The sequence below is a fragment of the Sphingomonas faeni genome (assembly GCF_030817315.1).
Taxonomy (GTDB): Bacteria; Pseudomonadota; Alphaproteobacteria; order Sphingomonadales; family Sphingomonadaceae; genus Sphingomonas; species Sphingomonas faeni_C.
In genome coordinates this window covers 172,234-399,801 of the sequence record NZ_JAUSZF010000004.1, presented here as the reverse complement: position 1 = coordinate 399,801, position 227,568 = coordinate 172,234, and the positions used below count along the sequence as shown (strand labels likewise).

Below are 227,568 nucleotides of genomic sequence, written 5' to 3'. Positions count from 1 at the left end.
GATCGCGTGATGGAGAAGCTAATGTACACGTCGCAACAGTCGCGAACCCGCAAGGCAAGCGGCGATCACCGGCGGGCGTTGTTCGAGGCCGGCTATGGCGGGCACGAGCGCGGCACGCACGAGCCGCATCTGATGCGCGGCAGCAGCCTGTACGTGAAGGCGACTAAGCGCCCGGCACTGACCGCGGCCGTGATGCTGGGGGGCGGTGCGCTGGCCTGGAGACTGTTGCGCGGCCGTGGCACACAGGATTCCTTGCCGCCGCCCCAGGCTGGCGACATGGCGCAGATCTCGACCGGCAACGGCAACGGCATCGACGTCGCCCAGGCGGATGGAGCCTGAACAGTGCGCCGCCGGGCCCACATGCTACTTGCCCCCGCAGTGCTGGCTGCGCTCTCGCTCGGCGGGTGCGCCACCTCAACGCATCTCGCACGGAGCGAACTGTCGCGGGTCGCCGGACGCACCTATGTGATCGTCGGCGCATCGAGCGGGTTTGGTCAGGGCGCCGCACTTCGGCTGGGGGCGTTGCGCGCCAACGTCGTCCTGGCAGCCCGGCGGACCGATCTGCTGGAGGAGGTTGCCGCCAAGGTGCGCGCAGGCGGCGGACAGGCGCTGGTCGTCACTACCGACGTTGCCGATCCCGCGCAGGTCGAGACGCTGGCTAATGCGGCGACCGCGCGATTTGGCCGCATCGACGTGTGGATGAACATCGCCGGGGTCGGCGCGACGGGACGTTTCTGGGACGTGCCGGTCGCGGACTATTCGCGTATCGTCGACGTGAACTTGAAGGGCGTGATCTATGGCAGCCATGCCGCTGTGCGGCGCTTCCTGACCCAAGGCCAAGGCACGCTGGTGAACATGGGATCGGTCGAAAGCGAGATCCCGCTCGCCTATCACGGCACCTACGCGGCAACGAAAGCTGGCGTGCTTAGCCTCGGCCGATCCCTCAACGAGGAGCTTCGCCACGCCGGCCTCGGCAAGACGATAAAGGTGGCGACCGTCATGCCCTGGGCGGTCGATACGCCCTTCTTCCAGCACACTGCCAACTATAGCGGCCATGCCGACCGCATGGCGATGATGGATGGGCCGGAGAAGGTTGTACAGGCGCTGGTCTGGGTCTCGCTCCATCCGCGCGAAGAGCTGCCGGTAGGATGGAAGGCAAAGGCCGCATCCTCGGCACACCACATCTTCCCCGACCTGACCGAACGGATCTCGGCCAATATCCACCGCGCCGAGCTCAGCCGGGGCACGCCGCTGGCACCCAATGCGGGTTCGGTCCACCGGCCCGCCGCGGAAGGCCGCGGCGTCGAAGGCGGCGTGCGCGACCGAATGCAACGCGAAAACGCAGCGGCGAGGGCTGGCACCCCGCCACTTGCGCTACCGACTACCGCCTTCTCGCCGACGCCCGCCAAGCCAGAGGAGTCACGTTGAGGCGATGCCCTACGATCTCCACGTAATGGTCATCGGTAGCGGCTCCTATAGAGCCCCACCCCCTCCGGGCAGACACATCCTACCGTGCGGCGCTGCATGAAGCGGGCTGCCCGCCTCGCTACAATTCCGTTGCTCATGACCGCGACACCAGCGTGGGCGTGCACCCTCTGTCACAGCAGAACGGCGGAGGCGGTTCGTACAGCCGTTCTTGCCTCCGATTTCGTCAGCAATTGCGCTGCTTTGGCTGCGCCAGCGCCCGTACTGATCATGGCCGCTTACGCAGTTCGCAAGTATCTTTTGTAAGGTAACGACTATGCCCGACCGCGTACTGACAACGAAGCCGTTGACCACCGCTGGCATGGTGATTGGGATCGGAATGGGAGGCTTCGTAGACGGCATCCTGTTTCACCAGATATTACAGCTCCACAATATGCTATCCGCGCGAATATCGACAGATACTCTTCTTGGCGCCAAGACTAACATGGTGTGGGATGGGCTGTTTCACACCTTGGTGTGGATAGCGACCGTGGCCGGCATCGTGATGCTCTGGAAGGCCGTAAAGCGCGCTGACGTGCTACTTTCCGGCCAGGCCTTATTCGGATCGACCCTGCTGGGGTTCGGCTTATTTAATTTCGTCGAGGGAATCATTGATCACCACATCCTGAACCTTCACCACGTCTACGAGCGGATTGGATCATCGATGTGGGACTACGTCTTCCTAGCGTCCGGGGTGGCACTGATACTGACGGGCTGGTTGATGATCCGTTATAGTCGGTCTGCGCCGATAGGTTGCCTATGATATCAACAGCATTCATATCAGCCGAACGGCTGCATACTAGAGCTTACGCACTTATGCGGTTCTGCGTTTTGGCACCTGTCGCCGATGCCACAAACGTCTTTTACGCTGCCGGGGGCCGAATGGCGTCTTTCCACCAAACTTTTGATGAAAGGCCGCCGGACCGATGCCCCAAAGCGAAAATCGCCTCTCACCTAAACAATCAAAGACGCTCGCCCCGTCGGCTAGGCGACCCGGCCTGTCGCGCAGATAAGGCGGAATGATTGATTATCGTATATAATAGTGTCAGAGCGCATTTAATCTGTTATATTCATAGTATATTTGACGGGATCAGCACCGTTTTAAATCACGCAGGTCACATTTCTCATTGTTCTATATGACAGTTTTAAGATCTGGCCGTCGCGATTATCCAGCTAGGTCGTGATAGCCTCGACATATGATGTTCGATATTCTATCACAACCAGCAGCTATAAGCATTGGTTAAGTACCATCCCATTCCAATTAAAACTGGCAGTATGCAGAACATCGCGAACGCTAGACCTGTTCTACGACTTTGCAGGCACCCTTTACCACGCATGACAAAGCCTAAGGCAACAAACGCTAACATTATCCCTATCGCCACATAGAATATCACGAAAACGTCGCTACTCGTGCCAGGCCCCATGACTAACTTCCCTGTACAGATTATCTGATGGCTAATTTATTTTGCGATCTTCAGAATTGATTTACCTTGAGCTCGTTTATAAAAGCTCGATATATGTAATGTCGTGGCGTTATCAGCTCATATGATACGCAATCTTACTTTTTAGCATTCGCCGCAGCGTTGAGTCGCGTGTTGTTTCTAGGGCGGCAATCAAGCTCTCTTTAGCCTGAAATGGCCTACCCGCCCGCTCGTCAACACGGGCCTTGTTGATCCAGGCCTTCGCATGGGTTGGCGCGACCTTCGTAATGCGACTTCGCAGCGCGATAGCCCTTTCGACGTCCCCATGTATCTCGACCATGTCGGCTTCGTTTTCCAAAAGACGGACTAGTGTCATCCGGTTTGTCGTCGGAGCCAGCCAAACCCGTGGATCTTGACCGTCCTGAGCGAGACTGACGGGACGGAAAACGCCCGTAGCGTCTACAGCGAACACAGCCTCGTCTTCCTCGCTACCAAGACGGATGAAAACCCCGGTCGTCGTGTCAAGCAACACGGCGGTGAGCCCCGCCCGTCTAGCGGTTGCTATGTACAAGATAGCAAGAGCGAGTGGCGCGCCTTGCCGGGAAGCGAGCGCACGAAAGATATCCGCGCTGCGGACATGCGGTTCAGTCATACCTCTGAAGCCACGCCGCATGAACGTGCCTTCCAATGCCATAGCCTGTCTTGCCGCGGTCTGCTTTGGCGTAACAATTCTGGCCAACTCTGCCGCCATTCCGGCCAGCAGGTCGATCAGTGTGCCAAAAGAGTGGTTGGGGTGATCAAGGCTGGCAATCTGAAGCGCGGCAAGGTCAAGCACGATGTCTTCATCTTCGAGGAAGCCCAGATTGACGAAGTCATACTTATGAAGCCGAGGATCGAGATCCATGATCAATCTACCGGGTAAAAGTCCGATGACCCTTCCGACGCAAGACTACCGAGTTTTTCGGGCGCCAGTCTTACGCCGGGTCGGGGAGCTTATTGCCTTCGGGGATAAGAGTTACTAACTCGGCGCATCCTAACCCGGACCCGAATTATCCTCTTTAGCGTTTACTTTGGTTTTCTTTTTAGATGTGGACGACGTACCCCGCGCATTGTTCCCTCCGCCGCGGCCCGTTCCAGTACTACCACCGGCGCCGTCTCCACCTTTGGTTGTCACCGCTCCTGGATTACCTCCAGCACCTTTGATCGCCATGTAAAACTCCTATTGTTGATGATACTCATCGTCGAGGTACATCACCTCCCGATCTACCGGATCATTCATGCTGAGCACTTGAGAGATCCGACAACATTTGCCTTTTCGGCAAATTCCTGAATTGCTTCTTCCAGTGGCCGTAGCGAACTGCCACGCTCGGTCGTCAATGCCGCCATGAGTGGGCGATGGGCGCGCCAATTCAGTGACGAACCGGGCACCGGTTCGATCAAACCCTTATCAAAACCACAAGCGACGGCGATTTGCTTTGCAAAGTCCGCCCAGCTTACTGCTCCAGCGTTGGCCAAATGCCATATGCCTTCGGCTCCATCGATAAGTAGATCCAGCGAGGCCTGAACAAGATCGGGAACGAAGGTCGGCGAGACTATATGGTCGTTCGCAGCAGCGAACTTTTGCCGCTTGTCTAGAGCGCGTGTCACTTCCCAAGCAAAGTTATGACTATCCCAGTGCGAGAAGAACGCAGCAGTTCGGACGATGAGGACACCTGGTATAGGTTGGCATGCCTGCTCCATCTCCGCTTTGCTGCGGCCATAAACGTTAAGCGGGTTCGGCTCGTCGTTCTCGACGTATGCACGGCCAAGCACGCCGTCGAAGACCATATCGCTCGAGAAGCCAAGATAGCCGATGCGTCGGGCCGCGCATGCCTGGGCGAGCGTTATTGCCCCCTGAGCATTGGCGCGGCGGCACGCGTCTTCCTGCCCCTCGGCGTCATCAACGCGCACCCAGCCAGCGGCGTTCACGACCGCCCATGGCTGAACCGTATCAAGCGCCTCGTTGACGCTTTTAACGCGTTCGAGATCAAGGTCCCTTCGGCTCGTCACGACACAAGCGATGCCGCGCATCGCGCAGACGCGTTCGAAGGCTTGGCCAAGAGTGCCGGTGGCTCCACAGATCAGCAATGGCTGAACGCCAACCTGCAAATCGGTTCGCAGAATCTTGGCGGGCCTGGCGATCGGACGATGAAGTATACGGTCCGACCGCTTCCACCATCCGCTGGCCGCTGCGACGGGATGGCGTGCAGCACCTAGTGGCAACCCCTTCCATAAGCCGGCTAGCGCCGTTGGACGCGGCGCGTCGTCGGCTACGTCAAATACGCCTGGCTCATAGGCACCTGGCTTGGTTAGCAAAGTGTTCCAGCCATGACTGCCGAGTAGGGACCAGGCCGTAACTGCCTCGATCTCGACGTCCTGGGATCGAAGAGCGGTTGCGGTATCCCAAGCGTCGGCCGCCCATCGCAGCTGCTCCTCCCGCGTACAGCCGTTATGCACTTCAGTAAGAGCGAGCGGGACCCGATACCGCTGCCAGGCTTCGTGTAGGGCGCCGCTAAGCCCCGCCGGTGCCGGCTCCAGAACGCGTATCGCTTCCGTATCGGCATAGGAAAGTTCGCCATTGCCGCCATGCGTACTTCGTGGATATCGCTGGATGCGGTGATCGAGGAAGCGGTCACTGGTCAGATAGTGATTCACGCCGACTACGTCTGGCGGGGACGGATCGTCAGCGATCTGCTTCAGGCGTTCACCAAGCCCTGCTCGCGCAATTCGCGACCAGAGCGGATGGTGTCGCGTTACTTTACCAAAAAGTAGGTCCCACCCGGCCCAGCGACGAAGGTTGTCGTGCATCGCCTGCTCTGCAAGCTTGAGCGTGGAATAGGTCCGTCCGAGATCGTCGGTTTGAATCAGGCGCGCGCCGGGAATAACCCGGCGGATCGCCTTCATTGCGAGCCGCACGCCGTCAACTTGATTGATCAGGGCTCGCCAAAAAGAGGCTTCATCTTGATGGTGCGGATACCAGTGACCGTAAAGGGCCGAAAACCGCGCTGTGGTCAGCGGTTCATTGACGGGCGTCCAATCCCTGATCCAGCCATACCGCTGAGCCACTTTGGCGGCATAACGTGCAAGCCCTGGCGCGAAATCGTCATCGAGCAGACTGGTATACGCTGGGCCGCTGCCGTGATGCGTCAACCCTACTATTGGACGTATATTGCGATCACGCAGTCCTTGAAGACGTACGTCCGCCCAGCGCCAGTCGGGTTCCCCACCGCGCTCCGGCATGGTCCTTTCCCACAGCACAGGATACCGGATGGCCTTGAGACCCAAGCCTGCGAACAGATCAAGATCGGTTTCCCGATCATGATGACCACTAAGCATTATCTGATCGGAGTAGCCAGTGCGCGTACGGTTCACCGTACACTCAATGCCACCCCATAGCTCTAGCGCCGTCATAAAACGTTCCAGTTGGGAAACATGACAACGGGCACAATGTCGCGACGTTCCTGACAATCGCGTTAATCTACATTTACGATTGATCTGGATTTAGAAACTTATAGTTGCCGTGTTTGGTTATCTCTAGGATGCCGTTATCTCAGGAGATGATGTGAAACTGAAGTTTGTGCCTGCAGGCAGCCCCTTCCGTGAAAATTTAACTGCCTATAACGGCAGGCTGAATATACTGTGCTTTAGTCATCTGCGTTGGGACTTTGTCTATCAACGTCCTCAGCATTTGATGGCGGGCTTTGCTCAGGACCATCACGTATTATTCTGGGAAGAACCGATTTACCGTGACGGCTTGAACAAACCAACCCTTCAGAGCCGTACCTGTCCCCACACCGGCGTAACGATACTCACGCCCCATATCGACACGCAGGATCGAGATAAGGTGACGGCGATACTCATAACATTGCTTGATGAGGTCCTCACCGACCTACGCGGGACGTTGGTACGGTGGTATTACACGCCGATGATGCTTCCGTTTTCGGACCATCTTTCGGCAGACTGCACGGTCTATGATTGCATGGATGAATTATCCGCGTTCCGTCATGCGCCTCCCGAGCTGCTCAATCTGGAAGAGAAGCTGCTCGCAGCTGCGGATATTGTGTTTACCGGTGGCAGCAGCCTTTACGAGGCGAAGCGTGACCGACATTCCAACGTTCACGCCTTCCCCTCCAGCATCGATGTAGCGCATTTTGCCCAGGCTCGCGGCCTACTTCGACAACCCGATGATCAGGCGGGGATTTCCTCCCCCCGGCTTGGCTTCTGTGGCGTCATAGACGAGCGAATGGATCTGGGCCTCCTGGCCGCGACGGCGGACGCGCACCCAGACTGGTCCCTGGTCATGATCGGTCCCGTCGTGAAGATTGACGAGGCGGATCTGCCTCAGCGCGCCAATATTCATTACCTCGGCAGCAAACCTTACGCTGAATTGCCCAGCTATATGGTGGGTTGGGATGTCGCGTTGATGCCGTTCGCGATTAACGAGGCAACGCGGTTCATCAGCCCCACTAAAACGCCCGAATATCTCGCTGCGGGCTGCACCGTCGTCTCAACGGCGATCGCGGATGTAGTGCGGCACTACGGCAACCTTGCCGCTGTTGAAATTGCCTCGACGCCGCAGGCGTTTGTCGTTGCATGCGAAGTCGCGCTTCAGCGGCGTCATAATTCGGATACCGCGTGGCGCGACGAGGCAGACGCAATTCTTGCTCAAACCTCTTGGACAAAGACCGTACGAAAAATGTCAGCTTTGATCGCATCGGAAGTGGTGACACACAGCAAGGTTCAGACTGTTGTGTCACCGACGTCCTGGCCCCCTAAAACCGATCGTTACGACGTCTTGGTAGTAGGCGCTGGGTTCGCTGGCGCCGTCATGGCTGAACGCCTCGCCCGAGATGGCGGCAAGCGTGTGCTCGTAGTTGACCGACGTCCCCATATCGCAGGCAACGCCTTCGATCGCCTGGATGAGGCGGGCATATTGATGCATCAATATGGTCCGCACATCTTCCACACGAATTCGCGCGATGTCTTTGACTACCTGTCGGGCTTTACCGAATGGCGTGAGTATGAGCACCGCGTGCTCGCTGACGTTGATGGCAAGCTCGTGCCGATGCCGATCAACCGAACGACGTTAAATGCGCTCTACGATCTCGATCTGAAGACCGACGAGGACGTGGAAGCGTTTCTCGCTGATCGTGCCGAACCTATCGATCCGATCCGTACGTCGGCCGACGTGGTCATGTCCAAAGTAGGGCGCGAGCTCTACGAGACGTTCTTTCAAGGCTACACCCGCAAACAATGGGGCATGGATCCGTCCGAGCTCGACAAGTCCGTGACAGCCCGCGTGCCGACGCGGACAAACGTGGATGATCGCTATTTTACGGACACATTCCAGGCTATGCCACTCAATGGCTATACCCAAATGTTCGAACGCATGCTCGACCATCCCAATATCGATGTTCTTCTCGGCGTAGAATACAGTCAGGTTCGTGAATCATATCCTCACGACCATCTCGTATTTACGGGGCCAATCGATGAGTATTTTGGCTATCGTTACGGCAAACTGCCCTATCGATCGCTCCGTTTTCGCCATGAGACGCTAAGTCAAAGTTCGTTGCAGCCCGTAGGTGTTGTCAACTACCCGCACGAGTCCGTTCCATACACACGGATAACTGAGTACAAGCACCTGACCGGGCAGGCTTCCGACAAGACGAGCATCACCTACGAATATCCCTGTGATGACGGCGATCCTTACTACCCTATTCCGCGTGATGAGAATCAGGTACTTTACAAACGCTACGAGGCACTCGCTATAAAGGAAGCCGGCGTCAGCTTCGTGGGGCGATTGGCGACCTATCGTTATTACAATATGGATCAGGTAGTAGGCCAGGCCCTTGCTACCTATCGCCGCTTAGCCTTAACGTGGGAGAACTCCAGCGAGCCGGTAGCCGCGACCTCTGCTAACGCCAGCAAGAACGCGGCGTAAAGCAGATGGCGACCGTGCAAACCAAGCCAACAATAATTGTAATAGATGCTGATACGTTTGAGGCGACCTACGCGTCTTCTATGCTTGAAGATTCAGGGATTAATATTGTTTATTACGCCGAAGCCGACCAAGCGATCCAAGCAATCTTACGGGATACGACGATACGCGCCGCAATTATTGGATCGCTGCCTAACTCCAGCAACGTTATTTCTACTTTGAACACTCGCCAATTGCCGTACTTGTTGCTTCTGCCAGCTAATAGCAACAGAAAGCTATTTGGTAATGGTATTTCGGTGCTGGCGAAACCCTTCGCCGCTTACCAGGTTGCTGATTGGGTATGTAAGACGCTTACCCCAAATAACAGTTGCTGATTGAGAGTTTTCTCAGTTGAAGAACCTCAACTTATTGATGCCAATCGTATTTACCGGCTGGCAACTACGTTCCAAGATGTAAGATAGAGGGGCCCTATCCAATCTACGAACTTGGTAGGTCGGCAGTCAACAGGGTTACCCATCTAATGCCCCTGCAATACGGGACCAGTCCGCGCACGTAGCTGAGCGATTGTTACGGCTCCAACCAGACTGCAGATGCGATCCACGATCTGGTGGGAGGCGAACGGCACCGTCAACACATCATGGCGCGGCAAAGGCAGCAATGGCCTACCGTTACCATCTCCTATAATCAGCACTGGAATGGCCAATCGGCCAATGCCATTACGCAATGCGCCATCGTCGGCTGCGAACAGCTTTGTACTCACCACAACCGCCACCGGCTTGTTACGCAAACGTGGTAGCAAAGCCCTTGCTTCGGCCACCGTCCGTGCAGGTCCGATTATGTAAGCTCCGGCATCGCAAAGCGCCGCGCCTATATAATCGGCCAAAACCCCATCGTCTTGGATCATTAGCACAAGTTTACCAGTTAGACGCTTGCTCGATTCTTTCATGAGCTTTGCACTACACCGAACTATCGCTTGGAATGATAACCTGGCGCAATGCGAACGTGCAATTTCACATTTCTAGACTGGGAGATCCGCTCGTCTTTTCAGGACCGTCCGGCTCAAAACCATAGCGCTTGTGCCGCGCGTAGTCCGCTCTCCTGACCGTTATTAACCAAGGTTAGCAAGAAGCTCCGTATCCTTGCGGATCTATTACGTTGCCCAGATGTTCCGAATGTAGCTCACAAGCGTTGGACTCAATGTCACGAGCCTCTACGATCACCTGATTGGCTATTCATGACAAACCTACTTCTCCTTCCACACCGCCTTAGCAAAGAAAACCTGACTTGCCGCGCAATAATCGAGACGCCGCGAGGCTTCCGTTCAAAGTTTGACTATGATGCAGAAACAGGACTTTTCGAGCTTGCGGGCGTTCTTCCAGCAGGCATGGCCTTCCCACTTTCATTCGGCTTTATACCGGGAACGAAGGCAGAAGACGGTGATCCCGTTGATATTCTGGTTTTGTCGGATGAGGATCTGCCGGTCGGGACGTTGGTCAAAGTCCAACTTTTAGGCGTCATCGAAGCTGAACAAACCGAGAGCGGCAAGACGTGTCGGAATGATCGGTTGATCGGGAAAGTCGCGCAGTCTCATACGTACCGGGACATCACCAGTTTGGAGCCGCTTGGCGAGGCGTTCACCGATGACCTGGAAACCTTCTTTCGGACCTACAACGAGCTCCGCGATCGCGGTTTCAAGGTCATAACCACTGGTGATGCCGCTCGGGCGGCATCACTTATCGTCGAAGCAGAATTGGCAGAATAGAACTGTAGGTGCGGCGACCGAGGTAAGCATAGAATGACGGATCTATCAGGCTGGGTAGCGCTGGCGGCGACATGTATCGCGGCTTTGCTGACGGCATCAAACCTCGGCGCTCGCGTTACCGGCTGGGGCTTCGTGATCTTCACGATCGGCGCTGTGGCCTGGATCGTAGTAGGAGCGGCGACCGGCCAGACTCAGTTGCTGTATTCGAACATCTTCCTCGGCGTAGTCGATGTATTTGGCATTTGGCGTTGGCTGGGTCGAAAGGCCCGCATAAGTGACGTCACTGTCGCCGAGGTGGAGCGTAGCAAGCAGGACGCCGGCGAGGCTCTCTTCTCCCTCGGCCGTCTCGATGGCCTCCCCGTTAAGACGCCTACCGGTGAAACGGTCGCCTATATGGTCGATGCCTTGGCGGCATGCGCTGGCGGACAGATCGACTATTTTATCGTTCGTACCGGGGGCGTCGGCGGCGTCGGGGAAACTTTGCATAGGCTACCTTGGAACAAGGCAACGATCGGGGAAGGGTACATTTTGACAAATCTTTCCGCTCAAGACGTTGCTCGTTTATCACGCGCAGCCGAAGTGTAGGATTCCGAACTCTATAATTGAAAACGAGCCTCAGACGAATGAACTACTAATCGATCTTCCGCCCGTACATCTATATCGTCCACCGAATCTTTGTGATAGTCAAACACCTGAACGATAAGTTCGCGACCGTTCCAAACGAGGTCGGGATCGCCTTTTAGAATAGCTGTAGCAAAGCCAATAGCGCGCAACCGAGCCTCCGCTGCGAGTTCCGTACCCTGGTTATTTTCGTCACGGAGGTGGCCTTCAATGTTGAAGAAATAGCGCGGTATGATTTTCCCTGTGCTTGCCAAGACGAGTAACAATAAAGCGCCAACAACCTGGCCTGATTTATCGCCGTTGAAACTCATATGTCCGCCTGCGAGATCGGCATCGCAGTCAACACGCCAAGTACGACATCGATTGAGCTCCCTGAAGGCGCTACCGGGAAATCGCGACCGCGCTTTCAAGGCGGATCTTCACTGGCGACCAGCATACTCCATTTCCGGCGCAACGATCTCCGGTCCGTCGCTGTGGATGGTCACAGGGATCGACTTGGCGGCCGGCGTCTTGCTTCCTGCTGCATAGTGCCAGATCGGCATCAAAACGTTGCATTCCGGATAATACCCGCCAACACAACCGATCGGCAGATCGTAGGCGACGACGATCATGCCCGACAATTCGCGATCCACGCCGTCATTAGCCACCGTTTTAAGCGTGGCGAGTTGCCCGACCCGAAAACCGAGCCGATCAATGTCTGAACGGTTCATCAGCACCACCTTTCGGGTGTTTTTAATACCCCGGAATCGGTCGTCATAGCCGTACACGGTCGTGTTGAACTGGTCGTTGCTACGCAGCGTCATAAGCCGGAATGTATCGTGGTCCGCATCCGGCATGTCCGGATCCTCGTCGAGACCGGCGGGAATAACGAACTCGGCACGCCCGCTCTTCGTACGCCATTCGCGGCGCTTGACTGGAAGGTCGCGCTGGAAGCCGCCCGGCTCCCACATGCGGCGCTCGTAGTCGTTGAAGCTGTCGGGCAGCGTCACACCTACTTCCTTTCGGATCTCCGCATAGTTGGTCATGTAATCGTCCCAGCGCACGCGCGGATTGGGATCTAGCGCCTGCTTCGCCAATTCGCAGATTAACCGCACTTCGCTGAGGAGGTGCGGCGAGGCGGGCGTGCGCAGGCCGCGGCTGCCATGGACGCAGGCAGTAGTATCTTCGATCGACAGGACCTGCTGACCGGCTGTGGTCTCATCAATCTCCAATCGGCCGAGAACAGGAAGAATGTAGCTGATCTCACCAGGCAAGAGCGCGCTGCGGTTGAGCTTGGTGATGACGTTGACAGTCAGGCGCAGCTTTCGCCACGCTGGTTCCATCTGCCCATGATCGGGGATGGCGCGCACGAAATTGCCGCCCATCATGATGAAGGCTTGCACTTCGTCGCGGAGGATCGCCTCGCAGGCCTCGACCGTGTTGTAGCCGGGCTCACGCGGTGGCTCGAAGTTGAACTGCTCTCCGAGACGGTCGAGTGGGAACAGCTCGGGCTTTTCCGTCACTCCCATGGTGCGTTGGCCCTGCACGTTGGAATGGCCGCGCACCGGACAGATGCCCGCGCCCGCGCGGCCCATGTTGCCACGCATCAGTAGTAGGTTGACCAACATGCGTACGGTTTCCACCCCCGCCTGATGCTGGGTAAGCCCCATGCCATACACCCCGATTGCAGCCTTTGATCGCGCATAGACTGTTGCGGTCGCTTCAAGGTCGGCGCGATGGAGACCGGAGTGGCGCTCGATCGCGTCCCATTGCTGCTCACGCAACCAGTCGACGAAGCTATCAAACCCCTGCGTGTGTTCGGCGATGAAAGCTACGTCGAGAATAGCGGCTTTACCTGCCACGAGTGCGGCCTCGTGCAGCGCCAGTACCGATTTGCAGATGCCAGTGATCGCGGCAAGATCGCCCCCTGCTCGCACTTGATGATATTGCGAGCTTATCCTGGTTTCCCGGCCCGTCAGCATCTCGGTTGGCGATTGCGGATTGATGAAGCGTTCCAGCCCGCGTTCGCGCAATGGGTTGTAGGTAATGATTGCCGCGCCACGCTCGCTCGCCTCCTGCAAGGGATGGAGCATCCGCGGTGAATTACTGCCAGGATTCTGCCCAAAGAACATGATGCAGTCGGACCGGGCGAAATCGCGCAGGTCCACGGTGCCGACTCCCTGCCCGATGCTCGCGGGCAATGCCACGGAAGTGGTCTCGTGACACATGTTGGAGCTGTCGGGCAGATTGTTGTTGCCATAGAGTCGCGCGAACAACTGGTAGAGATAGCTCGCTTCGTTGGACAGACGACCTGAACTGTAGAAGACCGTGCCCTTCCGTTTATCCTCGACCGCACGCAGTTCTCGCGCAATCTCTTGGACCGCATGGCCCCAAGAGACGGGAACATAGCGGTCGATTTCCGCATCGTAGCGCAGAGGCTGGGTCAATCGGCCAGGTTGTTCGAGGTGGTAATCGTCCCAACCGAGCAATTCGGTGACGGTATGCTCGGCGAAGAAGGCGGGCGTGCAGCGATGCGCCGTAATCTCCCAGGCGACGGCCTTTACCCCGTTCTCGCAGAACTCGAGCGGCAGTGGGCTGGCAGGTTTCACCCAGGCGCAACTGTTGCATTGATAGCCATCGACCTTGTTGTGGCGGGTAAGCGCTATGGGGCCGCTGGCGGCGACGCCCTCACGGTTCAGTATCTCGCGCACGGACCGCGCCGAGCCCCAGCCACCGGCAGGCAGGCGATACGGCTTGAAGGTGGGTTTTTCCATCGGATGTCTCCGGGCTGGGGGAAGAAAGCGGATACATCCGCCGCGTGCTTACGTTCTTTATCAGGTACGATGCGGTGTCGTTGACCTACATTATGGTGGAGCCAAGATACCGATCAGCAAGGGAGAAGCCGGATGACTGTCGGACGAGACTATCTGATGAAACAGCCGTCCCGCCCGTCTGCGCCCAAGGTGTTTCTCGACACTCGGGTTATCCCGTCCGCCGTGAACGCGGCAGGAAGTCTTGAGGTGGCGCTGGATCGCGTGGCGGTGCGTACCGGGTTAAGGCCTGTTGTGATTCTGACCGGCAGCGCCGTTGCCGGTCTCCTTATTGGCTGGAGCCTGTGGCGCAAGCGTCGCACTATGTCAGCGACCGTCTCAAACGAACCGCTGCTTATAAGCTAGTGAATGGCATCCATTAAATTCGGTGGGACTAGTGCGCGGCTATGGATCAACACGACCGCCCTCCCCCTCTAGCCCCCCGGCGTTGCATATGCGGCTTTCCCACGGGCCGAAGTAAAGGCGTGACGGTCAATCGGTCCGATATCGACAAGGCCAAGATTTTTGGTAACGTCGGCGTTACCGAAGACCAGAGCTTCGCCAAAATTGTGGCGGCGAAGCCGAGGAGCAGCCGCATCACCTTGATGCTGGCGCTAGCCGCGTTGACCGTGCGAACGATCCCGTCCAGCAAATAGGTGCAGTTGTGAACACCATTGCGTCGTCGAGTATACGCATCGGATGTTCCGGCTGGGTGTATCCGCATTGGCGCGGCCGGTTCTACCCGGAGAAGCTGGCGGTGAAGCACTGGTTCGCTTTCTACGCCGCTCATTTCGACACGGTCGAGATCAACAACAGCTTCTATCGCCTGCCAAAGGCCGAGACATTCGATGCATGGCGCGACCAGACCCCGGAGGGTTTTCGCTACGCGGTGAAGGCCAATCGCTTCATCACCCAAGCCAAGAAACTGAAGGATTGCGAGGAACCTCTGGAACGGATGATGGCACCGTTCCGACACCTACAGCCCGCCCTGGGCCCGGTCCTCTACCAGCTTCCGCCACGGTTTCGCGCGAACCTGGATCGGCTCGAACGCTTCCTGGAACTTGTTCCCAAGGACGTCACCAACGTCTTCGAGTTCCGCGATCCCAGCTGGTATTGCGACGCTGTATTCGCGTTGCTCGATAGGCACGGTGCGGGTTTTTGCGCCCACGACATGCCCGGCCTCGAAAGCCCACGACTGGCGGTTGCCGGCACGGCCTATGTCCGCCTCCACGGCGGCGAAGGCAAATATTGGGGACGTTATGCGGACGCACGGCTGCTCGAATGGGCGGATTGGCTGGTCGACCAAACCCACCAGGGGCGCGAGGTCTGGATCTATTTCAACAACGACATCGACGGCCATGCCATCGAGGACGCGTTGACGCTAAAGGCGATAACCGCGCAGGCGCAGCGGGCGGACGGATAGTAGCCTTATCCCCGTGGCGCTGTGATCGTAGCAAGCTCTGCCGGGCGCACAGCATGCATCATCTGATCCATGCGACACATGTTCGGCGCCTTGTCCGGCCGCCACCTCAGAAGCTTCGTGCCATGGCGGAAGCGGTCGCCTGTGACCTGATCGTAGAGCACTTCGACGACGAGTTCGCTCCTGAGCGGCTCCCACTCGTTTTCCTTGCCGCTGTTCCATCGGCTCGGTCCGCCGGGAGTTTTGCCGGAGAAGCCCGGTGCCTCGATGAGCGGCTCCAGGCGACGAAGCATCTCTAAACGCTCGGCAGCGGCTATGCCTGAGGTAAAGCCAACATGGTTTAACCGACCGTCGTCGTCGTAAAGCCCAAGCAGCAGCGATGCGACGCCCTCGCCTTCCTTGACGCGGCGAAAGCCCCCGACGACGCAGTCGGCAGATCGATGCTGCTTCACTTTCAGCATGGCGCGCTCTCCGGGGCGGTAAGGCTCATCCAGGCGCTTCGCCACCACCCCGTCAAGTGCGCCACCACCACGGGCAAGCCATGATCGTGCGACGGCGATGTCGAGGGTGCGCTCCGACAGCAGTATGGATGGTCCACCATGATCACGGTGAAAGGCTTCCAGCAACAACCGACGCTCGCCAAGCGGCTCGGCAAGGGAATCCCGACCATCCACCATCAGGCAGTCGAAGAGCATGATCTGAGCCGGGGTCTCGCGCGAGAGCCGCTCGATGCGGCTGGCTGCCGGGTGCAGCCGGGCCTGCAGCGCATCGAACGAGAGCACGTCACCAATCGGTAATATGAGCTCACCATCGAGCGTGAACTCCCGACAATGGACCTGTCGGATGAGGTGCACCACCTCCGGAAAGTAGCGGCTCAGCGACTTCCCGGACTTGGACATGATCTCGATGTCATCACCCCGGCGGAAGACGAGGGCACGGAAGCCATCCCATTTGGGTTCGAACTGCCACGTTCCGTCGTCCGGTAGATCCGAGATCAGCTTCGCCTCCATCGGCAGGAGATCGGTCGTCGCCATGCTGCTCCCCGCTCAGGTGTAATTACCGACTGTCCATACGAACGCGCGATGATCGGGCTCGTTCAAAGTTCGACTGACGTTACCAACCATCATGAAACCGAAGGCGTTGTACCGAACATCCGTAAAAGGCGCAGCGAATCGCCAAGAGCTGCTGAGGACGCGGTGTTGTCGAACATGCACCACGTCTGCCGCCCCGCAGCCAGGTCTACGGCGATCACGTTGGCGTAGGAACGCAGGCGCTCTTCCCCATACGCCGATCGGTACATGACGGGTGAGCCGTGCAACCTCAAATAGGTGAGGCCGCGCCAGCCACCCGGCAGCTCGGCTCCCGGCGCCTTTGCAGGATCAGCAGCCACCCGCGCGACATAATGTTCGGCAAGCAGCGCGTCAGCCTCAGGCGAGAACCAGCTCTCGTGACGGGGCTCACATACGATCTGTGCTTCGCTCCGGTCCGACACAGCGTCCAGGAAGCCTGCGACCACCCCCGGATCGAAGGCAAAACTCGGCGGAAGCTGCAGGAGGAGTATTGCCAGCTTGCCTCGGAGACCGCCGGCCTCATTCAGAAACTGATCGAGCCGGTCCGTCGCATTGACCAGACGGCGACCATGACTGATCTCCTTCGGAACCTTTGCTGCGAAGCGGAAGCCGTCCGGCACTGATGCCGCCCAGCGTTCCCACGTTGATCGTCTATGCGACTTGTAGAAAGAGGAGTTCACCTCCACGCAGGGCAACCTCTCAGCGTAACGCCGTAGCGCCGTTCCGTTCTCTGGGAACGATGGTCTGTCGATGGCCGGGATCGCCCAACCTGCGGTTCCGATCATTGGTGACATGAGTGACTTACCCCGCACGAGGTAAACCGTTCCGTCATCGCACTTTCACAGAATCGATGTGGCAGTGGTTCGGAACCAGATCGAACGAACGTCATTCTTTAAACGAGGAGAAAACGCATGGCTGACGACAAGAGCAAACGCGGCGCCGGGGACCGGGCACGGGTTGCCGCTGGTGAGGACTATGAAGTGAGCTACTTTGCGCGCAAGCACGATATTACCACGCAGGAAGCGGAAGACCTTATCAACAAGGTAGGAAATAGCCGTGAGAAGCTGGACGAGGCTGCGGTAAAGCTCAAATCGGCTAAGTGAGGTGGGGTCGCGCGAGCCTAGTAGCGCATTCCGCAGACGCCCCCCGCAACTGGCATAAGTGAGGCGCATCGATGGCGCGAAAGCCTGGTAAAGCCGATGGGGCACGTAGCTCGAGAGCTTCCGGAACTCCCATTCCAGCACCTCCATTTCAGCCCGTCCAGCTCGCAACCCTGGTGGATCACGTACCAGAGGGCAATCGCTGGCTCCACGAGTTGAAGTTCGACGGTTACCGCTGCCTGGTTAGCGTAGGTGATGGCTCTTTTCACGCATTCACACGATCCGGATTGGACTGGACGGACAAGTTCAAACCAATTGTGGAAGCAGTGAAGGCCCTTCCCTCTAGATCCGCTCTCATCGACGGCGAGGTCGTCGTGATCGACGCCGACGGCCGGACTAACTTCCAGACGCTGCAATCCGCGATCAAAGGCGAGCCGCAAAGGCTCGAATTCTACGCCTTCGATCTCCTTAGCCTAGACGGCGAGGATCTGACCAACATGCCGCTCATCGACCGCAAAAACCGCTTGGCTACGCTGCTGGAGGGAAGCACCGGGCCGATCCACTATTCGGATCACATCGTCGGCAAAGGCGAGGCGTTGTTCGCGAAGTTCTGCGGAGCGGGACTCGAGGGCGTCATCTCCAAGCGAGCCGACGCACCCTATGTCGGCTCCCGAGCTGGCACCTGGCTCAAGACCAAGTGCATCAAGCGGCAGGAGTTCGTGATCGTCGGTTGGACGTCGTCCGACAAGGGCCGGGGTTTCCGCTCGCTGCTGCTAGGCGTCCATGAAAATGGCAAGCTGCGCTATGCCGGCAAGGTCGGCACTGGCTTCGACAACGACGAGATCCTGAAGCTCGGTGAACTGATGGAGCCGCTCGCCAGCGACAAGGCGCCGGTGGATGCGCCGCGCGCGGCCGTCAAAGGTGCGCATTGGATCAGGCCGGTGCTGGTGGCGGAGATAGCCTATACCGAGATGACGAACGAGGGCACGCTTCGCCATCCGAGCTATCTCGGTCTGCGTGCCGACAAGAAGGCGGAAGCCGTCGTGCTCGAGACGGAGGCGCCGGTGGCAAGTGTCGCTGTCGAAGCTGCGTCCAGCGTCGTCATCACAAACCGCGACCGCGTCATCGATCCCGAAGGCGGTATTACCAAGGGCCAGCTCGCAGACCATTACGCCGCGGTGGCTCCAATCATGCTGCCCTGGGTCGGCAGCAGACCGATCAGCCTCGTCCGTTGCCCACAGGGCCGGGCGAAAAAGTGCTTTTTCCAGAAGCACGACGCCGGCACCTTCGGGACGAACGTGCATCATGTCGCCATTCTCGAAAAGGACGGCCATGAGGAGCCGTATCTCTACGTCGATACACCCGACGGGTTGCTCACTTGCGTGCAGATGGGGACGATCGAATTCCATGGCTGGGGCGCTCGCATCGAGGATGTAGAGAAAGCCGATCGTCTCGTTTTCGACCTCGATCCGGACGAAGGCCTCGACTTCGAGGCGGTGCGACGGGCCGCGTTCCAGTTCCGCGACCTCCTTAAGGAGATCGGCCTGGAGACCTTCCCGATGGTCACCGGCGGCAAGGGGGTTCACGTCATCGCTCCGCTTACGCCTCAAGCCGAATGGGCAGAGGTGAAAGACTTCGCGCATCGCCTCGCGATGGCGGTGGCGCAGAAAGACCCGGACAACTTCACTGCTGCCTTGCCGAAGGCGCAGCGCAAAGGTCGCATCTTCGTCGACTACCTGCGCAACCAGCGTGGTGCGACCGCAGTCATGCCTTACGCCGTTCGCGCGCGCGCCGGCGCTCCCGTCGCCGTGCCGATCACCTGGAAGGAAATGGAGACGATCGACACGCCGGCGCACTGGCATGTGGGTGACGCTGCCGAACTCGTGAAGCGCGCAGGCTCGACGGCGCTCGCGGGCTGGGGACGCGCCGACCAGGTGCTGCCGGATCTCTGAACGTCTATGAAAATCGCCACCTACAATGTGAACGGCGTCAACGGCCGCCTGCCCGTGCTGCTGCGCTGGCTGGAGGAGGAGAAGCCGGACATCGTCTGCTTGCAGGAACTCAAAGCACCGCAGGAGAAGTTTCCGGCCACCGCGATCCGTGATCTCGGCTACGACGCTATCTGGCACGGCCAGAAGAGCTGGAACGGCGTTGCCATCCTCAGCCGGGTCGGTGAGATCCACGAGACAAGGCGCGGACTGCCGAATGATCCCGACCCATCGCAGAGCCGCTACATAGAGGCTGCGGTCAACGGCATCATCATCGGCGGGCTTTACCTGCCCAACGGCAATCCACGCCCCGGCCCCAAATTCGATTACAAGCTCGCATGGTTCGAGACACTCATCAGGCACGCAGCGACGCTGCTGGAGAGCGGCCTGCCGGTCGTGCTCGCGGGCGACTTCAACGTCATGCCCACGGAAGCCGACGTCTACAAACCAGAACGCTGGGCCAACGACGCTCTGTTCACGCCCGAGGTCCGGGCGCTGTATGCGCGGCTTATCGAACAAGGCTGGACGGACTCGCTCCGCACGCTTCACCCGGACGAGACGATCTACACCTTTTGGGACTATTTCCGGAACGCGTACGGGCGGGACGCGGGTCTTCGCATCGACCACTTGCTGCTCAGCCAATCGCTTGCCAATAGGCTTCAGGACGCGCAGGTCGATCGTCACGTGCGCGGCTGGGAGAAGACCAGCGACCATGCGCCGACCTGGATACGATTAGCGGCGGAACCGCCCGCCCAAAAACTGCGCCGGCCTTCAAGACCCAATAAGGACGACAAATAACATAGCGTGCCCTCGTGGCTGTCAACGCCCTCCCCTGCGCGGCAAGCGACAGGTTTTTCCAAAGAACGTTAACCTACGTTGTTCATACCTGGTCCGTCGCGGACTTAACGGAGTGGACAGTTAGAAAGGTAACGTCATGGCCAACCCCGACAATAAGCCGATCGCCAACGATGACGACGCCCAGCGAGACGTCCGCATAGCAAATTACACCGTGAACTTCGGGCCGCAGCATCCCGCTGCCCATGGTGTGCTACGACTGGTTCTCGAGCTTGACGGCGAGATCGTTGAACGCGTGGATCCGCACATCGGCTTTCTCCACCGGGGAACCGAAAAGTTTATTGAGAACAAGCCGTATTTACAGACCATTCCATACTTTGACCGTTTGGATTATTGCTCACCTTTGTGCATGGAACACACCTACGTCTTGGCTATTGAGAAGCTCTTGGATTTAGAGGTGCCGATTCGAGGTCAGTATATTCGCGTTCTCTTCGCAGAACTGACGCGTATTATGAACCATCTGCTAAATCTTGGCAGCCACGTTATGGACGTCGGCGCCATGACGCCGAATCTTTGGCTTTTCGAGCTACGCGAAGATACGATGAATTTCTACGAGCGCGTCTCCGGATCGCGTATGCATGCCAACTACTTTCGGCCCGGCGGAGTTCGTCAGGACGTTCCCGGAAAGCTTTTGACTGATATCAACGAGTGGCTCGACACTCGTCTGCCAAGACTATTTGAAGATGCGATCGCTTTGGTGGCGGATAATCGCGTATTCAAACAGCGCAACGTCGATATCGGCGTTGTTAGTCAGGAAGACGCAATAAAATGGGGTTTTTCTGGACCAGTCCTGCGTGGTTCCGGCATCTCATGGGACTTGAGAAAGTCGCAACCCTATGACGTCTACCGACTAATGGATTTCGAAGTGCCCGTCGGTACGAGCGGCGACTGCTATGACCGCTTCATGGTCCGAGTCGAGGAGGTCCGCCAGTCGGCACGCATCATGAAGCAGTGCCTGCGCGATATGCCCGAAGGGCCTACGGCTAGTGCCGATCGCAAGGTGGTTCCGCCCAAGCGCGGTGAGATGAAGCAGTCCATGGAGGCCCTCATCCACCACTTTAAGCTGTTTACCGAAGGATTTCACGTACCGGCGGGGCAGGTGTATGTCGCCACGGAGAGTCCCAAAGGGGAGTTCGGGGTGTATCTTATCAGTGACGGTAGCAACCGCGCTTACCGCTGCAAGATACGTCCAACGGGATTCAGCCATCTTCAAGCGATGGACATGATGACGAGGGGGCACATGCTGGCTGACGTGACGGCCGTTCTCGGATCGATCGATATCGTTTTCGGCGAAGTAGATCGATGAGAAGCCTTCGCCAGACTATATTCTGGCTGCCTAGATCTCATAGCTGTATTAATTAAGAACAGCGTCCAGTAACCTTCGGCATCCCACCATACGCCGAGGCATCTGTGAGTCTACCTACTGTCCGCTCGTCTCCGATATCACATCCGGGTCGCGCTTATCGCCCCAATATTGTAAAGTGGCCACGACGATAATTACCAGAATGGCTGCTATAAAAACCCCTAGCGCGACGCGGAGATAATTTCGATCTGTGGGTTTCGGATCATTCACCGCTACACTCCCGTACCGTAGTTACTTTATTGTATTTTACAAAAACAAGAACGGGCAATCGGATGCGCGGTTCCTGGTTCGCAAGCTCATTAAATCACCCGGCATCGATTCCCATGATCGGGAGTCGCCCACGACGAACTTCGCTCGGAAGATCGTCGCGTACCAACGACCGGTGCTGCTGAACGGCAGCGATCGTCGGATTGCGTAGGAGCATTTTAGTCCCAGATCTGGGCGACAGCGCAAGGGCCGATCGTGCGTCCGCTTTGAATTGCCAGCCTGCCGGAACAGGGAATGATCATCGTCGTTGCTACCTCGAACAGAGGAGCGAACCACATGACAACGGCAGCGCACGAACCCACATCTGGAAACTTTGGACGAAAGATAGCGATTGGCGCCGCGGCCGGCGTTGCCACTGGTCTCCTCGCGAACCTGCTCCGAAAGGCCGCTGTACAGGCGCCAACCGCCATGGCGCGGCAGAACACTCGGCAGCGCTTAAAATCTTTGACCTGCTAGAGAAGACAAGTAGCCACGCGACCGGTCGTCGATCGTTTCTGCTGATGCAGAGCCCACATCTGCACGAAAGATAGCTGGGACTGGTCTCCTCGCGAACCTGCTCCGAAAGGCCGCTGTACAGGCGCCAACCGCCATGGCGGGCAACTGGGATACAGCGCTAGCGGCAGAACACTCGGCAGCGCTTAAAATCTTTGACCTGCTAGAGAAGACAAGTAGCCACGCGACCGGTCGTCGATCGTTTCTGCTGATGCAGTTGAAACACGCGGTCAGCAAGCACGCGTTTCAGGAAGAGAATGTTGTTTATGCGATGATGCGCGATCAAGGCCTGACGGACGCAGCGGATCACCTTAATCACGAGCATGGCTACGTGAAGCAGTATTTCTTCGATCTTACGGAAATGTCCAGGGACGACCCCGCATGGCTGCCGAAGCTGAAGGAATTCCGCGGAATGATTGAAAAGCACATGCGCGAGGAGGAGAACGATCTTTTTCCGAAGCTTCGCAATCAGCTTTCGGACGAGCAAAACACGCACATCACTATCGCGATGAACAAGGAAGGCCTCAAGCTGGCCTGAGCAATTACCCCATTCAGTTGGAGACAGACATGACCGACGATCCGAAAACCGATGACGCGACCCAGTCCGAAGAGGCAGAGGAAATGGAAAAAGTGCAGGAGGATGCCGCCAAAGAGCGCGAAGAAAATGGCGGCTATCAATAGACTGGAACGTTTAGTCAGCAGACGCGCTACTACCCCGCAGTCAGTCGTCAAAACATGGCGGCTGATTAGCTTCTAATCCGAGACAAGACTCGCGCTGCAACATTGCTGCGGGCCGCGAGCTTGCGCCCGTAGCGCAGCGCGGTCGACGGTGAAGACCAGCGTAGCGCTTGCGCGATACCGACACCGTCCTCGCCGGCCGCGAACAGGTCCTGGGTAAGGCCGACGCGCAACGAATGGCTGGACAGCGCCCTCGCCGCCTCCTCAACCTTTGCGATCGGCATCTCCACCAGCCCCTGATCGAAGGCACTCAGCGCCATACGCCGATAGATCCCGTTGACACCCTGCCGGCTAAGCGGGGCCGTCCCGACGGTATAGACGGTGCGCGCGGGTTCAGCCTTCTTGCCCTTCAGCTTCTCCTGCCAGTGCCGCGTGTGCCCGGGAATCGCCTCGTACGCCATCGGCGGAACCGCGGCGCGCAGACGGCGCCGATCGACCCCGACACGGCGGAAGACCGGCCCCTCGGTGATGGCACTCGCTACCAGCCAGGCGCCAACCCGGCGCATCGTATCGGCAGACAGCCAGCCCCAGGCGCCCTGCCCTTCCTGATCGGTCTTGGACGATGGGATGAACAGAAGCGCCGAACCGTCGCTGTGCGGATCGATGTGCGCGACGGTGACCGCGACGAGCTCGCTGACGCGCAGTCCCGCATCATAGCCCAGAGATAGCAGCGCAGCGTCACGCAGGCCCTGCAAATCGCCGCCACAAGCCCCCAGCAGCGCCGTCAGCGTAAACCCCTTGGTGTGCGGATCGAGCGAGGCGCCGAAGCGCAACGGCGCCGCCTGACGCTGCACAGCGCCACGACGACGACGCAGGCCCTTGAGCGCCGCTCGCACCATGACGTGGCTGGTGGGCGCATGCCCCCTCTCCTGCAGCCCTGACAGGCTGTGGGCGGTGGCCAGGCTGGCAACCCGCCGGGCAACGGTCGCGGGCTTGGCGCCGCGCGTCTCGAGCATGGTGATGTAGCGGACCAGGTCTTCAGGGTCGGCGGGCAGCGGCGTGGCGCGGTTGTCGTCGCACCAGGCCAGATAGCAGGTCAAGTCCGCGGCCAGCGCCGCCTTGCTGGCCGCCGCCATCGCGCCGAGCTGGGCGGTAAAGCCGATCTCGCTCAACGGCCCGGCGTCCGCCGGCAGCGCAAGCGCCAGCAGCCGGGTGACGCGGGCATCGATCGGCTCGACGAGGCCACGTCGCGCTCGGACCGGCAGCCCCTCCCCGTCAGTGCGATGGACGACGATTTCGCTCACGCGGGCCCTGCCCGCTGGTTCGATTTACCCTGCATTTGGCCTTCGTAGCACATCCCTGTACTTACCATAATGTCCGACTATGGTAAGTTATTATACATGACACATGGTGCTGCCTAGTGATCGCGCGATTGCTAGCATATGGTGGGCGCAATGACGTTCACTGATCATACTTCGCTGGGCTACGCGCTCGGTCGACTGGCGGGTGCAATTCGCTTTGCCTCCCCAGAATTCCGCAAGGTTGCGAGCCTCGCCACCGTGGCTGACGCGTGGCGCGCGTATCGACGCGATGCCGGCATTGGCAACGTCGGCCCTGCCCACCAGCCCTCTACTGACGCCCTCTCGATCCTCCTGACCGACGACCCCCGCCGCGACGCCGTCGTGCTCTGGCTTGCTGCACACGGGGTGCCACCGATTGCCGACGCTGCAACGATGGTCGTTCGCATGGTCAACGCGACGCGCGGGTTCGAGGTCAATGCGCTGGCATTGCTCAACGCCGCCCAGGACGCCTTGGCGCAGGCGGCTGCTGGTGGCCCCCTCACCGGTGCCTGCGGACTGGCGGACGCCGGTCCGGATCATCCGCTCCATGGGCTGGCGCGCGCTGCGGTCGCGGTCGACGTTTTGATCCGCGCGCCGGACTTCGCCGAAAGCTCTGGGCACGAGGCGCTACTCCCCCTGCCCTCCCGATCGATGCGGCATTACATTGCGTCCGAGCCGGCCGGATGCTGGGCCCTGAACCTTGTGCTTGTTGCACGCGGCATCGTCCCACAGGTTACCGGGATAGTCCCGCGCACGGTCTTTCGCCTCGATGTCACGGATGCCCAGCGGGCTGCCGCGCTCGTCGACCATAGCACGCATGAAGCGTTGGCCGCGTTCACGAACTTGGAGCGCATAGAGTCGGTGTTGGGTCGCGGTCGTGAGGCCCTCGCCGGCTTATCCCGCAACGCCCGTGCGTTTGAGGCTTGGACGCTTTTGGCGGCGCTCGGTCCGACCACGCGCAAGCAGCTCATGCGCGCACTTAGCTTGTCGCGCGCCGGTGCCGATATCCAGGCGCGCGCGCTTGCTGCTGCGAGACTCGTTGGGCTCGAAACGGGAGGTTTGGTATCCCCCGCCCTCCCCGGTTCGTCTCCGTCGTTGTCTGCGTCCCTCGATCACGGTCCGCTTTGTGCAGCGGCTGCGGATCTTGATATCGCAATGGCAGAGATTGACCGCCTCCTCACACGGGGTCTTGATAAACGAAACTAGCCAGTGTGATTTTTTTTTGGATACCCACGAAGATTATTAGCCCGTTCGCTTGCCTTACTTGCGGGAGGCTCGGTGCCTAGAAGGATCCTAACCCTTCGCGGTAAGTGCCCGCAGTTCCTCAAGTGCCTGCCAATAAGAACGGTGACCACGCTGGTTGGTAAATTCAACGAACCAGTCGAGTGTTTCTTGTGGACCCTTTATAAAGAGATTTCCCTGCGCGACGGTTTCCCGCCGACGTCGGCTAGGTCGAGCTGAGACACTCTCGCTCTCCCCCTGGGCGCGATCGACGAACCCCATTGCAGCGCCACGCGCAACTGCCTCCTCTTCTCTCACACGATCGATACGAAGGGGCGCTTTCGAGAGGCCGGAAAGATTGAGTTTGTCGGCGACTTCGTCAGCCGATGCCGCATTAGGCTTCTTGAACCCATAACCGCTCATCGGTCAGTCTCCTCACGCACAGCCTCTACGACTGCGTACGCAACTTCGAATGCGTTTCGTTTGGCTGCCGCAAGTCCTGAAGTCTTTTCATCGGTCAGTTCTTCCAATGTTGATGCAAAATCGAATACGTCACGGTAAGCCGCTCGTTCTACCAGTCCCTTGTTGAGCAAGGGTAGATCAGCGTCCTTGATTGCTGAGGTAATTCGTTTCGCAGATTTTGTCTCAATCGCCGCGTTGTCACGACTCCGGACGAGGCGGTACGGAATAACGCGGCCTAAGGCTTCCGCCTCCTCGTGTATCAAACCAACGGCATTAGCTGCTAATTCTGCGTCAATCGGCGAGAGATTGAACGGAATCAGTACCAAGTGAGAGCGGGCAAGTGCTCGTGATGTCATTCGCGAAGCAGTCCCCTCAAGATCGATTAAAACAAAGTCGTTCTTTTCTGTGAGGGCGTCGAGCACTTTTACTAGCTCTGACTCTTTAGGGCTTGCTACGATCTCAAACGGAAGTGCCCTCCCCTCAGCGGTACGCCTGGCGCCCCACTTCGCTATGATCGCGTTTGGATCAGCATCGACGACGACAACCGACGCGCCGCTGCGAGCCAACTCCCCAGCGAGAATGAACGTAAGGGTCGTTTTGCCGGCACCCCCTTTCGGGTTTGCTACTGATATCGCTGGCATGCCTGCGTTTCCTCATTAACATTTTACTAGGCTACTAATTGCCTATTGCGATCGATTGGCCATGCATAGGCTGACGGTTGCCTATCGAAACCATATTAATAGCGCAATACATATACGATGGATATCCTTTTGATAGCCTTTGGATCCCCTTGCGATATGGTAGCATATGGATATGGTAGCATATGGATATGATTGCATATGGATATGATTGCATATGGATATGATGGCATATGGATATGGTGGCATATGGATATGGTGGCATATGGATATGGTATCCGGTAAATGATCGCCAACCAAAGAATATTGACTGGATATCCTTATGGTGGCCAAATCAAATGGATATCCTGCGGATATCCACCCTGCTCACTGGCCTACGTTGTGGCCTGCTGGAGTTAGACAACCACCGCTGCTATTAGGATCGTTGGCGGAATAGAGCAGCTTTGCATGCAATTGGTAATCTGCCGCCTTCAGCGCAGCCTGATTGTTTGCGCCAGCGACCGATCCACCCGCAGCAAGCTGCCGCTCGCGCTGAAGGCCATCTAAACCCTCTCCGCAGGCGACGAGCAGGGGATCGCCCGACTATGACACCGACAGCTTCAGCAAAGGGGGGAGGGGGCGGCAACACCCGGGCATCCGCTCCGTGCGTTAGGCACCCAAATCAGCGCCACCATAACGGCAAAGAGCCCGTCGGCAGGGTTCACCGCGTACGCTTCTAGCTCAGCGCGATTGTCCCTAGCGATCGGTCGCCGCAAGGCACCTCCATGTCGCCATCAATGCCGCTGCCGCCCTTAACGAGCTTTTGCGCCGTCGCGAGGGGAGGGGAGGGGAGGGCGATCGCAAGCGTCCCAAAGATTGCGAGTGTCCGATCCATGTGTGTTCCCCTTGTTCAATTGAGCGGTTTTGGGTTCGTAAAGTTGATGCTGGTGTGCAGGTTGCCGGACGGCGACCGATGTAAGTCGATCATCCGACTGGTTCGCCGTGTGAAGACCATCGGTCGCACCACAGTCTCATAGATGGTCGATGCACCGAACCACGTCGTCAGGCCATGCCACTTGTCCCCTTGATGATCTTCATCCGGTAAGTGCCAGGTGGCACCGGTACGGATACGTCCTCGTTTCGGTTCACATGGACAGAAATGACGTGCAGATCGGTCTCGCGATCGAACAGCTCTACGACGGCATTTGCCTGGGCCGCATTCACCTTGATCTGTGAAGTTGCCGTTTTCGGGTCGACGCTATCATTGACCGTGACGGTCCCGGACGCGGGGAAGGGCAGCTCCGCGGCGCGGTCTGGAATCCAGCCGGAGCGTTTTGCCTCACGATACGCGGGGATCAGGATCGGTATCGCCCATAGCAGGAATATCCATTTCTGCGCTGGGTGCGTCCGACTGTGGCGCCTAGGTCGATGCCGGTTCTTCTGATAGTCGAAACCACGATTTGCGGCATCGAACCAGCCACCACCAACCCCGGTGCCGCTGCCGCCTCCGCCAATCCAGCTAGCGCTTCCAAGCGGCACCGCCGTTCGGTCTTCATGAAGCTCCCGTCGGCCTTTGCGGTCATTCCACCATGTCGTTCCAGCGGCGAGTCCTTGGCGCTGGCGATAGCGCTCGCGATTGTAGTCGCGGTCATCAATGCCCATTTGCGACACTCTTGGCGTCCTGGGCTCGCCGGTTGACTGCGCGGCGGTGCAGGACACCGAGCTGCTGCGCGAAATCGACGATCGCGTAGGAGAATTGGTCCGCGACATCCTGCTCGGCATCACATGTCGGCGCGATCGAGGCGGCTGCGAGGACAAGATGCGCAGCGGCGATGGGATGCGCTTGCATCAGGTGGAATGACTGAGTCCGGAAGCTGTCCGCCAAGTCCGTGTCGGACAGCGCATCGGGTATCAGGAGCTCGGCCGAGGACGGTTCACTTTCGGCGTGCTGCATCATTACCCTCCTCGGTATGTGAATCGCTTTGCGTAGTGTGCCGCGTGAAGGTGGTGCCTTGGCCGTGCCATTGCGCTCCGATCATCGCGCAGGCGATCGCCCACAGGGCCGTGAAGACGGCAGTTCCGGCCGCGAACCAGAATGCCAGCCCCATCAGGCGGCGATGGCGGTGTCGCGGTCTGGCTGCAGGCCAAGAATTGACCGTTGCCTCCCAGATGACACCGTCGGTCGGCGCGGCATCGAGACGGGTTGTACGGCCACGTTGCCTGGGTGGCGCTCGCATATAGTCGCGGTCAGCCAACCCCATGACTCACCTCCCGCTGTTCCCGATGTGTCGTTGGGCACACTGTTCTGATGGTGACCAAGCGTAGTCTCGAGGCCATCCAATTGTACTCGAAAGCACGAAGTACGCTAACGACGGCAATGCTCATGACGAAGCGTTCCCTTGAATGGCGTGAGCCTGAAAAAGCGGCGCGATTGCGACCCGAACCTCGTGGACCCGGGACTGGACAGCGCGGCCGATGCGAATTGTGCGGTAGCCGGCATGGGACGTCATTGCGTCGCGCCGGCTGTCTCGCTGAGCATTGTGGCTCGCGTCATCGACCTCGATCAGCGCGACGATCGCGCCCGTCACTCGATCCTGCGCCACGAAATCAATGATCTTTTGAGAGAAGGCATTGCGATCGGCAGGATGGCTTTTGCCGATCAGTCGGGGAGGGGCCTTCAGCAACGCGCCCATCGCGACCTGCGCGTGAAAGCGGTATTCGGGCAGGCAGCGTTCCAGGATATCGAGCATTGCCAGCTCGCGAGGGGTCATGAACCGCTTGGCCAGCGGTCGCCTGCTCCCGATGCTAGCGCCAGCGCCACTTAGCGCCTTCAAAATCATGAACAGGCCGAGCAAGGCGATCACAGCCGCGATATTTTTGTCCATGGTCAGAGGGCCTTTGTAGAGAGGGGATAGCTTTCCATCGTCATGTCTGCGCTCACATATCCAAGCTGAGGTTTTTCTCTGGAAGCCCGCGGATCTGCTCATTTGATTTCAGCATCGCAGGAAGGGCGCTGAGGTCGTCCATGTCGAGCGGACGCATGCCGAGCTCGTCGTCCTTCCGATCGGCGCGAGCATCACGCCGATCAGCGTCCTGGCCGTCCTTGATCGACGGCATTTCCCCATCGAGGTTTTTGAGGTCGGTATAATCGGTCGTCGACGCTCCCATTGGCGGCAGGTCGGTCATGTCGAGGCTGGCGGGATCGATCAGGATCTTCTCGCTGCTCGCCTCGTCGAGGCTTTCCATCGCTTTCGTCAGCGCATCGTCGGCCGCTTTGGTCTGTACGGCAGCACCATCAATATCCAGCCGGCCGAGGCTTTCCAGCGATGAGGTTTTGTCGCCGGGGTTCTTATCCAGCTGCATCTCGAGCTTTTGCTGGTTGTCGACGACCATGGTCAGGTCGAGGCGGATGCGTGTGACCCCGACGTTGAACAGGCGCTGGTTTGACAGATTGCGCTCGAAGCTCTGCATCACCGTGATGGCTTTGTTGACGGTGATGCCCTGCGCCATGTGCATGTTGAGCGCGTAGGCGAGGTCCATCCGCTGCATCATCGGGTCGTTCTTCTCGAGCGTGACCTGGTCCTTGTTCGCCAGTTCGACGGTGACCTTGCCGTTCTCAATGCCGGCGATCGTGGCCAGCGAGGCATTGTAGATGCCGCGCTCCTTGTCGTTATCAGTCCACCGAATCCGGTCGCCTTCGTGAATCTGGATCGTCTCGATCGTCGCGAGCGACATACGATCCTTGTCGATCATCGGATCGATCTTCTGGGGACTGAACTTGATCGACTTACCGTTTTTGACGATCTCGACCTTGCCGTTGGCAAAGGTGCGCCGGACCTCAGCTACGCCGCGTTCGAGTTTAAGCTCTGGCACCGAGCCCTTGATCTCCAGCCGCTGCCCTTTCTCGTAGGTCTTGGCGTAGCGCAGGTCCTCACGCTCGATGTTCACGTTCTGGATGACCGCAATAGATAGCCCATCACCTTTGAGCGTGCCCTCGTCCTTCAGGCCTTTCTGGACCGCCTGATTGATCGCTGCACGGGTCTCGCGGCCGGACGCGAAAATGGCCGTGTTGGCACGTTCATCCGACGACAGGGCCAGCCACAGGTCGGAGGCGTGGGCAGATGGATCCTCATGCTCGACGACCTTGCCGCCAAGCACCTTCATGGCCTGACCCGCCTTGCCAATGTTGGCCAGCGCCGCGACCGTGCGCAGTTGATCAGTCTGCTGGCGAAGGTTGTCATCCATGCTGGCCATGCCGATCTTGTCAGCCTGCATCATGGCAAAGGCCTTGCCGGCATCGATGGGGAGGAGCTGCTGGCGATCGCCGATCAATGCGACTTTCTCGATGCCGAGCGATTCCGCGATCGTCAGCATCTTGAGCATGTCACGGTTCGACACCATCGACGTCTCGTCGACGACGATGATCGTATTCTTCAGCTCGTCACGACGCGCCTGAGCCTCGGGCGTGTTCGGGTTGGTGACGTGCTTTTCGTTATGCCAGATAAAGTGAGCGATCGTCTCGGCTTTGACCCCAGAATCCTGCATCTGATCGACGGACATCTCGCGAGTGGGGATGGCGTCCGGCCGCGCCATCCCTTCTTTCATGTCCGCGACCATCTTGTTCTGGAATGCGAGGCCCATCACCGATTTGCCCTCGGACTCGACGACGCGGGCAACGGCCTGCAGCATGGTCGACTTACCGGCGCCAGCGACGCCCTGGACCGCGATGATGCGATCCGAGGTCGAGACGAGCAGCGTTGCAGCTGCCAGCTGTCCTTCGTTCAGGGGGTGAGGGGAGGCGGCCTGCAGCCGGTCTGGCGCTTCCGAGGGTGCCACAATCGGGGCACCTGCGTCTTTACCCGCCTGCACCCGCGCAAGGATGCTCTCTTCGGTCCGAAGCGCTTCTGGTGTTGTGACCGCATCGACCTTCTGACCCTGGTGGGTAATCTCTCCAGATAGGAGTTTGCCCTTCTCGGTGAGCTGCTTGACCCTCGCCTCGACATGGTCGATGGTGACGCCTTTGAGACCGAAGTCGAGGGCCTTCTTGGCGACCTTGTCTTTATCGAACGCCGCTTCGCGTTGACTAAGACTGCGGATCGCGGAGGCGACAGCAAGCTGCGCGTTAGCCTGGCCGGTGGACTGCGCTAGGCGAACGAAACCGCGGTCGACCAGTGGGTCCGGTGATCGCAGCAATCCCGACACGGTCTCCATCGCGACTTTTACTGCGTCTGCGATCACGGTGTAGCCCCGCCCGATCGAGCCAGCGTTCTCTCGTTGCTCCAGCTTTGCGACGTTCTCTAACGCTCCCTCGAGCAGCTTCTTGCCGTCAAAGTCTTGCTCTGCGGCCTTCTTCATCCAGTCGAGCACCAGACCGTCGCGGTCTTCGACATTCAGCTTGCGATCGCGGGTGTTTACCGTAACGCCATCACGACCCTTGGGGGAGACGATGCCTAATTCGGCTGCCTTTTCCATGATGTGTCCGCGGCGCTGGCTAAAAGTCTCCAGCACCGCTTTTGGCACCCCGCCTATCTCGAATGTGCCATGCTTGCCGTCCATCCGGGTCTGGTAGCCAAGCTTCTCCAACCCGTTACGGAGGAAGCTATGGTAGATTGAGCCGATCACCGTGTTGCTGGCCCATAGCTTCTGCGCATCAAGCGCCTGCCATTTGCCGTCGGGCATTTGCGTCATGTTGGCGACGATCGCGTGAATATGCGCCTGAGGATCGAGCGCCCGGCTCGTGTCGTGCTGAAACAGTGCATAGACCAGGTTCCCGGTCTTTACCCTTTCGGTTTTTCCGTCCTTGGTGATCCGACCGGCAGCGAGGTTCTTCTCCACCCACGCCATGGTCTGCTGGACCGCTTTGGTTTGCACGCCGTTAGGCCCGAGGATACGTTTATCGCCGGCGATATAGGCCATGACCGACACCGATTTTGGCGCGGAGAAAGTGAGATCGAAACCAGGACGCCGTCCGTCCCGGACCTCGACCTTTTCACCAGATGGCAGCTCTCCGTTCAGCGCCTTTGCAAATGCCTCCTGCGAAACGGTGCCGGTAAGGCCAGCTGCGGCAGCACCTTCGCCACCCCACATGCTGACGTCACCGGCCTTCTCGTCGGTGTAATATTCGCCGCTGACGAAGTCGTCCTTGGTGAAATATTTTGCGGCACCGGATGCCGATTTGACGGATGCGATCGAGTGCATTGTTACATCCCGTATCCGTCATCCGGGAAGGCATCGCGCGCCTCCCTGATCGACAGATCCTCCGGCCGTTCTCCGGTCGGCGTAGGATCGTCTTTCTGCCGCTGCTGGTCCTCGCTGCGCGCCTGGACGGACGTACCCTCCAGTGACCGTTCGCGGTCCTTTCTATCGTCATCGCGGGAGCGCTCACGCATGTCCTGAAGTGGCACCTGCGGTTCGGTTCTGGCGGTGGCTTCGACGGTTGTCGCGTCGCGCGAATTGTCGACCTCGTTCTCGGTCGGCTGTGACAGAATGTTGGTGGCGAAGGTGTTGGCCACGTTTGCCGGCTCAACCTCTTCTTCTGTCAGACCGGGCACATCTCCCCGTCCAACGTCATCGTCACCACCCTGCGGCTTGCCACCACCTCCGCGAACAACCTTCCCATGCTCGTCCGGCTTTGCCGGTTTCCGCTCAATAAAGCCCTCGGCAACGGTCGGGTAATGTTCCCATTCCAGGCGGATGCGGGCAGCAGGGAAGCCATCGGGAAACTTCACGAAGCCGTGCAGGCTCGGAAGGTTCATGATGTCGTCGGGGATGACCAGCGGTTCGATCTGTTTGCGGGGGGTCAGGGTCGAGGCGTCGCGGGTGTTGTTGTACCCATAGCTGTACCCCTCATCCATCTGCCGGATCTCGCGGTTGCCAATGTAGCGGGCACCCTGTTCAGCGGTGTCGAGGTCGGCCGCGGCGAGGATCAGTTTGGTGCGTGCGAGTGACGACAAGTTGCGGGCATTCTCCTCGCCGTAAACTTGGATGAGCTTGTCGAACGAGTGCAGCCCGAGAACCATTGCACCGCCGAAGTTGCGGGCGGTCTGGAGGCCGTCTTCGATCGCCGGCAGTCGGTGGAGTGCGCCCAATTCGTCGAACACGAACCAGGTGCGCAGATTGCGGGTTTTCTTCATCGTCATCAGCGCGTGAATGGCGAGGTTCGACCAGAGCGTGAGCAGCGCCCGGTTCATCTCGAGGTCGGTGTAGTTGGAGGTGATGAAGAGAATTGAGCCGGACTTTTTCTCGGCCGTCATCCAGTCCTTGATCGAGTATTGCGGACCTTCGTCGGGCAGGAAGCGCAGGACCTGCGCGTTGGTGTTGAACACTGCCCGGATCGACTCAGCCATCTTGGCGGCCTCAGGCGCCGTGATGGGGTCGGCGATGGTGTTGGCGAGATGCTTGTGAACCAGCTTGAGGTCAGCGGTCATCAGGTTCTCGGCGAGCGCCTGGTTGGACGTCAGTCCCTTCTCGATGAGCTTCATGCACATCTCGATGAAAAGGGTGCGCGCAGCGAGTGCCCAGAACGGATCGGCCGCTCCGCCATCGGAGGGGATCAGGGCTCCAGCGGCAGCGGTAAACTCGCTATAGGTTCGGCAGTCGTTGAAGATCGTCCAGGCCGGGCAGCGTGCGTCGGCCGGGTTGAGAATGGTGTCACGTGTCGGGTCGTAAAACGCCTCGACATAGGCCCCGGTCAGGTCGAACACGACGGCGGTATCTTCGCGTTCGCGCATCTCCTTAAGGAGCTTGCGGAACACGGTCGTTTTACCGGACCCGGTGGTGCCAAGCGTCATGAAATGTGACTGCTCAAGACGGAAGGGAAATGGTATGCCGGCAACGGTGTAGGGGTGGTGGATGCCGCCCATCTTGCGGGCCTTGAATTTCAGCTTCAGGACCTGTTCCGGCGTCTTGTCCGGGAACAGTTTCGCGGCTTCTTTCACGAACTCGCTTTTGTTGTGTTGGGCGATCTCGGAATAGAGCAGATCGCGCTCGACCAGCATGGCGCCGCGCTCATGGCGTTCCTGGATCATCGCCTTGCCGCGACGGGCTGAGAAATCGACGTACCAGATCGACAGCGGGACGGTGATGCACGAAGCAATCGCGACCGAGCCCATGAACCCCTTCACGGCCTTGTGCCATGCAAGGATGACCTCTGGCACGTAAGGCACGTAGCCCATGTAGGTGTGGCGCACGCTGTTGTCGGGCAGACGCAGGTTGATGCGCTTCATTTCGTCGAACGAGATCCAGTCCCACAGCCCCGACAGGATGCGCATCGAGATGAGCTGGATGTTGTTCTCGTCGAGGGTGAGCGAGAGGATCGTGGAGTAGGCGATGACGAAGATGCCAAGCCACATGTAGACCGGCATTTTGGCACCCTGTAGCCACATAAGGACCTGGGTATTGAGAAGCTGGCTGCCTCGGGTGAAGTTGCCCGAATTACGCGGCGCTTCACCGCGCGCGCTATGGTGCTTCTGCGGGATCGGACGCCGGTCGCTCCGGATGTCCTCGCGGGGTGCTTTGGGGTCATCACGCGCCATGATGAAGCTTCATGCGACGGTCGGCTTCGAGGATGAGCGTCTCACGCAATTCCGGGTGGTTTTCCCGGATGATCGCGTCGAGCGCGACCTGCATATACTCGGTCACGCGCAGGTGGCGTCGCTCGCTGCCTTCAAGCAGCTTCCGACCGTCGAGATGTTGTTCGATCGCCCGACGAACCAGGTCCGACGGCGAGCACTCCAGTTTGGCTGCTTCTGCCTCTATACGGGCACGCAGATCACCGGCTACCCGAAGGGTATAAGGGCGTGAGGTACTCAAGTAACCAGCCTCCTAGCAAAGAGGCTGATGGGTCCTTAGGAGGACGTTCCTTATAGCTGTGCAACGCGGCTACAACAAGCTCGATATCGTGGTTTTGGCATAAGCCGTATTACGGTGTCTTACGCGGGAAAGGGCGGAAATCTGCGCTTTTTGATGCGTATTACGTTGTAAGACAAACTGTAAGACGTTGTATACACTATCATGGTCTCTCTAAAGACCTGATATCTAACGGGAAAAGCAAGCGCAGCTTGCAAGGGTGTGCTCTACTGAAGTCCCGATCCATCATTGTTGCTCTGATCCCTTCGTGCGTCCGGTTCGATGCGAAGGTGCCCCGGTGATCCACGGGAATAAGCTCCGCCATTCTGGCGGAAACGTGGTTCGAAACTGCGCTTCGCGCGGGTCTCGTTGGGCTGTTCTTCGATGATCGTCATGGCGTTTCCTTGGGTGCGGATGCGGTGACTGTGGTCTTTTCTCGTGATCGATCGAAGACTATACCGGGTGCGTTCAGAGCCCGATCAGCCTGACCAAAAGGCAAGAATATGGCGAAGTCACTGGACGCTGAAATGGCCGCTATCGAGGCCGAGGAACGCAAGCTGGCAGATCGCCGAAAGGCCCATCTGAGGAAGCTGCGGGATACGGCGATCGACAGGGTCGAGAAGGTAGGGTTGCTCAAGCTCCCACTGGATCGATTGGAGCGGTTGATGGAGGCGGTGAAGACGCTGGGCGTGGACGAGGTCGAGAAGCGGCTCACGGCGAAAGCCTGAGACGGTTCGAGGCCGGGCCCATGCTAATGGCCGCACGGGGTTGCTACCTCGTGCGGCCATTCTTTTTCGACAGGTAAGAGGCGCAGCCGGCTTAGTAGCATCAGGCAAAAAAAGGACGCACCAGCCGGTAGGCTGGGCGTCCCTTGTGGTCGGTTTAGATAGATCCGGACCGATCAGATCCACGCCAGCAGGTACTCCCCTTCGATCGGTTTAAGTGCCGCCATCGTCGCCAGCGTTTCAATGCTCTCGGCCATGTCCGGATCGGAATCGAGCCGATGCCTGATGCGGGGATCCGTCAGCCTCCGGCGAAGCTCCGTCATCGGCACCATGCCGGCGGTCATCCGGTCGATCCCAAGGCCATCTAGAAGCGCCAGAGCTTTTGGGTCTGCGAGGGCTATTTCCGGGGCTGCACCCGGGTTGAGAGACAAGCGCATCGTGATGTCGCCAGTGGGGTCAGTCTGGGCCACCCGGACGCGTCGACCGAGGAACTGAGCCTCGTCCAGAATCGCGATAACGGAAGGGTCGTGATCGAAGCATTTCGAGACGACCGCGAGCGACAGATGGCAGACGCGGGCGTCGAACCCGAACCAAGGATCGCCGGTGAGGCCGTAGCCTGGGAGCAACATGGCAAAACCCAACCGAAGCGATTGTTCGGCAAGCAGATCGCGGAGCGATGCGAGCTGGTCGGGAGTGATGATTGCCGCCATTGGCGCGAGGATGGCGCGGCCGTCTTCTACGCGGAACGTAATGGTCATGGTGACCTCCTTCGTTGAAACCGCAAATCCGTCCCTCCCTCCTCTCCGGAGAGGTTTCGGGACGTCCCTGATCGAGCACCACGGTCGAGGGCCGCGATGCGTAGGCGGCGCACGGCCGAAGGGCCGCTGCGCGCAGGCGAGCGAGGCGTGCAGGGTAAGACGGTTGGATGTTGTAAAACCACGTCAGCAGCGCCGGGGCGGGCTCGATGCCCGCACCGCCGCGTCGCCGGCCGAAGCGAGCGAGCCGGTGCCGCGCGCCCGTCGAAATCAGCAACGGAAAAGGGCCACCCGATTGCCCAGATGGCCCTTATCATTTGGAGAATGAAGGAAGGGGCCGGAGCCCCTCCCGGACGCTATTTGATGAACTGCGCCCAAGCGGTCAGACCGCCTCCGAGTGCGATCGCGAACGTCATTACCGACCCCGTGATGATGACGTACCATTTGAGACCGTCGATCGACGTCTGCATGCCCTTCAGTCCGGCGTCTAACCGCGCCTCGATCCCGGTCTGCATGGAGGTTATCTTGCCTTCGAGAGCCCCGATCTTGCCTTCCAGCGCGGCGATTTTCAGTCCCATCGGCTGAACTGCACGACTTACGGCCATGTCGATCTGCTCCTCGACGACGACGACCGCCTTTGCAGCTGCCTCATCGTCGATATTAGCCGATTTAGTGCTCTGAACAACGCGACTTGCATTTCGTCCTCCTTCTTCTTTAAGACGCATTCCGGATTAGGGCGGCGCGGCGAGGGTCAAGGGATCGCTCTTGCGACCGCTTTAGCGGCGGTAGGGGCAACGATTTTTCGCAGAAAAATGGTGGGACCCTGCCGTCCCTTGAGGCTCGTCGCGCCGCCCGCGATAATAGGACGACTTGAGATAGATTTTTCCCCGCGGCAGCAGCGCTAGGGCGGGCTCGATGCCCGCACTAGCGCGTCCCCGGCCGATGCGTAGCGAAGGGCAGGCCGAAGGGCCTGACCGATGCGAGCGAGCCGGGTGCCGCACCAGCCTCAAACCGAACTATCGGGCAGCTCGTTCGCGAGCTTCTCAAGCTGCGGCAGCGCATTACCGGAGGGGGGAAGGCGACCGGCTGTGCGGCGTCCAGGTGCGGCCCGACGGGGCCGTGCCATGGATGTCGCGCAGCCGGTCGCCTGGCGTGGGGGGAACCGTAGGGTTCCCCCCACAGCAACGCTGACAAAAAGGGCCAGCGCCGGGATTTCGCCCGTCGCTGGCCTAGTGTTTTCCTGCCAAGGAAAGGGGAGGGGGCGGCGCGTTTAAAGCGGCGCCGCGCCGGGTTTAGCTGAAGGCCTGCCGCTTGGTCGCGGTCGGTGCCGGTGCCTGTCCGTCAATACGGAAGGCGTGGGTCGGGACACGGGCGTCCTTCAAGGTCTGCAACAGGTTCGATTGCAGGCCGGAACCTTGGCAAACGATGGCTTCAACGGGTGCGAGTTTTACAAGCTGCTCGTTGCGAACGAACCCGGCGCGGTTGCCATAGCGGCCCGTCTGCGGTGTGAAGGCAACCACGGTAACGCCACGGCTTGCCGCCCATGCTGCGGCGATCATGTCGCATCCTTTGCGCTGGGCGGTCGTGCAAAGCGTCATGTGCGGGATACGGGCCTTGATCTGGTCGAGGCGGTCCCAAAGCTGCTGGAAGTCGTGCCAGTCCTGACCGCCGGAAAAGACGACAAGAGGGCCTTTTGGGTTGCGCTTTTCGCGGTGGTCCTGCGCGCGGGCCTTCAGGAAATCGAGCGCGGCAATCTGGCTTGCGGTGCCTCCGCTCGAAACCTTCGATCCGCGCGCGGGGGACCACGGGTGGCCGGACTGTGCACGGTAGCAATCGGCTGCATAGTCGCGCATGCATTCGATGGCGGCGCGCTGCTCGGTCTTAGTCTGCGCGCGCAGTTGCAATTCCTCCATTTCGACCGCGTAAATCTCGGACGGATCATAACGGCGCGTCATCTCGCCAAGGTCGCGGCAAAGCGTGTCTTCCTCGCGTTCCAGCTTCTGCGCTTCGTAGTGAAACGAATTGACGAAACCCCATGCAATCGCCTGTGCGCTCGCCTCTACGCGGGTATCGCGGAACAGGTCGAAAATCGTTGCCATGATCGCCGCGCAATCGTGCTGCGCCTCGATCGGCTCGGGCATGTCGAGTTCGGCGCGGTCTGCGCCAAGCTCGACGATGGAAAGCGCGCCAACGTCGCCGAATGCTTCCTGAAAATTGGTCGTTGCGGCTGCGTCGGCGATGCTCTCGGCAATCTCCGCCGTGCGCGGGTCGGTCGCGTCGTCGGACGCGCTGCCGGTGGCGGGCGTGGCGTTGGTACCGTTCATGGCTTCGCCCAAGTCGGCAAAGCTGGTAAGGCGCGGGGAGGTCGTTTTCTTGGTCATGGTTCGTAGCCTTTGGCAGGGATGGCGGTTTAGGGTCGGGGGAGCGTTAGAGCGCTCTCCCCGCCCGTCTTGGTTGCTTAGAACGCGGGGATTTCGTCGTTCAGCGGCTCGGAAAGCTGGCCGTTGTCGGTGGCGTTGCCGGTGCCGAAACCGTCATCCGTTGCCTTGCGGCGGTTCTGGCGGGTGCCGTCCAGATTTTCGCGGCGCGTGGTCGCGCGGTTCCAGACGACGCGGAAACCTTCCTCGTTATTGCCGAAAAGCATGATCTGGAGGGGTTCGCTGATGCTCGGGTCGTCCAGCTTGCCCTGATAGAAAATTTCGCCGCTGCTGTTGCTGGTCATTTCCCAAAGGGCGCCGATCTGCACCCAACGCTTCGCGACGTTCAAAACCATGATCTCGAACGCGGGGGCCTTGCCGTTCGTGCTCTCGACGGGGCGGAGACCAAGGCGCGCCAGGTCGATGGTTGCCGTTGCGACCGAACCGAGAAGCTGACCGCAGACCGACTCGAAAGAACCGATGTTCATAGTATTCACTCCACGTTGCGAGGGCCTATCCCCCTGTTCGCCGGTGCTTGGGGCCTTTCCCCTCCGACATCTTCTTTTTACCCCCTTCACTCTATTTGACCAACCTGATTGATTACTTGACGCAAAATCATCGTACACGGTGAGTCCGAGCATAAAAAAAGCCCCGACTAGGGGGCGTAAATAAAAAATCAAAGACGCATTGATCGCGGTAGCGAGCAATTCTGTTTCTACTGTGCTGATGGGCAAGGCCCGGCCTTTGTTCTCATCGCACCCGGAGCCGTCCTCGCAGGGGCTCAAGCGGCAGGCACGGCTGACGGGGTCAACACGAATGACGGAGGCTCCGCGACGCGCAGCGGCGTGGAAACCGTAGGGCCTTTAGGCCCGGTATTCTTGTTGAGGCGTCTTCAAATCAAACAAAAGCATTGTCCGCTCGGCGGACGATTCTCCTTTGACGCCGACCCCGTCGGACGGGTCTGCCACGCAGAGACACTGAGAGACGGCGAAGGGTGCGATGAGAACACAGGCCCACAAAGCACGCATCATGCGCCTAGCGCATGATTCCACAGCCGAAGGCTGCCTGCGGTGGTCGTGGTCCTGGGCGTTACGTGAGGGGGAAATGCCACATTTGTCCCACACCATCCGCGGACCTGACGCACGCCCTGTCAGCGCATTTCGGGAGCCCGACAAGTGATTGTACCCGAAGGGCCGATACGCGCTCTTTACTAGTCAGTAGACATCACGTGTCGTCAGATGTCGTCATGTTCTTTTGCCGTTTCTACTTTGTGTCGCTTTACGTCGTCATAAGTCTTCACTTGTTACTACTGGCGTGATAGTCCCGTGCTTATCCAAGGGAGTACGCTTCTATGGCAACTGGCAAGATCACGAAGCGAACCGTCGAGGCAGTCGAGAAGCCTTCGGAGGGTAAGCGCGCATACCTTTGGGACGAGGTCGTTAAGGGCTTCGGCGTCATGGTAACCGACAAGGGCAAGCGTTCTTACATAGTCCAGTACCGCATCGGCGGGAGAGGTAGTCCTACGCGTAGGGTGACGATCGGAACCCACGGTTCCCCCTATACTGCGGAGAAGGCCACAGCCCGAGCGAAGGAGTTGCTCGACCAGGTCCGCCGCAAGGTCGACCCCTTCGATGCCGCTAAGGCGGTCATGGAAGTAGCGAAGGCTGAAAAGGCGCAGGAGAAGGTCAGAGCGGTCATCGCTGAGCGGCTTGGCTTTTCAACGTTCGCCGATCGATGGGTTGAGCATTATGCGAAGGCAAACCAGCCAAAGACTTGGACAGATCAGCGCAACGTGATCAACCGGGATCTGAAGCCGCGCCTGCGCAACCGGTCGCTCACGGAGATTACGGACGCTGATCTTATCGAGCTTATCGACGCAATCAAGGAACGCAGCGGGTCGGGTGCCCTGCGCGCTTATTCTATTCTCAACCTGATCTTCGGATACGCCTGCGACAAAGAGCGCAGGTATCTCCCGCCAGCCAAGAACCCCATGTTCGGGATCAAGCCTCCGTATCGTGTAGGCATACGGGACCGAACGCTGACCGACGATGAACTGCGCCTAGTTTGGCTCGCAGCTGGTGACCTTGGCGGGTTGTTCGGCCCAATAACGCGCCTGCTGATCCTGACAGGTCAACGGCGAGGGGAGGTCGGGGGGCTATCCTGGTCGGAGATCGACAAGGCCGCCAACGAGTGGCTGTTGCCGGGTGCGCGGTCCAAGAACAAGCTTCCGAACCTGATCCCGCTCACCGACGCAGCTCGTGCTATCATTGACGTCGTACCGGTCATCGAAGGGAAGGCGCAGTTTCTGTTCACCAGAAGCGGAGCTTGCCCCGCCACTAACTTCGCACAGGCAAAGGCGAAGCTCGACGGGTTGATGCTGGAAAGAATGCGGTCCGAAGCCGCGGACGCCGGGGCGTCAGAGAAGGAGATAGCCGCGCTGGCCATCTCGCCTTGGACGTTCCACGATTTGCGCCGCACCTTCGCGACAGGGTGCCAACGGCTTGGCTTTCCGACCGAAGTCACCGAAGCGGTTATCAACCATGTAGGTGGGTCGCGAGCCGGGATTGTCGGTGTATATCAGACATATCGTTATCAAGCCGAGAAGCGAGCCGCGCTCGAAGCCTGGAGCCGGCATGTTGCGCTGGTGATTGAGGGTAGGGGTACCGTGTCAAACGTGTTTCCGCTCGCGCGGTCAGCGTGACTTTCTAAAAACCTCCTACTATTTCGCCCTCGTGAACCTGCCAAATACCCTGTCGTCACAAGCCATCACGGCTTGTCATGCGCCACCCCGACGCTCTTCGGGAAAGACAGGGAATACCTGGCATGACGCAGGCGTATCTCCGCACAACGGACGCGGCAAAGTACCTAGGGATCGGCCAATCCACTCTCGAACGAAAGCGTATCGACGGATCCGGACCGACGTTTCGACAGCTCGGTTCCCGGATGGTGGCCTATGCAGTGTCCGATCTGGATGCATGGGCATCGCAGCGAGTGCTCAACAGCACATCCGAACGAGCAGCCGCGTGATCGGCTATGGCATCAGTAACGGCACGGGCGCCGCAGCCCGCAAATGAGAAAGGCCGCCTGGCAGGGCGACCTTCTCGGAATCTTCAAAACGTAAGCAGCACCTCAGATACTATCTCCGTTCTCCGTCTGCAACGGCTCCATGTCGTCGGTCTGCACGGATGTAGAGAGGCGCTCGTCGCCGCCCATGCGTGGGGGGACCTGCAGCATGGCTGAGCACCAGCAAGCCGCAATGTCCCTGCTTACCGCAGGCGTGCTGCTCAAGCCGCGCGAAGGTCAGTTCCTCGGGGGCGTTGCCTTCGATGCGAACCCGCTGACCGAAAAGCAGCGCAACTGGCTCGTGATCTTGCTCGACAAACACGGCCTTCCCCCTCTCGCCGACGGAGGCGACGCATGACACGACATCGTACTGACACCAGTGCCGCAGCATACGTCGGCATCGCACCTATGGCCGACCATCTGCGGGCGGTCGTCCATAAGGTGCTCTGTGCCCATCCGAACGGACTCACCGTGGATGAGACCTGCGCGATCGCTGACTATAAGCGGTACTCGCTCCAGCCACGCTTCACCGAACTGCTGAAGAAGGGAATGATCCGAGATACTGGCCAGCGTCGCCCGAACGTCTCCGGGGCAAACGCTATCGTGTGGCGTGCTACTGTCCTCGACCGGCAGGAGGATGCGGCATGAGCGCGGTCGAGATGCGCAGTGAGCGCATGCCGCTTGGAGACGGTTTCACCGTGTCGTTCGTGTTCCAGAACCGAAAGCTGGAGGCGGACTGGCAACCCCGTGTCCCGTACGGTCGGAAGGGTCGGAAATACCTCCCGGCCTACCGGCTCGCCCGTGACGAGTTCCTGCGCCGCCTTGCCAAGCGCACGGGCCTCAATGTGCTAGTGGTGGATCTATGAGCGGCCTCGTCCTCTCCATAGCAGACCGCCAACCGCATCATGTCCAGAGCCGCGCGATTGCCGCGGTGAACCTCCAGCGCGAGCGGGAGCGCGATCATGTGCGCAGCATGAGGAAGACGGGCAACCCGGCCGAGGTCGAGTATCGCGACACGCCCGCCACCCTTGATGCCTGGTATCGCGTGCAGTCGATCAAGCCGGGGCGCATCAGCCCGCGCCTTGTGCTGAGCCCAGAGCAAAAGCGCATTTACGGCCTGCCGCCATCGGCAAAGCTGGTCGACCTACGGCGCATGGGGCCTGAGACAGATCAGTGGTCTGTCGCCGTCTTCCCGATCCTGCACGGCTACGTGGTCGGCGTGAAAGCCCCGGCTGGCGGCGGTGGCGTCGGCGTCCTGTGGCGCAAGTCCTACAAGGCATCCGACTACGCGATGCGCCTGTCGATCGAGCATGGTTTCCCCATTCAGGAGCGGTACGCATGAGCCGCATTATTCAATTTCCGGCACCAGCACGGCTCTATACCGGGACCGTCTGCGTGATGGGCGACCAAGCTGCGGGCTTCGAAGTCGCGCACGAATCCTCGACCGGCAATAGCTGGGGGGAGTTCACATCATACCCGAGTGCGCAGGAGGCCATCGCAGCCGCCTACGCGATGAACCGCGACCGGTACGCAGGGCAATGCGACGTGTGGGTCTGTCCTGCTGCGTCGAATGATCGGGAGGGCATGTAATGGCCCAGATGGATAGCGTTGCCTTTGCGGCCATCACTCAACAGATCCGCGACCGCTTCCCGGTGTCAGGCGTGGCGACCAAAGCGGGCGTCAGGCTCTCGCGCGCCAGTCGGGAATGGAAGGGCTGCTGCCCGTTCCATGACGACAGTTCACCGTCCTTTACGATCTACGCCGACGATCGCCGGTTCCAGTGCTTCGGGTGCAATGCTCAAGGCGACGTGATCGACTTCGTGATGCGCGCCTACAACGTGAAGATGCGCGAGGCGATCGGGATGCTGGATGGCGGCGCGCTGCGCGAGCTGGAGCAGCAGCGTGCGCCAGCAAAGCCCAAGGCAGATATGCGCCCAATCGCACAGCGGATCGTCAAGGACTCCGTACCGATCGGGGAGACACCGGCCGCTATCTATCTCCGGTCGCGCGGGATCATGATCGATCTGCCGCACACATTGCGGTTCGCGCGTCTCGCTCCGCCCAAGATCGAGGGGAACGGTGTCCTGGCAGCGAACGGTCCGGGGTTACTGCCGACACTGGTCGCGATCGTAACCGACGCGGCCGGCGACCTCGTAGCGCTGCAACGCACGTACCTGACCGAGGATGGGCGGAAGGCAGCGACGAAGGCGACTGACAGCGACCGCAAGCCTAAGGTGAAATACAGCTTGGGCAACGTTATCGGTGGCTCGATCCAGCTTGGACCACCGTCTGCGAGCATCTTGGTCTGCGAGGGTTTGGAAGATGGGCTGACGCTGGCACAAGGCTTAGGCCGCTCGGTCTGGGTCGCTGCGGGTACGTCCATGATGCCCGCCATGATCTTCCCGCCCGCGGTGCGCTCGGTTGTCATTGGCGCGGACGGGAATGCGCCGGGTGAGGTGGCAGCACAGAAAGCTGCCGAAGCCTACAGCGCCTCGGGTCTGTCGGTTCGCATCATGCGCCCGACGCCGCCCTTCGTCGACTTCAACGCCGAACTGATGGGGATAAGGTCATGAACGCCGCAGCCCTGCAGGCGAGCTACGACGACGCCCGTCCGTTCTGCCCTTTACCTATCGTCGGCGATAACGCGCAGAGCCCCGTATGGCTCGCTCCGGACATGACGATCCTTACCGGGGGTCGCACCAAGCCGCCCGAGATGCCGACGGAAATGTTCGGCTCCCTCTGGCCGCTGATACGGGATCTCGCCGCGGGGGCGGGGGCTCCTGCCGAATATGTCGCGGTCAGCGTCATCGCGGTTGCAGCGTCGCTGGTCGGGGCAAAGCGCTCGGTGCAGCCGTTCGCCACGTCACCGGGATGGCGAGAGCCGTGTGTGCTGTGGGTCGCGCCTGTCGGCGACCCGTCCTCGAACAAGTCGCCGGCGATCGACGCCGCCACTGGGCCGTTGCGCGGCATGGAGAAGGAGCTTGCCGAGCAGCACAAGGCTGGGCTGATCGGCTGGCAGACGACGGCAGAACGGGCGAAGGCTGAACGCGCCGCCTGGCAAGCCAACGTCAAGGAAGCGACCAAGGGCGGGCACGCGACACCATCCATGCCAGACGCCGCGGTTGAACCCGACGAGCCTCAGAGGTCCCGATTGATGGTGCAGGACGGGACGCCTGAGGCAGTCATGGATATTCTGGCCGGCAACCCGAACGGCATCTTGCATCTGCGCGACGAGCTCGCCGGCTGGCTGATGAGCTTCGAGCGCTACTCACCAGGCGGTCGGGAGTTCTGGCTAGAGGCGTTCGGCGGACGGCATTTCACGGTTGATCGCAAGAGCCTGAAGGCGCCGCTGTTCATTTCGTTCAACGGCGTGACGGTGCTTGGCGGCATTCAGCCAGAGAAGCTGTCCGAGTGCCTGTTGAAGACGGCGGACGATGGTCTGGTAGCTCGCTTCCTGTGGGCGTAGCCCGATCCGATCCGGTATCAACGCCCGACGACCGTTGCCGATGTCGACCAGCTGGAGCGGGTCTATCGGCGCCTCTTGAGCACCAAGCCGCAGCGAGACGAGGAGGGCAACGCTTCCGCGATCGTACTGATGCTCAGCGAAGCCGCGGCCACGATCTTCGAAGAGTGGATCCGCGACAACGACGGTGCCGTTCGGGAAGCCGCGGGACTGTACAAGGGGTTCCTGGGGAAGCTGCGCGACGTTGTGCTTCGGCTGGCGCTCGTCGCTGAACTGTTGGCTTGGGCGGCGGGCAACGGTCACGAGCCAACGACGATCAGCGCCGCGACGCTCGTCGGCGTCCTCGGGTTCGTTGACGACTATGCGAAGCCGTCAGCCGTCCGTGTGTTCGGCGACGCTGCGCTACCGCTGAGCGAACGAAACGCGGCCGCGCTGGGATAGCACATCCTGAAGACCAAGGCGCCACGGATCAACGCTCGGGACATCCGCCGTACCAGTGGCATCGCGACGCTCAAGATCGCGGCTGACGTGGATGCTGCGGCTGAAGCTCTAGTCGAGGCCGGTTGGCTGCGCGCGGCGCCGTCCCGGGCGGGTGATCGCCCCGGCCAAGCCACCAAGGACTTCCTCGTGAACCCGGCAGTGCACGAGGTGGCAAATGGGTAGCTGGCGTGACGTCGCAGCCGCGGTCCTGGCCGAAGAGGGGGAAGGGCGCTCGCTGCCCGCGCCTGAGAACTACGGGCTACCCGATGACCTTGCCACAGCACTTCGCCGGCTGGAGTTGATGCCACCGCCTCGGAAGCTCGAGCGGCCCGACAACTGGCGGGGGGTGGTCATCGACGCCCTGACGCTCGCTCGCGAGCGCTGGGCGGTGAAGGCCTTGGCGCTGGGCTGGACGGCAGGGGACCTATTCGGTGTCGGTGCACGCACGGACTGGGACTTCCAGGGCTTAGCCGTTTGGCTCGATGGTCGCCGGATCATCATGCTCGACAACAAGCAGGCGATCGTTGCCGGTAACCAAGGGGACTACCGGACCGCGTTTGTCAGGGGCGGTATGCGCCACGGCTCGCATCCGACGGTCGAGCCAGTGATGCTTTGGGAGTTCGGCCGTTGATGCGGTTTCAGGCCCATTTGGCACTAGCGGCACTAATGGCACGGGGTCTCTCCATCGATCTGCCTCCGTGCCTGGCCTCGCGACGTAACCTAAAAAAGGTCTCTATCTATCTATCTTTAAAGAAGGGCAGGGCGGTCGACGGAGGCCGTGCCATTAGTGCCATTAGTGCCGGTAGGTGTGGCGAAGGCGAGGGCAGGGGAAGTCGATTTAGCGATCTTCGGGCCATCGCGGGTGCGTGAATGTTACACTTCGCCCGCATGCGCTCGCGTATTGGGGTTCCTATTTCCGGAGGCATCGCAGGCGCACGCGCGTGTTGGGGTTCGGAGGTCGGCATGGCTCGCGATCGGAAAAACAATCAAAGCCTATCAACCGACGATCTCAAGCGGCGTTGGCGCGAATATGTGACGGCGTGCGATCTGGTGCGCGCTGAGAATGCTGCGGCACTGCTACGGTGGGAATGCAATGCGCGGGGGTTGCGTCCTACCCCTGCGGCGCTGCCGATCCTCCCTGACGATCTGCGGGGGTTACGGTGTGGCGCGAGGAACCGACGAGGGACGCCGTGCCGCATGTCTGAGATATACCGCAACGGCCGGTGCAAGTTTCACGGCGGGCTTAGCACGGGGCCGAAGACGGGGGAGGGGATCGCTCGGGCTCGATCGAACCTAGACAAGCGCTGGTCTTCGGAACCCCATGCGGACCTGATAGAACCTGACATCGTTGACTAAAGTAGCAGTCGAGTAGCGACGCCGGAGCAGCACAGCGTATCTCTAAAGTAGACGACGAGTAGAAAAGGGCGGGCGCTCTCCGCGATAATTTTTGTAAGCCGTACGCACGAGGGGCCGGCAGTTTCGGAGGCCCTAAAAGGGGATTTTGTCACCCCCTTAAAGGGCACCAGTAGCCGGAGTTTTTTCAGGCACCCAAGGGGAATTTTGTCAGGCACCCCTAATAGCATTCGGGAGCGGTAAGCGCGCACGCGCGAGGCGGGGCCTGGCGGGGGTGTCAGTCCTAAAGGGGTGGCATGACATAGGCGGGGTTTTCCGACACCTCCATGCGCGAGGGTTTTCTGACACCTCTACGCGCGGGCGTAATTGAGCGATGTGCGTACTATTCGGTTAACGGCGCGACTGCTTTGGAACGAGCGAAGCATTCACTCGTCTTCAACCGTCACACCGCCGACAACCACTCGCATAAAAGCAGCTAAAGGCGGGCTGTTTTCGTCATCCGCTGTGAGGCTCACGGTCAAAGATCCTTGGACATACGGAAGCTCAATGGCGAGAGATGAAGAGATGAGATCGATAACGGCCGCCATCTTTCCTGTTCCCGATCGAGAAATATCGCACGCAGAATTGTCGACATTCATGTGTCCCGTTTGGTCTAAAGACAATCTGGGCAGCCTCTTCTCCTTAGGCATTCCAGATGTTCCCCGCTCAGAGATCGCTTTGAATTCTTCGTAAATCGGCAAGGTATAGTTGATCGAGCGTAGCTTTATGGCGCCCATTTCAGGCATAGATGAAATTAACTTGCCGACCTCTGCATCGGCCATTAGCAAACCACCCAGTAGTTTCCGGCATATCCAGTTAAATGAAAAAGCCTCTCGCTCCCGATGCACTTCAAGGTCGATACTCGCCGTCTCGTCTTTCATTCGGTAAAGGGCAAATCCAGTGGTAATGTTCGCGTTGTCATAGACAATCTCTATGGATTGCAGGTAGGCATGATTGTGTTTGCAACGGTTGCAGATAATCACAGGAAGCCGCTTGAGCGATTTGATCGCTCCTTTGTAATCTGCCTTCGCTTTTGGAGCAGGGTCGATGAACCGAACGATGTCAGATTCATAAAACTCAAACAACTCTGCTGCGACGTAAATTGCTTCAAGAAGATCGTAGAGGTGGTCGGTCGCGTTGCCCTTGGATTCGTTTGCCCAACCTTCAGCAAGCCGTCGGATCTCGTAAGCTTCGATGGAGGCGAGGGCGCGCTTCAATGCGCGCTGGAACCGGCGAAACAAGACAGTGTATCCAACCAGTATCTCGCTTGCTTTGCCCTGGGGTACGCCAATGCAACGCCCGTGAACCGATTCCGCAAAAGCGGAGAGGAATAGGTTGACGATCTTGGGTGGGGTATCTTCCATGGTGGTGGGTAGATCGACGAAACTAAACGGTGTCCAGCGTTGCCGAGATTTTGATCAACGTCTACGGCCTACTCTGCCGCCTCGGGTGGAGCGACCGAATGCGATAGGTTCTGATCTCCGAATTTTTATCAGGATAACAAATGGAAAGCCGGAGGGACTGTCTCTCAAGGACGGCGATCAAGACTTTGGCGTTCACCGCTTCCTCGCATGTCCAAGGGTTGGCGAGTCCGTTACGATATGGGTCGACGGGGAAATGACAGTTATCGAGGTCCTGTCGGTTCACCATAGCACTAGGCCAGTATCCGGGCGGGGTCCGACGGGCGAACCGAACATAGTAATCCGCGTGCAGCGTCCGCCCCGGTGACTTAAGTCCCGAACTCCGGCCCTTCCTCATCACCGGTCGATCGTGCAACCACCTGCGGCGCTAGTCGAGCGAAGACGCAGTGGCCTATGTCGGCACGCTCCAAACATACCAGACGATACCGATCACCAGTGGTGAGACGCACAACGCTGCGAACGCGAGCCCAGCGCGTCGGCCGCGCAGGCGCCCATTACGCCGCAAAGCGAAGCCGGTCGCAACGAGCGCCAAGATGACGCCGAGGATGACATAGAAAACGGCGAGAATGTCGCTACTCGTTCCCTGTCCCATGAGATCTCCAGATAGGCGCTAGTGCCCGCATCAGCGTAGTTGGTTTCGCATGTAATCGCATTAATTCAGGGCAACGTCTGGAGCCAAATCTCCCGTGCGCCGTTCGAAGGAACTCTACATGCTTGCTGAGGGAGGATCGACGGATGGAAGCGCTCTGGGCCTTCGTTGTAATTGGCGGGCCCATTATTTTGGGGGCCGTGCTGCTTTGGGCGAGCACTCACAACCGGATGTCGCGGAAGCAGAAGAAGGAAAGCGATGCCGCTGCTCGGCGCGTACGGCGCGAAGCGGCAGAGGAAAACCGCAGAGACTAGGCGAAATTCGGCGTAGCAGATCAGGTACCGAATTCTGGCTTTTCCTCACGAGGATAGAGCCATGGAAAGGGAGCTTCCGGCTGATCAGAGGTAGAGACGCCAAACCTTTTCCGTCGCGAAACGCGCCCAATGGGCGCGAGGGTCGCGAGACATCTCCTCGAGCTTCGCCACTGGATCGCGATGCCAGTTGACGAGGATCTGTTCCCACGCCTCGCGACTAACCTCACATGATCGTCCGCGATCGTTCGACCTTCGAAAAAGACAACATCGCCGACTTCGCGCCGATCGCCTTTGAACCTGCTTATGGTAAGTTTCACGGGTACCTGCTGTGATTCTGTTGATTTGAGACCCGGTTAACGGAGTTGGCGCCTGCCTGCTTGAACCACATCAGGTGGTCAGCAACGTAACCATCGCGCCACCGTCAATGAGTCGGATCGCTTCATTCTTCTGCTCGATCGACACGGCCAGCCTATCCAGTGCGATGGCAACATCCTCAATGGCTGGCGTCAGGATCGGTCCCTGTAGGTATGCGTGTAACTGTCGGTACGCCTCCGCCTGCGCGCGGATCTCAACTGGTGTTCTCGCCATCTTGCCTAAATAAATGCTCGAACGATCGAGTAAATTGACCTGCGTCAAGCAGGTACCAGGTGCGTCGTGGCTGGGAAGGTTGAGTGCGGGGCTCGACTCCCGACGGTACTCTGGAGACCGTTTAACGGTAAGGCGCCAAGAAACAGTCGGTCAGGCTCCAAATTCGGGACCTTCGGGATCGGGATAGAACGCGTGAGGATCGTACAATGGTCGCTGTGCCGGCCGCATCTGGCAGGGAGGGGTGGGCTTCGGAACGTCGGGGACCGGGTCGGGCAGGGTAGGTAGGCATATATATTTGAGTTACGGTATGGGTGGACGCCACAGCAGCCATCCTATGCGGCGTCACATCAGTTGATCGAGAAGATCTTGCGCGAAGGGAGTTTCATCCTCGGGCAAGGCCGAACGTAGGGCGGCTCCGATTACCCAAGCTGCGTTTCCACGCCGACTTGTATCGCCTCTGAGCTTTCGGCGTCGCAGGCCTAAAGTGCTCGTTCGCGTTGTGATCATCGACACCGTTCGGTTTAAGGCCGTCGCTATGACATCAACCGGCTCTCCTGCCATATAAAGGCGGGCATGGGTCAAATCCTCATGGTGGCTCCAAACGGTCCTAGGCATGCCGAACCTTACCCTTCGACTATCTAACTTTTCGTTACGTCGGCCTACTACGAGTGGGAATGACATTCCACGCCCATTCGCCTGTTGCTCTTCGACTTGTCCTCGCTCGGAAAATCTATGCCGACAATGGAGGTTGTGAGTTCTTCAAATTGAATAAAACCTATGTTTTTGCGACAGATAAATAGGCGGTTTAAGTCGTCAGCATGCTTGCAATCGAGCTCGACCATCTGCGCGTTTTGGTGAGCGGGCTCGACCGTATCCAGCATCATTGGTTACGAACTAAGGACGGTGCGGGCCGCGAAACAACCTCGGAAACCGTGGAGTTATACCGACGAAAGATTCGGTTTATACTGGCTCGGCTTTTAGACACTGAGCTGCGAGACGCGTACCGGGCGGTTTGTGACGAAGTCGACCGCGCATACGCAAGCGCGCTTCTGAGCGAGATAGAATGTCGCGAGAGAAATATGCCTTACTTGAACCTTGGAATTTATGTCAATTTCGGAGGTGGTGAGTTCGTCCATAACCTAAGTTTCTGAAGGCGCCAGGCGATCGGAATAACCCATTGCGCGGTCCGGCCAAGCGCTGTTACCTCGCTCAATGAGCAGCTTAACGATTACCATATTGTGCTTCGCTGTAGTGTTAATCGGCATGATCATAACGGACCGTTTTAGGAATAAGCCCGATTGACGCTGATCTGATGGAGGTGGTTAGTTCGTCCGTTGTCTATCTCTTGCCTGTCAGGCCAAGGGCGTGGGAGCGCGCATAAACCGAAGCGATCGATCGCTCCAACAGGTTGGCAATGTCGCGAGTACTCTTCGACCCGTGCCACGATAGAAGTTTGTAGTCGTCAGCGGAAGTCCACGGCTTCCCGTTGCGAGGTCGGCTTACTAGGCCTTCGACGTTGATTTGACGCGTGGTTGGGGTCCGCATGGTATCAGGATGTACCGAACGAAACCGCGTGTCGAGCAGCTACGCTGCATTGCCCGAATCGGTCGGCTGCGCATAGGCTCGCGAATGACAACGCCGCTACTGCACCCCGACGTGATCGAGTTCCTCGATGACCAGAGCTTGCTGGAAGCGTATCATCTGACAGACGCAGTGCCGGGGAACCCTGTGGGCGATGCGCTGATAGCTGAGATCGAGCGGCGTAATCTGGTCATCTGATGGGCCGCGCTGGGCCCATGGAAGAGCGCGAGGTCTGGATACAGGCCGGAGCAATATTAGCCGCACACGGTACGCTGGCCACAGACTATATCATCGACCATCTGAGCGACGCGCTTGGCGATCGTGTTGCTGTCGAGGACTGGCGCAGAATTGCTGCTGCGGTTGACATAATCACTGACGCTCAACTTCAGTGAAAAGTGGTCGATACCGAAGCTTGGACCTCGCCTCGCAGCTGCCAAGTGACGCGAAAGACGCGATGCGCAATGCTGAGTTCGACGGTCGCGCGTGGTTGTTGGCGCCGACAACGAGCGAAATAAGCCACTTCCTGGTTAGTCTGAGGCTGGGGCTGATGGCAAACGGTCAGCTAGTTTTATCTAACCAAGGGATGGCTGTCCGAGCTGTCCTATCGCGAAAGACGCCCTCAGGGCGTTTCGTCTGTGACTGCCCCTGATCGCCGCAACTGACGGACAATCCCATTGAACGACGCCGTCACGCTCTGGCTGCGTCCGATCTGATTATCCTGTTGAGCGCCCTCCCAGAACATCACGAGCGGCCAGCGCTCTGGGCAGTGCGACCATAGGCATCGCAACGCGAGGCGCACCGGCACAGTATCGACGCGGCCATGCTCGGTCTGCTCCAGCGTGGCACGCAGGATCTGGACCGCCAAGTCGACCGTGATCGCGTTTGCCGGTGCATCGGCTTATGGAACGCAAAGGGAACAAACTTGCAAGGACTCGATATGGCCGGACGATGCCGACTCTGCACCAGCAACGACGAAAATGCGGTGATCGAGCACGTCGCGGCGTACATGTGGGAAAGTCGAATGGAGCGGGTCGAGGACCGAACGCCATGGGATAAAGCCGGAGCTACTTGACAAACGGCTTTCCGCGAAATGGCTGTTGCGGCACGGCTGGCTTTGACTACGGACTGAGGGCGGTGCGGCGGGATCAACCTCGGGGTGGTATTTCAGCCCGCCGCACCATCACCAATCGGAAGGTTTTCCGAGTCAAAGCACGAACTGCCGAGGCGAGGCGATCGGTCCGCGCAGTGAGCATCGTTTTCTCGCTGTCCGCCAAGTTGGCTACCGTCCGGCTGGCTCTGATACCATCGTCACACCATCTTCCTTCCAGGTCGGACCTAAATGATCAGCGGACAGTTCGAAGGTTGCTGGTGATGTCTCCAGAGCTCCGGCCGGCTCGTCTCACAGTTCACTCCTGTTTGAGGCGGGCCGTTACCGGTGAACATCGCGTCGGCTTTTGCGTTTGTAGAGGGCCAGGTGCCCGGAAAGTGAATGGCCGGCCCGCTTCGCGTTCACACGGCGTTTGAGGCGGGCCGTTAGGTTTTGGGGGCGACCTGTTCCGCTAAGACAATTGGTATAAACTTGGGTAAACAGAGCTGCCGTCGTTATGGCTTTAGATAAGCCCACGCTGACAGTACGCCCCCCGGTTTCGCTGTCGGCGACCATCGCCCATGCCAACGCAGCCTCGTGATGTGAATGGTCTCCATGTTGGGATGATGGAACTAGGCCCATCCAGTTCCTCGTAGCCTCTGGATGGGCCCTTCTTCTTAAACGACGGTAGGTTGGCGAGTTTCTTGCGGTCGTCACCGCGCCGGCGAAAAACTGACGGAGCGAGCGCTAGTGTTATCGCCCGCGCTCGTCCCGCGTTAGACTGGTTTGGCGCCCGCCACCGCACTTGGCGAACTTGCCATTCACGCTCTTGCGCCTGAGGCCCTTGGCGAGGAACTACCCGAGCCCATATGCCAACTCCGGTATCAGGGGGCGGCGACATGGCTTACACGATCATCTACGAGAAGGCGGGGCGCGAGATTGGCCGAGAGGTGATCCACGTCAATTTGGCTGCGGCTCAGGCGTTTGCAAACGACATGGTCGCTACCGGTGAGTATGACCGTGTCCAGGTTCGCGACGAAGCAGACATGACCCAAACACCCGACCTCCAGGACGCGCTTGCCCGGCTCAAGGCGTTCCGCGCCACCCGGAATGCCGGCGACGTCATCGACCAGGGAAGTGGGCTGACTGCGAACGACATCGATGTGGTCACCAGCTTCGTGACCGATTTTTCCTCGAGCAACTGATGCGCAACCCGCGCGAGCAGCCACGCGATTGGGTCGACGGGATGGCGGACTAACTGGCTACGGCGAAGGTCGCAGCTAACGAGGCGAGCGCCACGATAACGCCAATGACCGTCCAGACATGAGCGCGGTTTAACGCAGCCCATCCACCATCGGTAAGACCGAAATGATTTTCGATCCGATCAAAACGGGGGTCGGAAGCTCGGCCGATCGAGTCGAATTCGAGCGTACCAGTTGGCATGTTCTCCTGAAGAGGCTCGACCCAGCCCCGCATGAGGCAGGTGGCAAGGTCCGCCTCGACCTCGTCGTTGCGGGCCATCGCGCATTCGATGACCCAGATCCCACTCTCCCGATGCACGATAGCAACGCGCTGGCGGGCTAGGCCACGCAGGACCTGACGAATTTTTCGTTCGCGCCGCCATGTCTCGATCATCTCGCTGCTCCTGCGTGGAATTGCAACGCGGGCTGTACCAAGCAACCTGCGACAACGGGTACAAAACGCAAGTCTATTGGCTAGAGCGCTTCAGTGCGCAGTCCTTGCGGCACTCGGATGGCTGAGCCCGTGCGGCGCTCTCCGAAGCATCTGCCCATCCGTGGGCGTGATAGGGCTCTGTAACGTCCCCTGTGCGTTTGAGCGCTACAAGAGGAGACTGAAATGCCGAGTAGAGAGAAGATCACGGACGGTGCCAACGAGCGCGCCATTGACGAGCCGATCGCCGGCACCGCACCAGGCATTCCCGACGACGCTCTCTTGCCCGGCGAGGAACTGCCGGAGGAGCCAAGTGACGAGGAAGTTGCGCGGATCGCGGCGAAGCTCGGGGCGCCCGACCCTAACCAGTAATTGCCTAGGCCTGCGATAGGCCTGGCGTCCCCGGATCAATCTGGGTGGCCTCGTCAGCAGCCTCGAAGCGTAGAGTCCACCGGGGGTAGCCTCCCGGTGCGATCTCAATATCGGGCAGGCCGACCGGGTCAGAGCCGGTTTCTACCCATCCAGCGCCGTGGCAACGATCGCAGGCGGTGCGCTTGCAGCGGAAGCTGACGAGATCAATCTCGGTATTCCATTGGCCTCGGCCTTTGCAGACTGGGCACATCGCATCCAGGCTACCCTTACGGGGCTGAAGCGGAACGATGTCGAAGGCGTGGGGGCTGTCCGGACCGTCGCAATAGACGATGTTGCTGGCGTGAGGCATGCCCCCCCCACTCGCGGAGCGGCCCTCTCAATGCAATACGGCCTCGGTGCGGCTGGGTCTGAACCACCGGTAACCCAGCGTGATGTGGTCTCGATGTCGGTGGAAGATCTCTGACGGATCGCTGGCCCGCGTCCAGCGACACCGTTCTTGCGGTCTAGGTTCAGAATTTGCGGACGGGAAAGCCCGTGAACGGCGCTGGCTGACACTTGCCCGTATTCATAACGATGAAGGTGCCGATCCCCCTGGGGTCAGGACCCATTGATGTGAGAGGCGCGATCTGATTCAGGCTCCGTGAGGAGAGCGTGGATGAGCGACCTGTACTGGCTGACGGATGAGCAGATGGCGCGTCTGCAACCGTATTTTCCCAAGAGCCATGGCAAGCCTCGGGTTGATGATCGGCGGGTGCTCAGCGGTATCGTTTTCGTCAACCGCAACGGGCTACGCTGGCGTGATGCGCCGAAGGACTATGGGCCGCACAAGACGCTCTACAATCGCTGGAAGCGGTGGGGCGAGAGGGGTGTGTTCTTGCGCATGATGGAGGGGCTCGCGGCAGCAGAAGCCGTACCGAAAACGGTCATGATCGACGCGACCTACCTGAAGGCACACCGCACGGCATCGAGTCTGCGGGTAAAAAAGGGGATCTCGGCCGCCTGATCGGCCGCACGAAAGGCGGCATGAACACCAAACTGCACGCCGTCAGCGATGCGGATGGGCGGCCCTTGAGCTTCTTCATGACCGCCGGGCAGGTCAGCGACTACACCGGCGCGGCAGCCTTGCTCGACGATCTGCCGAAAGCACAGTGGCTGCTTGGCGACCGTGGTTATGACGCCGATTGGTTCAGGGACGCCCTGGAAGCCAAGGGCATCCAGCCCTGCATCCCGGGCCGCAGATCGCGGAACGAGCCGGTCAGATACGACAAGCGCCGCTACCGGCGCCGCAGCCGCATCGAGATCATGTTCGGCCGTCTGAAGGATTGGCGCCGCGTCGCCACTCGCTACGACCGCTGCCCAACCGTCTTCTTCTCTGCCGTCGCGCTCGCGGCCACCGTCATCTTCTGGCTATGACCAATGAGTCCTGACCCTAAGCGCTTTCGTTTTCACACCAATCTCTGCGCGATGCGGCCGAACAGACCTGCTTTCAAAAGGACGTTGTCCGAGCGATTTCCGGCAAGCCGTGCAGACCGGCCAACGACTGCGGACGGCATCTTTTAATGAACGTCATAATGCACACTCGGGACAACGCGAACGCCGACGAGGCACCGCCGTTCCGTAGGGGAAAAGCTTGGCTTGAGCCCGTCAATCAGGTCTTTAGAGTGGCATATCTAGAAGGGCGAACGTCGCATCGACGCTGGCCGAAGATGCAAAATCGTGTGGATCGCGGTGTAATATCGTCCGGCAAGGAAAAGGGTACGCAGATGAGTTCGGAAGCGATGCTCCGCACATTGGAAGAGCATCATCAAACGATCATGGCTGGTCTCAGCGAGGTGAGGAGGCAGTGCGGCAAGGAAAATCCGAGCAGTCGTGAGCTAGCGGAGGTCCGGGAGCGTCTGATTTCGGCTAGCCTGGCGCGGTCTCGGTTTGTCAGCGAAGAGGTTGTGCCATCGTTGCTCAAGAATGCCGATGATGATCTCCGGACGGAGTTGTCCGAGTTGCTATTTGCGACCGCAACCAAGCGGATGTTTTCAAAGGCACATATTGCACAGTGGACGTCGGCGTCGATCGAGGCGGACTGGTCTGGTTATTGTGCCGCGGCGCGGGGTATCTGGCCAATGATGGAAGAGCAGATCGCGCGTGAGACACGGGTCCTGAGTGCGGATTCCGGGATCATCGCGCGCAGCATTCCGGGATGATGGCGATCAGCGTTCCGAGATGATGGCGATCAGCATTCCGGGATCATCGCGATCAGCGTTCCGATTAGATCGCGATCAGATGCGGAGTGTTTTGGTGGTGTGATCCGGTCGTCGCAGGCTGCTTCTTTTCGAGGAGCAGCCAATGCCGACGGAGCGAATTGCGATGCGCAAAGTGCGCGAGATTTTACGGCTGACGTATGATGCCGGTCTTCCTTCGCGGGAGGTAGCGCGGCGCGTAGGCGTCGGGAGCACGGGCGTCCGGATGATGCTTCAGCGCTTTCGCGCTTCTAAGCTGGAATGGCCGCTGGCAGACGGGCTGACCGACACGGCACTCGAACTCGAGTTGTACGGTGTAGCGGCAAAGCGAGGCTCGGAGCGGGGTCGGCACGAACCCGACTGGGCGGTCGTGAACCGGGAACTCAAGCGCAAGCACGTTACGCTGCAGGTGCTGTGGGACGAATATATTGAGGCTCATCCCGACGGTTACCGGTATTCCCGGTTCTGCGAGCTGTACCGCTCCTGGGAGGGGCGGCTTCCGGTGACGATGCGGCAGACCCATCTGGGCGGCGACCGGATGTTCGTCGACTATGCTGGCGACACGGTGTCGGTGGTGGTCGACCGGCTGACCGGCGAGATCCGCGAGGCTCATCTTTTCGTGGCCGTGATGGGCGCATCGAGCCTGTCGTTTGCGTGGCCGACCTGGACCGAGACCCTCCCGGACTGGACGGACTCGCACGTCAGAGCCTTCGACTTCTTTGGTGGCGCGGCCCGCCTTCTCATTCCCGACAATGCCAAGGTCGCGGTCATCAAGGCGTGCCTTTACGACCCGCAGGTGAACCGCACCTATGCCGAGCTCGCGGCGCACTATGGCACCTCGGTACTCGCGGCACGGCCATATCGCCCGCGAGACAAAGCCAAGGTTGAGGCCTGTGTCGGCATCGTCGAGCGCTGGCTGTTTGGGCGTCTTCGTAACCGGGTCTGGTACGGCCTGGACGATCTACGCGCCGCCATGGCCGAGATGATGACCGCGTTGAACGCCCGCGTCATGCGCCGGTTCGGCCGGTCGCGGCGTGAGCTGTTCGAGGAAATCGACCGTCCCTTGCTGAAGGCATTGCCGGCTGAGCCCTACGTCCTGGCGGAGTGGCGCCGCTGCAAAGTCGGCATCGACTATCACGTCGAGGCAGCAAAGCATTTCTACTCGGTGCCTTATCGTCATGCCCGGGCGCAGGTCGAGGTGCGGCTGACCGCGCGCACCGTCGAGATCTTCCTCAGGGGCGAGCGGGTCGCGTCCCACATGCGCGGGTCCGGCAACGGCCATCACACCACCATCAACGACCATATGCCCTCGAGCCATCGTCGCTACGGCGACTGGACGGTCGAACGCCTGCTTGATGAAGCCGGACGGCTTGGCCCGTCGGTCAGGATGCTGTGCGAGATGATCCTGAGCGACCGGCCACATCCCGAGCAGGGCTACCGCTCCTGTCTCGGCATAGTGCGGCTGGCACGCGCTTACGGTGCCGTCCGTGTCGACGCCGCGTCGCTACGCGCTCTCGAGATCGGCGCGCGAAAATACGGCGCCGTCAAATCCATCCTCGAGAAGAAGCTCGACGCAGATCCGCTCCATCGCCCCCGCTCGGCCGGAGAGGTGAGCGTCGACCACCCCAATATCCGCGGACCCAAATACTACCACTGAGGAGATAGCTCATGCTGATACATCCTACCCTCGACCAGCTGCAGGCGCTCGGCCTGCAAGGCATGGCCAAAGCCTTCACCGAACTCGACAAGCATGGTGACGCCGCCACGCTCAGCCATGCCGAGTGGCTTGCCCTGCTGCTCGACCGGGAAACCACCTGGCGGCACGATAAGAGGCTCAGCGCGCGCCTTCGATACGCCAAATTGCGGCACCAGGCGGCACCTGAGGATGTCGACTACCGCAGCCCCCGCGGTCTCGAGCGCCGGCTGTTCGAAACGTTGTTGAGCGGCGAGTGGATCGACGCGCACGACAATCTGGCGATCTGTGGCCCGACCGGTATCGGCAAGAGTTGGCTCGCGTGCGCCATCGGCCACAAGGCCTGCCGCGACAACCGCTCGGTCCTCTACGTGCGCTTCACGCGTCTGCTCGACGAGCTCGCCCTGGCACGCGGCGACGGCCGCATCGCCAGCAGGCTCAAGAGCCTCGCCAGCGTCGAACTGCTCATCCTGGATGATTGGGGCCTTCAGCCCCTGGATGCTCAGGCCCGGCATGACCTGCTCGAGATCCTGGAAGATCGGTACGGCCGCAAGTCGACCATCGTGACCAGCCAGCTTCCGACCGCGTCGTGGCATCATGCCATCGGCGATTCCACCTATGCCGACGCGATCCTGGACCGCCTTCTTCACAACGCTCACCGCGTCGAACTCGAAGGTGACAGCCTGCGGCGCACCAAAGCGTCCATCGGCGATTGACCCTGCCTCACGAAACTGACACCCAACCTATGTCGACCGAGTGACCGCAACTGATCGCGATCAAATCGGAACGCTGCGCGCCATCAAATCGGAATGGCTGCGCGCGATCATCGGAATCCGCATCCTGAGCGCACGGCTCAGAAAATAGCGACATCAACCCCGGGGAGATCCTTGCAGACCGAGCCGTCGCCGAAGGTACCGCTAGGCGCACCGGGCAGCGTTCGGCAGACAAAAAAAGGGCCGGCGGGGAGCCGACCCTGATAGTTTTTAGGAGAGGATGCCTGAAAGGCGTCGCCATGCTGAATCTGCGAAGATCATATTGCAACCGCGAAAGGGCCTGAGCCGCATAGCTTTGATCGTTTCATCAGAGGCCGACGTTGAACGTCCACGGATCGAGCAGCGTCACACCGGTGCCGGCAAAGTCTGCGACATTGCGGGTCACGATCGTCAGGTCGTGTACGAGACCCGTCGCGGCGATCCAGGCGTCGCGTTCGCTCTTAGTGTCCGGAACGTGCAGCCGCGCGCAGCGCAGCGCGATCGTGGTGTCGATGGAGAGTATGCGTCCTGCAAAGGCGGGCATAACCTTGTCATGCAGCCATAGTCGCAACATGCCGGCTTGCCGCGGATCGCGCCGTTCGAGCAGTGCGATGCCAAGCTCGATCTCCATGATCGTGATGACCGAAAGGTACATGTCCGCCTGATCGACGCTACCGGCCCACGCTTCGACGGCTGCACTGATCTTTCCACTGCGTCGCTTGCGCAGCTCGGACAGGGTGTTGGTGTCGAGTAAGTACATCAGTCGAAGACCGTCGGACGCGGGAACGATGCTGCCCGGCTGAAGTCCACCTCGATGTCCCCGACCTCGTCCATATCGAGGGCGTCGAGAATGTTACCGGGAGGCGTTTTCAGCCGCTCGTATTCGGCAAAGGGCATGACCGCCATGATTGGTCGGCCGCGTTCGGTGATGATGACTGCGCCATCGACCGCGGCCCGCTTGATGCGACCTGGTTCGCGATTGAAGTCGCGACTGGAAAATGTTTGCATTGGCGACTTGACCTTCTTTGTCGTGACGTACAGACATTGCTGCCGGCAGCGGAAATGTCAATGTTGGTCATGCGACCGGGTAATGCTCGATTGTATGACGATCCCGCCAAATTCGAGACCTCACCCGAAGGAGGATATGATGAAAGTACAGGATATGATGCGGGGGTACGACTATGACCTCCCGCTATATGACGTGCTGAACAACAGCGGCACCAACGAGAACGGCGACCCCGAAATATCGACCGATCGACGGGTGCTGGCAGGCGCTACGATCGGGATCGGCCTCGACGTTGCCTATTTCGCGATCACGGAATTGCTGGAAGCGTTCACCGCCCTTGCGAGCGAAACGAGCAACGGCATGGGCCGTGCCGAGGGGCACAAGGATCTCGAAGAGATCCTGCGCGACAAAAGCCCGTTCCAGATGCGGCTTTGGTATCTTCTGTACGACACGCCTATCGACCAGGCGATTACCGAACTCGCCTGGTTGCAGAGCCTGACGTACCGTCGTGGTCGGATGTGCATGGTGATGCGCGAGCAGAAGCTCGCGGTGATCTACGCCACGAACGCGCAGTTGTGCGAGAGCCTGACGGCTGCGCAGATCATGGCCAACGTGACGACTGAGGGCTGACGATAGTCGCCCGGTCAAGCGACCAGGGCGAGAAGACTCTCCGGGTGATGTGGCCGACACCGGGAGACACGGAAAGGCTGAATGGGATTGTCGGTGCGGACCACAAACTGGTCGACGCCGGTGCTCTCACGAAGCTGAATAGCCACGGCGTAGGCGTTCTCGAGTGAACTCAGTGAATTGCGTCGGGCTGAAAGTGCAATGACGGTCATGTTGATGTCCCTTCGGGGGTGGAGTCCTTCGGGTGAAGTGCCGTATGGCGGTTGGAACGGCCGAAAGGCTCGTTCATGGGAAATTGACGACGATCCGTATATCGAGGGTGGTGGACCGGATTTGACGCAGATGCGTTAAGCCAGTCTATCCACCGTTTCGACGGAGGATCCTTCGATCGACGGGTCGGGACCGCTGCTATCGGTTCCGGCCCCGTTTTTGTATGCAGGCCGCGCAGGTGTCAGGCGAGCCAGTTTTCCACGCTAAGACTCCGAACGCGGGCGAACTCGCCGACATTGGCGGTGACCAGCGTGGCGCCTAGCGCATAGGCATGGGCCGCGATCAGGAGGTCGTTGGGACCGATTGGTGTGCCAGCGGCCTCGAGCTCGGCACGGATGCCGCCATATTCGACGTCAACCGGGACATCGAGCGGAAGGATGTCGAGGCCGCTCAGGATGGCCTCGACCTGCTGAAGAAGGCGAGGGGAGCCTTTACGGGCGCAACCGTAGCGAAGCTCGGCTGCGGTGATGATACTGACGCACAGATTATCGCTCCCGATCTCGACAATCTTGTCAAACGCCGCGCCTTGCGGATTTCGAACGAGATCAGAGACGATATTGGTGTCGAGCATGTAGCGGGCGCCAGTCACAGGTCGACCGCCTTCAGTGGGAGCAGCGTCGTATCGAGATCGTCGGGGAATTGATCGTCAGAGGCGAGGGGGGCTAGCCCTTTCAGAATGTCGACAAGTCGCGCCTTGGGTGCGGATTCAATTATGAGCTTTTCGCCTTCTTTATGAATGAGCACCCGGGTTCCCGAAAACTCGAACTCAGCTGGAATACGAACCGCCTGACTACGATTGTTGCGGAACAGCCTGGCTTCGCGCACGTCAAAGTTCGACGATGATTGTGACACGACACACTCCTTGCATATGCCATGTATATACCAAGCTAACCGGCGCTCATCAATTGCGATGAAAGCGGGCGTCGCGAATGCCACCGTATCGTCTGTTACGATTTGCGAGCAGCCGAAATCGGTCGCGCCGATACTGTCGTCCCACAACATGAGCTGCCGTCCATTTTAGGGAAACACGGAATGAAAAACTCCGCGCATCGCGACGATAATGAATTGGAGAAACGCTGGACGGCCTTGCCCGCCAATGCGGCGGAGACGAACATCTCCGGCAGGATGGCTGCCAACGTGACGATGTTCAAAGGTGCCGGCCTGCAGCACTTTGTGCCCATGTTGGTCTATGCAAGATCGGTGCCCAACATACCGCTAGGCCATTGATTTAACATAACATATATTATCGATCCGAACGATTGTCGTGGCTCTGAGTCATGCCAAGGCAGTTCGTAGAGTTACCGCCGTCGTATGCGACGCGCCTTCGATCTCGTTCCGGTGAAGCCCAGCTCGATCAAATTGGCAACGCGCGCATCACGCGCCGAAACGCTGGTCTCGCCCAATACGACGACCACGATACGCCGACCTCGACGCATCGCCGACGCTGCGAGATTGTAGCCGGCGTCGGACGTGTACCCGGTCTTGATGCCGTCGACGCCTGCAACCCGACCGAGCAGATGGTTGTGATTGCGGATGCGGTGCGATCGCCACTGAATCGTACGTCTGCTGAACCGGGCATATTGCCGTGGAAAGCGCCTGACGATGGCGCGCGAGAGCTTCGCCATGTCGCTCGCCGTTGTCACGTTCCCGGCGCTGGTTAGCCCGGATGCGTTTGCGAACCGCGTGTTCCGCATTCCAAGCTGGCGCGCCTTTGCCGTCATCATTCTGGCAAATTTCGGCTCACTGCTAGCAATGCGTTCGGCCACGGCAACGGCCAAGTCGTTCGAAGAGATCGCTGCGATTGCATCCAGCGCCTTGCCGACTGTGATCCTCCCACCTGCGGCTATGCCTAAATGCGTAGCCGGCTGGCGGGCCGCCCGGCGGGATATCGGCAAAGGGTCACTTGGCCGTAAGCGGCCATCGGCCAGCGCTTCGAATGCGAGATAGAGCGTCATCAGCTTGGTCAGCGACGCCGGCCGTCTCGCCGCATCCGGCGCCTGAGAAAAAAGAACGGTACCGGTTGAGGCATCGACGACGATCTCAGATACGCGTGATCGGGCATATGCAGCCTGCACAGGCAGGCAGAATGCCAAGCTGGCAACGATAAGACCGATCTGCAAACGCCGTAGAGAACTGAAAAACATGCCGAAGTTGGTATCCTCAATGAGCCTTGAAGATGCCAACTCTGACCTGACTGCTGCCTTAAGCGGCGAAGGGCGCCTCGGAGCGATTGCTACTCGAGGTCGCTTTCTGTCACTGTTATCAGATTGGCCGTTGGCCGAAGCTCGGCAAGATCGGCGCAGATATCGAGTATCTCGTCGCTGAACCGCTCGAACAATTCCAGGGCGTCATTGTCTGGTTCGTCGCCGCTCACTTCACGCAGAACGGCGTATTTCACGGCAAAATCGCGGTCCTCGCTATCGATGTCGGCGGTAAACTCGACCTGCTTTTCGCGGTCGTTGTCGACCAGGCTGTCTTGATCAATCGTGAGACGGTTCGCCATGTATCGCTGCTTCCTTTGGTTGGCAGGCTCCCCTGCCCGAAGGCTACACAGCGCGCAAACTCAGCAAAGGCTGATCCCGCGGTACGTCGCATCCTCAACGATGATTTTGGCAGTTCCAGGCCCGACGATCGTGTTCACCTTCCCCAGCGTCGTATCGATCGCGTCCCCTGAAAATACGATCTCGACCACATGGGAATTGGCGACTGGGAGGCCATGAGCGTCGATTACCATCGGCGCCGGTAGCAGTTGAACACGATAGGCAGGTATGTCGGAATTGGTCATGAGGCCTTCTCCAGCTTGGTGGATCAGTGTCAATGCCCACGGACTGCGGCGTATAAACAGTACCCGCAGGGGGCCGGATTAATCACGTTCGCGCAAGATAACTGCGATTAAAGCCGGCAAGTTAATCATGCACTTGGCACATGCCTACCGGGCTTATAGGCATGGGCGCGTTAATCATCGACGCAATTACGAAAGTCAGGTTTCATGCAGGTCATCGTCCGCGACAACAACGTCGACCAGGCTCTTCGCGTTCTAAAAAAGAAGCTGCAGCGCGAAGGCGTCTACCGCGAGATGAAGCTGCGCCGCCATTTCGAGAAACCGTCGGAGAAGCGCGCGCGCGAACACGCAGCGGCCGTCAGCCGAGCACGTAAGGCCGATCGCAAGCGCGCCGAAAAGGATCAGTAAGTTCCAGGGTTTGGTTAGACCGTCACCGTGTGGGTACGTGCTGTTTGCTCAGGCGGCGAACGACAGAGACGAGCTTCGCCATGGCGGGGTCGCGGATCGGCTCTGCGAGCCGCATCTCCCGGCTTCGTCCGTTGATCGTCAGGCCAACCGTATACGTGCGCGCATCCGGTCTCGCGATATCGTTCGATGGCTCGCAACCGAAGAAGTCAGCCTGATCGGCAAGGCTGGTGAGTTCCTGACGCTCGGGCGTTGCAAGGTCGCCGAACGAAATGGTCTGTTCCTTCGCAAGCCCAAGAAAATGGGCGAGGCCTCCCTCGATCCGTACCCGGGCTTCGCCCGTTACGGTCTCGTCGCAAGCCTTGCCCATCTGCATCAGATCACTCCAACCGCTGTCCATGCTTCGGCGACCGCTGTCGTTTCGGCACTGTCCGTACCGTGCAAACGCTCCGCGACGTCGATAGTGACACGGGCAAAGCCGGCAAAGTCCGTGTTGGCCCGCGTATTGGGGTCCAGCAGCGCATTGTACCATATCCAACCGGCGCGGTCCCATGCGTTTCCACCGATCGTCGTCGCGGCCAGATAGAAGGCCCGGTTGGGGATACCGGAGTTGATATGAACACCGCCATTGTCCTGATTGGTGCGAACAAAATCGTCCATGTGGCCAGGCTGCGGATCCTTGCCGAGGACGGGATCGTCATAGGCTGTGCCGGGTTCCTTCATCGACCGCAGCGCGACGCCTTTGACCGCCGAGGTCAGCAGTCCGGCACCAATGAGCCAGTCCGCCTGGTCGGCCGTCTGGCCGAGGAGCTTCTGCTTCACCAGGCTGCCGAACACGTCGGAGATGCTCTCATTGAGCGCGCCCGACTGGTTGAAGTAGGCGAGCCCTGCCTCCTTCTCGGTAACACCGTGGGTGAGCTCGTGGCCGATCACATCGAGCGCAATCGTGAAGCGATTGAACAGCTCGCCATCGCCATCGCCGAACACCATCTGGGTGCCGTCCCAGAAGGCGTTGTCATAGTCCTGATCGTAATGGACCGTGGCGTCGAGCGGCAGCCCGGCATCATCGATCGAGTTGCGCTGATAGGCTTCCCAGAACAGCGCAAACGTTGCACCCAGGCCATCATACGCCTCGTCGACCGCGATATCGCCCGTTGGTCCCTCCCCTTCGCGCCGCACGACCACAGAACCCGGCGCCTCGGGCTCGCCCCCGGCGTCACGGATTGTCCGCAATGGACTGGGGACAAGGATGTTGCCCGCAGCCGACCGCCGTCGGGCGAGATCTCCGGTGACGGGGCCGGCCGTACTGGCCCGGACGATCCGGATGGTCGGGTCGATCATCAGACTGTGCATCGCCATGGCGCGCAACGCAGGCGAACCGTTCTCGGCGATCTTGGAAAGGATGTAGGGTGGCAGGATGCAGTGAAGCGAATGCCGATGCGTGGACATGCACATGATCGTGGCTCCTTATCGATTAGCGGCGGGAGTGGCGGAGCGCGAACGGTACGAGCGCAACCCACATGATGGTGATGAAAGCGAGGAACTGGCTGGTCTGCGCCGGGCCGCCCGGGAGGTAGCCAAACCCGCCTAGCGAGGCGGCGTAGAGCTCGAACGAAATGACCGACACGCCAATCGCCAGCACATCTGCATCTCCCCCACTCTCCTCCTGCGTTCCAAACCAGCGCAGTGCGATGACGAACAGCGTAATGACGGCGATCAGGATCAAGCGAATGACGATGTCGTTGCCAGCGATGCCTATGGCGAGGGGGTAAAGCGTTACCGCCTCGACAGGGAATAGCTTCACAAGACTGGTGTAATATGGCTCGGGCGCTGGATCAGGCCGGTGCCCAGGTCTTACCTGCGGCGTTGATACTCGTCGAAGGCGCAGCGCGCCGCGCAGGGCTGGCTGAGAGGACGCCACCCCTTCATTGGTCAAAGCCGCAATCGCGCGTTGTACGGCTGCCGCGTACCGCGACACCTCGGCATCGCTGGGTGTAAGCGCGGCGCCGATCGTCGTCGCTTGTTCGCAGCGATCCAGGATCGTCGCGAATTCTGGTCGGTCCACGGCCTCGGGGCTGTGCAACGAAGCGATCCGATCGCGTTCGTTACCGAGCGCCGTGCGTAAGCCGAATATCGTATCGAAAAAGCGCGGGAGATAGCGGGGGTCCTCGGTCAGTCCTTGAAGCTGATCGATAAGCGCGTCTGCAGCCCTCACGGCCTCGGTAAAGGTGGTCATCGGATCCTCCTCAGGCGGGGGTGGCGATCGACGCGATCAATCCGAGCGCGCGGGTGATACGATCGATGTTCAGTCGAGCCGCGGCGCGGCGCTGCTGCGGCGATAAGCGACCTGCCAAGGCATCCCGCAGCCCCGCCTGGGCTTTTGCGGTGAGATCAATCGCGTCTGCCACCTCGGCCGCCCGTAAGGGGCCCTGCTTTGCGGCCTCGCGGGCGGCGAAAACACGGGCGGCAAGCTGCTCGCGCTGTTCGGCCGTCAGACTGGTGCGATTGCGAAGGTAGGTTCGGAACAGCGCGTTGCTGTAGAGATCGTCGGCGTTGCGCGCCGCCCCCCTGCCCCAGGTCAGGACCTGAACGGACAGCGATGCCAGTGCGCGATCGACGACGGCGCCGCGTTCGACAACCAATGCGCGCACATTGCGGGTTTGCCGCGCTTCACGCGCGAGGTCGTTGGCAAACGCGATCAGCGCAACCACGCTCTGCCCTTGTTCGCGGGCGACAGCGGCGTTGACGTTTGGCAGGTCAGTGCCGGCGACAAAGTTCGCGAACCGGGCCAGCCGGTCGGCTTGATCGGCAAAGGCAGTGATCTCGGCCGATACGTCGGTCTTGGGGGCGTCGAGAATGGCCGCTAGCGCATCAGCGTATCCACCAATTGCGGCGAGCAGTGCGACACGTGGTTCCAGTACCGCTCGTGGACTGCTCCCGATGTCAATTTCGAACGCCGTATAGCCAGGGGCGGGTGCCTCGTTCGCAAGACATAGAGGTGCGGGCGGGACGGTCGGTGCCGTAGGCACCTGGATGCGCAGCGGGGTCGCCGGCAGGCAGCTTGGATCGCTCGCAACCAGCGCTGCAGCGGCCTCCCGACGGCGCAGCTCTATCGCGTCGAAATAGGCCGTCGTGGCGAGGACTGCCTCCCGGCCTCGGGCCTGAACAGTCCCGGCGGTTTCGAGCTGAATCGCGTTTGTCGCACATCCCGCCAGAAGAGGCAGGGCTGTCAGTACGGGCAGAAGGGAAATGACGCGGCAGCGCATAACGGTCTCCTTCGGGCTTTCAGGCATCATGCGCCTAAACTGCGATTCTCTCTTCTTTTTCTACGCCGCGGGATCGTCCGCACACGCGAACGGTCCGCTGGCCGATCACGCGTGCGAACAGCCGTAATGATGTTGACGACGCTGGTGATGAGCGCTGCGATACCTACAAGCATGGGGCCGTCGATCATGTCGGTCATTGTCCGACTCTCCTTGTTGATCCGACTACCGATGTTCCATCTATGTTCTTTGTAGGACAGCGCTATTTGCGGGCGCTAAAGCCTAATTTCTTCGGCCTCGGTAATCAGCACCCGGACAGCGTCGCCGGTCGCCTTCTCCTCGTTCGAAAATCCGTCGAACTCCCGCAACGACCCAAAGTCGAGGTTCGTCAGGCCTTCTATCGCGAGGACTGATCGCTGATAGGTCTTGAACGCGCCGAACAGGAGCGACTGCGCGTCCAGGTCGACATCGTGATCGATCAGATACGCGCATGCCGATGGACGACCGTCGTCATGGATGAATGCGACAACCTTCCAATAGGCCAGCGGGATCGCGACGCCGCGGTACACCGGATCATTGCCCCCGAAGACTGGCCCCGTAAAGACGGTTGCACGTTCGCCGACCCGACGCGTATTGCTAAGGATATAATCCTCGAGGCACAGCCAGAATCGCTGATTGAAAACCGAGAGCTGTGGCGCACAGTTGGTGAAATGGAAGGTATCGCGGCCTCTCCTGCGCCGCTTGGCTGGTTAGCCGGGCGTCTCGCTCTTCAGCATCGCGGCGCGTGCCCGTTCTTCCTCGGCGGTGTACATCAGCAGCACCAGTATCGAGGGTTTGATACCTTCAGTGAGAGCGCGCGTATCGACAATATGCCGGCCGCCCTTGGTGATCGCGAAGGCGTTGAACGTCGGCATGTTGCCGCCATCGGCGCTCGGGATCGTCGTCCCGCGATCGTGAAATTGAATATCGACGAACCTGGCCGTCCCGTCAGGGCTGTGAGGCCGGAAACTGAAGGTGACGCGGCGACCGTCGCTGGTCTTCGCACTGAGCGTGAAGTCGCCGTCCGGCAGGTCGATGACCTTGTGCGGCACGTCGTTGAAGCCGGCAAAGCCGATGGCCTCGGCTTCGGCCTTGGTCATCACGGGCAGGTCACGGATGTCAGGCATGGTGGTCTCCTCTTGAGTAAGGTTGGAAAAGCGGGTCCCGCGGCGTCAACTGCAGGCGTCCATCAGGCGGGTGGCGCCGCCAAAGGCGCGCAGGGCCGTTGCCATTTCGCGGCGTATGTTCGTCTTGTTGGAGACGGTGATCTCGGGAGCGAGACGTTCGCCGGTGGAGGTGGCATAGCCTTCGGCAAGCATGCCTCCTTCGGCCTCGATCCGGATCAGGTGGCCGCGGCGCGGCGCTGGACCGACATGGCGGGCGGTGAACTCACCGAGCTTGCCGGTCAGGCCTTTGATCGCCTTGCCCCAACGGATGTGGCCGGCGCCAAGATTGTCGGTCCCGTCATAGCCGCGGTCGAGCCAGCAGCGCAGATGCGCCCGCTGTTGAAGAAGCGAGTTTTGCGATCGCTCCATGTTCGCACACAGCGGCAGTGCGCTTGCGAAGGCGTCGACGATGCGAAGGTAGTCGCCCTGTACCGCGATCAGGACGTCATCGATCTCGTGTCCACTAAGGATGGCCCGGAGGGCATCGCCGTGGCTCGGATCCGCGATGATTTCGTCGGCGCGCGAAGCCGCGATCGGCACCTTCGTCTCGACCGGGCATCCGTTCACGACGAAGCCCTCATGGCGGTCGATCGTGACGATCGTCATAGCCTCGCTGCCTGGTCGGGCGCGGATCTCATCAACGAGGCGTAGACTCGAGACGCGCATCAACCCCGGCGTCACCTCTTCGATCGTGGCGTCAGAGACGATCAGCAGACGCCGCGACCACCGCGTTGGGCGGGCATGATCGTTCGGCTTGGACCAGCTGCTCGGCGCCGGTCGTGCCCTTGGCGATAGCGGCGCTACCGGGCGTTGATTATCCCGGCGAATGGCGGCGAGGTTGCTGCGGCGGGCGGCGTCAAACAAGTCGGCCTGGTCACCGCCACCATCGGCAAAACCACGGTCATAGGCCTCGCGCTTGGCATCCTCTCTACGCGAGCCATCGGCGCAAAAGCGATGCTCCCAACCGGCATCGGCCGCGGTCCAGCCGCTCGCGTAGGCAACGGCAAGATCCCAGTCATAGCCGTAGCGATCCCGACCACGCAGGATCGCAATCTCGCTATCGACGATCGTCCCTTCCTGGGCACGCGATTCCATCAAGACGAAGTTCCGGATCTGCCGTTCGGCCTCCGTCCTGGTGGCGATCGCGTCGTTCAATGGCTTCATCGCCGCGATACGTTCGCGTCCCCGTGTCATCCGTTCCTCCAGTGGCGCCGTGGGTGGCAAGTCTGGATAGGATCGCCAGATTAAGGCCAGCTCTGTAGCCTGTTCGACCGAACGTCCACGCGTCAGCCAGCAACGCATATCGGTGGAATCAAAATAGTCCGGCTCTACGGCCTCGGCGCCACGCGGTGACCGGACAAGGGGGAACGCTCCCGCCGGGACGATCCCGGTGGGCTGCGATTGCAGCATCAGCATTGGCTCAATCCTTCAGGGGTTGGGCAGGATTATGCTGCGGTCAGACGTTGGCGTGCGGCCTCCGCCTGTTGCGGAAAGGCCGCTGCGAGGTGGCCGTAAAGGATACCGAAGTCGGCGATCGGGAACGTCCCGTCAGCGTCTGGCCGCGTCGTCAGCAGCGCACCTATCACCAGCTCGACGTGATCAAGGCGTTCGATCGTGGCGACCGAACCAGCGTAGATGACCGGGGGCGTAAATCCGGCCTCGAGCCATGACCCCAGACCTTCCTCTACGGCCGCGGCATACGCCTGAAAGGCTTCGTCTTCCTCGTCCTCTATGTGGAGGGCAAGCGTCCGATAGACGCCAAAGTCATGCCGGTTCGTATGCGGTCCAAGCTTGCAGCCGGCAGGCGGCATACCGTGACGCGCGATGATCGCCAGCTTGTAGGCGAGGACCTCGAACGTGTTCACCGCGTCGAAGTCCGGCGTCTGGCCGAGTTGGGCGCAGTCCTCGTTGGTCGGTGCGCCACCAATATCGATAATGTAGGACATGGGGTATCTCCATCGATCCACCTGGATCGACTCAAACCCCATCCTCCTTCCCTCTAACCGCCGCGAAGCGGGTTGCTCAGGATCGATAAAGGAACGGGCGCACCGCACGCTGCGCCGGTCCGTCGACAGATCCCAGCGTCTTTAGGCGGTCGGTCTCAAGCGTGGCGCCGAGCGTTTCCGGCAGGTCGGCGTAGCGGGCAGCAATCTCGATCGCCGCTGCTGCGGTTGGTAGCTCGTCGGGCTCAGTACCCTGCCATTCGACCATGTCATCTTCGCCTTTCAGAGTCGGCTGAGGACGCAGAACCTGAACGAAAAAGGTACCTAGCGGACGGTCGAAGCCGATCGCCACGGTGGTGCCGGCGTTGCCGGTGAAAGTATGACGGCTCATCAGTTGATCCCCCAATTGGTCAGGAAGCGAGCGTGATCCACGCAAGCTGCCACGGGCGCGGATGCGGCGTAAAGCGGAGTACGCCGGGGACCTGTTCAGCATCACCAGTCAGACGCTCGACCAGCCAGTCGATATAAAGGATGGCATCGGCCATATCCCCCTCGAGCAGATCGTCGAGCATCGCCGACTGGCGTGCGTGATCGTCTGTGAGCATCGACCAGTCGAGCGCATCAAGGAAACGCTCCCGTCGCTCTATGAAGTGCGCAATGCGCGTGGCGTCAGCTCGTGCAACCGCGAGCGCGTCTTGGATGTGCATGGGCATCACTCCTTCAGGCGGCGATCAGGACCTGGTCGACAGGCGCGACCGGTCGGACGGCGATCGACAGATCGCGACGTAGGCGAGCAGCGAAGCGGTCCGGCTTCAGCAGATCGGCCATCGGCGCGTAGCGGTTGGACGGGTTCGTGCTATCGCAGACCCCCCGGTACGCTACCTCACGACCCTGGTGGCGTGCGCCGATCCTGACGCTGACGGCAAACTCCCCGGCCGCCAGCAGGACATGCCCGGATCCGTCGCGTTCGCCCTGAAGCGACACCACCTCGAATGTCCCTGGTGACAGGCCAATGCAGACGGCGAGGGCATTCATCGCCTCGGTCGCTTCGATATGAAAACGCTCCTTGGCGCAGGCATCATATTCCACGCCGCGGATTGCGAGCGCCAGCAGCGTCGGGAACCGCTTCAGGTCTGTGAGGCGGCGCCTGCAGGCGTGGCGGAGTACGTCGCGGGGCGCACGATTGGTCGACACCGTTGCCATGTGACGCGCCAGCAGCACTACCGCGGGGTCGCTGTTGGGATCGACGCCGGCATTGCGGCAGTCTTCGACCGCTTTTTCGATCGCGTGCAGTGTCGCGATGACGGTGGTGAGGCCGCTCGGGTCCAGCGCTTGTTGGTGGCGGAAAGGCACATCGTAAATCATCGACGCATGCTCCGAATGAGGACCGTGCGCTTTCTGGCGCACACTCTTCACCCCCCTCTCTTCTCCCGCGACACCCGGTTCGCGCTCGTATCGTCAGCCCCTCAGGGCTGGGCGCTTGGGCACGTCACGGGAGAGATGTTGCCGGATTTTTGGCAACATCTTTCGGCTTTAGTCGGCCCCCTTCCCCTCCGTTGCCCAGAGGGGGTAGGGCGACGACGCTTTCGATCGTCACGGCACCAGTTCGACATCAAGTGCCGCGAAGGTGTTGAGCGGGCGGGAGCTGTCGTAGCGTGCGGCATCACAAAGGCCTTTGAAGTCCGGGCCTTCATACTGTGCGAAGCCCAGGTGATCGCAGCCGGTGATGCGCTGCCCGGTGACGCCGACCTTGCCTTTGGGCACCCAGTCGGCCCAATCTCCGGACGCTGAGCGCACCCCAATCTCTCCGATCGCGGCCTCGTAGAGCGTTACCTTTTTCAGGACGTAGCTATCGCTCGGGCTGATAACCTCGCCGGTGAAGGCACCGTACTGCATCGGTCGCCAGTGACGTGCCGTCTGATGGGCAAGGTCGCGCTCGATATCGAACAGCGGGTCTTTCAGTACGGCGAACTCGGTCTCGAAGCCGACGACTACCAGCGACCAGTTGACGTCTTCCTCGTAGTAGATGTGCTCGAGGCGCAGCGCATCGGGCATCGCCGCCTGACGCTCATCCGAGAGGACGAAGCCACCATGCGAAGGGGTGGTAACGAACCAGATACCCGGCAAACGCTGGATCGCGGTGTCGGGCGTGTCCCAAAGCGTATGCACGGGCGCGGGGGTCGAAGTAAAAGCGGGCATGATCGTCTCCTTGATCGATGCCTTTCCCCTCCCCCTTCCCTCCTTACGTTCAGCGGTCCGGACGGCCTCGGCCCCGGCTCTCGCAGGCGAGGCGTTCGCCGCGACGCCATTTTGCCGGATCGATGAAGTAGCCGGCATGCACTCCGACACGTCTGGCCTCGGCGCTTTCATAAGCGGCGAGATAACGCTGGGCGCGCTCGGGGTCGCTCTTCAGGAAGCTCGTCGCGGGTACGGCAAGCCCCGCTGCGATCATGCTCTCACCAAGGTCCTGGCCCCCGATCTCGACCGTTCCGATCGGACGACCGTAGCTTTGCTTGCCCGTCAGGCGGATCGTGCTGCTTCCTGACTTCAGGAGCTTCGACGCATAGTCCTGCGCCGCCTTGCCGCACGGCCAGCAGCCATTCGCATTTTGGCACGATTGCCGCTTCTCGAAGGCATCAGCCCCAAAAATCCGGACGTCGAACGATACGGTGTCACCGTCGATCGCTCGACCGTCAGCGCGGATCATCGCTGTGTCTTCGGCCTGGGAGGCGGCCCCTCCGCAGGCGGCGAGGGCGAGAGCGAGGACAAGGGTCATGCGCATGCTCGGGCGCCCTCGATCAGGGCGGCGGTCGTCTCGACGATCAGCCACGGCTGCAACGGCTCAGCCGTAGCGACAATGTCGGTGTGAATCCCGTCAAGGCGCATCCATGCGGCGACCCTGACGGCGTTGGACCTGCTGCACAGCACACGGCGCAGCGGCGAGAGGGGAGTGTCGGCAGACATGGGGCTATCCATTATGCTGGTGTCGCACACGCGGTAGGGGCCGCGAAGACGGTGTGGTGAACTTTGGTTTCCGGAACGATAGACCAAGCCAGGTCTCGGAAATGCGAGATGCGGTAGTGGCCGTGCCCCTTGTCGCTCCGGAAGGTGATCTTCTCGCCCCGTTTCACGACGATGAACTCGGTGCCGCTATGGCCGTCGCTGAACGAAATCGGGCGGGGAAGTTTGATCCGCATACCGTTATCAATTCGGCGAGCATGCAGCCTGAGCCGCACGAGGCAACGTCGCCGCCAATCGAGGGCGCCTTCCTTGGATGTCGGTGACAGGAGACGCAGGATCCGAGCAGGGCATCCGGCCTCGCAGGGTCCCATCGATTCCTCCAGTCGGGTAGGGTTGGTGCTGCTCAAAGAGTCAGCCCTGACCCCCCCGCCGAACCGTACGTGCAGCTTTCACTGCATACGGCTCTCCGCTGCGATAATACCATTCATGTTCCGGGTATCGGACAAGCGTCCACGGTGTAGGTCAACATGACACAGGTCGCACAGGACTCTCGTCCTGCGTGACCGCGCAGCCTTCATCTCCGCAGCGAAACCACGTTGTGCAATATCGGCCAACCCTTCGACGTGATGAACCTGACACGGACGGTCCGTCCGCCCGCACGCCGAGCATTGCTTGGCGTTCTGACGATCAACCCAATCCGTCCGTGAATCGGAATAGATTTGAGTCCGCGGTGGGATATCCACCTTGGCCTTATCTACCCACCCACGGTCCAAGTACATCAGCTTCCAGACCTTAACCGACCGAGGCTGGCCGTCGACCACATAATCGACGCGATATTCCTGCCCCGACCTCATACGGGCGGCAACAGCACGTACGCTACTCTTGTGCTTGCTGGCCATGGTTTTGAACATACTCCAGCGTTGGATGAACTCCAGCCTATTGAGCTTTTGCTTCACGTCCCTCGCTAATGCGTAGTAATTCGCAAACCCCCGCAGTTCGGCATTATATGCAAGGACGATCTCGACATCGCTACAGCTAAGAAGGATGTTTCGATGCTTGGCCTTCAATACAGCCATGTCACCATACCCCTTCCTTGCGGCAAACCCGAAAACCTTCTCCCAAGGAACGCTGAGTTGCATCACCTCTGACGGAGGCCGACGGCTGAAGTGCTGCGAGCCGCGCTGGCTCCGCACTGTCCATTGACGTCCCGTATAGGTTCGCACCTCGTAACCGAGGAAGGCGGCTCCATCGCTCGCCTTTCGAATACCGCTTTTCTCCTCGGATACGCTCAGTGCCAACTCGGTGGTCAGGAACGACCCAACCTCCGCGAAGATACGTCGCGCATCGTCTTTGCTACCGATCACACCGATAAGGAAATCATCAGCATACCGGCAGTAGCGAAGTCGGCGATATCCGGCGTCCATGGCGTCTCGCGACGGCAAGGTACGCATCTGTTTCGACAAAGCTTTGATCTCGGAGATTAAGACCCCGATCACTGCCAAGTCAGCGCTATCGCTGGCCTGTAGACGCTTGAGCCGCGCTCGCCTTTTAGCGATGCGCGCTGCCACTCTCCCGTACTCCGGGTTCGTGGCACGGACCTTTCCCTTTTCGAAGGCGGCTATCCGGCCTGCGATGAACTCATCGAGCTCATGCAGGTAAATGTTTGCCAAGATTGGAGAAACGATCCCGCCCTGTGGAGTGCCGCTGTAGGTCGGATTATGCGTCCGCCCCTCCATGACGCCCGCCTTCAGCATGTCACCGATCAGGCCAACGAACTTTTCATCGTCGATCCGTTTCCGCAACAGCTTGAGCAGGACGTCATGGTCAATGTTCTCGAAGAACCCAGCGACATCCACGTCAACAAGCCATTTCACGCCCGTCCAGACGGCTTTAACGTGTTCAAGCGCCGTGTGACACGATCTCCCCGGCCGGAACCCATGCGAGGCGTTCGAGAACACCGCTCATAGATCCTTTCGAGGAGTTGGCGCGCCACCTCCTGGACGAGGCGGTCGTCGCGCGTGGGTATGCCCAGCGGACGCCGCTTACCCTTGCCTTTCGGGATGAATACCCGACGCACTGGTTTCGGTTTGTAGGCTCCGGCCACCACACTGGCGATCAATGGGTCGAGGTCTTCAGGACCGAAGTCCGCAAAGGTCTCGCCATCGACACCCGGCGTCATCGCCCCCCGATTGGAGACGATCTTCTTGAGTCCCTGCTCCCAGAGAAGCCGAGACCCCATCAGACGATGAAGCCCATTCACTCGTTTGCCCGACGTTGCCAGCGTGGGAATGGCCTCCAACCGGGCCATCACAGTTTCAGGTAGCATCAGCACACCCCATGATTTCGGTTGAAGTATCGCAACTGCCGCCCTTCCCCCGGCGGTCTCCGCTTTCGGCCCGGTCGCCCGTTCCTTATGCGGATGCACCGTCTCCCCGACTGGGAAGCTGTCCCAGGCATTACCCCGGGCGTTTGAGTACTATGGCGGCTCCGTACCCATGCAGGTCGGCCGAAGCCGCCTGTTTAGGGCATCCCGTAGTTACACTGATCGGAGATACGACGCGGTTAGGTGTCCCGTTCATCCACTAAACCCCTCGACGAGAGGCGCGCCGGACGGGCTGAGGAGCAAAGAGCCAAGACATGAGACTCTTGCCATCGTCCGGGGCTGGCGTGTCAGTCGCTTTCGCCAGCTTCCGCTATATAAAACGCTGCAGACTGGGATTTAAGCAGTGTAGCCTTCACCTTACGCGTCTTGCCCTGACCGGCATCGCTCCTTTACGACTGGAACGCATTCGGCCTTGCTCCAAGCATGCTGTTGTCCCCTGTCCGTTTCCGGATTTCAGGTCTTTCGAACCCAAGGTTAGCTTGGCGGGCAGAGGTTTCCTCAACTTACCTCATCATTACTGATACTCCTTTCAGCGCCACAACGGCGCACTGTCCTTGTACGCAAAGACGTATCCGTCCCTGGCCTTGGGGTTCCAGCGCACCAGACACACCAGTGCGATGACGTAGAGCGGTTCGTCGTCTGCGATGATTTCAGCTGCTGCGTACCAGACGCGGTTTCCGACGAACGCGCTGTCGATAACGCGCATGCCGCGCGTGCCGCCACCATCCAGCGCACGGCTGTAGGTGAACTGGTCGTCCAGATAGGCCTTGGGGTTCGGGTGGCCGGCCATGCCGGCGGTGGTCATCGAGAGCCAGCCCATGTCGTGTTCTCCGGTTCATGCGGCGAGCCGCGTTTCTGCTGCAGCCTCGGTCGAGAAGGCGCGAAGGTAGGAGAAGGCCTGTTCGGCCTTAGTCGCGGCCAGGAAGATCGCGGTCTTGTCGGCGCGCAACACCCCCAACCAGTTGGCGAGGTAGGAGGCGTGGCTGTCGTGCAGCTCGGTCGGGAGACCGAGATCGCCGCAGATCATGGCCGAGCCAAGCTCAGCGACCAATTCTTCGACGCAATATGCGTTGTCGCCGAAGCGCTTCCCGAAGGTGCGATCGAGCCGGGAGGCATGGCCTGCCCAATGGACGGTCTCGTGCGCCCGAACCGATGCGTATGCGTCGCCTGACTTGAAGCTACCGGTGTGCGGCATCTGGATATAGTCGAAGGTTGGGTGGAAGAAGGCGCGGTCACCGCCGTGACGGACCTTGGCCGGGATACCGGCAAAGAAGGCGTCGATGCGATCCTGCCGTTCTGAGATCAGCAAAGGGGTCGGTGCAACCTCGCGCGGGTAGTAATAGTCCGGGAGGCCAACGATTTCGTCGGCGTTGAAGACGACATAGGAACGCAGAAAGCGGATCATCTGGTCAGCGGTCGCACCGAGCAGATTGGGCATTCCGGCCTTGCGGAAGGTCGAGGCATAGACGGAGAAAGACGGTCTGGCATCGCGGTTGATCTCGCCGCCCAGTTCGCGTGCCTGACGGGCGGTCATCCAGTAGCGGCTGCGATAGCCATAGGTGTCGGCGGTCGCCCAAAGCCACAGGGCGTTGATGCCCGCGTACGGAACGCCCTCATGGCGCAGTGGCCTGCCGCCCTCGCCGGTAACCGACCAGGAGCGCTGCCACGGGAGGGTCCCTGCTTCGAGCCGTGCGATGATGGCGGCGGTGATGTCGGCCGCAATGTCGCGGGTTGTAGCGGTCATGACGCTGTCCTCGTTAGCGGTGAGGAAAAGGCACTGCCGGCGCCGCGAGGTCGCGGGCCGGCAGTGAGGCTGCTCAGAATTGAACCGTCGTGCCGCTATTCGGCCGCGACGATCTCGTTCACATCGTCATCGTTCTGGTGATCGAGTTCGGTCTGGGCGCTGCCGTTCGTCTCGACATCGTCCGGGCTGTCACCGACCAAAGCGGCAAGATCGTCCTCGCCGGTATCGTCGCTGTCCGCCTCGATCAGGTCCGCGAGATCTCCCTGCTCGCCGTCGTCCTCGCTCTCACCCCCGACGACAGTGTCGCTGAAGCGCATCGCGGTGGGCACCCATTTCAGGGCAGCTTCCTTGACGTCGGTCTCGAACGATCGCTTCGCCAGCGAAGAGCTTCTGGCACGATGCCGAGATCTCGGTCTTCTTCTCGCTGGCGTGACGGCTCGACAGCGCGGGGCCTCCGACCTCGTGAAGCAGCGAGATCAACGACCCCTTGGAAACCCGGTCGAAGAAGTTCTCCGACGTCGGACGCCACCAGCTGGCGACCTCGACCTCGAGGATGCTGGCCATGCGGCCGTGGAGCGGGTTCTGGCGATTGGAGCCGTAGGACTCCTTGGCCTCCAGCGACGTCGCGACGATGTACGCCAGCCATGCGCTCTTCACCTCGTCGCCGAGCGCGCGGAATGCCTCGAACCGCATGACCTTGTTGTCGGACTCGCCCCACGATTCATCGAGCCCGTCCCGTACCTCGGCGAGGTAGTCGCGCGCGCGCGATCCCGGCATGTTGGTCGACAGGATCGGATCCTGCGGGGCATGGGCGCTGATCGTCGTGCCGTCATTCGACGAAGTGCCGCGCCGTGCATCCACCATGGCGAACAGCATATAGTCCAGCGCGAGGCCGGGACTGGCGATCAACGACGCCGCCAGGACATCGCGACGCTGCATCGCGAGCTGGTCGCTCAGGACCTGGCTGAGTGCTTTGCCGCCCGGCGCTGCGTTATCGGGGTCGACCTCCTTGGGACTGCCCGCCGTCACCGGCGTCGCAGCGCCTTCCTCGATGCGGAAGGTCGGCTCCGCCCGGACCCGTTCCGAGCCCTCGCCCTCGCCGTCGGCAACCCGGTCGTCCGTCTCGTCGGTCTCCCCGTTACCACTTTCGACCGGCTCCGGCTCGACCACCGTGACGCGGATCGGCGTTTCGCTGTAATAGGTCTCATCCAGGACCATCGCGCCGGTCTGCGACAGCGTCAGAAACGCACCGACACGCGACACGAGTTCAGCGGGGAGTACCGAGGGGCGACGTTGCAGCGCTTCGAGTTCCTCGCCAAGCGCATCATGCTCTGCGTCGCTCGCGTTGAACGCCTCTTCGGAGAGTTCGTCGTTCTCCATCTCCTGCTGCAGTTCGCCCATGCGCTGCTCGATCTCATCTACGCGCTGTGCCTCGGCCGGCGACATCGGCTGGACCGGCAGGGCGATGCGGTGGAGACCGCGAGCCGCATCCCAGGTGCTGTGGCTGGCAACAGGCCGGATCCACGCAAGTCCGCGTTCCTCGCCGATACGCTTAGCTTCCGCTTCCATCATCGCGGCCGCGAGGGTCTGGGCGATCTCGGGGTTGGTCCAGCGCTCGCCGGCGTTGCTGAACAGGTCGCGGTCGATGACGCCGCCTGCGGCCTCGTAAGGCTCGACGCCGACCAGGAGCGCAATCGGATCGTTGGCCCGCATCGTGTCGTTGGCGATGACGCGGCGGATGGCGTCGGCGTTGTAGTGAACCATCGAGCTATAGGTCTGCCAGACGCGCAACTGACGCTCATGACTGCCGGTCGAGGCGTAGGCCTTGGCCATGTCGAGGGTCAGTTCGCCGTTGGCGAGAGCAGAGAAGATCGGCTCGGCAAGATCGGCCAGGCGAAGGCGACCGTCGATGAAGCGGCGGGTAACGCCAAAGCGCTTGGCCACAGCGTCGATATCGGTGCTGCCGTTCAGGAAATGCTGGAAGGCGCGGCATTCCTCGGCCGGGCTGAGTTTCATGTGATGGAAGCTGACCGCGAGCGAGGTTTCGGTTAGTTCGGCATCGTCACCCTTCAGGACACGCACCGGCACGTCATACTCGTCGGGATTGATGACGCCGCGAGAGACTAGCATGTTGAGCGCACGCCAGCGCCGGCCGCCATCGAATACCTCGAACGTCCCGCGTGGCCGCGAGACCGGCGTGACGAGCAGGTTCTGGAGGACGCCGCGGGCTTCGAGGTCGGCTGCGAACGGCTCGATCTGCAACGATTCATCAGGGGCGGTGCGGACGTTGCTGGCGGAGAGGCGGAGCTTCGAGAGTTTAACGGACTGGATCATGGGAAATCACCCTTCGTTTCTGAGCATCCGGAATCTTTTCCGAACACCCATCTCCTCCCCCCTTCCTCTCCTTGCCGCCTCGTCCCCTTGGGATGATTTGTATCCTTGGGGCTGCTCAGGCGGCTTTCAGGACGCGGCCGAGCACCGTCTCGGCATCGGTTGCCGGCACGAAGACGCGGGTCCGGTAGGCGATGATCTCGGTGAAGCAGCCGAGCGATTTCAGCCAAGGCAACTGCGAGGCGGGTGCGTCAACGATCTCCACCCTCGGGTTGCCGTTCACGATCGAGCGCCGGAGCGTCATCGGGAACGGCCGCACGACGTCGACACTGCGGCCTGAAAGGACCGATCGAGCGATTGCATCGACGGGCAGATCGTCGGTCTTGGCTATACCAAGCTTGGTGTAGAGCTGAACAACGTGCTGGTCGAATACGAGGCGGCCTAGCCACGAATTGCCATGGGCGTCCGCAATCCGGTTCACCGCGAGATGGTCCGGCGGCAGCGCCGACCAGATTGGTAGCAGAAGGCCGGTTGCCAGCCGGATCGTCTCGGTATCGACCTGACCCGCCGCCTCGGTGACCTCCGCGCTCCATTTGGCCTCGAAGGTCTCACGGTCGACGACGTCCCATGCAGTTTCCAGCAGATCGGCCTCGCGCAGATACTCACGCCGGCAGGGACGCTGCAGTTCGATGCGCGCGATCGGCTGACCATCGTCGTCCATCCACGACCGCGCACGGGTCCGGAGGGCGACGCGCCCCGACCGGATGTTGACCACGAACGCGACGTCGTCCTGCCATTTGGCGAGGTCGAGGATACGTTCGAGCGAGATGGGATTCTTGCGGCGCGCGATCTCGATCGTGAGAAGGTGCGAGGTCGCACCCGACAGGGGATCGGTGCGCAGCAGCGTGTCGTCGAGGACCGTCGCGGTATCCGCCGTGATCGTCTCGACGCCGACATCGAGCGTGCCGGCTTCGCGGGCTGCGGCGACGCGGGTTTCGACGAGCGCCAGGAATTCGTCGAAGATCAGGTTCTGGAGGCCGATCGGCAGCGCAAGCAGACGGTTCAGCCAGCGCTGAATGGGCGGCAGCTCTTCCTTGAGGACACCGTCATTGTCGTGCAACTCGAGGCCGGTGGCTGAGCAGAAGTCGTCCATCGTCGTGCTGGTCAACTTGCCTCCATCGAGGAGGGCGAACCATGTCAGGAGTGCATCCTTGGCATACTCGCTTTCGAGATTGTCGGCCGGATCGAACAGGTTTTGCCCGCCGGTCTGGCGCTGGCCGCGCGTGAGGGCGCCAAGGCTGTCGAGGCGCCGCGCGATCGTCGAGGTGAAGCGTAGCTCGCCCTTGCAGTCTGTTGTCACCGGCCGGAACAGCGGTGTCGTCGCCTGATGGGTACGGTGCGTGCGACCAAGTCCCTGGATCGCGCGATCGGCACGCCAGCCGGGTTCGAGAAGGAAGTGGGCGCGCTGCTGCTGGTTCTTTGCATCGAGGCTGGCATGGTACGAGCGCCCAGTGCCGCCAGCGTCTGAGAAGACCAGCACTCGCTTGGTACCAGCCATGAACGCCGCGGCCTCAACCTGGGAGGACCGACCTGAGCGGGTCTCGATCTTCTGGCGACCGTCCGACGTCGGTACGAGACGCCGCGACCGCCCCGTCACTTCGGCAACCATGTCGGTGCCGAAATGCTCGATCAGTGCGTCGAGAGCGGATTTGATCGGAGGCAGTGCACAGATGTGCTCGAGCATCTGGGCGCGGGCAGCGAGCGCGTCGGGGTTATGGACCGGGTTGCCGAACTCATCGCTCATCGGTGCCGAGCGCGCGGTGCCGGTATCGTCGGTATAGGTCTGCATCTGCCGCGTGGGGAACGCCCGCATCAGATAATCGGCAATATACTCGGTCGGTGACAAATCGATCGTCGGGTCCGCGCGCTCGTCGGCCGACATCTGAGCCAGGCGGCGATCTAGGATCGCCTCCGCGGTCGTGACCAGCTGCAGCACCACGGACTGGTCAGCCTTCAGATGCTGTTCGACCGCGGCGATGACCGTCGGCAGCTTCATCGAGAGCAGGACCTGCCCGAAAAAGCGCTGCTTGGTCGATTCCAGCCCCGAGCGAGCCGACGCCTTGGCACCACTGTTAAGCGTCGTCTTTTCGAACCCGTCGACGACGCCGGTCAGCTCTAGCGCCTCCTCCATGTTCTGGTGAATGACGCTCCAGGCCTTGGCATAGGTGTCGTAGATCTCGATCTGCGTTGGCGTCAGTGCGTGGCGCAGCACGTCGTACTCGACGCCGGCGAAGCTCAGCGCGCGCGAGGTGTAAAGACCAAGCGCCTTCAGGTCGCGGGCTACCAGTTCCATTGCCGCGATCCCGCCTTTACGGATTTCGGCAATGAACGCCTCACGGTCTGCGAACGCGGTGTCAGGTCCCCACAGGCCAAGCCGCACCGCGTAGGCGAGGTTGTTCACATCGGATGCGCCGGTTGCCGAGGCGTAGAGGACCCGGGCGCCGGGCAGGTTGTTCTGAAGCAGCACGCCGCAGATGCCCTGCTGGGACCCTTCCTTCTTGCCCATGGCACCCTCGCCACCGGCGACGCCGCCCATCTCGTGGGCCTCGTCGAAAGCGATCACCCCGTCGAAGTCTGCGCCTGCCCAATCAAGGATCTGCAGCAGGCGGCTATGGTCGCAGCGCATCGAGCGCAGCGTCGGGTAAGTGACGAAGAGCACGCCCTCGTCCAATTTGATCGGCTGGTCGATCTTCCAGTTAGAGACCGGCTGTACGTCCCCGGACATGCCACCGAGCGCGGTCCAGTCGCGACGCGCATCTTCCAGCAGCGGCTCGTTCTTCGATACCCAGATATGCCGGCGACGGCCCTGCAACCAATTGTCCAGGATGCATGCCGCGACCTGCCGGCCCTTGCCCGCCCCAGTGCCATCGCCCAGAAAGAAGCCCTTCCGGTAACGACTGCCCTCGGGATCGATGGTGAGTCCGACGCCTTCCTCGGCAGGCTTGAACGACCCGGGGAGCAGCTGACCCCAGGCATGGCCCGCATAGACCACGGTCTCGAGCTGCGAGGAGGACAGCATCCGCTCCGTCACGGTCCGCTCCGGGAGGTGGGCAATGTGCGTCGGGATCGGTGCGGGTATCGAGCCCATCGCTACCGATTCCACCAGCGCGGTCGGGTGGTCGCCGGCGACATCGAACACGATCCGGCTTGGCCGGTAGGGCAGATAGCAACCGACCTGGTCGGCCAGCGGCGCGGCGGTCGCTAGGGTTTTATAGGTGACCGGGAGTACGTTGTTACGCACCGGCGCATGATAGGTGCGGGCAATCGTCGCCTGGGCCTTCCGCGCCACGCCGAACAGGCTGGGTTTGGGCACCGGCAGTGCCGCTATCGGGGTATCAGCCACCAACGAGGCTCGCGGCGGGATGGTTACGGCGTCGAGGAAACCCGCGACCGAACTGCGCTGGATGACAGTGTGCGAGGTGCCGCCTGCCACCTTGTCGATGACGTAGAGCCGAACCGCGATATCGGTGCCGTGCTTGCGGTAGCAATGCTCAAGCCGCAGCGAGGTGCGAACCGTGCAGCCGGTCAGCACCGCCTCATAGGCCGCTTTCAGCCGTGCGCTTGGCGCGAACCAGTCGGGCATAATCGCTACCACCCGGCCGCCCTTTGCGACCCGCCGGATCGCGGCCTGCAGATGGCGAAGTGCGGCAAGATCGTCGGCGCCGCGACCGACGCTGCGCGAGAAGGGCGGATTCATTATCACCGCTGTCGGCTTCGGCAGTCGCGCGTGCAGGCTGACCAGCGCCGCGCCGTCGTGACCCGTGACGATCGCATCCGGGAAGAGGCCGGCGAGGCGTTCGCGGCGTTTCGTGTCGATCTCGTTCAGCTGCAGGTTGGCGCACGTCGGTGCTTGGATGATCAGGAGGCCGTTGCCAGCGCTAGGTTCGAGGACGACGTCATCCGCGTCGATCGCGGCCATCAGCACGGCGATCGCCGCGATATCGACCGGCGTCGAGAACTGCTGAAGGTCGATCTGTTTCTCGCTGCGCACCGTCTGGGTTGGCAGCATCGCCATGATCGCCGACGCCTGTGCCACGTCCGCCAAGCCAGTGAGCTGGTACGGCCGTGACGCGAGATGGAGCGCAATGCCGTGTTCGAGCATCTCGAAACTTTCGCGCTGCGTCCAATGGCCGTCGGCATCCGATCCGCCGAATGCCGCGGTCATCGCCTGATTAAGATCGCGGCGGGCGATCGGCGTGCCCGATGCGAGTAAGGCGGCAATTCGTGCCGCTGCGCTTTGATCGGTGACGGGCGGAAGATCGAGCAGGTCGAACATGGCAGGTTCCCTCAGGTTTGGCTGCCAACCCGACAGCTCACCGCTTCCCTCCCTCTCCCCTCTCTGCCGCTTCGAGCGCTTCGGCCCAGTCCTTGTAGTCCACCGGGTAATCGACCTGGATGACACGACTGTCGGATGCGAAGCGAGCAATGCTTCGCGCCACCGCACGGCGTCCGGCGAGATCATTATCGCCAGCGAGGATCAGCTTGGTGACGCTGTCGGGGATCGTCACGAGATCGAGCCGGCGCGAGCCGAGCGTTGCCCAGCAAGGTAGTCCGTGGATCCGGGACCAGGCCCGCGCCGTCTCGAATCCTTCGGCTAGGCCAATGGTCGCACCGATTCCGCCACCACGCCATGCCCCTGTGCCAAGCGTGCCGAGCGTCGCCTTCTCGGAATAGCCTCCGTCGACTTTCAGGAATATCCGTTGAAAGGCGACCAGGCGTTGCGCCTCACGGACCCCGACCAGCAGTGCGGGCTTGAACACGGTCATGGGTTTGGGACCAAGCGGGCAGCTCGGGTGGAAGCGCACGTCGGTCGGCGCCGGCAACAGTCGCCGCGAGGCGAGGTAGCGCTCGGCCAGGTTACCGGAGACACTCACCGCCTCGTTCCACAGCCGGTCGATGTTGGCCGTACCCTTTGCCTGGGCCGGAACGGGCGGTTCATACCGGAGCCCGATCGGTATCCGGTCCAGCTCACGCCAGAATGTCGCTGGCGTCGCAGCCCGCAAAGCAGGTTACCAGCAGACCACGGTCCCCTTGCCTGATCGAGAGGCTTGGTGTGCCGTCGGCATGGGCCGGGCATCGGCACATTGCAGTGTTGCCGTGCCAGGTGCCGCCAAGCGTGCCGACCAGGTCGACCATTTGTTGGGAGGGTCGGTTGGCGATGATGGCCACGTCCCGTACCCCTCAGCGGGCACCGCCGGCGACGCCGACGATGGTGTAGACTGCGGTTGGTGTCGCGAAATAGGCGGCGATGGCGTCGTCGTCGTTATCTGAATGCGGTAACGCCGCTTTTGTCCGCTTCCTGACATAGGTCGCAAGCGCCCGCCTTGCAGAGGCTTCATCGGAGTGAAAATCGACAACATCCTGTTGCCCGGCCTCCCGGATGAAAAGTAGAATGCGTTCCATGGTGAGGGCCTCTTTGTTCGGGAGACCATCGCTGATCGTCCCTGAAATTGAAGGGTTGAGGCCGCTCATCACGACCCTTCTGTTACCCTCCCTCTCCACTCCATTTTCAACGGACCAAGTGCGCTCCGTCTCATTTACCAGGGGTGGGTACATAGAACGGACCCGGATATACGGTAACGCGTCGGGGTGTCGGAAAACCCTCTGATCTTGGTTTCCGCATATCCGACCAAAGCGACAGGGTTTGCCGTACATTCGACAGTCCCGTCGCCACCACGCCGACGATCCGCAGCAAACCCCGTCGGAAATCATGTGTTTTGCGTCATTCAAAGAGCGAACCGTTCATTCCCATAACTCCGTCGAGATGACGCAATTTCGAGAAAACGTTTTGAGAACGGTTTTTGGGAAAGCTGCTTGCGGCGGGGGTAGCCTACTCTTCGCCGTTGTCCGCCGTTCCCAGGCCAGGTTCCTTTCTGGGAAAGGTTTGAAGCGCCTGATGACAGCTGTAGGCGAGCCCACGTGTCGGCGCTGCCGATCGGCAGCTCTCCCGTTTAGGTCGTCAGTCCAACGCCGTTGATGACTAGAGCAAGCCCGATGGAGTTCCGGCCGGTATCAGGCACACGAACTTCAAGCGCGTCGGCCGAACGCGTGAATGGCAAAGGTGCCTCGCTACCTGGCAGCGTCACGCGACGTACCTCGCCTCTACCAACGGGGTTGCCGCTTCCCAGCAAAGTCAGCCGCACCTTGCCGTCCGCAGGCCACCCTAGAACCAGCGCGTGAACTGCGCCGTTGCGGGTCACGTAACGCACGTCTTTCGCGGTGTAAGTGGAGGTCTGGCCGCCCTCCGAGAAAGCGCCACCGCCATCAGCCGTCGATCCTTCGCCATGTAGGCGCCAAGGGCGGGTGGCATAGATCGCCTCTCCATACCGGGCCATCCACGTCGCGATCTCCTCGACGATCTGCCGCTCCTTCTCGTCGATTGTACCATCGCCTCTGATCGGAACGCTCAGCATCAGGTTGCCGTTTTTGGATACCACGTCACACAATGTATGAAGGACCTTGGCTGGGGTCTTGTATCGGTTCTCCCGATAATATTGTTCGCCGTAGAACCAGTTTCCAAGGCAGGTTTCCGTCTGCCAAGGGAACTGGTCGATGTAGCTTTTCTGGCCACGCTCTACGACATCGACCAACCCCATCCTCCGCTGCGGGGGCGTTTCCTTGGCGGTTACCACACCTTCGAGCCGGCCACCGTTCCACTGCATGTTCCGGTTGTAGAAATACGCGGCCATGTCGAGCCCGGCTTGTTGCAACGGCAGGTCGTGGTTGTCGAAATAGAGCATATCGGGCCGATACTTGTCGATCAGCTCCTGGCATCGCAGCACCCACCGGCGGACAAACTCGGGATCCGGGGGCACACCCTCATCCCATAACCCGTCAGTTGCGGCGTGCCACGCGTTCGCCTCGGCAACCGAGGTGATGCCATCGGGCATCGCCATACTGTCTTGCGTGTAAAGTTGCTGCGGATCTAGCCCTTCCCACCAAGTGCCGCGGCCAGCGGCCTTCGTCAGCCTGGCGGCATCGTAGCGCTGTCCCCGCCGCGCTCCCTCGGCATCGTAGCCGTAGGCTACCTGATTCCAGTGCCAGGCATGGCCGGAATGGTTGGACACGGCAAAACGCAGGCCACGCTCCCGTGCGAGCTTTTCCCACGTACCGACGATATCCTTGCGCGGTCCGACCCGGGTCGAATTCCAGGCATGGTGAGAGGAGGCGTAGCAATCCAGATTATCGTGATGATTGGCGATTGCCATGAAATATCGCGCGCCAGCTCGCTTGTAGAGGTCCAGAAGTCCGGCAGGGTCCCAACGCTCGGCCCGCCAACGGTTCTGGATTTCCATGAACCCAGTGTCTGCGGGATGTCCGTAATTTTTCAGATGGTGTTCGTATGAGGGATGCCCCTGAAGGTACATGTCCCGAGCATACCAGTCGTCGCCCGCGGCCGGCACGGATGCAGCGCCCCAGTGCGCCCATATACCGAATTTCGCGTCGCGGAACCAGTCCGGGGCGCTGTATCCGGTCGTTAACGACGCCCAGTTGCCAGCGAAACTTTGCGGTGGGGCTACCTTCGCCGGCCGCAAAGTCGATGCAAGCGACGCGCCTTTGGAAACTCCGGTCAGCAACGGTGCAGCCGTTCCGGCAAGGCCCGCACCTAGAATCGTCCGTCTTGTAGGCCGCATGCTCGTTTCCCCTGTCAGTCTTAATGTAGAGGATAGAGACTTTCATTAGTAAAGGCGGTTTTCACCGCTTGCAGCGACAGATCGCTGATTCCGTTGTTCGCTCAGGTCGGCGGGCTTCCCAAAATTCGATCCTTTTGGGAAATTTGCTTACGCCACTACGTGCCCGGCTTCCCTCGCGGTGATCGTCGCGAGGGTGCCGGTAAGCGCATCCGCGTGCGTGCTACTTTAGGGGCACGATCAGGCAAGACGATGGGCAGGAGCGGCGATTGTGCCTTCGTCATCGTCAGCTTCGTTGAGCTGGCCCAGTTCGCCAGACGCGCGCGCTTTCCTGCCATAGACACGCTCGAACAATGGCGACGCCATCAATGTTGTGACGATGGCCATGATAACGAGCATCGAGAACAGCGCAGGGCCAATGATGCCCTTCTGCAGACCGATGTTGATGATGATGAGCTCCATAAGACCCCGGGCGTTCATCAGTGTACCAACTGCCATGGCAGTCGCATTGTCCTGCCCCGTGGCGCGCGCTGCCGCCCAGCACGCCAGCCCCTTGGCTGCGACGGAACCGACCAGGATCACAGCAGCGATGGCAGCCAGGTTGAGGCTGTTGACCATCGTCAGCTGAGTATTGAGGCCGGAGAAGGCAAAGAACATCGGCACGAGCAGCGCGGTGGTGAACGGCTCGACCTGCTTCCTAATTTCGACGGTTAGCAGTCCGCGTGGCATCGCGACGCCTAGCAGAAAGCCCCCAAATACCGAGTGGAGTCCGGCGGAATCCATAGCCCAGGCGCTTAGCCCGAACAGCATGACGACGACTGCCAGGATCTGCGGAGTAACCTTGCCTTCACGTTCTGCCCAGCGGGCGAGCGGTGCCAAGAGCTTGGGGCCGAGGACGATCATGAGGGCGGCGAACAAGCCACCACCGACGATAGCCTTAATTGCAACCTCAGGACCTCCACCGAAGCTTGCTAGCACAATCGCTAGGACCGTCCATGCGCCGGCATCGTCGATCGCACCCGCGGACAGCGCCAGCGATCCGAGCGGCGTTTTGGTTAGCCCACGTTCCTGAATGATGCGCGCCAGCACAGGGAACGCGGTGATTGAGATGCAGGCCCCCATGAACAGTGTCGCCTGAACGCTTGTGATGCCCTTGCCGAAGAGATCGAGACCAAGCAGCCACGGCGTAAGCGCGACGGCCACAAGAAAAGGCGCTGCCATGCCGGATAGGGAGACAGCAACCGCGCTTCTGGCGTTCATTCTGAAGTGATCGGTTCGGAAGCCTAGCCCTACGAGAAACATGTAAAGGCCGACACCTAGCTGAGCGCAGACATACAGAACGGGTTTTGCATCCTTGGGGAAGATCATCGCCTGAAGGTCCGGCGCAAGTAGCCCGAACAATGACGGCCCCAGGATCACGCCGGCGATCATCTCACCAATGACCTGAGGCTGATCGAAGAAACGTTTCATGATCCAGCCCATCGCGCGGCAAGCGCCAACGATGACGAAAACCTGCAAGAAAAACGCTACACTCAGCTCCGACAGAGCCATAATCCCCTCCCTGTGTACCGTTCGGCCGATCGCGTACCGATCATGCTCGCGTTTGCGGTATCCCGGGCGGAACAAGGCGCAACTGACGGCTGATTTCAAGTCCAATATGTCGTGTCCCATGCGACCGTTTACGGAGTTTTGCCAAGAGCGTTAGGCCATACGCTCTCGGGAAGTGCATTGGCTCGCCGATCCCTATTTTTAAATTATCATCGATTCCGAGAACGCCGATGCCTTCTCGATCGCGGTTCCTTTGCGGGAAAGCGGGGCATCGGCGGGGCCACGTAGGCCACACCAGCTATTGACCCTTAAATATACGATCCATATACGGAACGTATATTTACAGTATGGGAATCGGGCGATGGGTTTGGTGAAGATCGACGATGAGCTGCACGAGGAAGCTCGCCGCGCCAGCGCCGTCATGTGCCGGTCGATTAACGCCCAGGCCGAGTTCTGGATGAAGATCGGGATGCTGGTCGAAGCCAATCCCACCATGGCTTTCAACGACATCGTGAAGGCCCAACTCGCGGAGGCGAACGTCCGCTTGGTCCAGCCGCTCGCGGCTTGATCGAGCGCCCTCAACCATCCCGACCACCTGCTAGGACTGACATGCCCTTTAACGAAGAAATTACAGCCTTCTTCGGCCGCTACGTCGATGCCTTCGCGCGCGAGGACACCGACATGTTAAGCGAGCTATGGGACGAGGTTGGGCTGTTCCCCACCCCCACTGGCAACTTCGCCATGCCGCGATCCGCGTTCCGCGACCATTGCGCCACTCTGTTCGGTTTCTATCGAGCCCAGGGCGTCGTGCGGCCGGAAGGCGTCCTGCTGTCCGCCGACGAGCTATTCCCGGGCGTTGCTCAGGCGCGCATGGCCTATCGCATGATGGGCACTGACGACACTCTGGTCGCCGAGTGGGAGCATGTCTATGTCCTACGGCGCACCAATACCTGGCGCGTATCGCTGACCATAGCCGACGGCGAGATGGCGGCTTGGACGGCCAAAGGCGTGCAGCTTTGATCGAATTAGCTGCCGTTCGACTATTCTCCAAATAGCATCCCTCGCGAAATTGCTCCGGCCGTCTCAACTCCGGGGGATCGCCATTGACGGGCATGCTTATGTTGCGCCTCACGATCGTCGGTGACATCGTAAGGCCGATGGAACCCTCAAAAACAGCTTCGCGCGTTGGGGTTTCAGTTGGCTTGGCTGTTCTGATAGTCGTTATTGGAAGCTTTGGCTTCGGTCCGCGTGGGCTTACGATAGGCGTGGTAGCAACGTTTCTCATGCTGGCTTGGCGGCACGACAACAGTGCCGGGTTGCTCTTCCCAGTCGCGATGCTCATCGTCATCACGATCGCCGTCTTGCTGTTGCTGTCATCCGAGACGAAGCTTAGCGGAGAAGGCATGGTCAGCAGAATGACGACCGTTTTAGTCGCCGTCGCCGTCGCCTTGGCAATGGGCACGGTGTGTTCGTCCATACCACTTTGTACCAACCTGGGGTTTTGTGGAAAGTGGTCGGCACACTTTGTAGATCCGTGCAATCTGTTGCCGGAATCGGTCGACTTGTGCGGGTAAAGAGATCGGGTCATGCATCACGCTCGCCCTAAGGCGACGTTTCCGCCGGCGGGACGCTCTACGTCCGACTTGCGCCTGCCAACTGCCTTTACCCTGATGTGCGGAAAGCGACCGGCCTGGATCGGGGCAAAACAGATAGCAGGCACGGGCCTGCGCTTGCTCGCCTTGTGCTCGCAAGAGCCACCTTTCCTGGAAAGCCAGCTTGAGGCAGCCGCTGCGACAATGGCCGAACTCGACCGGCATGGCGCCAAGAGCGAGTTGGAGCGGCTACAGCAAGATCGTATCAGCGCGTTAATCCGGAGCTTGCCCGTACCGTTCGTGTTCGTCGACGCGCAGGCGACGGACGCGCTGATCAACAACGACGCGCGTTCCCTTTTGAGGCTCTCGCCTACCGAGGGTGGGGTGGAGCGGATTGCCAGTGCCTTGCGGGACCTGATCCAGTCCCAGGGCGACGCGGCATTTCATCACCAACTTGCAGCAGACCCGCGAGCCGCCGCGACCTTCTATGCTCCGCATCGCGGGCGCGCATATAAGGCCCACACCCAATGGATCGATGATGGTCTCGTGGGTCGCATCTGGACCTTCCACGACATTACAGAAGAACGCCGCCTCGAGGAGGCGTTGCGCGTTCTCGCCAGCACCGACCACCTGACCGGAGCGCTCAATCGACGAGCGTTCCAGCTGGCGTTCCGGTCAGAAGTTGCGCGATGCCGCCGCTACGGCGTTGCGCTGAGCCTCGTCATGCTTGATCTGGATCACTTCAAGCGGGTGAACGATACATACGGGCATCAGGCCGGCGACGAAGTCCTAAAGGAGACAAGCAGCCTCATTCGGTCGTCTCTGCGAGAAAGCGATATCTTCGGTCGCCTCGGGGGCGAGGAGTTTGCGCTACTGCTTCCGCACACAGATCTTGATCAAGGAACCGTGCTCGCCGAACGCCTCCGCAAAGCGATTGCAGATAAGCCCGTCAACGTCGGATCTGCATTAGTACGGATCACCACCAGCGTTGGCATCACGACCTGTCGGTCGCAGACCGATCCCATCGACACGATGATGCGACGGGCGGACGAGGCGCTGTATGCAGCGAAGGCTGATGGTCGCGACCGGGTTGTATCAATCCCGTAGAGCCAAACCCGATACCCGAGATGTGAACCTAAAGTCGCAGATGATGAGGCCAATTTTGGTGAGAACCGTTCGGCGCTAATTCAGCTCTGGCATCGAGACCGCCGGATTATGGGATCGGGCATGGATATTTCAGCTGCGTTGCTCATTAAACGGGTGTGGTCAGGGCCGACTCCAATGACAGGCGCACGTTCGGCGTTGTTCGAAAAGATTGTCTTGCGCGTAAGAACGCGTGAACTGCATTGGCTCTGTTCCGCATCATAAACGTGCAGAGAGACAGTAGTGGGCTGGGGAGGTTTTTCGGCCTCCCCCTTGGCTCACCGCCGAACATTCCCAAAATAGCATCCCAATCAGGAAGGCTGCGTCAGCCGCCTTCCCGAAGTCAGCCGCCTCCCCTGGCATGGCAATGGCAATGGCATTATACCTTTCCGGCTATGATCGATCCCAGGCGAGAACGGCACTACGCCGCAAATACATACTCTAGCGCCGTCTGATATTGCCAGAGGCCAATCAAGTAGCTAGATGCGCGTCCAGAAATGGAGCTTTTCTATGTCCGACACTACCCTCGACCTAAACCCCGTTGAACTCGCCACGGAATTAACAATTGCTTGGCTCGCCAACCCCAACACGCGTACCAATGCAGACGACATTCCAGCCTTCCTAAACAGAATGTACGAAACTGTTTCGGTGCTGGTCGGCGGTAACGCTACGGCTGCTGAGCCCGAAGCGCCTGCTCAACAATACACCCCGGCAGTAACGGCTCGTAAGTCCCTTGCTAGTCCCGACCACATCATCAGCATGATCGATGGTAAGCCGTACAAGACGTTGCGTCGTCACCTGGCCACCAACGGCATGACGCCAGCGGAATATCGCGAGCGTTACGGCCTGAAGGCGGATTATCCCATGGTCGCTCCTACCTATTCAGAAGCACGTCGCACGATGGCCAAGAGCATTGGCTTGGGTCGCAAGCCTGGCCAGACGAATGCAGCTAAGGCAGACGCCAAGCCCGCTTCGGCTCCCCGCAAGCGCAAGGCTGAAGAAGCAGCAGCGGAATAATATGGGGGCCTCGCTCCCTGGGAAACAGGGAGCCAGGCCAGACTAATGGCGCGCGGTGTTCAAGGCTGCCTACGCTCGGTACGTATATAGATACTGGCATACTGTAGCGATCACTGTGGCATATCGATGCAATCAGCGGTCTCTTCCTCTAGCCCGTTTCTCCTTCGTTTTGTCGGAATGGCTGGGTTTGCTGCCGAGCAGTCCGATAACATCGGGCCAAGAACCTTGGATAGCTGCCGTCCCGCGCCCACTCTACGGATGAAGATCTGCCTGCGGATCGATGAACAATCTTCCGACAGCGCGCGTGATACGACTGTCGACCCGTGGCGGTGAGCCATGATGTTAAGCGCCTGCAGCTTGATCCATGCAAAAGCACATGATGCCCGGCGCCTTCATTAATAATTACTTAGATCTTTGGGGGGGGGGGGGGCGATGAAAACTGATTCCTTAGCAAGTTTAATGACCGAGTTGCGTATGACGCTTTCAACGGTGGCAGCCGAGTTCAATGATCGGGTTTCCAAGGAGGCGCAGCCCGAAACACCGATCGGGGAGCCCAGTAAGGCGGCACTTGTTGAGCATGCCAATCTTTTACTTTCCGATCGACGTATTCGGCGCCAATTTTTGCCAGCAGACCTGTTCCACGAGCCCGCTTGGGATATGCTACTGGTTCTCTTTGTGGCACGCGGGGAGCACCTGCCAATGAACGTCAAAACGCTAGTCAGCTTCTCCGACGCGCCGATTACCACGTCACAGCGCTGGATCGAGCAGCTCCATAAGTTAAATTTAATCAACCGCGTCTCGGATCCTGTCGACCGTCGCCGAATGGAGATTTCGCTTAGTCACCAAGGTGATCAGGCGATGTCAGCCTATCTGCGCGCCCTAATCAGGAACGCCACTTACAATGCTGACGCTCAATGAAGCGATCGAACGGCCAGCAGGTAGGCGTTACACATTATCTTGAGTTGATCTCGGACGGTGTGTTCATTTTCTGACGACAGATTGCGCTTGAACACGTTACGAACTATCCCGAATACCGTGGCCAGCAGCCTCAAGTTGACGGTTGGCAGGTCGCTAAGGTGGCGTTGAATGCGGTTTTTAGCATCGTAGTGTCGCGGCGTCGACGCACAAAGCGAACGCCGCGATCAGTGCTTCGCTGTCGATCTCCACGACGGATCGATAAAGCCCACGTGTTACCTCCGGTAGCTCCGTATTGGCGTGCCAGTAGGCAGTTACTAGTGCCTCGACCGCACGGACCCATGATTTCCCTGTTAGCAAGGCGTGTGATAACATAGGTTTCGCGGCGAGCAGATAAACTAGATTAGGCCCTAAATGCGCGCAAACTTGCCCGAAATTGGATGGGAGAATTATGAGCAAAGCTAACGTCAGCCCTCTCGTTGCAATGCTGGACAAGCTTGCAATGTACGCGCCGATCTCATTTGAAGATCGTGCCGGATTACTGGAATTGCCCTACGCATCGCGCGTCTTCGAGGCCGGTAGCTACCTTGTTCGTGAAGGAGATGCCCCGGATCACTGTGGCATGCTTGTTTCCGGTCTGGTTTGCCGGCACAAAATCAGCGGCGAAGGCCTCCGGCAGATCGTCTCGATCCAAGTCCCAGGTGATATATACGACCTCCAGCAGCTATACTTCGTCACAGCTGATCACAACGTTCAGACCCTTACGCAGTGTGCAGTTATTATGGTCCCGCGAAAGGCATTGCGCCAACTGGCGGCTGATCGGCTTTCCATTACTCAAGCAATTTTCGCTAACGTGCTCGTCGAACTGTCGATAGCTCGCGAGTGGTTGCTCAATATTGGTCGTCGTGATGCTCGTACACGGATTGCCCATTTATTGTGTGAGTTAGCTGTTCGATTGGACCTGCCAGCTTTGCCGCCAGGGCAGCCATATGAATTGCCTATGACGCAAGAGCAATTAGGCGATGCACTCGGCTTAACGGCAGTCCATATTAGCAGAATGCTTAGGATCCTAGTTCGTGACGGGTTATTAAAATATAGTAGAAGAGGTGTAACCATCCCTGATTGGAAATCATTAGTCGATGTGGCAGACTTTAATAGCCGCTATTTGCATTTAGACACGCCCTCTCATCCGTTCCAGGCTCGACCTCAAAGCTAGGGTCAGGACTTCTGTGGTTGCCGCCCGTGATGCAAGAGGTTTCTGACCGTGTGGTTTAGTGATCGAGTGCGGTCTTCTGTAAGGCCTTTTGAGACGGCATTCAGAAGCCGCTGGCCGGTATGGTGATCCGCGGATCAGATCCAAATCTCATTGGCGAGCTGTAGCGCTCTGAGTCCTGAACTGGTTTTTCTGATCCAGATCTGTTCGATCGTTTTGCCCATTCGGGTCGTCGCCTTCTCACACTCCCGTTTATCCGGCCTCAGGCAGAATTTGCAGCATAATGTTATGCCGCTCCTGCCTGTGCCGGAACTCGATAATCCTCATTTTTCGTCAGCATCGCCCACATCGTCCGTGCCATCTTGTTGGCTAAGGCGATCGCCACGAGCATCCGCGGCTTCCGCGATGTAATTCGTGCTAGCCACGAGTCTTCTGGAATGGATTTGCGTCCCATCCAGTTCAACCGCGACATTGCACCGATAATCAGCAATCGGCGGATATCGGCCTGTCCTGCCTTTGAAGTGCGACCGAGCCGCTCTTTGCCGCCTGAGGAGAACTGGCGCGGAACAAGGCCTAGCCAGGCTGCAAAGGCGCGGCCGCAATTGAAACTCTCCATAGGTGGCGCAAATGCCTCGACCGCCAGAGCCGTCATCGGGCCGACCCCGGGGATCGTTTGCAAGCGACGAGCGGTGTCAGCCTCGGCCGCTAGAGCTTTGATCTTTTCCGTCCGCGCATTGATACGGACCGTCTGTTCGGCAATCTGTTCCAGCAGATCGCGGCATTCGTCCCGCATCAGATCAGGCAAGTCACTGTGTGGCGCCTCAAGGATATCCTCGATCCGTCCGATCTGACGGATGCCTTGCGGCACGACATGGCCGTATTCGTAAAGGGCTGCCCTGAGTGCGTTGATGAGCTCGGTACGCTGGTGGACGAGCCGTTCGCGAGCGCGAAACAGGATTGCTCGACTTTGTTGCTCGGCACCTTTGGGCTCGACGAAGCGCATTTCAGGCTGCCGGGCCGCGATCACGATCGCCTCCGCATCGGCCGCATCGTTCTTCTGTCGCTTTACGAACGGCTTCACATAGCGCGGCAATCAGCTTCACTTCATGACCAAGCCTGATCATCTCTCGAGCCCAGTGATGAGCGCTGCCACAAGCTTCCATCACGACCAAGGCGGGAGGCTGCTTGGCCATGAACTCGGAGAAGCTTTGGCGTGACAGCTTTTTGCGGAACATTGGTTCCCCGGTCATCGATGCCCCGTGAACTTGAAAAACAGCCTTTGCCAGATCCACGCCAATCATCGTCTCGTTCATCATGGTCGCCGTCCTCTCCGCTAAGCTTGAGCACTTCCTGGCATAATGCGATGCCGTCCGGGAGGGCGGCAACCACCCCATCTCATTGGTCATAGCCAGAAGATGACGGTGGCCGCGAGCGCGACGGCAGAGAAGAAGACGGTTGGGCAGCGGTCGTAGCGAGTGGCGACGCGGCGCCAATCCTTCAGACGGCCGAACATGATCTCGATGCGGCTGCGGCGCCGGTAGCGGCGCTTGTCGTATCTGACCGGCTCGTTCCGCGATCTGCGGCCCGGGATGCAGGGCTGGATGCCCTTGGCTTCCAGGGCGTCCCTGAACCAATCGGCGTCATAACCACGGTCGCCAAGCAGCCACTGTGCTTTCGGCAGATCGTCGAGCAAGGCTGCCGCGCCGGTGTAGTCGCTGACCTGCCCGGCGGTCATGAAGAAGCTCAAGGGCCGCCCATCCGCATCGCTGACGGCGTGCAGTTTGGTGTTCATGCCGCCTTTCGTGCGGCCGATCAGGCGGCCGAGATCCCCTTTTTTACCCGCAGACTCGATGCCGTGCGGTGTGCCTTCAGGTAGGTCGCGTCGATCATAACCGTTTTCGGTACGGCTTCTGCTGCCGCGAGCCCCTCCATCATGCGCAAGAACACACCCCTCTCGCCCCACCGCTTCCAGCGATTGTAGAGCGTCTTGTGCGGCCCATAGTCCTTCGGCGCATCACGCCAGCGTAGCCCGTTGCGGTTGACGAAAACGATACCGCTGAGCACCCGCCGATCATCAACCCGAGGCTTGCCATGGCTCTTGGGAAAATACGGTTGCAGACGCGCCATCTGCTCATCCGTCAGCCAGTACAGGTCGCTCATCCACGCTCTCCTCACGGAGCCTGAATCAGATCGCGCCTCTCACATCAATGGGTCCTGACCCTAATATTGATTCAATCGCAGCATATGTATGGAGCGAACGTAAACAATAGCGCTTGAATTCGACAGTTTAAATTCAGTTTTGCGGTCTCAAGGAGCAGGCCTAGGGCGGTATCTTATCAACAACTGCTCACGTTTAAGGTGCCGATCTGACGTTCGGGCAACGTCCACAACGGTCACGTGCTCGGAAGTAGACGTGCTATATCTTCTTCAAACCGGACGTTCCCGAAATTCGATTCCAACGAGAAAGCTCCACCGTCTCACGGTTAGTTCCCTTTCGGGAAAGCCGCGTTGGCAGCAGCTAACGCGTAGCTTTAAATTGCCCTTAAGCGGTGCAGCAGGTTCTGCGGTAAAGCATCGTCCATCTTGACCACATGGGTCACGTTGCCGTCATCACCGGCAATCAAAAACCGGCGTGCTCCGATATCTTGCTGTCTGAGGATCGCTGCGGCCCATAGTTGCCGCGCGGCGCTGAGGGCTTCCTCGCGAGCGGCTGCCAGATCAGGCAGGTCGCTGCCCTCCTCATCCTCGATCCGCTGCGCCCCGTCATCGATATGCAGGAAAAAACGAGGCATGTCTGGGTATCCATAAACTTGATTAAGGTTAGACTGATGGTTCAGCGCAGCGGACCGATCAAGCGTTCATATTCGGCCTCGGGCACGCCGTAGCCGGCACCTGCAAACTCTTCGAGTTCGCCGCGCTTGCGCACCTTTATCAGACCGCGAGTCGCTTTGATGAAGCCTAGGCCTTCAAGCGAGTGCAAGGCGATCGTCACGCTCGGTCGACGCACTCCGAGCATGAGTGCCAGGAAATCGTGGGTCAAAGGTATCTCGTCATCGTCCTGACGGTCGTGACTCATCAAAAGCCAACGTGCCAACCGCTCTTCGACGGTATGCATAACATTCGACAAGGCGGTGTACGTGGTCTGCGTCGAATACGCTTGAACGTAGCGTAGCAAAACCTTCCGAATGCCAGCCTGCTCGTCCAAAATTTGACGAAGATCGTCGCCGTCGACGCTATAGCCGGTGCCCGCGACCTGCATGAAGGCGCGGTGCGGAGTCCGATCGGCATCAAGAACGAGCGGCATTCCTATCAAGCCATCGCGGCCGGAAAGACCGACTTCGATACCCTGATCGGTCCCCGATATGGCGATGATCGAACTCAGCCCGCTTTCCAGAAACCATACGCGCTTGATCGACTCGTCCGGCAAAACAAGGACAGTGCCCCGCTCCAGCTCCGACCATTTGAGATGCGGACGCAGGATATCCTGATCGGCAGACGACAGGGCACGTAGGAGTCGATTGTTATAAGCCATAGAGCGCCCTGGCGGTATCTTTCGTATCTGACGGCCGGCAATGAGCCGGCGCCCGTTGTTGCTGCCACAAGGGGTTAGATGCAGAATGCCGCTTCGGCGATACCGCAGGGCTGTTTGGTTCGATACCTTACCAAACGCTGCTCAGTTAGGTATCGATGAAGTGCGGTGGCAAGGCGTCGGCAAACGGTACCGTTATCAGGACATGACCTGCCTCGTCGGTGATCCTAAACGCCGTGCCGAGCGGCGCAACGCCAGCCAGAATGGCGTTGGCGAGGAGTTGACGCGCGGCCAGGATTGCCTCGTGCCTTACTGCCTTTAGGTCGACGGCCTCGGTGCCATCCGGGTCTTCGATGATACCGTTTGCGATTTGCTGATGAAGATAAAAGCGGGTCAACCGAACGGACCGATGAGACGACGATACTCGGCCTCGGGGACGCCGTACATACCATCGGCAAAGTCGATCAAGGCCTCACGGTCTTTGATTGTGATATGGCCGCGCCGCGCCTTGATGAACCCGTAGCCTTCGATCATGTGTAGGGCCGTCGTAACGCTGGGGCGCTGTACCGCCAACATGATCGAGAGGAACTCGTGCGTCAGCGCGATGTCGTCGCCGGTTACCCGGTCGTGGCACATCAGTAACCAGCGTGCGAGACGGCCTTCTACCGACTGATTGGCGTTGGATAGCGCCGTATAGCTGGTCTGCGAAATGAACACGTGAACATAGCGCAGTAGCGTCTCGCGTAGCGAAGCTGATTGCTGACATGCGGTGCGTAGCGCGTCGACAGCAACGCGGTAGCCTTCGCCTTCGACCTGTACCAACGTCGTTTGTGGGCACTGGTCGACGCCTAGCAGGCAGCCAAAGCCTGACAGGCCCTCACGGCCAAAAATTCCGACCTCAACACGCCGGCTGTCCGCAGTACTGACAACGATCGAGCCAATACCAGTGTTGAGAAAATGGGCATGGGTAAACGGCTTGCCCGCCTCGATCAGAACGGTACCTTTGGGCAGATCGACGGGTTCGAGATGCGGTCCGATTGCGGCGTAACCCGCAGCATCAATGACCGAAAGCAGGCAATTGCGGACGAAAGATTGGGTCGGATGCGGCATGCGCCCTCGTTGGTTCGAAGGGCGGGAGTAACAAACTCTCAGCCATCTACGCCCGGGGACGCCCGTAGATGATGGAGCACTTATACCTGACCAGAACGTTCCCGTCAGTAACCAACTCCGTCATCTACCATACCAAACTCGCTGCAGCGCTTGGCATTATAGTTAACATATGTATCTCTCCTGAATATCAGCAGGAGACCGACGGTGCGTGATGAAGATTACGGCTACCTGGCGAAGCGCCATGTGGTCGAACAAAGTCTCGCCCGTACAGCCAAGTGCTGCGCATCTGCCGCTGCTCACCAAGGTCTGGCGAATGCATACTTGGTACGTCTCCAGTCGATGATATTATCCCCTGCCCGATACAGGTCGGAGATGTCTTGGGCTTCCCGTGAGGAATGGTTGCTCTCGCTGCCTACGCAGGTCCGTTCAAATCCAAACCCATCCATGCGCATTCCGCATGCCGTAAAGGGGTGACTTGTCATGACCGAACTTACTGCGGCTTATGCTAACAAATCCGACTGTTACGATTATTGGCCATCACGAAATCTTCGCAGTTCCGGGTTGTGGCGCTCTCCATTTCTGACAAAGACTGAGCAGCGCGCGCTCGAGCACGCGGTGACCTGGTCCAAGCGCTTCGATCTTCACAAGGATCTGATCTGTGAAGGCCAGAAGGCAGACAATCTGCTGATCGTCGCCAGTGGCTGGGCTTATCGCTATAGTTGCGCTCCCGATGGCGGGCGGCAGCTGACCGCACTCCTGGTACCGGGCGATATCGCCAATCTTGACATGCTTCTTTTCGAGCGGGTTTCGTATAGCGTTCGAACGCTCACCGACGTTACCGTCGTCGCGTTGCCCCGTAAGCAAGCCCTGGCGCTCGTCGATGATTATCCCGGTATCGCACGCACCTTCACGGGCTTCGCGTTGATCGAAAACGCGATTGCCAGTAAGTGGATGCTATCGCTTGGTCGCCGATCGGCGCATGCGCGAATTGCCCACTTGCTCTGCGAGATCGCTATCCGCCTCGGGATCGAGGACGAGAACAACATTACCTTCCCGTTTCCGTTGCGACAGGAACAGATCGGCGACGTCCTTGGGCTGACGAACATCCACGTAAATCGTACGGTCCAAAAACTGCGAAAAGACGGCTTGATCGAGCTCTGTGACCGTGTGCTGACAATCCCGGACGTCGCGGCGCTACGTTATGCTGCCGGGTTTGATCCCTCCTATTTGCAAATGCACAGGCATATCGATGCTGCGGCTCGTCCTACAGCAGACGCTGCATGACACAGCACGATCAGCGGCCTGCGGTGCCGTCGAGCTTCGTTCGCAAAGCGCCACGCCGCCACACCGACCACGACCTCCTTCTCCGCGAGACAAACCACAGGTGCAGCAACGACCTGCAGCTCGTGGTCAGCCTGCTTGCGTTGCAAAGCCAACGCGCGACGAACCCAGAGGCGCGTCAGGCTCTAACCGATGCCATGGAGCGGGTTTCAGTTCTCGCCCGGGCACGCAGTACCATGCACGGCGATCGACACCCCTCGCTCGCGGCTGCGCTACGTCAAGTATGTGAGGCGCTGCACGCGCAAGCGGAACTAAGGTCTATTCTCGTGTCGCTACAGGTCACAGAGGATGTCGATGGTCTGACGCCAAACGAGGTCACCACCCTTGCCTTGGTTGCCAACGAACTCGCCACGAACGCAATCAAGCACGGCTACAAGGACGGTAGGGCTGGCCATATTCGGGTGACGCTAGGGCGGACATCCGCCGGCGACATCTCAGTTACTGTTGACGATGATGGACTGCCGTTTCCAGAAGTCGAGCGACCCAATCATAACGGGTTGGGACTTGGGCTTGTGAAACGGCTGACGGCGTCGATCGGCGGTCTTTTCATCCCTCCAAAGACAGGATCCAAGGCGTTCGAACTCCGCGTTTCGGAGAAACTGCGAATAGCCCAGACTACATGAAACCACGCGGTTGACGACGGAAGGCCTTCGCCTTCCGATCGCGCCGCCATCCGCGCTACCTGATCAACGAGAAACTCGTCATGCGCGGCTTTCCCAGATCATCATCCCTCTTGGGAATGGACGGCGGTTGGAATCGCCTAAACCCGAACGCGCAGATTAGGACCTAACCCTCTCGAAACCCGCCACTCGTTCAGCACGATACTCCCGCTTCGCCATCTAGATGCCACTATTTCGGCAACGAATAATCGTTCGGGCTATTCGGACTAGCTCTTCGGTAGCGAAATCGGCGAAAAGTGAATCGGTATGGATATTTGAGCGGAATCGTCCGTTAACCAGCATGAGGTTGGAGCCCACTCCATGACAGGCGCATGTCCGGCGTTGTTCGAAAAGACTGTCTTGCGCGTGAGAACGCGTAAACCGCATTGGCTCTGATCCGCATCATAAACATGCGGAAAGACAGTAATGGACAGGGGAGGTTTTTAAACCTCCCCCCTTTACCTTCCCACCGGACGTTTTCGGAAGTGATACCCTTTACGCTCTCAGCTTTAGCCTTAGTAAGAACTATGGCACCTCGACGCCGCTAGGCGGGCCTTCGGATTTCCGCTCCAACTCGGCCATTCCCAAAATTTGATCGATTCCGAGAACGCTCTCCCCATCTCAATCGTCGTTCCTAACTGGGAAGCGCAGTGTTTAGTTATCAGACTGCTCGAACGAGGTCAGGATCGGGCACGGACCGGCCGCGCCGCTGCCACACTGTTGAGCGAGCTGGCGCAGCGATGCGCGGGCCTGCTCCAATTCTTCGATTTTGGCGTCCAACGCCGCTATCCGCTCGCTGGCGAGTTCGCGTGCCCGCGTTCGATCGTCGGTCGCATCGAGTGCCAGCAATTCCTCGATCTGCGCGAGCGTGAACCCAGCCGCTTGCGCCGAACGGATGAAGCGCAGCCGGCGCACGTCTTCAACACCGTAGCGCCGCAGGCGCCCGCCGTGTCCGGTGCTGCTCAGCCGCTCGGGCGTCTCCAGCAACCCACGTCGCTGGTAGTAGCGTACGGTCTCGACGCCAACGCCAGCCCCGCGCGCCAGCCCGGCAATGGTCATTTGCGGCAAGCCTTGACTCCGTACCATGGTCCGGACCCTATATGGGTGGCAGCCTGAAAGACAACAGCTCGAAAGCCGCTGCTCATGACCATGATCGCCGCCCCCCGCCGCGCCACCTTGTACCGGATGGTAATGGACAAGCACGTCTGCCCCTACGGCCTGAAGGCCAAGAATCTGCTGCAACGCGAGGGCTACACCGTGGACGACCACTGGCTGACCACGCGGGAGGAAACGGACGCTTTCAAGGCCGAGAACGGTGTGAGGACGACCCCGCAGACCTTCATCGGGGGCGAGCGGATTGGCGGCTATGACGACCTGCGCCGTTTTTTCGGTAAGGCCGTCGCCGATCCCAAGGCGACTACATACACGCCGGTCGTCGTGCTGTTCGCAGTGACCGCGTTGATGGCGCTCGCTGCCAGCCACGCCGCTTACGGCACGCCGTTTACGCTGCGAGCGGGCGAATGGTTCATCGGGTTCAGCATGGTGGTGCTGGCGCTGCTCAAACTCCAGAACATTGAGAGCTTCGCCACTATGTTCCTCAATTACGACCTGCTCGCGAAGCGCTGGGTGCGCTACTCCTACATCTACCCCTTCGCTGAGGGCTTGGCGGGCATGCTGATGATTGCCGGCGTGCTGACCTCGTTGTCGGCACCGGTCGCGCTGTTCATTGGGTCCGTAGGTGCCGTGTCGGTATTCAAGGCGGTGTACCTCGATAAGCGCGAGCTGAAGTGCGCCTGCGTGGGTGGGGCCAGCAACGTACCGCTGGGTTTCCTGTCGCTGACGGAGAACCTCATGATGATCGCAATGGCGGTGTGGATGGGTCTGGCAGCGCTTGGTCTAGCTAGCGGGGGTTCGCACGCCATGCCGCAATCCTCACCCGTCGCTGTGTCACCATCGACCGTGGCCTACCAAGCAGCGAACGAGAGGATGATGAGCGGCATGGCGCTGGGCTATACCGGCGACGCTGATCAGGACTTTATGCGCGGCATGATCCCGCATCATGAGGGCGCGACCGCGATGGCGCGTGTGGTACTAGAGTACGGCCGCGATCCGGAAGTGCGGCGGGTGGCAACCGACGTTGTCGCCACCCAGGGCAGGGAGATCGCGCAGATGAAGGCGTGGCTGGCACACCGTTCCCGGCAACGCGCGGATTGAGCCCGGCGCGCCTGACGCTCTGGAGCCGTTTCCCGTTTTATCATCCTTTTTGAGAAAGGCCGCAGGGTCAGGCGAAGTCCGCTAACGCCATGTGCCTTCCCGATAGCGGACGGACAGCTTCTTCTCCATTGTCACCATTTAGCGGCCCGATGTGCGGAAAACCCGGTCGTAATCACTATTGTGCGACAAACAGGTGTTTTCGGACGGCAGCCTCTCGATCGCCGGAAAACGCCGTCGCCAACCCGGATTGACGACAATCGTGTGTTTTACGTCGCCTGAACGGGCGCGCCTGTCATTCCCATAACTCCGTCGAGCTGACACCATTTAGGGAAAACGTTTTGGGAACGGTTTTTGGGAAAGCGGCTTGCAGCGGGGCAGTTCGCTTGTCGCTGTTGCGCGCCGTTCCCTTGCCGGGTTCCCAATCGGGATGACGCTCAGGCTCGAAACCGGAGTGCATCCACCAGAAGTGCGAACGCCGGGGTGAGCTGACGTCGGCTTGGATAGTACAGGTGATATCCGGGAAATGGCGGACACCAATCGTCGAGGACACGGACCAGTCGCCCCGCTGCGATGTCCGCTGCGACCTGATCCTCGAAGATGTAGGTGAGGCCGAGACCGTCGATCGCGCCCATCACCATCATCTCCGCATCGTTGACGATGACCGGCCCGTTGACGCGCACCTCGATCGGGACACCGTTGCGCTCGAACTCCCATGCATAGAGTCCTTTGCTGCTCGTCTGGCGGTAGTTGATGCAGTCATGCTCGCGCAGCCCCCGCGGGTCCTGCGGCGCAGGCCGACGTTCGAAGTAAGACGGTGCCCCAACCACCGCCATTCGGATGTCGGGGCCGACTCTGACCGCGATCATGTCCTTCTCTACCTGCTCTCCGATCCGGATCCCTGCATCGTAACGCCCGGCCACGATGTCGATCAGACCGTCGTCGACGGTGATCTCGGCGTGGACGTCGGGATGTTCCCGCATCAATCGGGTGAGCGCCGGCCAGAGAACCGAGGCCGCGGCGTGCTTGAAGGTTGTGATGCGGATGGTGCCGGCGGGCTTGTCGCGCAATGCAGTCAATGCCGTCAGTTCGCCGTTGATCCCGTCGAAGGCCGGCCGCAGGCCTAGTAGCAGCCGATCCCCTGCTTCGGTTGGAGATACGCTTCTTGTCGTGCGCGCGAGCAATCGGACGCCAAGCCGCTCCTCAAGGCCGCGAATGGATTGGCTGAGGGCGGACTGCGACAGTCCCAGCTTTGCTGCTGCACGAGTGAAGCTACCCTCATCGGCTACTGCCATGAAGGCAGCTAAATCACTGAAATCACCACGTCGCATATATTAGCACCATTTATAGGCCCATGCGGATCATAGCGTATTATCGCTGCAATCGCCTCGCCCTAAATAAGCTGACGAACGACGCTTAGGACACGATGCGGGTGGCAATACGCGACGAGTACGGCTCGGTTGCGATTTGCCGATGCGGCTGTGCGCCAGGTTATGAGCGCTCGAACCCATTGATCACATTCAAAGGAGCACCTCATGGCTAAAACTTGGTTTGTTACCGGCGCTAACAGCGGCATTGGTGCCAGTGTTGTCAGAGCGGTGCTGGCGTCCGGCGACAACGTCGTCGCGACGGCTCGCAACATGGACAAGTTGCAAGCCGCCTTTGCCGACACAAGCAATGACCGACTTGCCCTCGTGCAGCTGGATGTGACCGACCGCAGTCAGGCAGACTGGGCGATCGACGAGGCCATTGCACGCTTCGGCAAGCTCGACGTTGTGGTCAACAATGCGGGCAACGCTGTGCTGGGAAACTTCGAAGACTTCACCACCGCGGATTTCGAGAAGCAGCTTGCGCCCAATCTATACGGCGTCATTAACGTGATGCAGGCGGCACTGCCTGTGCTGCGCAAGCAGCGGCGCGGTCACATCATCAACATCAGCTCGGTTGCCGGCGGGACCGGTCAGAACCAGACATCAGCCTACAGTGCGGCAAAGTTCGCAGTGGAGGGCTTGTCGATGTCGGTCGCGCAGGAGGTCGAGAAGTTTGGGATTAACCTGACCGTCGTCGAGCCCGGCTTTTTCCGCACCAAGCTGCTCGATCAGGGCAGCGTGTCGTACATTGAAACCAAGATCGACGATTATGCCGACGCTTCGGCTCGCGACACTTGGGCACCGTACGACGGAGCGCAGCCCGGCGACCCTGACAAGCTTGGCCAGGCACTGGTTACGATCGCAGCCATGGACAAGCCGTTGAAGCTGTTCCTCGCCGGCAGCGATGCGGTCGAAGTCCTGACTCCGGTCGTCGAGGAGCGCTTGAAGGCGATCAAGGACAATGAGGCCCTGTCGCGGTCAACTGACGGCGCGAACTAAGCGCGATTTAGGCAATTCCGGTCCGGCTCGCTGCCCAATCGATGTGACGTATCCAGATGCGTTCATGGCCGGGCCGTTCCGCCGTCTCCGAGATCGAGGCCTTCAGCACAGATGACGATACGATTCTCCTGCACCGCCTGCGGGCGTTGCTGTCACGGTTTACGTCTGTTGCTTAGCGCCGAGGAGGCGAGGGTATGGGCGTTGCGCGGTGGCCTCGTTCAGATCTTGGTCCATGCCGCGCCGGCGGTGAACGACGACGACGAAGTTGCCCGCTACAAGCGGGAGCGTCGTTTCATCGCGCGCAGCGGCGAGCTGGCGATCCGGGTCCAGGTGATGCTGGTCGCGCGATTTGAGGGCGCATGTCCGAACCTGCTGCCCGACATGCGCTGCGGGATCTACAACGAACGCCCGACGGTGTGCCGCATATATCCGGCGGAGATCATTCCTGGCATGGCGCTCAACGTCGGCAATCGCTTATGTCCGCCGGAGGCGTGGAGCAATAGCCAACCCCCGTTCCTGCTGGAGGACGGCTATGTCACGGACGATGTGACACGCGGCGCGATTACGAAATCGCGTGCCACTGCACTGACTGATGTGCCGACGTTGCAATTGCTCGTCCAGTCGCTCGGCATCGACGTGGTGGCGCTGGAGAATGAAGGCTTTGCGGTGTGGACGATCGCATCGGATCGGCTGATCGAAGCGCTCGATGCAGCATCGTCTCATACAACAGGCAGCCTAGAAGAGACGTCGCCGTATACATGGCGCTTCCTGTCACTACGCCCTGACACGGCAACGTTGATCTCGTCAGTTGGTGCAGACGTCATAGGAGCATCACCACACGAGGATCTAACGTATATTCCGCTCTATTAGGGCTGAAGAGATCGCATCGTGCCGATTATCGACAGCGATAATCATATAATCTTACGGGATTTATGCCGGTCATCAAAACACAGCGAACAGATTTTAAACGGATGGGAGTTGCAGCGGCATGACGAACACAACCAACGATGGGACTGGGCACGACAGCCCCGCGATGCAGGACCGTCGAAACGTGATCACCGCCGGCCTCGGCATGGCCGCTGTTTCACTACTGCCCGCCCGCGTGGCCGCACAAGCCGCCCCTGTGGCATCGGTGCTTCCGTCCAACCCCCAGCGCCGCATGCTTGGCACGCTGGAGGTCTCGGCAATGGGCATGGGCTGCCAGAACTTCGCCGGCATGTACGGCCCACCGGTAAACAGACAGGAATCGGTCCGGATCATTCGCGCCGCCTATGATCGGGGCGTCACCTTCTTCGACATCGCGGAAGTCTATGGCCCGTTCCTTGGTGAGGAGATCGTCGGCGAAGCGCTGGCCCCGATGCGCGCGAACGTCGTGATCGCGACCAAGTTCGGCTTCGACATCACGCCTGACGGCACCGTACGTGGGCTAAACAGCCGTCCCGAGAGCATTCGGCGCGTGACGGAACAGTCGCTGCGCCGCCTCAAGACCGATTACATCGACCTACAGTATCAGCACCGCGTCGACCCGGCCGTGCCGATCGAGGATGTGGCGGGGACGGTGCAGAATCTGATCCGCGAGGGTAAGATCCGCCACTTCGGCCTGTCCGCCGCAGGCGGGGCCACGATCCGCCGCGCGCACCGAGTGCAGCGCGTCACGGCGGTGCAGAACGAATATTCGGTCTGGACCCGTGATCCCGAACTGGAGGCGCTTGCGGCCTGCGAGGAACTGGGCATCGGCTTCGTGCCGTGGAGCCCGCTTGGCATGGGATATCTGACCGGCACGGTTACCCCGCTCACGGTCCATGGGCCAAAAGACCTGCGCGCTAATCTGCCCCGCTTCACGCGCGCCGCGCGGGTCGCGAACTGGCCAGTCGTCGAGCTATTGCAGCGGGTCGGTGCGCGCCATCGGGCGACGCCAGGACAGGTGGCATTGGCATGGCTCCTCGCGCGCAAGCCGTGGATCGTGCCGATCCCGGGACCGATCACCGAAGCGCACATGGACGAGAATACCGATGCCGTTCGGGTGGCACTGACCGCAGCCGACATGCGCGAGATCGAAGCCACCTTCGCCCGTATCCGGGTGCAAGGCGCGCGGCTGAGCGAGCCGATGCTGGCCATGATCGATACCGGTGCAAAGCTCGGCATCAACTCGAAGGGTGGCAACGGCAACTCGCGCCTGCGCTGAACCCGTATCTGAACGAGGCCTTCGACTTGGCCACCAGTAATCGACGACCGATGCCGACCGCCGCGGCGGGGCACGGCTTCAGAAAGGATCACACATGTCATTCAACCTCAACGGCACCGTTGCTTTCGTCACCGGTGCCAGCAGCGGCATCGGCCATGCTACTGCGCGAACGCTCGCCGGGCTTGGTGCAGCGGTAGCGCTCGTCGCGCGGCGCAAGGACCGGCTCGACGCACTGGTCGCGGAAATCGAGCAGGCGGGTGGCACGGCTCTGGCCATCCCTGCCGACATCACCGACCGCGCCAGCGCCGAAGCTGCCGTTGCGCAAGCGGCCGCGCAGCTCGGCCGGATCGACATCCTGGTCAACAATGCCGGCGTGATGAACATCGGCCGGGTCGCGGACAACACCGTAGAAAGCTGGGAGCAGATGATTGCACTGAACCAGCAGGCGCTGCTGTATGTGACCAAGGCGGCGCTGCCGCATCTGCAAGCAGCGGCGGAGAGCAACACGCGTGGTGTCGCCGACATCGTCAACATCTCGTCCTACGCCGGTCGCGTCGCCTCGCCGAACTTTGCGGTCTACAACATGACGAAGTTCGGCGTAAATGGCTTCACCGAAGCCCTACGCCAGGAATTGGCCGCCAGCCACGTCAGGGTCGGGGCGCTCGAGCCGGGTGCGGTCGAAACGGAACTCAACGATCGTCACGAGGGCGCGGTCCGCGACGAGATTTCGGCCTTCTTCGCGCGCATCGAGCCACTTCAGGCGGACGATATCGCCGACGGCGTGGCCTACATGGTCACCCGACCGCGCCGCGCCGCAGTCGGCGAACTGTGGATCATGCCTACTAATCAGGGCTGAGCCGGACGCGCTGCAAGATCCTCTCCATCGAACACGGGCCATATGGCAATGAACGACGCATCCATCTTTAGCGGCCTTCCCCTCGCATCGGGACTGAACCTTCGCAACCGGCTGGTCATGCCGCCCATGACCACGTGGTCCGCCGATGACGATGGCAGCGTGTCCGATGCGGAGATCGAATACTATCGCGCGCGGGTGCAGGATGTCGGGCTGGTCATCACTGGCTGCACCCACGTGCAGGCGAACGGCGTCGGCTTCACCGGCGAGTTTGCCGCCTATGACGACGCCTTTCTTCCAGGCCTGACGCGGCTGGCGACTGCCGCCAAGAGCGGCGGTGCGCCAGCCATACTCCAAATCTTCCACGCGGGTGTGAAGACCTCGCCCGACCTCTCGTCGGACATCGTCGCTGCCAGTGCCGTTCCCGTCGATGCGGGGTTGTTTACGCCGCCAGTGACGCCACGCGCTCTAAGCTGCGACGAAGTGGCCGAAGTCGTTGCTGCATTCGGGGCAGCCACTCGCCGCGCGATCGAGGCAGGGTTCGACGGTGTCGAACTGCACGGTGCGCACGCCTTCCTGCTCCAAAACTTCGTCTCACCCCACACCAATCGACGCAGCGATCAATGGGGTGGTCCGCTGGAAAACCGCTTACGCTTTCCTTTGGCGGTAGTGGAGGCAGTGAGCGCCGCTGCGAAACTCACCGATCGCCCGTTCGTGGTCGGATACCGCGTCTCAGCAGACGAACCGCATGCGGATGGCCTGCGCTTAGCGGACACGCTCGTGCTTGTTGACAGGCTGATCGGGGAGGGGATCGATTACATTCATGTCTCCCTGCCTGATGCGCTCCACGTCAAGGCAGTCGACAATCCTGACGGCCCCACCGTTCTTAAGGAAGTCAGTCGACTTGTCGCCGACCGGGTGCCGGTCATCGCATCGGGCCGCATCAGGACGCCCGAGCGCGCTGAGCAGGTTATTGCCGCAGGCGCCTCACTCGTCGGATTGGGACAGGGACTGGTGATGAACCCCGATTGGGTTGCACTAGCGCGCCAGGGTCGCACGGACGCCCTGCGCACCGAAGTGGCGGCGAAGGAAGCCCCCGCACTGCATATCCCTGCCAAGTTGTGGACGGTCATCGAGAATACGCCAGGCTGGTTCGCGGTCCGTGCGGAATAGCAACGGGATCGTGCAATGAACCGGGAGCATCTTGCCGACCTAGCCGATCTGGTCGTCGTAGCCGAGGAGGGTAGCTTTACGCGCGCTGCCGCACGGCTGGGCATGTCGCAGCCTGCCCTAAGCGCTAAAATCCGCCGCTTGGAGGCGCGCCTGGGTGTCCGCCTGCTGTCCCGCACGACCCGCAACGTTGCACCTACCGAAGCGGGTGAGCGTTTCATGCAGCATGTGCGCGCCGGCCTCGCCGAGATTGATGCAGGATTCGTAGAAATTGGCGATGCAAGAGAGAAGCCAGCGGGAACGGTCCGCCTGACAACTGGCGAGTTCGACGTTGAGTCCGTACTCTGGCCCAAGCTGCTGCCGTTGCTGCGTAAATATCCCGACATCAACATTGAAATCTGTTCGAACAACAATCTGGTCGATCTCGTCGCTGAACGCTTCGACGCTGGGATCCGCTTCGGTGACCAGGTAGCCCAAGACATGATCTCTGTGCGGATCGGTCCCGATATCCGTATGCTTGTGGTCGGCGCGCCCAATTACCTTGATGCGCACGATCCGCTGGACAAACCGTCTGACCTAACCGCGCACCAGTGCATCAACATGCGTATGTTGACGGTCGGCAATCTGTACGCTTGGGAACTAGAAAAGGACGGCAAAGAGGAGCGTGTGCGGGTGAGTGGGCAGCTCACGTTTAACCGGATCATGGACATTCGGCAGGCAGCGATCGACGGGTTTGGCTTGGCGTATTTGCCCGACGAGTATGTCGCGCCAATGCTGGAAGACGGACGGCTCCGGTCGGTACTGGACGACTGGTGTCCGCCCTATCCAGGCTTCCACCTCTATTACCCAAGTAGGCGCCAGCCATCTTCCGCGTTCACCCTTGTTGCTGATGCGCTAAGGCATCGTAATGGATAAGAAAACGAAGTACGCCTTACCAAATCTAGCGAATTCATAACCAAAGTGTATAAGGCCAAAGCGCTGAGGTTATAAATATGGACGCAACATATCTGTCGGCTGGGATTTGACTCGGCTATGTGTTTGTTGATGCTGACTGCTCTGCCACTGCACGAATTACCAATATCTCGTTGCTCAGCTTCGCTGGCGACTGAGCCGAACGGCATTTGAATTGGAAGATACTCATATGATTGAACGTTCTGGCATTCAAGCAACGCGCCGCGGCGTTCTGGTAGGTGGATCGGCGAGTGTTGCGTTGACGACGCTACCTCTTGGTTCCGCCGAGGCAGCCCCGGCCGTTGAACCACCAAAGATGAAGGTATCCCTGCAGGTAAACGGCAAGCAGGCGACGCTCGAGCTCGACACGCGCACGACGCTGCTCGACGCCTTGCGCGAGCATATGCATCTGACCGGGTCCAAGAAGGGTTGCGATCATGGGCAGTGCGGTGCCTGCACGGTGATGGTCAACGGCAAGCGCATCAATTCCTGCCTTAGCCTCGCCGTCATGCACGAGGGCGACAAAGTGACCACGATCGAAGGGCTTGGAATGCCCGGCAACCTGCATCCGATGCAGGCTGCCTTCGTCAAGCATGACGGCTTCCAATGCGGATACTGCACGCCAGGCCAGATCTGCTCGGCGGTTGCGGTGCTCGATGAAATCGAGGCCGGCGTTCCTAGCCATGCCAGTGCGAGCCTTACCGCGCGGCCGCAGGCCAGCAATGCCGAGATGCGCGAGCGAATGAGCGGCAACATCTGCCGCTGCGGAGCCTACTCTAACATCTTGGAGGCCATGCACGAAGTGGCCGGCACCGACGTGGCAGGAGCACGCGCATGAAACCGTTCACGTACGAGCGGGCGACCACGCCTGCTGAAGCTGCGGCCGCTGTCGTGCGCCATCCCGGCGCCAAGTTCATCGCGGGCGGCACCAATCTTCTCGACTTGATGAAGCTCGAGATCGAGGCGCCGCAACATCTCGTCGACGTCAACACGCTCAAGCTGGACCGCATCGAGCGGACACCGGACGGCGGAGTCCGCATTGGCGCGCTGGTCGACAACACCGCTCTGGCGTCAGACGAGCGCATTCGAAAGGATTACGGCGTCCTCAGCCGTGCGATCGTCGCCGGTGCCTCTGGGCAGCTGCGCAATAAGGCCACGACGGCAGGCAATCTGCTCCAGCGGACGCGCTGCCCGTATTTCTACGATACCAATCAGCCGTGCAACAAGCGCAAGCCTGGATCGGGATGCGCTGCGATCGGCGGCTATAGCCGGCAGCTGGCCGTCATAGGCGTCAGCAATGCCTGCATCGCGACCTACCCGGGCGACATGGCCATCGCGCTGCGCGTCCTGGACGCCAAGGTAGAGACGGTCAACGCTGGTGGCCAGACCCGTACAATCCCAATGGCCGACTTTCACCGCCTTCCCGGGGATACGCCGCACATCGAAACGGCGCTCGCGCAGGGCGAGCTGATTACCGCGGTGACACTGCCAAGGCCGATTCAAGGCACGCACATCTACCACAAGGTGCGTGACAGGAACTCCTACGCCTTCGCGCTCGTGTCGATCGCGGCCGTGATCCAGCGTGATGGGCGCGGCCGGGTTGCCGTCGGTGGTGTTGCCCACAAGCCGTGGCGGGTCGAAACAGCAGAGCCGGCGATGCCGCAAGGCGCGTCTGCGGTAGCATCGCGCCTGATGGCCGGCGCAAAGCCCACCCACGACAACGCGTTCAAGGTTCCGCTGGTCGAGCGTACGCTCGCCGCGGTCATGGCAGAGGCCAAGACAGCATGAAGTTCGACACGCCTGCGGGCACTAACCCGATTGATCGGCTGAAGGTCGTCGGCAAGCCGACCGACCGCATTGACGGTCCGCTGAAGACATCGGGGACGGCACGCTACGCCTATGAGTGGAACGACGTCGCACCGAACGCCGCCTATGGCTACATCGTCGGCTCGGCGATCGCCAAGGGGCGCATCGCTGCGATGGACCTGACTGAGGCTCGGCGTGCACCCGGCGTGCTGGCGATCGTCACCGCGGCCGATGCCGGCAAGCTTGGAAAGGGTAAGTTCAACACCGCCAAGCTGTTGGGCGGGCCGGAGATCGACCATTACCACCAGGCCATCGCTGTCGTGGTCGCCGAAACCTTCGAGCAGGCGCGCGCCGCAGCCGGACTGGTGCGGGTGGATTACACGCGGAGCAAGGGGCGCTTCGATCTTGTCGAAGGCCTGAAGACGGCGCCGTTGACCGGCGGGAACAGCGGCGAGGGAAGCGCTGCGCCGCCAGTGGATCGAGTGGGCAACTTCGAGAGAGCCTTTGCCGCGGCACCGGTTCAACTCGACGCGCAGTACACCACTCCGGACCAGACCCATGCGATGATCGAACCCCATGCGACCATTGCTGCCTGGGAAGGCGATGAGCTGACCGTCTGGACGGCCAATCAGATGGTGGACTGGAGCCGCACCGATCTGGCGACCACGCTGGGCATTCCGAAGGACAACATCCGGCTCGTTGCCAGTTATGTCGGAGGCGGCTTCGGCGGCAAGCTCTGGATCCGGGCAGATGTCCTGCTGGCGTCGTTGGGCGCCCGCGCCGCCAAGCGCCCAGTCAAGCTGGCGCTAAGCCGGCCCTTCATGGCGAACAACACGCCGCATCGGCCTGCGACCGTGCAGCGAGTCCGCATCGGAACCGACCGGAAGGGCCGCATCACGGCATTTGCGCATGAGAGCGGGTCGGGGGACCTGCCCGGCGGACAACCGGAGACCGCTGTTGCGCAGAGCAAACTGCTCTACGCGGGCGAAAACCGGCTCACGTCGATGCGGCTGGCGGTGCTCGACCTGCCGGAAGGCAATGCGATGCGCGCACCGGGCGAGGCATCGGGTCTGATGGCCCTGGAGATGGCCATGGACGAGATGGCCGAGAAGCTCGGGATCGATCCGATCGAGTTTCGCATCCTGAACGACACGCAGGTCGATCCCCAGAAGCCGGGGCGGCAGTTCTCGCAGCGCCAGCTCATTGAATGCCTCCGCCAAGGTGCGGCTCGTTTCGGCTGGAATAAGCGTCACCTGAAGCCGGGCCAGGTTCGCGAGGGTCATTGGCTGATCGGCCAGGGCGTGGCCGTAGCGTTCCGCAACAATCTCGTCGTGCCGTCGGGCGCGCGAGTTCGGCTTGATGCGACCGGCACGGTCACAGTCGAAACCGACATGACCGACATCGGCACGGGCAGCTACACGATCATCGCGCAGACTGCGGCAGAAATGATGGGCGTGGGCCTCGACAAGGTCGTGGTGCGCCTGGGCGACAGCCGCTTTCCGGTCTCGGCCGGATCGGGTGGCCAGTTCGGTGCCAACAGCGCCACCGCCGGCGTCTATGCCGCCTGCGTCAAGCTACGCGGGGTCGTGGCCGAGCGATTGGGGCTCGATGCCGCGGTTGCCGACTTCGCCGATGGGCAGGTCAGCGTGGGCGGGCGGCGCATCGCGCTCGGCGAAGCTGCAAGGAGTGGTGAGATCGTCGTCGAGGACAAGATCGAGTTCGGGGATCTCGACAAGAAGGTCCAGCAGTCGACCTTTGGTGCCCATTTCGTCGAGGCCGCGGTCAATAGCTACACAGGGCAAATCCTGGTGCGGCGCATGCTGTGCGTGTGCGCGGCAGGGCGGATCCTCAATCCCAAGTCCGCACGCAGTCAGATGATCGGGGCGATGACGATGGGCGTCGGTGGAGCGCTGATGGAGGAGCTGGCGGTCGACAAGCGTTTCGGCTTCTTCGTCAATCACGACCTGGCCGGTTACGAGGTGCCCGTCCATGCCGACATCCCCCATCAGGAGGTCATCTTCCTCGAAGAGGTCGACCCGACCTCGTCGCCGATGAAGGCAAAAGGGGTGGGTGAGCTAGGGCTGTGCGGCATCGCTGCTGCGGTCGCGAACGCGGTCTACAATGCGACCGGGGTTCGAGTCAGAAACTACCCGGTCACGTTGGACAAGTTCCTCGACAAGCTCCCTATGCCCACGGTGGCGTAGGGCGGAATGCCAGAGCGATACTGACGCCCCCAGACGATCGATTTGGCGGTTACCCGGTCTGACTCTCTGGTCAGGCGTAGGGGCGTCGAGTTCGAAAAGGACCGACGACCATGAAGTTCGACACCCCTGCGGGTTCCAACCCGATCGATCGCCTGCGGGTCGTCGGGCGGGCCACCGACCGGATCGACGGCGCGCTGAAGGTGGCCGGGACCGCGGCGTACGCTTACGAACGGCACGATGTCGCGCCGGACCAGGCCTACGGCTATGTCGTCGGAGCCAGCATCGCCAAGGGCACAATCCGGTCGCTGCATCGGAAAGCGCCTATCAGCGACGGCTCGCATCTGCCTCAGCGGGTGCCTGTTCGAGCCGATGAACAATCTTCCGAACGGCATCCATTGCTTTGCCCTCAGCCTCACCGGCCACGATACAGTCGCGTAGGATTTGTCGGTCCTGCAGGCTGACCTTGCCGCCGTGATGGAAGCGGTTGAAGCCTTGGAAATCAAGCGGCAGCATGTCCTGCTCCCACACTGCCAGCGCGTCCGCCAGCCCGTCCTCAGTTGTAGCGGCCTGTGCCTGTCGTCCGGCCTCGCCGTGGATGCCAAGTCCCTGAATCTCCTTCACCGCTCTTACGGTCAGTGCCCACAGTTCCGGATAGTCACGGACCCGCGCTGCCGCTGGCCACCCCATCAGCTCGAAGCCAGCGAAGAAGGCGAATACCGGCGCGATCTCTGCACTAAACTTCGCCGCAGGCTTGATGGCGCAGGCCGATACGCCGGACGCATCGTGGAGCCTCGCGAAGCCGGTCGCGACCTCAGGTGCGCTGTCGTCGACGGTAAAGCCATATTCGTCGCGCTGAGCGTAGCCCATATCGGCCTTCGAAAGCAGGTTCGCGTCCGTCGGGGCGTGCAGCGGCAGTTGCACCGCCTTGGTCGAATAGCTGAGCGTGCCAAGAACGCCGTTCGCGACCCTGTCCTCGGGCAATCCGGAAACCCGGAGGAACCAGGGACGAAGGCCGAGCCCGACCGATCCAAGGACGATCCCCGCTGCCGTATGGCGCGCGGCTTCGCCCAGCGTTTCGACCAGACGCGTACCGACCTCGCTCCGCAACGCAGTGCCGTCGAGCGTGACGACGATGAAGTCGTACTCCCGATCGGCCATCTCTGCAGGATCGGTCAGGAGGCTGTACCCTCCAAAGCGCTTGAGCGCGCCGTCCGCGTAGGAATAGAGGATCTGTTCGCGATCCAGCTCCGCACGGCGATGCGGGCGTATGAGAAAGGAAATCTCGGCGTTTGCCAGACTGAGATGATAGCCTGTCATCAGGCCCATTGATCCCGCGCCGACGATCAGGACGCGGGGCTTCCGATCAGCGGTCATGGTAGTTGTTCCTTGCTCGCAGGCATCGCAATGGAGGTCATTGGAGCGGCACCGCCCCGGGATGGCCTACATCCACGCGCCGTTGTCGACGGTCAGCACTCGCCCAGTGACGGCGCGGCCCATATCGCTGGCGAGATATAGAATGGCGTTGGCCTGATCGATCGGCTGCGTCGCGTTCGGTTCAGGGTTGGTGTAAAGTTCCAGCAGACGCTGCATGGTCCCGCCGCCCGGTAGGCCACCTGTTTTGCGCGCGGCGTTCATCGGCGTGTCCGTCTCACCTGGCGCGACCGCGTTGCAGCGGATGCCGGTGCCCGCAAAGCGAATGGCGATGTTCTTGGTCAGCGTGTTCACCGCGCCCTTGGTCGACGTGTAGGCGACGCCGCATAGAGGCAGGTCGCCGTTCACCGACGACACGTTGACGATGACACCTTCGTTTCGCGTCATAAAATGACGGGCGGCCTCACGGCAGTAGCGGAATACGCCTAGATAATTGATCTGGACGATCTTCTCCATGTGCTCGTCGGTCGTGTCTTCAATCGCGGTCATGTCGCCAATACCGGCGTTGTTGATCATGATATTAACCTGCCCAAACCGCGCGATCGCTTTAGCGAAGACAATCCCAGGCGAGGCGGGGTCGGCGGAATCGGCAACCATCCCAATCGCAGAGCCGCCAGCTGCCGTGATCGCCTGCACCGCTTCGTCAATTCCGTCCTGATGCGTAGCGGTCAGGACGACATTGGCACCTTCCGCCGCAAACAAGTCAGCGGTGGCGCGGCCGATCCCTTGGCTTGCGCCAGTGATGATTGCGGTCTTGCCAGTGAGGAGTTGCTTCATGATTGCCCTTCTTTGGTAAGTGCATGGCCTCGCTGCCACTGGCAGACAGGGGCGCACGCACCCACCGTAGCGGCGCCTGCCCCAAGATGGTGGGGCGGCTTGGGATCATTACCGGCGTGCGTGTGATAAGACCTATAGAAGCGGCGTATGAGTAGCGCGGAACTTTGGACTCGTTGGGCAGGTTAGCGGCAGACGCGCTTGTACCTCGTTTGAACGTACGATGGGGAGGGGCCATGTCGTTTACGTTCGTTCCCAGGGGAAGCCGCTCATGAGCCGAATTTTCATAACTGGCTCAACCGACGGTCTGGGGCTTGCTGCGGCACGCACTCTGATGGCCGAGGGTCATGAGGTAGTGCTACATGCGCGATCCCCGGAGCGCACAGCGGCTCTCGGGTCCCTTGCACCATCAAGTCTTGGCGTCGTTACGGGTGATTTGAACAGCGCGGATGAAACGCGCTCGGTCGCCGACCAGGTGAACGAGATCGGACGTATGGATGCTGTAATCCACAATGCCGGCGTCTACCTTGAGCGTGGTCGCGGAGCGACGCCCGAGGGACACGCGAGAACGATCGCCGTCAACACTTTGGCTCCCTATATGCTTACCGTACTGGTTCAGCGGCCGGATCGCCTAGTTTATCTAAGCAGCGGTCTTCACAGGAGCGCAGACACTTCGCTCCATGACATCGACTGGGTCAATCGGCGTTGGGATGCTGGCCAAGCCTACGCCGAGAGCAAGCTACATGTCGCCACGCTTGCCGCAGCAGTCGCTCGCCTGTGGCCAGAAGTCGTGAGCAGTGCCGTCGATCCAGGCTGGGTGCCGACCAGAATGGGCGGTAGCAACGCAACCGACGACCTTGAGATGGGGCATCTGACCCAGACGTGGCTTGCCGTCAGTTCGGAGCACGCTGCCAGGACGAGCGGAAAATACTGGTACCACCGGCAGCAGACTATGCCGCTCGGAGAGGTCAAGCAGGCAGACTTTCAGGACGTAATGCTGAGGAAATTAGCTGATCTGACAGGGGTCGAGTTCCCGTAGGTGCATACGCTTGCGGTAGGCTGCGTGCCGCAATCGATCTTTTGAGAAAAGGCTGGTGTCAAAACCGGAGGGGGTTTGACGCGGGGGGTCATCCCCATCGCGCTCACCGTGTTGCTCATGCCGCTGACGCTATTCTTCCTGATGATACTGCAAGATCGCTGGCTGGGGTCCTGCGCCGACTCCGCTGATGCGACGGGGGCTGGACGGTTGCAGTCAGGCAGGTCAGATTGAACCGAACATGACGGGGGATTTGTGATGCTGTTTTTGTCGATGCTGATGCTTGCCGCACCGGTGCTAGCGCCGACTATTCAGGTCAGCGACAACCCCTTCACACAGACCGCTAAGCCCACGCGCACGACGCGTCGCTCGACAGCTGCGAAGCGCACCACTGGTGGCTCTGCGCCGCGGGCTGGCGGCAGCACCTATTATGCCAATTGCACTGCCGCTCGGGCTGCGGGAGCAGCACCGGTGATGCGCGGCCAGCCGGGCTATAGTCGCAAACTCGACCGCGATAATGACGGTGTCGGTTGCGAGTAATTCCCGGCTGCCGGCGTCGACCAACTGGCTTAGGTCGGGTTGCTATCGGTCAGGCGAATGGGTTGGCGACCTGATCGACTGCGGCCGTCTGCGTACCCGTCAGCGACTGTGGTGCGCTACCGTTTTCCAGTTCCGTGATGAGGTCATCGGCCAGTTGCTTGAGCGCCCGCGCTCGCTCGAGCCCTGTCTGGTCTCGGGTGAACTCGACCGAGCCTGAAACGGTGACCCTGGCCGTGCCGTTCTCGATCGTGAGATCCCCAATCGAGGCAGCGGCGTCATCATCGGCGAACGGCTTGATCATTGGTCGGCTCCTTGGTCAGTCGAAGGTGGGAAACGCAGGGACCTTGGCTTTGGCTGCTCGATCCAGGCTCGGGAACGGATCGATGCCGGTGCGGGCGGCAAGCGTCGCGATCGAGACCACCTCCCACTGCTGCTGGCGGTCGTTGCTCACGATCCAGGCACCGGCACCCTGCCCGGGTACGTAGATCGCTTTCCAGACATGGCTGGGTACCAGTACCCGCCCATTCAGTCGCTTGAGGTTACCGCTAGCAAAGGCGGGACCGGTTACGACATACGTCTCACCAAGCTTGCCGGTAAGGTCGCGCACATAGCCCTCCAGGTCGGCCCACCCATTGCGATTGAGGGGGCCGTCCTGCGGCACAATGTTGGCAAGGCTGAAGCTCTCATAGTCGTCGGCCGTGTTCCCCATGTCCCCTGACGGCGCCATGTGGCCGCGATCGAAGCCGGAGCCACGATAGTCGGCGAGCTCACCACGCTCGGCCGGAATCAGCTGAGGTTCGGCATGGAAGCGGTTGTCACGGGTGTTGAGCGCCCGCGCCGCCTCGACCGATGCGCGGGTCAGGTGCTCGGCAACGTAGAGCGGGGTTCGGGTCACGCTGGAGTGCAGGATGGCAAAAGCGTGGAAGCAGAAAGGCCGGGTGCTGGTGGCAAGCTTCGGGTTGAGCAGTGCTGGCGTAGTGCGGGCCGGGTGGATGCTTGCACAGGTCGGGGACGCTGGTGCAGCCGTTTCCACCGAGCATGCCGAGGTTGTCGCCAGCAGGGCGGTGAGTATGCCGAACACGGCGCGGATAGCTGATGCTTTGATTTTCGTAGAATGGACGCGATACATCCTGCGCTGGTCGAGGCAAATGCCGGCCTGTGTCAAGGCGCGCACGGTACGTGTTGACCCGTTACAAGCCGTGGCAGTTGGTGTCTCACCCGCTCGAGACTGTTGAAACGCGCGCCTGCGATAGCGATAGGGGCGTGATTCACTGTGGGAGAGCGGCCGGGGGCATGAGTATCATGGGTCGGCAGGTAGCGTAGGGAGCGCGGTTCTACGGGCTCCGGCTCGACGATCATGTGCCAGCCGACCATCTCCTACGTAGCGTTGAAGGCCTGCTCGACTTCAGCTTCGTCCGCGAGGCGCTGGCGGCGAGCTATAGCGCGAGCGGGCGACCCTTGATCGACCTGGAGCTGATGCTGCGGATGCTGCTGGTCGGCTAGAGCATTTCGAGCACGGCTTGCGCCTACGTCGCTGATCCGCACCACTCTTGGCTTTCGCTTCGTTTGCAAAGATTGTTGAAACGGGCGGGCGTCCCTCATCCCGGCCGCCTGCAATTCCCGTCACGATCCCTTGCGAGACAGCGCTGTGATCATCCGATCGCCCTGTCACGGGGGCAGAGGAGTGCAAGCATCGCGGCCGCGGCAAGAACAGCAGCACAGGTTAGGAACTCGGCTGCGGGGCCAAACGCGTCGTAGATCAAACCTCCTCCTGCGCCGCCTGCCAGGATAGCGAACTGCACGATAGCCACGATATGTGGAAAACCCGGTCGTAATCACGATTGTACGACAAACAGGTGTTTTGCGACACCCTAACCGGGCTGACAGCGCTTAGCGTATATCTGGGTCCATTCTATGTATCGCCCCCTACCAGCTGCTAAAATTGCGCTGCTAAGCTGCTCTTGGAACTAGAATCATTCTGCGCAGGTTTGTCGACCGCGCCCTTTTTCATTCGAGGTGTCGATGAACCAGTTTTCGCAAGTCGAGATTGCCAACTGGATCGCCATTTATCTGGCAGCAGCTATGTGCTGCGCAATGGCCATGTCGGTGTCCGTGACGGTCCACGGTTTTTATCGGGACAAGGCCTGGGAAGATGTTCGAAGTGTTCGTGGCGCCGTGCTTTTCCTGCCAAAAGCATGGTGGCGCTGGCAAAAGCTGTATCTATTGTCGACCCCGGTAACGCTGGGAATGGTAAGTTATTTCGCTGCGACGATGACTTGGAGCTGATCTCTCAAATATCAAGAATCCGAAGCAGTTTGGTCGACGCGAAATCCTGATCGATTTCGAATCTATCGAGCGTCACGAGATCACCCAGGACCGCCATGCGAGGGTGCGTCACTGCCTTGGCAGCTTCGTACTCTTCGCTGTCAAATCCCATCGCCTCCACTACCACCGTCCGCAATTCCCCCGTCATGCGCGACCTCGCCTCCAGGATGAAGTCGGGCCGGCAGGGACCGTTTGGGGTCATTGAATCAAAGAGCGGCTTGCTGATTGCCATATCGACACCCTGGGCATGCAAGACGCGCTGGGTATCTAGGATCGCGCGTAGCGCCTTGCGCTCGAAGTCAGATTCCACGGGCACGAACATACGTCCGTTAAAGATCGGCTGTGCGTAGGCGCGCAGTGGCGCATAGCCGCGCGCCTCGGGATATTCGCCTGCGACGACAAGGACGATGTACGGTCCACTGATGTGGTTACCCCGGATCGAAGGCGACTGGACGCGCGTCGCGATGGTGACGGGTTCGCCGTCAGGTACATGGATCTCGTTGCCTTTGATCGCCTTGGCATAAAGCGCCACGAAGCCTTGAGGTGCGTGCGTCTTTGGCCATTTCGGCGCCATTGCGCGTAGCGTGCCATAGACTGTCTTCGTCTCGAGTGGACGCGCGTGCGTCCAAAAGGCCCGCGCCAGCTCGACACCCGGCGCGATCTCGATCTTGCCGGCCGCGCGGCCGAGCGCTGCGAACTCCTCCCTGATCGACCATTCGTAGCCCATACCCAACGGCGCGATCAAATTGCAGCCGGCGCTGTCGAGCAGGCGCCATAGGAGGCGAGCGAGCCGCGGGGTCGAGGCGTTGCGGGTCCGGTCGTCGAGGCTGCCGTCTTCGGGACGCTGTGCGAGCTTCTCCGGCGCCGGTCGCAAGACCTCGAAAAAGCCTGACGGAGGATCGGTTGGCGTGTTGTGCGACCTGACTTCCGTGATGCGATTGGTGGCCTGGTCGCGAAAGAACGGGCAATCGGCGCGATGTTCCGGACGCTTAGTGCTTGTCAGCCGGCGTAAATAGTAGGTTTCGGCCTCGGAGAGATAAGCCGGCGTGAGGATCGGCGGAGCCTTGCCTGGCCCCAGACATCCGCAGGCGATCCAGCGATGACCTATCCGGGCATTCTGGACGAGCGTAACGCCAGCCTGTTCGTCGTGGAACGAGCCTTCGCCGACATACCAGCGCACCAGCGCTTCGTGCAGGGGTGCCGGCAGCGGGATCCGATCCCGGCTGTTTCCGTCGGTATCGCGGTGGATCAACCACATGTTCGAGTGACCTTCAGGCGCTGATTTGGACCAGTTTCGGCAGGTCTGGCGGTCTTGACAAGCCCAAACCGCTTGATCTCAACTCTTGAATATCAAGGCCATTGGGGGTTTCCGTGCGTTATCCACTCGTTGCTGCTGGCCTTTGCGCCGCTCTTATCGTCGGTTCGCAAGCCGGTGCCGCGCCAAAGGGGTCAGCATTCCGGAAGGTTCAGCTGATCTCGATGACGGGGAGCCTGCCAATCGAGGCCACGACGTCTTTGCCCGAGATTCCGACATCAGCGCCAATGGTCGAGCCGTCGCCGCTTCCTGACGCCTTTCAGGTCCATGATCTTAGTCGCCGTTACGTCCAGTTCCGCATGCAGCAGGAGATTGCTGCAGCGGCTGTTGCCACGGTGGGTGCTCCTATTATGGGCGGCGAACCCGCTGGTGTCGCCGCACTTTCCTCGATCCAGGTTCCGGGCTGGCTACGCGGTGGGATCTCCGTTCAGCCCGTGTCTTTCAAACCCGGTTGCGTGCCGCTGTCCTATCGTCCGTCAGGGTTCCTCGCCCGGACTGCGGAGATGCGTCGTGCCGCCTACTATGGGATGATGAGCGCGGTTGCCTGCGAGCAGGGTATCCCGACTGGTTTGTTCGATGCGATGATTATCCGCGAGAGCAATTACAACCCGATCGCGACGTCGACGGCGAACGCCTACGGCCTCGCGCAGCTAATGCCGGGGACGGCGGTTGGCCTCGGCGTCGATCGATATGATCCGCTGCAAAACATGCGTGGTGGTGCCCGTTATCTCCGCCAGCAGCTTGATCGTTTTGGGCGAGTTCACTTGGCGCTGGCCGCCTATAACGCAGGTCCAGGTAGCGTGCGCGGCGGCATGGTTCCGCGCATCACCGAAACACAGGCTTACGTCTCAAACATCATCGCGAACTGGTCGCGGTTGACGTCGCCAGCAGGCTTGCCTTTATCGATCTATAATCGGCCAGCGGGCTATACCAGGGTGGCCACGATGCAGCGCTTCTAAGCAGAAATTGACCTCTGCCTAGGCTTCATGCGAACCGATGTGGTGACAGATTTTCGGCGACGACCGATCGAGTCTGTTCGTTCGCCGGATACAACCTCGACTAAACTGACGTCATACTCTGGCAGCCGGTTTTCTGCTTCGATGCTCTTGAGAAGCTGCTTTAGCCGTTTCATTGGACCCATAGACCCAATCTTATGATGCAGTTCCTCGAGATTAATGTCGATTGGACCGGCTTCGCAGTAACAATGCGCGATTTCGTAAAGGCGACGTTCGATTGCACCCAAACGAAAATAGTCATGGTGATAATGGTAGATCCGCTGATCACGTTTGATCGCGCGGTATAGCCAATTGCATGGGCGGACGCGCACGTAGCGAAGAACTTCGTCTCCGTTCGCCATTTTCTCGTACTCGACCTGCGCTTCGGACAGCCACGAGAACCAGCCACGGTCAATTTTCGATCCGGTCTCGATATTAGTCTTTATCTGAGTGCCCTGAAGGCGTTCCAGCGCTTCGCCAAAGCGCCGGTAATCGCGTACCGATGGTCGCTCGACTCCGGTGATGCGGAAAAAGTCATGAGCTGAAAAGGTCACGTCTTCGTCTGAGATCTGACCATCAGCTATCGCCTGCGCAACGAGGGAGGCGACATACAGAAGGATTTCCTTGTCCCACATCGTCGCAACACCGGTCGCACTTGGCCGGATCTGAATGGTCACCTGGTCATGCTTGTACTCGATAGGCTCAAGGTGCGCATTCTTTGAAAGCACGAAGAACGGGTAGTCCATGATGCTCCGCTCGCCGCGGACTTTTCCGTGAAGCGGGCTGTCCATGTCGAACAGTGAAATCTGCCGCGCTATCGCTGGTGATTTCGCCATCGTCGATCCCCTTTGCAATACACCCCCTTCTTACCATTCTATCCTCTCGAATCACCCCCAGTCGAACATAGGGTAACTGAAAGCACGAGCTTTTGCGGTTCAATCGGTCGCGAGCGCCGGATCTCGTCAGGGTACGACGAAAGGCGGCGCTCGACCTCGTGCTTTCGGTTACCCTATCCTCTCTCACAGCAATGCCGGCTCGACCCGACCAGCGGACCTCAGTGCCGTCGCCAAAAGCTGGCCGACGGATCGAAGGTCTGAGCTGCACGATAGCGATCGGACTGGTTGCCTTTTGGCGTGGTCCTTCAGGCCATGAAAAGTCCGCCCCAAGTTCAGTTTTCCCGAGGCGGCGTTCTTGTTCATGCCGCGAAGATACGCTCCGGGACGATCGACATCGCCTCGAACGTGTTTATGAGCCGTCGCGATAACCGACGCCGCCGCGCCTTTCTGACCCATTAGTCGACAAGCCTCACGCCAAACATTGGCTGGGATTGCAGCCTGGACGATGAGCCTCTCGGCGTCACCGATGACAATACCCCATGTCATTTGCTCGGGAGGACACGAAATGAATTCAGGAGCCACAGCGGCAATAAAGCTCGGATCAACGCCATGATGGGCTAGGTCCGCCTCGACTTCACTCTGCGGCTCGTTGTTACGGACGTCGTAGCCTCGTCCGCTACTGCGTTCCGCCGAGCTCCTACAGTAATTTGCTTTAGCAATGGATGGTTGTTTTGTAGTTGTATAGTGGGTGTCGTTAAAGACGCCCGAGGGTGAATCATTTACCTGTTCGAGTTCCTCGTTGTCCCTCGCGGAAACCGTCCTAATGCACTCGTCTAGCGCTGCTGCATGGCCTTCCAGCTCTGAAGCGCAAGCCTGGAGCAAACGTTCATCCCGAACCTTCCGCATCTGGTGAGTAGCCAACTGAGTGGTTTCGATGATGCCGGTTGCATCGACGCCTCCGATCTCCTCGTCGATGATAAGCTGCACCAGGCTGCTGATGCGGCGACGGGCTGCGGTAACGCGCTTTCGAAGAACATTTATGCGTAAATCCGCCTCTGTCCCCTCGTCAGCTATGCGGACGAACTCATCGTAGCGCACGCCAAGCGGGCTGAGATCTATCCCGTAAGCATAGATCAGCCGGCCGTCTTTTCCCCTTGCTCCGATACGCTTGCCGTTGGCGCTGTCGCGGTGAGCAACCAGCCCCCACCGCGTTGCACTGTCCAGCAGCTTTTGAAGCTGCCGAACACCAATTCCAAGCTTTTGACTGAGCGTTTCGTTAGAGGGAAAGACAATCGGGCGCTGTCCCTCACTCCAGTCTACCTCCCGAGACCAACTCATCAGCGTGTCAACCGCATGCACAAGGCGAGGCGGTACGCCAATGTAGGGAGCGGCTCGTTTGAACGCTGTTAGAACATGCCGATGACTTACGCGTTCGGGAAGCCCGGAAAAGCTTTCAGCGATCCGTCCAATTGACACTGTGCGTTCGTCTACTCGCCGATGGCCCGCCCCTGGAGCGAAGGTAATAGAATTCATTCGGAGAACCCCCTTTGGATTTCCGTGCGGACGCAGAAGTCCGTGGCGCGCTAGGCACGCATTCCCGCTGCATCATCGTAATTTGGCTATGCCGCTGTAGTTACGCAGCACTTCCGAAATTTCGAAAGCTCCGACCTATTGCCGGGCTTTTCTTCTTTGCACGGCATTCCCTCAATTAGGTTTCGCGAGACCAAGCGACCTCGAGATCGCCTCCCGTGATTCTGGAACCGGCGATAGCCACAGCCTAAACGGCAGTGGCGTGGGAAGTCGCTCCCGTTGGCTCGTGCTTTCGGTTTCTTTAACGAGGAAATTCTCGTGCTTTCAGTTTCCGTATGTCGGACGCACCAAAAAACGGCTTCATTAGATAGAGTAACTGAAAGCACGAGAGGCACGTCGAAACGCGACACGCCCGTCGCTCGCTGAGGGTATCAGCTTAGAGTATCGCTCGTGCTTTCAGTTACCCTATCTCACTGAGCCCGCGATGGGGTGAAAACGGTGTCATCGCGGCGTCGCCAAGCGGCGACCGTTATTCTTCCCCAAACTCGTCAAGTCGTTGGGACCGGCGCTTACCGATCTTTTGGTATTCTACCTGAATGGCCCGCACTATCAGCTCTTGGGCAGCTTCGCCGTGCTCAGGTCGAACATCGTCAAAACCGAGACCGTCGACATGCCTTACAACGGTAATAATTTGCTCAGGGAGCCCAGTCACGACGCCCAACACCATCGATATGACCTTCAGGAGGTCCTTTAGGTCGACTCCCGCCGCGTTCTTTTGAAGCATCTCCTGAGCATACATGGCTTCGATTTTGCTAATGCCCAACGCCTCAAGGATAGCTGCAATCTCTGGCATCTTGAGGGCGATACGCTTGTCGACCTTACGGTGAAGCCCGTCATGGAGACGGCTTCGACCAATTTTTGTTAGAGTCGCCAGTTCCCTGACGCTCACCCGTGCGAGATCCATCCTGGCTAAAATGTAATCTTCTAACTCGAAACTTGGAATTGCCCCCGGTGGGTTTTCCGCCCAACTTCGCGTCGCTTCGCCCATCGCCATTCTCCCGGCTGATTGCTCATGGGTAAACTCACCGAATTGTAAAAAGCAACCCTAAGCCGGTTCGAAACAAACGGTTATGACCGTTTAGGCCGCAACGGGATGACGTTCGCGTCTTTCTTCTTCAAGGAAACGCGATAACTTTCGGCCTCAGAGGCGGAAAGCCCAAGCTTCGTAAGAACCTCCGTAGCATTACGCTCGACAATGAGGTCAAAAAGTATCAGCGACACAGCATCAGGTAAGAGAACCTCCTGCCCGAGTGCCTCACCAAACGAGAGAGCAGCTGCCTCGATCGTGCTGGAGCTGGTCTCTAGAATAGTGAAGTCGATCTCGACCTCGCCCTCGCTGGAGATTATGCGAAGATGGTTTCGCATATCGTCAGCGTCGTAACTATCTACCAGGTAGGAAGCCCGTTCCGCGCGCTCGTTTATGACCATAGATAAAGAATAGTACGAATGATGCTTGTTCGACAGAAGTCGGATACCTTCGCTGGTTAGGCGGAAATAGTGATCCGAAACGGAAATATGATACGCCTTTTCAGCCGTCACTTTGGTCAACCTTCAATCTCGAGTCCACTTCCGACCTCAGCTTCCCCCGGCATACTCGTGAAAAGGATAGGCCGCATCCTGCGGCGTAACGGCTAAACCAGTTACGATCTGGATGCCAAACTGGATGACCGGATATCCCAAAACAGTCTGCCCGCGCTTTCCGGGCAGGTGCCCTGGATTTCCGGGCAGGCGCCCGGCTCAGACGGGCGCTGTGATTCGCAAACGGCAAAATCACGCTGAATTAAGAAGAAAAGCATAAGCTTTCGCATCGTTCCGACGGTTTCCGTTTGCGGCTAAAGATTCGTGCCGGCCAGTCTCCTCTTGGGCGCTCTGAAATGCGCTCGATCGAAGGAGAATCCCTACCATGAAGACCATGCTCAAGATCGGCCGTCGCGCCGAGACGACCGCCCTGGCGGTCATCGGTGCGGCAGCCGCATCTGCTGTTCTGGCATCCCCGGCATTCGCCGGTGCAGACGCCACGTTCAACACGGCGCTCGAAGCGTTCACCGGCTTCCTTGAAGGTTCGGGCGGCAAGATCATCACCGTCCTGTCGCTTGCTGGCGGCGTCGTCGGCCTGGCCTCGGGCCGCTTCTCGCTCGGCCAGGTCGCGATCCCGGTCGGTGTGGGCGTCGGTGCCGGTACCGGCATCCCAATCGTCACCTCGACGGTCACCGCCACCATCTGAACCGACTTCGTGCCGGCGTTGATAGCAGCTTCGCCGGCATCGTCTTTGAAGGTGGCGTGATGTCAGCCGATAAGTACGTGATCCCATCGCACCTCGACGATCCTGAGCTGATCGGGTTCTGGACGCTCGACGAGTTCCTCGCGATGGTTATCCCCTTCACCTGGGGGATCCTGTCCCAACACATCGTCATCGGGATCGGCTTAGCCGTCCTAGGCTGGTGGGCTCTTAGGAGGGCCAAGGCGGGGCGGGCGACTTCGTGGCTGATTCATTTGGCGTATTGGCATCTGCCAGGCGGCTTCCCGTCGCTCCGCGCCACGCCACCTTCCTACCTCCGACTGATGGTGGGCTAACATGGATTTTAGCTATCAGCACGCGCAGTCGCAGCGCGTCCTCCGCCAGCGCAATGTCCTCGGCATCGCCGCGCTGGTTCTCGCAGGAATTGTCGCGCTTCTGCTTTTGATGTCGGCAACGCGCAGTCGGGAAATAGTGCTGCAGCCTGTTCTTGGCTCGTCGGTCACGCTGTCCACGTCTGGCGTCTCGCGCGAGTATCTGGAGCTTGTGACCCGTGACACGGCCGTGCTGACGCTCAACCGCACCCCAAGCAGTCTCGATTACTGGATGAAGTCGGTCCTCGCGATCGTCTCGCCTAAATCGCAGGGCAAGATCAAAGCCGACCTGCTCAAGATCGTTGATGAGCAGCGCGGCTCGAGCATGTCGCAGTATTTCACGCTCGACGGTATGGAGATCGACCCCAAGGCGCTCCAGTCGACGGTCACTGGAAAGCTCAACACAGTCATCGGTCAAAAGGTCGTTTCCTCCGAGCAGCGTACCTTTGTCTACGACTGGGAATATGCCGGCATGACCCTGAAGCTTGTGGGCTTCAGCATGGTCCAGCCCAAGACCCGCCCGGGAGCCATGATGTGACCCCAATCTATGCCATCGGTAGCGCCGCACTCGGCACTGCCCTCTCCACCCGCACCTTCTGCTGGCTGAGCCGCATCGTTGGCGCGGCGTTGATTGCTGTTGCCCTCTTCGTCTTTGCGGCGCCCGCCTTCGCGGCCGCTGACCAGACGCTGATGGCCGACGACGGCGCGCAGGTCTCCTGCAATGCCTCCGCCAAGGATCTCACCCGGATCAGCCTTGTCGGCGACGAGTTCGCGGGTGTGTCCAAGATCAACACCGGCAACCCCTCCGACGACTTCTCTGTCGTCAACGAGCCGGTCCGTGGCGACATCTACCTGTCGGTGCCGGAAGGCTTCGGCCGCCAGCTTCTATCGTTCTTCGGCACCAGCAAGCGCGGCTACGTCTACAAGTTCCAGTGCCGGATAAGCGGCGACCAGGCTGTGCAGGTGTTCGTCTCGAACCCGGCGATCGCCAAGGCGGACGCCGCGGAAGCCGGCACGACCACCAAGGTAGCACAGACATCCTCGCCGGAGGAGGCTGCGGTGACGCTCGTGCAGGCGATGTACGCCAACAAGACGGTCGACGGCTTCGAGATGCGTCAGCGCTCGCTCAAGCCTGTCTATGTCGGCGACCTCAAGGTCCAGATGATCTCTGAATATCGCGGCGAAGCCCTCACCGGTCGCGTCCTGCGCATCGAAAACAAAGGCACCAAGGAAACCACGCTGACCGAGGCGAGCGTCGCTCCGCCTAGCGCGCTCGCGGTGTCGATCGCCGAACCCAAGCTCGCGCCCGGTCGGGTCACGACCGCTTACCTCGTCTCGCGGAACGGAAACTAAGTCATGGGCATCAAGAATATCTTCTCCCGCGAGCGCAAGCCGCTCGACGCACCGGAAGCTGGCGACGGTGACGGTGTATCCCCGATCGCCTCGGAACTGGATGGCAACATCGAGACCCGCAAAAAGCAGCAGATGAAGCTCGCCGCCGGGTGCGGCGTCGTCTTGGTGGCATCTTCGTTTTGGATCTTCGGTGGCGACGATGGTCCCAAGAAGATCGATCCCGATAGCGCGGACAAGAAGACGGTCTCGGTCAGCGACATGACCAATAAGACCAAGTCCGAGCAGGAGTGGATGGCGCAGTCCGAAAACCGTTTCCAGTCCAACGAGAACCAGCTGAAGGGTGTCGAAGGCACCAACGCCCGCGTCGCGCAGCTTGCCGAGCAACTCGATGCGATGCGCGCCCAGAACCAGTCGATGTCGGCCGATGGCCAGCGTGTCGTTTCCGCTTATCAGGCCGAGAACGATCAGCTGCGCCGTCAGGTCAATGAGCGCGCGGCCGTGCCCGTACCGACACCCGGCCCGCAGGCAATGTACGGCCCCGGCAGTGCCGCGCTGTACGGTAACCCTGGTGCTACCGGCCCTGGTCCAGCGCCTGCGACCGCCCGCCTCAGCGAAGTAAAAATGGTCTCGTTCGGCTCGGCCGAGACTGGCAATGCCTCCAAGGTGTCGAAGGGCAACACGGTCTATACCGACAGCCCAAACTACCTCCCTGCGAACAGCTTCGCATCAGCAAAGGTCGTCGTGGGCGTCGATGCGTCCGCTGGCGTCAACAGCCAGAGCGATCCATTGCCCGTGGTGTTACGCATCACCGGGCCAGCGCGTTCGGTGCTGCAGAACGGCAAGCTTCTCACCACTAAGATCCAGGGCTGCCTCATCAACGGTGCGGCGCGCGGCGATCTGTCGAGCGAGAAGGTTTACATCAAGCTTCAGAAGATGACCTGCCCGCAACCGGGCGGGCGGTACGCGGAGTCCGAGGTCAAAGGTTTCATCGCCTTTGGCGGCAAGACCGGCGTGCGTGGTCGCGTGGTTAGCCGCGAAGGCTCGCTGGCGATGCAGGCGTTCTTCGCGGGGCTCGTTGGCGGGGCGGGCAACGCGCTCAACACCGCTTTCAACGCGCCACTGGCGACGATTTCGACCAGCGGCAACGGTGGCATCAATCACACGCCGAACCTCGGGAACGTCGGCCTGCGGGCGCTCGGTGGCGGTGCGCAGGAGTCCGGCAAGGACCTCTCGAAATACCTGATCGAGCGCGCCGAGCAGTACCAGCCGGTCATCGAAATGCCGACCGGCGTCGACGTCGAGATCGTCTTTCTGGAGGGTGTTTATGTTCGGAACTGATAGCAGCGCCGACCAGCGCGTCACCGTGGGACGGGTATTCATCCTCCTCGCGATCGTTGCGGCATTCATTGCGGCCGCGATCGGCGCAAAAGCGGCCTATGCGGCGCTTCGCCCCGTCGACGCATCGGTGATCTCGCTTCTCAAGGCCCGCTTACCCAAGACGAAGGTCAGCAAGGTCGACTGCGCGGTTGTCGATGGCCTGTGCGAAGTGACGGCGGGCAACAACCTGTTCTACGTCGATCGCTCGGGACGCTACCTCGTCATCGGCCGGGTCTACGACATGGAGACGCGGCAGGATCTGACCGCGACCCGTCTGCTCGAGATCAATCCGGACACGCTGATCGGCGGGGCCGCCAAAGCCAACAACGCGGCTGACAGCGGCGAGCCCCCGATTGCCAAGGCGGTCGGTGCCGGTACGCAATCTACGGCGCCCGCGACACCATCGCGCATCTCGCTCGACGGCCTCCCCAAGGATGGCGCAATCGTCTGGGGCAACCAGTTGGGCAAGACGGTTACGGTCTTCAGCGACTTTCGCTGTGGCTACTGCCGCGCTCTGTCGAACACGTTGCGTTCGATGAACGTCCGGGTGGTCGAGCGTCCGATCTCGGTGCTTGGCAGCCGCGACCTCGCCAATCAGGTGTATTGCGCCAAGAACCGCGAGACCGCGCTTCATCAGGCCTATGCCGGCGAGCTACTGCGCAACGCCGCCACCTGCGACACCTCGGGCCTTGATGCCAATGAGCGCTTTGCCCGGTCGCATGGCCTGAACGGAACACCCGTCATCGTCCGCGCCGATGGCGCGATGATCGAGGGCTATCGTCCTAAGGAAGCACTCGCTTCCTTCATCGCTGGAGGCCGGTCGTGAACAAGGTCCACGTTTGTCTCGCTGTGACGCTTGCAGCCGGTACCATGATGACTGGCTGCACGACGCTCGGCGGAAATGTGAAAGGAAGCTTCAGCTGTGTCGCGCCGGATGGTATCTGCGCGCCCAGTTCGGTCATCGACGATCGCGCTCTGGCGTTGATTTCGGGCCAAGATGGCGACCGCATGATTACTCCCGCGGGGCCGTACACGGCACCGCGTACCGAGGGCCGTGGGTTCGATACCGCGGCTGCTGTGCCTGCACGCAGCCAGGAGCGCGTACTGCGCATCATTTTCCCGGCGCAGATCGATGCGGCGGGCCGACTGCATGAGCAGACAGCCGTACACGCGGTTGTTGAGCGCGGTGAATGGCAGCAGGCCCTTGCCAGCAATACGGTCGCCACAACGCCGGCCGAGGTCCGCGCGGCCACCGGTGGTGACAACCTGCTTGCTGCAATTGATCACGCCGATCAGCCTCTATTCGCAAGCGAGGACGCGGCCGTTGATCCGGACATGCCGAGCGCCGCTGCGGTCGCGGCTGCTCGTGGCCATGCCGATCCCGTCGGTGACATCAAGGACCAGGTCGCCCGTCGGCTCTCGAAGACGCCGCGCCGCCTTTCGGTGCCCCCTTCCGCTCTCCGCGCTCCTACCGCTTTGACCTATGGCTCGAAGCCAGCGGCCACCATGACAAACGTGCCGGTCGCGGTTGGCATGACCACCACCGCCAAGCCTCTCCCGTCACCCGCGCCTGTTCGTCCGGTCGTTACGTCCACCTCGGTTATTACGCCGAAATACGTGACCCCGGCCGGGCGCACCGCGATCGCCGCTGTCGGCACCAATCCGGCTGTTCGTGCCGGTCTTGCCCGTGCGGAGCCCGAAGCGCGGGAGGCGGCAAAGAGTGCGAACCCGCTGCCCGTGCTGCGCGAGTCCTCTTTCCCCGGAGTTGTCCAGTGAGCATCTTCAAAGGCCTGCTCTCCACGCTCCTCGGCGACTCCGCCAAGCCTGAGAACGGCCGTCCGGACTCGGTTGTCCCGCGGTTTGTCCACTGGCTGCCCTACCGCAGCTACGATCCGAAGACGCAGATCTACTACAACAGCGCTTCGCGCGGGTTCTTCCTCGAAGCCACCCCAATGATTGGCGCGAACGAGCAGAGCCACGAGATGCTGGCGCAGCTGCTGTCCGAAGGCATTCCTACGCCCGGCGCGCTACAGGTCCATGGCTGGATGAGCCCACGCATCAGCGAGAAGCTCTCGCAGTGGTACATGCCGCGTTATTCGGCGTCGGGCATCTACGAGCGGATGGCCCGTCATCGGACCGAGTATCTGATGGGTGGCGTGTGGAATTCGCTGTCGGCTTCCGCGCCATTCTGCCTGCGCAATCATCGGCTCGGTTTGTCCTATTCGACCCCGGAATCGAGCCGCGTATCGAACGAAGAGATTGTCTCGGTAATGGATGGCCTGATCTCGGCCCTGGAGTCGCTCGGCGTTCATGCCCGCGCGATCGACCCCAAGGGTCTCATCTCGTGGATCGATGACATCACCTCGCCGACGACGGCGCCAGGTGACGACACGATCACCTACAATCCGTTCGATCCGATCGCCGACCAGGCCGTGCGCCACGACCTCGAGATGAAGATCGAGCCGGACCGCATCCTGCTGCGCACCGAGCGCTTCCGTCCGACCGGAAAGACGGTCGAAAACGCGCCCGAGATTGGCGAAATCTACCCGGACACGTTCGACGTGCGCTCTTTCTCGGTGCGCAACCTGCCGCAGCGCTGGGCGCCCTGGGACATGGCCAAGCTGATCGGCGACATGTTCGCCGACAAGCTGCGCATGCCCTGCCCGGTGTCGACCAACCTCTGCCTCGACTTCCCTGACGCCGAGGCCTCCGGACAGCGCGCCGGTCGCAAGTTCATGCGCACCACCAGCCTCGCCGACAGCAAGTCCGCGCGCATGTTGCCACAGCTGAAGGATCAGTCCGAGGAGTGGAAGTTCGTCAAGGACGAGCTGCGCCAGGGCCGCAAGCTCGTACAGGCCTTCTACTCGGTCACCTCGTTCAGCCCAAAGGGCAAGGGCGACGCCAATGAGCGCATCCTCAAGTCAGTGTACCGTGCGGCAGGCTGGGACCTGCTCGACGATCGCTATCTACAGATCCAGGGCCTTCTTGCTGCGATGCCGATGACGATGGCCAATGGCCTGTCGTTCGACCTGAAGAACATGAAGCGGCTGCGCACCGTCCTGACTACGACGGCCGCCAGCCTGATGCCGCTGCAAGGGGAATATCTGGGCGGCAACAACCCGCATCTGATGCTGATCGGCAGGCGGGGTCAGCCCTTTTTCTGGTCGCCATTCGAGAACACCGCCGGCAACCACAATGTGGCGGTCTTCGGCAAGTCGGGCTCGGGCAAGTCGGTGGCGCTGCAGGAGCTTTGCTCCTCGATGGTCGGCGCCGGTGCCAAGGTCGTAGTGATCGACGACGGCCGCTCGTTCGAGCATTCCTGCAAGCTGCAGGGCGGCGCGTTCGTCGAGTTCACGATGTCGTCGGGCTTCTGCATCAACCCGTTCTCGATGATCGATCCGGTGCTGGCGGAGACCGATGAGGATTACCTCATGGACTGCTTCGCCATGCTCAAATCGATTGTGAACCAGATGGCGCGTCACATCGACAAGCTCGACGATACCGAGCGCGGCCTGATCGATGGCGCAATCAACAAAGTCTGGGCGGAGAAAGGCCGGCAGGGCTCCGTCAATGACGTCATCGCCGCGCTCGACGAAACCGAAAACCCGCTCGCCATCAATCTCGCGATCGCAATGCGCCCCTTCTCGACCGACGGCACCTATGGCCGTTTCTTCGAGGGCGAGGTGTCCTTCCAGCTCAAGAACAACCTGACGGTGTTCGAGCTGTCGGATCTGTCGTCGCGCGAGGAGCTTCGTAGCGTCGCCCTGACGGCGATCATGTTCATGGCGAGCCAGGCCATGCGTCGCGAGGACCGTTCGATCCCGAAAGCCCTGCTGCTCGATGAGGCATGGCAGATGCTGAAGGGTGGCTCGATGGCCGACTTCATCGAAGCCTATGCACGCACCTGCCGCAAATACGGCGCGTCGCTGGTGACCGCCACGCAGAGCCTCAACGATTATTACAAGTCGGACGGGTCCAAAGCCGCCCTCGAGAATAGCGACTGGTTCGTCATCCTGCAGCAGAAGGCGGAGACGATCGCCGACTTCAAGAAGCACGATCGCTTCGAGATGGACGATTACACCGACGCGCTGCTCCGCTCGTTGAAGCGTAACGGCTCCGAATATTCCGACGTGATGATCAAGGGTCCGGAAACGCTGGCGGTCGGCCGGCTTGTCCTCGATCCCTACTCGGCGACGGTCTACTCGTCGTCGCCACGCACGTTTGCAGCGATCCACGACCTGCTCGCGCAAGGCCTGACGATGGAAGAGGCGATCGAGCGGATCGCCTACCCCGACAACCCTGAAAAGTGGACCGATCCGAGCGCCGACGATGCGCTGGCGATCGCAGCGGAGTGACAGCAATGGCAACCGTTCTTCAGCCCCTCCATACGACACGCAAGGTCGACTACGGCTATTTCCTCTATTTCGGACTGCACTTCGCGGGCTTTATGGCCACGACGCTGCTGATGACGTGGGGCGTGTTCGTCCTCTTCTTCCTGCTCATTGGCAGCTTCTCGCTTGATGGCATGATGAATCATCTGCAGAACCTGACCAGCCGCTACCTCGCAGCGGACGCTGCCCGGCTCGACCAGTTCAAGATGATCGTCGGGATCGTTCATATGGTCATCTCCGGCACGATCATGTTCTTCCGCCGTCACGCCATTTTGCCGCGTGACGCCGCTCGCCGGGAGCATCGCGCATGACCGAGGCCGTCGACACCCCCACGGCCGAGCCTGCTGTGACCGCTCCTGCCGCTATCACTGTCCGGCGCAAGACGGTGTTCGCAGGCTACACCGCCGCGCAGCTGCTGATCGGTGCGGCGCTCGTCCTCGCGCTCGTCTGGGCCATGTGGGTCACGAAGGTCGTGACCGCTGAAAAGCCGCAGCATATCGTCAAGGCAGACCTGTCCCGCATTGTTGGCGAGTACGTGCAGGCGCAAGCCCGCAGCGCGACCCCGCCCGATCAGGTCCAGGCGCAGATGCGCGCCTTCATGGCGTCGCTCGACACCGAGCTGCAGCGTCGCGGTGCTGCTGGCCAGGTCGTTCTCGTCGGCGAGGCTGTCCTGTCCAAGAGCGTTCCGGACATCACCGCCGACGTCGCCAGGGCGATCTATGCCTCTGGCGTAAGGGCGCCGATGCCGGCGACGCCCGCGCAGATGGGCTCGATGATGCAGGGCCAGGTGCCCGTCGCTCCGGCGATCGCACCTGTGGAAACCGCGCAGGTTGCCCCCGTTCCCGCCGCGCCGAACCCCTTCGCCACAGTGCCTGCCCCCGCGACAGCGCAAGACGTCGCACCGGTGAATCCGGCGGTTGCCGGCGCGATGGTCTCGAGCTTTGGTGGCCCCGGTGGCCAGTAAGGCAATCTCGGCGCCAGCAGCGGCCGAGGGCTTCCGCCCCCGCAAGCGTCTCTGGGCAGCGCTTGGCCTTTTCGTCGCCGGCGGGATCTCGCTGAACGCGATCGCGGAGTGGCGGGACACGCACGGGCTGCTCATAAACGCATCGGAATCTTTGCCGAACTGGGCGTTCGTCATTCATAAGACAGCGGTTCCGAAGCGCGGTGAGTACGTCTTTTTCGTGCCGCCAGCCGTCCCGCTCGTCATCAAGCATTTCGGTGCGAAAAAGCAGATGTTCGGCAAGATCGTCTACGGCATGCCCGGTGACACCGTCGTCCACCGGGGTGCCGACGTGTTCGTTGCCGGCAAGCTCGTCAGCTACATGAAGCCCGTCACCAAATTAGGCGAGCCATTGGTGGCTGGCCCTACGGGCGTCATTCCGCCCGGCTGCTACTATGTCGGCAGCCCGCACAAGGACGGCTTCGACAGCCGCTATGCCGCGATCGGCTACGCCTGCTCGAACAGACTTGTCGGCGTTGGGCAGCCAATCCTGTGAAGCGAGCGATCGAGTCCTTTGCGATCGTCGCCCTGCTCTCCGTGTCGCTAACGTCTGCGACGCGCGCGAGCGATCAAGGTGTCGTCGGCCAGGCCTTTCCAATCATCGAGCCGGATCTGCTTGCGACGATCGAGGCCCGCCTGCAGCGGCTGCAAGCCAGCGGCGGCATCGACCGCATGAACGCCGAGTTTGCCAAGCGGTCTGAGGCGCGCGTGCGTCGGCCGAAGCCGGTCGCCGGCATCACCGCGACGACGGAACCACGCAGCTGGGCGTATGATCCGACGATCGTCATCGAGCGCGATGTCCAGGACCAGAAGGGCAACTACATCGCCCGCGCCGGGCAGACCGTGAACCCGCTCGATTTCGTCGCGGTTAACCAGGCACTGGTGTTCGTCGACGGCGATGACGCCGCGCAGATGGCATGGGCGACGTCGCAGTACAGCGATTTGAAGGCCAAGATCATCCTCGTGAACGGCTCGCCGATCGAAGAGATGACCAACCGCAAGCGCCGCTTCTACTTCGATCAGGAAGGTCGCCTCACCGGCAAACTCGGCATTCGGCACACGCCGGCCGTCGCCGTCCAGAATGGTCGGGTCCTGAAGCTCTCCGAAATCAAGCTGAAGGGAATAAGCTGATGCCGCTTTGGCTCGACCTCCTGCGCACGCCTATGGCAGCGCCTGAAACCGACGATCTTTGCGCCATGCGGCGCACCTTCCAGGTGCTTTGCGTTCTGTCCGGGATCGGTGTGATTGCGATCTCGCCGCTCGTTGCCCTTTTCGGGCGTCCCGCTTCGCTTATTGTGGCCGCCATCCTTGCCATGACGGCGCTGCATACAGCGCTGTACGTCTTCCGTAAGAACCGGGCCGACAACGCCTTCCTCGACGCCGCACAGGCGTCGGAGGAGCACGCGTGAAGCTTCTGCGCCTCCTTACGCTTATGCTCGGTGCGCTCGTGCTATCGATGACGCTGAGCCCGCGCGCGGAGGCGCAATCGAAGTGCTCGGGCAAGTTCGTGAACCCGATCACCGACGTCTGCTGGTCCTGCCTCTTCCCGCTTTCGGTGGGTGGCCTCAAGATCTGGCCGAGCAATCGTGCCGACACCGAAAACCCGTCCCTTCCCGTCTGCGCGTGCGGCAGTCCGGTGCCGCGCATCGGTATCTCGGCCGGGTTCTGGGAGCCCGTGCGGCTTGCTGACGTCACCACCAAGCCTTGGTGCTTCGTTAATCTGGGTGGCACGAAGATCGCGCCCGGGTTCGACATTGGCCAGGGTCAGCTTTCGGGACCGTCGCAGACCGGAGGCAACGGGCAGAACACGTCCAAGTGGCACGTCCACTGGTACGTCTATCCGCTGCTCTACTGGATGGAGATCCTGACCGATTTCCTGTGCTTTGAGCAGGCGTCGTTCGACATCGCCTACATGACCGAGGTCGATCCGCTCTGGCAGGATGACTCGCTCACCGCCCTCATCAATCCGGAAGCCGTGCTGTTCTCGTCGCCGATTGCGCAAGCCGCGTGTGCCGGCGACTGCATCGCTGCAACCGCCAAGCTGCCGCTCGATGCGACTTTCTGGTGCGCTGGCTGTCAAGGTCCGATGTATCCGGTCAACGGCAACATCGCCGCCTCGATCGGCCATGTGCAGGCGTCGCGTCTCGCGCTTGCCCGCTTCGCCTTCAAGATCCACCGCGAAGGCCTCGCCTGGGGCACGATGGGATCCAAGGGGCTGTGCAACAAGTACCCCATGCCGGTGCTGCGCAAGCAGCAATACCGCGTCCAGATGGTCAACCCGATCCCGATGGTCAGCGGCAAGATGGCCTGCTCACCTCTCGGGGCCTCGACCATGCCACCGCAGGCAGGCCGCTCCTTCCCCGTGAAGGGCGAGGACATGGGCTACCTCGTCTGGCGCAAGCGCAACTGCTGCGTGCTCTGAGGAGAGACTGATATGCGCCGCATCACCATCGTCATCGCCGCACTTGCCGGTCTCGCCGGCATTCAGGCGATCGCGCAGACCGTCGATGGTCTCGACCTCGAGGCCATCAAGCGCCGCTCGGCCGCCATGCAGGGTGACGCCGACATCTTTGCCGAACACGTCCGCAACCGCGGCGACGCGTTCCGTGAGGAAGCGGTCGCTATCCAGGCCAAGAGCACCGACAATCTGGCGAACCTTGCCAAGGCCGATCTGCCGATGAACGGTGACGGTGCGTTCGATTTCGACGAGATCATCAAGGGCGCGAGCCAGAACGTCGCCGGCACCAAGGGCGATGCCCCGCAGTTCATCGCCTTTGCGAGCCTGTCGATGCCGCCCGCGGCGCTCCGTCAGCTCATCGCCGACACAGCCAAGGCAGGCGGTGTAGTCGTCTTCCGGGGCTTCCCGAACAACTCGATGAAGGCCTTCAGCGCCATGTTGGGCAAGGTCGTCACCGACAAGGATCAGCTGTCCAATGTCGGAATCGATCCCCGACTCTTTCGTGCGTTCAACGTCGAAGCTGTGCCGACCTATGTCGCCGTCTCGACCGACTTCGATCTCTGCTCGGGCCTGAACTGCACCACCTCGGTGCCAACGCACGACAAGATCACCGGCAACGTCTCGGTTCGCTATGTACTCGACACCTTCGTCGCGGCGCACGGTCCCGGTGCTGGCGTCGCATCCGTCGCATTGCGCAATCTCAGCAAGGGCGTCTGAGTGAAGCGCGTCGCTTTCTCTCTGCTACTGAGCGTCCTCGCAGGCGCCACCAGCGGCGTCGTCGCGCAGACGACGATCGAGGAAGCACGCAAGCAGGGCGCCGACCTCGGCAAAACGATGCGCGCTGATGAGAGTCTGGGTCCGAACGACGCCAAGCTCGCACAACTGCCGGGCTTTGGCGGCACCGATCTGGCTGAGAAGGTCTACTTCGACGATCCCGGCCGCCTGGTGGTTGATGGTGGCTCGAAAGCCGGCACCGACGATGCGTTCGGCACGGTGACCGATCGCGGCCGCACGCGGGCGACCTTCAGCAATGCCGAGATCCTCGCGGCCACCTCGCGCGGCACCGCGATCGAGAAGGATCCTGACACCTATCTGGGTGGCGAGAACATTGGCGGTGCCGAAGGCACATGCACGGCGCTCCCGCCATCGGTCGGCTCGAAGGGCTATTATGAGGCGACCTGCAACAAGGGTTCGAAGGTCACCGATACGGTTGAGGCCTGCCGCGGAAACCTTGTGCCGACCGTCATCAACACCGCGCGCTGGTTCTACTACGGCGTTCTCGACAAAAACGAAGGCTACGGGTTCGCCAAAAACAGCGTCATGCAGGCGAAGGTCGGCGCTGGCGTTTGCCGCGCGGAGCCTGTCTCGAAGCACATCTGCGACGCGCAGATCGAGCTTGGTGCCGGCGGGAACGACGTCGAAGGCTACCGGAAATACTGCAAGAAGAATGTGAGTGGCACTGCCCAGCTATATTCCTGCAACCCCGAATTGTCGGCTGCCGAGATCGCCAGCCATTACAATAACGCGACCGGCACGGCCTATCTGAAGAAGGAAGGGACGCTTAGCGTCACCGTTGCCCGCAACGAGGGCACCTGCCCCGCGCTTGCCGGCGACACGACGTGCGTACCCCAAGCGACCGAAGTCTGCACTGAAGGCCCTGAGACCCGGATCATCGAGAGCGTTTCCGTCACGCAAGCGTGCTGGGCGTGGTCGCGGTCCTTCACCTGTCAGCGTCTCACGCCGGCAAGCGATTGCACCGATCTCGATGCCAACAAGCAATGCAAGTTCCTGCGCGACGAGTGCCTCGACGATCCGCAAAGCGGCGCCTGCAAGGTGTCGCAGCGGGTTTATAGTTGCCCGCTTTCTGATGATAAGGCGCCAGCCGATAAGCAGTATGTCTGCGGCGGGGATGTGTATTGCCTCAACGGTAGCTGCGAGACGATCGAACGCGAAGCGTCGACCGAGTTCAAGGACGCGCTGGTTGCGCTCCATTCGATCGGCGACGCCGGCAAGCAGTTTGATCCGGACAACCTCACCGTCTTTTCCGGTGAGCGCGGCACCTGCAACAAGAAGATCTTCGGCGCCTCGAATTGCTGCTCCGGCAGCGGCGTTCCGCTGCTCACGCCCTGGCTGTGCAGTTCGGCCGAAAAGCAGCTCGACGAGAAGGACGATAAGGGCCTGTGTCACAAGGTCGGATCCTACTGCTCCGAAAAGGTTCTAGGCGTCTGTGTCACGTCGAAGGACGCCTATTGCTGCTTTGGCAGCAAGCTCTCTCGCATCCTTCAGGAGCAGGGCCGGCAGCAAATCGGCAAGCCGTGGGCCAAGCCCAAGGACGAGACCTGCAAGGGTTTTTCGATCGAGGAGTTCCAGCGCCTCGACCTGTCACAGATGGATTTTTCCGAAGTCTATGCAGAGTTCATGGACGCAGCAAAGCTGCCCGATGAGGTCTCCGTAATGGCCGACATTCAAACTAAAATTCAGGGGTATTATGACCTTCACGGGGGCAAATGATGTTGGCGGTCCGGGGGGGCCATGTTCGATCGACATGTCGGTGCTCGATCTTGCCATTTTCCTTCGCATCCATCGCTCCGCCCGGGGCACATCGGCTGGCGAAGTCGCGCAGACCATCTCGCACTGGTTTCAGTGCGATGTCGATCCGCACGAGGTCGAGCAGGCCTTTCCGCGCATGGCGGACAAGGGCTGGCTGGTTCGCCGGGAAACCGGAATGCGTGCGACCATTAAGGGCCGAAAGCACGGCCGCAGCCACCTTCGCGGCATCGTCCGGATGCTCGATCAGGGCACCAGGATGCTCGACGTCGCCGCGATGATGTCAGTTCTCAAACTCGCAATGATTGAGCTCGACGGGGAGCATGATGATGACGACGATCAAGACTAAACGTGCCGGGCGGTTGACCGCCGCCATCCTGATGCTGCTTGCAGCGATGGCGTCTGTTGCCACGCCCGCGTTCGCGCAGGCCGTAGATCTGCAGAGCGCGTCGATGGCTGAGGCGATCGATGATGACGATGCGCAGGCCACTAATGCCGTGGTCCAGCCCGAATTTGATCGGACGTCTGACGCCCCGGAGCAGCAGCAGAGCGGCGACTTCTATTGTGGCGAGCGGAAACTCGGCCAGTGGTTCTACTGCGAGCGGCCCAAGGCCAAACCGACCGCCCCGCAGGCGTCCACGCAGCCGCAGCAGTCGTCGACGGCGCAGCTGAAGGCAATCACCAAGCAACTGGACGAACTGAAGGCGCGGGCGATCCTCGAGCCGACCGAGGCGAATGTTATCGCCTATGTCCGCTACCAGCGCGAGCAGCTCGATCGCGCGTCGACGTTCTCCGATACCTGGCAGCGAGCGCTCTGGCAGAACCCGGATATCGACTACACGCTGCAGCGGCCGGTCTCGACGATCGGCAAGCGAGCATGGACGGACAACCGTGCCGCCACCCGCGACCAGGTGCTTTCGCGCCTCGGCCAGCGCTACGGCATGTTCTACTTCTTCGCGCAGTCCTGTGCTGCCTGTGAGGTCTTCTCGCCAATCCTGCGCTCGGTTGCCGACAGCCACCGCATCACCGTCATGGCCGTGTCGACGGATGGCGGTCCGAGCCGCCAGTTCCCCAACTATGTCGTCGACAGCGGCCAGCGTCAGCGCATGGGCGTGCCGCTCGCAACGCCGGCGCTGGTGCTGTTCGATACCGTCACGCGCAAAACCGTGCCGATCGGCTTTGGCGTGATGTCGGCTGACGAAGTCATGGAACGCATTTTCATGCTCACCAATGCCAAGGTCGGGAGTGACTTCTGATGGCGCACGCCCCTTCTCCTCGTCCCTCCCCCTTCCGCGCCCTCCTTCGCCGGACGGCTGCAGTCGCTATGAGCCTTGGTGCCGCGAGCATGATTCCCGTTGGCATGGCCCGCGCCGACGTCGCGGGGCAGATGAACAGCTTCTTCCAGGACGCGGGCGGTGCCGCGAACGTGACCGGGCCGAGCGCCTATCAGGGGCAGACCGCTGGCTATTATTCGATGGGCAACGTCTGGACGCGTTTCCCGCAAAAGAGCGTTCAGCCGTTCAACTTGCAGATGCCCAAGGTCTCGGCCGGCTGCGGTGGGATCGACCTGTTCACCGGCTCCTTCAGCTTCATCAACGGCGCTGAGATGGTCGCCATGCTGAAGGCGACTGCCAACAACGCGTTGGGTTTTGCTTTCCAGCTGGCGATCGACAGCGTCTCGCCTGAGATCGGCAAGGTCATGGATAGCATGGCCAACAAGGCGCAGCAGACGAACCAAATGAACATATCGTCCTGCGAAGCGGCGCAAGGGTTGGTCGGATCGGTCTGGCCGAAGATGGCCGGCGCACGCTCGACGGTCTGCGCAGCCGTCGGCAATTCACAGGGCAAGTTTTCCGACTGGGCGCGGTCACGGCAGGGCTGCGGCGCGGGCGGTGAACAGGACGCCACTCTCGACGGTAACACCGATCCGACGTTGGCCGACAAGATCCCCGGTAACCCACGGAATTACACCTGGGATGCTATCAAAAAGTCGAACAAGTTCGGGAGCACCGATCAGCAATTCTCGGAATATCTCATGACGCTCGTCGGTACGATCGTCATCAATCCGAAGGCCCCGGCCGGAGCGATCGTCGGCTTCGTGGGTCCGGCCGAGGATGCGGTCGTAACCGCTCTTCTCGACGGCACCGCGTCAGGCACGCCGGTGAAGATCCTGCACTGCGACGAGGCACAAGCATGCCTCAACATGACCGAGCAGACGCTGCAGGCGGGGCCGGGCCTGCGCTCGAAGATCAAGGGAATGATCGACTCTATCAATTCCAAGATCCGCACCGATGCGGCGCTCGATGCGCCCGAACAGCAGCTCCTCAATATGACGACATTGCCGCTGTATAAGATGCTCGCGGTACAGGCGATGGCGCACCAGAACTTCGCCGATGGCGAAACCAGCGCGCTGGCTGAAATCGTCGCTGTGAACCTCCTCTCGTCGATGATCGAGAACATGCTCGACCGGATCAGCCAGTCTACCGTTCAGGTCCAGCCGGCCGATGCCGAAATGGGCAAAATGTGGCGCGATCAACTGGCGGAGGCGCGCACGCGCTACGCTCAGCGTGACGTCAAGCTGAAGGACACGCTGAACCAGACTATCGCGCTCATCAATAAGTCGGTGATGCTCGAATCTACCCTTCAGAACAGCATGTCGCCGGCGATGTCGGCATCGCTGAATTTCTCGCGGGGCCTGAGTGCCCAAGGCCTCAACTAGGGCGGGTGACGGAGCATGGTTGAGGTCTTCACGATTGGCGGTGGCGAATACATCGTCAACACGTTCAACGCGGTAGCGGCTTGGACGGGCGGGGGCGGCTACCGCTCCCTCCTCCAGGTGGTGATGGTCCTTGGCCTGATCTACTCGCTCGTTGCAGTCGCTTTCACCATGAACGTGCGCGTCTGGCTCAACTGGTTCCTCGGCTCGTCGCTCATCTACATGTGCCTCATGGTCCCGACCGTCACGGTTAAGGTGACTGACCGGATCAATCCATCACTGGCTCCCGCCGTTGTCGACAACGTACCCCTCGGTTTGGGGGTAATCGCCAGCTTCACCAGTCAGGTCGGTGACTGGCTGACCCGGACGGCCGAAACGGTTTTCACGATGCCGAGCCAGCTTAGCTATTCATCCAACGGCATGGTCTATGGTGCGCGTCTGCTCGATGCGACGCGCAATTTCCAAATCCGCGACGCCGAGTTCGCGACCAACCTGTCTTCGCATTTCAAAAACTGCGTATTCGGCGACGTCATGCTCGGCCAGAAGTCGATGACCGACCTTGCCTCCGCGAAAGACCTTTGGGCAACGATGGGACCCGGCTCTGCTGCGCGGTCTCAACCTTGGGTGGAACGCTCCGGCGCGACAACGTCCAGCAGCATCGTCAGCTGCCCGCAGGCCTATGGTATGCTCGATGGCCTTTGGCACAGCATGATCGACGCCCAGACCTCGCTCTGGGCTAAGGAAACCTATCCAAAGCTCTCGACCGCCGTGGCCTCCGCGAAGCTCCGGGCCGATGTTCCGATCGTCAATCAGGCTTTTACCGCATCCAGCGCCGGCTACGAGAACATCGTTCGACAACACACCGCCATCAATGCCTTCATGCAGGCCCGTGACGGCATGGCGGGTGGTCCTGGCGCGGCGTCGATCGACACGTTCGCGACGACGCGGGCCGATATTCAGGCGCGCAACACGTACAACTCGATCGCGCAGCAGGCGATGAGCTGGGTGCCTATCCTGAACATCGTGCTGACCGTCGTCTTCTATGCGATGTTTCCGGTAATCTTCCCGCTATTCCTGATGCCTCAGACCGGGGTCGGTGCGCTCAAGGGCTACCTGACCGGGTTCTTCTATCTTGCCGCCTGGGGGCCGCTTTATGTCATCCTCCACATGATCTGTATGACGCGTGCGACTGCCGCGGCTCAGGGCGTAGCGGATGGCGGCATGTCGTTGGGAACCTATGCCGGTATTGGTGCGGTTAACGCTGAAACTGCGACGATCGCGGGCTTCATGTTGATGTCAGTGCCGTTCCTTGCAGCTGGCTTAGCCAAGGGTGCTATGAGCATCTCGGGCCAGGCGACATCGGTTCTATCGCCGGCGCAGAACGCTGCGGAGGCTGCAGCCGCTGAGCAGACCACAGGCAATTACTCCTATGGCAATGCCAGCTTCTCGAACTCGACGTCCAACATGCGTCAGAGCAACCAGTGGTCGGACGCGCCTGCATTCTCGACCGGTGCATTTGCATCCAGCTTCCGGCACGACAACGGCGCGACGACGAACGGTTTTGGCGACGGCCAGAACGTCTACGACACGTCGAAGGCAATCTCGAATATTCCGTTCTCTGCTTCGATGACGCAGGGGTCAGTCGCTACGGAAAGCCGTCAGGCGACGATGGCCGCTCGTGTTGCGGACGGGTTCGAGCAGGCTAGTCGTCGCGAGGTCTCGCACCTAAATGCCCTTCGGAACGGCCATTCCTGGTCGAGCGATAATTCCTCGGGCTTCGACTCCAGTTCCGGTGTTCGTAGCGGCAGCAACACCGAGCTTAGTGATCGCAACACGATCACTGGCACCGACGGCGTGCAAAATAGCCAGAGCGTTGGCAATGGCACTCGCCACCAATCCGAAGCCGGCAAGAGCACCAATTGGTCGGATCAGGCCATCGGAGGTGTTCGCGGTAGCATTGGCGCGGGTGAGGGTGGAAAGGGTGGAGGCATCATTGGCGCTGCCGCTGGTATGCTAGGGCTTAAAGGTGAGGCCTACGCTGGGTACAATCAAACTTATACGCGCGCTAACACGACAGGCGATACGGACACCGCCTCTGCTAATCGTGACAAGTCACTCTCCGTTACTGACGGTATCAATCGTGACCATGCCACTGGCGCGACCGTGAGCACCAATGATGGGACCTTCAGTCAGTCCGGTCAGTTCTCCCGTTCACAGCAGAGTGAGTCGCGAACGAAAGCCATCGAGGAGTCCCTTAGCCGCATCGAGTCTTACAACGAGCAAGCCCGTCACTATCGCGAACTGTCCCAGTCCTTGGAGCAGCATGCGAGCTTCGCCGAAAGTCACGGTTTCAACCTTTCGGAAGATCTTCGCCAGGACCTCGCTCGCTATTACGACAAAGAAGTCGCCAACAGTCCCAACGGCGTCCTACCCGGCCTTTGGGAGACGAACCTCAGCTCGACGCAAGAGGGCATGCGGAACGCCGCGATCGGCAAGTGGTCCAACCAACGCTCGGAAGGGATCGAGCGTGACATCCAGAGCGCGCTACGCAACCCTGCTCTCGAAGGCATGGAGTTGCCAGGTGTGGCCTCCGAGGCGAGCATCGTGGGGCGTTATTCGGGTGGCAGCGGCCTTAGCTCTCCCCATCCGGTCGCAAGCGGCAAACCATCGATAGATCGGGAGGACGGAATTGTTACAACCGGCGCTGTAGAGCTACTTGGCGAAAAGCACCGTCGGGACAACGATGGTCGTCTTGCGCTCAGTCAAGGCCCAGCTGGTCCTGATCGTTGAAGTTAACGGAGCAGCATGTCGGCGAAACCAAGCCCCATGCCACCGAAAACGAGGACGAATATGAAGAACCTAGCTACCTTCGACGTCGCCCCGCCGTTCGACGACAGGCTATCATCTGAACGGCCAGGATCCATCTGCCAGAATCCGGCGCCTCGCCCGGGGGGCAAGTCACTGTCGAACATTATCGGCTGTCCTGGATCAATCATGGCTCACCTCGCCATTCATGATACGGTGAGATGAACATCATGGCAACGCGCGAACATAAGGCTTTTCAGTCTGTTCAGCACCGTCCGCCGGCGCTGGGTAATATGTCTTGGCACCCTCATATTTGGGTTTTCTTGGCTGCTCGTTATGGCGATTGGTTTGGCACCGCTTGCGGAAGCCTCCCTCTCCCGCTCTCCGTCGCTCACCATGCCTACGACGATCGCGTTCTTTGTCGCCGTCGGGAGCGTAGTCCTCCTTCGTTGACGCTACTCCTGGATGGGCTTGGTGCTGCACATCTTTGGCCAGATCGCAATTTGGCTCTCAATCTTCGTGATTTCGTTGGCGATCGTGCTCGTCGCGATCCCGCGCGGATGATCCCGAACCGTCGCATCATCGTCGATCGCGCCGCCTTGATAACGAGAGCGCATCATCTGACTAAGCTATCTGCTGCACCGTACATTTCGGTATCGGCGCTTCGATAGCTGTCACTCAGCAGCACTGATGAGCGACCCAGCCTGAATGCCGAAGCCGACTCAGGCGGTGAAATTATGCGTCGTCCGCAGGAAACGCTCGGCGGGCCAAGCGTTTTCAGATCAGAACATATTGGAGACACGCAGTGGCAGACGACAAGAGCAAGACCGACGGCCGTGATCGCAGCCGTGTTTCCGGTAGCGAACCTTACGAGGTCGAGTACTTCGCCCAGAAGCACGGATTGAGTGCGCAGCAGGCGCGTGACCTGATTGCCGAGGTCGGGAACGACCGCGAGAAGCTCGACGCTGCTGCAGGCAAGGTAAACGGCGAACGCGGCAAGGCCTGAACACAGGCAAGGTGCGGTCGCGTCAGCGTCTGAATGAGCAGACGTTCCGGCACCCACGACAGTCTGGGCGCGACGCTTGAGATCACGCGGGAGGAGGACCTGCGCGTGCCGGTTTCGGCATCGCTGGATGCCCTACCAAGTGTTGGCATATCACGTCGGTATGACGATCAGGTCGTGGAACGCTTCCGTCGGGCGGCCTTCAGTTTGATCCAGACAGGGGCATGATCGCTGGTCTTCTCCCATCCCCCGACGTGATGATCGACTTGAGCATTCGCCAACCGAGCAGCCGCAGGAGCGTTCAGGAGAAGATGATCGAGCCTTAGCCCGGCGTTACGGCCATACGCGTTCCGAAAGTAATCCCAGAACGTGTAGATCGTTTCGTTCGGGTGCTTTGCCCGTAGCGCATCCAGCCAACCTTGATCGATCAAACGAAAGAACGCGGCTCGGACTTCTGGTGCAAACAGCGCGTCTTTGATCCACCGCTCCGGCTTGTAGACGTCCATCTCGGTCGGCATCACGTTGTAGTCGCCGGCCAGCACGACCGGCGCGTCGGTGCAGAACAGCGTGGCCGCATGGGCGATCAAGCGCTCCATCCAAGCCAGCTTGTAATCGAACTTCGGACCCGGCCTTGGATTGCCATTTGGCAGATAGAACCCGGCTATCAGGATGCCGCTTACGGCCGCTTCGAGATAGCGGCTTTGCAAATCGTCCGGGTCACCCGGTAAACCCCGCCGGGTCTCGACGGGCTCTGCACCGCGAGCGAGGATGGCGACGCCGTTCCAGCTCTTCTGGCCCTGCCAGATCGCACCATAACCGGCCGCCTCGATCGCGTTCAAAGGGAACTTCTCGTCCGGTGCTTTCAGTTCCTGTAAGCAGACGACGTCCGGTTGTGCTTCTTCCAGCCAGCGCAGTAGCACCGGCAGGCGACCGTTGATACCATTCACGTTGTAGGTTGCGATCTTCATCGGGGCACCAAGCGAACAGAGGCGATCATAGGTCCGGCAGCGTCTGGTTAGCGCGTCCCCAACCCAGCAGATCCTTGGACGCCGCGCGTTTCAGCAGCACATTGGCATCGCCGATGTGCCAGCCCGACGCGCGGTCGAGTTTCCCCAGCTCCTTCCATGTGATGGGTACGGCAACGGGCGCGCCTTCGCGAGCGCGAGCACTATACGGCATGACAGCCGTCGCGCCGCGCTGATTGCGAAGATAGTCGATGAAGATGCGGCCGGTTCGCTTGGCCTTTGCAAGGGCTGCGGTAAATCGATCGGGTTCGGACTGGGCTAGGACGATTGCCAAACGGTGTGCGAAATCCTTCACGGCCGGCCACTCGGCTTGCGGTGTTAGCGGCGCGATGACGTGAATGCCCTTTCCGCCCGTCATCATCGGAAAGGTCTCAAGACCCATCTGGGCCAGTACGTCGCGGACGTGGAGCGCGGCGGAGATGACGTCTTTGAAATCGAGGCCTTCATCGGGATCGAGATCGAACACCAGCCGGTCGGCCTTTTCGACGTCTTCGATCCGCGCACCCCAGCCGTGAAACTCGATCGTACCCATCTGGACGCAGGTGACGAGACCCTCAGCATCGTCCACGAACAAATAGGGTTCGTCGTGTCCGTCCTTTTCAGCAATACCGACGTGGTGGACGTGATCACCGAAGCTGCCGGCGTCGTGCTTCTGGAAGAAGCACTTCTTCCCCCTGCCCTGCGGACACCGGACCAGGCTTATCGGCCGACTCCCGCACCAGGGCAGCATGATGCCGGACAGAGCCTGGTAATAGTCGGCGAGCTGGCCTTTTGTGATTGCGGACTCCGGAAAGATCACCCGTTCCCGGTTCGTCACTCGGACGACGGAGGGCGCGGGCGCCTCGAGCTTGGCAATGGGTTCGGGCTTCTCGACGACGACCGCCTCGGGTCTCTTGTCCTGGCGCAACCCCAGATAGCTGGAATGGCGCAACACCCCGTCGCTCGTGACCTCCATGAAAGCCACTTCGGCAACCAGCTGCGGCTTGATCCAGCGTGCACCGCGGACGGCTGCGCGAGGTGCGTCGACGCTCGGCTTTGTGACGGCAAGCGGCGTCATCAGGTCCATCAGCTTGTCGATCTCGTCGCCCGTATACCCTGTCCCCACCTTGCCAGCATAGCGGAGATGACCGTCCTCGTTGACGCCCAAGAGGAGCGACTTGAACCCTCGCTGCTTGTCGGACGGCAACCAGCCGACGATGACAAACTCCTGTCTCTGGATGCACTTCGTCTTCAGCCAGCTGCCGGACCGCGAGCCGACATAGCGCGCGTCCGCACGCTTCGAGATGACGCCCTCGAGACCTTCGGCGCAAAACGTGTCGAACAGCTCCTCGCCGCGGCCGACAATGTGGTCCGAGTAGCGGATCCGGTCGGTGCCACCCGCAAGCAGCGATACAAGCTTCGCCTTGCGCTCCGATAGCGGTTGTCCGGTCAGATCCTCACCGTCGAGCGCTAACAGATCAAACGCGTAGTACAGGATCGCGTTCGGGTCTCCTTTGAGCGCAGCTTGCAACGCCTGAAAGTTGGTCTTGCCGTCGGCATCGACGACCACTGCCTCACCATCGATGAGAGCAGACGACGCATTCAAATCCGCGGCGTTAGCGACAATGCCGGCGAACTTGTCCGTCCAGTCCAACCCGGACCGCGTGTAGGCCCTGCCCGTCCCCCCACCGACCGCTACCAGCGTTCGATAGCCGTCATATTTCATCTCGTGCAGCCAGGCATTGCCGGCGGGCACATGATCGACAAGCGTTGCGAGCTGGACAGGTTGGAACGGCGGGGGCGAGCCTGCCTTCTTACGGCTTGTCGCTCGTGATCTCGCAGCTTTCGTCGCAGGCTTTGCGGCGGGCGTTGCTGGCGCTCCCGGCTTGCCCCGCTCGCCGGCGGCGATCTGTTCCATAGTCAGGCCGCTGACGACCCCGGTGAGGTGTGTTCCGACAAGATCCTCCGATCCACCGATCTGGTCGTCGGTGACCTTGCGCAGGATCCAGTTCTCGCCCTTCTCCTTGCCCCGAGGCTTCAGTTTGAAAAGCATCCATTCGCCTTTGAGGCGATGCCCATGCAGGAAGAAGTGGAGATGTCCCTCGGGCAGCGTCTTGCTCGGGTCCTTGCCAGCGAGCGGCGCCCACGTTCCTGTGTCCCACAGCATCATGGTCCCGCCGCCATATTCCGACTTCGGGATCGTGCCCTCGAACGTGGCGTACTCGACGGGGTGGTCTTCGGTGCGAACTGCTAGACGTTTGTCGTCAGGATTGATGCTGGGTCCTCGCGTGACGGCCCAGCTCTTGAGAACGCCGTCGAGCTCGAGCCGTAAGTCATAGTGCAGGCGAGACGCGGCATGCTTCTGCACGACGAAGCGGTTGCCCCCTGCTTTGGCGATCTTACCCTCAGGCTCGGCGGTCTTGGCGAAATCCCGCTTTTCCCGGTATTGCGCGAGGGCATCGCTTGAGGAGGAACCGGTCATGACGCTATGCCCAGTTCAGCAGGATGAAGCTCATGCTCGAGCTGATCCATCGTGCATGCCTCAGGTGCCTTGTCGGGACGCCAGCGCAGGATGCGCGTACCGTGCCGGAACCGATCACCAGTCACCTGATCGTACAGGACTTCGACGACGAGCTCTGGCCGCAAGGGGACCCACTCGCTCTCACGACCGTCGTTCCAGCGACTGGGACCGCCAGGAGCTTTACCGGTGAAGCCCGGCGCTTCAATCAGTGGCTCGAGCTTCGCGGTAAGCGCCGCGCGGTCGGACGCGGCGATACCTGAGGTGGAGCCGACATGGTTGAGCTTTCCACTATTATCGTAAAGGCCAAGCAGGAGCGACGCCACCTCGCTACCCTCCTTCACCCGTCTGAAGCCGCCTACGACGCAATCCGCGCTGCGATGCTGCTTCACTTTCAGCATGGCGCGTTCCCCGCCACGGTACGGCTCGTCCAGTCGTTTCGCCACGACGCCGTCCAGAGCCCCGCCGCTCGTCGCTAACCAAGCTGTAGCATCATTGATATCGTCGCTACAGGGGGACAGCAGAAGACGATCGCGCGCATGTCGCGCATGGAACGTCTCCAACGCTTTTCGACGAGCCGAGAGCGGCGCACTGCTGAAGTCGGTATCGTCGACGCCCAGGCAATCGAACAGCATCAGCTGCGCAGGCGTCTCCTTCGCCAGGCGATCGATTCGGCTTTGCGCCGGGTGCAGCCGTGCCTGAAGCGCATCGAACGAGAGGATGTCCGCAATCGGCAGAATGATCTCGCCGTCGAGCACGAAACGCTCCTGCGGGACCGATGCGACAAGTGCGACGATCTCAGGAAAGTAGCGACCGAGCGGCTTTCCCGATTTTGAAAGGATTTCGACCACCTCGCCATCACGGAAGACCAGGGCCCTGAAACCGTCCCATTTGGGCTCGTACTGCCAGCCCGGCTCGGCCGGTAGTTCGTCTACGAGCTTGGCTTCCATAGGCGAGGGCCGATCTGCGACCATCAGTTAGGGCCCGCAACTCTGACAAAAATCGTCCAGCCACTCGCACCTTGGCGGCCGTTCTGCTCCTCGCACTGGCTTTTACTACGGCAGCTTCCAGTTCGGCTTTGATGACAGGACATTTGCCGCTCCAGTATTCGACCTCGTAACGCTTCCACTTTTGAAAACTCCAATACCGGAGCAACGCACGTTCGTGGAAACTTGTGGAAGTAAAAAGGGCGCCCGAGGTTTGTCGAGCGCCCTTCCAGTCCGAGCCATGCTTGGGAGCAGCTCGGCCTGTCCCGAAAAATCGGTAAAGCTAAATCCCGTTCGAAAGGTTGGTATCAGGATCGTTCGTGCGCATGTCGTCAGCTTGATTCTGACCGGTTGCCCGAACGCCATCTGCCTTGTTCTCAAGGTTGTCCTCGAGCGTGGGAGTGCCTGCATTATCAGCGGCGTCTTCCAGATTATCCGCCACAGCTTCCGCGTTGGCTTCGATATTGTCCGCCGTCTGCTCGCGGGGGGTGGAGTTGCAGGCAGACAAGGCGATCAGCCCCGTCGCGATACCAAGACCGAAAATCTTCTTCATGACACTCTACCCCTGTTCAATGGCTTGAACGCCTCAATCAGTAATCGTCGACTGGTTTGCTTTGTTCCGGGGCGCAGCAAGCACACTGTTTATGAGCCCTTCTTTTGACCTTCGCTGCCTCGCGGCGTCGTTCCTGCCGACTTGGCAGCGGAGCAATGCCAGCCAAACTGGGCAACCCGTTCGGCACAGTCGACTTGATCACGACATTCTTAAGCATGAGATCACTCCAGGCAGCTTCCCGATTATAAAGCCCCCGGTCGCTATCTGTTCCTGCCGCTCCGGCGAGGCAGCGATCGCTGCGTGTGATGCATGCGTCAGCACTTCCGCATTGCCCCGTTCGTCAGAGGTGATGCGTCCATTTCCGCTCGTGCCAGGCACGCGACTGAACTGTGTCCCCGAACCGCCAGAACCGGGTCTCGCGTGCGTGGGGTCCGGCACGAACCAACGTCCAGCATTCGCCTGTCGGCAGCTCGACAATGCGGTGAATATGCGTAGCGTCGACATGTATCGCTCGCCAGGGACGCGGTGCACAAGCTCGCTATGCCAGCCTCCGCCGGAATCCAGATGGAACACTTCGTCGACATAGCCGCCCTCGAGGACTTCGGTCTCGAACCCCCAGGGATGGTCGTGCGGTGTTGCGTGCGGCTCTTCCATCTTGAACCGGTGAAGCGCTCGTCCGTCGTCGAGATGGTATTTGGTGAAGGCCCGCGACATGCGTTCGACGCTGACGATCCGCGTGCCTTCCGGAACGCGAGCAACGGCCGCTCGCGGTAGTCTCATACTCACGGTTCAGACACCTCTTCATAACAGCCTGCACGGCGCAGCTGGCGGACAATCCCGTTGAAAGCCGCAGTTACGCCTTGAGCGCGTCCGATTTCGTTTTGTTGTCCTGCCGCGTCCCAGAACATCGTCAGCGGCCATTTCTCCGGGCAATGCGGCAGCAGGCAACGAAGCGCCAACCGGATCTCTGGTACGTCGACGCGAGCGTCCGAGCAGCGCGTAACTCCGCAACGCAGGATATGCACTGACAGCGCGATCACGACCCGCTGATGCCTCGGCAGCTTGGACATGGGATCAATGGAAGTCGTGCGACTTGAATCGGACGACCTCCTCCGGATCCATGCCGTCCGCGTGTGGCGGCCAGTATTGGTTACGCACCTCGGGCTTCCAGCCCTTGTCGCCGCGATCGGGTGAGCCGGGATGCTGGCCAGCATCGCCGCGGCCAGTCCGGTGCGGGAACGACATGTCGCCGACACGGTGCAGCAGGTCCCCATGGTCGATGATCCGGTCGCAGATCACATGGATGATCTCGCCTTCCTTCTGGACCCGTCCCTTCATGCCGACCATCGAGGCGGACATGATCGTGCGCCGCTGTGCCTCGAACCGGTCTGGCCAGAGGATGCCGTTAGCAATCCCGGTCTCGTCTTCGATCGTAATAAACAGCACGCCCTTGGCGGACCCCGGCTTCTGACGAACGAGGACAATGCCGGCGACCTCGACGTGACGGCCGTCGCGAACGTTCGCGAGGTCAGCGCATTTGGTGACGCCGCGTCGCATCAGTTCGTCACGCACGAACGTCAGCGGATGGGCGCGGAGCGACAGCTGCAGCGCACGGTAGTCCTCGATCACCTCACGACCATCGGTCAGCGGCCGCAGAGCCACGTCCGGCTCGATGCCTTCTGCGCTGAAGGTCTCGGCTACGCGGTCGGCCGCGGCGAATAGTGGCAGCGGTGCGTCGCCGAGGCCCCTAACCTTCCAAAGCCCCTGGCGGCGATCGACGCTGAAGCTGTGGAAGGCATCCCCATCGGCCAGCTTTTCGATCGCGGCGCGCGGCACCCCCGAGCGCCGCCAAGCGTCCTCTACGCTCTCGAAAGCTGTCAGCTCGCGCGCACCAACGATCTTGGCGCCATCCGCGTTCGAGAGGCCGCGTATCTGTCGCAACCCAAGCCGTACGGCGAGATAGCGCCCGTCGGCGTTCTCGAGCGTGCAGTCCCAGCGGCTCGCGTTGACGCAGGGCGGACGAACCTCAACACCGTGGTCTCGGGCGTCGCGGACGATCTGCGCAGGCGCGTAGAAGCCCATTGGCTGTGCGTTCATCAGTGCCGCGCAGAACACGTCGGGATGATGATGCTTCATCCACGAGGACGCATAAGAGATTTTGGCGAAGGAGGCCGCGTGGCTCTCGGGGAAGCCGTAAGACCCGAAGCCTTCGAGCTGGCGGAAGGTCCGTTCGGCGAACTCCCGCGGGTAGCCCCGCTCGACCATGCCCCCGATCAGCTTCTCGCTGAAGTGGCTCACGCCCCCTGTGAACTTGAACGTCGCCATCGCGCGGCGCAGCTGATCGGCTTCGGCCGGCGTGAACCCGGCGCCGACGATCGCGACCTTCATGGCCTGCTCTTGGAACAGCGGCACGCCGAGCGTCTTCTCCAGCACCGCGCGCAGCTCCGGTCGCGGATATTCCGGCTTTTCCAGCCCCTCGCGTCGGCGAAGATACGGATGCACCATGTCGCCCTGGATCGGTCCCGGCCGCACGATCGCGACCTGGATGACGAGGTCGTAGAAACGTCGCGGCTTCATGCGCGGCAGCATGCTCATCTGCGCGCGGCTCTCTATCTGGAAGGTGCCGAGCGTGTCGGCCTTCGAAATCATCGCATAGACGTCTGGATCGTCGTCCTGCAGATCGGCCAAGCCAACGCGCAGCCCCTTGTCCGCCTCGAGCATATTGAAGGCGCGGTTCATGCAGCCGAGCATGCCGAGACCCAGCACGTCGACCTTCATGAACTTCAGCGCATCGATGTCGTCCTTGTCCCACTCGATGATCTGACGATCTTCCATCGCGGCCGGCTCGATCGGCACCAGGTCATCTAGGCGATCATGAGTGAGGACGAACCCGCCCGGGTGCTGTGACATGTGACGCGGCACGCCGATCAGCTTGCGGGCCAGTTCCAGCGTCAGGCGCAACCGGCGATCGCCGATGTCGAGGTTCAGTTCCTCGACCTGCTTCTCGCCGACGCCGTCCGCGGACCAACCCCATACAAGCCCCGCCAGCGATGACGTGAGATCCTCCGGCAAGCCAAGCACCTTGCCGACATCGCGTACCGCGCCGCGGGCCCGGTAGCGTGTGACCACCGCGGTCAACGCCGAATGATTGCGACCATAGGTCTCGTAAATCCACTGGATGATCTCTTCGCGGCGCTCATGCTCGAAGTCGACGTCGATATCGGGTGGCTCGCGGCGCTCACCCGAGACGAACCGCTCGAACAGCAGCTCGTGCTTCACCGGATCGATCGAGGTAACGCCGAGCACGAAGCAGACGCAGCTATTGGCGGCCGAGCCACGGCCCTGGCAGAGGATCCCGCGCCTGCGTGCCTCACGGACGATCGCGTACACGGTCAGGAAATAGGGCGCATAGCCAAGCTCACCGATCAGTCGCATCTCATGCGTGATCTGGTCAGTATAGGCCTGCGGCACGTCGCCGTCGAACAGCCGCTCGACCGCTTCGGTCGCGAGCTTCTGAAGCGCCTCCTGTGCCGTCAGGCCGTCAATCAGCTTTTCATGCGGGTATTGATACTGAAGCTCGCCAAGATCGAAGGTGCAAATGCGCGAGATATCGACGCTTGCCTGCAGCGCGTCGGGGTAGGCACGGAAACGCCTGACCATCTCGTCCGGCGATTTGAGCGCACGATCGGCGTTGACCTCACGCCTGTAGCCAAGCTCGTCGACGGTGCATTTCTCGCGCACCGCGGTCACGATATCCTGCAGCAGCCGTGCGTCGGGTGCGTGGTAAAGCACGTCGCCGGTCACAACTGCGCGCACGCCGGCATCACCGGCTTGGCGCGCGAGCGCGTCAATGCGGACCGCGTCCCCTGGTCGACGACGCTGGAACAGCGCCATATAGCCGCGACGCCCGTAGAGCGCCTTCAATTCCGCCAGTGCGGCAAGGTTCTCTTCGTCGGCCTCACGCGGCAAAAGGATCGCGACGATGCCTTCAGACCATGGCTTGAGGTCGTGCCAGTGCAGCAGGCAACCACCCTTCCCTGCCCGCTTCTTGCCGACGGTCAGCAGCCGCGTGATCCGCGACCAGGCGGGACGGTTGGTAGGATAGAGCAACAGGCGACGACCGCAGGACAGATCGACACGTGTGCCCACGATCGAGCGGACGCCGGTCGCCTTCTGCGCTTCCCACGCCCGCACGACGCCGGCGACGGTGCCGATATCACTGACCCCGATCGCCGGATAGCCGAGCAGCGCCGCAGCCGCGAACAGCTCGTCCGGGCTGGAGGCACCGCGCAGGAGCGAGAAGTGCGTCAGCACCTGAAGCTCGACATAATGGGTCATCCGAAGGCCCCGTGCATCCACCAGCTGAGATCCCCGGTGTCGTCCTCGAAACCGTCACCGCGGCGGAAGACCCAGTAGCGACCGCCGGTCTCGTCCTCGACGCGGTAATAGTCGCGGATCGCCCACACCTCGGCGTCGCGCCGCCACCATTCGCCGTGGACACGCTCCGGTCCGTCGCCGGCGACGACCTTGTACGTCTTGCCCCGCCACTCGAACCGTTTCGGCGGTTGATCAGGCATCAGCGCCATGACCCGGTGTAGTGGCTCTGGATGCGCGAAGAGACGGATCGGACGTTGCCAAGCCGGCCAATCTCCCGGCACGCGATTGGGATCGGAGCGGATAACGGCGCGCTCCGGCACATGGCTTTCGACAGGCGCTATGCGGAAGACGGCATGCCCTCCGATGCGGCCTGCGATCAGGTCGACCAGGCGCGACGGATCACGCACCAATGTCTCACCGGCGAGGACAGCGCCAAGGTCGACCGCATCGAGCGGCTCTGTGTGCGGCGCCACCAGCGAGAATTGCTCAAGCCCCATGCCTGGATCGATGCGCTCGATGCGCAGCTTCAGCAGCCGCAGAAGATGCGTCACCTCGCGTGTTGGCCGGGATGTGCCGACCGCCACGATCTGCTCACTGCCGTCGACGCACAGGCCGGTCAGCCGCAGCGACCTGGCGCCAAGGCCCTTTGCCTGCAGCAGTTCTGCGAGGTCGCGCAGGAGGTCGCCCATGACCTGCTCGATCGCCTCGGCTGTACTGATCGGCTCCAACAACCGGCGCTCGACAGCTGGCACCTCCGCATCCTCACGCGGGGTGATCGGCTCTGCCATGCCTCCCAAGGCCTGATCGAGCCGCGTGATGGCGGCTAAGCCAAGCCGGCGTGCCAGTGGCCCGCGCGCGACCGGCAACAGATCTGCGATCCGCTCGAAGCCGAACTTGCGCGCCGCGGTGAGCGCCGTCGGCGTCAGGCGCAGCGCGGCGACCGGCAATGGGCTCAGCGCCTCTACCGTTCCGCGTGGTTCGACGCGGGTAAGATCGTCCCTTCCGAACCGTGCCAGCGCGTGCGCAGCACCTGGTGTGTCGGCTACCGCAACACGGGCTGTGAAGCCTGCGCGACGGCAGAAAGCCAGCAGGCGACGGCAGAACCGCTCCTCCCCGCCATGGAGATGATCGCAGCCGGCAAGGTCGATCCAAAGCCCGTCTGCCGGCGTCACTGCCGCGATCGGCGACCAGCGTCGAACCGCCAGCAGCGCGAGGCGATCGAGTAGCGCCGTGTCGGCCTCAGGATCGGCCGGACGAAAGTCGAGATCTGACACCAGCGCGCGGGCATGCGTAGCCGCCATGCCTGCGTGAATGCCGAGAGCCTGCGCGCCTGTGCAAGCAGCAACCACCTCCTCGCGTCGCCCAACCTTTCCAACCAAAGCAAGCGGTGCAGATACGGTGATTTTAATATTAAGACGCGATGCAGAAACTATCGGCTTCGACGGGTTCGCCGATTTATAGGGATGATTGGCTGCTTCCGATCGCCGACCAAGCTCGCGCATGGGCGGTTTTGCATGAACTGGTAGCGCGGCGATCTGCGCCTCAACGTCCCCGCGTGATTGCGCACCCTCGCGCGCCCAACGGGCACCAGGCCGCCATCCGCCGCCCTTCGGCACCGAACAGGTACCCGGATCGTCGTCGACCGGCAGTTGCAGGGCTGGCCGTTCAGGCAGCCGCGTAGCGGGCCGTTCCAACCGTCTCAGCCGCTCGATGGCTAAGTTCGGCAGGAACAGCGAGACGACCCGTCTCATCGCTGCCCTCCACTATCAGGGAAAAGCCCTCACCGCCGCGCTGCCGCGCCAGTTCGACCGACCATCTCGCTCTTCCTACACCCGCGATCTCTAACCGCGCCGAAGGCGCGGAGCCGATCCGCCAGCGCGTCCACGCGGCGGACGGTTCGGAAAAAGGATCCTGATCACGGCCGCGTCGACGGCGAAGGAGCAGCACCGGCATGTCAGCTTCAGCAGCCACAAGCTGCAGGCGGCGGGTTGCGACCATCGATACCTTGCTCGCTTCCGCGATGATCGCCGATGGTGTGCCATCGCGAACCGCGTCCTCGATCACGGCGAGCAACGCCGCGTCATCGTAGGGCTGAGCATAGATGACATCCGATGAGGACAGGCCCGCTTGCGCCAGAGCCGGAGCGTAGAGGTCGGTGCGGCACGTGGCCCACAAGACAGGGCCGCTGGCGTTGGCAGCTTCACGCGCCGCAATGCCGGCAAGGAATAACGTCGTTGCAGCATCATCGACCAGCGATGCGCTGCGCGCCGTCGCCTCGTGAAGCGCTCCAGCACGCAAACCGCCAGCACCAAGCCGGCCATCGATCGCGTCTACGCCGAACGGCAGCACGCGGTAGTCGGTCACTGGCGTAGCAATCGTCCGCAGATGCGCAATGCTGGTTGCGAGGGACTCGGGGGCGGGGGACATCATGTTCTTACACTCTACTCGTTCTCTTTATGTTCCGTTACCATCTCCAACATTGCAAGCGCTTTGATCGTCCCGATCCGGGCAGGAGGCTTGCCGTTCCCCTCGGCGCACGGAGGGGAACGAAAAAAATACGAAGCGGCAACAAACGACGAATTATTCGCTTTCGTTTGGCAGTTCGGTGACTCATAGAATCGTCATGCCGATCCGCCCCGAGAACCGCTGGCTCTACCCGATCGACTGGCGGCAGCTGTCCCAGACGGTCCGGTTTGATCGCGCCGGCGCCAAGTGTGAAGGATGCAGCCGGCCGCATCTGCGCCGGGTGGTCCATCTAGGCGATGGCCGCTGGTGGGATGCCGATGTCCGCTGCTGGCGGTCGGACCGCGGCAAACGTATTTCGATGAAAGCCGGGTTCGCGCTGGCGTCGGTTCGGGTGACCTATGTCGTCCTGGCCTGTGCGCACCTCGATCATGATCCTGGCAACAGCGCGTCTTCAAACCTCAAGGCGCTGTGTCAGCGCTGCCACATGATCCACGATGCAGCCGAGCATCGCTGGCAGCGCTGGTGGAATGTCTTTCGGCACCGCGCGATCCGCGATCTCTACGAGGATCCTCGCGTCACGCGCGAACGCATCGCTAACCGCTAGAGATCGATGTTGCGGGCCCGCATCGCCTCGGCCGCGAGATCGGAGATCGGCCCCTGCCCTCCAGTCGCCTCGTAAGCTTCGGCGACATCGTGATCGGCAAGCTTGTTCAGCATGAGGCGAACCGCCGCAACGCTGGCGTCGTCCAGTACGGTCTTTGTCTCGTCGTTCGCCATGGCTAAGGTCCCGCCGGTGTTTCCAACGGAGTACGAATAGCATGAACATAAGTGACTTGGCCAAGGGCGTCGCCGAAGCGACCGGTTCGAACGAAGCCGATGCAAAGAAGGCGATCACCGCCGTATTCGACCAGATTGCGGCCGCAGCCGTGAAGGGCGACGAGGTTTCGATTCCAGGGTTCGGCAAGTTCACCGTCAAGGACCGCCCGGAGCGCGAAGGCCGTAACCCCGGCACCGGTGAGGCGATCACCATTGCGGCTTCCAAGAAGGTTGCGTTCACAGCCGCCAAAGGGCTGAAGGACAAGATGTAAGACGTGTGCGCCGGCGAGCGGTCTCGTCGGCGCCAACCCTAGGAACAGGCTCGTGTGCAACCGGTATCGTATGACCGCAAAAGAGGTCGACCTTGCCGTCACCTTCGGTATCCGACCTCCGTATGAAAAGGACGAGGAATACCCCGTTGGTGACATCTTCCCGACCGGCAAGAAGACCCCGTTCTACGGCAAGGTGATCGTGCAGGACGGCGCGGAGCGAAAGCTTGAGCGGATGGAATGGGGCGTGCCGACGCAGGTGCCGAGTGTGCGCGACCCCTCGGTCAAACTTACCAAGTACGTGACGAACGTGCGGAACCTGAACTCCAGCTTCTGGCGATCGATGCTGACGACACCGGCGCGACGCTGTCTCGTCCCGGTCACCGCCTTTTCGGAATACGGTTTAGCGCCGGGCGAAGACGGCAAGAAGCCCTTGCACTGGTTTGACGTGCCCAGCCGTCCAATCTTTGCGTTTGCAGGCATCTGGCGTCCGACCGAGCGAGGCAATGCCTATGGTTTCCTGACGACCGAGCCGAACGCGATCGTGGCGCCCATCCACCCCAAGGCCATGCCGGTCATCCTGCACGACGATGATTACGATCGTTGGCTGACAGCGCCCTGGGACGAACTGAAGGACTTGGTCGCGCCCTACCCATCGCAGTTGATGCGCGTTGAGGGCATGTCATCGGCGGACGCGGAGGATGCCCGATCGTCTGTGCTATTCTAGCCGTTGAACCCCGAAAGGTGACTGACAATGACAGAAGCGACATGGGGCGAAAGCGCCAAGACCCCGGACATCAACTGGCGCATGAGCGCGTCGTTGGAAAACGTGCCCCGCGGTGACACCGATATCGCCGAAGTGACGGACCTCGAGCGAGTCGTGCGGGATTGGGTCAGGCTGGACCCTGAACATAAAGAAGCGGCAACCTTGACCACGGATCATGCCGTTCAGATCGAAGGGGTTTCCAGTACGACGTTCACTGGCGAAGCTATCGCAGCCCTAGCCGAGCATTTGCCGCCACTCCAACCGTAGAGGAGTAACTACTATGGTAAAATCCAGCGTTCGGTTCGAGCGCGGTGACGGATATTGGGTGGCGGAGCGTGATAGCATCGGCTTCACCGGCACGACCGACTTTGGTCCCGTCGAGTTTTTGATCACCAGCGAAGCGTTGGCCGAGATGCTGAACCCGGAGCTAGAAGGAATTGATCCGGAAACCGCGACCGAGGTCTTCATCGAGTTCGAGAGCGACGTGCACCGCATTGCCCAGCGCGAATTTGTGAAACGTTTAGGTGGTGAGCCACCGATCTTGCTGACGACTTCAGATGTAGCGCTTTAGCATCGAAGCACGTTTACTATTTAAATGGTTCACTGGTCCGGAGCGGGTTACGCTCCGGGTCAACGTCGTCTCCATGCCTATTTCAGTATAAGCCGCCCTCTTCTCGCTCCTCTGCTCCTTCCTTTTGCGCTTCCTCGAGATCGTTTGAATTTTGTTCGTCGGCGACTGGTTTATCCTCAAGGGTATCTTCTTTCCCGTTGTTGTCGTCCGGTAGTTCGTTGACGTCGGCTTCAAAACCGGGCTCTTCGGCCTGCGGGGCGGTCATCATCGTTGCTCTCCTTCACAAACCCAAACGATCCAACAAATCGCTCGGTTGCGAACCAGCGGACGATACCTGACACCTGCCGGCGAGCGTTCGCGTTACCGTTCCTGATGAGTCTGATCGTGGTGTACCTTTAGAAGACCGATAGCCGAATGACCCATAAGCAGACGTTCAATGCTCAAGATGAGCTGCCCAAAACTGGACGCCCGTTCATCTTCCTTGAACGCGTAGGAGAACCGTCCAAAATGGACGCCACAAGCGCGGCGGGGACAACCCGAGCTAGATCGAGTATCCGAAAATCACCAATATCGATTTCTTCAGACGACCGTCGCCACCCTGAGCCGCGCCGGATATGAACTGACCCGCCCCAACGTAAGGGTCATTTCGGCCAATCAGAAATTCAGAATAGACCTTGATGCGCTGAGACTTCTTGGACGACCAGACCGCCCCGATATCGAGCCGTTCGCTATCCTTGAAGCCGTCTGCATCTTTGAAAAAGCGACCGTAGTTGACGTAGGGCGTAACATCGAACGGCAAGCTTCCGGTGTCGATGGATCGACCCAACTCGCCAAATACATATGTCCCTTTCGTCGCGATGTTATAGGAGGCGTCGAAGCCTCCGACAGTGATCATGTCATTACGACCCGGATTCCGCGGATCAATGTCCTGCCTCGCTACGAGTGTCTTTGCATGCCAAGGCCCTTTACTACCGGTAAGGCTTGCCGCGAAGATGCGCTTGCTGCCGTCGGCATGCGTATCAAAGTTATGGATTGTCGATAGCCATCCAGAAATGGTGGCGCTGAGCTTTACGGTCTCTGTTGCCGCAAGCGTGTAGCTGACGTTCCCGATGAGCATATTGCGTTCGTCGTTACGCGAACCGTCCGGCACGTAGCTGTCAGCTTTGGAAATGTTCGTGGAGTAGCGGGACGAGTCCGAACTGATGCCGCCACCGGCAGGCCCGCTGGAAGGGAAGAACCCGACCTCTACACGATACCGCGGCGTCTCGTGACGGAACTTGACGCCGAGATTGTAGGTCTCTTCAAAACCGTAAACGAACGCGAGGTCGTCGAGGATGGACGATCCCCAGTATCGATCGTCGAAAGGAACCGCTTGAATACCTGCGGTAACGCTGTCGGACTCGGTGAGCTTGGCCCCGCCATAGGCGTACATCAGGAAACGCACCTCCCCCGGGTATTCCCGGTAGCCGGCCGATTTTCCGTAGATGAAGTTGCCACCGTAGAATCTGTACTGCGCCGCGCCAAAGAACCGGTCGGACGTATAGTCCGCCGTCAGTGCAAGGGTATCGAAGGAGAGGTGGCTCGACGTGCGGTCCGCGCCGCTTCCGGACACGTCGTTAAAGCGAAGATCATACCGCCCCCGTAACGTGGCCCCTACCTTTAGTCCCTTCCTCGGCGATGCCGGCGGTGCCACGTCCGGCTTCGTAGCAGGGGTATCTGGAAGGGTTACCTCTCCTCCCGCATCGGCATTGCCGGTGGGCGATGCTGCCCCATTCGGACAGGCGGCACCGGGCACGCACTGTTGTTCGATGACGACCGGAACCGGTGGTGTCAAAGGCATGCGCTCTCCTTCGCGAAAGTAGCCTCCGCGTTGCTTTGTTTGGATATTAGTTGTGCAGGGTCGCTAGGCGGCTGGCGCTGCGACCAGACTGCGTTCGCCGACTACCGACAATCCGTAGCCGGACAGCGCGACCAGCGTGCGGTGCGTGTTCGTCAGCAAGATCATTCGTTCGACTCCGAGTTCCGTCAGGATCATCGCGCCCACCCCGTAATCACGAAGTTCCTCCATGTCCGATGGCGACAAGGTGCCTGCTCGTGCTTTCAGCGCCATCGAGAAACGATCGTCACGCTGCCGGTTGATCGCGATCACGACGCCCGCCCCCTCTTCTGCGATCATCCGCATCGAGCGCTCGAGCACATCCATGCCTTGGCCATCGCCCGCAAAGATGTCGGTAAGCGCCGATATCGCATGCATCCGAACCAGTGTCGGCTGTTCGGGATCGAGCACGCCCTTCACCAGTGCGATCTGTTCGGTACCGGTCGCACGGTTGCGATAGGTGATCGCCCGCCATTCTCCGCCCCACCGGCTGTTGAACGTCACCTCGGTGCATTTCTCGACCAGATGGTCGTAACGACGGCGATAGGCGATCAGGTCGCGGATCGTGCCGACCTTGAGGTTATGAAGCTGGGAGAAACCGATCAGGTCGCTCAGGCGAGCCATCGTGCCATCGTCGTTCATGATCTCGCAGATGACGCCGGAAGGGTTGAGCCCAGCCAATCTGGAGACGTCGACCGCGGCCTCGGTGTGGCCAGCGCGGACCAAAACCCCACCGTCGCGTGCGATCAGCGGAAAGACATGACCTGGCGTGACGATTTCGCTCGGACCGTTGGCAGAGTCGATCGCCACCGCGATCGTGCGTGCCCGGTCATTGGCAGATATGCCCGTGGTGACCCCGACACGGGCTTCTACCGAGGCCGTGAAGGCCGTTTCGTGACGCGTGCCGTTCTTTTGCGCCATCGGCTTGAGGCCAAGCTGATCGACCCGGTCGTTCGTCATGGCCAGGCAGATCAGTCCACGGCCGTAAGTTGCCATAAAGTTGATCTTTTCCGGCGTCGCCATTTGCGCTGGAATGACGAGGTCGCCTTCGTTCTCGCGATCTTCGTCATCGACGAGAATGAACATGCGGCCGTTGCGTGCCTCCTCAATGATCTCCTCGGGCGAAGACAGGAAGTTCGGACGTGCGCGGATCATCGTATCGGGAACCATGATTTCCATCCTGCTGGAACTATCAATGCCAATGGCGGTGGTGATCGACGTCATCGTATGGCGACTTCGGCATGCGCCGCGGTGTTGATGGGACGTTGCGTCTTGCCGGCACCAAGACCCAGATAGAGCCCGCCGGTGACGATCGGCGCGACGAGCCAACCGATGTCCAAGCCGCCGATCGCAGAGGCGAAGGGACCCGTGTACAGGCTGGAGGTCAGGAAAGGCAGCTGCACCGCGATGCCGGCCAGATAGGCAATCGCCGCCTTCAGGTTCAGCCGCCCATAGATGCCGCCATCGGCCTCGAAGAACGAGGCGATGTCGTACTTGCCCTTTCGAACGACGTAGAAGTCGATGATGTTGATCGTCGCCCAAGGCGCCAGCACGACCATCAGGCCGATGACGAAGCCGATGAAGCGGGGCACGAACGTGTCCGCCGACGTCGTCGCGACGACGAGGCAGGCTCCGAGAACCAGTACCGACAAGACGATGCGTGCCTTTCGCCCTGGCATCCACGACGCCACGAACGTCTGCGCCATCGTGATGAGCGACAGGACGGCACCGTAGATGTTCAGCGCGTTGTGGCTGACGATGTTGAAGATGAAGAGGAGCATCAGGATCGGTGCGAGCGCGCCGACGGCACCGCTCACCTGGGTCATCGGGTCGGCACCGACGGGGGCACCCGCCACGGCCATCGCACCGAGGATGAACGACGCCGCGGCGCCGAGCGCGGCGCCGGCGAAGCTCGCTAGAAAGGGGCCGCGGATACCAACGCTAGGTGGCAGGTACCGCGAATAGTCCGATGTGTAGCAGGCGTAGGAGATGTGCCAAACGGCGCCGAGCGAGAACATCGCGAACCAGCCCACCATCGTGAAGCCTCCCCGCCACACGATCTCTGACGAAAGACCATCGGCAAGCCTGAAGGCAGCATACAGAAGGCCGAGACCCATGAACCACATGCCGACGCGGTTGAGCAGGTGAATGACGTTGTAGCCAAGAATACCGATGCCGGCCGCTGCGGCGGCACAGAGTATTGCTCCGACCGGCAGTCCGATCCCGGGCACAAGCGCATGAACCGATTTCGCCGCCAGCACGATATTTGAGGTGAAGAAGCCGACATACAATAGGGTCGCAAACGTCACGACCAGCAGGGCACCATAGCGTCCGAACTGACCGCGGCTCTGGATCATCTGCGCCAAGCCCATCTGAGGGCCCTGTGCCGAACAGGCGGCCAGCACCAACGCGCCGACCAGATGTCCAAGGATGATTGCTGAAATGCTCCAGCCCAGCGACAAGCCAAAAACCTGGATGGCCATGGCGCCGGTCACGACCGGCAGCGGTGCAATGTTCGTCGTGAACCACAGCGTGAACAGATCACGCACGCGGCCATGCCTCTCGGCCAGCGGGACGAAGCCGATGCTGTTGGCCTCGATGGCGGTTGGCGCCTCTCCTGGGGTTGCCATGGTCAGCAAGTCCTCTTATGATTCTTGGTATACCATAGGACGGTATGTCCTGCTAAGGCTGGACGCAAGACAAAAATATCGGGCTCTCGAAGAGGCCCTTGAGGAAAGGATCGACGGATGAAGTTCTCGCTCTTCCTGCATATGGAACGCTACGACGAGGCGATCTCGCATCGGCAGCTCTACGAAGAATTGCTCGCCCTGTGCGATCTCGCGGAAGAAGGCGGCCTCCACAAAGTGTGGATCGGCGAACATCATTCGATGGAATATACCATCTCCCCCAATCCGATCCCGCTGCTTGCCGCGGTAGCCGAGCGGACGAAGAACATTCGGCTGGGTGCAGGTACCTTCATCGCACCTTTCTGGCATCCGATCCGCATGGCAGGCGAAGCGGCGATGCTCGATGTGATCAGCAATGGCCGGGCGGAGATCGGCCTGGCACGCGGCGCCTACCAGTTCGAGTTCGACCGCATGCTCAACGGCGTTTCGGCGAACGACGGTGGCAAGTATCTGCGCGAGATGGTGCCGGTGGTCCGCAAGCTGTGGGAAGGCGACTACGCCCATGACGGCGAGATCTGGCAGTTCCCGGTGTCGACCAGCGTGCCAAAGCCCGTCCAGAAGCCGACGCCGCCCATCTGGATCGCCGCACGCGATCCGGAGTCGCATAAGTTCGCGGTGGCGAACGGATGCAGCGTGATGGCGACACCGCTGTTCAAGAATGACGACGAAGTGAAGGATTTGGCGCGCAAGTTCGACGAGGCCTGCGCTGCGAGCCCCGACGTACCGCGTCCCCAATTGATGATCCTTCAGCACGCCCATGTTCAGGCCAGTGACGAGGACGGTCAGCGCGCTGCAGAAGCAATCTCGCTGTTCTTCCGCAACTACGGCGCATGGGCGAGCAACAGGAAGCCCCCGGTCAACGGCTTCCATCACGACATCGCGCCGTTGGACGCCGAACGGTTCCCGGACTTCGTGCCCGAACAGCTCCGTCGGAACATCATGATCGGTACACCAGAAGAGGTCATCGCACGGCTCAAGACCTACGAAGCCATGGGGGTCGACGAGTACAGCATCTGGCTCGACAACACGATGTCGTTCGAAGAGAAGCGCGACTCGATCCGACGGTTCATCGATCAGGTCGCGCCGGCGTTCGCCTGATGCCCAAAGCCTACTGGATCGCCCGCGTCGATGTGACCGATGCCGAAGCTTATGCCGACTACATGGCGTTGGGCCCAGCAGCACTGATCGGCAACGGCGGCAAGCTGTTGTCGCGTGGCGGACAAGCCGTTGCGCTGGAGGGGCCGGAGCCCCGCCAGCGCAACGTCGTCATCGAGTTCGAGAGCATGGACGCCGCGCTCGCCTGTCACGCATCGCCCGAATACACCGCGGCGCGAAAAGCCCGTGCGGGTGCGGCCGAAGTCGAGATACTCATCGTGGAAGGATTGCCAGAATGACGAGCGAGCGGACGACCAGCGAAGCCTTCGACCGTGGCCTGGAGACCAGGCGTGAGGTGCTTGGCGATGCGTATGTCGACAAGGCCCTTGCCGGCGCGGACGACTTCAACTGGCCGATGCAGGAACTGACGACGGAGTATTGCTGGGACCATATCTGGAACAGGCCGGGCCTCGACCGCCGCAGCCGCAGCATCCTCAACCTGGGCATGATCGCCGCGCTCAATCGCGGTCACGAGTTCAAGGCGCACATCCGCGGTGCGCTCACGAACGGCGTGACCCGCGAGGAGTTGCGCGAGGTCTTGCTCCAGATCGCGGTCTACGTCGGCGTGCCCGCCGGGGTCGACAGCTTTCGGCTCGCCAAAGAGGTGTTCGCGGAAATCGACGGTATTCAAGGCTGACCGGTGGCCGAAGCCAGATGCGAGCGCGGCGCGTCTGGCTTCGGTTCCGGTTCTACAGCCCGCCCATCATCACGTACTTCAACTCGAGATACTCGGCGATACCATGACGGGAGCCCTCCCGCCCCTGGCCCGACGCCTTGATCCCGCCGAACGGTGCGACCTCGGTGGAGATGGCCGCTTCGTTCAAACCCACCATGCCGTACTCGAGCGCACCGGCCACTCGCATCGCGCGGCCAATGTCTCGCGTATAGGCGTAGGCCGCCAGGCCGAACTCGGTATCGTTCGCTAGACGGATCGCTTCCGCCTCGTCCGTGAACCGTATGACGCCCGCGAGCGGACCGAAGGTCTCATCCCGCGCGATCGCTGCATCGGCGGGGACGTCCGCAATCAGCGTAGGCGGATAGAAAAGACCTTCCCCCCGCTTACCCCCCGCCACCAATCGACCGCCGCGACGCACGGCGTCAGCGACATGATCCTCCACCTTGATCACGGCCTTTTCGTTGATGAGGGGGCCGATCGTAGTGTCAGGATCCGTTCCGGGTCCTACCACGAGCTTCGCGATCCGCTCCCGCAGCATCTCGACGAAACGGTCGTGTACGGAGTCCTGGACCAGGAAGCGGTTGACGCAGACACACGTCTGGCCGGCGTTCCGGAACTTGCCCAGCATCGCACCGTCGACCGCCGCATCGAGGTCGGCGTCATCGAACACGATGAACGGTGCGTTCCCGCCGAGCTCGAGTGACAGCCTTTTCAGCGTAGGCGCCGCCTGTGCGAACAGCATGCGACCGACCGGCGTGGATCCCGTGAACGACACCTTGCGGACTACCGGACTGTCCATCAGTGCGCCGCCGATCGCGGCGGCATCGCCCGTCACGACATTGAAGACGCCTGCTGGGACACCTGCCTCCTCTGCGAGCGCGGCGAGTGCGAGCGCGGTCAGTGGCGTCTCGGGCGCCGGCTTCAAGATCATCGTACAGCCAGCTGCAAGCGCGGGGCCTACCTTGCGCGTGATCATCGCCGCGGGGAAGTTCCACGGCGTGATCGCGGCGGTCACCCCGACGGGCTCGTGCCAGACGAGGATGCGCTGGCTGGCCTTTGGTGCTGGGATGATCTCCCCATCGACGCGCCGCGCCTCTTCCGCATACCAGCGCAGGAAGCTTGCGGCGTAGAGGATCTCCCCCGCAGCTTCGGCGAGCGGCTTGCCCTGTTCCGCCGTGAGGATCTGGGCAAGCGCATCGCGGTGGTCCTGCATGAGCGCGTACCAGCGCATGAGGATGTCCGCGCGCTCTCCCGCCGGTCGGGCACGCCAACCTACGAGCGCACGTTCGGCAGCCGCGATTGCCAGCTGGGCTTCCTCCCGCCCGAGATCCGGCACGGAAGCAATGATCTCGCCTGTCGCCGGATCGTACACCGCACTACCCTGCCCCGTCGCAGAGACCCACCGGCCGTCGATCAACGCACGGTCGCGGAACGGATGAAGCGTATGCAACGTCATGCCGCCTCCAGCACCGGCGAGGGGTGATCCGTCATGCTGCCCTTGTGGTAGATGAGGACGGGGCTATCGGTGAGACCGATACGCTGGACGGCGCCGATGACGATGGCATGGTCGCCGCCTTCGTACTCGCGCCACAGCGTGCACTCGATAACGCAGGCCACGCCGGGGAGTATCGGATTGCCCAGTTCACTGAGCGTCCAGTCCAGTCCGGCGATCTTCTCGGTCCCTTTCGATGCGAAAGCCATGGCTAGGTCCTGCTGCCCGGCCGCAAGGATGTGAATGGCGAAGCTCTGACGGCTGACGAGATGGGGGTATGTTGCCGACGTCAGCGCGGGGCAGACCAGAACTAGCGCCGGGTCGAGCGAGAGCGAACTGAACGCGCTGGCCGTGAACCCGGCGATCGCGCCTTCCGTATCCAGCGTCGTTACGACCGTCACGCCGCTGGGAAAGCCAGCCATCGCAGTGCGGAACTCGGTGGGATCGATCGAACTTGAAGTCATGTCTCTCTCCTTCATCGCATCACGAACGGGTCGCCCATCGGTTTATCCGACAGATTTACCCACACGGTCTTGAGTTCGGTGTAGTCGAGGACGGAGTGGATACCGCCCTCACGGCCGTAGCCGCTCGCGCCGTAGCCGCCGATCGGCGCCATCGCCGACACGGCTCGGTAGGTGTTCACCCAGACGATGCCGGCATGGACGTCGCGCGCCATCCGGTGGCCGCGGGCAAGATCGCGGGTCCAGACGCCGGCCGCGAGTGCGTACTCGGTTCCGTTGGCGAGACGGAGCGCGTCGTCTTCATCGCTGAAGCGCATGATCGCGGCGACCGGCCCGAACACCTCGTTCTGGACAATGTCGAGATCCGCAGACTCGCATTCGAGCAGCGTTGGTTCGTAGAACCAGCCAGCATGCCCCTCGGGCCGCTTGCCGCCAGCCAGCACGGTCACGCCCTGCTCACGCGCGCGCGCAACCATCGTCTCCACGACACCGAGCTGCTGTTCCGTCGCCATCGGCCCCATGTCCGAAGCCGGATCAAGCGGATCGCCGATCGTGATCCGTGCGATGCGCTCGCGCAGCGCGGCGACGAACCTGTCGTAGATGCCATCCTGGACCAGCAACCGCGATCCGGCGACACAGCTCTGACCGGACGCGGCATAAATGCCCGCCACTGCGCCGTTGACGGCACCTTCCAGATCCGCGTCGTCGAAGACGATGTTCGCGGACTTGCCGCCGAGTTCGAGCGAGAGCTTGGCGAAATTCTCCGCGGTAGCGCGTACGACATGTCGCGCGGTTGCGGGACCGCCGGTGAAAGCGACGCGGCGGACCAGCGGATGACGGGTCAGCGCCGCGCCCGCGCCTGCGCCGAAGCCGGTTACCACGTTGACGACGCCGTCGGGAAAGCCGGCGAGCGCGACGAGTTCTGCAAAGCGCAGTATGCTGGTCGATGCATGTTCGGAAGGTTTGATGACTATCGTATTACCTGCCGCCAGCGCCGGCGCGAGCTTGATCGCGGTCAGATAGAGCGGGCTGTTCCAGGGCACGATCGCGGCGACGACGCCAAGCGGCTCGTGGACGGTGAAGGCGAACATGTCGGTCTTGTCGATCGGCAGCGTGCTGCCCTCGAGCTTGTCGGCCAGACCCGCGGCGTAGTGGAAGAACTCCGGCAGGTAGGCGAGCTGGCCGCGCGTCTCTCGGATTAGCTTCCCGTTATCGCGGGTTTCGAGTTCTGCGAGTTCGACGGCATGGTCGGCAACTAGATCACCAAGGCACCGAAGGAGTTTGCCGCGCGCGCTCGCAGTCAGCCGGCGCCATTCGTCTGAACGGAAAGCGGCATCGGCAACACGCACAGCGTGATCGACGTCCGCCGCATCGCCGTCAGGAAGCGTAGACCATGCCTCTCCTGTCGCCGGGTTGAGGGAGGTGTAGGTCGCGCCCGAGACGGCAGGGACCGATTGCCCACCCACGAGCATCTGGAACGTGGTGGTCGTCATCTTCAATCTCCCAAGGAGGGTTGGTGACACTCGATCGTAGCCAGGAAATCCAACAGGAGGGCGTTGGTCGCATCTGCCATTTCGACCGGCATCATATGCCGCGCATTCTCCACGACCCGGCAGACCGCACCGGGAATGCGCGCGGCCAAAGACCTTGCCATCGCCGGTGTCGAGCCAACGTCATATTCGCCGGTCGCGACGAGGGTCGGAACGTTGATGGTGGACAGCTCCGCATCGCCATAGCAATCCTCGGTTGCGAACAACCGGTAGGCTACCGCATACCCGGCCGGGTCGTTGGCTACGAAGCTCGTGCGCAGGTCCGCAATATACTTAGCATTCACGTTGCGGAACGCCGGGCTGAACCATCGCTCGATCGCACCATCGATGTTCGCGGCTGGACCGTCCGTGGCGACATCGGCGACACGGGCCAGGATAGTCGAGCGTATGTCTGGCGAGCGATCGAACACGCCGTTGAGAAGGACCAGAGCCTCGACCCGGCTGCGATGACGCAAGGCCACGGCGCGCGCGACAAGTGCCCCCATCGAGAACCCGATAAAGGTCCCCCGATCGACCCCCGCATGATCCAGCACCGCGACGATGTGATCGGCAAAGCTATCCAGACCGGCATCTTCGGGAGGGCGCGCACTGTCGCCATGACCAAGCATGTCGACGGCAATGACGCGATACTCTGTCTCGAGTAGCGGCACCTGCGCCGCCCACATTCCACGAGACAGCCCGACACCGTGAATGAGGACGACCACAGGCCCCGTGCCGCCGCTATCGTCGTAGGACAGTGGCACGTTCACCGTGTCGGGAACGCCAGCCATCACGACGCCTGCCGCGCTGCCTTTTCGGCTGCGATGGCTTCCAAGTCGAGGTATCGGTTCCCGATACGGGGATGTACCCGCCCCGCATCCGCCGCCCCCAGAACGACGACGATCTCGTCAGGAAGCGGGGCGTCCGAAATCGAGAACTCACCGGTGATGTAGTGCGAGCGCTGGCCCTCATCGTCCTTGTGCATCATCGGCACCTGGATCGACGTCCCCAGCCCGCCACGCTTGTTGGTGAAGCTCAGATAGGACTTTGCCTCTACCGCCTCGCGATAGTGGTTGCCGAAGCGCAGCGTGTGAATCAACGCAGAGGCATGCTCGATCTCACCGGCGGCGCCGACGACCGCGGCCTTGCCATACGCCTCGATCCGGTCCGCACCCCCCATCGCCGCGATCAGCCGCTTGACGATCAGCGCACCAAGGTCGGACGCGTACGCGCGGATCTCGGGCTGAAGGTCTTCGACGAAGCCTCGTCCGGCCCATGGGTTCTGGAGAACGGCTGCAACCATGACGGTGGTAACCGGGGTGCCGGCTTCCTTGCCGCCTTCGGTACGCACTTCTTCAACGTACGAGACAATCTTTCGAATGCTTAGTGCCATGTCTAGCAACCCTCCTGCCTGTATGGTGTCTGTTGGTATACCACCTGATTGGACAATGGCAATTGTTCATTTATGGTGACCTTTGAGGGAACAACGCTGATGCAGAATGACGACGTAAATATGCTGGACCGGATCGAATCCCGGCCGCAGACCCTGCGCTTGATCGCGCTCGACCGCGTTCGCGATGCTATTCTCGAAGGCCGTATCAGCCCTGGCGAACGCTTGGTGGAACGCAATTTAGCCGAGCGCTTGGGGGTAAGCCGGTCGGTGATCCGCGAGGTTATTCGCAATCTCGAGTCCGAAGGGCTTGTTGAGGGAACACCGTCGGGACCGCGCTTGGGGATCATCACGATCGACCAGGCGGAACAGATTTACGACATTCGCATCCAGCTCGAATCGTCCGCGGTCGCGGCGTGCGCTCGCGTCGCTACAGAGGTGACCGTCTCGGCACTGAAGTCGGCACTGGCGGATATTGCCGTTGCCCATGAACAGCGTAGTGCGATTAGAGCGTTAAGGGCGACGACCTGTTTCTACGAGATCATCTTCAAGACAGGCGGACACCTCATCGCCTGGGAAATCGTCCAACGATTGAACAGTCGGATCAGTCAGTTACGCGCGATGACGCTATCGGTCGTTGGACGGCAAGCTGCTGGGCTCAAACGGCTGGCAGGAATGGTCGATCTCATCGAACGCCAAGATGCATCAGGAGCGGCTGCCGCTTGCCAAAAGCATGTCCGAGAAGCAGCAAAGATCGCGTGCGTTAAACTTCGTGAAATCGAAGGATCCGCGGCATAAATCTATAAGCGCCGATTTTTGACACACCTTGCATTCGAGTTCGACGACTAAACCGACCCAGTTGCAGCCATTCAAATCGCCCTGCGCGCTTCCTCACTTCAGCCGTTCGTTCATCCTTATTTGGCAGAATTCGGCAACGAGGACACGGCGTGTTTGAATTTCGCGCCGCTTGCCAAAGCTAGCCGGCGCACTTTCCCTGCCAATCGAGGCAGATACGAGTGCCTGAACAGGCGTAAAAGACGACGACACGAGGTTAAAGCTGAAGCAACGTTGCTTCTTGCACCTGCTCCAACAACGGCACGAGTTCGGCTAAATCGCAGCTTAAGGCAATCTACGATGCTGGATGGGGATGGCGTTAGAAGGAGCTTGCGCGGCAAGTCCGACGATCATTTCGCGGCCGTCGCCCCCGCTGCCGGGATCGAAGCTACATTACCTATTCGATCAAGTACCTTCGTCGAGTTATTCCGTACGATTAATAAAACTGTCACATCGAGCGTCCAACGGCTTTTCATTGAACAGGGTGGGGACGAACAGATGACCAAATTTGGCTTGCGCACGGGTTGCGCCATTCTCGCGTTGAGCATCGCCGCGCAGTCGCCGGCTTGGGCTCAAACCGCCCCAGCCGCTCCTCCGGCCGCCACGCCCCCGGCCGATGCGGTTCCGGAAGCTGCCGCACCAGACGCCGCAGCGCCTGACGCTGGCGGCGGCGACATTATCGTCACCGGCTCCGCGCGCCAGCAGCGCCGCTTCGACGTCTCCTACGCGGTCAACTCGCTCAGCAACGCCGACATCCAGAAGCTCGCGCCGATCAACTTCGCCGACCTGCTCGGCAAATTGCCCGGCTTCGCGGTCGAGAGCACCGGCGGTGAAGTCCAGAACATCATCCGCCTGCGCGGCCTGCCGAGCGACGGCGGGCTCGTCACCTTCCAGCAGGACGGCCTGCCGCTGTTCCACGAGAATGATGGCAATTTCTTCCGCGGCGACAGCATCAACCGGTTCGACCTGATGACGCAGCGCGTCGAGGTCGTGCGCGGCGGCCCTGCCCCGGTCTATGCGAGCTATGCCGCCGCGATCGTCAACAACATCACCGTGTCGGGCACCGATACGACGCGCGGCAAGGCGCAGGTCACGCTGGGCGACACCGGCCTCTACCGGCTCGACGGCTATCAGGCTGGCCCGATCGACGATTCGACCTATTACGCGATCGGCGGGTTCCTCCGCCGCCACGACGGCTACCGCGACAACGGCTTCCCGAATGATCGCGGCGGCCAGATCCGCGCCAATATCAAGCACGACTTCAGCAACGGATCGCTGCGCGTGTCGGGCAATTACCTGAACGACCACAACGTGTTCTACCTGCCGATCCCGACCGCCGACCCGCGCGATCCGAGCAAGTCGCTCAACCAGTATATCGATTTTTTCAGCGGCACGATGAACTCGCCCGCGCTGCGCAACGCGAACATCCGCTTCCGCGAGGCCGACGGCACGACGCGCAACGTCGACGCCGATCTCGGCAATGGTCGTCACACCCAGTTCGGCAATGTCGGCGTGCAGTACGACGCCGATTACGACGGCTGGAAAGTCGCGGCGAAGGGCGGCGTCAGCGTCGGCAAGCTCCATTTCAACGCACTGTATTCGACCAGCAACCCGTCGGACGCCAACGCCTATGCCGCCAGCAGCCTTGGCGCCGCGCGGACCGCGTTCGGCGCAGGCGTGACCCGGCTCGGCTATGCAATCGCCGGCACCAATGGCGCCGAGGTCTATGACCCGAACACCGCCTCAGGTCTGGTTGTCCCCGCGCAGTTCCGCGACGTCGTCTCGAAATATTATTCGACGCAAGGCGATCTCAGCGTCACCCGCTCGATCACGACCGGGTTCGGCACGCATGACCTGCGCGTCGGCGTGTATGGCAGCCTCTACGGCGAGACCAACGAGGTCGCGTACCAGGACTATCTGCTCGAGGTGAAGGGCAAGCCGCGAACGCTTGACCTGATCGCCTACAACGCCGCGGGCCAGGCGGTCGGCTCGGTCACCGACAACGGCGTGCTGCGCTATACGACCACGCTCAACCGCGGCAACACCGACGCCTCGATGTACGCACTCTATGCCAACGACACGTGGGAGCTGGTCAAGGGCCTGACCCTCGACGGCGGTATCCGCCATGAACGCTACAGCTTCAAGGGCTATGCGTTCGCAACGACCTCCGCCAACCTCGGCGACCCGAACACGCTCGCCGACAACGCGGTCCGCGCGTTCACCGGCCAGATCATCAACTCGAAGCTCAGCCCCAGCATCACCAACTGGACCGGCGGCATCAACTACGACGTCACCAAGCACTTCGGCGCCTATGCCCGCGCCTCGCACCTCGAAACGCCGCCATCGACGCAGGTCACCTACCAGATCAACCCGACGATCATCACGTCGAAGGCGAACCAGTATGAGGTCGGCCTGAAGGCGGCGTTCGGCCGGTCCTATCTGTACCTGATCGGCTTCTATACGCGCTACAATCCGCTCAACGCGTCGTTCGTCGCGCTCGACCCGGTCACCGGCCGCAACGACCAGTCGGTGCCGTTCGTCGGCAAGGCGGAGATCAAGGGCATCGAGATCGATGGCAACCTCGCGCTGCCATACGGGTTCGCAGTCACTGGGGCGCTGACGATCAGCGATCCGCAATATAAGAGCCTCGTCAATGCTAACGGCGCGAGTGCCGGCGACGTCGAGGGCAACCAGATCGTCCGCGAGCCGAAGGTTTACGGCAACATCCGCCCCTCGGTCGACTTCGACGTCGCGGGCAATTCGGTGCAGCTGTACGGCCGCTACGAATATACCGGCAAACGCTATGTCGACTTCTTCAACAACACCGCCCTGCCCTCCTACCAGACGGTCGGCGCGGGGATCACGCTGACGCACGACACGTGGCAGATGCAGGTCGTCGGCGACAATCTGTTCAACGCGAAGGGCCTGACCGAAGGCAATACGCGTACCGACCAGTTGAGCGGCCAAGGCACGGCCGACGCGATCTACGGCCGTCCGATCTTCGGGCGGAACGTCCGCCTCGTGGTCAGCAAGTCCTGGTGACGGGACTGCGTATGATGATGGCGGCGCTGGCGATCACGGCGGCTGCATCGGTGTGGGCGGAGACGCCTGCACCGGTGGCGGTTAGCGACACGGTCGTCGATACGTTGTCGGAACGGTTGTTCCCGATGCTCGGCGCGTTGGGGCGTTCGCCGGCGGGGGCGCTCGATACGCGGGCGCGACGGATTGCCGCGTGCGGCGCTGTGCCTGCCTGCGTGGTCGAGGCGACGATCTGGACCGATCAGGACCGGGCGATGATGGCAAAGTTGGCGACAACTGGCGCTCTACGATCGGTGAAGTCGAATGCGGACCTGCCGGTAGCGGTGGCGCTCGACCAGGAACTAGACGGGGTGAATGTCGTGCTGCGCGTCTATGGCCTTGGCTTGGCCGGACGTTATCCCAAGATCGACGGACCGATCTTCGCGACCGGCACGCCGTTCTTTGCCGACAGCGTCAAGGTCGCGATCGATACCGCGCGTGCCGCGTCCGATGCGCCGCCCGCGACCATCGCGGGGAGCGTGCGGCTCGCGGTGGCGTTGCTTGATGCCAACGACGCGGTGGCAGCGACGCGGTTCGAACCGCTCGACCAGCGCGAGAATGTGGGCGCGCGTGCGCTGGCGGCGCGGACCGACTGGAAGGCGTTCCGCTATTCGCTTCTGATCGTGCCCGGCGTCGGCCCCGAGGACGTCGACACTGCGCTCAGCCCGCGTAGCAAGCTCCACGCGCTGCTCGCGGCGCAACGCTATCGCCAGGGTCTCGCACCGTTCATCCTCGTCTCGGGCAGCGCGGTGCATCCGCGCGGCACCCGGTTCGTCGAGGCGGTCGAGATCCGTCGTGCACTGATCGAGCGCTATGGGATTCCGGCCGATCGCGTGATCCTGGAACCGTATGCGCGGCATACCACGACCAACCTGCGCAACGCGACGCGGCGGATGGTGTCGCTTGGCATTCCGCTCGATCGGCCGACGCTGATCGTGACCGACGCCGAGCAGAGCAAATATATCGAGAGCCAGACCTTCTCGGATCGCAACCGTACGGAGCTGGGGTATTCGCCGGGCGCAGTTGGGCGGCGGGTGTCGCTGTACGACCTGGAATTTCGGCCGTCGCGGCTATCGTTGCGCCACGATCCGCGCGATCCTCTCGATCCATGAGCGATTATTTTACGCACCCGACCCGAGTAAACGCCCCTGCCTCCACCCCGGCGAAGGCCGGGGCCCAGTTGGGAAACATCGCCAACGCAGGGTCGCGCTCGGTTACGTCGACCTTTCAACCTGGGCTCCGGCCTCCGCCGGGGAGGCGCGGTGTAAGGAGAGCTCTTCTGCTCGCGGCCATATTGGGGAGCCCCGCCGCCCTCACCGCACAAGAAACCCCCGCAGACCTCGTCGACCCGTTCGTCGGCACGCTCGCGGACTTCGGACAGCTCTCCCCCGCCGCGGTCGCGCCGTTCGGGATGATGCAGCTCGGCCCCGATACCAGCCCCGCCAACCACGCGGGCTATGATCACGCGGCGACCACATTGCTCGGCTTTTCGCATACGCGCGGCGTCGGGGTAGGCTGCGGCGGCGCAGGCGGCGACCTGATGATCTCGCTGCGCTATGCCGGCGCCAGCGGTCCCGCGCTGATCGACAAGCGCAGCGAAACAGCTCGGCCCGGCATCTACCGTGTCCGCTACGATGGCGGAATCCTCGCCGAGATGGTGGCGACGCGCGGTGCGGGCGTGTTGCGCTTCACCTTGCCTCGCGCCGGCGCGGTCGACCTGCGGATCGACCCACGACACAGTTATTCGAAGCGTCTGGCAGCAAGTTGGGCGAGCCTCGCCAGCGATGATGTCCGTGCCGATCTCGTCGCCGGCACGGTTTGCGATCAGGGCGCTTACCATCTCCACAGTGCTAGCCGGATCTTGGTCAACGGACGACCGATCCACCAGACGCTGACCGCGGGCGCGGAAGATCTGGCAACACTGCACCTCACCGGCAAAGCGGGCGATGCGATCGAGATCCGTACCGGGCTCTCCACCGTGGACGGACGCGGTGCGGCATCGGTGCGCGAGACCGAACTCGACAACCGTCCCCTCGCCACCGTCGCGACAGAGACGCGCGCTGCCTGGAACCGCATCCTCGGCCGTGTCGCGCTCAGCGGTTCGCAAGACCAGCGCGCGCTGTTCTACACGTCGCTCTACCGCGTGATGGAAACCCCGGTCGCAATCGACGATCCCGACGGGCGTCACCGCGACAATGAAAGCATCGTGGAGACCTCGCCCAAGGGCCGGACGCGCTACGCCAACTGGTCGCTATGGGACAATTACCGCACCCAGATGCCGCTGCTCGCGTTGCTCCAGCCCGAACGCAGCGCCGATATCGCTCAGTCGCTGGTCGCTCTCTACGCAGGCGGCAAGGCGCAATGGTCGACCCCACGCGAACCGTTCCTGACGGTTCGCACCGAGCATGCCGGGATCGCGCTGCTCGACATGCACCGCAAGGGCATCGCGTTCGACGCGGACGCCGCGCTGGCGGGAATGGTGGCAGACAGCGACACGCTCAAGCGCGCTACGCCGGACGAGCAGATCGAAGCCGCGTATGACGATTGGGCGACCGCCGAACTCGCGCGCGACCTCGGCCGCACCGACCTTGCGCGGGCCTTCACCGCCAAGGCACAAAGCTACCGCCCGATGTGGCGATCGGTGTTCCAGACGCCGGGCGTGGACGGCGACGTGGTCAAGGCGCGCGGGCTGTATCAGGGCACCTTGTGGCAATATCGCTGGGCGCCGATCTTCGACCTGCCGTGGATGACCGCGACGGTCGGGCGCGAACGGATGCTCGGCGAACTGCATCATTTCTTCGATGCCGGGTTGTTCAACATGACCAACGAGCCCGACATCCAGGTACCGTGGATGTTCGCCGCGCTGGGCCAGCCGCAAGCCAGCGCCGATCTGATCCACACGATCCTGACCAAGCCGATCGCGCATCCCTATACCAACAGCGGCAAGCTGCCCGTGCCGTTCGTCGGCCGCAGCTTCGCGCTGTCGCCGCAGGGGTTTGCCGACGGAATGGACGACGATGCCGGCGGGATGACCGCGTGGTACGTGTTCGCCACGCTCGGTCTGTACCCGCTGGTGCCAGGCGAGCCGTGGTACATCGTGACGACGCCAGCGTTCGCGCGAAGCTCGATTGATCTCGGCAATGGCCGCACGCTGACAATCCAGCGCTCCGGGCGCGAGAACGGCCGGATCACGCGCGCGAGCTTGAACGGACGGCCCCTTCCAAACTTCCGCGTCCAGCACGCGGATCTGCTAATAGGGGGGACATTAGAAGTCACGGCTCGATGACATATCCTGCGAACCCAAAGGTCGACGCTTTGACCCCGGATAATCTAGTTTAACGTTACTGTCGTTGGCGGCGCGGGCAAAGATTATGGATGATCGGTCATGCAAAGAATAATGTAGGGGTAGACCCACATCCGGACGCTTACGCCCCTTCCCTCGCTTCCCAACTTCGGACGCTGGTTCATCTTCGCGAACGACCGATTTTGAAGCCCGGCTATCAGCTCGCGAATCTCGTAATGAGAGAGGAGAGCGGAACGGCTACTGTTCGAGTCAGAACAGGCACAAACCCGATGAACGTTCATGTCGAGCGGACCGCGACCTAGCGCCGTCAAGCGCCCTTTAAAGGCCAAGAACCGGCGCCCAGAAGCAGCAATCGACTAGTCGTCGAGCGGCGAGAACGTGCGCGTTACCGCACTTGTCGTATACCCCTGCCACTTTTCGACGACAGTGTATCTCGAAGCCAGTCACCAACGATTTCCACAAGGCGAGGTGATCCGAGGTACGGGCCCAACTTCGACGCTTCATCCGGCGCGCCTGTGACTGCGCCTTCCTGGAACGAATGGCCGAGCCCGTCCAGCATCACAACTCGAGCGCGGGGGTTGCTCGCCAAGGCGGCACGTGCCGCAGGTGCGTCGTCCACCACCGTATCCTTAGTCCCGTAGATCGCTAGAACGGGTATGTGCAGAGCCTTGAGATCCGAGGCCGAGCGTAACTTGCTCCCTTTCCAGGCCTCTGGAACGTCGATCATCGCGAGCGCTTGTTCCGCCTGCGGCCGCGGGAACCCCGCTGCCTCGAACCGGTCGACAGCGTTTGCACGAAGGCGTGAGATCGTTGCCGCATCTCTGCTGTCCACGCGAGCCTGGAGCAAAGTCATAGCCGCATCCGTCGCCGGGCCGACGAGGGTGTCACGACCGCCGACAACCATCTTCATCATCTGCCTGTAAAGCCCCTTCCTGACGTAAGGCAGCCCGTCGCCAACATTGCCCGCCAGCGTCACCACGGCTGCAATGTCGGGATCTGCAGTCGCCGCAGCGGGCGCGATCACACCGCCCCCGCTATGGCCGACCAAAGCGATGCGGCTGCCGGCGATATCCGAGCGATGGCGCATCGCCGCAACAGCTGCGGCGGCGTCCGCGGTCAGCCGCTCGGGATCCTCTTCATAGATGCCGGTCGACTGCCCGACCCCGCGCTTGTCGTATTCCAAAGCAGCGATGCCGTCGGCGGACAGGCGTTTGATTAGCTCGGAAAAGCCGCCACGTTTATTGGGTCCATTCCCCTGGATCATCACGGCCAAGGGATAGGGACCCTTGCCGTGGCCTGCCGGCAGGTACAGCGTTCCCGCCAAAACAACATCCGGCTCGGATGAAATGCGAACATCGGTTGCGATCGGCCCGGGCACGGCCAAGCCAAGCCGGCTCGAAGGTTTGCCGACCTCTGCCTGTGACTGCGCCTCTACGCGGCCCGCGATGCCTGTCGCGAGAAGCGGCGGAAGGACTGCTAATAGGCGTATGGGGGGCCCCCGGAACGCATTGGTCATGGCTTTCATCATTGCTCCACCTCCTCACCGTGCAGCACGGCCGGTATGCCGTGCCGAAGTATTCCCACCGTTCTCTGCCGACCAGTCGCTCGTAGCGTTCAGCAGCCCTGGCTCCCGCTACGGAAACATATGTAGATTTGAGGGTCCAGCTATGCTGGCTTCGGACCTGATCACTCAAGCTGATTAACAGATGCTTCGAGATTAGTTGCGAAGATTTGGCGTCAGCCTTTTGAAGACATAGGGTGTCAAACCCTCATGTAGCGTAAGCTTTGTCGCTGAAGGTAGCCTGTCGAGGCGCAGCTTGCGCACAGAGCGCGTTCCATCCACGTCGAGCCCTTGATCGGATACGGCGCCGACGTCAAAGCGCGGCAAGATGTACCGCCCATCTGCATCTCTACCGACAATATAGGATATGGTTTGCTGATCGTTGAGCAGCATCTCGCCATCGGCTAGCTTTATCGTGCCACAAAAGTCGTTTGCGAACAGGCCGTTCGCGCTGGCGTCAACAACAGGCTCACGAACGAAGAGAAATAAAGCGATGAGTAAGACAGTGCCGGTTGCAACGACACCTATGCTAAGTACACGTCGCATCTTCGCTTCCCTTTCGCGTGTCGGACGCTGTTCCTCTCAACCCGTACACGGCTTCGGCGTTTCGTCGCCCCTCCGCGTTGAGCCTCGCCACCCTCGTGCTAAACATATAGCAACATATGTAGATTTATGAGTCAAGAGGTCCGCAGAGGTCCAACCAGCCGCGAGGATTGTTGGAGGGTCCCTACAAGCTACCGGGCAAGCAAATCGCGCGAGGCGCCGGCAAGAATCCGAATGTGCCAGCGCGAAATAGATACCACCGCCACAAATTCGATCGCCAGCTCCGCAACTTGCGCCCTCAGACACGACAAATCGAGCATCAATACGCCCATGAATAGCGACAGCGTGATCATTGCCGCTCCAATCAGCGTGCCGCACTTCACGATGCGCGGCCAATCCCCCTCTACGAGCATCCACGCAAGACAGAGGTGCGCCATACCGAGCAGAAGCCACGTGATAAGCAAGATCGGGATGGCGCTGTTCTGAGACCAGATCAAATAGAGATTCGGTCCGTCGGCGGCGCTTGGGATGCCGAAAGGAGGACCTCCTGCCGAGGATAGGAAGCCGACCGCCTGCTGGAACTGCAGAACTGCCATCGGGATGAGTAACCCCAGGGCGAGCGCGTAGTTCGCAAGGATGAGGCGTCCTTCGCTGTGCTTCCCAATCTCTCGCCACGCTGCAAACAGGCAGCCGAGAGCGAACAGGAATGGACGCCGATCCTCCACTGCGGCTTCGAACTCCGCTTCCATAGCCATCGCCCAGGTTCGGCGATCCGAGCCGAGAGACCGACTGGCCATTGACAGCAAGGCCCGCGAAACAGCTAGTGTCACGCGAAAGCGGCCTTGGTGAAGGTCAGCGGGCCGGCAGGTGTCGCCATCCGCGCAAATGCCACTCCAGCATTCGTTAAACGGTACGCATGTCGAGCAGGACGGCCAGGGCGTTCCGGTTCGCGCCACTCGGCCTCGACGAGCCCTTGATCGGTCATGCGGATCAGTAGCGGGTACAGCGTTCCAGACAGGAGCCCCGTTTCTCTCATCAGATCGTAGCCGTGGCGCCACTGCTGAGGGTGCGCCGACAGCGCCTCCAACAAGAGGAGCATTTGCTTAGATGGTCGACGATTACGGCCCATGCTCCTACTCAATCTAAGTAGAGTTACCTGTCAACCGTCCAGCAGGCATTGTGGACCTGCTATCCGCAGCTACGACGGTGGTGCCTGCCAGCTGGCGGTCAGCGAGGGCGCATGTCACACACAGCACCAAACTATGAGCGATGCGGTAACGACGTGGATCGACCAATTTAACCCGTTCAAATGGCTGAACTTGATCGCGGTCTGCCATCATGAAGCGAAAAGAACAAACTGCCGAAGTTGGGACAGGGAAGCACCCAATGGATGACCGATAGCTGGCGAAACACGCCCTGCCCTCCCGCTTCCGGCCAGACCCACAATCGGCCGTTCAAACTGTCCTTTTCGCTCGCCGGAAGCGGACGCCCATTCATCTCGGCCATAAATGACCGCTATAGCCAGCGCGATGAAAACGCCACCGAAGCTGTACCGCTACCGTCCGTTGGAGGATGCGCTGCTCAATCGTGAGCTCGGCGCCCTCCGGGACAGCTACCTCTATTCGCCGCCGTTCGCCGCCATGAACGATCCGATGGAGGCGTTTTACGAGACCGGCGGTCCAAGCGACCGGATCATCAACGCCATGCTCGCGCCCACCGGCAAGCGGATCAACGGCATGTACGAGATGCTGTCCGAGATGATCAACCGCTTCGCGCTGGTCTCGTTCGCCGGCACGCACGAAAACCTGCCAATGTGGGCTTATTACGGCAGCAACTTCGCCGGCATGTGCCTGGAGTTCGATGCGGCCGAGCTAGCCATCGGGGATTTCCAGAACGAGAAGCTGCGGCCGGTCACCTACGCCCGCAGCGCCCTGCCGCCGCTCACGGTCACCGACATGGCGCCCGAACGCCTGGAAGAGGCGGTGATCGCCCGCATCACCCGCAAGCGCAGCGAGTGGGCGCACGAGAAGGAATGGCGGTTCGTCACCGGCGAGGTCGGGCCGAAACATTACCTGGACGACGCGCTTCGGCGCGTGTTCCTCGGCCCGCGGGTCAAGCCTGAGCACGCGGCGCGCGTGTGTGAGGTGCTGGACCGTCGCCCGGTCGAAGTGCTGCAGGGCGAGACTCGAGGCTTCGAACTGGCGTTCCGCAGCATCAAGCCTGCGAGGCCGCCGGAGGAATGCGAGCGGGTTGGTGCGGGAAGGTTCGAGCCGAAGGACATCATCTACAAGCAAGAGGAGCTGGAGGCGTTCCTCGCCGGTCCTCTGGACGCGCTCCTCGACGAGTGCCGCCGGACTGCGCGCCGCCCGAACCTGGAGGAGATTGCAGACTTCGATGTTTCCGGGAACCACAAGGGGGCGGTGTTCATTTGGGCGACATACCGGCTGCGAAGCGGCCGGGACGTCTACCACAAGCGCTACTTCGATCGGCGGATGCGTCTCTTGCCCGAGAACGACTGAAGCAAACAGGCGTTGCTAGCGATCAAGCGAAGTCCCATCAGTTAAATGCGGGCGGCACGAAACCCATGTGTGGACATTCACGCCCCCTCTCGCGCTTCCCAGCTTCAGACGTTCGTTCATCGCCGCATCATGAGGTCTTCGGTTTTCGATTTCAGTCATGAACGTCGTGATCGGCAAGCAGGACCGTATGTTCGGGCCGCGAAGGTAGCCCGCCCCCGTAGTAGGCAGGATACGGGGGTGCACCGGATGCGTCGGCACCTAGCCCTAAGCTTGATTGAGGGCGGACGATGGAAGAGGATAGCGAACTTTTCGTCGGACTCGATACGTCGGAGTTGAAGATCTTGGTCGTGGTTGCCGATGGCGAACGGAATGGCGAAGTCCGGTTTTTTTTAGCGACATCTCAGCCGAGCCGGCGTCGGTGTTGACCAAACTGGCAAAGCAACCCGCCAAGCTTCACTTCGCTATGAGGCTGGTTTGAGGGGATACGAGCCTTACCGCCAGATCATTGAGCTGGACCAGGGTTCCGAGCTAATAGCGCCATCGCTCATGCCCAAGCGTCCCGGCGACCGGGTCAAGACCAACCGTCGTGATGCCGTAAACCTAGCCCAGCTCGATCGGGCTGGCGAGCTGACCGCGGCCTGGGTACCAGATGAACCGGATGAGGCCATTTGCGATCTGATACGAGCGCAAGAGGTCGCCACCCTAGCCCAATCTCGCTTAGAAGCCGCCAGCGACACCGATTATCGGGAAGCAGGCTTGCGGGGGTGGAAGGTATTGGTCTCTTCGACAGCGTCAGTCGCCATCGTATGGTTTACGGAGTGTTCGTCCATCAGGCTCCACGACGAATTCTCATCACCTCCGCTTCGCATCGGCGGGGGCTACCATTCTGTATCCCTGCCCGCGAACCGTCTGGATCAAATCCTGCCCACCGTATAAGGCTAATTTCCTTCGCAGCCGGCTGACATGGACGTCAGTAGATCGTATATCTACGCCGTCGCCAGAAGTGCTGACCAGGCTCGCGCGATCTTTGACGGCATCTGGATCAATGAACAAGCGACTCAATATAGCATACTCGACAATTGAAAGTTTCAGCAATTCCCCCGAAGGAGAGGCTAACTGCCTATTTGTGGAATTTAGCACCCAATCCGCAAAACTCAGCTTACCCTGAGAGGACTGGCAACTACACCCTTCGACCAGACTATTATGACGTTCCTTTTCGCTCAAACGGCGACGAAGTATGGCACGGATCCGAGCCGTCACCTCTCGAGGATTGCAGGATTTTGAAACAAAGTCATCGGCGCCTAGCTCAAACACGACTATCCTGTCCGTATCATCTTCCAGACTAGATCTTACCATGATCCCTGGTAGGTTCCGATAGTTGCTTAACCACTTTACAATATGCAAACTATCAGTGTCGGGCATTAAAAGGTCGATTACTATTAGATCGTAATCTATCATACCAACGCATACGTTCAGATCATCGGCGGTTTGTACCCGGTCAACAGTCATGGCATGGCGTCTTAACGTCTCAAGAAGCAAGACGTCATCATCATCAGTCTCGCTGGTCAAGATCAGTATGCGCGGTCGGCTGTTTGATCTGGCAGTGATTGAATCGAACTGGTCATTAAGCATAAGTATCGCTGCCGTTCATATGTAAGGGTATCTTCGCTAGCCGACTTATCAGTTCGAGCCCCCGAACGTCACCGAACTGTGGGTGAAGCCTGCACTTCTCGTTTCTCGCCCTTAGGCAGCGCCGTCCATCTATTGCAAGCGCTCGATCCGCAGGCTTCGATCGCCGTCGAAGGAGGCGACGAAGGTGCCAAGTGCGGCTCGTCTGATCTTCACCGGGTCTCCGATTCGAGGAGGGAACCGCGACGGTTCGGTAGTCCTCCACGTCGAACCGTCGGCTAAGCGGACGACCCAGCGATCTCGTCCCGATCGGGTCACGGTGCTGACCGAAGATTCGAAGTTCTGGATCTCAGGCATCCTCTCGCCCGAACGGCCGAAGAGATTGATCGTCGGGAGCTGAAAGCCGAAGAGCGACCGGCGTTTCTCCGCGACCTCATCACGGCTGAGGACAGCTAGGCCGTCACCGGCGCGTGCGACTTCCAAGGCGGACGATGCCCGATCGAAACAGGCTAGCCGACCGGCCGGCTCTGCGATCGCTCGACACTGCGTGACGGCGTCGATCAACTTCTCGCCATTGCCGATGCTCGGCGCGGTCTGCGCTGACGCCGGCATCATGACGGCGAAGATGGATATCGCAGATAGTGTAAGCCGGACATGTCGCACTTCGCTTCTCCCTCTTCATTGATAGCGTCTGCAGTTCCGCGGTGTGTCCGATTTGCCACAACAATGGCGAAACGCCTGATAGCGGATATTTCCGGCGCTTCCTACATTGCAACATTGTTTCAATAGAAGATACTAACAGTCATGCTTGGGTGCCTCGACGAGGGCCGAGGCTTCGAATGCTGCAGAACGTGCACAGCATGGTTGCGGACATACTTCTAAGGGGGATTACACTATGAACTTTCGTTCGCGTCTACTCGCAACGACGTTGGCGGCCAGTGCGGCAGCCGTCGTGGCTCCTGCCTATGCACAGACCGGTCCGGGATCGGATTCGGGCACGGGAACGCCGACAAACAACATCGATCAGAGCGCGACCGGCGAACCCGCCGAAGGCGACACTGTCGTCGTCACCGGGTCGCGCATTAAGCGTCGTGATCTGGAGACCGCCGCTCCCGTCGCCGTTGTCGGTCAGGAAGAGTTCAAGCTTTCTGGCACCGTCAACGTCGAGCAGGTGATAAACACGCTGCCGCAGGTCATTCCCGGCAGCACGTCATTCTCGAACAATCCAGGTGGCGGGGTCTCGACACTCAACCTGCGCGGTCTTGGTGAGAACCGTACGCTGGTACTGGTGAACGGCCGTCGCTGGATGTTCTACGATTCATCGCAGATCACCGACCTCAACACCATTCCGGCTTTCCTGCTCGAGGGTGTCGATGTCGTAACCGGCGGCGCGTCGGCCGTGTACGGTTCCGACGCTCTAGCCGGCGTCGTCAACTTCCGCCTGCGGACCGATCTGACCGGTGTCGAGGCCGGTGGTCAGTACAATCTGACCGAGCGCGGCGACGGTCGTCGTTACGAGGGCTATTTGGCGATCGGCACTGCGCTGAATGACAACCGCGGCCATGCGACCGTCTACGGCGAATATTACCGTCGTGAACCCATCTTCCAAGGAGCACGCAGCTATACTCGGGAAGCACTGGGCGAGAACGGCGATTCCTCGGCGCTCGTCCCCGGTGGCTCTTCGACGACGCCCGACGGCCGGTTCACCTCGACTTTCGCGCCTTCAGCCTGCCCGACCGGCAACGTGTATTGCGGCGGCGGGGCCTATTTCACTGCGCCAGGCGTCAGCCGACCGCGGGTCGGAACGGACCTTTACAACTTCGCGCCGGCAAACCTTCTTCAGGTTCCGCAGGAGCGCTACCTGATAGGGGGCTACGCCGATTACGACATGGGCGGCGGCAATACAGCGTACCTGGAGGCATCGTTCGTCAACAACCGCGTCGCCAACGAGCTAGCGGCGACCCCGGTCACGGGCACGTTCCAGGTCAACATCGCATCGGTTTCGCCGTTCCTCAACGCGGCGAATATAGCAGCGCTGCGTCAGCTGGACTCGGTAGTAGCAGCCGGCAACACCGTGGGCGACGGTGTCGTTCCGCTTTCGGTGTCACGTCGCGTGGTCGAGACCGGATCGCGCAATTCGCTCGACGAGCGTAACGCGTTCCGCATGCTCGTCGGCGTGAAGGGAGGTATCATCGAAGGCTTCAACTACGACGCCTATTACAGCTATGCCCGTACGCGGAACTCGAACGTCCAGTCCGGCAACATCTCGCGGTCGGCTTTCCAGGCCGGGCTCAACGGTACGGCATCCCCGATCAACATCTTCGGACCGAACACACTGACCCCGGCGATGGTCGATCAGATCACGATCCTCGCGCAGAACGGCGATACGTCCGTGCTGCAGGTCGCCAACGCATCGGTAACCGGCAGCCTGTTCAACTTCGGCTTCGGCGGCGACGACGTCAGCATCGCCGCGGGTGGCGAATATCGCAAGATGACGTCCGAGTTCATTCCCGACACCGCATTGTCGTCTGGCGACGTCATCGGCTTCAATGCCGGCGACCCGACTGCAGGCAGCTACAACGTGAAGGAACTGTTCGGCGAAATTCTCGTCCCGATCGCCGCGCGCACCGCAGGTATCTACAACCTGGAAATAAACGGTGCAGGACGCTATTCGGACTATTCGCTGTCTAATGTAGGCGGCGTCTGGACCTATGCAGGCGGCATCACCTACTCGCCAATCCGCGATATCAGCTTCCGCGGTCAGTATCAGCATGCAGTTCGTGCTCCTAACGTAGCCGAGCTGTTTGCAGGCGGGGCGGTGAACTTTCCGGGGGCGGTCGACCCTTGCGCAACGGCCGCTGCAGCATCCAACGGTACAACGAACGCTCTATGCGTCGCGACGGGCGTTCCGGCCGCACTGGTTGGTACGCCGGGCGTCCAGCTGAATACGCAGATCCAGAACCGGACTGGCGGCAACCCGAATCTGCAGGAGGAAACGTCTGACTCCTACACCGCGGGTATCGTGCTGCGGCCCAGCTTCCTGCCTGGCCTGTCGATGACGGCGGATTACTTCAACATCAAGGTCGAAAACACGGTCTCGACGCTTGGTGGTGGTTTGGCCAACTCGCTCGATCTTTGCTATAACGTCGTCCAGGACATCAACAGCCCCTATTGTCAGGCGTTCGTGGGCACCCGCAACGCACTCGGGCAGTTCGACGCGAGCAACCCACCGCTTATCGGCAATGCGAACGTGTCGACGCTGAAGGTCGAAGGTGTCGACGTTCAGGTCGATTACCAAACGCGCTTCCCGCTTTCACTGACGGGCAATGGAGACTCCAAGCTCTCCTTCTTCTTCCTCGGCACCTATACGCGGAAGAACGACCTCACGCCGGTTGCGGAGTTGCCGGACACGGTCAACGAGTGCGCCGGCAGGTTCGGTGTCCTGGCGTGTGGAAACCCGACGCCCAAGTACAAGTGGACGTCGCGCGTATCGTGGATGGACGGTGGCCTTACGACAAGCGTCCGTTGGCGGCACCTGTCGGCAGTACGTGACGATGACGATAGCACGGACTATTTCGTTGAGCGGATTCCCGCGTACAACCTGATCGATCTGAGCTTCTCGTTCGACATCACGGATCAGTACAACCTGTCGATGGGCGTCAACAACCTGTTCGACAAGAATCCGAGAATCCTCGGGTTCAACCAGCAGCAGGCCAACACCTACCCCAGCACTTACGATGTGCTTGGTCGTGACTTCTTTGTCTCGACCCGCTTCAAGTTCTGATCCGGTACGCGGCGGGCTGCGGCCCGCCGCCTTTCAGAACCTGTTCCATCAGCGCCTGTACGGGAAACCGTACGGGCGCTTATTTTATGAAACGGTTAGCGGTAGGGGGCGACGTCGAACGCGACTGTCATGCGCTTGCCCGTGCTAAAGCGACGCGTGCCGTGGTACAGCGTGCTCGGAAACAATGCGCAGAAACCCAGCTCGGGTTTAACGATCTGAACAGGTGGCAGCGCGAGCCGCAGATCGGCGGGCGGACGGCCAAGTTCCAATCCTCCGGCAAAAGGGTCTGCGCTCTCCGGTTCGGGCATTGACAGATAGCATGCCGAAGACAGAACGCCTTCGGGATGGATATGGCCCGTATGGAACCCGCCCTGCATCAGTCTGACAGACCAGCTACCGGCGACGCGCATGGGAGCATCGCGATACCGCAGTAGCGGATGCCCATCATCGCGAGGCGGAAGCGCATTCCGGTATCGTGTGATCGTTCGCACAACCGCCTCGTGGAACCGCGCGATCTCAGCTTCGCCGCGATCAAACAGTCCGCCGCGCGTCTGGCTGCCGTCGCGGACCGACTGGCCGATCGGCATGGCAGCGGTGTCGTGAAAACGATCAAGCACGGCTATCGCTGCATGCAGATCACGGTCACTCAGCTCGAGGGGCAGGAGACGGACAAACGTGTCCTGGTGAAGCCAAGCATGCCGCGGATCCTGGAGCATCCGCCAGGCGATATCGCGAAGCGCCCACGCCGCGACGGGGCCGTTGGCCTCGGCTATCGGGGCGAGGAGGCGTTCGGCGCGCTCCGGCTCCTCGCGCCGCAGCCAGTGACGCGCTTCGTGCATAGACCGATCGTCAGTGTCCAGGGTCAGGCGCGCGAAGATCGCTTCCGCGACGTCGTCTTCACCGGCTTCGCCCCGGTGAACGGCTTCGCGCAACGCGAGTTCGGGGTCCTCGGGGCATGCCCGGTGACCGATCCCTGCTGCATCGGCAGCCTCATGATAGCGATCGACGCCTGCTAGCATGCGGCACCACGAACGATACAGAAGAGCATTGTGGGGAAAGCGACGGACAGCGACTGCGTAATGCAGGCAGAAGTCCTGCCGTTCTCCGGCCGCCCAACGCAATTGTGCCAACAGTTCGAGTGCGTCCGGCCATTCCGGAAGCTGCTCGACGAGCGCTTCGGCTATCTGGCGCGCTTCCGCAGTACGTCCCACGTGATCGAGCGCGTTTGCGCGTCCCAGCCAGAGCAGGGCATCACCCGGTGCCAGGGCAAGCGCGCGATCGAAACGCTCCACCATGTCATCTTCGCCGCGGTCGAGCGCCATCCGTGCGCGTCCATGCAGCGCCAATGCGTGCGTGGGCGCGAGCGACAAGCATTGCTCGTAGCTGCGCGACGCTGAGACACGATCATCCAGCGCTACCTCGAGACCCGCACGCGCTGACCAATAGCGTGGCAGTCCCCGTAATCGGTGTTCCTCGGCGCAGAGTGTTGAAAGCGCCTCGCGTTGCTTACCCATTGCCGCGAGTGTGATCGCCCGATTGACGATGGCCTCGCCGAAATCGGCGTTAGCGGCGATCGCCCTGTCGAAACATGACAAGGCCTCGTCGTGACGTGCGGCTCTTGCATGAAAATTGCCCGCGCTGTTCAGCAGGGCGGCATCGCGGGGATATCGCACAGCTGCTTCGGCGAAGAGGCGGACCGCAACGGCATCGTCTCCAGACCGCGCCGCAGCCAGAGCGCGGTCGCGTAGGCTCGCGGCACCGTGCATCATCTGTCGCGAAGCCACCCCGTAACGGCAAACCGCGACGCGCGCGCAAACGGCGGGACGTAACTGACCTGATGCCTCTGAGGTACGCGGAACAAGTTCAACGCGTTGAACCGCGGACGCCATCCGGCGACGACATCGCCATCATCGTCGAGAAAGTTGAGATATCCGCCCCAGTCGGTGTGCCAGTCGTCATCAGCGACGTTCAGGACATACGCTACGCGGCGTCCCTCCGCCGCATGACTGTCGTCGTGAAGAGCGAGAAAGTCGCCGGCACTGAAGAACGTGGCTTGTGCATCAGCTTTGATGAGTTCCGGTATGCCGGTCACGGCCCGTGCGAGGTTCAAGAACGGCGCGTCATTCAGGTGTTCGACAAGCAGATCGTGGAGACCCCTGGCATTCCACTTTTCGATGTAGGCATGGACCATGGGATAATGCGCGAAACGAAATGCATAATCCCGTGATGCGGCCGCGGTGTTCACGGCCGCTGCGAGCGCGGTTCGGCGATCCGCCGGCATCGCACGCAGTTCTTGCTGACGCATCGAAGAAGGACCGTTGGTGCCGGCCTGCCATGCCGTTCCCCAAGGCGTTTCGTGCTGGAGAACGCGACGAACGACCCGTGCCGTGTGGTCGGTCAGGAAATCGCGTATCTGTACGCGATGATCACGCGCGAAGACGGTCGACGCCGTGGTCACATCTATCGACGGATTGATGTCGAACAGACGCTGCATCACGTGATCGTATTTTCCATTGGATCGTCGACGCGGGAGCATCGCGTGCGATAGGGTGGACGGCATGTCATCTTATCGCTTTTCCGTGAACCCAGCACTCAATGCAACCGCGTTGGCGGATCAGTTCGCGCGTGATGGTCGATTGCACATAGCGGATTTTCTCGAAGCCGAATGCGCCGCAGCCCTCCACTCCCTGCTGAGCAAGCGGACGGACTGGCGCTACCTCGTAAATAGTGGTGATCGCACGATTGAATTGGACCGTGCCACGCGGGCCGCCATGTCCAGTGCCCAGCGCGATGCCTTGGACAATGCAGTCTACGCATCTGCCCGCAGGGGCTTTCAATTCCGGTATGAAACGATACGCGTTCCCGATGACGAGGCGTCACGTCGCGCCAGCGACGATCCACTCGCTGCGTTTGCCTCGTGGCTCTCATCGGGTGAGCCTCGCGCGTTCCTACGGACGGTCACGGGGGCCGGGAATATCGATTTCGCCGACGCCCAGGCCACGGCCTATGGGCCCGGGGATTTTCTCACCGGTCATGACGATGCCGTCGATGGGCGCAATCGTCGTGCCGCCTATGTGCTCGGTCTCAATCCCATCTGGCGAACCGAATGGGGTGGACTACTGGTTTTCCATTCGGACGGCAAAGGGTGGCTGCGGGCCCTGGAACCCCGGTTCAACACTCTGAATCTGTTCAGAGTACCACAAATGCATAGCGTGTCCGAAGTAACGCGTGCGGCGGCTTGGAGGCGATACTCAATAACAGGCTGGCTGCGCGCCACGGGTAGCAAGCCTGACTCGTAAGCAGTTAGACCTCGGGTTCGATGGTCACGTCGGGCAGTCGGCGTCGCGAACCAGACGTTCGATGGCAAGTTCACCACCGATCTGGAACTGAGCTACACGTTCAAGTAATTCACCCTGTCCGTCGGCGCTCAGAATTTCACCGACGGGCATCTTAATCGGCTGACTCCCAATTCAACTATGCGGATCTATCCGCTCACCGGTGGCACATCGAACGGTTAGGGTCAGGACCCATTGATGTGAGAGGCGCGATCTGATTCAGGCTCCGTGAGGAGAGCGTGGATGAGCGACCTGTACTGGCTGACGGATGAGCAGATGGCGCGTCTGCAACCGTATTTTCCCAAGAGCCATGGCAAGCCTCGGGTTGATGATCGGCGGGTGCTCAGCGGTATCGTTTTCGTCAACCGCAACGGGCTACGCTGGCGTGATGCGCCGAAGGACTATGGGCCGCACAAGACGCTCTACAATCGCTGGAAGCGGTGGGGCGAGAGGGGTGTGTTCTTGCGCATGATGGAGGGGCTCGCGGCAGCAGAAGCCGTACCGAAAACGGTCATGATCGACGCGACCTACCTGAAGGCACACCGCACGGCATCGAGTCTGCGGGTAAAAAAGGGGATCTCGGCCGCCTGATCGGCCGCACGAAAGGCGGCATGAACACCAAACTGCACGCCGTCAGCGATGCGGATGGGCGGCCCTTGAGCTTCTTCATGACCGCCGGGCAGGTCAGCGACTACACCGGCGCGGCAGCCTTGCTCGACGATCTGCCGAAAGCACAGTGGCTGCTTGGCGACCGTGGTTATGACGCCGATTGGTTCAGGGACGCCCTGGAAGCCAAGGGCATCCAGCCCTGCATCCCGGGCCGCAGATCGCGGAACGAGCCGGTCAGATACGACAAGCGCCGCTACCGGCGCCGCAGCCGCATCGAGATCATGTTCGGCCGTCTGAAGGATTGGCGCCGCGTCGCCACTCGCTACGACCGCTGCCCAACCGTCTTCTTCTCTGCCGTCGCGCTCGCGGCCACCGTCATCTTCTGGCTATGACCAATGAGTCCTGACCCTAGGTTTATCCGGGTAACGGCGGCCCGTTCGGCTTTGACGAAGATTTTTACTACACCCGTCTACGCGTGTAAATCTGAGATGTCGTGGGGCCGCGACCGCGCACCCACGGTTTACAACTCGTGACGTGGCATGTTGACTGGACTACTCTTCAGCCCCCGATCGTAGACGTCTCGCGCGGAACACTCTCAAACGAACGGACTCGTTACGCGGGAACACGCAACCACTAAGCCTGCCGCTGGTTTACAGTAAACATCATCGGCGGCCGGTCCGGTTCATCGCCGCGCTTGCCGACCGGTATGAGGACGCACATGAGGCCATACCAAGTGGCTTGGAGGCTACCCGGGAGCGGACGTCGGTTCAGGTGCAGGTTCTCGACTTGAATTCGCGATTGAGGCTGGCGTCCTTGAGCTAGGCAGCCGCTTCAGGGGAGCCGCGGGCAAGGGCTGCATCTTGAAAAGTCAGTGACGGCAGCGAATCTCAGGGAGGTTCGGAGCGACTCGCCGCCTGCGTAAAACTCGTTACTATTCAAGATTTAATATCATGTTTTCGGATGTAGGGCTTTCGCGGTCCCCTAGTCTTCATGCATTATGGTGCCGATGGCATTGCTTGGCATCGAAATCGCGATCCGGGGGGTTGCTTTGCTCAAACGTTTTCAGTTACTTCGCAATGTCGGTCAGTACGCTTCAGTCAGTGCGGGCGCACAGATCCCGCTCTCGACGCTAACGCTGATTTATGGTGAGAACGGACGCGGCAAGACGACCATTTCGTCCGTGCTGCGCTCGCTCGGCACGGGCGATCCGAGCCATGTGCTGGAGCGTCACCGCCTTGGGGCAGCACACCCGCCGCACATCGTGCTGGCCTTTGCCGGGGGCGTCACTGCGCAGTTTCAGAATGGCGTTTGGTCGGCCCCTATGCCGCGTTTTGCCATCTTCGATGATGCCTTTATCGCCGCGAATGTCTGCTCGGGCGTCGAGGTCGAAGCGGGTCACCGCCAGAACCTGCACGAACTAATCCTTGGCGCGCAGGGCGTGACGCTCAATGCGGCGCTGCAGGGCCACGTGGCGCGCATCGAGGAGCACAACCGGGCGCTGACGCTGAAAGCAAACGCCATCCCGGCGCCTGCGCGCGGCAGCCTAAGCGTGGATGATTTCTGCGCTCTCGCTGCGGATCCCGACATCGAGGCTTCGATTACCACGGCCGAGCGCAACCTTGCGGCCGCACGCTCTGCAGATGCGATCCGCCAGCAGGCGAGCTTTGCGCCCATCACACTTCCCATCTTCGAAGCTGATGGCATCGCCGCGCTTCTGGCCCGGACACTGCCGGACCTCGAGGCCGAGGCCGCTGCACAGGTGCGGGTGCAGCTGCGCAGCCTGGGCCAGGGCGGCGAGACATGGGTGTCCGATGGGATGACCCGTATTGCTGGCGCGTCGGCAAAGCGGGAGCACGAGGCTTGCCCGTTCTGTGCGCAGGATTTGGATGGCTCCCCCCTCATTGCGCACTATCGCGCCTTTTTCAGCCAAGCCTACGACGGTCTGAAATTGGCGATCACGGCGACGGGCCAGGGTATCAACACGACCCATGGCGGCGAAGTGCCGGCCGCTTTCGAACGGGCCGTGCGCATAGCCGCACAGTGGCGTACTTTCTGGAATGAATTCACCGACGTTCCCGAAGTCGAGGTGGATACGGCTGCTGTCCTACGAGCTTGGACCGCTGCACGCGAGGCGGTCCTGACGTTGCTGCGCGCCAAGGCGTTATCGCCACTTGAAGCAATGACGCTGGCACCCGAAACCCATGCCCTCATTCAGGAATATGATGCCCGCCGTGCTGAGGTTGCGGCGCTGTCGGCCGCGCTGCAGGCGTGCAACCTGCCGATCGCCGTCGTGAAGGAACAGGCGGCAAACGCCGATGCCGGCGCGCGTGCGGCTGACATCGCCCGCCTGCAGGCCGTTGGCGCGCGCCATAGCAATCCAGTCAAGGACCTTTGCGAGGATTACCTTCTTGAGAAGGCGGGCAAGACCGCCACGGAAACCTTGCGCGCGCAGGCTCGGACGGCACTCAACAACTATCGCCAAAACATCTTTCCCGCCTATGAGGCGGCTATCAACACGTACCTGCAGCGCTTTAATGCCGGGTTCCGGCTGGCCTCTGTCAGCGCCCAGAACACCCGCGGCGGATCCTCATGCTCTTACAGCGTCGTCATCAACAATGTGCAGGTGGCGCTGACCGCGAATGCCGGTCCCGCCTTCCGCAACACCTTGAGCGCCGGCGACCGCAACACGCTTGCGCTCGCTTTCTTCTTCGCGTCGCTCGACCAGGATCCGCAGCTGGCGCAGAAGATCCTCGTCATCGACGATCCCATGACGAGCCTCGACGAGCACCGTTCCATAACCACCGTACAGGAGATGCGCCGCATGCAGGCGCGGGCCAGCCAGATCATCGTGCTTTCGCATTCCAAGCCCTTCCTGTGCCAGCTTTGGGAAGGCGCCACCCCGGCCGTCCGGCAAGCGCTGCTGATCCAGCGCGATACCGTGGGCTCGACGCTGGCGGTCTGGGACGTGAACCAGGACTGCATCACCGAACACGACAGACGCCACGCGTTCGTTCAGCAATACCTGCAGGCGGCGAATCCGGCAGCTGAGCGGCGGGTCGCGGTCGCGCTGCGCCATATCCTCGAAGCCTTCATGCGCGTCGCCTATCCGGCCGCATTCCCGCCCGGCATGCTACTTGGGCCGTACCTCGGGATTTGTCAGCAGCGGGTGGGCCAGCAAAACCAACTGCTAAGCCAAGCCGACATCGACGAACTACGCGCGCTGCTCGTCTACGTGAACCGCTTTCACCACGATGCCAACGCCGCCTACGAGACGGAAGCGATCAACGATCAGGAGCTAACGCATTTCAGCGAGCGCGTGCTCGCGTTCGCGCGCCGGAGCTAGTCAGATGTGGACCAAAAGCGCCTTTGCCGCCGGTACACAACCGCCGATGACTTGCTTAGGGTCTTGATGTCCGAGAGTTGCGGTCATACCGTCCGTCACGAAAAGCAGGTATGCCTTCTCCCTCGTGAACGGCAGCTCGCTAACGCTGACTGCCCGAAGGCAGCCATTACCGTTTCCACCAGAAAACGGTCCGTCGCCCCCTGCTCCACAGCCTGAACGAACGTCCGGTTACGCCGATCGCTGCCCGAAAACGGCCGGACCGCTTTCCACCAGTTTTACCGTAAATGCGGACGTTCCGCATGTACCGTGATGGCGCCGTTCACTCTTTGAAGCTGTGCGTTCCTGCAGCTTTGGGATCTGCTGCCAGAACGCGGCGCGGTTCTTCATTAAAAAAGCTTCTTCCGCCTGCAGATAGCGGTCATTTTTGGCCGAATGACCTCAGCCAACCGGCCGTAAATGCCCCTGCCGCCCCCGCGACGTTTATGATAAAAGGCGGCATGCTCAAGACAAGAATGAAGCGGGTCGCCGATCGCGGCGATCACGCGGTGCGGCGGCTTGCCGAGATCGAAGCCTCGATCGCGGACCTTTCCAACGAGGATCTGCTCGATTTGGCCGACATCTTTAAAGCCGAGCCCCGCTCACCAATCGGGGATATGGCATTCGTTGAAATGGCGCGGCGGAATATCAGTCTTTAGAGACCGATCGGGAACGAATTAGCAGGATCATCGGACTACCAAGCAGCATCGGCTGCCCCAAAGATCTCCCGCAATTTTTGCATAATCATCAACGGAGCGACGACATAGCGATGGTAGCGAGTGGTACCCAGATCAATGAGATAGGCACCTTGGTCTGCGATGGCGGAGCCTTCTATCTTCGCCGCGATGTCGGTGGCCGCTACGAGCTGAAATTGCATCGAACCCCCGTAGATCTGGTAGAGAAGCGCGTCCGGCTTATCGGAACATTGGTTGGCCCGGATCTGGTGAACGCTGACGGCGTTGCGCCAGCTTAGTTGGCTGGACATTTGTCCCGTTCAGTCGTCAGCCACTGGCCGCGATTTTGATTCAACCTGACTCATTGGCGTTGCGCTCAAACCACGAACGGGCATCATCCATACCATGGAACAGCGGATCATTCATGCCTGTGGTCATGAGCAGGCTCATCATCTCACCGGCTTTGAAAGCCAGCAGGAACGTAAGGCCAAGTGGCTGAAGACGACTACCTGTCGAGACTGCTTCGTTGCGGAAAAGCGCGCTGAGGAGGTCGCTGCGGCAACGTCAAGCAGCGCCGCTGTCTCACACCTTGTTCTTCCGCCGCTGACTGGGACCGATCGGCAAATCAGCTGGGCGTCGACGATCAGGATCAAGCGGCTCGCAGCGCTAACAAATCCGAACAACGACGCCGACTGTTGCGCTTGTCTCCAGGTGACTGACGCCAAATGGTGGATCGATTACCGCGATCTGACGGACGCCGATCTGGTGGCGGCAGCAACGAAGGCGTCGGGCATCCAAAACGTCACGGCAGTGACGGCGTCGATCACCGACATGCCTCGGACAGCATAATATAGCTGACGGCGTCGCACGACCAGCCTTGGAGAAACGGTGTCATTGATAGCACGAACTCGACGGGATACCGCGCGCTCACCCCACTGCCCGATATCCAAGCCGGTGCAAAACGTCCGTCTGCAGTACAGTACTTTTAGGGTATGCCTTTCGCAGACCTCCCTGTAACTGGTACTTTATGCCCGTCCTGATGGCGTAAAAAGGACTGGACTAATAAGCACCACATATAGCAGAGTGCGGCATGTTCGTCCGAGCCTATCTTCGCGCATCCACCTCCGAACAGGATGCGTCGCGGGCCAAGAGCGCCCTCGACGTTTTTGCGACTGAGCGCGGGCTTCGGATTGCGGCCCGCTATGTCGAAAACGAGAGTGGAGCCAAGCTTCACCGGCCAGAGCTGTTCCGCCTGCTGTCGGATTGCGAGCCGGGAGACGTGCTCCTGGTCGAGCAGGTTGATCGGCTTTCCCGCCTAACCTCACCGGACTGGATCAAGCTGCGCAATTCAATCGACGCCAAGCAGGTCCGGATCGTCGCGCTCGACCTGCCGACGTCGTGGATCCTGACGGCACCGACCGATGAGTTCACCGGCCGAATGTTCGCAGCGGTCAACGCCATGATGCTCGACGTACTCGCCGCGGTTGCCCGCAAGGATTATGAGGATCGCCGTCGTAGACAGGCCGAAGGCACTGCAAAGGCCAAGGCAGCGGGCCTTTATAAGGGACGCCCCGAGAACAAGACCCGCAACGCGGCTATCTCGAGCCTTCTCCGCGATGGCCGAAGCTGGCGCGATATAATGAATGCGACTGGGTGCAGTCGAACGCTGCTCGCCAAGATTGCTCGTGATCGCCGTCTACAGGCGGAGGCTGACGCAGCGATCGGGGCGGCTAAGTCAGATGCGCATCCCTAATGTGCGCGTCATGACCCAGCGGCAGTTCTGGAAACCGCTTGATCCTGGGGATTCTAGTGTCGTGTGCAGAGGCGGGTTGCGCCGCGCTCATTCCCGCCAGAACGTTAATTTGCGGGCTCATTGAACCTCCGTGGGGTCGCCGTAGAACAGGCCACGACCGTCCGTACCGATATAGACGCGGCCTTCGCGCCGGGGGTCGCCCGATATGACACGGTACCTTGCGCCCCAGCGATGCGCATCGTCGTCGATGCGCGACCAGCTTCCCCCGCGGTCTACCGACCGCCACACGCCGTGAACACCGTCGAGCGTTCCGACCGCAAACAGACCGTTCTTGCCAAGCCCGTAAAGTTCGACACGGAGGTTGCCGCTGGCAGGGACGAAGCTCTGCCCGGCATCGTTGCTGAGGAACAGCCGCTCCCCCGCCTGCAGCCACAGCGTGCCCGTCCGGGAGGGGGCTACGACAAGTGCGCTCTGCGCCTCGCGGTCCTGCCTTCCGGCTCGGCTGAGACCGGCGGGCAGTCCGCGCGCCGCCACGGACGCGAAACTAGCCGCCGCATCGCGCGAAACGAGTACCCGGCCGCGATAGACGTCCACGGCGTAGAATAGACGCGGATCACGCTTGTCGGCCACCGCGCGGGTCTTGCCCGGCAGGCCGCGAACTACGGACCAGCTGTGTCCGCGATCGCGCGAGACTTGCGGAACAGGGGTCGCTACCACGATTGTCGCGCCGTCCGCCGAAACGCTGATCGGCCAATCGCCGTTCAGATCCTCGCGTTTCGCCGGATCACCCATCGACGGCAACTTGACCATCGTCCACGTCCGGCCGCCATCCTCGGATCGCCCCATCGAGGCCTCACGCAGTCGGTCGAGGTACAAACTCCCGCTACGCACGATCACGTTCGGTCTCAGCCCGGCATAATCGATGTTGTTGGTGTTCGACATGTACGGATTGATGAAGGTCGGCTGCGGCGAACGGTCGAGATCGTCATGGATGAAGCCGGCCAAGTCCCCGAAGCCCGAGATCAGTGGCGCGCCGCCTGTCGGCGACGCAAGCGTGATGACTGCGGTCTGTTCGATGCCCTTGGTCCACGGCGTCCAGTTGACGCTCGTACTGCTCACCCCGTGTGTCGCATAGACCGTCGCACCGGTCGTATAGGCGACGTGTGCCGGATCGAATGGATCGATTGCAAGACCTGAGATCCAGTGTCCGAAATCGGCGCCCTTGCCTTCATGCAGCAGGAACGGCGTCTCGGATACGTCGCGCCGGCTGCGCAGACCTACATCGTCCCAGCTGCGCCCGTCGTCGCGGCTGATCCAAAGCGAATCCCCACGCCGATATCGGTCGACGGTCGTGACCGCGACGGTGCCTGGCGTCATCCGCGAGACCGAAACACCAAGGAACGCTCCCTCCGCCCCGGTTTCGCGCCACGCCGTCGGCGTCACGTCGCGCCCGCGTCCGTCGGCCTCGTAGCGCCACACCGCTCCGGTCGCGATGCCGCTCGGTCCAAGCCCGCTCGCATAGCCGACCCACAACACGCCACGCGCATCGACAACGCCCTTTGCCGCCAGCATCGCCGGTCCCGTTACCGCGACCCACGTCTGTCCACTGTCGTCCGATCGATAGAGATGTACTTCACCCTGATCTGCCACGCCCGCCCAAATCCGACGGGACGGCCTGCCTTCACCACCGCTCGTACCGTCGATCGATACGAAGGAGACGCCGCCATGGGTCTTTCGGGGCGCGGGGGGCCCAAGCCCCGCCACAGGAAAGCTTGAGACCTTGGCCCAGGTCGCACCGGCATCGTCGCTGCGCCACAAGCCGTCATGACGCGAACCGAAGAACAGGCGACGCGTTTGATTGGGATCGACAGCTAGCCGCTCGCCGAGCCCGCGGCCGTCCTCGTTACCGCCCATCGCGAACGGCACCGGCGTGATGCGCCAGGACCGACCGCGATCTACAGACCGGAGGATCGCAGCCGGCTGGCCGGCATTCATGCCGGCGGCCATGTAGACGATGTCCGGGTTGCGCGGATCGGGCGCTATGCTTTCGATGCCCATGTAGCTCTCGACGGCGTTGCCGTCCTGCAGCGGTAGCCAGCGCTGTTCCTGGTCGTCCCAGCGATAGGCGCCCCCCATATCCGTGCGAAGATAGGCTAGACCGCGCTCCGCCGGACTGAACACGATGTTGGGGGCATAGCCGCCCGCCCCCACCTTCACGTTGGTCCAAAGATACGGGACAATTTCAGGCGCGCGAGCCGACGCAGGAACCGCGAGCGCCATTAGCACAGTCGCACCAATCGCGCGCGATCGTCTAGGAAGTGATCGGATCATGAGGACTCCCGCATAGTCGCAGCCCAATGCTGTGCGACTTTTCATAGGTCGGTATCGCCGCCGCGGTTTTGTCGATCATGTAGTGAACATGCGCCATAAACCGCGTGGATGAATCCTACGGCAGTGCAGCCACGGGCGGGTCGACCGAACCCGCCCAGATGCGTCGACTAAGTAGCTCCGCGATCCCGCCGTTCGGCGTGAACACCCCAACACTTTTCTGGACGGTAATGACACCGGCAGCGCCGCCAGTTCCTGCCGCTACCCTAGTCGGGAAACGGGCGCCCGTTTAGGGGACGCCTCTCGATCCTGCCGGAGGTGGATCAAGACCTTCGATCAGTTTCGCATACGGAACGTGACGCCAAACCTGCGGTCGTTCAGCTCGTAGTTCCGCGGGTTTGATTCGAAGTACTGGTAGCTGTCGTAGCGCGAATTGGTGAGATTGATTGCGTCCACCGTCACCGAAACCTTGGGATTGAAGTTGTAGCTGACTGACGCGTCCAACTGACCATAGGCACGATAGAAAATCGGGACGTTGAGCGTACCGTTACCCGCCGTCGTGTCGAGGTACTTGCTGCGCCAATTGTACGCGGCGCGTGCCGAGAAACCGTACTTCTCGTACAGACCAACGAGGTTGTAGCTCCACTTCGACAAGCGTTCGAGCTGCGTCGGGGCCGGGTCGCCGTTGAACAACACGCCGCCATTGCCCGGTGCGTCACTGTCGACGTAGGTCGCGTTCGCTTGGAGACCCAGGCCCGATAACGGTCCCGGCAGGAAGTCGAAGAACGTGTTTCCGCCGATCTCTGCACCCTTCACCGTCCCCTTGGTTCCGTTGACAAGTGCCGTGTACTGGAAGCTCCGCGTGCCCTGTCCAGGAACGTCGTAGTCAACGTCGAACAGGCGCGACGTCGTGAAGTTTTTCAGCTTCTTGTAGAACACCGTGCCGTACAGGAAGGTCGTCCGCGATGCGTTCCATTCGAGTGCCAAATCCGCCTGATCCACCGTCAGGGGTTTCAACGCCGGATTGCCGCCCGATCCCGTAGCGCCGTTCAGCACGAACGGACCGGCCGTGCCGTCGGCATTCGTTGTTGCCGTGTAGTTGAGCGAAAGATTTCGGATCGCGCGCAGATCGCTGAAGTTCGGACGCGACAGGCCCTTCGAAGCGCCGACACGCACCTGAATACGGTCGGTGATATGACCACGCAAGTTCAGGCTGGGCAGAAACTTGGTGTAGTCCTGGCTGGCCGAGAACGGCTGATCGACTGTGATCGATTGGCTGCTTGCCAGAAGCGAATCGCGGTAGGTCAGCCGGGTCGAACCGATCCCTTCGGTCGTCGTCTTCACTACGCGGACGCCAATGTTACCGTCGATCGGTAATCCTGCATCGAACTTGAAATACGCGATCGCGTATCCCGAATAGGTCTTCTCGCGCTGGGTGTTGACGTCCTGATCGGTGAACGTGCTGAGTCCGCGCCCCACGATGGACTGGAAAGCGGCCGATGCGTTGTCGAAGAGGTTTGCCGAAATATATGGGACAGCCCCAACGATGTTCGTACCCTTGCCGTCGAAAAGGGTGTCGTAAGGGTTGAGAATACCGGGAACCAAGGCGCTATTCAGCGGCAAGGCGGTATTGGTCGCGCCGGTCCAGTTATAAGGCGTGCTGCGATTGACGGCGTCGCGATCAGTATAGCGGATTCCAGCTTGCAGCGATGTCAGCAAGCTGTTGTCGAAATCCCATTCGGCATCGAACCGTGCCGCCTTCTGCGTCGCTATGCTATCCTCGAAGTGATCCATCAACGCCGTAACGCGGTACGCCGAGAGATCACTGTTGGCGGCCCCACCTGGAGCACCGCCGAAGACGATCTGCGGCAGGTCGCCGCGCAAATCGACATAGTAGGAGGCGAGGTCCTTCTGTGCGAACGCGGTGTAGCTCTCATTCTGCGCCGTCGCGCGAATGTACTGGACGTCAAGGTTCAGATGCAAGCGATCGGTAGGCTGCCATTTGACACCACCAGCGTAATCCGTCGTGACCGACTTGTTGAAGCCCGCCTGCGTGTTGTTGGCAAGTGACAGTGCCGTGTTGACGTAAGGTGGCTGCGAATAGGCCGGAACGAGCCCTGCATAGCCGCCTACTAGGAACGACCCATCGTTCGCAAAGGTAAAAGGGCCGTTCGGCGTAAGGTTGGCGAGCCCGCTCGTGTCCGTGCCACGGGTCACGAAGCTGGAATAGTTTGGCGTGTACAGATCGTATTGGGACCGGAAGAACGTGCCGTAAAACTGCAGGTTGCTGGCCGGCTCCCACTGCACGGCGCCGTAATATCCGCGACGTTTGCGGTTGCCCTCGGTGACCTGGATACCTGCGCCGTCGGGAACCGATACGACCTGCCCCTCACGACCGGGAATGTTAGTGACATCGACATAAGGCTCGATCGATGCCTGATCGCGGCGAAATACGCCTTCGAAAGTCGATACGTCGAAAAGGAAGCCGATGTCGCCGATACCGGTATTCTGCCAGGTCTTGCTCAATAGCACCGACCCATTGAAGCGGGCGTCCTTGGCGAGGTCGTAATAGTTCGCGCCCATGCTGGCCGACAGGACGAAACCCTTCTCGTCGAAGGGCATGCGCGTGCGCAGGTTGACCAGGCCGCCGATGCCGCCCTCGATCTCCTTGGACGACGGGTTCTTGTACACATCGACGCCCGCCAACAGTTCGGACGGTACATCCTCGAAATTCAGGCTGCGGCCACCGCTGCCGCCGAACACGTCGCGACCGTTGAGTTCGGTCTTGACCTGTTGGAGACCACGTATCTGGACTCCCGAGCCTTCGCCGAACGTCCGGTCGATCTGGATACCGGATATGCGCTGTAGCGCTTCCGACACATTCTTGTCGGGCAGTTTGCCGATGTCCGTTGCCGTAATTGAGTCGACGAACTGATCCGAATTGAACTTCAGCGCTTGCGCTGTCGCAAGGCTTTGACGCAACCCGGTCACGACGATCTCACCACCGGCTGGATCGTTCGCGCTCGTATCCGCCTGCGCGATCGTCCCTGCGCTATCCGCGGGAACGGCAGTTTGTGCGCCACTGCCATCGCGCGGCAGCGTACCATTGACGGGCGTACCAGTGTCACCTGTGGTCGAAGAGGCGGACTGCGCCGGTGCCCCGCTACCGGGTTTCTCCTGAACCGGTACCTCCTGAGCCTGCGCGGAGGTAGCGATCAGCGCGGCGGCTGAAGCGCTCGCCAACCAAACGCGGCGCGAGCATTGACCTTTGGTGACGAAACGAAAGCGCATGAATAACCCCTCTAAGCTAAGGTCCGTTCGAACCTCGCGTCGTAATCAAGGGGAAAGGTGGGCTGCATAGATGCCGCAGTTCCTCTCCGATTAAGCTGATCTTCGCTTCCCGCATGGCAGACGGACCAGTCCCTTGTGTTGGCGCTATCTAAATTGAAATTCTTCGTCAATAAATAAGTCTGATAAATGATGCCTAGCTGGTTGATGCCGCGGTCTTACGGGAGAGGGAGCAGAATGAACGTCGGACAGAAAGGTATCTCTTCAATCGCGATCATAGGGGGTGGTACCGCGGGATGGATGGCCGCTGCGGTCCTTGCGAAAGCGCTTGTCGCTCAGGGTATCGCGATCACCGTTGTCGAGTCGGACACGATCGGAACGGTAGGCGTCGGCGAAGCTACAATCCCACCAATTCGCGATATGAATACGCTGCTAGGCATTGATGAAGATGCGTTCGTTCGGGCAACCGGCGCAACGTTCAAGCTCGGAATATCTTTCGAGAACTGGCGCGCGCGAGGTCATAGTTACTTTCATCCGTTCGGGCGATTCGGCGCAGATATTGGCTCACTGCCCTTCCATTCCTATTGGCAAGCTCTGCGCGCGACCGATCCTGCTAGTGCGGGTCCGCTGACCTCATACAGCCTGACCGCTATGGCAGCGGCGGCAGGTAAATTCTGCCGTCCAAGTCCCGATCCACGCAACCCGCTTTCCAACCTCAGCTATGCGTTCCACTTCGATGCCGGACGGTACGCACAATACTTACGTAGTCTGGCAGAAGCTGGCGGGGTCGTTCGACGGGAGGGACGGATCGTCGATGTCGGAATGACCGATGCAGGCTTCATACGAGACGTGATGATCGAGAGCGGGAAGCGTGTTGCTGCAGACTTCTTCATTGATTGCTCGGGTTTTCACGGGTTGCTAATCGAGGGCGCCATCAAGACCGGTTATGAAGACTGGAGCCAGTGGCTGCCGTGCGACAGCGCTATCGCTATGCCGACGGCGCGCGCTGCTGATCCAGCGCCGTTCACCCGGTCGATCGCTGAGGAGGCCGGCTGGCAATGGCGTATTCCACTCCAGCACCGGATGGGCAACGGCCATGTCTTTGCGAGCGCGTTTACAACGAATGACAATGCCGAGCGCGTATTGCGGTCTAGCGTTACCGGGGTACCGCTCGCCGAAGCCCGCTTGCTCCGCTTTACAGCAGGACGGCGCCGCAAGGCGTGGAACAAGAACGTGCTGGCTATTGGCCTGGCTGGGGGCTTCCTAGAGCCACTCGAATCTACCAGTATTCATTTAGTCCAGTCGGCTCTTACGCGGTTGCTGGCGTTATTTCCGGATCGCGCGTTTGCCCCGGCAGACATCGCTTATTTTAATCGCGCTACGGCGACTGAATACGAGAGGATACGGGACTTTCTTATCATGCACTACCACGTGACTGAGCGCGACGACACGGTGTTCTGGAGGTATGTGCGGACAATGACCGTGCCGGATACGCTAGCAGAGCGGCTTGAGCTGTATCGCAGTAGAGGACGGTTCTTTCCCGAAGCGCTTGACCTTTTTCTTGAGCCTAGTTGGATTGCGGTAATGGAAGGCCAAGGATTGCGGCCAACTGGTGTTGATCCGATGGCGATGGCCGCAACTGATCAATTATCAGCACTGTTGCCGCGAATGCATCAGACGATTTCGCGCACGGTGGAACGAATGCCAACACACGCAGCATTTATCGGACAAGCGCTCACCGCGAAGTAAGGATACCTCTCCTGAATGCGCAATCTACGTGTTCACGTCGGATTTGCTCGCCGTACCCGAACTTTCACCTAAACAAATTAACTAAATCAAGCCTGTACGAGGTGGATTGCCACGCTGATCCGCCTCTTTACTACCAAGACTGGTGGCAGCGGATACGCAAGTCAGCCCTCGACCTCTTCCGGAACGGAATTGAGCAGGTTGCCGACGATTCTGACCATCGCTGCCCGCGCGCCATCCACATCGCGGGCGACGATCGCCTCGACGACAGCTTCAAAGTCTGGCAAATTGGTACGCAGCATTTCGACTGGGGCAGCTATGGAGGTGGAAGCGCGGAGCGCGGTCGCAATGGCGGTGCCGAATTGGGCGTAAAACGGATTTTGTGAAGCACGGAGTACCGCAACGCGAAAATCGATGTTTGCATCGAGCAAGCCAACCTGCCCTTCATCCGCCGCACGTATACGGTCGAGGCAAATGCGAATGACGGCAAAATCGGCCCTGCCGTGAAATTGGGTAGCGAGTGCCGCACCTGCTGGCTCGATCGCAAGGAGCATTTGATAAAACTGACGCAGCAGTTCTGCTGACGGCGCATGCTCCAATCGCCAACGCAGAACGTCTGCGTCGAACAAGTTCCATTTGGACATTGGCTGCGCCAACGTGCACTGCCGCGGCTGAGAGACGATGAGTCCCTTAGCGGTCAGCATTTTCACAGCCTCGCGCGTCACGGCCCGGCTAACGCCGTAGGCTTTTGCAAGCTCTCCTTCATTCGGAAAAGGCCGGCCCTCGAAACGGCCTGTTACAATTGCCTTGCCCAGCGTTTCGACCGTTCGCTGCGTGAGGTTTAGCCCGAAATTAGCGCGGCCGCTGACGGCAAACTCGGTTGATCTATGCTGCATGATATTTGAGTTTCTGCCGCACTACGGTACGACTGTCACCTGCCGTACGATCACCATGACGGTAAACCGATGTTCCGGACGGCAGGGGGCCTTTTCCTGCTCACAACCTCGGCCATTCATTCGTTTAGTTGGATGACGGCTCTCGAGGGCACAGAGAAATCCTCTGTAAAAACAAGTGGGATAAGTCGTTTGCTGCAATCGGTTTCGCCCCGTCAGTATGTGACAAATCCGCGAGATGCTAGCTATACCCCGGCACATGCTTTTGCGCGTGTGGTGTAACCACAGCAACGTTACGCAAAAGTAGAGCTGAAGCAGGATCATAGATTGAACATAACAGTGATAACCCGAATGAAGTCGTGGACGTTCGGCATTGTGATAGCGTGTGGCGCGGCAATCGCCTGCGTCTCCCCTGCCCTTTCAAAGCCCCCAAGTGCCCCGGCATCGAACAAGGCTCGCACGATCTCGATCGACGTCCGGGGTGCTACGAAGCCACGCGATCCCATGGCAACGATGTCGATTGGGTCTGATTTTCCCGGCACGCTTGCTCGTTCGGACAGTCTTGCTCAACTGCGCACTCTGCAAAGCGAAATTGGGTTCCGGTATATCCGGTTTCACAATGTCTTCGCCGATCAGTTCGGGATCTACCGCGAGGTAAGTAGCCGCCCGGTCTACGACTGGAGCAAGATCGATCGGCTATATGACCTACTGCTCGCGATGAAGCTGAAGCCTTTCGTAGGGCTGGGCTTTACGCCGGACGCCATGAAAACGTCGAACCAGACGTTGTTCTACTGGAAAGGCAATACGTCGCACCCCAACCCTGCCAAATGGACGGCATTAGTCGATGCGTTTGCCCGCCACATGGTCGAGCGGTACGGTATCAAGGAGGTTCGGAGTTGGTATTTCGAATTCTGGAACGAGCCGAACCTGAAGGACTTCTGGGAGGGGGCGGATCAGAAAGCCTATTTCGAATATTACGGACGCACCGCACGAGCGCTGAAGGCGATCGATCCGGGGTTGCGGGTTGGTGGCCCTGCGACGGCGGGCGCTGCCTGGGTCCCTGAGTTCTTGGCTTATGCCAAGGCAAACACCCTACCGGTCGACTTCATTTCGACCCATACATACGGCGTGGACGGTGGTTTTCTGGACGAGAATGGAGCGGGCGATACGAAACTGCTGCGGGACCCCGATGCGATAGTAGCGGATGTGCGGCGCGTACGGGAGCAGATCCAAGCGTCGCCTCAACCCGACCTGCCGTTGTTCTTTACAGAATGGAGCAGCAGCTACAGCCCCCGCGACCCTGTCCATGACGACTATCTGGGTGCTGCGTATATCCTGTCCAAGTTGCGCCGGACCGAGGGTCTGGCGCAGGGTATGAGCTATTGGACCGATAGCGACCTGTTCGAAGAGCCTGGCCCTCAGACCAAACCTTTCGAGGGTGGCTTCGGGCTGATGTCACCGCAAGGCATTCGCAAGCCGGCCTGGTTCGCCTTCAAGTATCTAGGTGCGCTCGGCGACCGCGAACTCCCGACGAACGACGATCAGAGTATTGGGACGCTGAAAGGCAGAACCGTGCAGGTACTTGCGTGGAACAGCGTGATACCGGAACAGCCGATCAGCAATCGCCCGTTCTTTACGAAGCCCCGCCGCGCGACCGCGAAATCGCTGACCAATGTGCGCCTCTCGGGTTTAACGCCGGGGCACCATTCCGTACGGATCCGAACCACCGGGTATCAGCGGAACGATGCCTACACCGCCTACCTCGAAATGGGTCGGCCGAGCACTTTGACAACAATCGATGTTTCCCGGCTCCAAGCGTTGACGGCGGATACGCCCGAGATGAGCGAGCTCCAGGTAAAGGCGGACGGCAAGGCTTTACTGCGCGTGCCAATGCGGGAGAATGATGCTGTCCTGATCGAAGTCGACCCGGGAAACTGACCTCAAACGTCCGCTTGGCGGGGCGATGTTTGATCATCGTCCCAATCCTGGGCGTTATACGGTATCGATGGCGGCTTTCGCTGGTCTGAGTTCGAAAAGAGCAGCGTGGACGTCGCACCGATCTGCCTCTTCTCGTTGAACAACGTGGCTTCCGACAACGCAGTGCGGCCACCCGTCGATATCAGGCGTCCGACCGACACGCGCCCATCCTACATATTCTCGGCTGACGACCGTCGCTGATATGGTTGTTTCACCCGGTTCACGGCGTTCGCCTGCGCCAGGCGCTCGGTCATTTCACCCTGACTGGCAATCGCATCCCAAGCCTCTGCCGATCGTAGATGACGCTCTCGAACAAGCGGTAGCGTGGACAGCTCCGCTTCCGATCGTCATGGGCGGCAGCGTTCCGGTATGACTCGATTTGAGAGTTGTTCATGCGGCAAGTCTTTAACCGACAACCCAGGATCTAAAACCCCACACCATCGAGGTCGTGCGGTGTCATCGTTCGATCAGAAACCGTTCGGTTGCAAACCAGCTTGCTTGCTGTTGCTCCACGGATCCAACCACGTTGGTCCTCCGTTATTGAACTCGGAGGTAACATATGATCGACGACCCCAAGCCCGAAGACAAGGATGCCGACCGAGCAGGCCAAGGAAATGGAAGAAGTGCAGGAGGACGCTGCCAAAGAACGCGAGGAAAACGGCGGTTATCAGTAGGGTCTATGCTGCGCAGTGTGAATCAGATTTCATCATTAAAATAGCATCACACCAATGACAAATAAACGCTTACTCAAATATTTTCGTTTTTTGCGTTTCTGACGTTGGGTTGCACAGTTCGAAAGAATAGCGCAGCCAAACACCGTTCCCGACTGTGACCGCCGCAGTTCGTCGTACGGTTGAGAGCTCCTTGCACAAGACAAGAACGGGATGCATCTCGCCTATCGCGCGGCACATTAATCTGCCGGCACAATGTTCACCGGTCTGCACCCCAATTATTTGCTGAAGCTTAAGAATAAGCGAAGTTGCAGTCGGGCGGAGGTCCAAGCTGAAACCGGGCGGCAAATGCCCCTGCCCGCTCGCGAACGTTTATGATAGGAGCACACATGCTCAAGACAAGAATGAAGCGGCTCACTGATCGCAGTGGTCGCGCGGTCGCACGCCTTGCCGAGATCGAAACGTCCATCACAGGCCTTGCTGACGATGATCTGCTCGATCTGGCCGACATCTTCAAGGCCGACCCTCACACTCCGATCGGGGATATGGCGTTCGTTGAAATGGCGAGGCGTAACATCAGCCTCTGAAGGTCGTACGGTCACGCGTTGGCAAAATCACGGGCCACGCTGAGCGACATCGGTTACTGGCAGGGACCTCCCGCAGTTATACACAATGGTAGAGAGATGACGCAGCGATGGTAGCGACTGGCACCCGGATCAACGAGATAGGCACCCTGATCCGCGATGGCGGGGCCTTCTATCTTCGCCGCGATGTCGGTGGGCGCTACGAGCTGGAGCTGCACCGTACCCCTGTCGACCTGGTTGAAAAACGCGTCCGGCTCATCGGCACATTGGTCGGCCCAGATCTGGTAAACGCTGACGGCGTTGCGCCAGCTTAGCAGCCTGACCACTCCTCCGGTTTAGTCGCCTTCCGCTGGGCGCAATTCTGATTCAACCCGACTCATTGGCGTTGCGTACAAATCACGAACAGGCATCATCCTGCCTATGGAACAGCGGATCATTCATGCTTGCGGTCATGAGCAGGCTCATCATCTCACCGGCTTTGACAGCCAGCAGGAACGCAAAGCCAAGTGGCTGAAGACGACGACCTGCCGAGACTGCTTCGTTGCGGAAAAGCGAGCTGAGGAAGCCGCTGCGGCAGCGTTAAGCAGCGCCGCTATCTCCCACCTCGATCTTCCGCCCCTAACCGGCAGCGATCGGCAGATCAGCTGGGGAGCGACGATCAGGACCAAGCGGCTCGCAGCGCTGACCAACCTCTACAGCGACGGCGATTGTTACACGTGCCTTCGGGTGACTGACGCCAAATGGTGGATCGATCACCGCGATTTGCCGGACGTTGACCTGATGGCAGCAGCGACGCAGGCACCGGACATGCAAAGCGCCCCGGCGGTTACGGCGTTGATTACGGATATGCCTCGGACAGTATGACCATTTCGCCCGACGCTGTTACGACGGTCGACGTCGCGAAGATGGCGTCATCGATAGCACGAACCTTGCCAAAATATTGCACGCATGGCCCCCCTGCGCATGGCGGTTTTCCGTCCGATGTACGGGCTCGGCTGCAAGTCGTGAGCCCGCACCTTCATCTATCGGGAAACAGCCACCCTCGAAACCATTGTCGACCGAAGTAGCTGCTTCCCGCGATTTCCCATGTTCATTCATCGTTAGCTTTCACACCACGAAGTATAAGTCCGAACCCTGTCGGCGCCGGTCCACATTGACCAATTTAACCCAAAACGGCATATAATGGCGGGCTCCCGGGGGGGGGAAGTAACGGTTATGCTACAGAGTGATGATGTACTGCCGCGTTGGGCTATCACGCGTTGGTTGGTCTAGTGTGCTGGTGTGGTTCCAGCTGAAATTCGTCAATCCCTTGTTCAAGGGTTGTATGGATCACTCCCGATCTTTCTGGGCGGTGTATTCAACACCATCCTCGTCTCCTCGATCGTGGCCACGCGAATTCCCACACCAGCGTTCTTGTTCTGGGCAGCGCTAGAAATCGGGCTTGCCGCACTGCGGCTGCCGCTGCTCGTCAAAGGGTCTCGCGCCGCGAAGAGCGGCAAAAGGGCACATATTGATATCTACATATTAGCGGCGGCGTGTTGGGCAGGATCGGTAGGCTATGGTTGCTTCATAGCTGTTCTAAGCGGGGACTGGCTCGCTGCCACACTTGTTGTACTGTCCGCCGCGGCCATGACCGGGGGCGTGGCGTTTCGTAACTTTTCGGCACCGCGGCTCGTGATGGTCACGATCATGCTCAGCCTTGGGCCGTGCGCCGTCGCTGGTGTCATATCCGGTGAACTGATCATGATCGCAACCGCGCTGCAGATTCCGATGTATATCTATGCTATGACGCATGCCGCCTATCGACTGAATGCGATGCTTGTTCAGACCATGCGATCGGAGCGTGAGAACGGACGTCGCGCGCGACATGACACGCTTACCGGTCTGCTGAACCGTGCCGGGCTTGAGGACGTCGTTGCTCGTCGTACAGACGGCACTCAGAACGGTGCCACCCTCTTCTATATCGACCTCGACGGCTTCAAGACGATCAATGACACTCTCGGCCATGCGGCCGGTGATCAACTTTTGGTTGAGGTAAGCAAGTTGATGAGAAATGTGACGCCGTCGATGGGCGTCGTTGCCTGGATTGGGGGCGACGAATTCATAATTCTGACCGATCAAATGGATCCTGCCACCGCTTGTCAAACCGCGCAGCGCTTCATCGACACGTTATCCCACACTCCGTTCCTGTTGAGCGGCACCGCAGTTACAGTTGGCGCGAGCGTCGGAATTTCTATGAGATCGGATCCGCTGACCGACCTTTCGACGTTAATGCTAGAGGCTGACAAAGCCCTATACGATGCAAAGCTGAAGGGGCGTTCCCGCGCTGACCTTGCTACCGGCGCATTGCCAAGCCTGTATCTCGCCAGTAACCAAGGCTCGAGCGTTCAACTTGGTAAGTCTGCGGTTCGCTAATCCAAAAGCTCGCGCTTTGCCTACTCAAGTTACCCGATCCCGGCCGTTCAGGGTACCAATCGCGCCAATCATCTCTGAAAGCTCGATCATTCGCTGACGGCCGAGGATCTCCGCAGTTCGAAGTGAGATGTTACCGCATGAACCAATCGTTCTCGGACATCCGCAAAATGGGCCATTGTCGACAAACGGTCATACACCTGCTGCTATGATAGGAATGTGTCACGACAGCGCTAGTCACTGGCCTATTAGTCATGCCCAATGCAGCGTTATTTAGCATTTTGTGACGAGGAATGCGAACAGCAATCCGTTGTCCTCCTATCCATCTTGGGGGCAGCGGGGTTGAACAATCGGGCCGTAATCATGGTCTGCTCGAAATCACTGGTAGCGTCAACCTACGGAAGTCGTTTGAGGTGCCGTAAACCGGTAGGTGAATTGTCGGCTTCTAGTCGTACTTTGACATGGCACGGTAACACGTCAATCCATTCTGTTAGCCAGCGACAATTACTACCCGAATTGTCGAACCATATGATCTGTCGCGAAATACTACTTTGGATTTCTTCCCTGGTTATCGTATCCCGAAATCGTCGAACGTCGCATGCTATTGGCGGATATCCAGAGTAACGCGTCGCTTACGTGGCATGGCATGGCATGGCAACACGGGGGATTTATCCGCAAGGACTACGTCAACAAGTCGGTAGCCGCTGACCGATACCGCCGACGGGGCATCGCACAGACGCTGTTGAGTGCGCTGAACACCGTGTTAGCTGAGGGCGTTTCATGTCCGCAGGAAAGCGAAAGGTTCCCGCTGTCGCGGCACAGAGTCATGACCTTGACCGAGGGCCCAGGTGGCCGCGAAGAAGGCTTGGTATACGCCGGTTCGCCTCGCCCGTCGACGTTTCTTCGTGTAATCTACATATCTGCACGTCATTACCACGCAAATGACCGATCTGATATCTCGATTGAGGCAACTGCGACATTCCGACCAGGCAATCGCACTCTCGGTCCGTGAGACGTTAGTAGACTCACTCTACGCGTCCCCGCAGTCCCTGGTGATCGGAGCGGTATCAACTACCGCGATCGTGGCAATCGTTGCACTGGTGAGCCGTAGCACGGCGATACTGGCTTGTGCGTTCGCAATCGTCCTCGTCGCCGGCGTCCGCATGGTCGATGTCGTGCGTTCGTCACGACGGACCAACACGCACGAACCGTCCCGAGCTAAGCGGCCGAGACGACAAGAAGTCCTCTATCGGTCCGGCGCGCTCTGCTATTCGGCGCTACTCGGAACGTTTGGTCTGCTTACCTTGGTGCAGACCGAGAGCGGCGCGCTGCAGATGCTCGCCGTGACGACCACGGTCGGATACGCGGCCGGGATCGCCGGTCGCAATGCTGGCCGCCCGTGGATCGCGCTTTCACAGCTCTGCCTGGCCCTCGCTACCGCTGGCCGCCGGACTGGCGGCGTCGCTGGAGCTGCTCAGAATGGCGCTTGCAGCTGTCATCGTCCTGTTCGTTGTCGCGATGATGGACATCACGCTGCAAACGTATGGCGTCATATTGAAGGCGACGACGGTCTCGCGAGAAAAGATTGCGCTTGCGGACTACCATGCTGCCGTAGCCCGCCGGGACGATCTGACGGGAGTAGCCAACCGGACGGCCTTTCGAGAGCAGTTCGAAGAACGGCTGACTACCTTGGACGCCAGCGGCCGATGCCTCGCCATTCATTGGCTCGATCTGGATCGCTTCAAGGAGATAAACGACTCGTTTGGTCATCTAGCCGGCAACGCGCTGCTGGCCGGCGTCGCTCACCGATTGGACGAGGTGTTCGGGCGTCGCGGGATCGTCGCCCGACTGGGTGGAGACGAATTCGTTGTAGTCTGCGAAGTCGAGCACCGGACCGACGCCGTCGCGATCGGTGAGAAGATACTGGACCTTGTTGAGCGGCCGCTACATTTCGATGGGCGCGTACTGCGCGTGACGGCGTCGCTCGGCATCGCCATCGCGCCCACTGACGGCAGCGACGCGGACACTTTACTCAAGAATGCCGATCTGGCGTTGTACCGGGCGAAGGACAGCGGTCGCGGGATGTTGTGCTTCTACGAACGACTGATGGACGAGAAAGTCGAACGCAGCCGAGAGCTGGCGGCCGAAATGGAAGGTGCTCTTGAACGGAGCGAATTCAGCCTGATGTTCCAACCCATCTTCGATCTGGCCGGCGGGCGCATTCTCTCGTGCGAGGCCCTCCTGCGCTGGACCAGTCCCGATCACGGAACAATCTCACCTGCCGAGTTCATCCCCATAGCGGAGGACAGCGGACTGATCGTCGAGATAGGCAGATGGGTGATCCGCGAGGCCTGTCGCATCGCGAGCACCTGGCCGACCGACGTGACGGTCGCCGTCAACCTTTCGCCCATCCAGTTGCGCTCGGCCAATCTAGCGATGACGATCGTAAGCGCCCTTGCGACCAGCGGGTTGGCTGCCGAACGCCTCGAGCTCGAAGTGACGGAGTCGGTGCTGCTGGAGGACATCACGGCATCGCTCGCCGCGCTGGAAGCTATTAATCGCCTCCATGTCCGCACAACGCTCGACGACTTCGGAACGGGCTACTCGTCGCTGAGCTACCTTACGAAGTTTCCGTTCCAGACGCTAAAGATCGACCGGTCCTTCGTCCAGGACTCCGAGCGGAATCCGGCCTCGGTGGCGATCGTGCAGACTGTGATCGAGCTCGCGGCCAAACTCGGAATGAGAACCATCGCCGAAGGGATCGAAACACAGGCGCAGCTGGATCAACTGCGGCGAACCAGATGCGATGCAGTGCAGGGATTCTTTCTTGCACGGCCTATGTCGGCAAGCATGATCGGGACCATGCTTGCCGACGCTGCCCCCGCAGCAGTGAAGCTGCGCTGACCAGAAAGTTCTACGCCGCCTTGTCGAGCAGACGTGTCTGGGCACCAACCAGACGACGCATCAGTTTCAGGTCCGCTTCGCTCAGCCGCAACGCGGCATCCGCCCAGAGGTCGACTACGGCTTCAAGTTCGGCGAGGGGAAGCGGATTGACGGAGCGCGACGCCTCGTAGATCGCGCAGTGGCCGCTATGACGGCGGCGGTTCTGCCGGATGTAACCCTCGACTTCGGCTCGGCCTTTTCCCGGCGCAGCCAGCGCGTGGACGATGCCGAGATCGTACAGTTCCTCAGCGGTGTAGGTTCGGCCGCTAAGGATCATTTGCTCCGCACGTGCGGCTCCGAGGCGGCGTGAGAGGAAGCAATGCGCTCCCATACCAGGAAAGAGGCCGAAGTTAGTTTCCGGCAGCCCGAAGCTGGCGCCCCGTTCGGCGATCACCACATTGAACGACAGTAACGCCTCGAAGCCTCCCCCCAGCGCATCGCCCTCTACCAACCCGATCGTGACGATTGGCTGGTCCAGACTGCGCATGTTGCGGTGGAGTATCCGGACGCACGCACGACCGTAGCGGACGAGAGCAGCCCGGTCGCCATCACGGATATGCGCTGCAAAAAGGTCAAGGTCGCCGCCGAGGGAGAAGATGCCAGGAAACCGCGATCCCAGAACTAGGTACCGTATGGGCATCTTTCCCGCCGCTAGAGCGTCCACCACGTCATCCTGCCACTGCCCGAACTCAGTGAGTAGGCCAGGATTGAAGCTGGGGCGGCTCCTCTGCCGCATGTAGGTCCACAGGGTGTCGAGAGCGGGATCGAACTGTGTTTCCAAGTCAACAAACGTGAACGGTCGCCGCGATGTCGCCCGATCTTCGAAAGAGCGGTACCGTTCTGCCTGATTGTCCACCACCGCTGGGATGGTAAGATTTCCGAAAGTCATATGACATCCTTCGTGAGATGCAGCAATCTCGCTGCCAAAGGAGCCTACTTTGAATCGAGTCACGATACCGATCGGGTGAGGGCTGGCGCTGAAAAAGGCAAACCAGCACCCGCTGTGATTTGCCTGGAAACGCTCTTCAAAAGCACAGGCTCCTTAAAAAATCACGAGCAATAGGGCGTGAACGCTCAAGGTAATAATCCTTCTGCGAATGGGGACAATTCACCACTTGCCGTAATATGCGCAGGGCAATGGTTCGCGCCCGCCGTTGCTCCTGCTGCCGGTTGGCCGGGCTCTTTCATCGAATTCGAAGCGCTGATCGCTCCATTAGTCTCCGACGGTCATGACGTCGTCGTGCCCTCCCTTCCGGCTACGCTTTTTCCGGGCGGCCCGCCCCCCCGATCGGACCGCGCCACACCGGCGAGATAATGCACGCACTGATGACCGAACTGTTCGGTGATGCCCGCTATCTTGTGCAAGGCGGCGACTGGGGGGCAGCGATCGGGAGCTGGATGGCACACGATCATAGTGAAGCCGTCGCCGCGCTGCACCTCAACATGGTTCTCCTCCAAGCCAAAGACGTTTCGCCGAAGACACTCGACGAACTCGCCTGGAAAGCACGACGGGAGAAGCTGGCCAAGGAGGAGACCGGTTACGCGAAGGAGCAAGGTACACGTCCGCAGACGCTCGGCATTGCCATGGCGGACAGCCCCGTCGGGGTCGCTGCGTGGATCCTGGAGAAGTTCGGCGCATGGGCGGGCGCGCCGCGCGACGAACAGGGCCGACCCGATCTTTGGCAGGCCTTCAACGAGGATACGCTCCTTACCAACATCATGCTCTACCTTGTCGAGGGGTCATTTATCACATCGACTTGGATATATCGCGGTCGCGTATTGGAGGGGTCGGGCGAATTTCCCGTCGGCAGCCGTATCAAGGTGCCGACCGGCGTCGCAGCCTTCCCTGATCCCGTCTTTTCGCCGCCCCCGCGTTCGCATGCTCGCAAGACCTACAACATCGTCCACTGGAGCGAAATGGCGGCAGGCGGCCATTTCGCGGCGCTGGAAGAACCAGAGCTCCTGCTCGCCGATATGCGACGCTTCTTTGCCGCCCAAGCTTCTTCAAAAGCCCGCAGATGGCGTCGGTTGGTCGGTACGGCTGGTTTCGTCGGTGTTGCTGCCATCGGTCTGTGGGCGTTGACAGGCGGTGATCGACGTCCAAAGAATACAGAAGCCCGGCACCGGGCGACCTACCCGCCACTGGATGTCCCAAAACCTGTCGCTGATGGTGTCTGGATCGTCGACAGCGGACCAATAAACGCGATGGGCCTCGCGTTGCCTGTGCGCATGACGATCCTTCGGCTCAATAACGGCGATCTGTTTCTTCACTCGCCAACGCCCTTTTCAGCCGAGGTTGCCAAGGCCGTCGATGCACTTGGGCGGGTGCGGCATCTTGTCGCACCCAACATCGCGCACTGGACTTTCCTTGCCGACTGGCAACGGGCCTACCCTGATGCAACCACTTGGGCAGCGCCTGGGCTACAGGACCGGGCGCAGGTTCGCGCATCATCGGTGCGGTTCGATGCCGAATTGGGCCAGACGGCTCCAGCCGAATGGGCAGACACACTTGATCAGAGCCTCGTGCCCGGGGGGCTGGCTTTAACGAGGTCTGGTTCTTCCACCGGCAGACCATCGCTCTTGCTCGTCGACCTCATCGAGAACCTTGATCCTGACAAGCTGCCGCCTATCGCGCGGCGACTAATGCAGGCATCCGCTGCCACTGACGGCACGACCGCACGTTACCTGCGGCTACCAGTACGGCTAGGGCGCGCGGACGCTAAAAAGGCTGTATTAGCGATCGTGGCGCTCGAGCCTGACCGTGTGATCTTCGCTCACGGTCGACCGTTCGATAGCAATGGTGCGGCGCAACTGAAGCGTGCTTTCGGCTGGCTGACTTAGGCAGTTTTACGCTCCGTAGTATTGTTCGATTTCATCCAACCGGAGCGTGAGCGCTCTGCTAGGCAAATAAATAGTCAATCTCTGCCGTTCATCTTCTTTGAAACGAGCGGCCTTCTTTAACAGGTCACGGATAGCTGCGCGACCGACGACCCTGTCGCCACCAAGCCAGCCACTGCCAAGCGCAATCTCAGGCGCTAGGATCAGGAGGCCATAAGCGTCAGGTGCGAGATGCTCGATTATGACGACGGTGTCCTTTTTGCCGTGATCGCGGCTTGCCTTTATACCGAGGACGTCTGCTTGGCGACCGGCGGGCCATTGGACCCAGTTGCGGACGTTCGCCGGTTGGTATTTGCAAACCAGCCTCCGCCATTCGTTCATCAAACGCTACGATCGTCAGGCCACCCCGTCGAAGTATCGCGCTTAGCCGCGTTCGGGTCTTACCGCGCGGCCCTCTAATACAAGCGTCGGTCTCCATATTTGCTGAAAAGCATTGGATCTGATCGTTTCGGCGCGGGTTGCGCTCTGCAGTCTTTCGTTTCTGGGATAACCAAGGCAAAGCAGCCGTTTGGAGACGATCGGCAAACTAGTCCGCGAATGGCACGGCGTCACGAGACAAATTTTTGAAACTGAGATCGTTCCGATGGGTGAGCCAGCGGTACTACGGGCGCTCGTGGCGGACTGGCCAGCAACCATCGCTGGCGGCCGTACGGCCGGTGAACTGGTCGCCTATTTAGTCTTACATGCTCGAGCGCACCGCTGTCGACTATGTCGGCGCACCCACTATCGCCGGCAGGTTTCTCTACCGCGAGGACATGAACGGCTTCAACTTCGACCGCTGGACGGCGCCCTTTCGCGCCGTGGCGAATATGTTGCTCGGCGATCTTGCGACGGGTGCCGGTCCGGCGATCTACAGTGGCGCCGCATCCGCGGCGGAACACGTCCCGACCTTCGCCGCCGACAACCCCATGCCGTTGCTCGATCCGACAGCGACACCCAGGTTGTGGATCGGGAATGCAGTGACGGTATCGACGCATTACGACACCGCCGACAACATCGCCTGCGTGGCTGCGGGCCATCGCCGCTTTACCCTGTTTCCATCCGAACAGGTCGCCAACCTGTACGTCGGGCCTTTGGAAAACACCATTTCCGGTCAACCCGTCAGCATGGTCGACCGTTGGCGCCCGACCTGGACCGCTTTCCACGCTATGCTCTGGCCGCGGAGACGGCGCGGTCGGCGGTGCTTGCGCCTGGCGGCGCGATCTATGTGCCGACGATGTGGTGGCATCACGTTCGCTCGACCGGACTCGCAGCGATCGGACAGAGCGAGACGCTACGGACAGTGCTGCTCCGCTACGTTCAGACTTTCATCGTTCAGGTGGCCCAGAGCACTGCCACAAACGCGCATCATCGTATTGAGTCGCGGCTCGCGCGCTGGTTTTTGATGTGCCACGATCGAAGTGACGGCGATGAGATTGCGCTTACCCCACGAATTTATTGACATGATGATTGCAGACGAGCGCAGCGGTGTGACCGTCACGCTGCATATCTTCGAACGCGCAGGCATGATCCGCTCGAAGCGCGGGCGCGTCATCATCTTTGATCGCAGAAAACTCGAAGAGATGGCCGGCGATAGCGACGGCGTGCCCGAAGTCGAGTATCGCCGGTTGATCGGACCGATCGGCTGTGCCTCGGTTGTCCCGCCGTTTGAGGGTAGGAGTCCAAACCCGCGCTAAAGATGTTGCGGCACCGCTGATCAGGCAAGGCGAGCCGTGGATCGTGCCGCAAGGACGAACCGATCATAGTTTTGAGCAGTAGATGTGTGCTCGGATGAGCAGCTTAATCTATGTAATTATTAGATTATTCTCAATTTGAAACTAATCCGCCCTCAAAGTGGTTTGAAGCTTTTCGGACGGTTGCGATTGGGAGCCTTAGGAGTTGCATGAAACATGCGCATGGATGTGCCTACCGATTGGGCCGGAAACGCAATCAAGCTTCCACCTGCCTCTGTCGTTGACGGGGGAAGCAAGCCTTCTCTGGAGCGGATCGTCGCCGAGGCCATGCACGCGACTGGTTGTAGTACCGCGATCGTTTGCCGCGAACGCGACGGCCAGCTCGCGATCGTTGCCGGTAACGGCAATGGCACCCTGCAAGGGATCGTCCCCGTTGTCCTGAACGCCGATCCAGCCTGCCAGTCAGGCATTCTTGCAACGCAGTTCATCGATGATGCGCCAGCATCGCCGATTGGCTTTCATGCCGGGCATGGTTCAGGCGTCCGGTTTGCCGCTGCGGCGCGGATTGCGTCGGACGAAGATGCCTTCCTCGTTGTCCTGCACGACCGGGACCACGCCCCGCTGAGCGCCGCACAAACCTATGTCCTGCGCGCGCACGCGGCTCATCTGGCAACGATGTTCAAACTGGCACGGCTGCGCGAGCGGGTCGAACTCGTCGATGATACGGCGCACGCCAGGGTAGAGCGGCTTCGCCTGCTGGAGTCGGTCGCCGTTCATGCCCGGGACTCCATCATCATCACGGAAGCCGAGCCGATCGATCTGCCGGGGCCGCGCATTCTTTACTGCAATGCCGCCTTCACACGCGCGACCGGTTACTCGGCCGCAGAGATGCTTGGTCAGACCCCTCGCATCCTCCAGGGTCCAAAAACGGACCCTGCCGCCCGCGCGCGATTGCGTGAAGCGCTATCGGCATGGGAGCCGGTCGAGATCGAAATGATCAACTACCACAAGGACGGCACGGAGTTCTGGGTGGAACTCAGCATCGTGCCGGTCGCGGATGATCGTGGCTGGTTCACCCACTGGGTATCGGTGCAGCGCGATATCACCGAGCGCAAGGAGGCCGAACAACTCGCCAACCGCATACGCATCGCAGAATTCGAGAACAGGGCACTCGCCACCGAAATTCAGGAGCGCAAGCGGGTCGAGGCCGAGCTGCTTTATACCGCCTTCCATGACAACCTGACGCACCTGCGCAATCGGGCATTCTTCATGGAGCGGCTAACCACAGCTCTCGAACGCGCGCGCGACGAGGCGTTTGCAGCGTGTTCGGTGCTGTTTCTCGACCTCGACCAGTTCAAGGTCGTCAACGACAGCCTTGGTCATATCGCAGGCGACGCGCTGTTAAAGGAAATCGCTCAACGCCTGGAGAAATGTGTGCGGCCGCATACGCTCGCCCGCATTGGCGGAGACGAATTCGCAATCCTGATCGAGGACGGCATTGGACTTGACGTTCCGGTTCGTGTCGCCGAGCGCATTATCGAGGCGCTACGCGCACCCGTCCAGCTCGGTCGGCAAAGCGTATTTCCCTCATGCAGCATCGGCATCGTCCAGTCGGCCGATCGCAACTGCCTGCCGGAAGATCTAATTCGCGATGCCGATATTGCGATGTACGTCGCAAAACGCGGCGGGTACGGTGATTATGCGATTTTCGACGCGTCGATGCATGATGACGCAGTTGCGCGGTTGACCCTCCAAACCGATTTGCGGCAGGCGATTGATCGCGACGAGTTTTATTTGGCCTATCAACCAATCGTCGACCCTGCGACGGGTTCGATCTTCGGTTTCGAGGCTCTTCTGCGCTGGGTTCACCCTGAGCGCGGGTCCATCGCACCGGTTGATTTCGTTCCCGTCGCCGAAGAAATTGGCCTGATCCGTCAGATCGATCGCTGGGTAATGCGCGAAGGCTGTGCACAGCTTAGCAAATGGCAACGACAATGCTCGAACCCTGCGCTGCGCATGAACCTGAACACATCGGCAGCCGAGTTCGTCGATCCCGATTTTCTCCCTAATCTTTCGGCCACCCTGGCAGAGTTCGGCTTGCAGCCGCAGTGCCTCGAGCTGGAAATCACCGAAGGCATCTTTTTGCATCCATCTCCCGGCATAGCGGCGACGATCGCCGCTATTCGGAAACTTGGCGTGCGGATCGCGCTCGATGATTTCGGCACGGGTTATTCCTCGCTGAGCTATATAAACCGTTACGCTATCGACACGATCAAGATCGACAAGTCGTTCATTGATGGCGTCTGTACCGATCCGCGCACCCAAGCGATCATCGACCTGATCGTGAAACTGGGCCGCACACTCGACGTGGCCGTGGTGGCAGAAGGCGTCGAGACGCAGGAGCAGGCTGATGCGCTAACGAGCATCGGCTGTGGCGCAGTGCAAGGCTTTCATTTCGCCCGCCCGCGATCGGCGCATGATGCAACGAAACTGCTTGGCTTGGCGAATTGTGAGGTTCCTCTTAACGGTTCTTAGGCCAAGGCTTTTTGATGACCGGCTGGAACGAACAAAAGCGCCTTGACGCACTGTACCAGTTGGATCTTCTCGACACGCGCGCCAGCGAAAGCTTCGACCGGATTACCCGAATGGCTAGTGTCAGGACCCATTGATGTAAGAGGCGCGATCTGGTTCAGGCTCCGTGAGGAGACTGAGGATGAGCGACCTGTACTGGCTGACGGAGGAGCAGATGGCTGCCCTGCGGCCATATTTCCCAAAGAGCCATGGCAAGCCGCGAGTCGACGACCGGCGGGTGTTGAGCGGCATCGTTTTCGTGAACCGCAATGGGCTGCGCTGGCGTGATGCGCCCAGCGACTACGGCCCGCACAAGACGCTCTACAATCGCTGGAAACGGTGGGGTGAGATGGGTGTGTTCCTTCGCATGATGGAGGGCTTGGCTGCCGCTGATGCCGACCCAAAGACCGTCATGATCGACGCGACGTATCTGAAGGCGCACCGCACGGCATCGAGCCTGCGGGTTAAAAAGGGGATCTCGGGCGCCTGATTGGTCGCACCAAAGGCGGCATGAACACGAAGCTCCACGCCGTGACCGACGCAAACGGCCGTCCGCTCAGCTTCTTCATGACCGCCGGACAGGTCAGGGACTACACCGGTGCGGCCGCATTGCTCGACGATCTGCCCAAGGCGCAATGGCTGCTCGGCGACCGCGGTTACGACGCTGACTGGTTCAGAGATGCCTTGAAGACCAAGGGCGTCCAGCCATGCATCCCAGGTCGGAGGTTTCGGCTCGAGCCCATTAAATACGACAAACGCCGCTAAAGGCGCCGTAGCCGTATCGAGATTATGTTCGACTAGCGCCGCGTCGCGACCCGCTACGATAGGTGTCCGACGGTCTTCTTGTCCGCCATCGCCCTCGCTGCTACCGTCATCTTCTGGCTTTGATCAACGAGTCCTGACCCTAGGATTGGCCATGATGAGGGCTGCCTCGAGATGGTGGGGCCAAGTTTCGCTGCGTTGCCAGACAGAGCATCGGTTAGGTGCGAGGGGGTACTGGTTGAACCGGTACTCTGATTTCGAAACGCTTCGACCCGTCCGTCGGGTGAATAAAAACGCTATCGGCTGACGCGACCAGGCGCTTGATCAATCCCAACCCCATGCCACCGT

Annotated in this window: 222 protein-coding genes and 9 pseudogenes (2 of these 231 cut by a window edge); 118 read left to right on the top strand and 113 right to left on the bottom strand. The window is 60.6% G+C overall.

Going from position 1 to position 227,568, the window contains the following annotated elements:
• The 3 genes from QFZ54_RS20020 to QFZ54_RS20010 all read left to right on the top strand — a co-directional run.
• Nucleotides 1–339 carry the 3' end of an SDR family oxidoreductase gene (locus QFZ54_RS20020; RefSeq protein WP_307090456.1) on the top strand. Its footprint begins 768 nt before the window's first position, so 339 of the gene's 1,107 nt are visible here — the last part of the coding sequence; its start codon lies beyond the left edge, outside the window; its stop codon occupies nt 337–339.
• Nucleotides 340–342: 3 nt separating this feature from the next.
• Complete coding sequence (locus QFZ54_RS20015) at nt 343–1,428, top strand: SDR family NAD(P)-dependent oxidoreductase (RefSeq protein WP_307090454.1); 1,086 nt, start codon at nt 343–345, stop codon at nt 1,426–1,428.
• 313 nt (nt 1,429–1,741) lie between these two features.
• The gene (locus QFZ54_RS20010; RefSeq protein ID WP_307090451.1) at nt 1,742–2,227 is read left to right on the top strand and encodes a DUF2243 domain-containing protein; all 486 of its coding nucleotides are present in this window, start codon (nt 1,742–1,744) and stop codon (nt 2,225–2,227) included.
• A 773-nt stretch (nt 2,228–3,000) separates the two neighbouring features.
• Here the strand turns inward: QFZ54_RS20010 and QFZ54_RS20005 are convergent.
• Together QFZ54_RS20005 and QFZ54_RS20000 are read right to left on the bottom strand one after the other, a co-directional pair.
• Nucleotides 3,001–3,789 (bottom strand): transglutaminase family protein, encoded by a 789-nt coding sequence (locus tag QFZ54_RS20005; protein ID WP_307090449.1) that lies wholly within the window; start codon nt 3,787–3,789, stop codon nt 3,001–3,003.
• A 371-nt stretch (nt 3,790–4,160) separates the two neighbouring features.
• Nucleotides 4,161–6,296: a family 1 glycosylhydrolase gene (locus QFZ54_RS20000; protein WP_307090447.1), complete on the bottom strand. Its 2,136-nt coding sequence runs from the start codon at nt 6,294–6,296 to the stop codon at nt 4,161–4,163.
• Between the two features lie 190 nt (nt 6,297–6,486).
• Between QFZ54_RS20000 and glf the strand changes: the two genes are divergently transcribed.
• Together glf and QFZ54_RS19990 are read left to right on the top strand one after the other, a co-directional pair.
• Complete coding sequence (glf, locus tag QFZ54_RS19995) at nt 6,487–8,865, top strand: UDP-galactopyranose mutase (RefSeq protein WP_307090445.1); 2,379 nt, start codon at nt 6,487–6,489, stop codon at nt 8,863–8,865.
• Between the two features lie 5 nt (nt 8,866–8,870).
• On the top strand, nt 8,871–9,236 hold the full coding sequence (locus QFZ54_RS19990) for a hypothetical protein (RefSeq protein WP_307090444.1): 366 nt from the start codon (nt 8,871–8,873) through the stop codon (nt 9,234–9,236).
• A 143-nt stretch (nt 9,237–9,379) separates the two neighbouring features.
• Here QFZ54_RS19990 and QFZ54_RS19985 read toward each other — a convergent pair whose 3' ends face one another.
• On the bottom strand, nt 9,380–9,808 hold the full coding sequence (locus QFZ54_RS19985; protein ID WP_307090442.1) for a hypothetical protein: 429 nt from the start codon (nt 9,806–9,808) through the stop codon (nt 9,380–9,382).
• A 288-nt stretch (nt 9,809–10,096) separates the two neighbouring features.
• Between QFZ54_RS19985 and QFZ54_RS19980 the strand changes: the two genes are divergently transcribed.
• Nucleotides 10,097–10,624, top strand: coding sequence for an inorganic diphosphatase (locus QFZ54_RS19980; RefSeq protein WP_307090440.1), 528 nt, complete (start codon nt 10,097–10,099; stop codon nt 10,622–10,624).
• A gap of 33 nt (nt 10,625–10,657) precedes the next feature.
• Nucleotides 10,658–11,209, top strand: a complete 552-nt coding sequence (locus tag QFZ54_RS19975; protein WP_307090438.1) for a PRC-barrel domain-containing protein — start codon at nt 10,658–10,660, stop codon at nt 11,207–11,209.
• An 11-nt stretch (nt 11,210–11,220) separates the two neighbouring features.
• Here QFZ54_RS19975 and QFZ54_RS19970 read toward each other — a convergent pair whose 3' ends face one another.
• Complete coding sequence (locus tag QFZ54_RS19970) at nt 11,221–11,556, bottom strand: hypothetical protein (RefSeq protein ID WP_307090437.1); 336 nt, start codon at nt 11,554–11,556, stop codon at nt 11,221–11,223.
• A gap of 108 nt (nt 11,557–11,664) precedes the next feature.
• A complete protein-coding gene (locus QFZ54_RS19965; protein ID WP_307090435.1) occupies nt 11,665–13,998 on the bottom strand; it encodes an FdhF/YdeP family oxidoreductase in 2,334 nt (777 codons plus the stop codon).
• Between the two features lie 521 nt (nt 13,999–14,519).
• Between QFZ54_RS19965 and QFZ54_RS19960 the strand changes: the two genes are divergently transcribed.
• The gene (locus QFZ54_RS19960) at nt 14,520–14,690 is read left to right on the top strand and encodes a hypothetical protein (RefSeq protein ID WP_307090433.1); all 171 of its coding nucleotides are present in this window, start codon (nt 14,520–14,522) and stop codon (nt 14,688–14,690) included.
• Between the two features lie 8 nt (nt 14,691–14,698).
• Entirely contained in the window at nt 14,699–15,457 is a 759-nt protein-coding gene (locus tag QFZ54_RS19955; protein WP_307090431.1) for a DUF72 domain-containing protein, read from the top strand.
• A gap of 5 nt (nt 15,458–15,462) precedes the next feature.
• Here QFZ54_RS19955 and QFZ54_RS19950 read toward each other — a convergent pair whose 3' ends face one another.
• Complete coding sequence (locus QFZ54_RS19950; RefSeq protein WP_307090429.1) at nt 15,463–16,488, bottom strand: ATP-dependent DNA ligase; 1,026 nt, start codon at nt 16,486–16,488, stop codon at nt 15,463–15,465.
• Nucleotides 16,489–16,577: 89 nt separating this feature from the next.
• Nucleotides 16,578–17,309, bottom strand: a complete 732-nt coding sequence (locus QFZ54_RS19945) for a DUF72 domain-containing protein (RefSeq protein ID WP_307090427.1) — start codon at nt 17,307–17,309, stop codon at nt 16,578–16,580.
• 126 nt (nt 17,310–17,435) lie between these two features.
• Between QFZ54_RS19945 and QFZ54_RS19940 the strand changes: the two genes are divergently transcribed.
• The 5 genes and pseudogenes from QFZ54_RS19940 (at nt 17,436) to QFZ54_RS19920 (ending at nt 23,127) form a co-directional block, all read left to right on the top strand.
• Entirely contained in the window at nt 17,436–17,627 is a 192-nt protein-coding gene (locus QFZ54_RS19940; RefSeq protein WP_307090425.1) for a DUF3606 domain-containing protein, read from the top strand.
• Nucleotides 17,628–17,692: 65 nt separating this feature from the next.
• Nucleotides 17,693–19,576, top strand: a pseudogene (gene ligD, locus QFZ54_RS19935) (DNA ligase D); the annotation flags it as partial.
• Between the two features lie 6 nt (nt 19,577–19,582).
• Nucleotides 19,583–20,410, top strand: coding sequence for an exodeoxyribonuclease III (gene xth / locus QFZ54_RS19930; protein ID WP_307090423.1), 828 nt, complete (start codon nt 19,583–19,585; stop codon nt 20,408–20,410).
• Nucleotides 20,411–20,546: 136 nt separating this feature from the next.
• Nucleotides 20,547–21,773, top strand: coding sequence for an NADH-quinone oxidoreductase subunit D (locus tag QFZ54_RS19925; protein ID WP_307090420.1), 1,227 nt, complete (start codon nt 20,547–20,549; stop codon nt 21,771–21,773).
• Nucleotides 21,774–22,686: 913 nt separating this feature from the next.
• Entirely contained in the window at nt 22,687–23,127 is a 441-nt protein-coding gene (locus QFZ54_RS19920; RefSeq protein WP_307090418.1) for a hemerythrin domain-containing protein, read from the top strand.
• 208 nt (nt 23,128–23,335) lie between these two features.
• On the opposite strand, the gene QFZ54_RS19915 is transcribed toward QFZ54_RS19920, so the two are convergent.
• Nucleotides 23,336–24,571, bottom strand: a complete 1,236-nt coding sequence (locus tag QFZ54_RS19915) for an integrase (RefSeq protein WP_307090416.1) — start codon at nt 24,569–24,571, stop codon at nt 23,336–23,338.
• 150 nt (nt 24,572–24,721) lie between these two features.
• On the opposite strand from QFZ54_RS19915, the gene QFZ54_RS19910 reads away from it, so the two are divergent.
• Entirely contained in the window at nt 24,722–25,813 is a 1,092-nt protein-coding gene (locus QFZ54_RS19910; RefSeq protein ID WP_307090414.1) for a hypothetical protein, read from the top strand.
• Between the two features lie 87 nt (nt 25,814–25,900).
• Here the strand turns inward: QFZ54_RS19910 and QFZ54_RS19905 are convergent, their stop codons facing one another.
• The 7 genes from QFZ54_RS19905 to QFZ54_RS19875 all read right to left on the bottom strand — a co-directional run bounded on the left by QFZ54_RS19905 (nt 25,901) and on the right by QFZ54_RS19875 (nt 35,441).
• Complete coding sequence (locus tag QFZ54_RS19905; RefSeq protein WP_307090412.1) at nt 25,901–26,251, bottom strand: hypothetical protein; 351 nt, start codon at nt 26,249–26,251, stop codon at nt 25,901–25,903.
• Entirely contained in the window at nt 26,248–26,931 is a 684-nt protein-coding gene (locus QFZ54_RS19900) for a ParA family protein (RefSeq protein WP_082445157.1), read from the bottom strand. Before QFZ54_RS19900 ends, QFZ54_RS19905 begins: the two co-directional genes overlap by 4 nt.
• A gap of 1,038 nt (nt 26,932–27,969) precedes the next feature.
• Nucleotides 27,970–28,569, bottom strand: a complete 600-nt coding sequence (locus QFZ54_RS19895; RefSeq protein ID WP_307090409.1) for a hypothetical protein — start codon at nt 28,567–28,569, stop codon at nt 27,970–27,972.
• Nucleotides 28,559–28,861 carry a hypothetical protein gene (locus QFZ54_RS19890; RefSeq protein ID WP_307090407.1) on the bottom strand — a complete coding sequence of 101 codons (303 nt, stop codon included), beginning with the start codon at nt 28,859–28,861 and terminating at the stop codon, nt 28,559–28,561. Before QFZ54_RS19890 ends, QFZ54_RS19895 begins: the two co-directional genes overlap by 11 nt.
• Nucleotides 28,862–29,288: 427 nt before the next feature.
• Nucleotides 29,289–29,792, bottom strand: coding sequence for a DUF2726 domain-containing protein (locus QFZ54_RS19885; protein ID WP_307090405.1), 504 nt, complete (start codon nt 29,790–29,792; stop codon nt 29,289–29,291).
• 52 nt (nt 29,793–29,844) lie between these two features.
• On the bottom strand, nt 29,845–33,105 hold the full coding sequence (mobF, locus tag QFZ54_RS19880) for a MobF family relaxase (protein ID WP_307090403.1): 3,261 nt from the start codon (nt 33,103–33,105) through the stop codon (nt 29,845–29,847).
• Nucleotides 33,106–33,107: 2 nt separating this feature from the next.
• On the bottom strand, nt 33,108–35,441 hold the full coding sequence (locus QFZ54_RS19875) for a type IV secretion system DNA-binding domain-containing protein (RefSeq protein WP_307090400.1): 2,334 nt from the start codon (nt 35,439–35,441) through the stop codon (nt 33,108–33,110).
• Between QFZ54_RS19875 and QFZ54_RS19870 the strand changes: the two genes are divergently transcribed.
• Nucleotides 35,440–35,709: a hypothetical protein gene (locus QFZ54_RS19870; protein ID WP_307090398.1), complete on the top strand. Its 270-nt coding sequence runs from the start codon at nt 35,440–35,442 to the stop codon at nt 35,707–35,709. The genes QFZ54_RS19875 and QFZ54_RS19870 overlap by 2 nt on opposite strands.
• 272 nt (nt 35,710–35,981) lie before the next feature.
• Here QFZ54_RS19870 and QFZ54_RS19865 read toward each other — a convergent pair whose 3' ends face one another.
• On the bottom strand, nt 35,982–36,149 hold the full coding sequence (locus tag QFZ54_RS19865) for a hypothetical protein (protein WP_307090396.1): 168 nt from the start codon (nt 36,147–36,149) through the stop codon (nt 35,982–35,984).
• Nucleotides 36,150–36,257: 108 nt separating this feature from the next.
• On the opposite strand from QFZ54_RS19865, the gene QFZ54_RS19860 reads away from it, so the two are divergent.
• Nucleotides 36,258–36,482 carry a hypothetical protein gene (locus QFZ54_RS19860; RefSeq protein WP_307090395.1) on the top strand — a complete coding sequence of 75 codons (225 nt, stop codon included), beginning with the start codon at nt 36,258–36,260 and terminating at the stop codon, nt 36,480–36,482.
• A 173-nt stretch (nt 36,483–36,655) separates the two neighbouring features.
• Here the strand turns inward: QFZ54_RS19860 and QFZ54_RS19855 are convergent, their stop codons facing one another.
• From QFZ54_RS19855 to QFZ54_RS19840, 4 genes are all read right to left on the bottom strand, one after another.
• Nucleotides 36,656–37,237, bottom strand: coding sequence for a hypothetical protein (locus QFZ54_RS19855; RefSeq protein ID WP_307090393.1), 582 nt, complete (start codon nt 37,235–37,237; stop codon nt 36,656–36,658).
• Between the two features lie 353 nt (nt 37,238–37,590).
• A complete protein-coding gene (locus tag QFZ54_RS19850) occupies nt 37,591–37,839 on the bottom strand; it encodes a hypothetical protein (protein ID WP_307090391.1) in 249 nt (82 codons plus the stop codon).
• Between the two features lie 687 nt (nt 37,840–38,526).
• Nucleotides 38,527–39,615 carry a DUF2493 domain-containing protein gene (locus tag QFZ54_RS19845; protein ID WP_307090389.1) on the bottom strand — a complete coding sequence of 363 codons (1,089 nt, stop codon included), beginning with the start codon at nt 39,613–39,615 and terminating at the stop codon, nt 38,527–38,529.
• 77 nt (nt 39,616–39,692) lie between these two features.
• Nucleotides 39,693–40,139: a DUF736 domain-containing protein gene (locus QFZ54_RS19840; RefSeq protein WP_307090388.1), complete on the bottom strand. Its 447-nt coding sequence runs from the start codon at nt 40,137–40,139 to the stop codon at nt 39,693–39,695.
• Between the two features lie 863 nt (nt 40,140–41,002).
• Between QFZ54_RS19840 and QFZ54_RS19835 the strand changes: the two genes are divergently transcribed.
• The 11 genes and pseudogenes from QFZ54_RS19835 to QFZ54_RS20585 all read left to right on the top strand — a co-directional run bounded on the left by QFZ54_RS19835 (nt 41,003) and on the right by QFZ54_RS20585 (nt 48,013).
• On the top strand, nt 41,003–42,352 hold the full coding sequence (locus QFZ54_RS19835; protein WP_307090387.1) for a tyrosine-type recombinase/integrase: 1,350 nt from the start codon (nt 41,003–41,005) through the stop codon (nt 42,350–42,352).
• A gap of 77 nt (nt 42,353–42,429) precedes the next feature.
• Nucleotides 42,430–42,678 carry a helix-turn-helix transcriptional regulator gene (locus QFZ54_RS20590; protein WP_373458647.1) on the top strand — a complete coding sequence of 83 codons (249 nt, stop codon included), beginning with the start codon at nt 42,430–42,432 and terminating at the stop codon, nt 42,676–42,678.
• A 205-nt stretch (nt 42,679–42,883) separates the two neighbouring features.
• Nucleotides 42,884–43,072, top strand: a complete 189-nt coding sequence (locus QFZ54_RS19830; RefSeq protein ID WP_307090385.1) for a hypothetical protein — start codon at nt 42,884–42,886, stop codon at nt 43,070–43,072.
• Nucleotides 43,069–43,362, top strand: a complete 294-nt coding sequence (locus QFZ54_RS19825; RefSeq protein ID WP_307090384.1) for a hypothetical protein — start codon at nt 43,069–43,071, stop codon at nt 43,360–43,362. The genes QFZ54_RS19830 and QFZ54_RS19825 overlap by 4 nt, the downstream gene beginning before the upstream one ends.
• Nucleotides 43,359–43,580 carry a hypothetical protein gene (locus QFZ54_RS19820; RefSeq protein WP_307090382.1) on the top strand — a complete coding sequence of 74 codons (222 nt, stop codon included), beginning with the start codon at nt 43,359–43,361 and terminating at the stop codon, nt 43,578–43,580. Before QFZ54_RS19825 ends, QFZ54_RS19820 begins: the two co-directional genes overlap by 4 nt.
• Entirely contained in the window at nt 43,577–44,056 is a 480-nt protein-coding gene (locus tag QFZ54_RS19815) for a hypothetical protein (protein WP_307090380.1), read from the top strand. The genes QFZ54_RS19820 and QFZ54_RS19815 overlap by 4 nt, the downstream gene beginning before the upstream one ends.
• On the top strand, nt 44,053–44,304 hold the full coding sequence (locus tag QFZ54_RS19810) for a hypothetical protein (protein WP_307090378.1): 252 nt from the start codon (nt 44,053–44,055) through the stop codon (nt 44,302–44,304). Before QFZ54_RS19815 ends, QFZ54_RS19810 begins: the two co-directional genes overlap by 4 nt.
• Complete coding sequence (locus tag QFZ54_RS19805) at nt 44,304–45,287, top strand: CHC2 zinc finger domain-containing protein (RefSeq protein WP_307090375.1); 984 nt, start codon at nt 44,304–44,306, stop codon at nt 45,285–45,287. The genes QFZ54_RS19810 and QFZ54_RS19805 overlap by 1 nt, the downstream gene beginning before the upstream one ends.
• Nucleotides 45,284–46,618, top strand: a pseudogene (locus QFZ54_RS19800) (DUF3987 domain-containing protein). The gene QFZ54_RS19805 and the pseudogene QFZ54_RS19800 overlap by 4 nt, the downstream one beginning before the upstream one ends.
• Nucleotides 46,619–46,832: 214 nt before the next feature.
• Entirely contained in the window at nt 46,833–47,288 is a 456-nt protein-coding gene (locus QFZ54_RS19795) for a hypothetical protein (RefSeq protein ID WP_307090373.1), read from the top strand.
• Between the two features lie 239 nt (nt 47,289–47,527).
• Complete coding sequence (locus QFZ54_RS20585) at nt 47,528–48,013, top strand: HGGxSTG domain-containing protein (protein WP_373458646.1); 486 nt, start codon at nt 47,528–47,530, stop codon at nt 48,011–48,013.
• A gap of 422 nt (nt 48,014–48,435) precedes the next feature.
• Here the strand turns inward: QFZ54_RS20585 and QFZ54_RS19790 are convergent, their stop codons facing one another.
• The 3 genes from QFZ54_RS19790 to QFZ54_RS19780 form a co-directional block, all read right to left on the bottom strand.
• Nucleotides 48,436–49,413, bottom strand: a complete 978-nt coding sequence (locus QFZ54_RS19790) for a hypothetical protein (protein ID WP_307090371.1) — start codon at nt 49,411–49,413, stop codon at nt 48,436–48,438.
• A 448-nt stretch (nt 49,414–49,861) separates the two neighbouring features.
• The gene (locus QFZ54_RS19785) at nt 49,862–50,062 is read right to left on the bottom strand and encodes a hypothetical protein (RefSeq protein WP_307090369.1); all 201 of its coding nucleotides are present in this window, start codon (nt 50,060–50,062) and stop codon (nt 49,862–49,864) included.
• A 698-nt stretch (nt 50,063–50,760) separates the two neighbouring features.
• Nucleotides 50,761–51,009: a hypothetical protein gene (locus tag QFZ54_RS19780; protein ID WP_307090368.1), complete on the bottom strand. Its 249-nt coding sequence runs from the start codon at nt 51,007–51,009 to the stop codon at nt 50,761–50,763.
• Nucleotides 51,010–52,590: 1,581 nt separating this feature from the next.
• On the opposite strand from QFZ54_RS19780, the gene QFZ54_RS19775 reads away from it, so the two are divergent.
• Nucleotides 52,591–52,740, top strand: coding sequence for a hypothetical protein (locus tag QFZ54_RS19775; protein ID WP_307090367.1), 150 nt, complete (start codon nt 52,591–52,593; stop codon nt 52,738–52,740).
• A 421-nt stretch (nt 52,741–53,161) separates the two neighbouring features.
• Here the strand turns inward: QFZ54_RS19775 and QFZ54_RS19770 are convergent, their stop codons facing one another.
• Nucleotides 53,162–53,407, bottom strand: a complete 246-nt coding sequence (locus tag QFZ54_RS19770; protein ID WP_307090365.1) for a hypothetical protein — start codon at nt 53,405–53,407, stop codon at nt 53,162–53,164.
• 1,121 nt (nt 53,408–54,528) lie between these two features.
• On the opposite strand from QFZ54_RS19770, the gene QFZ54_RS19765 reads away from it, so the two are divergent.
• On the top strand, nt 54,529–54,834 hold the full coding sequence (locus tag QFZ54_RS19765; RefSeq protein ID WP_307090363.1) for a hypothetical protein: 306 nt from the start codon (nt 54,529–54,531) through the stop codon (nt 54,832–54,834).
• Between the two features lie 49 nt (nt 54,835–54,883).
• Here QFZ54_RS19765 and QFZ54_RS19760 read toward each other — a convergent pair whose 3' ends face one another.
• Nucleotides 54,884–55,264: a hypothetical protein gene (locus QFZ54_RS19760; protein ID WP_307090362.1), complete on the bottom strand. Its 381-nt coding sequence runs from the start codon at nt 55,262–55,264 to the stop codon at nt 54,884–54,886.
• A 222-nt stretch (nt 55,265–55,486) separates the two neighbouring features.
• Between QFZ54_RS19760 and QFZ54_RS19755 the strand changes: the two genes are divergently transcribed.
• From QFZ54_RS19755 to istB, 5 genes are all read left to right on the top strand, one after another.
• A complete protein-coding gene (locus QFZ54_RS19755; RefSeq protein ID WP_307090360.1) occupies nt 55,487–55,672 on the top strand; it encodes a hypothetical protein in 186 nt (61 codons plus the stop codon).
• Nucleotides 55,673–56,327: 655 nt separating this feature from the next.
• A protein-coding gene (locus QFZ54_RS19750) for an IS5 family transposase (protein WP_307090096.1) occupies nt 56,328–57,085 on the top strand; the annotation gives its coding sequence in 2 pieces (ribosomal slippage) (nt 56,328–56,661 and nt 56,661–57,085; 759 coding nt in all).
• A 350-nt stretch (nt 57,086–57,435) separates the two neighbouring features.
• Nucleotides 57,436–57,870 carry a hypothetical protein gene (locus tag QFZ54_RS19745; RefSeq protein WP_307090358.1) on the top strand — a complete coding sequence of 145 codons (435 nt, stop codon included), beginning with the start codon at nt 57,436–57,438 and terminating at the stop codon, nt 57,868–57,870.
• A 163-nt stretch (nt 57,871–58,033) separates the two neighbouring features.
• Nucleotides 58,034–59,563: an IS21 family transposase gene (gene istA / locus QFZ54_RS19740; protein WP_307090520.1), complete on the top strand. Its 1,530-nt coding sequence runs from the start codon at nt 58,034–58,036 to the stop codon at nt 59,561–59,563.
• Nucleotides 59,564–59,574: 11 nt separating this feature from the next.
• Complete coding sequence (gene istB / locus QFZ54_RS19735) at nt 59,575–60,315, top strand: IS21-like element helper ATPase IstB (protein WP_307090356.1); 741 nt, start codon at nt 59,575–59,577, stop codon at nt 60,313–60,315.
• A 364-nt stretch (nt 60,316–60,679) separates the two neighbouring features.
• On the opposite strand, the gene QFZ54_RS19730 is transcribed toward istB, so the two are convergent.
• Together QFZ54_RS19730 and QFZ54_RS19725 are read right to left on the bottom strand one after the other, a co-directional pair.
• Complete coding sequence (locus QFZ54_RS19730; protein WP_307090354.1) at nt 60,680–61,111, bottom strand: type II toxin-antitoxin system VapC family toxin; 432 nt, start codon at nt 61,109–61,111, stop codon at nt 60,680–60,682.
• Nucleotides 61,111–61,359: a type II toxin-antitoxin system Phd/YefM family antitoxin gene (locus tag QFZ54_RS19725; protein ID WP_307090352.1), complete on the bottom strand. Its 249-nt coding sequence runs from the start codon at nt 61,357–61,359 to the stop codon at nt 61,111–61,113. The genes QFZ54_RS19730 and QFZ54_RS19725 overlap by 1 nt, the downstream gene beginning before the upstream one ends.
• A gap of 139 nt (nt 61,360–61,498) precedes the next feature.
• Between QFZ54_RS19725 and QFZ54_RS19720 the strand changes: the two genes are divergently transcribed.
• Nucleotides 61,499–61,987, top strand: coding sequence for a hypothetical protein (locus QFZ54_RS19720; RefSeq protein WP_307090350.1), 489 nt, complete (start codon nt 61,499–61,501; stop codon nt 61,985–61,987).
• 14 nt (nt 61,988–62,001) lie between these two features.
• On the opposite strand, the gene QFZ54_RS19715 is transcribed toward QFZ54_RS19720, so the two are convergent.
• The 3 genes from QFZ54_RS19715 to QFZ54_RS19705 all read right to left on the bottom strand — a co-directional run bounded on the left by QFZ54_RS19715 (nt 62,002) and on the right by QFZ54_RS19705 (nt 63,256).
• On the bottom strand, nt 62,002–62,196 hold the full coding sequence (locus QFZ54_RS19715) for a hypothetical protein (protein ID WP_307090348.1): 195 nt from the start codon (nt 62,194–62,196) through the stop codon (nt 62,002–62,004).
• 239 nt (nt 62,197–62,435) lie between these two features.
• Nucleotides 62,436–62,825, bottom strand: coding sequence for a type II toxin-antitoxin system VapC family toxin (locus QFZ54_RS19710; protein ID WP_307090346.1), 390 nt, complete (start codon nt 62,823–62,825; stop codon nt 62,436–62,438).
• Between the two features lie 14 nt (nt 62,826–62,839).
• Nucleotides 62,840–63,256 (bottom strand): antitoxin, encoded by a 417-nt coding sequence (locus QFZ54_RS19705; RefSeq protein WP_307090344.1) that lies wholly within the window; start codon nt 63,254–63,256, stop codon nt 62,840–62,842.
• A gap of 30 nt (nt 63,257–63,286) precedes the next feature.
• Between QFZ54_RS19705 and QFZ54_RS19700 the strand changes: the two genes are divergently transcribed.
• On the top strand, nt 63,287–63,481 hold the full coding sequence (locus QFZ54_RS19700) for a hypothetical protein (protein WP_307090343.1): 195 nt from the start codon (nt 63,287–63,289) through the stop codon (nt 63,479–63,481).
• 71 nt (nt 63,482–63,552) lie between these two features.
• Here QFZ54_RS19700 and QFZ54_RS19695 read toward each other — a convergent pair whose 3' ends face one another.
• The 3 genes from QFZ54_RS19695 to QFZ54_RS19685 form a co-directional block, all read right to left on the bottom strand.
• A complete protein-coding gene (locus tag QFZ54_RS19695) occupies nt 63,553–64,398 on the bottom strand; it encodes a D-alanyl-D-alanine carboxypeptidase family protein (protein ID WP_307090341.1) in 846 nt (281 codons plus the stop codon).
• An 89-nt stretch (nt 64,399–64,487) separates the two neighbouring features.
• A complete protein-coding gene (locus QFZ54_RS19690; RefSeq protein WP_031440623.1) occupies nt 64,488–64,757 on the bottom strand; it encodes a DUF1488 family protein in 270 nt (89 codons plus the stop codon).
• A 60-nt stretch (nt 64,758–64,817) separates the two neighbouring features.
• Entirely contained in the window at nt 64,818–65,039 is a 222-nt protein-coding gene (locus QFZ54_RS19685; RefSeq protein WP_307090338.1) for a hypothetical protein, read from the bottom strand.
• 204 nt (nt 65,040–65,243) lie between these two features.
• On the opposite strand from QFZ54_RS19685, the gene rpsU reads away from it, so the two are divergent.
• On the top strand, nt 65,244–65,444 hold the full coding sequence (gene rpsU, locus QFZ54_RS19680) for a 30S ribosomal protein S21 (protein ID WP_056483632.1): 201 nt from the start codon (nt 65,244–65,246) through the stop codon (nt 65,442–65,444).
• Between the two features lie 22 nt (nt 65,445–65,466).
• Here rpsU and QFZ54_RS19675 read toward each other — a convergent pair whose 3' ends face one another.
• The 28 genes and pseudogenes from QFZ54_RS19675 to QFZ54_RS19540 form a co-directional block, all read right to left on the bottom strand.
• Nucleotides 65,467–65,817 (bottom strand): protealysin inhibitor emfourin, encoded by a 351-nt coding sequence (locus QFZ54_RS19675; RefSeq protein WP_307090334.1) that lies wholly within the window; start codon nt 65,815–65,817, stop codon nt 65,467–65,469.
• On the bottom strand, nt 65,817–66,896 hold the full coding sequence (locus tag QFZ54_RS19670) for a M4 family metallopeptidase (protein WP_307090332.1): 1,080 nt from the start codon (nt 66,894–66,896) through the stop codon (nt 65,817–65,819). Before QFZ54_RS19670 ends, QFZ54_RS19675 begins: the two co-directional genes overlap by 1 nt.
• A gap of 19 nt (nt 66,897–66,915) precedes the next feature.
• Nucleotides 66,916–67,677, bottom strand: a complete 762-nt coding sequence (locus tag QFZ54_RS19665) for a hypothetical protein (RefSeq protein WP_307090330.1) — start codon at nt 67,675–67,677, stop codon at nt 66,916–66,918.
• A gap of 10 nt (nt 67,678–67,687) precedes the next feature.
• Entirely contained in the window at nt 67,688–68,707 is a 1,020-nt protein-coding gene (locus tag QFZ54_RS19660; protein ID WP_307090329.1) for a hypothetical protein, read from the bottom strand.
• A 26-nt stretch (nt 68,708–68,733) separates the two neighbouring features.
• Complete coding sequence (locus tag QFZ54_RS19655) at nt 68,734–68,904, bottom strand: hypothetical protein (protein ID WP_307090327.1); 171 nt, start codon at nt 68,902–68,904, stop codon at nt 68,734–68,736.
• Nucleotides 68,905–68,979: 75 nt separating this feature from the next.
• Nucleotides 68,980–69,417: pseudogene (locus tag QFZ54_RS19650) on the bottom strand (DNA/RNA non-specific endonuclease); the annotation flags it as partial.
• 36 nt (nt 69,418–69,453) lie between these two features.
• Complete coding sequence (locus QFZ54_RS19645; protein ID WP_307090325.1) at nt 69,454–69,870, bottom strand: hypothetical protein; 417 nt, start codon at nt 69,868–69,870, stop codon at nt 69,454–69,456.
• Nucleotides 69,871–69,915: 45 nt separating this feature from the next.
• Nucleotides 69,916–71,103, bottom strand: coding sequence for a hypothetical protein (locus tag QFZ54_RS19640; protein ID WP_307090323.1), 1,188 nt, complete (start codon nt 71,101–71,103; stop codon nt 69,916–69,918).
• A gap of 251 nt (nt 71,104–71,354) precedes the next feature.
• Nucleotides 71,355–71,855: a hypothetical protein gene (locus tag QFZ54_RS19635; RefSeq protein WP_307090321.1), complete on the bottom strand. Its 501-nt coding sequence runs from the start codon at nt 71,853–71,855 to the stop codon at nt 71,355–71,357.
• 76 nt (nt 71,856–71,931) lie between these two features.
• The gene (locus QFZ54_RS19630; RefSeq protein WP_307090319.1) at nt 71,932–72,243 is read right to left on the bottom strand and encodes a hypothetical protein; all 312 of its coding nucleotides are present in this window, start codon (nt 72,241–72,243) and stop codon (nt 71,932–71,934) included.
• A gap of 19 nt (nt 72,244–72,262) precedes the next feature.
• On the bottom strand, nt 72,263–72,559 hold the full coding sequence (locus QFZ54_RS19625) for a hypothetical protein (RefSeq protein WP_307090317.1): 297 nt from the start codon (nt 72,557–72,559) through the stop codon (nt 72,263–72,265).
• 13 nt (nt 72,560–72,572) lie between these two features.
• Nucleotides 72,573–73,217 (bottom strand): hypothetical protein, encoded by a 645-nt coding sequence (locus tag QFZ54_RS19620; RefSeq protein WP_307090315.1) that lies wholly within the window; start codon nt 73,215–73,217, stop codon nt 72,573–72,575.
• A 228-nt stretch (nt 73,218–73,445) separates the two neighbouring features.
• Entirely contained in the window at nt 73,446–74,051 is a 606-nt protein-coding gene (locus QFZ54_RS19615) for a DUF7007 domain-containing protein (protein ID WP_307090314.1), read from the bottom strand.
• Nucleotides 74,052–74,100: 49 nt separating this feature from the next.
• Entirely contained in the window at nt 74,101–74,634 is a 534-nt protein-coding gene (locus QFZ54_RS19610) for a thermonuclease family protein (RefSeq protein ID WP_307090311.1), read from the bottom strand.
• Entirely contained in the window at nt 74,625–74,816 is a 192-nt protein-coding gene (locus QFZ54_RS19605) for a hypothetical protein (protein WP_307090309.1), read from the bottom strand. The genes QFZ54_RS19610 and QFZ54_RS19605 overlap by 10 nt, the downstream gene beginning before the upstream one ends.
• Before the next feature lie 11 nt (nt 74,817–74,827).
• Nucleotides 74,828–75,184 (bottom strand): DUF6927 domain-containing protein, encoded by a 357-nt coding sequence (locus tag QFZ54_RS20580; RefSeq protein ID WP_373458658.1) that lies wholly within the window; start codon nt 75,182–75,184, stop codon nt 74,828–74,830.
• 78 nt (nt 75,185–75,262) lie between these two features.
• Nucleotides 75,263–76,771, bottom strand: a complete 1,509-nt coding sequence (locus QFZ54_RS19595; protein ID WP_307090306.1) for a reverse transcriptase/maturase family protein — start codon at nt 76,769–76,771, stop codon at nt 75,263–75,265.
• Nucleotides 76,684–77,139, bottom strand: a complete 456-nt coding sequence (locus QFZ54_RS19590; RefSeq protein ID WP_307090525.1) for a hypothetical protein — start codon at nt 77,137–77,139, stop codon at nt 76,684–76,686. The genes QFZ54_RS19595 and QFZ54_RS19590 overlap by 88 nt, the downstream gene beginning before the upstream one ends.
• Nucleotides 77,140–77,725: 586 nt before the next feature.
• A complete protein-coding gene (locus tag QFZ54_RS19585) occupies nt 77,726–78,016 on the bottom strand; it encodes a hypothetical protein (protein WP_307090304.1) in 291 nt (96 codons plus the stop codon).
• Between the two features lie 15 nt (nt 78,017–78,031).
• On the bottom strand, nt 78,032–78,940 hold the full coding sequence (locus QFZ54_RS19580; RefSeq protein WP_307090302.1) for an ArdC family protein: 909 nt from the start codon (nt 78,938–78,940) through the stop codon (nt 78,032–78,034).
• Between the two features lie 95 nt (nt 78,941–79,035).
• Complete coding sequence (locus QFZ54_RS19575; RefSeq protein ID WP_307090301.1) at nt 79,036–79,257, bottom strand: hypothetical protein; 222 nt, start codon at nt 79,255–79,257, stop codon at nt 79,036–79,038.
• On the bottom strand, nt 79,226–81,274 hold the full coding sequence (locus QFZ54_RS19570; protein ID WP_307090300.1) for a ParB/RepB/Spo0J family partition protein: 2,049 nt from the start codon (nt 81,272–81,274) through the stop codon (nt 79,226–79,228). Before QFZ54_RS19570 ends, QFZ54_RS19575 begins: the two co-directional genes overlap by 32 nt.
• Before the next feature lie 115 nt (nt 81,275–81,389).
• On the bottom strand, nt 81,390–85,607 hold the full coding sequence (locus QFZ54_RS19565) for a strawberry notch-like NTP hydrolase domain-containing protein (RefSeq protein ID WP_307090298.1): 4,218 nt from the start codon (nt 85,605–85,607) through the stop codon (nt 81,390–81,392).
• A 37-nt stretch (nt 85,608–85,644) separates the two neighbouring features.
• Nucleotides 85,645–86,334, bottom strand: coding sequence for a DUF7146 domain-containing protein (locus QFZ54_RS19560; protein ID WP_307090297.1), 690 nt, complete (start codon nt 86,332–86,334; stop codon nt 85,645–85,647).
• Nucleotides 86,300–86,500: a hypothetical protein gene (locus QFZ54_RS19555; protein WP_307090295.1), complete on the bottom strand. Its 201-nt coding sequence runs from the start codon at nt 86,498–86,500 to the stop codon at nt 86,300–86,302. Before QFZ54_RS19555 ends, QFZ54_RS19560 begins: the two co-directional genes overlap by 35 nt.
• A 12-nt stretch (nt 86,501–86,512) precedes the next feature.
• The gene (locus QFZ54_RS19550; RefSeq protein WP_307090293.1) at nt 86,513–86,803 is read right to left on the bottom strand and encodes a hypothetical protein; all 291 of its coding nucleotides are present in this window, start codon (nt 86,801–86,803) and stop codon (nt 86,513–86,515) included.
• 479 nt (nt 86,804–87,282) lie between these two features.
• Nucleotides 87,283–88,908, bottom strand: coding sequence for an alpha-L-fucosidase (locus QFZ54_RS19545; protein ID WP_307090291.1), 1,626 nt, complete (start codon nt 88,906–88,908; stop codon nt 87,283–87,285).
• A gap of 294 nt (nt 88,909–89,202) precedes the next feature.
• A complete protein-coding gene (locus QFZ54_RS19540; RefSeq protein ID WP_307090289.1) occupies nt 89,203–90,513 on the bottom strand; it encodes a cation:proton antiporter in 1,311 nt (436 codons plus the stop codon).
• A 358-nt stretch (nt 90,514–90,871) separates the two neighbouring features.
• Between QFZ54_RS19540 and QFZ54_RS19535 the strand changes: the two genes are divergently transcribed.
• The 7 genes from QFZ54_RS19535 (at nt 90,872) to QFZ54_RS19505 (ending at nt 96,393) form a co-directional block, all read left to right on the top strand.
• The gene (locus tag QFZ54_RS19535; RefSeq protein WP_307090287.1) at nt 90,872–91,078 is read left to right on the top strand and encodes a ParD-like family protein; all 207 of its coding nucleotides are present in this window, start codon (nt 90,872–90,874) and stop codon (nt 91,076–91,078) included.
• A gap of 41 nt (nt 91,079–91,119) precedes the next feature.
• On the top strand, nt 91,120–91,530 hold the full coding sequence (locus QFZ54_RS19530; protein WP_307090285.1) for a hypothetical protein: 411 nt from the start codon (nt 91,120–91,122) through the stop codon (nt 91,528–91,530).
• A gap of 83 nt (nt 91,531–91,613) precedes the next feature.
• Nucleotides 91,614–92,084, top strand: coding sequence for a hypothetical protein (locus QFZ54_RS19525; protein ID WP_307090282.1), 471 nt, complete (start codon nt 91,614–91,616; stop codon nt 92,082–92,084).
• Between the two features lie 222 nt (nt 92,085–92,306).
• Nucleotides 92,307–93,209: a GGDEF domain-containing protein gene (locus tag QFZ54_RS19520; RefSeq protein WP_307090280.1), complete on the top strand. Its 903-nt coding sequence runs from the start codon at nt 92,307–92,309 to the stop codon at nt 93,207–93,209.
• 546 nt (nt 93,210–93,755) lie between these two features.
• Complete coding sequence (locus tag QFZ54_RS19515) at nt 93,756–94,262, top strand: MucR family transcriptional regulator (protein ID WP_307090278.1); 507 nt, start codon at nt 93,756–93,758, stop codon at nt 94,260–94,262.
• A 459-nt stretch (nt 94,263–94,721) separates the two neighbouring features.
• The gene (locus QFZ54_RS19510; protein WP_307090276.1) at nt 94,722–95,180 is read left to right on the top strand and encodes a hypothetical protein; all 459 of its coding nucleotides are present in this window, start codon (nt 94,722–94,724) and stop codon (nt 95,178–95,180) included.
• Between the two features lie 448 nt (nt 95,181–95,628).
• Nucleotides 95,629–96,393 (top strand): Crp/Fnr family transcriptional regulator, encoded by a 765-nt coding sequence (locus tag QFZ54_RS19505; RefSeq protein ID WP_307090274.1) that lies wholly within the window; start codon nt 95,629–95,631, stop codon nt 96,391–96,393.
• Between the two features lie 283 nt (nt 96,394–96,676).
• On the opposite strand, the pseudogene QFZ54_RS19500 reads toward QFZ54_RS19505, so the two are convergent.
• The 6 genes and pseudogenes from QFZ54_RS19500 to QFZ54_RS19475 all read right to left on the bottom strand — a co-directional run bounded on the left by QFZ54_RS19500 (nt 96,677) and on the right by QFZ54_RS19475 (nt 101,029).
• A pseudogene (locus QFZ54_RS19500) lies at nt 96,677–97,706 on the bottom strand (IS110 family transposase).
• Nucleotides 97,707–97,792: 86 nt separating this feature from the next.
• Nucleotides 97,793–98,550 (bottom strand): IS5 family transposase gene (locus tag QFZ54_RS19495; RefSeq protein WP_307090096.1). Its coding sequence is split into 2 segments (ribosomal slippage): nt 97,793–98,217 and nt 98,217–98,550, totalling 759 coding nucleotides; the frame shifts between segments, so codons are not numbered across the junction.
• 371 nt (nt 98,551–98,921) lie between these two features.
• Nucleotides 98,922–99,182 carry a DUF6894 family protein gene (locus QFZ54_RS19490; protein ID WP_307090272.1) on the bottom strand — a complete coding sequence of 87 codons (261 nt, stop codon included), beginning with the start codon at nt 99,180–99,182 and terminating at the stop codon, nt 98,922–98,924.
• A gap of 41 nt (nt 99,183–99,223) precedes the next feature.
• Nucleotides 99,224–99,922, bottom strand: coding sequence for a Crp/Fnr family transcriptional regulator (locus QFZ54_RS19485; RefSeq protein WP_307090270.1), 699 nt, complete (start codon nt 99,920–99,922; stop codon nt 99,224–99,226).
• Nucleotides 99,923–100,067: 145 nt separating this feature from the next.
• Entirely contained in the window at nt 100,068–100,316 is a 249-nt protein-coding gene (locus QFZ54_RS19480) for a DUF6894 family protein (protein ID WP_307090268.1), read from the bottom strand.
• Nucleotides 100,313–101,029, bottom strand: coding sequence for a Crp/Fnr family transcriptional regulator (locus tag QFZ54_RS19475; protein WP_307090266.1), 717 nt, complete (start codon nt 101,027–101,029; stop codon nt 100,313–100,315). Before QFZ54_RS19475 ends, QFZ54_RS19480 begins: the two co-directional genes overlap by 4 nt.
• A 480-nt stretch (nt 101,030–101,509) precedes the next feature.
• Here QFZ54_RS19475 and QFZ54_RS19470 point away from each other — a divergent pair, with 480 nt between their 5' ends.
• Together QFZ54_RS19470 and QFZ54_RS19465 are read left to right on the top strand one after the other, a co-directional pair.
• The gene (locus QFZ54_RS19470; RefSeq protein ID WP_307090263.1) at nt 101,510–102,313 is read left to right on the top strand and encodes a Crp/Fnr family transcriptional regulator; all 804 of its coding nucleotides are present in this window, start codon (nt 101,510–101,512) and stop codon (nt 102,311–102,313) included.
• Nucleotides 102,310–102,993, top strand: a complete 684-nt coding sequence (locus QFZ54_RS19465) for a sensor histidine kinase (protein WP_307090261.1) — start codon at nt 102,310–102,312, stop codon at nt 102,991–102,993. The genes QFZ54_RS19470 and QFZ54_RS19465 overlap by 4 nt, the downstream gene beginning before the upstream one ends.
• A gap of 690 nt (nt 102,994–103,683) precedes the next feature.
• Here the strand turns inward: QFZ54_RS19465 and QFZ54_RS19460 are convergent.
• Nucleotides 103,684–104,088, bottom strand: coding sequence for a MerR family transcriptional regulator (locus tag QFZ54_RS19460; RefSeq protein WP_307090259.1), 405 nt, complete (start codon nt 104,086–104,088; stop codon nt 103,684–103,686).
• A gap of 90 nt (nt 104,089–104,178) precedes the next feature.
• Between QFZ54_RS19460 and QFZ54_RS19455 the strand changes: the two are divergent.
• Both QFZ54_RS19455 and copM read left to right on the top strand, forming a co-directional pair.
• Nucleotides 104,179–104,907 (top strand): annotated as a pseudogene (locus QFZ54_RS19455) (MauE/DoxX family redox-associated membrane protein); the annotation flags it as partial.
• Nucleotides 104,881–105,243, top strand: coding sequence for a CopM family metallochaperone (gene copM / locus QFZ54_RS19450; protein ID WP_307090518.1), 363 nt, complete (start codon nt 104,881–104,883; stop codon nt 105,241–105,243). The pseudogene QFZ54_RS19455 and the gene copM, both read left to right, overlap by 27 nt.
• 434 nt (nt 105,244–105,677) lie before the next feature.
• Here copM and QFZ54_RS19445 read toward each other — a convergent pair whose 3' ends face one another.
• Nucleotides 105,678–106,571 (bottom strand): LysR family transcriptional regulator, encoded by an 894-nt coding sequence (locus tag QFZ54_RS19445; RefSeq protein ID WP_307090257.1) that lies wholly within the window; start codon nt 106,569–106,571, stop codon nt 105,678–105,680.
• A gap of 204 nt (nt 106,572–106,775) precedes the next feature.
• On the opposite strand from QFZ54_RS19445, the gene QFZ54_RS19440 reads away from it, so the two are divergent.
• The 10 genes and pseudogenes from QFZ54_RS19440 to QFZ54_RS20575 all read left to right on the top strand — a co-directional run.
• Complete coding sequence (locus QFZ54_RS19440; RefSeq protein ID WP_307090254.1) at nt 106,776–107,609, top strand: SDR family NAD(P)-dependent oxidoreductase; 834 nt, start codon at nt 106,776–106,778, stop codon at nt 107,607–107,609.
• Between the two features lie 111 nt (nt 107,610–107,720).
• Nucleotides 107,721–108,479, top strand: a complete 759-nt coding sequence (locus QFZ54_RS19435) for a YkgJ family cysteine cluster protein (protein WP_307090251.1) — start codon at nt 107,721–107,723, stop codon at nt 108,477–108,479.
• 289 nt (nt 108,480–108,768) lie between these two features.
• The gene (locus QFZ54_RS19430) at nt 108,769–109,794 is read left to right on the top strand and encodes an aldo/keto reductase (protein ID WP_373458657.1); all 1,026 of its coding nucleotides are present in this window, start codon (nt 108,769–108,771) and stop codon (nt 109,792–109,794) included.
• A gap of 94 nt (nt 109,795–109,888) precedes the next feature.
• Nucleotides 109,889–110,650 carry an SDR family NAD(P)-dependent oxidoreductase gene (locus tag QFZ54_RS19425; protein ID WP_307090247.1) on the top strand — a complete coding sequence of 254 codons (762 nt, stop codon included), beginning with the start codon at nt 109,889–109,891 and terminating at the stop codon, nt 110,648–110,650.
• A gap of 48 nt (nt 110,651–110,698) precedes the next feature.
• A complete protein-coding gene (locus QFZ54_RS19420; RefSeq protein WP_307090245.1) occupies nt 110,699–111,820 on the top strand; it encodes an NADH-dependent flavin oxidoreductase in 1,122 nt (373 codons plus the stop codon).
• 15 nt (nt 111,821–111,835) lie between these two features.
• On the top strand, nt 111,836–112,732 hold the full coding sequence (locus QFZ54_RS19415) for a LysR family transcriptional regulator (protein ID WP_307090244.1): 897 nt from the start codon (nt 111,836–111,838) through the stop codon (nt 112,730–112,732).
• Nucleotides 112,733–112,958: 226 nt separating this feature from the next.
• The gene (gene paoA, locus QFZ54_RS19410; RefSeq protein WP_307090242.1) at nt 112,959–113,606 is read left to right on the top strand and encodes an aldehyde dehydrogenase iron-sulfur subunit PaoA; all 648 of its coding nucleotides are present in this window, start codon (nt 112,959–112,961) and stop codon (nt 113,604–113,606) included.
• Complete coding sequence (locus QFZ54_RS19405) at nt 113,603–114,556, top strand: FAD binding domain-containing protein (RefSeq protein ID WP_307090241.1); 954 nt, start codon at nt 113,603–113,605, stop codon at nt 114,554–114,556. The genes paoA and QFZ54_RS19405 overlap by 4 nt, the downstream gene beginning before the upstream one ends.
• Entirely contained in the window at nt 114,553–116,778 is a 2,226-nt protein-coding gene (paoC, locus tag QFZ54_RS19400; RefSeq protein WP_307090240.1) for an aldehyde oxidoreductase molybdenum-binding subunit PaoC, read from the top strand. Before QFZ54_RS19405 ends, paoC begins: the two co-directional genes overlap by 4 nt.
• A 110-nt stretch (nt 116,779–116,888) precedes the next feature.
• Nucleotides 116,889–117,098 (top strand): annotated as a pseudogene (locus tag QFZ54_RS20575) (hypothetical protein); the annotation flags it as partial.
• 4 nt (nt 117,099–117,102) lie between these two features.
• Here QFZ54_RS20575 and QFZ54_RS19395 read toward each other — a convergent pair.
• A complete protein-coding gene (locus QFZ54_RS19395; RefSeq protein ID WP_307090238.1) occupies nt 117,103–118,152 on the bottom strand; it encodes a ketopantoate reductase family protein in 1,050 nt (349 codons plus the stop codon).
• 66 nt (nt 118,153–118,218) lie between these two features.
• Nucleotides 118,219–118,986, bottom strand: coding sequence for an SDR family NAD(P)-dependent oxidoreductase (locus tag QFZ54_RS19390; protein WP_307090237.1), 768 nt, complete (start codon nt 118,984–118,986; stop codon nt 118,219–118,221).
• A 268-nt stretch (nt 118,987–119,254) separates the two neighbouring features.
• On the opposite strand from QFZ54_RS19390, the gene QFZ54_RS19385 reads away from it, so the two are divergent.
• Both QFZ54_RS19385 and QFZ54_RS19380 read left to right on the top strand, forming a co-directional pair.
• On the top strand, nt 119,255–120,022 hold the full coding sequence (locus QFZ54_RS19385) for an SDR family NAD(P)-dependent oxidoreductase (RefSeq protein ID WP_307090236.1): 768 nt from the start codon (nt 119,255–119,257) through the stop codon (nt 120,020–120,022).
• Between the two features lie 255 nt (nt 120,023–120,277).
• On the top strand, nt 120,278–120,559 hold the full coding sequence (locus tag QFZ54_RS19380; protein ID WP_307090234.1) for an excalibur calcium-binding domain-containing protein: 282 nt from the start codon (nt 120,278–120,280) through the stop codon (nt 120,557–120,559).
• A gap of 49 nt (nt 120,560–120,608) precedes the next feature.
• Here QFZ54_RS19380 and QFZ54_RS19375 read toward each other — a convergent pair whose 3' ends face one another.
• Nucleotides 120,609–120,860: a hypothetical protein gene (locus QFZ54_RS19375; protein ID WP_307090232.1), complete on the bottom strand. Its 252-nt coding sequence runs from the start codon at nt 120,858–120,860 to the stop codon at nt 120,609–120,611.
• A 15-nt stretch (nt 120,861–120,875) separates the two neighbouring features.
• On the bottom strand, nt 120,876–121,724 hold the full coding sequence (locus tag QFZ54_RS19370; RefSeq protein ID WP_307090230.1) for a DNA/RNA non-specific endonuclease: 849 nt from the start codon (nt 121,722–121,724) through the stop codon (nt 120,876–120,878).
• 194 nt (nt 121,725–121,918) lie between these two features.
• Between QFZ54_RS19370 and QFZ54_RS19365 the strand changes: the two are divergent.
• Together QFZ54_RS19365 and QFZ54_RS19360 are read left to right on the top strand one after the other, a co-directional pair.
• Nucleotides 121,919–122,059: pseudogene (locus tag QFZ54_RS19365) on the top strand (IS1182 family transposase); the annotation flags it as partial.
• Nucleotides 122,060–122,581: 522 nt separating this feature from the next.
• On the top strand, nt 122,582–122,845 hold the full coding sequence (locus QFZ54_RS19360; RefSeq protein WP_307090228.1) for a hypothetical protein: 264 nt from the start codon (nt 122,582–122,584) through the stop codon (nt 122,843–122,845).
• A gap of 4 nt (nt 122,846–122,849) precedes the next feature.
• Here QFZ54_RS19360 and QFZ54_RS19355 read toward each other — a convergent pair whose 3' ends face one another.
• Nucleotides 122,850–124,142 (bottom strand): hypothetical protein, encoded by a 1,293-nt coding sequence (locus QFZ54_RS19355; protein ID WP_307090226.1) that lies wholly within the window; start codon nt 124,140–124,142, stop codon nt 122,850–122,852.
• A gap of 113 nt (nt 124,143–124,255) precedes the next feature.
• Between QFZ54_RS19355 and QFZ54_RS19350 the strand changes: the two genes are divergently transcribed.
• Nucleotides 124,256–125,158 (top strand): lytic transglycosylase domain-containing protein, encoded by a 903-nt coding sequence (locus QFZ54_RS19350; RefSeq protein WP_307090224.1) that lies wholly within the window; start codon nt 124,256–124,258, stop codon nt 125,156–125,158.
• Here QFZ54_RS19350 and QFZ54_RS19345 read toward each other — a convergent pair.
• From QFZ54_RS19345 to QFZ54_RS19330, 4 genes are all read right to left on the bottom strand, one after another.
• Complete coding sequence (locus QFZ54_RS19345; RefSeq protein ID WP_307090222.1) at nt 125,155–126,030, bottom strand: replication initiator protein A; 876 nt, start codon at nt 126,028–126,030, stop codon at nt 125,155–125,157. The two genes, QFZ54_RS19350 and QFZ54_RS19345, sit on opposite strands and share 4 nt — an antisense overlap.
• A gap of 183 nt (nt 126,031–126,213) precedes the next feature.
• Nucleotides 126,214–127,563, bottom strand: coding sequence for a plasmid replication protein RepC (repC, locus tag QFZ54_RS19340; RefSeq protein ID WP_307090220.1), 1,350 nt, complete (start codon nt 127,561–127,563; stop codon nt 126,214–126,216).
• 526 nt (nt 127,564–128,089) lie between these two features.
• On the bottom strand, nt 128,090–128,608 hold the full coding sequence (locus tag QFZ54_RS19335; RefSeq protein ID WP_307090219.1) for a hypothetical protein: 519 nt from the start codon (nt 128,606–128,608) through the stop codon (nt 128,090–128,092).
• An 80-nt stretch (nt 128,609–128,688) separates the two neighbouring features.
• The gene (locus QFZ54_RS19330; RefSeq protein WP_307090218.1) at nt 128,689–129,168 is read right to left on the bottom strand and encodes a hypothetical protein; all 480 of its coding nucleotides are present in this window, start codon (nt 129,166–129,168) and stop codon (nt 128,689–128,691) included.
• Nucleotides 129,169–129,523: 355 nt separating this feature from the next.
• Between QFZ54_RS19330 and QFZ54_RS19325 the strand changes: the two genes are divergently transcribed.
• From QFZ54_RS19325 to QFZ54_RS19230, 20 genes are all read left to right on the top strand, one after another.
• Nucleotides 129,524–129,844 (top strand): TrbC/VirB2 family protein, encoded by a 321-nt coding sequence (locus tag QFZ54_RS19325; protein ID WP_307090215.1) that lies wholly within the window; start codon nt 129,524–129,526, stop codon nt 129,842–129,844.
• Between the two features lie 59 nt (nt 129,845–129,903).
• Entirely contained in the window at nt 129,904–130,194 is a 291-nt protein-coding gene (gene traL / locus QFZ54_RS19320; RefSeq protein WP_031439148.1) for a type IV conjugative transfer system protein TraL, read from the top strand.
• Nucleotide 130,195: 1 nt separating this feature from the next.
• On the top strand, nt 130,196–130,768 hold the full coding sequence (locus QFZ54_RS19315; RefSeq protein WP_307090210.1) for a type IV conjugative transfer system protein TraE: 573 nt from the start codon (nt 130,196–130,198) through the stop codon (nt 130,766–130,768).
• Nucleotides 130,765–131,583 carry a type-F conjugative transfer system secretin TraK gene (locus QFZ54_RS19310; RefSeq protein WP_307090208.1) on the top strand — a complete coding sequence of 273 codons (819 nt, stop codon included), beginning with the start codon at nt 130,765–130,767 and terminating at the stop codon, nt 131,581–131,583. Before QFZ54_RS19315 ends, QFZ54_RS19310 begins: the two co-directional genes overlap by 4 nt.
• A gap of 3 nt (nt 131,584–131,586) precedes the next feature.
• The gene (locus QFZ54_RS19305; RefSeq protein ID WP_307090205.1) at nt 131,587–132,921 is read left to right on the top strand and encodes a TraB/VirB10 family protein; all 1,335 of its coding nucleotides are present in this window, start codon (nt 131,587–131,589) and stop codon (nt 132,919–132,921) included.
• On the top strand, nt 132,908–133,786 hold the full coding sequence (locus tag QFZ54_RS19300; protein ID WP_307090203.1) for a DsbC family protein: 879 nt from the start codon (nt 132,908–132,910) through the stop codon (nt 133,784–133,786). The genes QFZ54_RS19305 and QFZ54_RS19300 overlap by 14 nt, the downstream gene beginning before the upstream one ends.
• On the top strand, nt 133,783–134,736 hold the full coding sequence (locus QFZ54_RS19295; RefSeq protein ID WP_307090200.1) for a TraV family lipoprotein: 954 nt from the start codon (nt 133,783–133,785) through the stop codon (nt 134,734–134,736). The genes QFZ54_RS19300 and QFZ54_RS19295 overlap by 4 nt, the downstream gene beginning before the upstream one ends.
• On the top strand, nt 134,733–137,315 hold the full coding sequence (gene traC, locus QFZ54_RS19290) for a type IV secretion system protein TraC (RefSeq protein ID WP_307090199.1): 2,583 nt from the start codon (nt 134,733–134,735) through the stop codon (nt 137,313–137,315). The genes QFZ54_RS19295 and traC overlap by 4 nt, the downstream gene beginning before the upstream one ends.
• Before the next feature lie 5 nt (nt 137,316–137,320).
• Nucleotides 137,321–137,662: a hypothetical protein gene (locus QFZ54_RS19285; protein WP_307090197.1), complete on the top strand. Its 342-nt coding sequence runs from the start codon at nt 137,321–137,323 to the stop codon at nt 137,660–137,662.
• Nucleotides 137,659–138,315, top strand: a complete 657-nt coding sequence (locus QFZ54_RS19280; protein ID WP_307090195.1) for a TrbI F-type domain-containing protein — start codon at nt 137,659–137,661, stop codon at nt 138,313–138,315. The genes QFZ54_RS19285 and QFZ54_RS19280 overlap by 4 nt, the downstream gene beginning before the upstream one ends.
• The gene (locus tag QFZ54_RS19275; RefSeq protein ID WP_307090192.1) at nt 138,296–138,847 is read left to right on the top strand and encodes a S26 family signal peptidase; all 552 of its coding nucleotides are present in this window, start codon (nt 138,296–138,298) and stop codon (nt 138,845–138,847) included. The genes QFZ54_RS19280 and QFZ54_RS19275 overlap by 20 nt, the downstream gene beginning before the upstream one ends.
• A gap of 8 nt (nt 138,848–138,855) precedes the next feature.
• Nucleotides 138,856–139,482, top strand: coding sequence for a type-F conjugative transfer system protein TraW (gene traW, locus QFZ54_RS19270; RefSeq protein ID WP_373458655.1), 627 nt, complete (start codon nt 138,856–138,858; stop codon nt 139,480–139,482).
• Entirely contained in the window at nt 139,482–139,760 is a 279-nt protein-coding gene (locus QFZ54_RS19265; protein ID WP_307090187.1) for a hypothetical protein, read from the top strand. The genes traW and QFZ54_RS19265 overlap by 1 nt, the downstream gene beginning before the upstream one ends.
• Nucleotides 139,761–139,783: 23 nt before the next feature.
• Entirely contained in the window at nt 139,784–140,773 is a 990-nt protein-coding gene (gene traU / locus QFZ54_RS19260) for a conjugal transfer pilus assembly protein TraU (protein WP_307090516.1), read from the top strand.
• A gap of 12 nt (nt 140,774–140,785) precedes the next feature.
• Nucleotides 140,786–141,526, top strand: a complete 741-nt coding sequence (gene trbC, locus QFZ54_RS19255) for a type-F conjugative transfer system pilin assembly protein TrbC (RefSeq protein WP_307090185.1) — start codon at nt 140,786–140,788, stop codon at nt 141,524–141,526.
• Nucleotides 141,527–143,320, top strand: a complete 1,794-nt coding sequence (locus tag QFZ54_RS19250; RefSeq protein ID WP_307090184.1) for a conjugal transfer protein TraN — start codon at nt 141,527–141,529, stop codon at nt 143,318–143,320. It begins immediately after the preceding gene.
• A 34-nt stretch (nt 143,321–143,354) separates the two neighbouring features.
• Nucleotides 143,355–143,705: a hypothetical protein gene (locus QFZ54_RS19245; protein WP_307090182.1), complete on the top strand. Its 351-nt coding sequence runs from the start codon at nt 143,355–143,357 to the stop codon at nt 143,703–143,705.
• Nucleotides 143,686–144,612: a conjugal transfer protein TraF gene (locus QFZ54_RS19240; protein WP_307090180.1), complete on the top strand. Its 927-nt coding sequence runs from the start codon at nt 143,686–143,688 to the stop codon at nt 144,610–144,612. Before QFZ54_RS19245 ends, QFZ54_RS19240 begins: the two co-directional genes overlap by 20 nt.
• An 89-nt stretch (nt 144,613–144,701) precedes the next feature.
• Nucleotides 144,702–146,075, top strand: a complete 1,374-nt coding sequence (locus QFZ54_RS19235; RefSeq protein WP_307090178.1) for a conjugal transfer protein TraH — start codon at nt 144,702–144,704, stop codon at nt 146,073–146,075.
• Nucleotides 146,076–146,090: 15 nt separating this feature from the next.
• A complete protein-coding gene (locus tag QFZ54_RS19230) occupies nt 146,091–148,862 on the top strand; it encodes a conjugal transfer protein TraG N-terminal domain-containing protein (protein ID WP_307090176.1) in 2,772 nt (923 codons plus the stop codon).
• A 470-nt stretch (nt 148,863–149,332) separates the two neighbouring features.
• Here the strand turns inward: QFZ54_RS19230 and QFZ54_RS19225 are convergent, their stop codons facing one another.
• Nucleotides 149,333–149,497 carry a hypothetical protein gene (locus QFZ54_RS19225; protein WP_307090174.1) on the bottom strand — a complete coding sequence of 55 codons (165 nt, stop codon included), beginning with the start codon at nt 149,495–149,497 and terminating at the stop codon, nt 149,333–149,335.
• 185 nt (nt 149,498–149,682) lie between these two features.
• Here QFZ54_RS19225 and QFZ54_RS19220 point away from each other — a divergent pair, with 185 nt between their 5' ends.
• Nucleotides 149,683–149,883: a DUF3606 domain-containing protein gene (locus QFZ54_RS19220; RefSeq protein ID WP_307090172.1), complete on the top strand. Its 201-nt coding sequence runs from the start codon at nt 149,683–149,685 to the stop codon at nt 149,881–149,883.
• Nucleotides 149,884–150,050: 167 nt separating this feature from the next.
• Here QFZ54_RS19220 and xth (QFZ54_RS19215) read toward each other — a convergent pair whose 3' ends face one another.
• The 9 genes from xth (QFZ54_RS19215) to QFZ54_RS19175 form a co-directional block, all read right to left on the bottom strand.
• The gene (gene xth / locus QFZ54_RS19215) at nt 150,051–150,848 is read right to left on the bottom strand and encodes an exodeoxyribonuclease III (protein ID WP_307090169.1); all 798 of its coding nucleotides are present in this window, start codon (nt 150,846–150,848) and stop codon (nt 150,051–150,053) included.
• Nucleotides 150,849–150,873: 25 nt separating this feature from the next.
• Complete coding sequence (gene ligD, locus QFZ54_RS19210) at nt 150,874–153,366, bottom strand: DNA ligase D (protein ID WP_307090167.1); 2,493 nt, start codon at nt 153,364–153,366, stop codon at nt 150,874–150,876.
• The gene (locus tag QFZ54_RS19205) at nt 153,363–154,352 is read right to left on the bottom strand and encodes an ATP-dependent DNA ligase (RefSeq protein WP_307090166.1); all 990 of its coding nucleotides are present in this window, start codon (nt 154,350–154,352) and stop codon (nt 153,363–153,365) included. Before QFZ54_RS19205 ends, ligD (QFZ54_RS19210) begins: the two co-directional genes overlap by 4 nt.
• Before the next feature lie 319 nt (nt 154,353–154,671).
• Nucleotides 154,672–154,941: a hypothetical protein gene (locus QFZ54_RS19200; RefSeq protein ID WP_307090164.1), complete on the bottom strand. Its 270-nt coding sequence runs from the start codon at nt 154,939–154,941 to the stop codon at nt 154,672–154,674.
• A gap of 198 nt (nt 154,942–155,139) precedes the next feature.
• Nucleotides 155,140–155,727 carry a hypothetical protein gene (locus tag QFZ54_RS19195; protein ID WP_307090162.1) on the bottom strand — a complete coding sequence of 196 codons (588 nt, stop codon included), beginning with the start codon at nt 155,725–155,727 and terminating at the stop codon, nt 155,140–155,142.
• A complete protein-coding gene (locus QFZ54_RS19190; RefSeq protein WP_307090160.1) occupies nt 155,724–156,011 on the bottom strand; it encodes a hypothetical protein in 288 nt (95 codons plus the stop codon). The genes QFZ54_RS19195 and QFZ54_RS19190 overlap by 4 nt, the downstream gene beginning before the upstream one ends.
• 4 nt (nt 156,012–156,015) lie before the next feature.
• Entirely contained in the window at nt 156,016–159,279 is a 3,264-nt protein-coding gene (locus QFZ54_RS19185) for an error-prone DNA polymerase (RefSeq protein ID WP_307090158.1), read from the bottom strand.
• Nucleotides 159,276–160,820, bottom strand: a complete 1,545-nt coding sequence (locus QFZ54_RS19180) for a Y-family DNA polymerase (protein ID WP_307090513.1) — start codon at nt 160,818–160,820, stop codon at nt 159,276–159,278. Before QFZ54_RS19180 ends, QFZ54_RS19185 begins: the two co-directional genes overlap by 4 nt.
• A gap of 163 nt (nt 160,821–160,983) precedes the next feature.
• Nucleotides 160,984–161,745 (bottom strand): ImuA family protein, encoded by a 762-nt coding sequence (locus QFZ54_RS19175; RefSeq protein WP_307090511.1) that lies wholly within the window; start codon nt 161,743–161,745, stop codon nt 160,984–160,986.
• A 196-nt stretch (nt 161,746–161,941) separates the two neighbouring features.
• Here QFZ54_RS19175 and QFZ54_RS19170 point away from each other — a divergent pair, with 196 nt between their 5' ends.
• Nucleotides 161,942–162,388 (top strand): hypothetical protein, encoded by a 447-nt coding sequence (locus tag QFZ54_RS19170; RefSeq protein WP_307090156.1) that lies wholly within the window; start codon nt 161,942–161,944, stop codon nt 162,386–162,388.
• Here the strand turns inward: QFZ54_RS19170 and QFZ54_RS19165 are convergent.
• Entirely contained in the window at nt 162,385–162,561 is a 177-nt protein-coding gene (locus QFZ54_RS19165; protein WP_307090154.1) for a hypothetical protein, read from the bottom strand. The genes QFZ54_RS19170 and QFZ54_RS19165 overlap by 4 nt on opposite strands.
• 41 nt (nt 162,562–162,602) lie before the next feature.
• Here QFZ54_RS19165 and QFZ54_RS19160 point away from each other — a divergent pair, with 41 nt between their 5' ends.
• From QFZ54_RS19160 to QFZ54_RS19145, 4 genes are read left to right on the top strand one after another with little or no spacing between them, the layout of a single operon-like run.
• On the top strand, nt 162,603–162,872 hold the full coding sequence (locus QFZ54_RS19160; RefSeq protein WP_307090152.1) for an HU family DNA-binding protein: 270 nt from the start codon (nt 162,603–162,605) through the stop codon (nt 162,870–162,872).
• A 52-nt stretch (nt 162,873–162,924) separates the two neighbouring features.
• Nucleotides 162,925–163,596 (top strand): SOS response-associated peptidase, encoded by a 672-nt coding sequence (locus tag QFZ54_RS19155; RefSeq protein WP_307090150.1) that lies wholly within the window; start codon nt 162,925–162,927, stop codon nt 163,594–163,596.
• Nucleotides 163,597–163,623: 27 nt separating this feature from the next.
• Nucleotides 163,624–163,902 (top strand): hypothetical protein, encoded by a 279-nt coding sequence (locus tag QFZ54_RS19150; RefSeq protein WP_307090148.1) that lies wholly within the window; start codon nt 163,624–163,626, stop codon nt 163,900–163,902.
• Nucleotides 163,903–163,915: 13 nt separating this feature from the next.
• Complete coding sequence (locus QFZ54_RS19145) at nt 163,916–164,206, top strand: hypothetical protein (RefSeq protein ID WP_307090146.1); 291 nt, start codon at nt 163,916–163,918, stop codon at nt 164,204–164,206.
• Between the two features lie 82 nt (nt 164,207–164,288).
• On the opposite strand, the gene QFZ54_RS19140 is transcribed toward QFZ54_RS19145, so the two are convergent.
• The 4 genes from QFZ54_RS19140 to QFZ54_RS19125 form a co-directional block, all read right to left on the bottom strand.
• Nucleotides 164,289–164,474 carry a hypothetical protein gene (locus tag QFZ54_RS19140; RefSeq protein ID WP_307090143.1) on the bottom strand — a complete coding sequence of 62 codons (186 nt, stop codon included), beginning with the start codon at nt 164,472–164,474 and terminating at the stop codon, nt 164,289–164,291.
• A 273-nt stretch (nt 164,475–164,747) separates the two neighbouring features.
• Nucleotides 164,748–166,046 (bottom strand): hypothetical protein, encoded by a 1,299-nt coding sequence (locus QFZ54_RS19135; RefSeq protein WP_307090141.1) that lies wholly within the window; start codon nt 166,044–166,046, stop codon nt 164,748–164,750.
• A 63-nt stretch (nt 166,047–166,109) separates the two neighbouring features.
• Nucleotides 166,110–167,252, bottom strand: coding sequence for a 3,4-dihydroxy-2-butanone-4-phosphate synthase (gene ribB / locus QFZ54_RS19130; RefSeq protein ID WP_307090139.1), 1,143 nt, complete (start codon nt 167,250–167,252; stop codon nt 166,110–166,112).
• 50 nt (nt 167,253–167,302) lie between these two features.
• Nucleotides 167,303–168,712 carry a purine-cytosine permease family protein gene (locus QFZ54_RS19125; RefSeq protein ID WP_307090137.1) on the bottom strand — a complete coding sequence of 470 codons (1,410 nt, stop codon included), beginning with the start codon at nt 168,710–168,712 and terminating at the stop codon, nt 167,303–167,305.
• 117 nt (nt 168,713–168,829) lie between these two features.
• Here QFZ54_RS19125 and QFZ54_RS19120 point away from each other — a divergent pair, with 117 nt between their 5' ends.
• The 3 genes from QFZ54_RS19120 to QFZ54_RS19110 are packed head-to-tail and all read left to right on the top strand — an operon-like array spanning nt 168,830 to nt 170,561.
• Entirely contained in the window at nt 168,830–169,867 is a 1,038-nt protein-coding gene (locus QFZ54_RS19120; RefSeq protein WP_192143303.1) for an LLM class flavin-dependent oxidoreductase, read from the top strand.
• Nucleotides 169,867–170,163 (top strand): DUF1330 domain-containing protein, encoded by a 297-nt coding sequence (locus QFZ54_RS19115; protein ID WP_192071830.1) that lies wholly within the window; start codon nt 169,867–169,869, stop codon nt 170,161–170,163. The genes QFZ54_RS19120 and QFZ54_RS19115 overlap by 1 nt, the downstream gene beginning before the upstream one ends.
• On the top strand, nt 170,160–170,561 hold the full coding sequence (locus QFZ54_RS19110) for a carboxymuconolactone decarboxylase family protein (RefSeq protein WP_307090134.1): 402 nt from the start codon (nt 170,160–170,162) through the stop codon (nt 170,559–170,561). Before QFZ54_RS19115 ends, QFZ54_RS19110 begins: the two co-directional genes overlap by 4 nt.
• 52 nt (nt 170,562–170,613) lie before the next feature.
• Here QFZ54_RS19110 and QFZ54_RS19105 read toward each other — a convergent pair whose 3' ends face one another.
• From QFZ54_RS19105 to QFZ54_RS19085, 5 genes are read right to left on the bottom strand one after another with little or no spacing between them, the layout of a single operon-like run.
• Nucleotides 170,614–172,056: an NAD-dependent succinate-semialdehyde dehydrogenase gene (locus QFZ54_RS19105; RefSeq protein WP_307090131.1), complete on the bottom strand. Its 1,443-nt coding sequence runs from the start codon at nt 172,054–172,056 to the stop codon at nt 170,614–170,616.
• The gene (locus QFZ54_RS19100; RefSeq protein WP_307090130.1) at nt 172,053–172,556 is read right to left on the bottom strand and encodes a flavin reductase family protein; all 504 of its coding nucleotides are present in this window, start codon (nt 172,554–172,556) and stop codon (nt 172,053–172,055) included. Before QFZ54_RS19100 ends, QFZ54_RS19105 begins: the two co-directional genes overlap by 4 nt.
• 11 nt (nt 172,557–172,567) lie before the next feature.
• A complete protein-coding gene (locus QFZ54_RS19095; RefSeq protein ID WP_307090129.1) occupies nt 172,568–174,046 on the bottom strand; it encodes an aldehyde dehydrogenase in 1,479 nt (492 codons plus the stop codon).
• A gap of 2 nt (nt 174,047–174,048) precedes the next feature.
• Nucleotides 174,049–174,873, bottom strand: coding sequence for an alpha/beta fold hydrolase (locus QFZ54_RS19090; RefSeq protein WP_307090128.1), 825 nt, complete (start codon nt 174,871–174,873; stop codon nt 174,049–174,051).
• Entirely contained in the window at nt 174,873–175,475 is a 603-nt protein-coding gene (locus QFZ54_RS19085) for an amino acid synthesis family protein (protein WP_307090126.1), read from the bottom strand. Before QFZ54_RS19085 ends, QFZ54_RS19090 begins: the two co-directional genes overlap by 1 nt.
• Nucleotides 175,476–175,574: 99 nt before the next feature.
• Here QFZ54_RS19085 and QFZ54_RS19080 point away from each other — a divergent pair, with 99 nt between their 5' ends.
• The 4 genes from QFZ54_RS19080 (at nt 175,575) to QFZ54_RS19065 (ending at nt 182,670) form a co-directional block, all read left to right on the top strand.
• Nucleotides 175,575–176,270, top strand: a complete 696-nt coding sequence (locus QFZ54_RS19080) for a GntR family transcriptional regulator (protein WP_307090124.1) — start codon at nt 175,575–175,577, stop codon at nt 176,268–176,270.
• Nucleotides 176,271–176,804: 534 nt separating this feature from the next.
• Nucleotides 176,805–179,348 (top strand): TonB-dependent receptor, encoded by a 2,544-nt coding sequence (locus tag QFZ54_RS19075; RefSeq protein ID WP_307090122.1) that lies wholly within the window; start codon nt 176,805–176,807, stop codon nt 179,346–179,348.
• Nucleotides 179,345–180,496: a YdcF family protein gene (locus tag QFZ54_RS19070; RefSeq protein ID WP_307090121.1), complete on the top strand. Its 1,152-nt coding sequence runs from the start codon at nt 179,345–179,347 to the stop codon at nt 180,494–180,496. The genes QFZ54_RS19075 and QFZ54_RS19070 overlap by 4 nt, the downstream gene beginning before the upstream one ends.
• Nucleotides 180,497–180,678: 182 nt before the next feature.
• Entirely contained in the window at nt 180,679–182,670 is a 1,992-nt protein-coding gene (locus tag QFZ54_RS19065; protein ID WP_307090119.1) for a glycoside hydrolase domain-containing protein, read from the top strand.
• A 403-nt stretch (nt 182,671–183,073) separates the two neighbouring features.
• On the opposite strand, the gene QFZ54_RS19060 is transcribed toward QFZ54_RS19065, so the two are convergent.
• The 4 genes from QFZ54_RS19060 to QFZ54_RS19045 all read right to left on the bottom strand — a co-directional run bounded on the left by QFZ54_RS19060 (nt 183,074) and on the right by QFZ54_RS19045 (nt 185,891).
• Entirely contained in the window at nt 183,074–184,216 is a 1,143-nt protein-coding gene (locus QFZ54_RS19060) for an alpha/beta hydrolase (RefSeq protein WP_307090117.1), read from the bottom strand.
• A gap of 189 nt (nt 184,217–184,405) precedes the next feature.
• Entirely contained in the window at nt 184,406–184,795 is a 390-nt protein-coding gene (locus tag QFZ54_RS19055) for a hypothetical protein (protein ID WP_307090115.1), read from the bottom strand.
• A gap of 188 nt (nt 184,796–184,983) precedes the next feature.
• Nucleotides 184,984–185,541 (bottom strand): hypothetical protein, encoded by a 558-nt coding sequence (locus QFZ54_RS19050; RefSeq protein WP_307090113.1) that lies wholly within the window; start codon nt 185,539–185,541, stop codon nt 184,984–184,986.
• A gap of 77 nt (nt 185,542–185,618) precedes the next feature.
• Complete coding sequence (locus QFZ54_RS19045) at nt 185,619–185,891, bottom strand: PadR family transcriptional regulator (protein WP_307090111.1); 273 nt, start codon at nt 185,889–185,891, stop codon at nt 185,619–185,621.
• A gap of 430 nt (nt 185,892–186,321) precedes the next feature.
• Between QFZ54_RS19045 and QFZ54_RS19040 the strand changes: the two genes are divergently transcribed.
• On the top strand, nt 186,322–187,311 hold the full coding sequence (locus tag QFZ54_RS19040) for a DUF2971 domain-containing protein (RefSeq protein ID WP_307090109.1): 990 nt from the start codon (nt 186,322–186,324) through the stop codon (nt 187,309–187,311).
• A gap of 852 nt (nt 187,312–188,163) precedes the next feature.
• On the opposite strand, the gene QFZ54_RS19035 is transcribed toward QFZ54_RS19040, so the two are convergent.
• Entirely contained in the window at nt 188,164–188,880 is a 717-nt protein-coding gene (locus tag QFZ54_RS19035) for a response regulator transcription factor (RefSeq protein ID WP_307090106.1), read from the bottom strand.
• Nucleotides 188,881–189,072: 192 nt separating this feature from the next.
• Entirely contained in the window at nt 189,073–189,552 is a 480-nt protein-coding gene (locus QFZ54_RS19030; RefSeq protein ID WP_307088409.1) for a hypothetical protein, read from the bottom strand.
• Between the two features lie 283 nt (nt 189,553–189,835).
• On the opposite strand from QFZ54_RS19030, the gene QFZ54_RS19025 reads away from it, so the two are divergent.
• Nucleotides 189,836–192,724 (top strand): TonB-dependent receptor domain-containing protein, encoded by a 2,889-nt coding sequence (locus QFZ54_RS19025; RefSeq protein WP_307088411.1) that lies wholly within the window; start codon nt 189,836–189,838, stop codon nt 192,722–192,724.
• Between the two features lie 95 nt (nt 192,725–192,819).
• Here QFZ54_RS19025 and QFZ54_RS19020 read toward each other — a convergent pair whose 3' ends face one another.
• Entirely contained in the window at nt 192,820–194,493 is a 1,674-nt protein-coding gene (locus QFZ54_RS19020) for a putative 2OG-Fe(II) oxygenase (RefSeq protein ID WP_307090104.1), read from the bottom strand.
• A complete protein-coding gene (locus tag QFZ54_RS19015; protein WP_307090102.1) occupies nt 194,490–195,218 on the bottom strand; it encodes a 2OG-Fe(II) oxygenase in 729 nt (242 codons plus the stop codon). Before QFZ54_RS19015 ends, QFZ54_RS19020 begins: the two co-directional genes overlap by 4 nt.
• 64 nt (nt 195,219–195,282) lie before the next feature.
• On the opposite strand from QFZ54_RS19015, the gene QFZ54_RS19010 reads away from it, so the two are divergent.
• Nucleotides 195,283–196,023 carry a 2OG-Fe(II) oxygenase gene (locus QFZ54_RS19010; protein WP_307090099.1) on the top strand — a complete coding sequence of 247 codons (741 nt, stop codon included), beginning with the start codon at nt 195,283–195,285 and terminating at the stop codon, nt 196,021–196,023.
• 24 nt (nt 196,024–196,047) lie between these two features.
• Here the strand turns inward: QFZ54_RS19010 and QFZ54_RS19005 are convergent, their stop codons facing one another.
• On the bottom strand, nt 196,048–196,173 hold the full coding sequence (locus QFZ54_RS19005) for a hypothetical protein (protein ID WP_307088419.1): 126 nt from the start codon (nt 196,171–196,173) through the stop codon (nt 196,048–196,050).
• Nucleotides 196,174–196,302: 129 nt separating this feature from the next.
• Here QFZ54_RS19005 and QFZ54_RS19000 point away from each other — a divergent pair.
• The 6 genes from QFZ54_RS19000 (at nt 196,303) to QFZ54_RS18975 (ending at nt 202,474) form a co-directional block, all read left to right on the top strand.
• Nucleotides 196,303–197,060, top strand: a protein-coding gene (locus tag QFZ54_RS19000; RefSeq protein WP_307090096.1) for an IS5 family transposase whose coding sequence is annotated in 2 segments (ribosomal slippage) — nt 196,303–196,636 and nt 196,636–197,060 — 759 coding nt in all. Because the reading frame shifts where the segments join, the coding sequence is not laid out codon by codon here.
• Between the two features lie 614 nt (nt 197,061–197,674).
• On the top strand, nt 197,675–200,011 hold the full coding sequence (locus QFZ54_RS18995) for an AAA family ATPase (protein WP_307090094.1): 2,337 nt from the start codon (nt 197,675–197,677) through the stop codon (nt 200,009–200,011).
• 299 nt (nt 200,012–200,310) lie between these two features.
• Nucleotides 200,311–200,706, top strand: a complete 396-nt coding sequence (locus QFZ54_RS18990) for a hypothetical protein (RefSeq protein WP_307090092.1) — start codon at nt 200,311–200,313, stop codon at nt 200,704–200,706.
• Nucleotides 200,707–200,816: 110 nt separating this feature from the next.
• On the top strand, nt 200,817–201,020 hold the full coding sequence (locus QFZ54_RS18985) for a DUF5818 domain-containing protein (RefSeq protein ID WP_307090090.1): 204 nt from the start codon (nt 200,817–200,819) through the stop codon (nt 201,018–201,020).
• A gap of 106 nt (nt 201,021–201,126) precedes the next feature.
• On the top strand, nt 201,127–201,570 hold the full coding sequence (locus tag QFZ54_RS18980; RefSeq protein ID WP_307090088.1) for a hypothetical protein: 444 nt from the start codon (nt 201,127–201,129) through the stop codon (nt 201,568–201,570).
• Nucleotides 201,571–201,811: 241 nt separating this feature from the next.
• A complete protein-coding gene (locus tag QFZ54_RS18975) occupies nt 201,812–202,474 on the top strand; it encodes a recombinase family protein (protein ID WP_307090086.1) in 663 nt (220 codons plus the stop codon).
• A gap of 117 nt (nt 202,475–202,591) precedes the next feature.
• Here the strand turns inward: QFZ54_RS18975 and QFZ54_RS18970 are convergent, their stop codons facing one another.
• Nucleotides 202,592–204,805 carry a WD40/YVTN/BNR-like repeat-containing protein gene (locus QFZ54_RS18970; RefSeq protein WP_307090084.1) on the bottom strand — a complete coding sequence of 738 codons (2,214 nt, stop codon included), beginning with the start codon at nt 204,803–204,805 and terminating at the stop codon, nt 202,592–202,594.
• 333 nt (nt 204,806–205,138) lie between these two features.
• A complete protein-coding gene (locus QFZ54_RS18965; protein ID WP_307090083.1) occupies nt 205,139–208,093 on the bottom strand; it encodes a TonB-dependent receptor in 2,955 nt (984 codons plus the stop codon).
• Between the two features lie 234 nt (nt 208,094–208,327).
• Here QFZ54_RS18965 and QFZ54_RS18960 point away from each other — a divergent pair, with 234 nt between their 5' ends.
• Complete coding sequence (locus QFZ54_RS18960; RefSeq protein ID WP_307090081.1) at nt 208,328–209,839, top strand: tryptophan halogenase family protein; 1,512 nt, start codon at nt 208,328–208,330, stop codon at nt 209,837–209,839.
• Nucleotides 209,840–210,000: 161 nt separating this feature from the next.
• Here the strand turns inward: QFZ54_RS18960 and QFZ54_RS18955 are convergent, their stop codons facing one another.
• The gene (locus QFZ54_RS18955) at nt 210,001–210,732 is read right to left on the bottom strand and encodes a FadR/GntR family transcriptional regulator (RefSeq protein WP_307090079.1); all 732 of its coding nucleotides are present in this window, start codon (nt 210,730–210,732) and stop codon (nt 210,001–210,003) included.
• Nucleotides 210,733–211,080: 348 nt separating this feature from the next.
• Between QFZ54_RS18955 and QFZ54_RS18950 the strand changes: the two genes are divergently transcribed.
• The 6 genes from QFZ54_RS18950 to QFZ54_RS18925 all read left to right on the top strand — a co-directional run bounded on the left by QFZ54_RS18950 (nt 211,081) and on the right by QFZ54_RS18925 (nt 219,277).
• On the top strand, nt 211,081–212,667 hold the full coding sequence (locus QFZ54_RS18950) for a GH39 family glycosyl hydrolase (RefSeq protein ID WP_307090077.1): 1,587 nt from the start codon (nt 211,081–211,083) through the stop codon (nt 212,665–212,667).
• A gap of 1,099 nt (nt 212,668–213,766) precedes the next feature.
• Nucleotides 213,767–213,964 carry a hypothetical protein gene (locus QFZ54_RS18945; protein WP_307090076.1) on the top strand — a complete coding sequence of 66 codons (198 nt, stop codon included), beginning with the start codon at nt 213,767–213,769 and terminating at the stop codon, nt 213,962–213,964.
• Nucleotides 213,965–214,071: 107 nt separating this feature from the next.
• A complete protein-coding gene (locus tag QFZ54_RS18940) occupies nt 214,072–214,275 on the top strand; it encodes a DUF5818 domain-containing protein (RefSeq protein WP_307090075.1) in 204 nt (67 codons plus the stop codon).
• A gap of 106 nt (nt 214,276–214,381) precedes the next feature.
• Nucleotides 214,382–214,825: a hypothetical protein gene (locus QFZ54_RS18935; protein ID WP_307090074.1), complete on the top strand. Its 444-nt coding sequence runs from the start codon at nt 214,382–214,384 to the stop codon at nt 214,823–214,825.
• A gap of 417 nt (nt 214,826–215,242) precedes the next feature.
• Entirely contained in the window at nt 215,243–216,376 is a 1,134-nt protein-coding gene (locus tag QFZ54_RS18930; protein WP_307090072.1) for a GGDEF domain-containing protein, read from the top strand.
• Between the two features lie 1,383 nt (nt 216,377–217,759).
• Entirely contained in the window at nt 217,760–219,277 is a 1,518-nt protein-coding gene (locus QFZ54_RS18925; protein ID WP_307090070.1) for a putative bifunctional diguanylate cyclase/phosphodiesterase, read from the top strand.
• Nucleotides 219,278–219,287: 10 nt separating this feature from the next.
• Here the strand turns inward: QFZ54_RS18925 and QFZ54_RS18920 are convergent, their stop codons facing one another.
• Complete coding sequence (locus QFZ54_RS18920; protein ID WP_307090068.1) at nt 219,288–220,205, bottom strand: crotonase/enoyl-CoA hydratase family protein; 918 nt, start codon at nt 220,203–220,205, stop codon at nt 219,288–219,290.
• Nucleotides 220,206–221,545: 1,340 nt separating this feature from the next.
• Between QFZ54_RS18920 and QFZ54_RS20570 the strand changes: the two genes are divergently transcribed.
• On the top strand, nt 221,546–222,157 hold the full coding sequence (locus tag QFZ54_RS20570; protein ID WP_373458641.1) for a DUF4336 domain-containing protein: 612 nt from the start codon (nt 221,546–221,548) through the stop codon (nt 222,155–222,157).
• A gap of 6 nt (nt 222,158–222,163) precedes the next feature.
• On the opposite strand, the gene QFZ54_RS18910 is transcribed toward QFZ54_RS20570, so the two are convergent.
• The gene (locus tag QFZ54_RS18910; RefSeq protein WP_307090064.1) at nt 222,164–222,535 is read right to left on the bottom strand and encodes a hypothetical protein; all 372 of its coding nucleotides are present in this window, start codon (nt 222,533–222,535) and stop codon (nt 222,164–222,166) included.
• Between the two features lie 362 nt (nt 222,536–222,897).
• Here QFZ54_RS18910 and QFZ54_RS18905 point away from each other — a divergent pair.
• From QFZ54_RS18905 to QFZ54_RS18890, 4 genes and pseudogenes are all read left to right on the top strand, one after another.
• Nucleotides 222,898–223,655 (top strand): annotated as a pseudogene (locus tag QFZ54_RS18905) (cupin-like domain-containing protein).
• The gene (locus QFZ54_RS18900) at nt 223,624–223,890 is read left to right on the top strand and encodes a helix-turn-helix domain-containing protein (protein WP_307090061.1); all 267 of its coding nucleotides are present in this window, start codon (nt 223,624–223,626) and stop codon (nt 223,888–223,890) included. Before QFZ54_RS18905 ends, QFZ54_RS18900 begins: the two are co-directional and overlap by 32 nt.
• Before the next feature lie 213 nt (nt 223,891–224,103).
• Nucleotides 224,104–226,422: a putative bifunctional diguanylate cyclase/phosphodiesterase gene (locus QFZ54_RS18895; RefSeq protein ID WP_307090060.1), complete on the top strand. Its 2,319-nt coding sequence runs from the start codon at nt 224,104–224,106 to the stop codon at nt 226,420–226,422.
• Between the two features lie 178 nt (nt 226,423–226,600).
• Nucleotides 226,601–227,346, top strand: a pseudogene (locus tag QFZ54_RS18890) (IS5 family transposase).
• Between the two features lie 91 nt (nt 227,347–227,437).
• Here the strand turns inward: QFZ54_RS18890 and QFZ54_RS18885 are convergent.
• Nucleotides 227,438–227,568, bottom strand: partial view of a sensor histidine kinase gene (locus QFZ54_RS18885; RefSeq protein ID WP_307090058.1) — the 3' portion only. It continues 535 nt past the right edge of the window; the window shows 131 of its 666 coding nt (coding positions 536–666); its start codon lies off the right edge, out of view; its stop codon occupies nt 227,438–227,440.

Bases quoted from the DNA above. Each gene is read 5' to 3' on its own strand.
- QFZ54_RS20010 (WP_307090451.1), top strand. From the start codon at position 1,742: ATGCCCGACCGCGTACTGACAACGAAGCCGTTGACCACCGCTGGCATG.
- QFZ54_RS20005 (WP_307090449.1), bottom strand. From the start codon at position 3,789: ATGGATCTCGATCCTCGGCTTCATAAGTATGACTTCGTCAATCTGGGC.
- QFZ54_RS19990 (WP_307090444.1), top strand. From the start codon at position 8,871: ATGGCGACCGTGCAAACCAAGCCAACAATAATTGTAATAGATGCTGAT.
- QFZ54_RS19985 (WP_307090442.1), bottom strand. From the start codon at position 9,808: ATGAAAGAATCGAGCAAGCGTCTAACTGGTAAACTTGTGCTAATGATC.
- QFZ54_RS19980 (WP_307090440.1), top strand. From the start codon at position 10,097: ATGACAAACCTACTTCTCCTTCCACACCGCCTTAGCAAAGAAAACCTG.
- QFZ54_RS19975 (WP_307090438.1), top strand. From the start codon at position 10,658: ATGACGGATCTATCAGGCTGGGTAGCGCTGGCGGCGACATGTATCGCG.
- QFZ54_RS19970 (WP_307090437.1), bottom strand. From the start codon at position 11,556: ATGAGTTTCAACGGCGATAAATCAGGCCAGGTTGTTGGCGCTTTATTG.
- QFZ54_RS19965 (WP_307090435.1), bottom strand. From the start codon at position 13,998: ATGGAAAAACCCACCTTCAAGCCGTATCGCCTGCCTGCCGGTGGCTGG.
- QFZ54_RS19950 (WP_307090429.1), bottom strand. From the start codon at position 16,488: ATGGCGACGACCGATCTCCTGCCGATGGAGGCGAAGCTGATCTCGGAT.
- QFZ54_RS19945 (WP_307090427.1), bottom strand. From the start codon at position 17,309: ATGATCGGAACCGCAGGTTGGGCGATCCCGGCCATCGACAGACCATCG.
- QFZ54_RS19940 (WP_307090425.1), top strand. From the start codon at position 17,436: ATGGCTGACGACAAGAGCAAACGCGGCGCCGGGGACCGGGCACGGGTT.
- xth (WP_307090423.1), top strand. From the start codon at position 19,583: ATGAAAATCGCCACCTACAATGTGAACGGCGTCAACGGCCGCCTGCCC.
- QFZ54_RS19925 (WP_307090420.1), top strand. From the start codon at position 20,547: ATGGCCAACCCCGACAATAAGCCGATCGCCAACGATGACGACGCCCAG.
- QFZ54_RS19920 (WP_307090418.1), top strand. From the start codon at position 22,687: ATGGCGGGCAACTGGGATACAGCGCTAGCGGCAGAACACTCGGCAGCG.
- QFZ54_RS19910 (WP_307090414.1), top strand. From the start codon at position 24,722: ATGACGTTCACTGATCATACTTCGCTGGGCTACGCGCTCGGTCGACTG.
- QFZ54_RS19905 (WP_307090412.1), bottom strand. From the start codon at position 26,251: ATGAGCGGTTATGGGTTCAAGAAGCCTAATGCGGCATCGGCTGACGAA.
- QFZ54_RS19900 (WP_082445157.1), bottom strand. From the start codon at position 26,931: ATGCCAGCGATATCAGTAGCAAACCCGAAAGGGGGTGCCGGCAAAACG.
- QFZ54_RS19895 (WP_307090409.1), bottom strand. From the start codon at position 28,569: ATGGGCATTGATGACCGCGACTACAATCGCGAGCGCTATCGCCAGCGC.
- QFZ54_RS19890 (WP_307090407.1), bottom strand. From the start codon at position 28,861: ATGCAGCACGCCGAAAGTGAACCGTCCTCGGCCGAGCTCCTGATACCC.
- QFZ54_RS19885 (WP_307090405.1), bottom strand. From the start codon at position 29,792: ATGGACAAAAATATCGCGGCTGTGATCGCCTTGCTCGGCCTGTTCATG.
- mobF (WP_307090403.1), bottom strand. From the start codon at position 33,105: ATGCACTCGATCGCATCCGTCAAATCGGCATCCGGTGCCGCAAAATAT.
- QFZ54_RS19870 (WP_307090398.1), top strand. From the start codon at position 35,440: ATGATGAAGCTTCATGCGACGGTCGGCTTCGAGGATGAGCGTCTCACG.
- QFZ54_RS19875 (WP_307090400.1), bottom strand. From the start codon at position 35,441: ATGGCGCGTGATGACCCCAAAGCACCCCGCGAGGACATCCGGAGCGAC.
- QFZ54_RS19865 (WP_307090396.1), bottom strand. From the start codon at position 36,149: ATGACGATCATCGAAGAACAGCCCAACGAGACCCGCGCGAAGCGCAGT.
- QFZ54_RS19860 (WP_307090395.1), top strand. From the start codon at position 36,258: ATGGCGAAGTCACTGGACGCTGAAATGGCCGCTATCGAGGCCGAGGAA.
- QFZ54_RS19855 (WP_307090393.1), bottom strand. From the start codon at position 37,237: ATGACCATTACGTTCCGCGTAGAAGACGGCCGCGCCATCCTCGCGCCA.
- QFZ54_RS19850 (WP_307090391.1), bottom strand. From the start codon at position 37,839: ATGGCCGTAAGTCGTGCAGTTCAGCCGATGGGACTGAAAATCGCCGCG.
- QFZ54_RS19845 (WP_307090389.1), bottom strand. From the start codon at position 39,615: ATGACCAAGAAAACGACCTCCCCGCGCCTTACCAGCTTTGCCGACTTG.
- QFZ54_RS19840 (WP_307090388.1), bottom strand. From the start codon at position 40,139: ATGAACATCGGTTCTTTCGAGTCGGTCTGCGGTCAGCTTCTCGGTTCG.
- QFZ54_RS19835 (WP_307090387.1), top strand. From the start codon at position 41,003: ATGGCAACTGGCAAGATCACGAAGCGAACCGTCGAGGCAGTCGAGAAG.
- QFZ54_RS20590 (WP_373458647.1), top strand. From the start codon at position 42,430: ATGCGCCACCCCGACGCTCTTCGGGAAAGACAGGGAATACCTGGCATG.
- QFZ54_RS19830 (WP_307090385.1), top strand. From the start codon at position 42,884: ATGGCTGAGCACCAGCAAGCCGCAATGTCCCTGCTTACCGCAGGCGTG.
- QFZ54_RS19825 (WP_307090384.1), top strand. From the start codon at position 43,069: ATGACACGACATCGTACTGACACCAGTGCCGCAGCATACGTCGGCATC.
- QFZ54_RS19820 (WP_307090382.1), top strand. From the start codon at position 43,359: ATGAGCGCGGTCGAGATGCGCAGTGAGCGCATGCCGCTTGGAGACGGT.
- QFZ54_RS19815 (WP_307090380.1), top strand. From the start codon at position 43,577: ATGAGCGGCCTCGTCCTCTCCATAGCAGACCGCCAACCGCATCATGTC.
- QFZ54_RS19810 (WP_307090378.1), top strand. From the start codon at position 44,053: ATGAGCCGCATTATTCAATTTCCGGCACCAGCACGGCTCTATACCGGG.
- QFZ54_RS19805 (WP_307090375.1), top strand. From the start codon at position 44,304: ATGGCCCAGATGGATAGCGTTGCCTTTGCGGCCATCACTCAACAGATC.
- QFZ54_RS19795 (WP_307090373.1), top strand. From the start codon at position 46,833: ATGGGTAGCTGGCGTGACGTCGCAGCCGCGGTCCTGGCCGAAGAGGGG.
- QFZ54_RS20585 (WP_373458646.1), top strand. From the start codon at position 47,528: ATGTTACACTTCGCCCGCATGCGCTCGCGTATTGGGGTTCCTATTTCC.
- QFZ54_RS19790 (WP_307090371.1), bottom strand. From the start codon at position 49,413: ATGGAAGATACCCCACCCAAGATCGTCAACCTATTCCTCTCCGCTTTT.
- QFZ54_RS19785 (WP_307090369.1), bottom strand. From the start codon at position 50,062: ATGGGACAGGGAACGAGTAGCGACATTCTCGCCGTTTTCTATGTCATC.
- QFZ54_RS19775 (WP_307090367.1), top strand. From the start codon at position 52,591: ATGACAACGCCGCTACTGCACCCCGACGTGATCGAGTTCCTCGATGAC.
- QFZ54_RS19765 (WP_307090363.1), top strand. From the start codon at position 54,529: ATGGCTTACACGATCATCTACGAGAAGGCGGGGCGCGAGATTGGCCGA.
- QFZ54_RS19760 (WP_307090362.1), bottom strand. From the start codon at position 55,264: ATGATCGAGACATGGCGGCGCGAACGAAAAATTCGTCAGGTCCTGCGT.
- QFZ54_RS19755 (WP_307090360.1), top strand. From the start codon at position 55,487: ATGCCGAGTAGAGAGAAGATCACGGACGGTGCCAACGAGCGCGCCATT.
- QFZ54_RS19745 (WP_307090358.1), top strand. From the start codon at position 57,436: ATGAGTTCGGAAGCGATGCTCCGCACATTGGAAGAGCATCATCAAACG.
- istA (WP_307090520.1), top strand. From the start codon at position 58,034: ATGCGCAAAGTGCGCGAGATTTTACGGCTGACGTATGATGCCGGTCTT.
- istB (WP_307090356.1), top strand. From the start codon at position 59,575: ATGCTGATACATCCTACCCTCGACCAGCTGCAGGCGCTCGGCCTGCAA.
- QFZ54_RS19730 (WP_307090354.1), bottom strand. From the start codon at position 61,111: ATGTACTTACTCGACACCAACACCCTGTCCGAGCTGCGCAAGCGACGC.
- QFZ54_RS19725 (WP_307090352.1), bottom strand. From the start codon at position 61,359: ATGCAAACATTTTCCAGTCGCGACTTCAATCGCGAACCAGGTCGCATC.
- QFZ54_RS19720 (WP_307090350.1), top strand. From the start codon at position 61,499: ATGAAAGTACAGGATATGATGCGGGGGTACGACTATGACCTCCCGCTA.
- QFZ54_RS19715 (WP_307090348.1), bottom strand. From the start codon at position 62,196: ATGACCGTCATTGCACTTTCAGCCCGACGCAATTCACTGAGTTCACTC.
- QFZ54_RS19710 (WP_307090346.1), bottom strand. From the start codon at position 62,825: ATGCTCGACACCAATATCGTCTCTGATCTCGTTCGAAATCCGCAAGGC.
- QFZ54_RS19705 (WP_307090344.1), bottom strand. From the start codon at position 63,256: ATGTTGTGGGACGACAGTATCGGCGCGACCGATTTCGGCTGCTCGCAA.
- QFZ54_RS19700 (WP_307090343.1), top strand. From the start codon at position 63,287: ATGAAAAACTCCGCGCATCGCGACGATAATGAATTGGAGAAACGCTGG.
- QFZ54_RS19695 (WP_307090341.1), bottom strand. From the start codon at position 64,398: ATGTTTTTCAGTTCTCTACGGCGTTTGCAGATCGGTCTTATCGTTGCC.
- QFZ54_RS19690 (WP_031440623.1), bottom strand. From the start codon at position 64,757: ATGGCGAACCGTCTCACGATTGATCAAGACAGCCTGGTCGACAACGAC.
- QFZ54_RS19685 (WP_307090338.1), bottom strand. From the start codon at position 65,039: ATGACCAATTCCGACATACCTGCCTATCGTGTTCAACTGCTACCGGCG.
- rpsU (WP_056483632.1), top strand. From the start codon at position 65,244: ATGCAGGTCATCGTCCGCGACAACAACGTCGACCAGGCTCTTCGCGTT.
- QFZ54_RS19675 (WP_307090334.1), bottom strand. From the start codon at position 65,817: ATGCAGATGGGCAAGGCTTGCGACGAGACCGTAACGGGCGAAGCCCGG.
- QFZ54_RS19670 (WP_307090332.1), bottom strand. From the start codon at position 66,896: ATGTGCATGTCCACGCATCGGCATTCGCTTCACTGCATCCTGCCACCC.
- QFZ54_RS19665 (WP_307090330.1), bottom strand. From the start codon at position 67,677: ATGACCACCTTTACCGAGGCCGTGAGGGCTGCAGACGCGCTTATCGAT.
- QFZ54_RS19660 (WP_307090329.1), bottom strand. From the start codon at position 68,707: ATGCGCTGCCGCGTCATTTCCCTTCTGCCCGTACTGACAGCCCTGCCT.
- QFZ54_RS19655 (WP_307090327.1), bottom strand. From the start codon at position 68,904: ATGACCGACATGATCGACGGCCCCATGCTTGTAGGTATCGCAGCGCTC.
- QFZ54_RS19645 (WP_307090325.1), bottom strand. From the start codon at position 69,870: ATGCCTGACATCCGTGACCTGCCCGTGATGACCAAGGCCGAAGCCGAG.
- QFZ54_RS19640 (WP_307090323.1), bottom strand. From the start codon at position 71,103: ATGACACGGGGACGCGAACGTATCGCGGCGATGAAGCCATTGAACGAC.
- QFZ54_RS19635 (WP_307090321.1), bottom strand. From the start codon at position 71,855: ATGTCCTACATTATCGATATTGGTGGCGCACCGACCAACGAGGACTGC.
- QFZ54_RS19630 (WP_307090319.1), bottom strand. From the start codon at position 72,243: ATGAGCCGTCATACTTTCACCGGCAACGCCGGCACCACCGTGGCGATC.
- QFZ54_RS19625 (WP_307090317.1), bottom strand. From the start codon at position 72,559: ATGCACATCCAAGACGCGCTCGCGGTTGCACGAGCTGACGCCACGCGC.
- QFZ54_RS19620 (WP_307090315.1), bottom strand. From the start codon at position 73,217: ATGATTTACGATGTGCCTTTCCGCCACCAACAAGCGCTGGACCCGAGC.
- QFZ54_RS19615 (WP_307090314.1), bottom strand. From the start codon at position 74,051: ATGCCCGCTTTTACTTCGACCCCCGCGCCCGTGCATACGCTTTGGGAC.
- QFZ54_RS19610 (WP_307090311.1), bottom strand. From the start codon at position 74,634: ATGCGCATGACCCTTGTCCTCGCTCTCGCCCTCGCCGCCTGCGGAGGG.
- QFZ54_RS19605 (WP_307090309.1), bottom strand. From the start codon at position 74,816: ATGTCTGCCGACACTCCCCTCTCGCCGCTGCGCCGTGTGCTGTGCAGC.
- QFZ54_RS20580 (WP_373458658.1), bottom strand. From the start codon at position 75,184: ATGGGACCCTGCGAGGCCGGATGCCCTGCTCGGATCCTGCGTCTCCTG.
- QFZ54_RS19590 (WP_307090525.1), bottom strand. From the start codon at position 77,139: ATGCTACCTGAAACTGTGATGGCCCGGTTGGAGGCCATTCCCACGCTG.
- QFZ54_RS19585 (WP_307090304.1), bottom strand. From the start codon at position 78,016: ATGGGCTGGCTCTCGATGACCACCGCCGGCATGGCCGGCCACCCGAAC.
- QFZ54_RS19580 (WP_307090302.1), bottom strand. From the start codon at position 78,940: ATGACCGCTACAACCCGCGACATTGCGGCCGACATCACCGCCGCCATC.
- QFZ54_RS19575 (WP_307090301.1), bottom strand. From the start codon at position 79,257: ATGCGCTTCAGCGACACTGTCGTCGGGGGTGAGAGCGAGGACGACGGC.
- QFZ54_RS19570 (WP_307090300.1), bottom strand. From the start codon at position 81,274: ATGATCCAGTCCGTTAAACTCTCGAAGCTCCGCCTCTCCGCCAGCAAC.
- QFZ54_RS19565 (WP_307090298.1), bottom strand. From the start codon at position 85,607: ATGTTCGACCTGCTCGATCTTCCGCCCGTCACCGATCAAAGCGCAGCG.
- QFZ54_RS19550 (WP_307090293.1), bottom strand. From the start codon at position 86,803: ATGAGCGGCCTCAACCCTTCAATTTCAGGGACGATCAGCGATGGTCTC.
- QFZ54_RS19540 (WP_307090289.1), bottom strand. From the start codon at position 90,513: ATGGCTCTGTCGGAGCTGAGTGTAGCGTTTTTCTTGCAGGTTTTCGTC.
- QFZ54_RS19535 (WP_307090287.1), top strand. From the start codon at position 90,872: ATGGGTTTGGTGAAGATCGACGATGAGCTGCACGAGGAAGCTCGCCGC.
- QFZ54_RS19530 (WP_307090285.1), top strand. From the start codon at position 91,120: ATGCCCTTTAACGAAGAAATTACAGCCTTCTTCGGCCGCTACGTCGAT.
- QFZ54_RS19520 (WP_307090280.1), top strand. From the start codon at position 92,307: ATGGCCGAACTCGACCGGCATGGCGCCAAGAGCGAGTTGGAGCGGCTA.
- QFZ54_RS19515 (WP_307090278.1), top strand. From the start codon at position 93,756: ATGTCCGACACTACCCTCGACCTAAACCCCGTTGAACTCGCCACGGAA.
- QFZ54_RS19510 (WP_307090276.1), top strand. From the start codon at position 94,722: ATGACCGAGTTGCGTATGACGCTTTCAACGGTGGCAGCCGAGTTCAAT.
- QFZ54_RS19505 (WP_307090274.1), top strand. From the start codon at position 95,629: ATGAGCAAAGCTAACGTCAGCCCTCTCGTTGCAATGCTGGACAAGCTT.
- QFZ54_RS19490 (WP_307090272.1), bottom strand. From the start codon at position 99,182: ATGCCTCGTTTTTTCCTGCATATCGATGACGGGGCGCAGCGGATCGAG.
- QFZ54_RS19485 (WP_307090270.1), bottom strand. From the start codon at position 99,922: ATGGCTTATAACAATCGACTCCTACGTGCCCTGTCGTCTGCCGATCAG.
- QFZ54_RS19475 (WP_307090266.1), bottom strand. From the start codon at position 101,029: ATGCCGCATCCGACCCAATCTTTCGTCCGCAATTGCCTGCTTTCGGTC.
- QFZ54_RS19470 (WP_307090263.1), top strand. From the start codon at position 101,510: ATGACCGAACTTACTGCGGCTTATGCTAACAAATCCGACTGTTACGAT.
- QFZ54_RS19465 (WP_307090261.1), top strand. From the start codon at position 102,310: ATGACACAGCACGATCAGCGGCCTGCGGTGCCGTCGAGCTTCGTTCGC.
- QFZ54_RS19460 (WP_307090259.1), bottom strand. From the start codon at position 104,088: ATGACCATTGCCGGGCTGGCGCGCGGGGCTGGCGTTGGCGTCGAGACC.
- copM (WP_307090518.1), top strand. From the start codon at position 104,881: ATGATGATCGCAATGGCGGTGTGGATGGGTCTGGCAGCGCTTGGTCTA.
- QFZ54_RS19445 (WP_307090257.1), bottom strand. From the start codon at position 106,571: ATGCGACGTGGTGATTTCAGTGATTTAGCTGCCTTCATGGCAGTAGCC.
- QFZ54_RS19440 (WP_307090254.1), top strand. From the start codon at position 106,776: ATGGCTAAAACTTGGTTTGTTACCGGCGCTAACAGCGGCATTGGTGCC.
- QFZ54_RS19435 (WP_307090251.1), top strand. From the start codon at position 107,721: ATGACGATACGATTCTCCTGCACCGCCTGCGGGCGTTGCTGTCACGGT.
- QFZ54_RS19430 (WP_373458657.1), top strand. From the start codon at position 108,769: ATGCTTGGCACGCTGGAGGTCTCGGCAATGGGCATGGGCTGCCAGAAC.
- QFZ54_RS19425 (WP_307090247.1), top strand. From the start codon at position 109,889: ATGTCATTCAACCTCAACGGCACCGTTGCTTTCGTCACCGGTGCCAGC.
- QFZ54_RS19420 (WP_307090245.1), top strand. From the start codon at position 110,699: ATGAACGACGCATCCATCTTTAGCGGCCTTCCCCTCGCATCGGGACTG.
- QFZ54_RS19415 (WP_307090244.1), top strand. From the start codon at position 111,836: ATGAACCGGGAGCATCTTGCCGACCTAGCCGATCTGGTCGTCGTAGCC.
- paoA (WP_307090242.1), top strand. From the start codon at position 112,959: ATGATTGAACGTTCTGGCATTCAAGCAACGCGCCGCGGCGTTCTGGTA.
- QFZ54_RS19405 (WP_307090241.1), top strand. From the start codon at position 113,603: ATGAAACCGTTCACGTACGAGCGGGCGACCACGCCTGCTGAAGCTGCG.
- paoC (WP_307090240.1), top strand. From the start codon at position 114,553: ATGAAGTTCGACACGCCTGCGGGCACTAACCCGATTGATCGGCTGAAG.
- QFZ54_RS19395 (WP_307090238.1), bottom strand. From the start codon at position 118,152: ATGACCGCTGATCGGAAGCCCCGCGTCCTGATCGTCGGCGCGGGATCA.
- QFZ54_RS19390 (WP_307090237.1), bottom strand. From the start codon at position 118,986: ATGAAGCAACTCCTCACTGGCAAGACCGCAATCATCACTGGCGCAAGC.
- QFZ54_RS19385 (WP_307090236.1), top strand. From the start codon at position 119,255: ATGAGCCGAATTTTCATAACTGGCTCAACCGACGGTCTGGGGCTTGCT.
- QFZ54_RS19380 (WP_307090234.1), top strand. From the start codon at position 120,278: ATGCTGTTTTTGTCGATGCTGATGCTTGCCGCACCGGTGCTAGCGCCG.
- QFZ54_RS19375 (WP_307090232.1), bottom strand. From the start codon at position 120,860: ATGATCAAGCCGTTCGCCGATGATGACGCCGCTGCCTCGATTGGGGAT.
- QFZ54_RS19360 (WP_307090228.1), top strand. From the start codon at position 122,582: ATGAACCAGTTTTCGCAAGTCGAGATTGCCAACTGGATCGCCATTTAT.
- QFZ54_RS19355 (WP_307090226.1), bottom strand. From the start codon at position 124,142: ATGTGGTTGATCCACCGCGATACCGACGGAAACAGCCGGGATCGGATC.
- QFZ54_RS19345 (WP_307090222.1), bottom strand. From the start codon at position 126,030: ATGGCGAAATCACCAGCGATAGCGCGGCAGATTTCACTGTTCGACATG.
- repC (WP_307090220.1), bottom strand. From the start codon at position 127,563: ATGAATTCTATTACCTTCGCTCCAGGGGCGGGCCATCGGCGAGTAGAC.
- QFZ54_RS19335 (WP_307090219.1), bottom strand. From the start codon at position 128,608: ATGGGCGAAGCGACGCGAAGTTGGGCGGAAAACCCACCGGGGGCAATT.
- QFZ54_RS19325 (WP_307090215.1), top strand. From the start codon at position 129,524: ATGAAGACCATGCTCAAGATCGGCCGTCGCGCCGAGACGACCGCCCTG.
- traL (WP_031439148.1), top strand. From the start codon at position 129,904: ATGTCAGCCGATAAGTACGTGATCCCATCGCACCTCGACGATCCTGAG.
- QFZ54_RS19315 (WP_307090210.1), top strand. From the start codon at position 130,196: ATGGATTTTAGCTATCAGCACGCGCAGTCGCAGCGCGTCCTCCGCCAG.
- QFZ54_RS19305 (WP_307090205.1), top strand. From the start codon at position 131,587: ATGGGCATCAAGAATATCTTCTCCCGCGAGCGCAAGCCGCTCGACGCA.
- QFZ54_RS19300 (WP_307090203.1), top strand. From the start codon at position 132,908: ATGTTCGGAACTGATAGCAGCGCCGACCAGCGCGTCACCGTGGGACGG.
- QFZ54_RS19285 (WP_307090197.1), top strand. From the start codon at position 137,321: ATGGCAACCGTTCTTCAGCCCCTCCATACGACACGCAAGGTCGACTAC.
- QFZ54_RS19280 (WP_307090195.1), top strand. From the start codon at position 137,659: ATGACCGAGGCCGTCGACACCCCCACGGCCGAGCCTGCTGTGACCGCT.
- QFZ54_RS19265 (WP_307090187.1), top strand. From the start codon at position 139,482: ATGCCGCTTTGGCTCGACCTCCTGCGCACGCCTATGGCAGCGCCTGAA.
- traU (WP_307090516.1), top strand. From the start codon at position 139,784: ATGCTCGGTGCGCTCGTGCTATCGATGACGCTGAGCCCGCGCGCGGAG.
- trbC (WP_307090185.1), top strand. From the start codon at position 140,786: ATGCGCCGCATCACCATCGTCATCGCCGCACTTGCCGGTCTCGCCGGC.
- QFZ54_RS19245 (WP_307090182.1), top strand. From the start codon at position 143,355: ATGTCGGTGCTCGATCTTGCCATTTTCCTTCGCATCCATCGCTCCGCC.
- QFZ54_RS19240 (WP_307090180.1), top strand. From the start codon at position 143,686: ATGACGACGATCAAGACTAAACGTGCCGGGCGGTTGACCGCCGCCATC.
- QFZ54_RS19235 (WP_307090178.1), top strand. From the start codon at position 144,702: ATGATTCCCGTTGGCATGGCCCGCGCCGACGTCGCGGGGCAGATGAAC.
- QFZ54_RS19230 (WP_307090176.1), top strand. From the start codon at position 146,091: ATGGTTGAGGTCTTCACGATTGGCGGTGGCGAATACATCGTCAACACG.
- QFZ54_RS19225 (WP_307090174.1), bottom strand. From the start codon at position 149,497: ATGATGCGCTCTCGTTATCAAGGCGGCGCGATCGACGATGATGCGACG.
- xth (WP_307090169.1), bottom strand. From the start codon at position 150,848: ATGAAGATCGCAACCTACAACGTGAATGGTATCAACGGTCGCCTGCCG.
- ligD (WP_307090167.1), bottom strand. From the start codon at position 153,366: ATGACCGGTTCCTCCTCAAGCGATGCCCTCGCGCAATACCGGGAAAAG.
- QFZ54_RS19205 (WP_307090166.1), bottom strand. From the start codon at position 154,352: ATGGAAGCCAAGCTCGTAGACGAACTACCGGCCGAGCCGGGCTGGCAG.
- QFZ54_RS19200 (WP_307090164.1), bottom strand. From the start codon at position 154,941: ATGAAGAAGATTTTCGGTCTTGGTATCGCGACGGGGCTGATCGCCTTG.
- QFZ54_RS19190 (WP_307090160.1), bottom strand. From the start codon at position 156,011: ATGTCCAAGCTGCCGAGGCATCAGCGGGTCGTGATCGCGCTGTCAGTG.
- QFZ54_RS19185 (WP_307090158.1), bottom strand. From the start codon at position 159,279: ATGACCCATTATGTCGAGCTTCAGGTGCTGACGCACTTCTCGCTCCTG.
- QFZ54_RS19180 (WP_307090513.1), bottom strand. From the start codon at position 160,820: ATGCGCGAGCTTGGTCGGCGATCGGAAGCAGCCAATCATCCCTATAAA.
- QFZ54_RS19175 (WP_307090511.1), bottom strand. From the start codon at position 161,745: ATGTCCCCCGCCCCCGAGTCCCTCGCAACCAGCATTGCGCATCTGCGG.
- QFZ54_RS19170 (WP_307090156.1), top strand. From the start codon at position 161,942: ATGCCGATCCGCCCCGAGAACCGCTGGCTCTACCCGATCGACTGGCGG.
- QFZ54_RS19165 (WP_307090154.1), bottom strand. From the start codon at position 162,561: ATGGCGAACGACGAGACAAAGACCGTACTGGACGACGCCAGCGTTGCG.
- QFZ54_RS19160 (WP_307090152.1), top strand. From the start codon at position 162,603: ATGAACATAAGTGACTTGGCCAAGGGCGTCGCCGAAGCGACCGGTTCG.
- QFZ54_RS19150 (WP_307090148.1), top strand. From the start codon at position 163,624: ATGACAGAAGCGACATGGGGCGAAAGCGCCAAGACCCCGGACATCAAC.
- QFZ54_RS19145 (WP_307090146.1), top strand. From the start codon at position 163,916: ATGGTAAAATCCAGCGTTCGGTTCGAGCGCGGTGACGGATATTGGGTG.
- QFZ54_RS19140 (WP_307090143.1), bottom strand. From the start codon at position 164,474: ATGATGACCGCCCCGCAGGCCGAAGAGCCCGGTTTTGAAGCCGACGTC.
- QFZ54_RS19135 (WP_307090141.1), bottom strand. From the start codon at position 166,046: ATGCCTTTGACACCACCGGTTCCGGTCGTCATCGAACAACAGTGCGTG.
- ribB (WP_307090139.1), bottom strand. From the start codon at position 167,252: ATGGTTCCCGATACGATGATCCGCGCACGTCCGAACTTCCTGTCTTCG.
- QFZ54_RS19125 (WP_307090137.1), bottom strand. From the start codon at position 168,712: ATGGCAACCCCAGGAGAGGCGCCAACCGCCATCGAGGCCAACAGCATC.
- QFZ54_RS19120 (WP_192143303.1), top strand. From the start codon at position 168,830: ATGAAGTTCTCGCTCTTCCTGCATATGGAACGCTACGACGAGGCGATC.
- QFZ54_RS19115 (WP_192071830.1), top strand. From the start codon at position 169,867: ATGCCCAAAGCCTACTGGATCGCCCGCGTCGATGTGACCGATGCCGAA.
- QFZ54_RS19110 (WP_307090134.1), top strand. From the start codon at position 170,160: ATGACGAGCGAGCGGACGACCAGCGAAGCCTTCGACCGTGGCCTGGAG.
- QFZ54_RS19105 (WP_307090131.1), bottom strand. From the start codon at position 172,056: ATGACGTTGCATACGCTTCATCCGTTCCGCGACCGTGCGTTGATCGAC.
- QFZ54_RS19100 (WP_307090130.1), bottom strand. From the start codon at position 172,556: ATGACTTCAAGTTCGATCGATCCCACCGAGTTCCGCACTGCGATGGCT.
- QFZ54_RS19095 (WP_307090129.1), bottom strand. From the start codon at position 174,046: ATGACGACCACCACGTTCCAGATGCTCGTGGGTGGGCAATCGGTCCCT.
- QFZ54_RS19090 (WP_307090128.1), bottom strand. From the start codon at position 174,873: ATGGCTGGCGTTCCCGACACGGTGAACGTGCCACTGTCCTACGACGAT.
- QFZ54_RS19085 (WP_307090126.1), bottom strand. From the start codon at position 175,475: ATGGCACTAAGCATTCGAAAGATTGTCTCGTACGTTGAAGAAGTGCGT.
- QFZ54_RS19080 (WP_307090124.1), top strand. From the start codon at position 175,575: ATGCAGAATGACGACGTAAATATGCTGGACCGGATCGAATCCCGGCCG.
- QFZ54_RS19075 (WP_307090122.1), top strand. From the start codon at position 176,805: ATGACCAAATTTGGCTTGCGCACGGGTTGCGCCATTCTCGCGTTGAGC.
- QFZ54_RS19060 (WP_307090117.1), bottom strand. From the start codon at position 184,216: ATGATGAAAGCCATGACCAATGCGTTCCGGGGGCCCCCCATACGCCTA.
- QFZ54_RS19055 (WP_307090115.1), bottom strand. From the start codon at position 184,795: ATGCGACGTGTACTTAGCATAGGTGTCGTTGCAACCGGCACTGTCTTA.
- QFZ54_RS19050 (WP_307090113.1), bottom strand. From the start codon at position 185,541: ATGGAAGCGGAGTTCGAAGCCGCAGTGGAGGATCGGCGTCCATTCCTG.
- QFZ54_RS19045 (WP_307090111.1), bottom strand. From the start codon at position 185,891: ATGCTCCTCTTGTTGGAGGCGCTGTCGGCGCACCCTCAGCAGTGGCGC.
- QFZ54_RS19040 (WP_307090109.1), top strand. From the start codon at position 186,322: ATGAAAACGCCACCGAAGCTGTACCGCTACCGTCCGTTGGAGGATGCG.
- QFZ54_RS19030 (WP_307088409.1), bottom strand. From the start codon at position 189,552: ATGCCGGCGTCAGCGCAGACCGCGCCGAGCATCGGCAATGGCGAGAAG.
- QFZ54_RS19025 (WP_307088411.1), top strand. From the start codon at position 189,836: ATGAACTTTCGTTCGCGTCTACTCGCAACGACGTTGGCGGCCAGTGCG.
- QFZ54_RS19020 (WP_307090104.1), bottom strand. From the start codon at position 194,493: ATGATGCACGGTGCCGCGAGCCTACGCGACCGCGCTCTGGCTGCGGCG.
- QFZ54_RS19015 (WP_307090102.1), bottom strand. From the start codon at position 195,218: ATGCAGCGTCTGTTCGACATCAATCCGTCGATAGATGTGACCACGGCG.
- QFZ54_RS19010 (WP_307090099.1), top strand. From the start codon at position 195,283: ATGTCATCTTATCGCTTTTCCGTGAACCCAGCACTCAATGCAACCGCG.
- QFZ54_RS19005 (WP_307088419.1), bottom strand. From the start codon at position 196,173: ATGCCCGTCGGTGAAATTCTGAGCGCCGACGGACAGGGTGAATTACTT.
- QFZ54_RS18995 (WP_307090094.1), top strand. From the start codon at position 197,675: ATGGCATTGCTTGGCATCGAAATCGCGATCCGGGGGGTTGCTTTGCTC.
- QFZ54_RS18990 (WP_307090092.1), top strand. From the start codon at position 200,311: ATGTACCGTGATGGCGCCGTTCACTCTTTGAAGCTGTGCGTTCCTGCA.
- QFZ54_RS18985 (WP_307090090.1), top strand. From the start codon at position 200,817: ATGGTAGCGAGTGGTACCCAGATCAATGAGATAGGCACCTTGGTCTGC.
- QFZ54_RS18980 (WP_307090088.1), top strand. From the start codon at position 201,127: ATGGAACAGCGGATCATTCATGCCTGTGGTCATGAGCAGGCTCATCAT.
- QFZ54_RS18975 (WP_307090086.1), top strand. From the start codon at position 201,812: ATGTTCGTCCGAGCCTATCTTCGCGCATCCACCTCCGAACAGGATGCG.
- QFZ54_RS18970 (WP_307090084.1), bottom strand. From the start codon at position 204,805: ATGATCCGATCACTTCCTAGACGATCGCGCGCGATTGGTGCGACTGTG.
- QFZ54_RS18965 (WP_307090083.1), bottom strand. From the start codon at position 208,093: ATGCGCTTTCGTTTCGTCACCAAAGGTCAATGCTCGCGCCGCGTTTGG.
- QFZ54_RS18960 (WP_307090081.1), top strand. From the start codon at position 208,328: ATGAACGTCGGACAGAAAGGTATCTCTTCAATCGCGATCATAGGGGGT.
- QFZ54_RS18955 (WP_307090079.1), bottom strand. From the start codon at position 210,732: ATGCAGCATAGATCAACCGAGTTTGCCGTCAGCGGCCGCGCTAATTTC.
- QFZ54_RS18950 (WP_307090077.1), top strand. From the start codon at position 211,081: ATGAAGTCGTGGACGTTCGGCATTGTGATAGCGTGTGGCGCGGCAATC.
- QFZ54_RS18945 (WP_307090076.1), top strand. From the start codon at position 213,767: ATGCTCAAGACAAGAATGAAGCGGCTCACTGATCGCAGTGGTCGCGCG.
- QFZ54_RS18940 (WP_307090075.1), top strand. From the start codon at position 214,072: ATGGTAGCGACTGGCACCCGGATCAACGAGATAGGCACCCTGATCCGC.
- QFZ54_RS18935 (WP_307090074.1), top strand. From the start codon at position 214,382: ATGGAACAGCGGATCATTCATGCTTGCGGTCATGAGCAGGCTCATCAT.
- QFZ54_RS18925 (WP_307090070.1), top strand. From the start codon at position 217,760: ATGCTGGCCGCCCGTGGATCGCGCTTTCACAGCTCTGCCTGGCCCTCG.
- QFZ54_RS18920 (WP_307090068.1), bottom strand. From the start codon at position 220,205: ATGACTTTCGGAAATCTTACCATCCCAGCGGTGGTGGACAATCAGGCA.
- QFZ54_RS20570 (WP_373458641.1), top strand. From the start codon at position 221,546: ATGACGATCCTTCGGCTCAATAACGGCGATCTGTTTCTTCACTCGCCA.
- QFZ54_RS18910 (WP_307090064.1), bottom strand. From the start codon at position 222,535: ATGAACGAATGGCGGAGGCTGGTTTGCAAATACCAACCGGCGAACGTC.
- QFZ54_RS18900 (WP_307090061.1), top strand. From the start codon at position 223,624: ATGAGATTGCGCTTACCCCACGAATTTATTGACATGATGATTGCAGAC.
- QFZ54_RS18895 (WP_307090060.1), top strand. From the start codon at position 224,104: ATGCGCATGGATGTGCCTACCGATTGGGCCGGAAACGCAATCAAGCTT.